Here is a 230,686-nt window from a genome sequence, read left to right as displayed (position 1 = left end):
AGATTCTGGACTTTCAACAAACGGAATTCTACAAGATGCAAACGGAAATATCGGTCAATGGGTGCTTTGTCTTCAAATCGATTTAAAAGGAAATACTGTAGAATACGAATATGACAAGCGTGACGGAGAATTGTATCTTAAAAAAGTCTATTATACAGGTTCTGGTTCTCAAAAAGGAAATTACAATATCACTTTTATAAAAAATAGCGATTTAGGAGAAGCCAATCGTCTAGATGTACAAGTTTCAGCACGTTTAGGATTCAAGCAATTAAACAATCAATTGTTGCGTAAAATCGAAGTGCGTTACAAAAACGATATGATTCGTAGTTATGAATTGCAGTACAAACAAGGTGCATTTAAAAAGACTTTATTAGAATCGATTTCAGAATACGATTCGGAGTCAAAACTCTTTTATACCAATAAATTAGACTATTTTGATGACATTCGTGATGCATCAGGAAAATACAGTCCGTTTGGACCAGAGCAGGTTTGGAGCGTGCCAAATGATAATTTGAAAAACAGTTCTATTCCGGCTTTCAGTGATCTATTATTTTCTGGAAAGCACTCTTTGGTAAGCAGTTCTGAAGGATCAACAAATGGTGTTAGCTATCGTCTTGGAATTGGTTTAGCAACAAATGCAGGAAGTCTGAAAGGATTTACGGTTGGAGGTCACGGAGGAAATAGCTGGGGAACTTCTGATACTGCTGCATCTCTGGAAGATTTAGATGGCGACGGATTGCCAGATAAAGTTTTCAAAAACAAAAATGGCGTTTATTACCGAAAAAATTTAGCAGGTTCTGGGCAATTAGGCTTTGGCGAACTGCAAGAAATTAATATTAGCGACGTTGGATTTTCAAAATCAACTTCTTTCAATTGGGGTGTCGATTTAAATCTGAAATATGGAAATATTGGTTATGATGAACAAAGATCAACCAATAAGACCAAAGCGTATTTTATGGATTTTAACGGAGACGGTTTAGTAGATTTTGTTCGAAACGGACAAGTATATTACAACCGATTGGAAAATGGAATTCCGACCTTTAAAAACAATAGTACAGGAACGCCTTCACCAGTTTTTGGAGGAGGAGATATTACAATTCCAGGTTTTACTACGATTTCTGCAGAAGAAATTGAAAAGCAGAATCCGCTTCACGATGTGGTGCGTATGTGGGAAGCGCCTGTAAAAGGTATTGTATCTGTTTCGCACGAGTATCAGCTTATTGAAGAGACAACTCCAGAATGCATAAAAGCGCGTGCAGAATATGTAAATAATGCAGGAAATGATAAAGCAGACGGTGTTCATTTATACTTTCAAAAAGGAAATCAATTACTTTGGAATGAGGCAATCGGTGCAAAAGATTATGCTGTAAAAACCAAACAAAATACTGGTATTGAAGTAGAAAAGGGACAACGACTATACTTTAGAGTAAGTTCTGTAAAAGATGGAAATTTTGATGCCGTAAACTGGAATCCCGTTGTAACTTATTCGCAAATTAAACATTTTGATCGAGGCCTTAACGGTAGTGTAACAGAAAGTGATGTTGCAGTTCCTGCAACTTTAAAAGATGTGAATGGGTATTCTTTGGCTTCTTACAATGCCAATACCGATTTTTTCAGCAGTTCGCAGGCAGGAAAAACAATTGTTGCTGCTGGAAACGTTGTATTAAAAGGAATTTTAAACAAACCTGTAACTTCAGATCATGTTAAACTCGTTATTACAAAAACCTATTTGGATCAGACCAATCCAGCTGTAGTTGTTTTTGAAAGGACTTTTTTAGCTAATGAAGTAGCATCATTTAATTTGGCGTCAGTAAACCTTCCTTCATTTGAAGCCGAAACGCAGATTAGTTTGGCGCTTCAAACCGAAACGAACATCAATTGGCAAACTATTTCTTTTGCTCCAACTGTTACGGTGCCAGCTTATCCAGGCGGTGTTGCAGAAGAAGTTCCGATGGAAGTTTCACATACTTTATACAATAAACGACAAGGAAATTACAATATTCCAGGAGTAACAGCAACAGTAAGTGGAAAAGTAAAACTGAGTATATTGCCACAGGATTTAGTATTGGCGACACCTTTCCAATATCCCGGAAATATTAATGATTACAATGGAGATGTGATTATTTCGGCAAAACAAAACAATGTATTATTGGCACGTAATCGTTACAGAATTACAGCAGGAACCATGGTCGCGGTTATAGATGCTTTTGATAATGCTGTAACATATCCTGATGCGGTTATGGGAATGCCAATTCAATTGGAAATGACCGTTTCTAATGCGCAGTCTATTACCATTATTAATAATTATCCAAAAGCAAATGCCTTAAATGTGCAAGTTCAGGTTACCGATTTAAAAGACGTAGCCGATTTGACAGATGATGTTGTTTGGAATGCGACAACTGATGATTTTGCTATCTATAGACTTCTGAGTGCTGAAGAAAGAATTTACGGTCTGTACCATCGTCAATGGGGCGGATTTGTGATCAACGGAAATTTAGCTTCTAATACGATAGATCAGACGCTTTTAAAACAGTCAGATGCTTATAATTCTGAACCCGATTTAAACAATACGGATCCCGAAAATTATGACGGAAAAGGCTATGAAGTTGCCAATAATTATTTTGTATCGTTGAATCCGTCTTATACCAAATACAAATGGGAAGGTCTTGAAGAAGGCATTTACATTAAAGGGCAAACCATCGGAACATCTAGATTAGGAGAAGACGATATTGCCGATTATACTGATTTTTCACTTCCTAATTTGCAAGGAGGAAGCACTTCTGCCTTGGATATGATTAGCGAAAGCAAAAGTAAAAGTATTTCTGCGGGAGTTTCTGCAGGAGGTTCAGCAAATTTGGGATATAGCAAGTCTATAGATGGAGATTCGTATATGACCCAGACCATGAGTGATTTTAATGGAGACCGTTTCCCAGATTATATTCGTGGAGGAAATGTGCAGTTGACAGCTCCTGTGGGGAAAGTTTCAGATCAAATCGTAAACATTGGAGATAATTTCAGCCATTCTAAAACAAGTTCTGAGGGACCTAATTTTGGTGGAAGCTACAGTCATGGTTCGCCATCCAATTCTTTTAGCGTTACCATAGGTAAAGCAAGTGTGAAGAAAGATTCGGCTAAAGAAACCACTTCAAAAGAAGCTGAAAAAGGAGGAAACAGCATTTCTGTAAATGCTTCACAAGGTAAAGGAGAAGACCGTTCTGTGTTGATTCATAGTGATATTAACGGAGATGGACTTCCAGATAAAATAACAGAATCTGGAGATGTATTTTTAAATACAGGTTACGGCTTTTTGCCAGCAGAAAAATGGAATTTAGCGAGTATAAACAAAGGTAATTCTACAGATTGGAGTGCTGGTTTGGGATACAGCATTAAGCAGGGATCTATTTCTGGAGGTGCCAATTATGCGAGATCTCAGTCTGATAGTGATGAGTCTTTTATGGATATTAATGGCGACGGACTGGCAGATAAGATTAGATATGAAGGCGGAACAATGTTGGTTTCTTTGAACTTAGGAAACGCGTTTGATACACCAGTGGTATATCCGAGATTTCCAGAAATGAACCAGAACAAAGGGGTGAGTTACGGACTAAATGCCAATGTTTCAATTGATATTACAATTTGGTTATTGCGTATTACACCAACTATAGGAGGAAGCAAAGGGTGGAGTACAAACCGTTCTGAAGGTACTTTTATGGATATTGATGGCGATGGAAATTTAGATTATGTAGTTTCTAAAGACGACGGTCAATTAACAGCGCAATTGTCAAACATCAAAAGAACTAATAAACTGAAAAGCGTTACAAATGGCGCTGGAAACAGTTATACTGTAGATTATGAATTGCTAAAACCAAGCTACGAAAATCCTTCTGCAAAATGGGTTTTACAATCGGTTGATGTTTTTGACGGACATACTGGCGACGGTATCGATCATTCGATTGCTAAATTCAGATACGAAGACGGTTACCACGATCGTCGCGAGAGAGAATTTTACGGTTTCGGAAAAGTAATTCAGGAACAGATTGATGCGGCAGACAATTCCGTTTTTATGACTACGGTTCAGGAATTCTATAATCAGGATTATTTCCGTAAAAATCTTTTGAAACACAGTTATACTTTAGATAAAAACGGAAAAATGCGTCAGGAATCTGAAAACGAATATAGTTTTATCGATGTGGCAACACAGGCGAGTGTTCCGGTTTCAGAATTGAATTTACCTTCTTGCGATGCCAAACGTATTTTCGTTGGATTAATTCATGCCAACCAGAAAGTATATGAAGGCGGAAGTGATTATCTAGAAACCAATACTTTTAATACCTACGATGCGAACGGAAATATCATTCAATACGAAGATTTAGGAAACGGTTCTGCAGCAGATAAAGTAACTGCTAAAATTAGTTATTACGAAAGTACAACTCCGTATTATGGCGGAATTCCAAAACAATTGGAAGTATTTACAACAGATGGTCTCCGTCGAAAAAGAGCGACAACAATCAATACAACAACTGCCGAAGTTACGCAGATAAGAAATTATGCGTCAGCAGATAAAATTGCGATTACCGATATTGCATACGATACCTACGGAAACTTGCAGAAAATTACAGGTCCTGCCAACCACAAAGACCAGCGAATGACTTTAGAATATGTATATGATGCCGAAAATCATCAGTACATGACAGAGATTAAAGATGCTTTTGGTTATCAAAACAAAATGGAATACAATTACCGTTTTGGAGTGCCAATTAAAACAACAGATCGTAACGATCAAAGTACAGATTACACTTTAGATGCAAAAGGCCGTATTGCGACAATTCTTGCGCCTTATGAAATTGCTTCGGGTAAACCGTATACTATTGCGTACGAGTATTTCCCAGAAGCCAAAGTGCCGTATGCTAAAACGAGAAATTACGATCCCGAATTAGACAAAGATATTGAAACATATACATATACAGACGGATTAGGAAGAGCTTTGCAGGTTAAGAAAACGGCGAGTTTGTTTACACAAGCAGGAAGCGCCGATCAAGAAGCGCACATCATCTCTGGGAAAGTAATTTATGATGGTTTAGGTAGAGCCATAACCAGTTATTACCCAACCACAACTACGACTTTAGACAATAATTTCAGTACGGCAGTTTCGACTGTAACGCCAACTAAAACAGACTATGATGAGGTAAATCGCCCAATAAAAGTAACCTTGCCAGACGGAAGTACCAATACTACTGTTTTCACTTTAGAAAGTTATGATGGTCTTCCAGTATTAAAAACCACACAAACCGATGCATTAAACAAAACCAATACGACGTATACGGATGCTACAGGGCAAAATGTAGCCAGTATGCAAAACGATTTGACAACGAAGTTTGATACCAATGCATTAGGCGAAATGATCAAAGTTACCGATGCCATGGATCACGTTACCCAAAGCAGTTACGACTGGCTCGGAAGACGCATTGAGTTTACGCATCCAGATGCTGGAACAACGAAAATGGAATATGATTTGGCAGGTAATTTGACCACTCGTATTACACAAGATATTAAAAATACAGTTCCTAATGGCGGCGCTATACAATACGTATACAATTACAACCGTTTGGAGAGTATCAAATATCCTAAAAACCCGCAGAATAACGTACAGTATAATTACGGAAAAGCAGATGGAACACCCTCTCGACGTGGCAGATTATGGTTTGTACAGGATGCTAGCGGTGGTCAGGAGTTTTTCTATGGAAAATTAGGAGAGGTGGAAAAAGAAATTAGAACGCTTCGTATTACGCCAACAGACATTCAAACCTATATTTCACAATACGAATACGATACTTGGAACCGTATCCAAAAAATGACTTATCCTGATGGAGAAGTGGTAGAATACACCTATAACCGTGCAGGAAACTTGCAGAGTATGCAGGGTAAAAAAGAAAGCCATACCTACGATTACATTAAACAATTGAGTTATGACGAATTTGAACAGCGCAAGTATTTAAAATATGGTAATAATACAGAAACGAACTATACCTACGATCCTGTCATGAGGAGATTGCAGCAGTTGCAAGTGCAAAGCGGTTCTAGACAAGTCATGAACAATGCGTACGGATACGATTTGGTAGGGAATGTTTTGAGCATAAAAAACACCGCTCCAATTGTAAACAACACATTAGGAGGAACCTCTTCACATGAATACCAATACGATGATTTCTACCGTTTAAAATCGGCAAAAGCATCTTATCAGGGGGAGTTTACCAAAGCCAATTACGAGTTGAATATGAGCTATAATAAAATGCACAATATTACCAAAAAGGACTTGGTGCATATGGTAAACAACGAACAGAAAGGTTATGTTTTAGACTATAATTACGACAACGAACTGCACCCGAATGCGCCAAATAAAATTGTGGAGGCAGGCAAAGCAGAACCAAGACAATACAGTTACGATGGCAACGGAAACCCAACCAGTTATACGGAAGAGAAAAACTTCAGAAAAATGACTTGGGACGAAGAAAACCGTTTAATGGGAATAAATGATGGTGGAAGAATTCACCAATATACTTACGATGCAGGAGGAGAACGAGTGATTAAAAGTTCTGGAGATTCACAAAATGTAGCCATAAATGGTGAAACAGCGGCAACCATTGTTCATACGGATGATTATACAGGTTATGTTTCTCCTTATTTTGTAATAAGCAAAGGGAAATTTACCAAACATTATTTTGAAGGAGCAGGACGTATTGTGAGTAAATTGGGTAACGGAGCCTTTGCACAGCCTTTAAAATTAACAGCGGGAGGCGTTAATTACGGAAAACTTACAGCAGAGCAACAAAAAGCATTAGATACCTATGTGAAAAGTTTAGGAGTGCCTCCTGGAACGCCAACACAGCAAGGTATTTACGCAACGCCTGAATTTACAGGTGATCCTTATCCAAGTGAAGTATTAAAGCCTGTAGAAGAAAATCAAGAACCGCCTGCAGGCTGGCCAAGAAATCCAATTTTCAATGCGCCTGGCGATGTTCCCGGACCGCCAGTACAATTTGGACCACCAGTTGAACCAGAAACGGTAAAATCTGGAGAAGGTTTTACAGGAACAGGAATGCCAGAAAATGATATTTTTTATTTTCACCCCGATCATTTGGGAAGTACTTCGTATATTACAGCCAAAAATGGGGCTATTTCACAGCATGTGGAATATATCGCTTTTGGGGAGGTTTTGTTTGAGGAGCATAGTTCTACCTTTTCTAGCCCTTACTTGTTTAATGGTAAGGAATTGGATCGAGAGACGAATTTGAGTTATTACGGGGCTAGGTATTTGGATATGAAAACGAGTTTATGGCTAAATGTTGATCCTTTGGCACAAAATTATCCGAATGTAGGAAGTTATACTTATTGCTTGAATAATCCAATTAATAGTGTAGATCCTGATGGTAGATTAGTGATTTTTGTAAATGGAATGTGGGGAAGAGGAACAGGTGCTTCTGATGGAGGGAAAGCAAAACATTGGGGAGAAAGTTGGATTTTTAAAGCCCAAGAAGCTATTGGGGATTTTAACGCCAGATTTTATGATGGATCCTCAGATAGGACAGGGAAAACAGGGGGAATGTCGCGACTTAGTTTTAATATGGATCCACTTAATAGATATAGCTCAGGATATAAGCAAGGACGAACAGATGCAGCAAGTATAGTGAATTCCTTAGAACGTGATTCAAATGGAAATATAACTGAATCAATAAAGATGGTAACATCAAGTATGGGAGCTGCTTACTCTAGAGGAATGACAAAAGCTATAGTTGATTATGTAAAAGATGAAAATGCTGCTATTGATTTGTATAATAATGGCTTAGCTAAGGATAAAAATGGTAACTATCTCGATTCATCTAAAGTTAAACAAAGATTAAATGTTGTAATCGAATTCACTCTTGATTTGGATGCATTTCAAGCAAAAAACGTTAAAGCTGATCCTAATAGCGATGCGAATTATTTCATGAAAGCTGATGGCTGGGAAAGTAATTTTATTGGTGGAAACAATGTACCTGGCTCAACAGAAATTGGCTCATCAAATATGAAACATCATCATCCATCTTGGGCTCCTACCTCGGACATACCAAAAGGGAAAATGAATCCAGTTAACTCGTCAAAGAGGCCAATAGAAAACCCAACAAATTAAATAAATATGAAAAAAATAATAATTTTGACATGCCTTTTATTGTTAATTGCATTTACAATGCAAATTATATTAATAGGAACTTCTCCTAAGATTGATTGTAATGAGATAAAAACACAATTTTATATTTTTATGGAAACATTGATAATTCAATATATAATATTAATATCTATTCAAATTTTACTTTTAAAATTTTGGATTAAATCTGAATCAAGAAAAAGCATTAAATCTGTTTTGATTTTTTCAATTTTATTCATAGTTATGTTCACTTATTTATTTTGGGGATATTATAATGATATATGTAGTTAATATGAATTATATTTTAAAGTTCCTATCATATTTGGTACTGTATCAAATTAGGTGTTTAATAAATACCTTTAATTTGCTGAAGGAAAATATAATAATATAAGTTTTGAATACTAAAATAGACAACTGTTAGGTTGTTTATTAGAATGTTGTCTTGTTGTACTTACCTGAAATCTTCAGCGGTTGCATTTATTCAACTTTACGGGCACAGATTGCAAATCTGCGCTAACGGGTTTTTTTATCAAGAAAATAAATTAATAGGTATAGCAAAATTTGATTTTAAATGCGATAAATATTGTTATACAAATTTTGATTCTGCTAGAGTAATTTATTTAAAAAAAGATTGTTTAATATATAGAAATCTATTTAAAAATTAGAACTTTTCCCCCGCTAGCGCGAGCGTCTCGCTTGTGCCTTTAAAGGAGTCGGAAACGAATGAAAGATGTTGTCTTGTTGTACTTACCTTAAAATCTTCAACGGGTGCATTTATTCAACTTTACGGACACAGATTGCAAATCTGCGCTAACGGATAACTTTCTATTGTTTAAAAATCGGAGATAAAAAAGATGATTAAGAGGATATTTACAACCTTGATTATAGTGTTGGTTTTATATTGTTTTTATAAACCATTTGTAATTCAATTAAAAAGTTATGAAACCTTTGGTTCTTTTAACTTAAAAAAGGGCTCGGTTTTTAAATTAAAAGATTACATAAAAACGGATAAAACGGGACAATATAATATTTATTTAGTTTTAGAAAATGAAGAATTGAATAACTTAAATATTGACATTCCAAAATGGAAAGTACTAAAATGTGAAGACAAACAAGTAATATTTGATTTGTTTAATTCTGAATTGAAATGTACAGGTTCAGACGTGTCAACAATAGAAAGTAAAATATATGTTTACTCAGAAAATAAATTAATATTCGAAAGTGAAATAGTGCTGGATACAAATTCAATAGGTTTGCAAAATAGAGAATCAGGTTGGACAAAGCCTGTAAATGACAAAGAATTTATAAATATTTTTAGCCAGTTTAAACGTTATAATCTCCCTGTTTTAATTATTTATTAAATGAAAAAAACGTTTAAAATAACTTTGGTACTGTATAACATTTTTATTTTGGTGATAATTTTTAAATCCTTAGATGGCAGTATAACATTTGGACACGGATTAGGTGATTTATATTATCTAATTTTTGGATTATCAAGTTTTGTGCTTGCTTTCATAATCTTTCTCATTAGAAGATCGAATAATAAAAAAAGCAATTTAACCGCTTTTTTTGGAGTTTCACTTCTAATCATTACTGCAATAGTATTGATCTTAAAAATAACAATTTTACGAGGACCTGAATACCACTCATTTAATAAAGAAAGGATTCATTATGATAGTGGCAAAAGGTTGTATTCAGATTATAGATGATTATGGAAAACATTTTTTTATACAAAAGATAGTTCGCTATATTAAAAAAGGAGACCAGCCTTTCAGCCAATCTCCTTTTCAAAAAATAAAAATGAAAACTACTAATTCCAGCCGCCTCCTAAAGCTCTGTAAACATTTACAAAGGCGTTCATCTGCTGTTTTTTGGTTTCAATAAGTTCGAATTTAGATTCTAAAGCATCTTTCTGAGTCAGTAAAACTTCCATATAATCTGCTCTGGCAGAACTAAACAAGTTGTTTGAGATCTGAATAGATTCGTTTAAGGCATCAACTTGTTTTGACTTTAAATCATAACTTTTTGCTGTATTCTGAATTTTAGACAATTGGTTAGCAACTTCAACATAAGCATTTACTAGAGTTCTCTCATAATTGTAAACAGCTTGAACTTGTTTAGCTCCAGCAGTCAAATATTCTGCTTTTATGGCATTTCTGTTAATCAAAGGAGCAACTAAATCACCTGCTAAAGAATACAATAAAGACTCTGGAGAAGTCAATAGATACTTCATATTAAAAGCCTCATATCCGATTCCGGCTGAAATTCCCAGCGAAGGATAAAATTTAGCTTTAGCGGCTTTAATATCTAGTTTTGCAGCTAACAATTCCATTTCTGCTTTTTTGATATCTGGACGATTTTCTAAAAGCTGAGACGGCACTCCTGCATGAATATCTGCAGGAACTAAACTGCCGAAAGTACTGCTGTTTCTAGCAATCTTTTGAGGAAAACGTCCTAAAATAAAATTGATTTTATTCTCTGTTTCCGTAATCTGCTGCTGAATATCAAACTGAAGACTTTGCGTACTTAATATCTGAGCTTCAAATCGGCGTACAGCCAGTTCGTTTACTCTTGCTGCTTCTTTCTGTATTTTAACTACTTTTAAAGCATTCGTCTGAATATCAATATTTTGTTGGATAATTTCTAACTGATTATCCAATGCTAAAAGTTCGTAATACGAATCAGCAATTTCTGCAATCAAATTAGTAACTACAAAATTCCTTCCTTCAATAGAACCTAGATAACGGTTTAAAGTAGCTTTTTTAGCATTATGCAATTTGTTCCAAATGTCTATTTCCCAGCTTGAAGTCAGCGCAAAACGAAAATTTGGAAGCGGATCAGGAGTTTCTTTGCCCGGCATAATCTCTGTTGTAGCTTCTCCTGAACCTGTACTTGTGTATCTTCCTGATTTAGTAACATCAGCACCAGCAGCAAAACCTACAAAAGGCAAGTATTCTCCTTTTCGTGCTTTTACTTCACTTCTGGCAATTTCAATTTCTTGAAGTGTGATGTTTAGTTCCTGATTGTTTTTTAATGCGATATCAATCAGGTTTTCTAAATTTTCATCGGTGAAATAAGTTCTCCATTTTACTTTTCCAGTATTTAGAGTATCTAAACCACTATCTGCATAGTTTTCTGGTACGGTTTTGTTTTCTGTTTTTTCTACAATAGTTGTCGTTTTACAACCCGCTATGGTGAGTAATACGCAGGCAAGACCTGCGTATTTTATATTTCTGTTATTCTTCATTTTCCTCCGTTTGATTGTTTGTTGAAAAATCATGTACATGATGCATAAAATCATCAGATAATGAACTTTCTTCTTCTCCTTTAATTAGTTTTCGGCCTTGAGCCAATGAACCAAAAATGTAGTATAGTCCAGGAACTATAATTACTCCGAAAATGGTTCCGAAAAGCATTCCGCCAAGCGCAGATCCTCCAATAGTTCTGTTTCCAATTGCACCCGCTCCAGAAGCGAAAATTAACGGAATCAAACCAGCAATAAAGGCAAACGATGTCATCAAGATCGGTCTAAAACGAACTTTAGCACCTTCAATGGCCGCTTCGAGAATGGTCGCGCCCTGCTGGTGTTTGAGGACGGCAAATTCAACTATCAGTACGGCATTCTTACCGAGAAGTCCAACAAGCATAATCAACCCGATTTGGGCGTAAATATCGTTTTGCAAGCCCATCATTTGAAGAATGACAAACGAACCTAAAATTCCAACCGGAATAGACAAAATCACAGAAAACGGAATAATAAAACTCTCATATTGTGCAGCCAATACAAAGTAAACGAAAGCCAATACCACTAAGAAAATATAAAGCGATTCGTTACCTCGTCCAGCTTCATCGTAAGAAAGACCTTCCCAAGCAATATCATATCCTTTAGGCAATGTTTTAAGCGCTGTTTCTTGCACTGCTTTAATGGCATCTGCAGTCGTGTATCCTTTTGCAGGCTGACCCTGAATTGCAGCAGAATTGTACATATTGTAACGCGTGATTTCATTAGGGCCTTGTGTCTTTTTAAGCGTCATAAATGCAGAGTAAGGCACCATTTCTCCGTGATCATTTTTTACAAAGAGATTCAATACATCTGATGGAAGTCTTCTAAATTTTGGATCAGATTGTACATACACTTTAAAGAAACGTCCAAATTTGATGAATCCTTGTTCGTACGTACTTCCAATTAGAATGTTGAGGTTTTCCATTGCTTTACCAATAGAAACGCCTTTCTGCATCGCTAAATCATTGTTTATCTCCAATTCATACTGCGGATAATTGGCAGCGAAGAAAGTAAACAAACCAGAAAGCTCTTTACGTTTGCCCAATTCAGCCATAAACTGCTTGTTGATTTTATCAAATTCTTGATAATTCGTGCTAGTTGTTTTATCTAATAAACGCATAGAAAAACCTCCAGATGAACCAAATCCTGGAATTGCAGGCGGTTCAAAGAACTCTACAACAGCACCCAGATCTTTAGATTTCTTTTCTAATTCTTCCATGATTTCCGTAACAGAATGTTTCCTGTCCGACCATGATTTTAGGTTAATCAAACACGTTCCTGCATTAGAACCACGACCTTCCGTCATGATTTCGTAACCTGCCAAAGAAGAAACCGATTCAACACCTTCAACCTTTTCACAGATTTTTTGAAGTTTTTGTGCTACTTGATTGGTTCTTTCTAAAGTCGCACCAGGTGGCGTCTGAATAATTCCGTAAATAGTTCCTTGATCTTCACTCGGAATAAACCCTGATGGTAGTACTTGATTTTCGATAAAAATAAAAGCGCAGAAAGCAATCAGAATTCCGAAAGTTAAAACTCTTCGACTTACAATTGTTTTTAGAACCACAACATAACGACCTGTAAGTCTTTCAAACCATCTATTGAAAGCGTCAAGAGATTTAGTAAGGATATTTCCTTTTTTCTGTTTTCCGTGATTGTTTTTCAAAAGAATCGCACAAAGAACAGGAGTAAGGGTTAAAGCCACGATTGCCGAAATGATAATCGAACTTGACATGGTAACCGAGAACTGTCTGTAGAATGTTCCAACCGGACCCGACATAAACGAAACAGGAATAAATACAGACACCATAACGGCTGTAATGGCGATAATAGCGCCTCCAATTTCGCCCAATACCAATTTCACAGCCTGATAAGGCGTAATATGCGGAAATTCTTCAAACTTGGCATGGACGGCCTCGACGACGACAATCGCGTTATCGACCACAATTCCGATGGCTAATACTAATGAAAACAGCGTTACCAAGTTGATTGACATTCCAAACATCTGGATCACAAAGAAAGCTCCAACCAAAGAAACGGGAACGGCAATAATTGGAATTAAAGTCGAACGCCAGTCTCCTAAAAATATAAATACCACTAAGGCAACTAAAATAAAGGCATCTCTTAAAGTATGAACCACCTGATCGATAGAAGCATCTAAGAATTGCGAAACGTCATAACTAATTTTATAATCCATTTCCGGAGGAAAACTTGCTTTCATTTCTTCTAGTTTCGCTTTCACGTCATTGATTACGTCGCTGGCGTTACTTCCGTAGTTTTGTTTTAATACAATTGCGGCAGATGGATGACCATCTAGATTCGAATAAATATCAAAGAATTCACTTCCTAGTTCTACTTTTGCAATGTCTTTTAAGCGAATGCTTTCCCCTTCAGAATTGGCACGTACAATTACATTCTCATATTCTTTAGGTTCGTTGTATCGTCCTTTGTATGTTAGTACATATTCTAACGATTGTGCAGCGATACCAGAACTTTGTCCTAATCGTCCCGGACGACCAATAATACTTTGTTCTTGCAAAGCTTCCATCACTTCTTCAACAGAAATTTTGTAAGCTCTCATTCGGTCAGGATTCAGCCATACACGCATCGCATATTTACGGCTTCCTAAAATCTGAGTTCTCGCAACACCTTTAACACGGCTGATTTCTGGAATCATTTTTACATCGGCATAGTTGTAGAGAAATTTCTCATCCATGCTTTTGCTTTTCGAATAAAGATTCACATACATCAACATACTTGGCTGAATAGGAGTAATAACAACCCCTTCACGCTGAACCAGTTCAGGTAATAATGGCATTACCTGATCGACTCTAGTTTTCACTCTAATTACAGCTTCATTAGGATCGGTTCCCGGTTCAAATATGATTCTAAGTGTTGCTTCTCCAGCACTCGTGGCATCTGTTGCCATATAACGAACACCTTGTGTACCGTTAAGCGAGTTTTCTAATGTAATTAAGGTTGATTTTACCAATACATCGGCACTTGCTCCTGGATAAGCAATAAAGATATTTACAGTTGTGGGCGCAATTTGTGGAAACTGCGATATAGGAAGCTGTTTGATCGACAGCGTACCTATAAATACAATTATAATCGAGATTATAATTGCAAAAACGGGTCTATGTATAAATTTATTAAACATTACTTCTTTTTTTAGATTCGGTTATTCTGCATACAGTTCTAAATTGGACAGAACCGATTGGGGTTTTACTACTTCGTAGCTTATTTTGTCATTTTCTTTTACAAGACGAAGCCCCTCTAAAAGGATTTTGTCATTAATAGACAATCCTTCTTTTATTACAAATAAATGCGGCATTTCTGCAGCAATTACAACCTCTCTAGATTTTACAGCATTGTTTTGATCAATTACATATACATATTTTTTATCTAAAACTTCAAACGTAGCTTTCTGCGGAATCAGCATGGCATTTTTAAGTTCTATCGGCATCTGAATGCTTCCTGTTTCTCCGTGTCTCAATAATCTTTTCGGATTAGGGAAAGTAGCTCTAAACGGAATATTTCCAGTTTCGTTATCAAAATCAGCTTCAATGGTTTCTACAACTCCCGGATATTGGAATTTTTTATTGTTAGCCATCAAAAGATTAACTTTCATTTTACCGCTTTTTCCAGTCTTTTCTTGATAATCTAAATATTCAGACTCTGGAACATTATAATATACCCACATTGAGCTATTGTCTGCTAATTCTGTAAGCAATTCTCCTTCGTCAACTAAACTTCCTTGACGAACATGAAATTTATCTATAATACCATCAAAAGGGGCTCTGATTTCAGTAAATTGAAGATGCACTTTGCTAAGAGCCATTTCTGCATTTGCTTTTTCTAATTTAGCTTTAGCCATTGCCAGTTCGTTTGGAGAAACCACTTTTTCATCGGCTAGTTTTTTGGCGTTTTGATATTCTATTGAGCTGAAACTAACTTCTGCTTTAGATTTTTTTAATTCTGCCTCATAAAGAGCAGGCATGATTTTAAATAACAATTGGCCTTTTTTAACCATTTGTCCTTCATCTACATAAATTTTTTCAAGGTAACCGCGCTCTTGCGCTCTTATTTCGATATGTTGTATAGAATGTATCTGCGATACGTAGTCTTTTGTAATAGTAGTATCTTTTTCAATTGGAGTTGTAACCACAAATTTGGTTTTTTCCTCTTTTTCTTCTTCTTTTTTAGAGTTGCAGCCCGCAAAAACTAAGGCGCACAAAGTCATGATCATGAAAATTCTCTTCATAATTATTTCAGCATTAAAACGTAATTTATTTTTGATTTTTAATAAAAGGCCTTTGGGAAAAGCCCATAGAAATTTATATCCGTCTATTTTCTAAAGAATGCAGAGGATAAAAACAGTAAAAAAATAGCCATTAAAGAATAGCTGAATTATAAAAATCAAATTCTGAAAACCTGAAATAACAGATATACTTTATTATCAAGTAAACTGAAAATTTTGCAGTCATTTACCTTTTTGGTAAAAGCAGTAGTAGAAACTGCAGTTTGATTATTGCAGTGAAAAATTAAAAAATAATTGCTTTTGACAATTTGTTTTTGAACAGAAGAAAAGTTCTCTTCGTTTTCTTCATTATCAAAAAGACATATTTTTCTTTTAAAAGATTCAAACGTCCGACCTCTATTTATTTGATGTTCAGTGTTGAAATTGGTTTTGAAAATTAAAGAAGAAGAAAAATCAGTAACCTTTGAAGTTGTAGCATGTGCATAAACATTGCCATATCCATTTAACAGGATGACAATTGAAAGGAAAAGTTTTGTGCACCAATTTTTCATAAGAGTCACAAATTTAAACAATCGATGTCATAAAAACAAAGCTGTTATTTTATTAATTAAAGAAAATACGGTTTTGCTAATAAAGCATCTCAGTAATTTAGAATCTTATTGTTTTTTTGGAATAAAAAAAGTAATACATAATAAAATGTATCGTGATTATATCTGTATAAATGAAAATGCGAATCAAAAAAGGAGAGATTATTTTTACATTCATATTTGAAATTCTTTTATATAACAACTAAATTGATTTTTGTGACTTATAAGAGATCTATTTCAGAACAATTAAATGATTTGCATAAATTGTCTTATTTTTAAATGATTTTGTAGCATAAGTTTTATGATTTTTATTCAAAGGTAATTGTACATTTTAGTCGGAGTTAAGTTTAGATTTCAAAAAGTTTTGGCTGTTTAAGCGGAAAATGAGACATGAGGTTTAAAAAATGAGACGATTTGTAAATTTAAATTGGATAATAATAATGTTCTTTGAGAAATGAACTTTCTTACAATCTTAAAGAAAAGTTCTTGATGAAATTCTTTTCATGATCATTTTCCCGTGTGTTTCTTAATCTATATTATTTCGGCCAAAGCTGAAGTGTCGATTATTTGTTACCCACCTTGTTTTACGAACTATCTAAAAAACTATATATATGTCAGACCATCATTATTCGAGAAGAAAATTTTTAACGAATACTTTATTAGCAACCGCAGCCGCAACTGCTGTACCTGGTTTCTTATTTTCAAATGAACTAAAAATCCCTGGAGGTACTGCAGACAAAGTAAATCTTGCCTGTGTAGGAATTGGTAATCGCGGAGCAGATATAATTCGTGATCTTTACAATACAGGATTGGCCAATATCGTAGCACTTTGTGATGTGGATATGGAAGCGCCTCAGACTTTAGAAATATTGAAGCAGTTTCCAAATGTGCCTCGATTTAAAGATTTCAGACAAATGTTTGATAAAATGGGAAATCAGATCGAAGCAGTTTGTATAGGTACTCCAGACTTTTCGCATTTCCCTATTACAATGATGGCGATAAATCTTGGCAAACATGTCTATGTAGAAAAGCCAATGGCACGTACTTTTAATGAAGTAGAGCTGATGATGAAAGCGGCAAAAAAGCATCCAAAAGTAGTGACTCAAATGGGAAATCAGGGACATTCAGAAGCCAATTATTTTCAGTTTAAAGCTTGGACAGAGGCGGGAATTATAAAAGATGTAACTGCCATTACTGCACACATGAATTCACCTCGACGCTGGCACGGATGGGATCCTAAAATTACTTCATTCCCTCCAGCCGAACCAATACCAAGTACACTCGATTGGCATATTTGGCAAATGCAAACCTACGGACATCAGTTTAATAAGGAATTTGTAAACGGACAATGGCGTTGCTGGTTCGATTTTGGAATGGGAGCGTTAGGCGATTGGGGAGCGCATATTCTAGATACAGCGCATCAGTTTTTAGATCTTGGTCTGCCTTATGAAGTAGAGCCTATTAAATTAGATGGACATAATGACTTTTTCTTTCCGATGTCAACTACGCTTTCATTTAAGTTTCCAAAAAGAGACAACAAACCGCCGGTTGAAATAAAATGGTACGATGGTGTTGATAATCTTCCGCCAATACCCGCAGGTTATGGAGAACAGGGATTAGATCCTAATATTCCGCCACCTAGTAATGGTGCAATTATACCGGCTAAATTAAATCCAGGTAAAATTATTTATAGTAAAGATTTAACTTTTAAAGGAGGATCGCATGGCAGTACCTTGTCGATTATTCCTGAAGAAAAAGCAAAAGAAATGGCTTCTCGTTTGCCTTTTGTGCCGGAAAGTACATCCAATCATTTTGCTAATTTTTTAAAAGCTTGTAAAGGAGAAGAAAAAACACGTTCTCCTTTTGAGATTGGAGGACCTTTAAGTCAGGTTTTCTGTCTGGGAGTTTTAGCACAATGGACAGGAGAAAAAATTGTTTTTGATAGAAAAAATAAAATTATTACCAGCAGTAAAAATGCAAATGAATTGCTTGTTGGACCACCACCACGTAAGGAATGGGAAGAATTTTATAAAGTGTAAATTTTTAGGAATTCGAGAATAGAGAATTAGTGATCAATATGCTATTAAATAAGTCATGGATATTAATTGTTTTTCTAATCAGCCTGACTTCATATCGTCCTGCTGAGTGGAACCGATTTACCATTACCGGTAAGGCGCAAGGAACAACTTACAATATTGTGTATTATGGAAAAGATAGTGTTGTCACTAAGGGAATGATTGATCAAAAATTAATGCAGCTCGACAGTTCACTGTCCTTATATAAAAGCTATTCAAAAATAAATCAGTTTAACAATTCGGAAAAGGGGACTATTCTGGATGATCATTTATTAACGGTTGTCAAAAAGTCATTGATCATCAATAAAGATACAAACGGCCTTTTTGATATAACCGTTTATCCTTTGGTAGAAGCATGGGGATTTGGAAAGACAAAGAATAAAAATGTTCCAAATGATTCTATAATACATTCAGCACAGAAATGTGTGGGGAATGATTTGATAGAATTGAAAGGGAATTATCTTTCGAAGAAAAATCCCTGTGTAAAAATTGATCTCGACGGAATAGCGCAAGGTTACAGTGTCGATATTTTGGCAGATTTATTAGATAAAAACGACATCAACGATTATGTTGTAGAACTAGGAGGAGAGATAAGAGTAAAAGGAGATAAAAAACCTTCTGGGGAAAAAATGAAAATAGGTATTGAATCGCCTTCAGAAGATGAATTTGAAACTCAACCTTTTAATGAAATTATAAAACTTAACAAAGGCGCTATCACAACATCTGGAAGTTACAGGAAGTTTTATGAGAGTAATGGTCATAAAATTACTCATATCATTAATCCTAAAACCGGTTATCCTCAGGATAACGAACTTATAAGTGTCACGGTGTATGCAGAAGACGCTATAACTGCCGACGCTTATGATAATGCACTTATGCTTATGGGACTTGAAAAGGCACTGGATTTTGTAGAAAAAAGAAAAAACTTAGCCGCTTATTTTATTTACAAAAGTAATTCAGGAACTATTTCCAAAAAGGCAAGCAGTGAATTTTTAAAATTAAAAAACAACTAACTATTATTATTTATTAAACCACATGAAACGCAGAGATTTTATATGCCAGACGGGCTTATTTACAACTGGCTTATTGCTGCATCAGCAGATTTTGGAAGCCGCTGTTCTAAATGGAAATAAAAGAAATATTTCTGTCGCAGTAATCGGATGCGGCGACAGAGGAAACGGATTAAGTTTTGTTTTAAAAGAAATGCCGGAAGAGTTTACTCTTAAAGCCGTTTGCGATGTTTTACCGTTTAGGCTAGATCAGGCAAAAACATTGAACAAAACCAGTAAACTTACTTACGAAACAGATTACCGTAAAATCTTAGACGATAAAAAAATTGATGCTGTAATTATTGCTGTTCCATTGTATCTGCATTACGAAATAGCAGCAGCAGCAATCAAGGCAGGAAAACATGTTTATTTGGAAAAAACAATGACCTATAATGCGGATCAGGCACTTGATTTGGTGAATTTAATGAAACAGCATCCGAAACAAGTGCTGCAGGTTGGCCATCAATATCGTTATACGCCGCTTTATTTTAAAGTAAAAGAGATGATTGATAAAAATTATCTCGGAAAGGTTACACAAATTGATTGCCGTTGGGACCGTAATGCAAGTTGGCGAAGACCCGTTCCTCAAGGTTGTACAGACAGACAGATAAACTGGCGTATGTACAAAGAATATTCTGGTGGATTACCAGCAGAATTGCTTTCTCATCAGGTTGATTTTATTAATTGGGCTTTCAACACACATCCAGACGAAATAATCGGTACAGGTGGAGTAGATTATTACAAAGACGGAAGAGAGACTTTTGATAATGTTCAGACTATTCTCCGATACAGCAAAGAAGGTATGATTGGAAATTTTGGAGCTACCTGCAGCAATGCAAAAGACGATTATCTGTTTAAAATTAAGGGAACGAAAGGAACGATTCAGTTATTGGTTGATGAAGGTGTTTTCTTTCCTGAAAAACAGACTAGAAAAGAATTGGAAGTTGTGGACGGCGTTACCGGAGCAACAAAAATCGAATGGAACAACGACGGCGGAATTCCAATTTTGAAAGAAAAATCAAAAGATGGAAGTTGGTATGCACTGCAGGAATTTTATAAAACTATTAATGAAGGATCTCTTCCTGCCTCAAATGTTATTACTGGTGCTACAACGGCTTTTTGCGTTCACCTTATGAATAAATCAATATACGAAGATTCCATTCAGAAATGGAAACCAGAATTTAATCTTACTAATATCTAAACCACATACAGAATGAAACAAATTATAACACTCTTTTTTTTATTTACAGCACTTTTTTGCAACGCACAGTCGGGTAATTGGGAATCATTATTTGACGGAAAAACACTAAAGGGATGGAAACAGCTGACAGGTTCGGCTAATTATAGTGTAGAAAACGGAATGATAGTTGGCACAACCGTAGAAAAGTCGCCAAATTCTTTTCTAGCAGCTGACAAACGAATAACAGGAGATTTTGTCTTGGAATTGGAAACGATGATGTCTGACAGTATCTCGAACTCTGGGGTACAATTCAAAAGTAATTTTGATCCAAAAGCAAATGATGGAAAAGGAAAAGTTTATGGCTATCAATATGATGTAGATCCGACTTCAAGAAAATGGAGTGGTGGAATTTATGATGAAGGAAGAAGAGAATGGCTTTATCCGGTATCAAATAATCCAAAAGGACAGATACTTTTTACACCGAATGTTTTTCATAAAGTCCGTATTGAATGTATCGGACAAACGGTAAAAACATGGCTTGATGACCAACCTGTTTCTTTTTTGGTAGATTCGTTATCAGCAAATCAAGGAATTCTTGCCTTACAAGTTCATGCAATTGGTAAAGCTCAGGATGCTGGTATTAAAATTTACTGGAAAAACATCAGGATTCAGACCAAAAATATAAAAGAAATTCCTTTTCCAAACGGAATTTACGTTGCCGGTCTTGTTCCGAACAAGTTGACTTCTTATGAAGAAAAGAATGGCTGGAAATTACTTTTTGATGGAAAAACTACCAATGGATGGGTTGGAGCTCACAAGAAAACTTTTCCTGATAAAGGTTGGAAAGTAAAAGATGGTATTTTGCAGGTCATGGCATCCAATGGAAATGAATCTACCAATGGGGGAGATATTGTCTCACAAAAAGAATATGAAGCATTTGATTTGTCATTTGATTTTAAATTAACCGAGGGAGCAAACAGCGGTATAAAATATTTTGTGACCTTGAATGAAAAAAGTGATGGCTCTGCAATCGGATTGGAATATCAATTACTTGATGATGAACGTCATCCTGATGCAAAATTAGGAAGAGATGGTAACCGTACACTAGGTTCTCTATACGATTTGATCAAAGCCAAAAAAACACAGCGCTTTTTCCGTAAGCCGGGAAATTGGAATACAGGCCGAGTAGTGGTTTATCCTAATAATCATGTTGAACACTACTTAAACAGTGTAAAAGTATTAGAATACGAAAGAGGCTCAAAAGAATTCCGTGATTTAGTGGCGCAAAGTAAATACAAAGTATGGCCAGATTTTGGAGAAGCGCAAAAAGGACATATTTTAGTACAAGATCATGGAAACGAAGTAAGTTTTAGAAGTATTAAAATCAAAGAATTAAAGTAGATTTAGTTTTTTTAGTATCATTAATTTTCTCGTAATAAATAGGGGGCAAAAGATAACTTTTATCTTTTGTCCCTTTTTGTTGACCCTCAATCACTGCTATTTTTTACTTTTGTAAGGCATGAAATACTTTTAATAAAACACTATGAATACTGCATTTTCTTCTAACAGTCAGGTTGGTTTGGTTACTTCTTTTTCTGAGCTAGTAAATACCCGTTTTAAAGGAGAAATGAATGCGTTGTGTTGGCATAGAAATTTGGATGGCGATTTTAAAGAGATTGTAGCAAAACTGTCTCTAGAAGAAAATATAACAGAAGTATTTCCAGAGGATTTAAAAGAACTTCAACTATCAGAAAAAGGAAATGTAGCAAGAGAAATAATCCTAAATGATTTACAATTATTAACCGATTTTGGAGCTTCACCTTCCTTAAATCTATTGAAGTGTTATGAACGCGATGATGAATTTGATTTCATATCTACCGATGTGTATTCGTTTCATGTTGATCGTTCGCCCATTGCAACAGATACGTTTTTATGCACGTATCATGGAGCAGCGAGTGATATTGTATCGAATTCAGAAGCCGAACAAAAAATCCTTATTCCTGAAATTCGAAAAAAGCTAGAAGAATTGCACGATGGACCATCAGAAGAATTCGAAAGCTTTTTGAAAGAGAATTATTTTGATTTGCATTATCAAATACATGAAAATGCAAAACCTGTAAATTTAGGTTTAATGCATCTTTGGCGCCTTGCCGTAGATCATCCAAAACAAGAAGTGTTACCATGTATTCATCGAGCGCCTGTAGAAAACGAAGGTGAATATCGATTGTTGCTGATTTGCTAAAGAAGTTTTCAGCTAAAGTGTTTTACAACGGGAAAACTGCCAACAGTAAAAGGCTTAAATAATATTTTTACACTTTTAAAAAACTATCGCTCATCGGATATTAATTTTCTGTAAATTTGTTGATGGTCTGAAAAACTTAACCTAGTTTTCTGACTTTGAATTTCTAAATATTCAATACTTCTTTAAAAGCCATAAAAGACTATTTTTTTCTAAAATCTTAATTTTTAATAATTCTATTAATAAGTACAGAAAAGGTGCATACTTATGGAAATTGTATAACAATCCGTCAAAATTTCATGAAAGTATCCTATTTTAACTCTCTAATTTAGCATTATGAAATACAGGAATATTTTATTAGTTGATGACGATACCGATGAGACCGAACTTTTTGGTATGGCAATCCATGCACTCAATCTTAAGATTAATTATTCGGTTGAAAACAATGCACTAAATGCTTTAAAAACGCTGCAGAAATTGAAGAAAAATCCAGATATGATTTTTTTGGATTATCATATGCCATATCTGGACGGACGCGAATTTCTGAAACTGCTCCGCGAAGTAAAAGGACTTGAAAAAACTCCCGTTGTGTTGTATTCCGGACATTCTGGGGATTTAATTAAAGAGGTTGCGGCAAAATTCAAAAAGGTGAAGTTTATGAAAAAGCAAAACAGCTTAAAAGATCTCACTTTTTCTTTGAAAAGTATCCTATTACCGATCGAGATACGTAAATAATCTTCAACGTAAAAATTAGAAATTTTACTTTAAAATCCTGTAAATCACTTTACGGCACGGCATTTGTTGTGTTGAATTAAGTTTAATTGTAAAAAGATATATGAAAATGAAAACAGACAAAATGAACAAAAAATTAAACCCTGCTTTTGGTATTGAATCGAGAAAGAAAAAAGACCTTATAATTAATGTAATGGTAGCATCAATTGTCGCTTTTATTGCTGTAGTGCTAATCTCTGAAATGGCTATAAAGTAAATAGCCAGCAGTTTAAAAATAAAAAAACCGTTTGAAAACTTCAAACGGTTTTTTTTTACCTATTTCGATTCGGATCGGTTCCTGCGGGATCTTCATCAAAACCTTTTCTGTTGAATTTCTCCTCGTCTTCGTCAAATTCTTTCGCATCGTCTTCTACAAAATCGTTTGCATAGTCTGGTTCTGCATTGTCACTTATAGGATGATCTGCAAGTCGGACAATGTCATTTGTATCGTCTTCATATCGTGTTTCATCATCTTGAAAATACCGATCGTCTTGATGGTAATTTTCTCTTTTATCTAAATTCATAATATTTCTCTTTTAATTAAATTCAATTGTTAATAAATATTGACTTAAATGATTGATTTTTAATTAGTTTTAATCGATTGGCAAATTACGATTAGTCTAATCAGATTCTTTTACAAGATTAAATATTTGATTTATAGATTTTGCACTAAGAGAAATAGTAGCAATAAATAACCTGAATACGCTATTGAAATCATTCTGGAAAATATTGTAATTTGTTAAATAAATTGTACCTTTTATGGTCTTGTTTAAATAGATACACTAAATAAAATATTCAATATGATAAAGTCTATAAATCCTTATAACCAAGAGATTGTATATGAGGTTGCCGAATTTGATAGTAAAGAGGTTGAAAATGCAATCAATAAGGCAGAAGAGCAATATAAAATTTGGAAAAATATTCCCTTTTCAGAACGTTCCCTATTAATGAAAGCTGCCGGCGATGAGATGAGAAAAAATTCTCGCGAATATGCTGAAATTATAACGCAAGAAATGGGAAAACCTATCACGCAATCATTGGCGGAAATAGAAAAGTGCGCTAATTTATGTACTTATTATGCTGAAAATGCCTCTAAGCATCTTGCTGATAAAAGCATTGAAACAGAAGCATACAAGAGTTATGTAAGTTACGAGCCAATAGGAGTTGTTTTGGCTATTATGCCGTGGAATTATCCGTTTTGGCAGGTGATGCGTTTTGCTGTTCCTGCGCTTATGGCTGGAAATGTTGGCGTTTTAAAACATGCCAGTAATGTAATGAAAAGTGCCATGAGTATTGAAAAAATATTCGAAAAAGCCGGTTTTCCAAAAGGATGTTTTACTAATCTGCCTATTGGCAGTAAGAGGGTAGAAGAAATTATTAAAAATCCAAAAATAAAAGCGGTTACACTGACGGGGAGTGAAGCAGCAGGAAGATCTGTAGCAGCCCTTGCAGGAAATGAAATCAAGAAAACCGTTCTTGAATTGGGAGGAAGCAATGCACTTGTTGTTTTTGCAGATTGTAATCTTCAGGAAACTGTAAAAACTTGTGTTCAGGCACGTTTTCAGAATGCAGGACAGAGCTGTATTGCTGGAAAACGTCTCTTGGTTGAATCTTCTATTTTGGAAGAATTTACAAAAGCTTTTTTGGATGAAGTTAAAGAACTTCTACCTGGAGATCCGCTGAATGAAAAAACAACAATCGGCACTATGGCACGAGTTGATCTTGCCGAAGAACTAGAAAAACAGCTTAAAGATGCTTTGGATAAAGGAGCCAAAATTTTGTTGGGAGGCGATAGAGACAAAGCGTATTTTGAACCTACTGTTGTAGGTGACGTTACAACCCATATGGCAATTTTTAAAGAAGAAGTTTTCGGACCTCTAATCGGAATTACGGCTTTTAAAAACGAAGAAGAAGCCGTTGCTCTTTCAAACAGTACGCCTTTCGGACTTGGTGTTACCATTTTTACAGAAGACTTTGAAAAAGCATCCCGATTGATACCGAAATTGGATGAAGGAGCCGTGTTTGTAAATGAATTAGTAAAGAGTGACCAGCGATTGCCTTTTGGCGGAACTAAAAATTCAGGATACGGACGCGAACTTTCGCAGGACGGAATTCAGGAGTTTGTAAACAAAAAGACGGTATACATTAATAAATATTAAGTCGTAAATTTTTTAAATAGGCTGTCTCAAAAATTGAGACAGCACTTATTTATTAAGCAACTCTTTGTGGTAAAAAAGTTTATCACAAAATTAAGCCACATTTGCATCTTCGCTTTCGGAATTAAAACGATCCAGAAAATCAAGATACAAAGGTATGCTTCGTTCTATCCATTCCTTTGATGGTTCAAACGTCATTCCGTAGTAAGCGAAAAGAGGTTGATAATCGGCTTTTATGTAATCAAATAGTGCTTCAAACGGACGCGTTAATTCTTCGAGCGTGTATTTAAAAATGGTACCATGCTGTAAATGTTCTTCTTTTAAACCTAGCGTAATGGCCAGCGCAACTTTTTTTCCTTTAAACTTAAAACCGCTTTCACTGCCGTATGCCCAGCCTCGTGTAAGCACTTCGTCCAGCCATTTTTTTAATAATGCAGGAGAATGATACCAATAGTAAGGAAACTGAAAAATGATATGATCATGTTCTTCTACGAGTTTTTGTTCTGCAACGATATCAAATTTTTGGTCAGGATAGGTTTTGTGTAATTGATGAACATGAAATTTTTCTGGAAACTTCTCTAATTCATTAACCCATTTTTTGTTGATCACTGAATTGTCAATGTCAGGATGTGTGATGATAACCAATGTTTTTTTCATTTTAAATTCTAATTAATTAGTAATAAGTCAGGATTTCATCAAGGAAGATTGTTGAATTTACAATCCAATACCATGTTTGTATCTCCGTGTAGGATTCCTTGTTTTGATTAAAACAAAATTACTTTGGTAGCTGAGGTCTTTATTTCATTAGAAGTTCAAAAAATATCGGATGAGGTTCTTATTATAGGTTTTTAAAATTAATATATCTTTTACGGGAATTGTTTAAAAATCCGTACAATCGGGGTTTAATAATTTAGTTTTATATTTGAAATCTAATTAAACTCAAAAATGGAAATTGTATTTATTATTCTGGTAATTTTTCTATTATTCTATGTCCCTAAATATTTTAGGAAACGTAAATAAAAAGGTTTTTTTACAACCCGATAGTGCAGATATATTTCCCGCAACGATAGCCCTCGCTAGCGCGAGCGTCCCGCTCGTGAACGTAAAGTTGTCTCGTTCTAAAAAAAATGGAGTTTTCTGAAAATGTTTTTAAAATTAATATGAATTGATCTTCTGTGTGTGCACGAGCGGGACGCTCGCGCCAGCAAGGGGAATTATACCGCAAGTTTTGACAGATAAAGCATATTGCAGCAATTAATTGTGTACATTTGATTTATGAACACACAAACATCTTTTAACGTATGCGGAGAATCATTGTTGACTCCAATGCACATTTGCGGATTTTTCGATTCCAAAGAACAACAATATGAGGTAATCGTTCCTTATATTTTGGAAGGATTGCAAGCAAATGATAAAGTCATTAACATCCTTGAAGGGAACCGTCATGGAGAACATTGCCGATGTCTGGCCGAGAATGGAATATCTATTGCTGAAAAACTAGCGACTGGTCAATTAGAAGTATTGGCTTCTGAAAACACTTATATAAAAGATGGCAAATTTGCTGCTGCAAGAATGTATCAAATGCTCGAACAGAATTTATTAGCAGCATCTAGAGCTGGTTATGAAAGCGTAAGAGCTTGCGGCGATATGGTTTGGGCTCTGAAAAATTTGCCAGGAACAGATGAACTTTTAGAATACGAAGCCAGTCTAAATCTACTAACTCCAAAACACGCTGTATCACTCATTTGTATGTATGATATAAATAGTTTCAGTTCTAATACACTTTCAGATATATTACTTACTCATCCTTATGTCATCAAAGATGGAAAAATCAGCAAGAATACAAAATATGTAGAACCTTCATCATTGATTTCAAATTTTTCGGATTTTTCATCCAGTCCTCTTAAATTCTAATTCCTAACCCGATAGGCAGATATATTTCCCGTAGCGATAGCGCAGATTTGTAATCTGTGCCCGCAAAGTGATTTCGTCAACAGTCGGTGTAAAAAATGGTAATTTTCTTACTTTAAATTTTTTATTTTTACAGGAAAAAGACCATGTCTACAAAATACAAAGCAACAACAACTGATGAAGCATATTTTATAACCATAACTGTTGTAGGTTGGATAGATATATTTACTAGATTAAATCAAAAAAATGTTTTAATAAATGCTTTAAAATATTGTCAAGAAAACAAAGGCTTAGAAATTTACGCTTATTGTATTATGAGCAGCGATATTCATTTGCTCTGTAAAGGAACGAACGGTTTTATATTATCTGATATTATTAGAGATTTTAAAAAATTTACTTCAAAAAAAATAATACAGACTATAATTGATGAGCCTGAAAGCAGAAGAGAATGGATGCTGGAATATTTCCAAAAGGTATGTGAGCATTTAAAAAAGAATCAGACTTATAAAGTTTGGCAAAATGGTTATCATGCAGAACATATTTACAGCAATAAGTTTATTAAGCAGAAAATAGATTACATTCATAATAATCCAGTAAAAGATAAAATTATTAGTTTACCAGAAGATTACTATTTTAGTTCGGCAAGGAATTATTCAGGTTTTGAAAATGATTTAGATATTGTTGTATTATCCTTATTTTGAAATGTTCAACTGTTGCGCTAACTCAACTTTGCGGGCACAGATTACAAATCTGCGCTAACGGACGAGCGGGGTGCTGAGATATGTACAACGATAGCGCGGAAATTTTTTCCGTGCCCATTTCTGTTATCTATAAAGCTGGATTTTTTTAATTTGTTAAGATATACTTTACGGGCATTGATTGCAAATCCGTGCTAACCGGGTTTTAATGCGTATCGGAATTGATGCAATGAACAAAGATTATGAAACGTATGTTGTTGTAGATTGGCCTCCAGACGGCAATCGACAACCATTAGTCCAAGCATATTATAAGCTTTTTCATCAAGGGAAATCATCTGCAGGAATTTCTTCAAAATCTGGGAAATTATCGGATTGTAATTTTTTTCATTCACTTCTTTTGCAAAATGCAATCACAGTCCACTTTTACAATTTAGTGACTTAATAATTGGTTCTGTTAAAGATTATTTAGAAGCTAAACTTTCAAAACGTCAAAATTTATTTGCTACAGAAATTTTTGAGTTATATAAATGTAAAATTAGATTTGGAAATGGAACTATGTTAGGTTATGGAATTATTCCTCCTAGTAGTAATCAATCTTTTAGAGCAAAGATTAAAAGAATTCTAGAAGAGTAGGATCAAACAAAAAAAGAGACTTTAAAAAGTCTCTTTTTTATACATTTTTATAATTATTTATTAATCAGCTTCTCAAGCCTAAACATCATTTCCTCTTTCTCTTTCAACATCCTTTTCATACAAAGCAATCTTTTGTTAGAGAAAGGATGCGTTACGATGTTTCAGAAACGCACATTGACGCCCCAAAAGGGAAAATGTAATGAAAATTTGCATATTGTTGTCGTGTATATTATATTTGCAACAACAATTTTAATATTTATATCATGAGACAATTAACATTTGCATCATTACAAGTAAAAGACCTTGAAGTTTCCAAAGTATTTTATACCGAAAAGTTAGGTTTTGAAATACAGAACGAAAATCCTCAGGCATGTGTTTTTAAGTACAGTCAAGGTGAAGCAAGTTTTGCTATCCGTACACCGCTAGAATCTCTTGAAAACAGAGAACTAGGAGTAGGTGCTGCTCTCTGGTTTGCTGTAGATGAAAATGTAGACCAGTTGAAGGAAAAATTCATCGAGAACGGAGTAACAACTACAGGACCGCTAATTGATACTCCTTTCGGAAGGGCTTTTCATGTTCTGGATCCCGATGGATTTAAACTTACTTTTTTAGACCCAAAATAAGAGTTACCGTTATAAATTCTCTTTTTAGGAAAACTTAATCATTTGGAATAGATTTGTAGAAGTTATAAATGTAGAAAACACAGTTAGGGAGGGTATTGCTCAAACTAGAAATGGAATGGTAGTACCATTATTCATACTAAATGCTTAACAGCTATGTCTAAAGAAATTGAATTTAAATTTAAAAGTCCCGAAAGCAGTCCGGGATATTTACTTGGTCAGGTGACAATGCTCTGGCAGAGAAGGATAAAAAAATGCTTAGATCCTTTGGACTTAACTCAGACTCAGTTTGTATTACTTGCTGCTGTGGGTTGGCTTTCTAAGAAACTGGAGGCTGTAACGCAGATTGACATTGCCAACCAGAGTAATGCCGACAGAATGATGGTTTCAAAAGTACTTAGAACTTTAGAGGAAAAAGGTTTTATAACCAGACAAGAGCATAAAACTGATACCAGGGCAAAGATTATAGGGCTGACTGAAAGTGGCGCCGCTGTTCTGCAGAAGGCTCTGATTGAAGTTGAAAATACCGATATGGAGTTTTTTTCTGTGCTCGGGAGTAATCTTTCAGCATTTAATCAATCTATGGCTGAACTGGTGCAAGAGTATAACAAGTAGAGAATGATTTTTTAAAATAGAAAAAGGCGCAAATTGTTTTCAATTTGCGCCTTTTAGTTGTATTAACCTCAACAGAATAAATTTCAGCTGCTTAGATAAGATATATTTAAAAGTAAGTTGCTTCCTCATAAGGATCATAGATGTCTATATCCCATTCATTATCACGATAATCATCCGTAAGATCTTCATCGAATTCGGAATCAGTAGTGTTGTTGTTTTCCTCATGACTAATACCGTGTAGAAATTCACAGTCAAAGTCGGGTTCATCATCATATTTATAATATAAATCAAGCATTTCTATTTCATTAGATTTTTCTAAATGAAATTCTGAATTAATAAGCTTGACATTGCTTTGCGTATTGAATAGTTTGGCTGGGTATGATGATATCGTTGAATTCATAGTTTTATTTATATGTTAGATGTAATTCAAAAGTAGGTAGTACCGAAGCGTTCTTATTTACAGAATTTTACGCAGAGTTTATATAATTTAAAAATTATCACCCGATGATATAATTACCTTGCTTTTGAATTTTTGTCTTTTAGAATTTTTCCAAAATTATTATGATTATCAAGATCACTGCATCCTGGTTTTTCATCCCAATCACCCCAATCTCCTGTATAAACTTTCAAACAGATTAGTTCATCGTTATCACCTGCATACATTCTGGTATTAGAAATGTGGCAATGTTTTTTATCAATTGTTTTTGAATTTTTCATGGTTAAATCTTTTAGATAATTAGTCAATTTCTGTTGTTTTCAGACTGTCTACTTGAATTAATGATGCTTCTTTTTGAGATCTGGTATCATTTTCGTCTTCACAAAGGTGTTCACATCCAAAATTCAGAATTGATGTAAGTACGATGATCAGCAGTAATAAGGATGTATTGAAATTTTTCATGTCTGTAAGTTTTGTGAGAAATTGGAGTCACAAAGATATATTTAGCGCCTTTTGCTATTTATAGAATTAAATTTCCATTTTATATAATTCCCATGTTTCAAGGATTTAACTCATTTTTAAAAAGCTCTAAGTGAGCCTGCTAAATAGATAAAGTCCTGTTTTTATTTTAAAAGATGGGAATTATATAACATTGAGACGTGAATTGTATAAATTGGCGATTTAATTCTAATGATCTTTGCGAGATTCTGTAAGTATAATCACAAAATTGACTGTTATGAATAAAAGAGGCCCAATCATAATTATAGAAGAAAATATAGAAGATCGCCGTTTATTCGCTCATATTTTTTTGGAGTTGTCAGTAAACAATGAGATACTTTATTTTGATACCCTTCAATACGCAGAAGAGGAATTGTTGCTAAATGATAGAAAACCATTTATATTTTTTGCTAATATTCTTCAATTTCAAGATGATAGCAAACATCAAAATCTGGAAAAGCATCAAGATATTAGTCAGAAATTAGACTGCCCTTGTATGTTTTATTCTGTTTTATTTCCAAATTGTTTTGTTATAGATACTCATTCTGTTCCAACAAAAAGTTACTTTATAAATCCGTATAGTGAAGAAAAATTCAAGCAAACTTTAGGTTCCATTATTAATTTTTGGAATTCCCAGCAAGGCGGAAAATCCATAGAGGGTAAAGAAAGAAAACAGAAACAGAACTTGTAAAACCCTCTTCATCATCTTTGCCGTCAAATTCATTGCTTTATAAGTCAACAGAAAATCGCCATGTATGGAGATAACTTTTTGAATTTTAATGCAAAAATGTACTAATTACCCATCCATTATATCTTTTGAAGAAATAGAATTTTGATAGAAAATAATAAGCAATAATTCGGGGTGGGATGGAAGGAAAATGATCTCAAAAGAATTTAAAAACGGCTGTCTTTTAGAGGCAAGAAATTCTCCTGAGAAGTTCTTTTTCTCATTTTTTGCTCTTAAAATATAATTTCTCAATTGAAAAACTAGTTCATCATGAGCCATGCTGAGAATATTAAAACTTGGTTTACCAGACGCCAATCGCAAAAACGGACTCGTATCGCCATGAAAATGTACAATTTCAAAGTCTTGATTGATTAGTACTGCGGCGGCAGAAAAATGATCTAGTAAAATATCTGATGTAATGGAACTATAATCCTGTTTAGTTTCGGCAAGCTCGTTTATTTTTAGTGTGTTGTAATAATCATCATTATGGCTTATTTTTTTGGGTTGAAGAGACGCAATCGTATTTCGGATATATATTTTGTCCAATTTATCGACAGCAGAAAACAAGTGCGGTACATGATGCGCCCATTCAGATTTTCCTAAGAATAAATAACCATTTGTACGTAAGGAGTAATGAAATGATGCTAACACCTGTTTTTGTAGGTCGGTATCAAAATAAATCAACACATTACGGCAGGAAACTAAATCAATTTTAGCAAAAGGTGCATCTTTGGTCAAATCGTGAACGGCAAAAACGCACATGTCGCGTATTATTTTATTGATATGAAAACTATTGTCTCTTTTGGTAAAATATTTGGCAAGCCTTTTTTCATTTATATTTTTGATGTCTTGTACGGTGTATATTGCTGAGCGTGCTTTAGTAATGCATTTTTCAGACAAATCTGAAGCAATAATTTGTACTCTAATATCGCTTCTATTGATTTCTTCCAAATATTCATGAATACAGATAGCGAGAGAATACGCTTCTTCTCCAGTAGCACAGCCGGCTGACCAGATTCTTATGGTGTTATTAAATATATTTTCAACAAGGAAAGGAATTGTGGTCTTGCATAAATTATCATAAGTTTCCTGGTCTCGAAAGAAATAAGTAACAGAGATCAGAAAATCATCAAATAATAAATCTTGTTCTTTGGGGCTACTTCGAAGTAAATCGATATATTTTTCTACGGTTTCTTGTTTGTTGTCAACCATTCTTTTGGCAATCCTTCTTCGTAGTGTACTATGTTTGTAATGCTTGAAATCTGTTCCAGTTTTTAGCAGTAATATTTCAATTATTTGATCCAGAAGTTCTTGCTCGCTTGGTGTAGCTTCTTCTTTTTCTTCATAAGAATGTGTGATCAGATTACTTTCATGAATTTGCAAAAGCTTGTGTGCAGTTTCATGAGGTGCCGTAAAATAATCAATATATTCAGAGGTTTCTTTATTTTGAATAATTCCTCTTTTAGAATGGACCGCAATAGTAGATCCGCCTGCTTCTTTTAATTTTTTGAGTCCTACAGAACCATCAAGAGGAAACCAAGTCAGAATTACACCTATAGCATACGCTTTGTAGGTTTGTCCAACGGCCTCAAAAAACACATCAAAGCTATTATCCGTTTTACTGATCCTATTTTTGGATTGTAATTTTAATATGCCTTCTTCATGAATCAGAAAGTTATTTTCAGGAACAATGTATATGTGATTGGGCTGAATATCAATATGATGAACAATTTCAATAACTGGTATTGGAGTATGAAGTGTTAATTCATCTGCAAGATTTTTGGTTTGAGGAGAAGATAAATTTTCAAAAATGAGATAAGCTCTACCCGAATCCAAGGCAAGATCAGAAACGATGTTTTTTAAAATATCAATTTCAGCTCCAGAAGTTCCTATTGCTGTAACTTGAAAATGAGTCTTTTTACCTTTTTCTATTGTTTCATTAGTTTTCATTTTGAGGGTTTTGTGGCAATCTTATAGGTATGTTTTTTGGTCAAATAAAAGATTTCCAAAACTTCAAAAATTAAAGTATACTTGAGTGAAAAATAGATAATTAATTAGTATCAATACTCAAAAAAATACAGTACAAGGGGAAATAGATATCTTTACAAGAAAGATAAAACTATTGAACGGTTTTATCTTTTACAATTGCTTGCAATATTTTCATAATTTCCATCATTGTTTTCTGTAAATGTATATTACATAGGAAGATATATACTCACCGTTGTTCCAAAATTAGGTTTACTCGAAGCTTTAATAAAACCATTATGGTTGTAGACGATCTTTTTAACTAGAGTTAAACCAAGTCCGCTTCCGGCATATTCATCTTTGCTGTGTAATCTGAAGAAAGGGTCAAAAATACGGTTTTCAAAATCTTTGCTAAAACCGATCCCATTATCAATAACATTAATTTTGATGTATTCCGTTTCTGTTTTGCCACCCAGATTTGTTATTTCTTCAATTGGGGCTTTGGTTGTTTCTATCCTAATTTCTGGTGTACTATTTTCTTTAGAATATTTAATAGAATTTAGAATCAAATTGGTAAGTAATTGTTGTATTTGAAAAGCGATTACATTGACAGAGTTCTCTGAAATATCAATGGTCACAACTGCTTTCTTTTCCTCAATAGAATCTTTTATGTCGTTCAGCGCTTTTTTGAGTAACAGATTAAAATCAGTTTTTTTGAATTTCTTCTCGCTAAAATTCAATCTCGAATAATTAATCAAATCTGCAATTAACTGACTCATATTTTTAGCCGAGTGCATGGCGCGCTGTAAACTATGTTTTCCATCTTCTGATAAAGTTTTTTCCTTATCAAAAATTCGATGACACAGCATATGAATTTTATTTAAAGGTTCCTGAAGATCATGACTAGCTGCTGATGTGAAATTTTCTAACTGTTCGTTATAAATTTGCAATTCAGAATTTCTTTTATTTAATAATTCATTCGAAACCAAGATATCTGTTATATCTTCAAAGGCCAGTAAAATCATGCCTTCTGGTTTTGTATTTTGAATTAAACGAGCATTTGCAATCAGTGTTTTTTTATCTCCACTACAGTCAATCTGTATTTTATAATCTTCTATATTTTGTTTTTGAAAGACCATTTTAAAAAGTAAATCTTTAAAATCTGGAATATCCCACTGACAGTTTCCGATTTCAAAAAACGAAAATCCTGCGATGTCTTTTTCTGTGGTATTGAAATATTTATAAAAGGATGGATTGGCACTTTTTACGTTGTAATCCTTATCAATAATAATTAGCGGTTCTCTAATGGTTTGTACAATAGATTCGGCGTAATTACGCATAGAAAGCAACTGTTCCTGACGATCTAAAAGTTCGTCATTGGTGCACATTAATTCCTGATTATTCGACTGCAATTCTTCTGTCGAAGTCTGCAATTCCTCATTCATGGCTTGAAGTTCTTCTGTACTGCTTAATAATTCTTCATTTGTAGTTTGAAGTTCCTCAAAAGCAATTTGTTGTTCTTCGGTAACCCGTTTTATATCTTCACGTAATTGTGATAATTCTTTTTCGAGTTCTGTAATTCGAAGTTGATCAGCGCTTTTTTTATTGTTTTTTGATTCTAAATCTGTCTCCGGAAGCGGATTTTTGCGGAAAAGAATCATAAGATGATCTTCATCATTTGCAAGTGTCAAAATTTCAAAACATGCCTGATAATTTTGACCTTTTACGGAAAGATTCTCTCGTATTATATTTTCTTTGCTTTTAATGATTTCCGAAATAGCATTTCGAAGTTCAAAACTGATGCCTTCACGGGCCATTTTCAAAATATTGAAATTCGGCCTTCCAGGTGCTGGCAATAAAAATGGAGAAGTATCTCCATGAAAATGAACAATTTCCAAATGTTCATTAATAATAACGCTAGCTGGTGTATATCTTGAAAATAAAATATCGTCTGCTACTTTTCTAAAATCACTTTCCTGATTGGCGTTATCGTAGGTTTTTGTCTTTGCAGTTAAGTTGTTGTAAGCAGGTTTAAAAGCCTGTGGTACATAACGAGCAGGCGTAAATTTTTTGGTATAAATTTTATCTGGTTTAACAACAACGTCAAATAAATGCTGTACACTATTTGCCGATTCTGATTTTCCAAGAAATAAAAAACCTTTTTGTTTTAGCGAATAATGAAATGAACTAAGTACCTTTTCTTGAAGAAAAGAATTGAGATAAATCAGTACGTTTCTGCACGAAACCAAATCGATTTTGGCAAATGGTGGATCTTTAATAAAATTGTGAGTCGCAAAAATACACATGTCGCGAATTATTTTATTAAGATGATAATGACCGTCACGTTTGGTAAAATATTTTTCTAATCTGGTTTCAGAAATATGCTGTACATCTTGAGCAGAATAAATTGCCGATCGGGCTTTTGCAATGGATTTCTCCGAAATATCCGATGCAAAAATCTGCACTTTCAAATCTTTAATATTATTTTGAGTCAAATATTCGCAAACTACAATGGCAAGCGAATAGGCTTCTTCACCTGTAGAACAAGCCGCCGACCATAAACGTAAAGTATTATTGGTGCAGTTTTGAATCAATTGCGGTAACACCGTTTCAGACAAAGCATCGAAAGAATCTTCGTCTCTAAAAAAGTACGTTACCGGAATTAATAAATCATTAAAAAGTAGTTCTTGTTCGTTTTTATTGCTACGAAGAATAGTATAATAGTCGCTTAAGGTTTCTTTTTTTAGAATAACCATTCTGCGTGTGATGCGTCTTCTTATAGCCGGTCTTTTGTAATGAAAGAAATCATTTTCGGTTTTTTGTAAAATGAGATTCAAAATCTGGTTGAGAACATCTTCTTCTTTCTTCGAAATATGTTCTTCATCACTGTAAGCGTCATTGTTGAGATAACTTTTACGAATAGCGGATAACTGATGGGCTATATTTTCAGGCGCTAAAACAAAGTCAACAGCATCTGCTTCCATTGCATTTTGAGCCATTGTTTTAAAATGAGCAGTTTCAGGATCTTGAACAATGGTTACACCGCCAAACTCCTTAATTTTTTTTAATCCGAATGTGCCATCAAATGCGGTTCCCGAAAGTACAACACCAATAGCAAAACTCTTGTAAATCTGAGCAATGGCTTCAAAACTAATGTCGATATTTTGAGTGATCTTGTCAATGCGTTTGATAACCTGCATTTTTAAAACACCATTTTCGGCCACTAAATAGTTGTTCTCAGGAACAACATAAATGTGGTCAGGCTGAAAATCGATCTCATTTACAATTTCAACAACAGGTATTTTTACCAATTTTGATAATTCTGCAGTAAGATTTTGAGGATTATGAGTAGATAAATGTTGTAAAATAATATAAGCAATCCCAGAATCTGTTCGAATTTGCGAAATTATGTTATGCAAAGTTTCCAACGCACTTGTAGTACTGGCAATGGCTGCTATTGGGAAATTTCGAGAAATATTTTCAGTTTGATTTGTACTTTGTAAAGTCATTTTTATCGAGGGACGTAGAATTCTTACACTAAAGATAGTATAATTTTTAACTTTTAGCTTTTAAATTTACTCAAATACATTTCAGAATTTCCATTTTTAGCTCTTTGCTTAATAGTGTGGTTATATAAAAAAGGCGCAAATTGTTTTCAATTTGCGCCTTTTGAACTTGGTTAAAAGAAGTTATCCAGTCACTTTTAAATGCTGAATTTGCCCATCAGCAATATCGAAATGAAATTGTAGTGTAATAGGGCTTCCAGGAAATGTTCCCGAACACTCTGCAGTTAAGACACTTGCCGTTCCGTTTTCAGCATATTGAAGAGGTTTCATCACTGATTTGTATTTTTTGTTTGATTCGTCTATCCATTGTTGGATATCCACTCTTCCGTTGTGTGTTTTGCCTTCGTCAAATACTACGGCATTTTCGGAAAAACAATCGGCATAGGCAGTACTGTCGAAACTGTTCTGCGCATTTACTAAATCTGTTATTACTTTAGGTAAGTTCATGTTTTTTAATTTTTTAAAGATTATTAGATTGTTGGTACTGTACCGCCATCTATTACGAATTCAGTTCCTGTTAAATAGTTAGCTCTTGAAGAAACAAGAAAACCAACCAGTTCAGCTACTTCTTCCGGCTCGGCAGGTCTGCCGTATGGTATTCCGCCCAATGCATCCATAACGCCTTGCTGCGCTTCTTCTACTGTAGTGTTTGCATTTCTTGCAATCTCGCCTAGAAATGCTTTCGATGCCCCTGTATTGATCCATCCTGGAGAAACAGTCAGCACGCGCACGCCTTTTGCAGCTATTTCTTTAGATAAGCCTTTGCTGTAATTAATAAGCCCAGCTTTTGCAGCAGCATAAGGAAGAGTAGAATCATATAAAGGCAGTTTACCTTGAATGGAAGCGATGTGAATGATAACACCGTTTTTCTTTTCTATCATTTGAGGAATAAAACCTCTGTCCAGTCGAACAGGAGCAAGTAGATTAGCTTGTAGCGTTGAAACCCAGTCTTCATGATTCAGTGCGTTGAAGCCACCAGCGGGTGTAGTTGAAGAACCTAAATTATTCACCAGAATATCCAGTCTTCCGTAGGTCGATAGCACTTCGTTGACCACTTTTTGTGTTCCTTCTGCCTTGCTTAAGTCAGAAGCAATGAAATGCAGTTTGGTGTTTTCTTCTTCTGGTGCGTTTCGTGCAGTAATAATTACTGTTGCGCCAGCTTGTAATAGTCTTTCTGCTATTGCTTTTCCAGTCCCTTTTGTACCTCCTGTTACTAAGGCAATTTTACCTGATAATTCATTTTGATAATCCATCTTATATCTGATTTAAATTTCTTTGTACAAATTTCAGAAGTATGCAACTTTCTCACAAGTACGGAGTTACGATTCATATAGGGATAAATTTTTCCCCTATTGCATAAATCGGAACATAGGTTTACTTTTGTTATATGTATGAAAGAAAAATAATCCCGAACCTGAATTGCGGACTTGACCTGATAGGGGAAGTTTTGTACGGCAAATGGAAAATACGTTTGCTTTGGTTTATTGATCAAGGTCATAAAAGACCAAGTGAATTGCAGCGTAAAATCCCTGATGCTTCTCGCAGGGTTTTAAATATACAGCTAAAAGAATTAGAAGAACATGAATTGGTTTCCAAGGTTATTTATCCTGTTGTACCTCCTAAAGTCGAATATAGTCTGACGGATTTTGGAAAAACATTAATTCCGGTAATTGCCGCTATTGGCAAATGGGGAGATGAACATGAGGCACGTTTACGCCCTTTGATTTTGAAACGCTTAGAATCAAATGATTGATTTATTTGACGAAAAAAGAATGAGTAATGAAATCAGAAGTCGAAGTCGAATCCATACAGAAATTAAAAGAGATATTTAATGGACTTCGAACACCAATAAAAAAATGCTAAACTGTTTGTTTGGTTTAGCATTTATATTTGCAAAAAGAATTACTGAAGCAAAATAAGATTTAATGAATATAATTGACAAATTCTTTAATGTATTTAGCTACCAGTTCTGGGTGCTCGTGCTGTGGACCATGACCAGCCTGCGGAAATGTAATTATCTGCGTATTGGATAATTTTCTATTTAATGCATACCAGTTTTCTACAGGAAAGCAAACATCATGATCACCCATTATCACTAACACAGGATTTTCTAATTTTAAAAGTCTTTCGCGATAATTTGCGCGATCATTAGCATAATCAACTGAACCTTTTGTGTAGTGATCCCATAAATTTTGTGCAACCTTTTCGTCACGGCCATTTTTTCTTGCAAACATTCTATCGTGACTTTTTTGGGCAGCTATTTTACTTTTTTCGTATGCTGGTTCAAAGAATAAATAGGTTTCGTCTTCAACCGTGTAATTGAAGCGAGTAGAGACATCGAAGAAAAGTTCTTCAATTGGTAGTTTGTTTTCGCCTGGAGGATTTGCCCCAATTACGATAGTGTGCGAAATGAGATCTGAAAATTCGATTGCAGCAACAACGGCAGCGAAACCGCCAAATGACCATCCGCCGACAATAATCTTTTCATAACCTAATGCTTGTGCAAGATCCTTGATATCAGTCGCAAAATCAAGTATGACTTCTCCGGGATTTCCCGTAGAGGAAGCCAACCCAGTGTAATCAAACGTAATTACTGTAAAATTCTCTGCGAGCTCGTCCAAAAATAAAGGATCCCAGTCATCTAGATTTCCCCTGAATCTGTTTGCCAAAATTAAAGGTTGCCCTTCACCAATTAATCGATAAGCGATTGTCCTGTCGTGGCTTTGCACTAATTTAGTCTGCGTATTTTCAGCTGTTGTCTTCATAATATTTGCTTTTGGTTTGATTATTTATTGGCATTCATAGTCTGAAGTGCGGCTTCTGGAGATGAAAGATATAGTTTATAAAAATCAGCAGTTGCGCCGACGTGTATTTCGAATATGTCGCTTTCAATAGCATTTTTTAATGTCAAAGCTACTTCCTCTGGGCTAATCCCATTTTGTCCTCCAATTTCTTTAGAAAAAGAGGTGTTGACCAATGGAGGCATCAATTCAAATACTTTTATGAGTGGTTTCTTTTCAAGCTTTTCAAGCGAAATTCGAAGCACTTGCGAGTAGGAGTGTAGGGCTGCCTTACTGACGGCATAGCCCGGCAGGACAATTCCTGGTGAAAAAGCGGCAATTGAGGAAACGTTTACAAAGGCGGCTTCTTGTTGTGTTTGCAATTGAGGTAGGAGTTTTTCGGTCAAACGTACTATAGACAAGTAGTTGGTTAAAATTTCTTCACTTGCTTTCTCAAAAGCATTTGCATTTTCATCCGTCAATTTGTAATAATTTGCGAGCCCAGCATTATTGATGACCATATTTAGTTTGGGATGATTTTTTCTCAATTCAGCAACTAAATTTTCTACATCAGCAGCATTATTTATGTCAGCTACAATCGCTGTAATATTTTGCAGTTCAGATACTGCTTTTTGTAATTTCTCTGAGGTTCTACCTGTGATAATTATATTGTTATCCGTAGAGAATAATCGGGCTATCTCTAGACCAATTCCCGATCCACCTCCCGTTATGAGAATTGTATTTTTAGATGTTTTCATAATATATAGTTTTAAGAATTTAATTTGATCATTCAAAAACAGAATACCGTAATTGCAAAATACATACCTCAAAAAAAATAGCCGTAAAAACAGGGGGGTGAGAATTTTCCTTTCTTATTTATTTACCACATATCACTAGTTCGATGCTATTTTACGATATTTAGATAATATCAGGAACCCATTTTTTATCAAATGCACGCTGTCAAACAGGCTGAATAGTCAATTAACTATTCTTAGATCTCGGTCGAGCAATAGATTTTCTTAAAAGAGATTGGCGTACCTCAATAACAACAGACTTTACGGGTTCTATAATTTGGTTTAGACAAGCTTTTAAGTCTTTATAAAATACTCCTAAAGGAGTATTTTTTTTGTTTAACTGTTAATTTAGTTTTGCTACGTAATCTCGACTTTGTTCTTTTTCGCAAAGTAAATGTTTGTCTTTATAAGTTTTATGAAACAACATATTTCTCTAAAATTCTATGCTTATGAAAAAAAAATACTTTTTACTACTTCTTTTTCTATTTGTTATTCTTTCAGTTGAAAGCCAGACTAAACTTCAGTTTTCAATTAATCAGGCACCTGTATTAAAAGTTGATGCCGGTTCTAGCAAAACAATTCTTCCCGGAACAAGTACAGTTTTAGGTGGTTCGCCATCTGCTTCGGGAGGCAATGGGAATTACTCATACTTATGGGCGCCGTCAGAAGGCTTAAGTCAAACGAATGTTGCTAATCCGGTGGCAAATCCTTTAAAAACAACGCAGTACACATTGACTGTTAATGACGGCAAAAAATGTAGCACGAATGTTTCGGTAACCATTACAGTAAGTTCTAATCTTGGTACAGAAGAGATGCAGGATGAAAGTGGACTTGTACTTTATCCCAATCCAAGTACGGGTTCTTTTTCAATAAAATCTGAAAAAAGCCTGAGTAGCGGCCCGATACTGATAGAAATTTATAACGTGCTAGGATCGTTAGTTTTTTCTGAAACAATCTTAGACGGTAATAAATTAAACAAAACCATTACACTTCCTAATAAAAGTTCTGGAGTTTATTATGTCAAACTCACAGGGAATGGTCTAAATATCAGTAAGCCAGTTATTATTTTATAATCCGCTTTATCTTTTAAATCAATTATGAAAAAATTATATTTTAAAGAAAAATACTATATTTTGATATTAGTATTTTTTCAGATTATTTTTATGTCTCAGAGTTTGAATGGACAGACCATTTACAAAGGTGATTCCGTAGAGCTCTCTCTCGCTACTGGTTACAGAGGAAGTATTCAATGGCAGGAGTCTGCTGATGGTACTTTCTGGTCTGACATAACTGGAGGTACAGTCAACAATATGATTGTAAAGCCTTTGTCAAACACACAGTATCGTGCGGTTGTTTCCGAGATGACCTGTGATCCCATTTACACAGATGTACGATCTGTAATTGTAAGCAAGGAATCCGGCATTGTAGTAGGTACTCCTGTGGCTAATTCCTTTAACGCTGTTAGTGCTTCCGTGCAAGGAGAAGTAAAGCAGGTTGGAGGCATTGCCAAAGTAGTCCAGAAGGGAACTTGCTGGAGTACCTCAAATAATCCGACAGTGAACGATAGTAAGACATCAGACGGTGCAGGCATAGGTTTGTTCACAAGCACGATTTCGGGACTGACAGCAAATACCACCTATTTTTTGCGTACCTATGCTTTGACAGATGACGGAGTAACACTATACAGTCCGTCAATATCCATAAGAACCTTGGAGCTCGTTACGATTGATTTTGTTCCAGTTCGTGACATTTCAACAGTTTCAGCAGTTTCGGGAGGAGTAGTTAAGCTTAATGGTACAGAAACTGTAACCGCAAGAGGGGTATGCTGGAATACCAGCCAAAATCCAATAATTGCCAATAGTAAAACAGCAGACGGAACTGGAGAAGGAACATATGCTAGCTCTTTAAACAATTTACTACCCGAAAAGGTATATTATCTAAGAGCCTATGTTACTACAAGTAATGGGATTACCTATTATTCATCTCAGACTTCTTTTGAAACCTTACCAGCTTATAACTTCGCTATCCAAACCGGCACTGTTTCAGGAGTTTCTTTTACAAATGGAGGTACATTGGTTAACATACAGATAACAGGGCCTGGAACAGTTTCTACTCGAGGTGTTTGCTGGAACACGACTCCCTTACCGACGATTTCAAACAGTAAGACAGTTAATGGATCTGGTCCCGGAAATTTTACGGCTTCCATTACGGGTTTAACCTCTGGTACGCTTTATTACATGAGGGCATATGCCACTTCTGCAACGGGTAAAACCTTTTACGGTAATGAAGTGAGTTTTACAACATTGGAAAGCATATCGATAAATACAGAAGCAATTACAGCAATAACAACTTCTTCCGCAGTGTCGGGAGGAACAGTTACGGATTTAGCTTCCGGTTTAGTGACAGTCGTCCGAAGAGGAGTTTGCTGGAGTACCGGTCCTAGTCCGTTGGCAGGTACAAATAATACTTCAGATGGAAGCGGAACAGGAAAATTTTCAAGCACGATTACAGGGCTTAATCCCATGACAAAATATTATGTCAGAGCATATGCTGAGCTTGCATCAGGAAAAATTATCTATGGAAATGAGAACAGTTTTACAACCGCCCAGCCATTAGCAATAAACATAAGTACTCATAATGCTACAAACATTACAGCTACTGGTGCTGTTTCTGGAGGTGATATCACTACTACCGGTTTTGGATCAGTTACTGAACGTGGTGTCTGCTGGAGTTTGGCCCAGAATCCAACCGTAGCTGATTATAAAAATACAGGTGGTGTCGGAAGTGGCTCATATACCAGCACACTAACAGGATTAAATCCTGGAAGCATTTATTATCTACGTGCATATGCTATAACAGATTCAGACGATATTGTATATGGAAACCAGATTTCAATTACCTTACCAAGTCCAGTAACGATAACAACTTCAGCTGTAACAGAACTTACTTCAGTTTCAGCAACTTCAGGAGGTGCCATAACTGTGCTAATTACAGGAACTACAATTAGCGCACGAGGAGTGTGCTGGAGCGAGTTTCCAAATCCAACTATCAACAATAGCTTTACGGCAAGTGGCTCAGGAGTAGGGGCTTTCAGTACTGCTGTAAAAGGATTAAACGGTAGTAAAAATTATTATGCACGTGCTTATTGTACAACAAACATAGGGGTTGTCTATGGCAACGAAATTACATTTACGACACCTCAGCCTCCTCCAGCTGATCTGCAGCTGGTGACAGACAATGTATCTCTTATTACGGACAAGTTAGGCTATTGTACAGCTCAGATTACGGGAACAAGCGCCGTAACTCAGAGAGGTTTCTGTTGGGGCAAAAAATCGAATCCAACTACTGCGGACAGCAAAACAATCTTTGCTTTTCCAGGACAGTCCAAGATATCAGGTGATTTAACAGGCTTGGAGCCTTTAACAACTTATTATGTCAGATCGTATGCAGTTGCTGCAACAGGAGCGACTTACTATGGTAATCAGGTTTCTTTCACAACAGTAAAAGAAACAGTTATAGAAGTTCCTGTAGTAACAACAATTTCTATAGAGAATTTGAATAGCACCTTAGCTTTTGTAAGGGTTAAAGCTGATGGTGTATCCTTTGCCAAACTAGGCGTGGCAATAAGTACATCGCCGAATGCTGTCGTTGAGGGAATAACAGGAATTACCAATGTATTTGGCGATTTTGATTATGTATCCTTTTTTAGCGGATTAAACCCCGGGACAAAATATTATGTTAGAGGATATGTTCTTCCTGGAAGTGAAAATGATTACAAGGCTCCTGTTTACGGCAATGAACTTTCTTTTACCACTTTACCGCAGGAGAGTACTAAATATGCGGTAAAAACTGTAGATCCAGTAATTTCAGTTCCTTATGAAACTTCGTTGCCAATGGTTATTTCTGGAGGAGTTTTAGATGGACCTGTCGGGGCTCTTTCTAATGGTTTAACCAATTATGGTTATTGCTGGAGCAAAGTCCCTAACCCGACTGTTGAAACTGGAAGTAAAGAAACCATTGCAATGAACACCTATGCTATGGGAGAGTATTTCAGAACGTATCCTATAAGAATTCCGATCGGGCCGGTTTTGTATCCTGAACCTGTCGAGTACTCTTCATCTTATTACTTAAGAACATTCATCACTCTAAGATCAGGAGAGGTAATCTATGGTAATCAGGTAATGTTTACCACTCCGGCTGCTCCAAATTTTGAGATCAGCACGGCAAATGCTTCCGGCGGAAATGCAAATGAATTTAATGTAAAAAGCAATGTCACTGTCAAAGGTTCGGAAACCATCGTCGCGCGTGGGGTATGCTGGAAACCATCGCATGATCCGACAGTGTCAGATCCTCATACTTCAAATGGAACTTCAAGCGGGGAGATTACTGTAAAAACTAGACCTATAGAGTATGGGATTAGGTATTACTTCAGATCTTACGTAATTGGAAGTAGTGGAAGAATCTATTACGGTAATGAAATTTCCTATGGAACCGATGCTCCTGAACAGCCTGATACAGAAGCACCAGGAACTATTGACGATCCCAACCCAAATCCGAATCCTGCATTAACTGTAATTACTAACAATGTGAGTTCAGTTACAGGCTCGGGTGCTACATTCTCAGGGAGTATTTCTGGTGGCTCCAAAGTTACTGAAAGGGGATTTTGTTTTGCTACGACACAGAATCCTACTACTAGGAATGCTAGAATCACATACGGTTCAGGTTTAGGGAATTTTAGCGGAAGCATCTCGGGTCTGATTTCAGGAACACGTTATTATGTTAGGGCATATGCGGTATCCGCTTCTGGCACCACCTACGGAAATCAGGTATCGTTTGTCACACAGAGCACAAACACGGCAGGAGGAGATATGTTACTTACCTATATTGTCCACGGGAAAGACGCAAAAGACTGTGCCCAAATGTCAAAAGGTTATTATGCAAAAGTCATATATGCTAAAAATGAGAAATCGGAGAGAGAACAAGCTACGAATACTTTGAAAGATAGGTATGGCGCCTCAGTTGATTTTACCTCCCATACTACCAAACAGAAATTTGCAGCAGTAATTCAATATGTTTATAAAATGTCTGGATGGAATTGTCTTATAACCGTAGTTACTATTGGTTATGGCTCAAGTGCTAATGAGGCATTGAATAATGCGGTTAAAAACAAAAATAGTGTTGCTGGAACAGGTACAGATTATACGATACTTAGGCAGATTCAATGGTAGAGCTTAAACAAACTAAAACAGTCCGCATAATTTTATCCATGACGGTTTTGACCACTTTGAAAGGTAATTTTTTAGATAGGTCTTAGCTTAACTGTAGTATTTAAAATTTGCAGAAAATCAATCGGAAAAACAGTATAATTATAAAGAAAAATAAAAAACAGCATTCGTGCTGTTTTTTTATTTTATAATACTTTGAAAATAATTGAGCATATTGAGAGAATTTAATGACATCATCATTTTTTTTAATGAAATTTTCATCAATTAAGTTGATTTTGAAAAAAGTGAAGATAATACCATGATTATTATAAGATCTAATCTCATACATTTCTTCACAAATTTTCTATCATGTAAATCTATTCTTACTCAATGTATTAAAGTTACAAAAGCATTTGAATTTGATAATTTTTTTGTCTTATTTTGCTTTAACAAATCTTTAACAGACCTACGTTTTATGCTTTCTGAAATTCAAAGTCTTCATGATGTTTGGTTTACTAATCGAACAGTTAGTAAAACAAAAGCACAGATATCCTTTGATGATCTGACCAATTCCATTATTAGCACCGGACCTTTTTCGTTCTATATAATTGATTTTTTTGATATGTCACTTTCGCATATCAGTCCCTCTATCTATGAGCTTCACGGATTTGATCCTGAAACAATCAGTTTCAATGATGTTTTAGGAGCAATTCATCCCGAAGATTTGGATTTCGTAATAAAAGCGGAAGATTTTTTAACGAAATTCTTTTTTCAGAATGTGGGACGTGAAAAATTACTAAGCTACAAAATAAGTTACTGCTACAGAGGGAGATTAAAAAATGGTGATTATGCCTTATTTAATCACCAAGCGTTAATGCTAACAATGGATGATAACGGAGGATACGGAAAATCTTTAAATATTCATACCAGAATTGATCATTTAAGTAATGTCAATACTTATAAAATATCACTTATAGGTCTAAATGGAGAACCTTCATTTATGAATTTAAGTCTTGATAAAGAGAATAAACAAAATAAAGAATTCTCGAAAAGAGAAATCGATATTATTAAATTGATGGGTAGTGGTTTGAGTAATACTGAAATTGCCGAAAAACTTTTCATTAGTCCGTTAACAGTAAAAAAACATCGAAATAATATATTGACCAAATCAGATTCTAAAAATACTGCTGAGCTTATCAAAAACTGTATTCTTCAGGGAATCATGTAATATTTTAGGTGAAAAATTCCGTTTGAAGTATTTCTTTTGCTACGAATGTGATTTTAAATTGAATGGATCATTAATTTTTGCATTTTAGTTTTATGGGTAAAAGAAAAGATTCCGAGATCAAATTAGCGCATGAGTAAAACAGTAAAAATGAAGACAAAAAGTATATTTTGTAAATTATTATTAATTATCATTATATTGATTATATCTTTTATCGGATATAAGCAATATCAAGTAGAAAACTATATTAATAAGCAAAAGAAGATCTATAAGATTTTGCAAGGCAAGAAAAGAATAAATTACACCCCATTCGTAATTCGCTTTTTAAATGGAGAACTGAATAAAACAAAGAATTATCAATCTGAATCAAAAGCTTTTTATATGCCATACGCTATGGTTGACCTAAAATCTGTTTACTTAGACAAAGATTTTGATAGTTATATCGTTTATTGTTATTTCACTGAAGAAGAAATTGTTAAGTATTACGAGAATATTAAAAATGATTCCCGCTCCCCAAAGAGTCCAACTACTATTTATTGAACAAATAGTTATATAAAAAGTGCTCCTCTAAAACTATATTTTTTTTAATAGGAGTTAAAATAAAAAGAAAAGAATCATTTTGGATTTTATAAAGAAGCATTTGCGCATCTAGATTTTTTAATCCATAATATTCAATCTTTCCATATATGATTTTATTTACGTCATCATTTATTTGGATTGCGAATTTATTGAAATTAACACTAAAGCTTTTGATGCTGTCGTTATTGATTTGATAATTCAGTTTTTTATCAGAGAAAAAATCTATCTTATCAATTCTACTTTTTGAATCAAAAATCGGCGGACTTACATTTATCTCATATAAACCTTCATTAATTGTAGAAAAATAACCAGGAGTAGGATAGTCACTCTTTTCGTAGTTATTAAAAACAAAATTAGGAGAGATATTTGCCAGTTTGATTACAATAGGAGAATACTTGGATTGGATTTCGAATTGCGAAACTACAGAATCTTTATCTGTGACATAACTACCAATAGAAACAGTATTCTCCTTAGGCAATTTTAAATTTTTGATTTTGAAAAATCTTTCAGAGACAAAAGTCAGATTGTCGCTTATTATAATTTTTTGACAGCCCAAAAAAAGCGCTACGATAAATATTAGACAAATAATTTTCATAAAACATTGATTATATCTTTGACAATATTAATGAAAAGGGTGATAGTTTTATCAAATAAAGGTAAAATAGATGAAGTTTTAAAGCTTTAAATCACCTATTTCGCAGCTACTTTGTGCGTATTTAAGCTTTCTGCCATGGTTCAATTTTCTAAAATTGGTTTCTTTTAGAATGCGCAACATTTTAGGTTCTTTTTTTAATTCAGGACTGGTTCGGTCGATTTGTATTTTGGTCCAAAGGCTCCTGCCGGAAAAGAGAAAAACTGGTTACAGACGATTAAAGGAAAACACTGGTTTACGTATATGCGTTTTTATGGAACGACAGAAGCATATTTCAACAAAAGCTGGAAAATGGATGACATAAAAGAGATGAAATAAAGGTGATGGCTTTTCGTTTTATTTGCTTGGAATGCTTGAAAACTTAAAATAATTTACTAAATATTTTACGCAAAAAGTATACAAAGTGGCCAATTTAGCAAGAGTAGTAAAAAAAATGGCGCCAATTGTCTTCAATTGGCGCCATTTGGCGTTGTGACGGGGACAGGACAAATTACAACATCATTTTTGGATGATTTGAAGAGATTGGCTTACTATATGTAACGTCTGTCTTCCATTGGCTTTATTAATTTGGTTTAGATGTCCTGTTGGGGATTGATGCAAAAATTATAAAAACTCAATTGATTCATATCATGAAACTAATATATAAATTTACAAAATTTATGGAGGATTTTAAGAGAATGTTTTTAGTTAAGGAAGGATTGTCTTTCTTTGGCTCTATGGATTACTTTATGCTATTTAGGTTTTATGGCACAAATGTAATCCCTCTCAGAGCGCCATCATGGTAATGTACTGAGGATGGGTCAGGGCCACTGCCTTCAAAATGGGACGGTACTGCTGCATAATTTCGCTGTGTAGCACATAAATAGAAAAACATAACTGCTTGTCCAGTTCCAAGTAATCTTCCATTTTTATAAGCACCAATTTCCGGAAGACTGAAAACAAATTTTGAAAACAGGTACTTATACTTGCACGAAAATTTTATTAAAAAATTATATTGCCGTTAAAAGAAAAGTGATTACGGAAATCCGTAAAAGAAAAAGGAGCAAAATTTATATGTTTGATGTAAATTGTTTTTTTATGAAACAACCTTTAATTGATTTGATTAAAAATACGGTCATTTTTGAATGCAGTCTCCCTTGTGGTTTAAGGAAACTGGAAAAGTCTCCGCTGTCTACCAAAGAAGATAATTGTTTTAAAGTAATTGATGCTAGTAATCTTTCAAAGGTGATTTATAATAATATTATAAACTATGCTTTTGATGTTTTTGAAATGCTTCAGGAAGATGAAGTCTTGTTAACAAAGGCTCTGTATTCGAGAATACGATATAATCATACTGCGAAAGAAGCTGCGAAGATTGGTTATGGATTCTATGGGGAAGTTCTATTACATGCACTTTTGCACGTAATATATAAGGTACCGCCTCTTATTTCAAAAGGGCATTTTTTTATTTCAGGAAATGGAGAATCGAAAGGATATGACTCTTATCACTTAGTGGAGGCATCGGGACAGATTCATTTGTGGTTTGGCGAGGCCAAGTTTAGAGAAACATCAGCGTCCTGTATTAAAACAGCCTTAGAGGAACTGCCAAATAAAGTTTTGACGGATAAGTATTTCCTTGAGAATAACTTTATCCCAATATTTGATGAAATGTCAAAAAGCAGTAACTACGATGCATTGCTGGCATCGAGCAGGTTGCTGGAAATCAAAATGCAATGGGTTGAAAAGGCAAAAATAGATATCGAAGATTTTAAGGCGAACGATATTGGGGTTGTTTACCCTATTATGATTGCTTTTAAGCAAAGTTCTGGCGGATACGACAAAAGCATTTCTAATTGTCTTGATTATATAAAGAAGAATTATGCGGAGTTAAAATTCGATAATTTATCAATTGAAAGGACAATTTTCTTCATTTTTATACCTATCGAAGATGTGCAATTGGTGAAAAAAACAGTAATTAAATGGATAGAGTCGAAAGAACAGTTGATATAGCTAGAGCTATTAATGCATACAATGCAGGGCTTATGACAGACTTTGACCTTGTGACTAAGGTATGTTCCTATTTTGATTATCTAAAAGATAAAGAGTTATCACAAGCTGATAGATCATTTTTGCTTTTTCTTGCTAATAAAACAGGTGTTCCTCATTACTTTGATATGCTTGTCAATACACAATTACGTGAAAGTTTATATTTTGATGAAGATGATCTTAATCTGACAGATTTTACCGCTTTTTTGCATGAATCTTCACTTTATACAGATGAAAAATCCAAGTTACACCGTTATCAAAAACAGATTTTGGATCAGTTTGTGGAAGGTAAATCAAATCGTTTTTTTTTATCGGCATCAACATCTTTTGGAAAAACCCATCTTGCATATGAGGTCATAAAAAAGATGAAGTATAATAATGTAATTCTTATTTTCCCAACTGTTGCCCTTCTTACTGAAAATCTGTTTAGGCTGAAAGAGAAAGAAACTTATAGTTATTTTGCTGAAAGCGAATATACAATTCATACCCTCAGTGACGGAAAGGAAGAATATGGTTTTAAAAATATATTCATTTTTACACCTGAACGCTATCTATCCTTTTTAGATAAAAAAGGTTCTCAGATAAATGTTGATTTTGTTTTTGTGGACGAGGTATATAAAATCGATAACGAATATATGGATAACGATCAGCAAGAACTAAAAGAGCATGATCGTGATCTGGCTTACCGTATGGCTATATATTATGCTTTGCTCAGTCAAAACGTGGATCTGCTGTTAGCAGGGCCCTATATTACGTTTTACAATGCAATGAATCCCTCTTACAATAAATCATTTGATCTTTTTCTTGCAAATTATAATATTAAGCTTATAGATAAAAATGATTATGAAATTGTAGGTAAATCTTATACGGTGGTTAAAAGCAAACAAAAACAAGTTATTGACGGCATTCCAATCGATTTTGCTGAAGAGGGTAAAAACATTAATTCAAAACATGGCAGACTTAAAATATTGCTGAAAAATTTTTTTGAACATAAACCCGAACAAGAGCATAAAACTATTGCATATTGTAGCACTAAGGTGACAGTTGAGAATTATGCTAACTTTATTTTGTCATGGGGATTGGTAAAGAAGCCTCAAAATCAAGAGTTTGATCTTTTTATTAACCATCTGGAAAGAGTTTACAATAAGGACTGGTGCGTTATAAAAGCTTTAAAGGGGGGAGTTGGGATCCATCACGGTGTGGTGCCAAAGTATATTCAGAAGGAGATAGTAAAACTATTTAATTCTAAAGAAAACGGCTTAACAATTTTGGTATGCACTACAACTATTACCGAAGGAGTGAATACGTCGGCTAAAAATTTGATTGCATTATTTGACATGAAGGGAGTAAAACCGCTTAAGGCCTTCGATGCTAAAAATATTGCAGGAAGGGCAGGAAGGTTCATGGAACATTTTGAAGGTTCAGTTATTACATTGAAAAATGATTTTGATAAAGTTATAGAATCTGATGACGGAGGGATCAAGCATAAAAATTTTGACGTTACTGCATTAAAGGATGGAGCGGACCTAGATATGACAGGAGACGATTTTTTAGCGGATGGTGAAAGAGAAAAAAAGCGACATATTCAACAGCTTCAGGATGAAAGAGGGATCGATGAGGAGATAATGAATTTATTTAAAACGGTTTCCAGGGAAGATAAAATTTCTGTATTTGATAGTATCAACTTATTGGGAGATGAGGAGTTATCTAAAATCGACGCCTTGGTTCAGAAAGTTATGATGAATCAGATTGATTTCGAAGGCTTTCAAGTCTTTATTGATGTTATAAGACCCGTCGTCAGGGATAAAAATTTTATTTATCTTCTGGATAAAGCATCCTATACAAAGGAAAATGAATCTGTAGAAAGAGAGTATTCGCGAATTACATACTCACTTTACTGGTATTTAAAAGACGGATTTAATGGACTTTTTAATTTTAGAATTAATATTCTACATGAAGATGTTGACAAGGCGATGCGAAAAGCATCTGAATTGGTTTATAATACTTTTAAATATCAGCTCGTAAAGTATCTGGGCGTATTTAATGTCATGTATAAATACAGTCTTTCACAAAGGGATTCGAAGCTTTTCGATGAAGTTCCGGGATTAGATCGTCTGCTTGCTAAACTTGAGTATAACGCATTTTCTGATCAAGCAAAAATTGCAAGTGACTATGGTGTTCCCCAGCGCATAATTGATTATTATGACACGACTTCAGAAAATGGTAAAAGAAGAATTCGCGAATCTTTTGATGCTTTTGAAAATCATATTTTTAATAATACTCGACGCCTGTTTGAACTATAAGCATCCAATTTTGATTTTTTTTAGCCACAAATTAGATTGTGATTAAGAAGTCCCTAAAGTTTAAGAAAAATGCATGAAGAAGAAAGCAATATTTACCAAAGTTTGTGTCTACCTAGATCAATTTGCTGTAAGTGATATGGTTGATAATCAGCAAACCGAGTTATGGAGTGAGATAAAAAATCAACTGATTAAATTACATCAGGATGGTATCATATTTTGCCCAAAATCTAGTGAGCACTATTTTGAAACATCACAAAAGAGTCATGAAAATTCAGTTTTACATGATTCTTTTTTAGAGAGACTCTCGGATGGTTGGTGTTTTAAACCAGAACTATTTGTGAGTTCTCAGTTAATTTCATCACATATAAGGAAAAATACAATCGGTATTAAGACTTATATGTATGATAATGTACAGAATATATTGGAATCTGATATAAAATACAGTCAGTTTAATGAACTTAGCACTAATTTTCGGGGTTTGGTACTGGAGGCGACTGAGGGGATTAATGACTTAAGAAAATATACCCGCGATATTAGAATGGATTCTAAGACAAAGAAATCTTTTCTTAAAGTGTTGGAAATGTATGAACCAAGGAATTTTATAAGTAGACTGCAGGATTTATATAACGAAGGGGGTATAAGAATTAGAGGTGTATCAATAGGCGGACAAGAAATACCGCATTGGATTGATTTAATTATTGACCAATTGTTACGAACCCACAAATTTACGAGATTAGAGGTGAAAAAATTAATCACTGAATTCGAACAAAATGGATTCAAAAACATCCCATCTTTAAATATCCGATTTTCCCTTCATAATCTGGCTGCCGTATATCAAAAAAAAGAAACACCCGGAGATCATATGGATTTTGCCAGATTATCTACAGGAATGCCTCTATCTACATTGTTGTTTACTGATAAAAAAAGAAAAAATGAGTTGCTAGAGTTAGGATTTGATACACTTTATGGCACCAAAATTTTTTCTGGAGCTCAACCAGATTTAGTTGACTTTCTGTCTGAATTGAAAACACTCTAGCAAATTTGTCAATGGATTCAATTTGGTAATATAAATATAGTTATGTAAAGATTACAGATATTGATATTTACTTTCACTAATTGATTGTTGTTTCACTGGAGCCAAAAATTGTTTTATATTCGAATTATTAAAATGTATAACTGCTAAAAATAGGCAAAAAACAGACGCTATGCCACTTATTAGAGTTTATGATAAAAATTTAATCCTAAGTGATGATTCTTATTCTGAAAAATATTGGGGAGAACTCTCTAGGATAATTGAAGCTGAGTTCGGGATATCCGAAATCAAAAATCCTAATCAGGTTGAGCAGGTTTTGAAGGTTGGATTTCAGTACTTCTGCCAGAAATTTGAAGCATTAATCCAGAAGATGCAGAAAGCATCATTTTATATATTTGTTAACTGCATTCACGAAGATTCACTTGACCTTTATCAGCTTCAGCTAAAGAAAGTAGAACTAGGGATAGATGAAAATGCGTTTGCGATAAGCCGTAGAATCCTGAAAATCATAATTGAGCAAGGATGCAAGATGGATTTGGCAGGAACCCCTAATTTTTTTAAAGAAATAACTATTAATCAAAAGGAATATTTACGTCTGACCGAAGAGCTTCTCTATGTTGGGGAAAAGGCCTATGAAATAGTGGAGATGATTGCCAAAAACAAACTTTTTCCAGGTTCTACCGGTACGGCAGTAGAAGATGGGGAGTTTACAATGTATACTTATCAGCCTTATCCGGAGCTGTATCGTTTTATATACCAGGATATTCCAAAGCATGACGATAAGGTTGCATTGTCGGAAAGTATTTATGACTTTAAAGATATTCTTAAGTCTGAATATGGCGTAGAATATGATGCGCTTTTCGGTTTTACCAGTGAGCAGCTAAAAAAGCCTGAATATAGATTTGGATTAATCTTCCTGGATAACTTAATTGATACCCTCCATAAAGAGCTGGGTTATGATAAATCCTTTCTTCATATTTTTTATGATGGACTGACACTATCAGCCCAGAATGCGCTTTCAGTAGAAGACTGTATACTTAAAAATCAGGATCCAAACCGTTTTATTTACAGGCCAATTGTAAAATTTTTTATTGACAATAAGTTCTACTATATGATTCCCTACAACAAATGGGGTGAATCAATGGTAACCCTTACCACAAATGCATTTCCATTTGGTGTATACCCGCAGGAATGGAAGCAGTTAGAAGTTATTAAAAATTTAGTTCAACATCTAGACAACACTCATGACAAAGTTCTGGAGAGTCCCATTAAAGCTTTACTGGATGAGCATAAGCTGTTTTATGATACCAGTGTTGAGTCTTTCAAGAATAAAAGAAAACAGAATACTAATATTGCGGGGACTGTAGGAGACATAGATATTTTATACCTTGATACTGATAATAAGCTGATATATGTCTGTGAGTTGAAACATAATAGGTCAAGATTTGACTACAACAACTGGCGAAGGGACTATTCCAATTTTAAGCCCAAATACGAAAAACAGCTGGATCGAAAAGTAGAATGGTCCGAGCATAATAAAAATGTAATACAAGAGCATTTTGAAGTGCTCTATGGGGCGGTTTTCGCAGTTGATTTAAAGGAATATTCGGTTAGGGGTATTTTTATAATTAATGCTCCGACCATTTATATGTATGATGGTAAATACAGGGCTTTTACAGTAAGGGATATGTCACTTTTGCTAAAAGGTGAATACGTTGATGTCACATTTGATTTTACGCTGACTTCTACTGGTAAAAAATATCTTATTGGGCATCCTTATTTTGAAAATATAAGAAAAAAAATCTTATAGTCTTAGTCATGGTTTCACCCTTTATCGAGATATTTAGCGATTTATGAGCTGCATGGACTGGCTTGTCCAGCAGCTTTTAAAATAAGAGTCCTAATCCAATTAAAACTACTAGAAGTCATAAACAGCTTCTTTTATTTTGATTGATTTTATGTGCAATAACTAAGTTTAAGGATAGTTGAGGAAATAAGAGTCCCAATAAGATTTTACCTGATCGATCTCCGTTTCAAAATTTTTTACTCTTCCATCTTCAAACTCAATCTCAAGACGTGTTTTGTCAAAAGCGTTACTGAACTCGGCAGAAAAGGCGCCTGGTTTTGTTTGGGTATTTTGTATGTCTGCTTTTGGACGGTCGAGTATTTTATGTTTTGCTGCATTAGCTAAGTCATGCATTACAAGAAGTGATGGACAACCTTGAAAAAAAGGAGTACGAAAACTACCAAGTTCCAAACTTGTAGTAGACTCTTTATAAAGCCAATCCAGAATTTCCCATGCGCTTGCGTATGCGTGTTTTGCCCTTCTTGTATTTGTAGGCTCCTGTTTACAATCTTGGTAATCTTCTAAAAATTCTTGATATTTTTCACGAGCACTGTTTGTTTCAAAAGTATGTGAATTCATTTAAAGTTATTTAAGTTAATATTTGTTTTAATATGTTTTACGGGTTATCTGTGATGATATTCTGTTCTTTCAAATAATCAATAATATCGTCTTCTTCTGTGAAATTAAGTAGTTCATCGTTTGTTTTTACGTGGTATTCGTCAATATAAAATGCAATACTAATTCTTTTACCATTGATGTGATTTATATATTTAAGTGATTCAACAGAATTGGAAGTTATATAACCAGCAGTATTGTTCATTTTTAATAATTTAAGATAGAGAGCGAAAGAGTAGTACTCCCTGTGAGTCCCATTGGTCTGAAGCTTTTCAAGCAGGAGTATTTCATCCGACTCATCAAAACGAACAAATTTGTTGTTCCCGCAGCTTGCTATCATTTCGGGATACTCAATAAAGTGCCTGCGCCAGTCAGTAACAGAAGCGGATGCTATGATGTTTTCCAATTCTGATTCAAGGTTATCATAATCTGAAATGCTGTCAAGTAGAATTTTCAAATGCGATCTTTCTTTGTTGTCATCACGAAGTAGTTTTTTCCAGCTGATATCCCTTTCGAGCCCATTAATCAAAAAGCTGTAATTTTTTTTCTTGCGCAGCATGTAATCCCCAACACTCAGTAGGGCTCTTTCGAAAAGAAAATCTGGAAATGGCTTAATACCGTCTTTACCAAACAGGATAGCGGCCTTATTGGAATATGAAATAAAATTATTGTAATATGAATTATCTAGGTCCCAGTTTTTAAGATCTTGTAAATTGATGTTCTGAGAGATTCCGCTGAATTTTAAAAGAAAGCCGATCTGTCCGTTAAAGTATGGATGATCCTCAATTTCGGCAAAGGCTTTTTGCCATTTGTGATCTTTGAGCATCAGGGTTGCTTTTATTTTTTCCTCTTCTACCTGCGGTCCCCAGAAACTTTTGGGCCTTGATTTCTCTGCAGCTAGATACGTTAGAATTGCATTACTGTGAGGCAGCAGATTTTCGATAGATTTTAGCGAAGCTTCATATTCGGAAACTTCATTATAAATAGTATTTTCAGTAAGGTTTCTAATGACTCTCATCCAATGGTCGATGCCTAGGCTGGTCTTGTTATAGATTATATACTGATAAAGGGCGTGAAACTGTAATGCCTCGGTGATATTAACGTTTGTATTTGGGTCGATAACTTTTTCAAATAACATCTGTTCACTGAAGAGAGGAAGCGAGCTAATATGTTTAGCCAGTTTATGTTCATTATCTGCCAGTAATTCCATTTGTGCCAGTATATTTGTAACTGACTCTAGGTCAAAGCATTTTAGAATTTCATACTTATAAAAGTTCAGTTCAATTTTTTTCTCAAAGAGAATCTGAAGATTCCTATTGCTGACTTTTTCTTTCAGAGCATACTGATTCAAAAAAAGAAGCCTAAAGAGATTCATTATTTTCTTATCAAAAGTATTGTTTTTTTGATCTCTGTACTGCCAGAAAAGATCAGTCCAAACTGTATCAATTTTTATTGAGAATGTATCTTTTAGTTTTGTGTTCGATGATTTGTCATGCTGTTCTAGAATTTGCTCAAATTTTGCTTTGAAATTTTCAAAATCTGTCAATACTTTTCCTCTCGAATTCATCTTGATGTAAAGTGTATCAGATAAACCGAAGTTTTTTAATTCAATAAACTGAAAAGTTATGATTGGTTTTTTGGTTCGTGTTAATTTTTGATAATATCCTTGGGTATCAAAAAAAAGTTTATGCACAGCATCGAGCATTTTCAGCATCGAACTGATAGTAGGATCGTTATCCCACGATAGGAAGTACCATGGATAATTACGTATTTTTCCGCTTAATTTATGTTCTGCACTTTCAGGCAGGCTTATTGGATTTGATAATAAAGCATTACAGAATTCCCTGGAAGAAATGCGGGTTTCATAGGTAAATTTTGAATGCGTTGCAGCACTTGCTACTGCTCTAAAAGAGTCGATCTGATCATCTTTTAATGCTAGATACCAGTGAAGTAGGAATAGAGTGGTCAAGCGTTGCTGACCGTCTAAAGGGACAAATTTTGAAACTGTGGCAGTCTTTGCTTCTATACTGCCGTATATAAAATCAAGATCGAGAGGTTTATCTTCTAAGAGATGAGCTTTCAAAGTCTTTAAAAAATGCTGACGGATATCTTCAGTATTTTCTCTACCTTGCGCATAATCACGCTGTATGATAGGAATTTCAATCCAATATTCCTTTTCTGAAACGAGTTCAAAAAAAGATATTTTTCTGCCGAATGGTAAATCATTATTCATTGGTTAAGACTTTTTATATATTAAGAAAAGTGGTCAATGTATCCACTACATTTTTTTTATAAGCATCACGGTCATCTTTACCCCAGAAGGACATTTGTCCTATTTCGGGGCTGTAGTATTTAAGAAAAACATTTTTCGTGCAAATTGGGACGAATGTTCCATTAATATCTTTGTTTATTATTGATTTTCTCTTTATTGGAAATATGGCATTTTTAAAACCGCGGTTTGTTCCTGCATCAAGGAGGGTTAAATTTGAGAGGTCGTTTATATCTTCTGGTTTTCCCGATTCACTGTACGCTGATACTATTTCCCTGTAAAGATCTTCAAATTTAGTTTCCCGATTTTTTGAAGGTGTATTAAGATACTTTCGTGCTTTAGTTACCTGAGCCTCATTGCTAGAAAAACGAACGAATTCCTCCAACCATTCAGTCTGGTGGTTCGAGGCTTCAGGCATTTCTGACTGAGCAGCATGAATATGTTCAATATCCCAATTGTCATTTTTATATCTTCCAAATTGGAATCGACTATTGGTTTTTTTATTATTAAGAATTGTCAAGATATTAAAGAGAAGCAGAACTTTACGCAGTAAAGGTTTATCATCATGATAGGTAAGATCCTCTATCGTGCAGTTTATCTGCTTTCGTATTTTGTCTTTTAGCCAAGCTACAAGTTCAATTTTTGATAAACTTTCTGTTTCTGTTTTTATTTCCTGAATACTTACTCCAACGGTTATAAGATAGCCTACAAGATGATAGTAGCGATGGTTTTCAAACCACTGTCTAAAAGTTTGATAGTACTGCTTTATATCTTTCCAAATAGATTCAATATCACTTTCAATAGTAAATAGATTGTTGAAATAACGGAAAGTAAAGTGTTTGTCATCAATATTTTTTATTTCACCCTGACTTGTTATGTTATCCGACATCAAATCAAAAATCAGTTCGATACGGTTATCGTATTTATTTTTGCCGTCATTTAGGAAATACCAGAATTCATCATCTCTTAAAGCGTATTCCATACGGTCCCATTCCCCTGCAATTTCTAATTGTCTAAGTCTTTTTGTTTCTTCTTCGCCTTCAAAATTGCCCCGTCTAAGGAAAAGTGCCTTAATCAGTTCTGCATTGCTTAGAGGGATTTTCCCCATATTAAGACGAGTGAATATTTCGATGGCTTCATTTTGATTAGTATTTGGAACTTCATACCAGATTACCTGAACATTGTTTCCGCTTTCGTTTATTAAAGTGTTGAGTATGTTCAGCCTCACAGATCCATCCTTAGAGGCAAACCATTTTTCAACTGTCTGAAGCGCCTGGCAGATGTGGAAGTAATCAATATTGTTATTTCCTTTTTCCTTATCAATTTTCTGAAGAAAAAGCTCACTGTCTTTTCGGGTTTCAAATTCCAGAGTAAATTTCTTTTTCTCCAGGATTGACAGCAAATCTCCTAAGAAAGTTAATATGATAAAGATCGTGGTCAGGCGCTGCTGTCCATCAATGACCGAGTAACCTAATTTCGAAGGAGTTACGACCACTGGTTGCAGGCAGTAGAACTCTTCTTTGAATTTATCTTTGTAGTAAAACTCCAGCAAGTCATCCAGTAGGTCTTTTACCTCTTCTGATGTCCATCTGTAACCCCTTTGGAATGAAGGAATAAAAAAAGTTTCATTTAGCAGCTCACTAATGCTTTTTAATGCTATTTTACTTTCCATCTTTTATCAGTATATTTTAGTATTAAATTGGTTATCAGTTGGTAAATTTCGTTGAATGTTTTTATTATTATTTACGGAAATCCATAAGCAAGAAAAAACATAACAATGAGAAACACAATAAGTATTTATACTGTTTTTTTTGCATCAGGCTCCTTCAGTACATTTAAAAAAACAGATGCTGAAATTCTCATTGAAATTAAGTTGGGAGGTGAATTTTCCAGAATTATGATAAATAAGATTATAATTTATTAAGAGAAAAAAACAGTATAGATTAATTTCTATATATCTTTTATTGAAGATTTGAAGAGATTGGCATACTGGAATTAGGGGTTGCCTTTCCATGAATTCAGTATTTTGTTATGGATGTCCTTAACTTTTTCAATAAATAATACAAAATGGAGTTGCTAGTTATGAGCGTAAGATTAGTTCCTTATGTACAACGTTTTTAGTATTTATAATGGAGAAAAAGATACTGCAAAAGCTACTAAGATTAGTGACGGAAGACAATTCTAATAAGCCTTGAAAAATGAGCCATGATGAATGAGTATAAATACCTGCTTTAAATTTAATACATAAGTTTACTTTTGGAGCAGTAAGCAAACTAAATAAAATATAAAGGCCGATTTCTATTATGTTGAGTTTGCTATTTGTTGGATTATCAAAATTCTATTTAATCAAAAAAATATGTTTGAAATATTCTCAACCAGAGAAATGGCTTTAATGATATGGAGTTCTATATTTATTATTGTTGCTCTTTTAATCGTAAAATTTAAAGATGTTTTTGATCTTTTAAGGAAGTTTTTTGATCATAAAATACAAATTCCTTTGTGGGGAATGTTTTTCTATATAGCAGCAATAACTTTTGGTTTTTATAAAGTTGATGTCTGGAATATGATTCTTCTTAAAGACACAATATTATGGTCATTAACTTCAGCCACAATTTTGTTTTTTAATATGAATAAAGCAAAAGAAAGTTCGTATTTCATGCCAATAATAATTGATAACTTAAAAGCAGTTATACCTCTGGAGTTTATCACTAATTTTTATAACTTCAGTTTTGGGATCGAAATGACTATAATTCCAGTTATGACCTTTATAGGTGTAATGCAGATTGCTGCAGAAAATTCTGCAAGAACCAATGCAGACCATTTGAAAACAGCTAGCTGTTTAAAAGGTCTGTTTGCGGCACTTGGAATTCTTATTTTTATTTATGTATGCTATAAAACAGCAATTGATTACAAAAGCCTGATGACCGTTGAAAATCTAAAGAGTTTATTTCTTCCAGTTGTTTATACATTTCTTTTACTGCCCTTTCTATATCTGTTGGCCCTTTACATGAATTATGAAGTTCTATTTATCCGACTACCTTATCTGATTGAAAATAAAAAAGAACGGCTTAAGATGAAATTAAATATCCTATTGTTGGCAAATGTGAATTTAAAAAAGCTTCACAAGATAAGCACGAATTTAAATTTTGCGACATATACTGGCCAGGAAATTAAGAAAAGCCTAAAGAAAATATTAAAAGAGCCTAATTGAAATGCCACTAAAGTAACTCTTCCAATTATATTTAATCATTGTTGTTCGGATTTCTTCTGGGTTCATAATTGTCGTCGGTATATTCCTGCCATAAAATATTAGATGCAAATGCAAACTCCTTTTCTTTTAAAAAATTATCTACATTAATATGTTCGGAAAAGCCCGCTAAAGAGCCACTTCCATCACCAACACAAAGATTTTTCTCAATGTAGTCATATACATCTATTCCTGGTGCGGAGGGTCCTGGCAAGACAATAGCAAATTGTCTGGATTTGCTTTTTGTAACTAAAGAAAATATTATTAAAAAGCATCTTAATTCTTTGGGAAGTGAAATGATGTTTATCCCTTCTTGTTCTTTAGGAAATTTGTATTTTAGCCAAAAGACTTGAGGAAGAATCTTTTCGTCAGGTTTTAAAATTTGCTCTCTCACTTTATACAGCCCTGGATTGATCAAAAAGCTATTTCCCAAACTTGAGAATCCTATCAAATAAGCTATACGGAGTAAAGCAACTTCGGCTCTCCTCTCTGTATATTTGTTTTCGAATTTTAAATTGAATGTAGGGCTTTTAAAACCTGTATCGAAAACTTTTTCAGGGTGAAAAATAGGATTGTAAATTGTTTTTGGTGGAATGAATTCTGAAATAAAATTTTTAGAATCAACAGGATTTGATCTTTCAGTATGCAGATGTAAATTCACTACGCCATCTTCTTTAACCTCAATTAATCCATTAACTTTATTGCCAGATAATTCAAATACAGCTTTTGATTTTGAATTTGGCAGGAAAGAATGAGCATCAATGTCTAAAAGATTATTTAAAAGATGAATGTCTAATTCATGTCCGCTTTTTGAATTGCAATCTTTGCAAGTAAGCGCTTTTGGCGAACCGCCTAATGACTTTGGGGGAATATCTTCTAATGTCAGGAAATTTTCTAAATTACTATCCAAATCTTTCGCAAAAAAAACATTGAAACATAGAGGACATATATAGCCGTTCGAAAAATCGGGTTCAAATCGAATTATTGGATTTTCTTTTATCCATTCTAAATTTTGAGAAAAAATTTTAAATATTACTTCTTTTTTGTCTCGATTTGATTTACTCATATCTTTTATTTTGCATTTTTTTAAATTTGATGAGTGTTTTTTTTAATTATAGTACTTTTTTGAATTAACGATTTGGTCTATAGAAAATAAGTTAAAAAAAGTTCCTTGAATATTTCCAAATAATTTTGGTTCGAAACTTTGAAACCCTGCAATTGGGTATCTTGCTAAATGTATCAATTTTAAATAATCCTCCTGGTCCTTAATAATTTCAGGTGTGAAGCCATAAAGAATCGGATATATTATAATTTGTTTTTTTACATAGTTATCTAAATTAGCAGATTTGTCCTCGAATTTTTGCAAAAGTCGCCTATCTAAAAACTTTTTAAATTTTTCTTTTTCGTACTTTTCTATATTAAAATCAATATTCACCACATCAATGTAAAAGTCGTGATTTTGATTATGCTTAAAATGAAAATCTACGCTTTTTCCGTTTTCTAAAACTTTCTCATATTGTACAAAATTTGCTTTTGAGCTTAAATCAATACATGCCGCAATTTCTCCAAGAATATGCTTGAAACTACTACTCTTAAAATTATAAATTGCTGCGAGTATTAAACTTTTGAATTTTTTGCCATTTTCAAATTTTTGAAATTCGCCAAGCAAAAAATTAAAATAACCAAATTCATTTCTTATATAATTGGAATTATTGGTATAATGTTCATCGACAAGCATAAAAAATGTAGCCAGAAAATTATTATTCGGTGTTCCGCCACCATTTTTTGTAGAATGTTGATAAGCTTTCTGTAAAAAAAGCTCAAATTCTTTTTCGGATATGTAAAGAAACAAGTTGGGGAAATAAACTTTCATCAATCCAACTCCATTTGCGATAATAGTCTTATTGATCATTTGTGGTAAATTAAATCAATTATGTTTAATATGTGCTAAGTTATTTGTTTTACATTAAAAATGTGGTATTGTAACAATTAAAATATATGAATGCAATATCATTAAAAAAAAGTTGTTATTGATTTCTAAAGGGGTATGTCTTTTTGCAGATAATGTTGTAGTTAATGTTGTATAGAATTCTTTTCCAATTAATCCTTTCATACATTTAAAATATTTATTAGTAAATAAAATAAATACATAAATCATATGAAGTCAGCCTATTTATACGTTCGTGTAAGTACGGACGAACAAAAAAGAAAAGGTTACTCCCTGCCGGAGCAGGAGGACAGGTTATTGAAATATTGCAAATATTATGATATCGAAGTCAAAGGAATTTATCGTGAAGATTATTCTGCTAAGAATTTCAATAGACCAGAATGGAACCGATTGTTTTCAGAAATCAAAAAGAAATCCTCAGGAGAAGACAAAAATATATTATTTATCAAATGGGATCGATTCAGCCGTAATGTTGAGTATGCCTACGAAATGATTGGAAAGCTCCGGAAATATAAAACAACAGCAAAGGCTATTGATCAGCCAATTGATTTTTCTGTGCCGGAAAGCACAGTTATGCTGGCTGTATATTTGGCTGTTCCGGAAGCAGAAAACGCCCGAAGAGCTCAAAACACTGCAAATGGCATTCGTCGAGCGAAGCTGATGGGCAGACATCCTAGTAAGGCACCATTAGGATTTATCAATTTGACAATGATGGATGGTAAGAAAGGTATTGCACCTAAAGAGCCTGAAGCCGAAATTATAAAATGGGCTTTTTATCAAGTTGCAAAGAACGATCATAAAATATCCAAAATCATTAATATAGTCAATGATAAAGGATTAGTATGTTCAAGATCACACTTTTTCAGGATTTTACATAATCCTGTTTATTGCGGGCTTATACCGGTAACACTGGACTCTGGTAATGAGGGAGTGGTAAAAGCATTACACGAGCCATTGATATCTGAGTCATTGTTTAATCAGGTTCAGTCTGTTATTAATACAAGAAGAAGAATTACTGCCAAGAAAGATGATTTACAATCATTATTTTTTCTTAGAAGTTTTTTAATATGCCCTGTTTGTAATCGAAAACTTAGCGGAAGTGTTTCAAAAGGCAGATCAAAAAACTATCCATATTATCATTGTCATAATGGATGTAGAACAAGAATAAATGCATTATTCCTTAATGACTGTTATTATAAGAAGCTTCGACAATTAATGCTCTCAAAGAATGCAGTTGAATTATTTAAAAAAGTTTTGGAAGACCAGAATATAAAAACACAGAAAGCAAGTTATTTATGCACTCAAAAGGTATTGGAGAGGAAAATAAATGAGGAGGAGCTGGCCCTTTCTCGAGGCAGAAAATTATTTATAGCTGGAATATTAAAAATTGATGACTACAACCAATTAAGAAAAGAGAGTCAAGTCAGCACTAAAAATCTTAAAAAGGAAGTGCATGATATTGCCGTTAAATTAAAAGATATTGATAGAAAAAATCAAATAGAAGAAAAAGCATTAGTTGAAATCTTTCAAAGATTTTCTGAATTTGAGGCGTCAGATAAAAGACATCTTTTAAATCTTATTCCACCGACAGAAATTAATTTTAAAACAGGAGATCTATCTTTAGGCTTAAATCAAGCATTTTTAAAAATATTATCAAAAAAAAGAAACCGAAAAAACAATAGAAATAATGAATTTCATTGAGAAGAATGTTTCAATAGAGAAAGCCGTTATCATTCTTTCCAAAAACGGCATTCAGGTAGATGAGAAGGAAGCTAAAATTATTTTGGAATTACTGTATTTAGTATCAAAAAATTACGATAAACCAAAAGAAAAAAAAATCCTATATCCTTAACGGGATTTCGAACCATCGTTCAGCTTCGATTAATTCTCTGATAGCGCCACTTTAAGACTGTTTATTTCAAACAGACTAAGAATTTCTTGTGAAAAAATCGAACCACAAATATTAGGCTGTAAAGGCTTGAAAAATCTATATGTTTGTGTATAAAAAAAGAGACAACTATGTGATAGTTGTCTCCTTAAGTGAGGGGACAGGACAAATTACAACATCATTTTTGGACGATTTGAAGAAATTGGCTTTCTATATGTAGTGTCTGTCTTCCATTGACTTTGTATTTTTGGTTTGGATGTCCTGTTGGGGATTGATGCAAAAATTATACAAACTCAATTGGTTTATGCCATCACAATAATATACAATTCTTCAAATATTATAGAGGATTTGAAAAGGTTGTTTTTGTTATGGTAGAATTGGCTTTCTTTGGCTTATTAGGACTACTGTCTTGGAATTTATATTAATGATTTTTAGGAGCTTTCCCAAGATTAAAAAAACAGATAGTTTTTTGGACGCACTGGATTTTCCCTATTAAATAGTAAATTACTACTTTCTTTTTCAATTTGTGTAATCACTTAAATCTATCATTAGATGATAGACGCTTTTTTGTTTGCCATGAGAACTTTTGGCTAAGTAAAAGGCAGTAACATTACTAAATTTTGCGGAAATGTCTTCCAAACCTCTTGTCTGGTCAATTTGCCAGCGTGCATCATAGGGGCAGTTAATAATGTCATTCTGATATGAGGTCCAGGTAGAATCAAAATTAGGCGAAGGCCCTTTGTAATACACAATCATATAGTAACTTTCAAGATACGTATTATATGTAAAACATTTGTTTATGTGTTTTTCAGTTAAGGCTTTGTCACGACCTGTAAGAACGAATGCCTCACATAATGCTATATTAGACCCATTGGATTGAAACATCACATCTGTTTCTCCGGAACCTTTTCCTGATGCAGATTTGCCTGAGCGTCCCTGATCGTGGCAGCTCCATCCCCAAATCTGGAACCGCAGTCGCAAAGTTGCAATAAGTAAGTCATTATATTTATCTTCATGAGGAATATTGCGGATAGCATCAATTTTTTCAAGCATAATTTTACCTGCTTCAATAATCTCATGTAGCACGAACTCGCTTAAATTTCTTTTATTATTTACATTATCAGGTGTAACTTTTGCTAAGTCTTGAGGGATAAGGGATTTAAGGTTGTTAAGACTTAGCTTGATAGAGGTAAGGGTTTTGTCATGTGTTGCCTCATTCATGATCTTTTCGACCTCAGGTTTTATTACTTCACCATTTTCAATAAGATAATTTTTGGCAGCAACACTGTAGCCGAATGCCATTTCATGAAGTTCTCTTTCGAGGTAGTAGTTATAGATAACAGGAATGAGTTCCTGATTAAATTTATAAGGGTTTGAGAGTGTATTTAAGGTCTGGTCAAATCTTGAAGCATCTTTGTTGGCTACAAAATGATATATATTGGTACTTGATATTTGTTCATCTATTTTTTGAAGAGCACTTTTTTCCTCATCGGAAAGACTTTTTAAGAAATCCTCCCATTCTTTGTTGGCTTTATTTAATGATTGTATATTCATTTACTTTATGGATTTTAATGTTTCGGCATGATAGAGGTAATAGGCATAAGTAACGTTTTTGGGATCTTCTGAGAGAAGTCCCCTAAACAAAGCTGCGGCATTATCATAATCTTTGTCATTATAAAGCTTGAACAGGGCTTGGTAAAATTTCTTCTCCAGTTGTAAGTTCTTATCTACAGGGTGGATCGCATATTTGTTTTTAGGAATCTCCAGTTTGCATAATTCCGCAAAATCTTTTTCTTTGAAGGCGAGTAGCAGATTAATTCTAAAGATGAATTTTTCTGTTTCCGCAGGGAGATGCCTTTTCTTTTCAAAATGAACCTTTATCTTTTCTATGAGGGGCTTTGCTAATTCCCAATGGGTATCGGAATTTATTGCTTCAATTAATGCATTTTCATATTCTGTAACCGTTCTACGGCTATCAATAAAATTATCTATATTGATATTGTCTATCAATTCCGAGATAATAGTACGAGTATGATTTGACTCTATGCTATTTATTGCGGAAAGCATTTTTCCTAACTCAACGCTATTACGATAAAGTTGCTTGATGAAATCTTCTCTTTCGCTAGCTTCAAAATGATTTAACGATTGATGAAGCAGGTCGTGAAGATCATGTTGGTACTGATTATATTTGAAGAAAATAAATGTGTCATCTAATACATCAATCCTGCCATTTGCAATATCGTTGGTGCTAAAGCGTAGAAAATATACATTTATGTATTCTTTTAATTTCCTAAGGACTTCACTAACAGGAAGACCTTCGAGTTCAAATTGATTTTTTTTGTTATTAATGGCCATGTAGGCGATGGTCACTGAAGTTAAGAAAATCCTTATTTTAATTTTTTCTTCGCGATTTTCATCCTCATAATATTCCTTTTGAGGATTTAACGTTAATGCATTTTCAAAATTTTCTTTAAACAAATCAAGCAGGTCTTGCTTCTCAAATTGCAGAAAAAGATAGCCCCAATCAATTATTTCAAAAGCAAACGGATTGTCCTGACGATGGGCTGTGATTTTAACAGTTTCCGGCTGATCGAAATCTTGTCTTTCGATTTCCTTAGCTGTATAGAACCATGTCAAATGAGCATATAAAGCTTTAATTAAATCTTTGGATGACTCCTCCAAGATAGCTGTTTGTTCTGCCTTGATTTCAATTTCGGAAACGCGGCTGTTCATTAATCTTACAAGCTCAATGCATAAATCAAATACGCCAGATTTGAAACATACATATGGAGACTGTGTCTGTATAGTTTCTCCCAGTTCAATAATGAAAAATTGCCTCATCTGCGGAATTATATAAAACATCATCCTGGGTAAAACTAACGGTTGTGGATAACTGCGGAATGATGTTATTCTTTTTGAAGAGAGTTTTCCCAATGCTTTCTCATATCTTACACGATACATAGAATGTACTATTGCTTCATTTGTACCTGTAGTATTATTAGCGAAAAGTTTGTTGGAGCAATCTTTCATAATTATTGAAAGTACTTCTGCCTGTTTTTGGTCTATTGAATGTAAAGCTGAGTAGTGTTCAAGCATCATATCAAACATTTCGAGCCATAAATGATTTTTGGCATCCCATACAGCTTTAGTCCTGTCATCATGTTTGTAGGAGTTCTCCAATAGTTCCGGGTCCAATTCAATCTTGTCTATAAGTGAGAAAGCTAAAGCCGCTAAATCCTGGTGTGTCAAAAGGTAAGGAATTAACATTGGAAAAGCACGCGGGATTTCGCTATAAAATGTCCAAATAAGAGCAGGTTTTTCCATATCTGTCAATAATCTAAGGGCATTTTCGTATGGTTTAGGATGCTTGTCAAAATCCATAATGATTTGCAAAAGAAGACTGGAGTAGCTTCTGGTCTTCTGATGATCGTTAATTTCTTGGAAGAATCGCCCCAACAAAGAAGTACTTTCTACAAAATTGTGCACACTATCATAATTGAAGTGAACTGCTGGTATCTTTTGTCCTATTTTCTTTCCTCTATAACTCTCGCTATCAAACCATATTTTTGTGAATTCAGTTTCTGATTTTTCGAAATCACGTTCAGTTTGTAAAATATTCAGAGCCAAGTCGCGGAGCTCTTTACCGTCTTGCGGTGTAAGAAACCGATTTAGATTGTCTGCCCAAACGCCGGTCATTATGAGCAACTTGAAATATTTTTCCCTATAGTCAGGATCATTTTCCTTAAGCAGAATCCAAAGTGTTGACGCAATTTCATTTCTGAGATGGCGGAGTAGTTCGCTGCTTTTCCATGAAAATGTTGCTGCATCTTTTTGGAACAAAAGGCCTCTTTGAATAAAGTATTTGATGGTTAGCTTTTTATTTGAGTTTCCCTCAACAATACCTTTAAATTTTTTTGCATCAATACTAAGTGAGACATTTTTAAAACATTTGTCATAATAGATTCTTAGGCAGGCAATCAGATCATAAAATTGTTTAGGGGTTTTAATTCCTTTTCCATTGCTTTTTTCATCATCTATATTCCAAAAAAAATAACGTACAACAGATGGCAAAACTATATCCCCCATGCTGGTTCTTATCAAATGGGACTTCTCAAAATCTTCATAGGTTAAGGCAGTTTTATTGGTTTGATTATATTTTTCGATTATAGCAATAAAAGTACTTTTAGTCCTGTCGGTATATTGAAGGTTCAAAATGATCTTACTAATTATAAGCGAGAGGTTATATTTGAGATTGTCCCCTGTAATCTTTTGATCGACATAAGATTTATAAGCATTATTTCCGTGGGCTAAACTCGCAATACGAATGCTTAAGGAATTTAATTTGGTTTCTGCCGAAAATGAGTTTAAAAATTTCATAACCTATTATTAGTAATGCAAAGCAATTTTTTCCTAGCAAGATACTTTATTTTTATTTTTTTTTCTTGTCTTACTATTACTTATTTTTCAGATAATTCTGCTTATACAGTCTTTTTTGTTTGACTTTGGTAACAGCTAGAATATATTCAGTTTAATGAATTTTTCAGGCTAGTTGAAATTTTAAAGAAGATAGTGCTATAAGTAACAGTAAAGTATAATTTTTTATTACATTTGTTTCATGGCAACAGCTGAACAAATAAAATCACTTTTACAATCTCACTATAAAAATGACAATGAGAGATTTACTTCCATTGCTCTGCAGTTAGCTGCCCATGAGGCAAGGCAGGGACATCTTACCATTGCAAAAGATATTAAGGCCCTTGTTGACAGATCAAAGACTGACGGATTTAAAGTAATTAGGATCAACCCCGATTTGAGTGACTTAGTTCTGGTATACTATCCAGAAAATAAGCTGAGCGAACTAATACTTTCCAATGATGTCAATGGTAAATTGCAAAGAATAATCAAAGAGTACAAACAACGTGATAAAATCCAAAAATTTGGTCTTCAGAATAGAAGAAAAATACTTTTGTCCGGGCTTCCAGGTACTGGAAAGACGGCCACTGCGTCTGCAATTTCAGGGGAATTAAAAATTCCACTGTATGTAATTATGATGGATAAGCTTATGACTAAGTATATGGGCGAAACTGCATCAAAATTACGCCAGATTTTTGATATGATGATTTCCAATCGAGGCGTTTATCTTTTTGACGAATTTGATGCCATCGGCGCTGAGAGAGGAAGAGACAATGAGGTTGGAGAAATGCGAAGAGTGCTAAATTCTTTCCTTCAATTCATCGAGCAGGATTCCTCTGAGAGCATTATATTTGGAGCTACCAACAATATTCGCATCTTAGATTCTGCACTTTTTAGAAGATTTGATGATATAATCAACTATAACTTACCGGATAAGAATGATATAGAAGAACTCATTAAATTAAAATTAAGCAAATACCTTGGCAATTTCTCATTAGAGAATGTTATTGCAGCTGCCTCGGGACTCAGCCATGCAGAAATAACCAATGCCTGTCATGATGCCCTGAAAGAAATCATCCTTACCGACAAAAATACAGTAACACAAAAACTCCTCATTGAGATGATAAAAGACAGAAAGATAAATTTCAATCTTTAATTCCTGCCCATGAGTGATGACCATAAACCACACCTGTTTGTAAAAGATGTCTTTACATCTCAAAAATTTACCACTACCCAAAAAGGCAATTCAAGTAAAGCTCTTCCAGAGCGTGATCGTGCAAATCACGGAAACAATCTTCTCTCAGCCATAAATGAGATCTGGGATCAGCATATCTTTGAAAGCGCAGATAGAAAAGAAAAAGAACTGCCAAGTGCAGAAGGGGAGTATCTTACTTTCAAGAGCTCGGCAAATGATAATCTTAAATTGGAATCTCTTGACTCCAAAGGAGCAAAGCTTTTGAATGTGAAGCGTGACAGTGAAACTCATGAGCAAATTGCCACAATTTTCATTCCCGAGGATAAGATTGGAGGTCTTGTTAAAAAGGTTGAGGAATATCTTACAGAAAATTTTAGATATAAGGGAGAGGATACGGGAAAACCCAAAAATCAGGCACTTATAGATACTATTGATAGCGTACGAAGAGCTACAATAGAAAATCTTTGGAGCAGTTCTGTTGAATTTCTGCCAAGGGATCAACAAGTATGGTGTGAGCTTTGGCTTGACACGGAGGAAGTGTCTCCAGAAAAAATGCTTACCACATTAGGTAGGGTAAATAAGATATTTGGAATCGAATCAACTGGCCAGTTTTTTACTTTTCCGCAGAGAACGATTGTTATTGTAAGGGCAAATTATATACAGTTAGTCGAACTTATAAAATCATTTCCACTGATTGCTGAAATAAGAAAAGCAGAGGAGCCTAACAGCTTTTGGCTTAATGAGATCACAGTTGCAAGAGAAGACTGGATAACAGATGCACTTCAAAATACTGATTTTACAAATGATAATAATTTTGTAACAATTCTCGATAGCGGTATCAATAACGGCCACAAGCTATTGCAACCCATTTTAGCCGATAAAGACAGGCATGCTGCTGATGCCTCCTGGGGAATTACCGATAATAATGGACATGGTACAATGATGGCGGGAGTAGTAGGATATGGCAATCTAAATTCCTTTTTAGAAAACCCTTATGCGAATTATGTCAACCATCAGATTGAATCCGTAAAGATACTTCCGGTTAACGGGAATCATTTTTACCAGTATCCATTCGTAATGTCGGATGCCATCAGCACTGTACAGATTGTAAATCCTCATTACAGAAGGATTTATTGCATGGCTGTTACAAGTGAGTACCAAAATGATTTTGGTAAGCCTTCCACATGGTCAGCGGTTCTTGATAATATTATTTTTGGAGATGACCCTGAGGATAAAAAAATATTTGTCGTAAGTGTAGGCAATGTAAGGGAAGAGGAGGATTGGAAAAATTATCCCCAAAGTAATCTGAATCTGGCAGTGGAAAGCCCTGCGCAATCTTGGAACTCTATAGGAATAGGAGCCTTTACAGAAAAGATTTTTCCTGACAGGCCAACTCTGGCGGGCCACTCAGAACTTTCTCCTTTCAGCAGAACCTCAATTTCATGGGAAAATTCATGGCCCATCAAGCCCGATGTCGTATTTGAGGGGGGGAATATTGAAGGATTGGCCAATGCCAACGTTGCCCAGCATGATGACCTTGAAATGCTAACCACCTCACGTAATGCGGTAACCAATAATTTCACTACTATTAATGCCACCAGTTCCGCTACAGCGCTAGCGTCTAATTTTTTGGCAAAACTAAGGGATTCCTATCCTGATGCGTGGCCTGAAACCTGCAGGGCATTGCTGATCCATTCGGCACGATGGACCCAGGCCATGTATGACCAGTTTGGATTTGAAGCCGGAAAAAAAAGCTCTGAAGCTCTGAAAATGTTGAGGATTTATGGCTATGGTGTACCTAATTTGCAAAGAGCATTAAGTTGCCAATCCAATTATCTTACTTTTATTTCTGAAGAAGTACTGCAGCCTTATGAAAAAACAGGCAGTAATATAAAAACAAAAGACATTCATTATTATGAATTTCCATGGCCAAAAGAAATTCTAGAAAATTTAGGGGACGCCGCCACAACACTTAGAATAACTCTTTCTTATTTTATTGAACCCAATCCGGGGGATAAAGGTTATTCGACAAAATACTCCTATCAGTCAACTGCGCTTCGTTTTGTACTCATTAATCCAGGGGAGGACTTTGACAATTTTAAGCTGCGTACCAACAAAATCAATCAAGATACTCTTAAAACTGAGCTAGGTATGGATCCTAAGGAATCACTTGACTCTGCAACTATGGAAAAAGAAAAAGGCAGTGAAAGATGGGCGCTAGGGGCAGATAATGTTTTCAAGGGATCAATACACAGTAATTATTGGACCGGAACTGCTGCGGAAATAGCTTCTTGCAACAAGCTGGCTATCTATCCTCAAGCTTCAGGCTGGTGGAAACAACTCAAACGACAGGCAAAGTATAACAGCACTATTAGATATTCCCTAATAGTCTCGATTGAGACCCCTGAAAATACACAGGATATTTATACCCCTATTGCAACAAGAATAACCCTGGAGAATCTTGTCAAGATATAAATGATTTAAAAAGAATTTAGGCTCTGTTGCATCTGGAGCTATATTTTCCTTTTGTCGTCTTTTAATTCTAAAACTAATTAATAAATAACAAAGGTTATTTTCCACTTTATTTCAATATGATTGAAAAAAAGATAAATACATCAAAAACTAGTAAAACTCATTTATTATAGGGGTATATTAAAAAATGGCGCCAATTGTCTTCAATTGGCGCCATCTGGCTGAGTGACGGGGACAGGACAAATTACAACATCATTTTTGGATGATTTGAAGAAATTGGCTTACTACATTTAGTGTCTGTCTTCCATTGGCTTTATAATTTTGGTTTAGATGTACTGAGTAGGATTGATGTAAAGATTATAAAAACTCAATTAGTTTATTTCCGAATTGATGATTGAGTAAATAAGAAGTTTTATAACAAGAATTGAAAAGTTAAATTAATGAAAGCTTTTTTTTAGCTTTGTTTGTTCGCAATAATTCACGAATACATATAATTTAAATAAAATGAATTTACAGTTTAATATTGCAGAGATGAGGCATCTTGTCGATATAGTTAAGCTTCTTGCAGAAGATAAATTGGGAGCGACTAGAGAAAATTTCAAAGAACCCCTTCCAGAAGCTTATGTTAGTGCATTTATGAAAATAACTAGTGATTCCTCACAAGAGTTAATTGTTGTTGAGAATGAGAATAAGGAAGTAATTGGCACATTACAGTTAAGTTTTATTCAGTACTTAACCTACCAAGGAGGAATTAGGGCTCAGATAGAAGCTGTCCGTATAAGGGAAATTGATCGTGGAAAAGGATATGGAGCCTTATTCTTTCAATGGGCAATTAACAGGGCAAAAGAACGGGGAGCTCATCTTTTGCAGCTTAGCAGTGATAAAAGAAGACCGGAAGCAATAAAATTTTATGAAAAACTAGGATTTGTTTAATCACATGAAGGAATGAAAATGTTTTTTTAGTTATTTCTTTTTATCGTAATTGTTTAAAGATTGTACAGACGAGAACAAACAGAAACTGAAAAAACAATAGGAAAAATGAATTTCATTGAGAAGAATGTTTCAGTAGAGGAAGCCGTTATTATTCTTTCCCAAAATGGCATTCAGGTAGATGAGAAGGAAGCTAAAATTATTTTGGAATTACTGTATTTAGTATCAAAAAATTACGATAAACCAAAAGAGAAAAAAATCCTACATCCTTAGCGGGATTTCGAACCATCGTTCAGCTTCGATTAAATCTCTAATAACACCACTTTAAGACTGTTTATTTCAAACAGCCTAAGAATTTCTTGTGAAAAAAATCGAACCACAAATATTAGGCTGTGAAGGCTTGAAAAATCTACACATTAGGGTATAAAAAAAGAGACAACTATTGACTAGTTGTCTCCTTAAGTGACCTTACTGAACAATTTACAAACCATTTTATGAATGATTTAAAGAAATTGGCCTATTTTCAAGTGAATTTGTAAGATAATTATTCTTGGTTTTTATTGAGAAGCGGTTTGTATGTATCATAGAGGTTAAATGTTAAAAGGTGAAAATTTATAATGTATGAAAAGAACCAATTCTAGCTAATTTTTGAAAAAATTGAATTTCAAATTTTATACAAGAAATTAGGTTTTGTTTAAAGTAAATTTAAAATATAATTCTATAATTATTCAGGTCAAAATTTGACGATAATCGTTAAAATATCAAATCCAATTCGTGATGATCTATTATTTCACCATACATAATTTTTTTTTATATTTTCTATTTACTCATTGCCGCTAAATTATGTGGCTGATTGATGGCAAGAATAATTTTATATTTGGTTTTAGCAGGCAATAAATGTCATTTGGAACCTATTACTACGGATAACTTCAATAGAAATATTTCTATATATATATGAGCATATTTTTCTTTTAACTGATTGGTATATAATGTTTTAAGATTTATTTGTTGATGTATTTTCTATACGTTTTTAAAACTCTGTACTCCCTCATTTATTTTTTGATTCTTTTGTATATACAATTAAGAGAACTGTATTTCTGTTACTTTCTTTATTGTTGAATAACAGTATGTTACTTGATAATAGGAGAGGTAGATGTGCACTAAATTGTCTCACTTTACTAACCACAAAAAACAGCAGGAATATTTTCTCATAAATTTTAGGGAATATATTCTGAAATGTTCTTGTTTAAAACTGCTTACTAACCTCTAAACCAACCAAAATGAAGAAAACACTTGTTTTAATTTTATTGCTAATTTTATCCTTGCTACTGTCTGTAGAAAAAGGATTTTCGCAAATCAATCCATATAAGGCTCCCTTGTATTGGAATCCGTATGAATATAATCTTACTAAAAACGATTATATCCCTGAAGATGAATGGAAAAAAAATATTGATTGGATGAATGAAAATCTTAAGTCATATGGATACAATATGATTTGTATAGATGGATGGGGAGATGACTCAAACTATAACCAAGATGGTTACAGAACAACACATTCCTCGAATTGGATACATGACTATAAATATTGGGCAGATTATTTAAAAGCCCGTGGAATGACATTAGGCATGTATAATAACCCTTTGTGGATAAATAAAAAGGCAGCTGATGCGGGAGTTAAAATTAAAGGTACAAATATTCCCTTATCAACGCTTCTGAACCCAATTGAAGGTCAGGAAAAAATATTTAACTGGGTTCAGGTTAATAATCCTGGGGCTGAACAGTACATTAAAGGTTATGTACAATATTATGCCGATATGGGTGTCAGTTATTTAAGGATTGATTTTTTAGCCTGGTTCCAAACGGGAGCCGATAAAGGAGACTCCACGTACGGTCCGGCAAGATCAACCCAAGATTATGAAAAAGCATTAAGATGGATTCGCGAAGCATGCGATGAAAATAAAATTTTTCTGAGTCTGGTGATGCCAGAATTACAGGATAATGCTGTTTCTGAGAATAAATACGGACACATGATTCGAATTAACGAAGATCTTGGAGATGGAGGGTGGAACAGATTTAATAATTTAGATCGGGGCATCCGTCATAGCTGGTGGTCTCAATATTATAATACTTTTGATGGATACACCTATTGGTCATTTATCTCGGGACGAAAGAAATTAATTCTGGATGGAGATTTCATTAGATTAAATTCAATGGCCAATGACAATGAAAAAAAAACGGTAATCTCGTTACATTTAATGGCTGGAGGCCCTTTATCTATATCGGATCAGTATAATTCGATAGGACAAGATATTTCTTATTATCAAAATGAAGAAATGTTAGCTTTAAATAAAGATGGCTTTGTTGGGAAACCATTATTTACGAACGACCCAACAAATGAATCGAGTCAGGTTTGGGCTGGACAAATGTCTAACGGAGATTGGATTATTGGTTTTTTTAATAGAGAGAACGTAGCTAAGAACCGCAGTTTGGATTTCAATTCTTCTCTGGGGTTTTCAGGCAATGCATCGGTAAGGGATCTTTGGACTCATACGAATTTAGGAAGCATGTCTTCCTATAGTGTAAACGTGCCTGCACACGGCTGCGTGATTTTGAAAGTTGTACCAATAAATCCTCAGCCAGATATTTTATCAGGAAACAATTATTTTATTAAATCAAAAGCGAATGGTAAAACAATAGCTTACAATACCTTAAGAGATTCACTAACGACAAATACTCTTGATTGGGATAAATCTGATCAAAAATGGCTTTTTACCTTTGAAAAAAATAAGGAGTACAGCATTACATCATTGTCCGATAAAAAATCTTTTGATGTTGTTGAACAGTCTGTTAATAACGGTGCAAAAATTCACACATGGCAGTATTTAGGATTAAACAGCCAGAAATGGGATATGGTTCCTGATGGAAACGGTTATTATAAAATCATAAACTCCAATAGTACCAAAGCTCTTGAAATGGATGCAGCAAGGGGAATTGTAGTACAATCAAGCAGCACCGGCGATAGTTCGCAGTTATGGACTTTAGAACCTATTTTCGATCACCTCACTTTAGTCGGTCCAGCATCACCAACAGGCAGTTGGACGAAACCCGAAGGTACTGGTGCAACCGATTTTAAAGAAAGTGCCTTTGGCTCTGACGTTTGGACATTTACAGGATATTTAAACTTGGGGGAGATTAAAATCCATGCGAAAGCAGGCGGTTTTGCTTCAGGCAGCTGGACTAGCGGTTCATGGCTACAAGCAAAAAACAGTAATGCAAATTTTCTGACCGCCAATGAATATGTGGTAGGAGGCGCCGACAATAAATGGAATGTTGCGGCTGCGGGGCTTTATAATATAAAAGTAAATTTGCGTGAGAAGAGCTTAGATGTAAAAAAAATAGACTATGATTACATGACCCTTGTAGGCCCGGGATCCTCTATTGGAAATTGGGCCACGCCCGAAGGAGATTCAAGCACAGATTTTGCAGAAACTGCCCCAAATTCAAACATCTGGCTTTTTAAGGGGAATTTAAATGCTGGAGAGATTAAGATCCATGTAAAATTAGGATCTGATTTTATTGCAGGCAACTGGCTTGACGGATCCTGGCTTCAGGCAAAATCGGCAAATGCCGATTTTCTAACTCAGACAGAATACCTTATTGATGACAGCAATGATTTTAAATGGAATATTGAAGAATCTGGGTACTATATAGTAACTGTTGATCTTAATGCAAACAAGATAGCCGTACAGAGAAGATATTTTGATTATATGACTTTATCAGGACCCGGATCTCCAATTGGAAGCTGGAACAAACCAGAAGGAGATATAAACACCGACTTTATACAAACGTGTCCTAATTCGAACATCTGGACTTTTACAGGGATGTTGAAGGTAGGCCAGGTTAAAATTCATGCAAAAATCGGATCGGATTTTATAGCCGACAACTGGCTTGACGGTTCTTGGCTTCAGGCGAAAAGCAATAATGCTGATTTCAGAACTGCTGCAGAGTACATAATTGACAGCAGCAACGATTATAAATGGAATGTTGCGCAAGCCGGACTGTATAAAATTACAGTCGATCTGACAAAGGGACGCTTATCAGTGAAGAGGTTGGATTATGATCATCTTACTTTAGTTGGTCCCGGTTCCCCATCAGGGACTTGGATCAGACCTGAAGGTGATATTACTACTGACTTGGCCAGAACGGCACCAGACTCGAATATATGGACTTTTACAGGTGCATTAAACGCAGGTGAGATCAAAATTCATGCAAAATTGGGAACAGATTTTATTTCCAATAATTGGGAGGATGGGAACTGGCTGTATTCTGACGCTGTTAATGCTGACTTTCTTACTGCTGCGCGATACCGTGTTGACGGGACTGATACAAAGTGGAATATTGCGGAAGCAGGTGTTTATAACATTACAGTTAACCTTGCAACGGAACTCTTAACAGTACAAAAGGTGGATCAAAATAGTATAATATTACAAAAAAACTCCCTAAGTAATAAACCAGTATCTTTAGTTGGCAATGAAGTTTCAATTGTTCAAAATGAAATGGTTGTTTATCCCAATCCAACTTCAGGCTTGTTTTCAATTCAAATTAAACGTCCAAAATCAGCAAAAGCGACTGTTTATATTTTTAATCTGAATGGTGCGGTTTTACAAAAGCGAAATATAGTTTTCTCGGAAGAAGTCCAAAATTTCGAATTCAATATTACGGGTGCAACGTCTGGAATATACTTGATAAAGGTTGACTGTTTGGATGGTGTCACTCAAAATCTGATTTTGCAGAATTAGTATGATTTTAATAACAGCCTTAAACCGCCTGCTGTCTTGGGGCGGTTTTCGCTTTATTTTACTTTTTTTCTGTATTTTATAAATAACAAGTTGCAAATAAACAAAATAGATTATAGTTAAAAGAGTAATGCCGAGCAATCTATTTAATAGTACAATTAGATGGAGTTGCATGTGAAAGAAACGCAAAGACGAATATGGTTGTAAAGCACATTGATCTCGAATTAGCAGGCTTTTGTTTCAGTAATTGGAAAAACATAAATAATGGCTGAAAATTTTATAATTGGCTATATCTTGTTTGCGCAGAATAAAATTTTAATTTTACTTTTTTGAAAGATTTGGTTTCTCTCCCGCCTGTTACAATATAAGAATAGTTTTAACTGATTAATAAAAATATTGAAATGAAAAAAATTATAGTTTCATTAGTTATTTTGTTTGGACTGCAAACGATACAGGCACAGAAAAGTTTCAAGCCCCTTTTTGACGGCAAATCGACAAAGGGCTGGCATTCCTATGGAAAAAAATCGGCTGGAAAAGCATGGAAGGCGGCAGATGGCATATTGCATTTTGATTCAAAAGAAGCAAACAATGGTCAGGGCGGGGACTTAGTAACGGATGCTGAATTCAGGGATTTTCATCTAAAATTGGATTGGAAAATAGCCCAGAACGGGAACAGCGGCATAATTTTTTATGTAAATGAGAATCCTGTAGAATACCAAAATACTTATAGTACCGGACTCGAAATGCAGATTTTAGATAATGAGGGCCATCCGGACGCAAAAATCCTTAAGCATCGAGCAGGAGATTTGTATGATTTGGTTCAAAGCAGATCAGAGCCTGTCAAACAGGCTGGAGAATGGAATACTGCCGAAATTCTCAGCAGGAAAGGAAAATTAACACTTATTCTTAATGGAGTTACAGTGGTAGAGACTGTTCTTTGGGATGATAATTTCAAAAAAAACGTATCGGGAAGCAAATTTGCAGATTGGCCGGATTTTGGCACATTCAATAAAGGAAAAATTGCTTTGCAGGATCATGGAAACAATGTATGGTTTCGTAATATTATGATTAAAGAATTAGATTAGTAATATATGTATGAATGTTAGATGTGCCAGTAAACTTTTTGTTGCCTGAATAAAAAATGTTTATAATTTAAAATCACTAATGTAAAGTATGATTCAGCAATTTTTTACAGAAAAATCTTTTCTACGCTTTAAACTGAGGTTTTGCTTGAGTTTGGTTTTAGTCTCGATTCTATTATTATATCCAAGCAGTTTTTATGGACAAAGCGAGCAGTTGTTAAAAAGGCTAGATCAGGTAATAGACTCCTCGAGCATCTATGATAAAAGCAAGAGAAAGACCATTCAGGACTTAAAAGATAAGCTTGAACTGATTAAAGATGATCGCCACAAGTTATTAGATTTGAACCAGCAGCTTTTTGACCAGTATGTACTTTTTAAAAGAGATTCTGCTTTTGATTATGCTTTAAAAATTAAAGGGCTATCAGAAAAAATTAACGATAAATCTTATTTGATGAAGGCCAATATTAATTTGGCCAATATCAGTGTTTCTGCGGGTATGTATAAAGAAGGGTTGGATTATCTGCTTTTGATTAAACCCGAAGAGATAAACAATGAAAACGGATCTTTATATTATGGTCTGTTAGGTAGATGCTATAGCGATATGGCAGAATACAGCAGTATTCCAATCTTTAGTAAAAAGTATAACCAGCTTGCTAAGAAGTGCAGGATTAAGGCTTTAAATTTAACAGATGAAGGCACTTTTTTCAATTCATTTTTAAAATTTTTTAATGAATATAAGGATGGTGATTTAGCTTCTGCTGAAAAAGGCTTTCTCTCCCTTCTTAATTCTGACGTTAGCGATAGGGATGAAGCCTTATTAAATTATATGCTGGGGGAGATCTGCAATGAGTCGGGCAGGGTAGATCGTGCAATTGATTATTACAGCAAAGCCGTTATTTCAGATATTCGTATATCAACAAAAGAATCACTGGCTATAATAAAGCTATCAGAGCTCTTGTTTAGAAAAAAGAATCTGCAGAGTGCATCTTCGCTAGTGAAAAAAGCATATGATGATGCTGTTTTTTACGGGGCACAGCAGAGAAAACTACAAGTAGGAGCGATCCTGCCACACATTGAAGAAGAAATAGTCCAGAATATTGAAAGAGAAAAAAAGAGGCTCTACTATCAATATATAGGTGCAATTGTTTTTTCAGTAATTGTAATCTGCTTTTTAATCCTTACTTTTATGCAATTCAGGAAAATTCAAAAAGCAAAAAAGATAATTGCAGTTGCGCATACAGATCTGCAGAATGTAAATAAACAGCTTGTTGTTGTAAACGAAGAAATAAAGGCGCGTAACAGCCAAATTGAATTGATTAACAATCGTCTTTCAGAAGCTAATAAGATTAATGAAGAATATATTGGTTTTTTCTTTACGGAATATGATGATATTTTTGAAAAGTTTAATGAATTTACATCTTACATAGAAAGGGATATTGATTCAGGAGATTATGCTAAAGCAAAATACAGAATATCAAGATATGATTTGAAGAAGGAAAAGGATAAACTGCTCAATAATTTTGATACAGCTTTTATCAATCTGTTTCCAGATTTTATTACTGAATTCAATTCGCTCATGAAACCCGGGGAGCAGATAAAGCTAAAAGAAGGGCAGATTCTTAATAAAGAGCTGAGAATTTTTGCCTTGATCCGTTTAGGGATCAAACACAATGAGAAAATTGCGCAAATTTTAGGTTATTCAGTCAATTCAATTTATGCCTATAAAACTAAAGTTCGTAATAAGTCCATAATCGAAAATGAAGGCTTTGATAAAAAATTGATGAAAATTACTTCTGTAAAAATTACCTAATTAATCAAATATTTAACAAAAAATCCCGCTGTTCAACAGCGGGATTTTTTTTCTGCGCCCCATTTATTTTGTTTGTCTCAATGAGAATAATATATTTTTTATAGTAAAATATTGCAAAATATGTTTTTTTATGCTTGAATTCTTATTGTTTTAAATATTAAAATCTATATAATTATTACTGTTTGTTTTTGTTTAAAAGTCTATTTATTAGGTATATATGGTTTTTTTAATCCACTTTATTGCTTGTTTTTTCTATACGTTTTGCATACATGCATTTTTCGCATGTGTTTTTTTGTTCCTTTGCTTTGATCCGAATGTATTATTGGATTTCGTAGTTTTTTAAAGGCCTTTTAAAACACGTGAATTATTAATTAAAAATATGTAACAAATCGGGATTATAGAAAAACCAATCTTACTTCAAAAAACTAACACTAACGATTTACTAACCAAACAAAAAAATAAATGAGATCATGTCATGAAATTGATGTTCGTAGGACATCCATCAAAGATTTTATCCTTGTACTTTTTATGCTGGCAGCACTTTGTGGCAGCAATAGCGCTTTTGCCGTTGCAAAACAGCAGGAAGGTCCTGCAATTAAAAGTGCGCAAAAGACAATTACAGGAACCGTATATAATGAAAAGCATGAGCCTTTACCTGGTGCGACGGTAACAATAAAAGGAACCGCATCAAGTACTACTACAGATTTCGACGGAAAATTTTCTATTAAGGTAAATACTTCCGATGCTGTTTTAGTAATATCATATATTGGATACTCCAACAAAGAAATTTCTGCAGCAGGTACAAATTTGGAGATTCAGTTGGTACCGGAAGCAGTATCGCTGACAGATATTGTAGTAATCGGATACGGAAAAGCCAAAGCTAGAGATTTAACTGGGGCTGTTGCTTCAATCGATGTAGCCAAAACGAAAAATCAGCCTGTTGCCAATATTGGCGAGGCCATGCAGGGAAGGGCTGCCGGTGTGCAGGTCATTTCGAGCGGAGAACCGGGATCTAACGTCACTTTTAGAGTGAGGGGAACAGGAACCATTGCTAATAATAACCCTCTAATCGTAGTTGACGGAATGCCTTTGAATGGAGGACTTAACCAAGTTAATATGAATGATGTAGAATCGATCAGCGTGCTTAAAGATGCTTCTTCTACAGCAATTTATGGTTCCAGGGGAGCAAATGGAGTTGTGATTGTAACTACTAAAAGAGGCGGGACAAAAGAAGGTTCAACTTTGACTTTCGATACTTTTACGGGAGTGCAAAATGCTTCAAATGTGGTAAAGATGCTGAATGCTTCACAATACGCATCGTTAAATAATGATATGATGACTAATGGAGGACTTAATCCTAATCCATTATGGACAAATCCCGCTTCTTTGGGAACAGGAACCGACTGGGTTGGAACATTATTCAATCCAGAGATGATGTCCAGCTATACTTTATCTTATGGGAATAAAACAAAAAAATCCAATATCTATGTTTCTGCTAATTATTTTAACCAAAAAGGTATCGTTTTAAATACTGATTATGAAAGATTCATTGTGCAGTTTAATTCTGATACTAAAGTGACCAGCAAAGTAAAATTTGGAAACAGTGTTAAAATTGCACACGATATAAAAGAAAGCGGTGCATATGATATCCGTAACACGTTATTAGCAAATCCTACCCAGCCAATATATGATGAAAATGGAAATTTTACCGGACCTACAGGAAACCCTCTTTATTATGGAGATATTACAAATCCAATCGGAAAAGCCACAACTGTCGAAAGATCAACAAAAGGATATAATCTTCAAGGGAACCTTTTCGCAGAAATCAATTTGCTGAAAAACTTAGTGTTTAAGTCTTTAGGTGGGGTTGAAGCCAACTTCTGGTTTGACAGAACCTGGTCGCCAAAATATTCATGGGGCTCTAATGTTCAGACCAATTCATATCTATCACAAGGAACAAATAGAAGTATTACAGTTTTATGGGATAACACGCTGACGTATGATGCTCATTTTGGCGCACATAATGTAAATGCAGTTGTGGGAAGCAGTTCGCAGTCTAATAAGTATGATTTCTTAAACGGCTCTATTCAGAAATTTGCGAGTGATGAAACACAGCAGATAGACAATGGTACATTACAGCCGACAGTAGGAGGTAATGCTTCTGAATGGGCAATTATGTCATATTTGGCAAGGGTGAATTATGACTATGATGGCAAGTATTATGTAACCGGTACAATTAGAAGGGATGGATCTTCTCGTTTTGGTGAAGGAAATAAATGGGGATGGTTTCCATCAGGTGCTTTATCCTGGAGGATCTCATCAGAGAAATTTATGGAGAAAGTAACAGCTATCAACGATTTGAAATTAAGAGTTGGTTATGGTATTACCGGAAATCAGGATATTGGAAATTATGCATTTTCTTCATCGTACAATACGGTTATGTATAATTTTAATAACAATTATGTAAGCGCAGTTGTTCCTACTGTACTTCCGAATACAAATGTAAAATGGGAAGGTCAGGAACAGTTTAATGTTGGTCTGGATGCGTCATTCTTCGATAGCAGAATCAATTTAACTTTTGATGCCTATGTGAAAAACACCAATGATATGTTAGTCCCGATGTCTGTACCTGTAACTTCAGGATATTCAGATATTTATGTACCATCAATAAACGCTGGGAAAATTCAAAACAAAGGTATTGAATTGTCATTATCAACAAAAAATCTGGTTCATGAATTCAAGTGGTCTTCAGATGCTGTTTTTTCTTACAACAAAAACAAAGTTGACAGTATAAACGGTGATACGCCAATTATAACTGGAAGCACAGGATTGAACAGTACCATTTCCCTAATTCAGGCAGGATACCCTGTAAACGTTTTTTATGGGTATGTAACTGACGGTATTTTTCAAACACAGACTGATGTAAATAATCATGCAGTGCAGATGCCTGGTTCTAATACGGCAACAAGTACTGCGCCTGGAGATGTAAGATTCAAGGATCTTAATAATGATGGAATCATTAACGATAAAGACAGAACGTTTTTAGGCAATCCTAATCCAAAATTCACCTATTCGCTTAATAATACATTTTCTTACAAGAATTTTGACTTAACAGTTTATTTTCAAGGAGTATACGGAAATGACATCTACAATGCCAATCGTATGTATACAGAATCTATGTCTGTTGCAAATAATCAGACAGCGGCAACTTTAGGAAGATGGACAGGCATTGGAACGAGTAATAGTATGCCAAGAGCAGTGTATGGTGACCCTAACAGCAATGCCAGAGTTTCTGACAGGTTTGTAGAAGATGGTTCATATCTGCGATTAAAAAATGTGAGTTTGAGCTATAATTTTCCAGAGAGCGTATTTAACAATGTATTTTCATCAATTCGATTATACTTCTCAGCGCAGAATGTTTTGACTTTTACAAACTACAAAGGATTTGACCCTGAAGTTTCGGTAAACGGTATTGATAATAGCGTATACCCGGTTACAACAAATTACTCTATTGGACTTAATCTTGGATTTTAAAATTATGAAAATGAAACACATAAAAATAGGCTTAATGGTAATGCTATCATTTGTAATGGTGCAGTGCAGTGATGATTTTTTAGACAAAACGCAGCCAGATACTATCAATACCGGAAATTATCCTACCAATGCTGAGGAATTAATCACAATGGTTAACGGTGCTTATCAGCCATTGCAATGGCCAAAACTATATAATTTCAGAATGTGGACCAGTGATATATTTGCAGGCAACAGCATTGTTGGTGCCGGCGGAGGTGAAGATGGAATTGAAACCACGAACTTATCTAATTTTGTTACAACTCCAAGTAACGAAGGGGTCTTGGACTTATGGCGTGGACCATGGCCAGGAATATTGAGATCAAATATTGTTTTATCAGTCGGACCAAAGCTAAATATTGACGAATCAGTTAAAAATAGATGTTTAGGCGAGGCGTACTTTTTAAGAGCACAGTATTATTTTATTTTAGTTCGTTTTTTTGGCGATGTTCCATTAATTACTGAGCCTCAAAATTCAAACAGCGATCTTTATCCATCACGTACATCAAAAGATAAAGTATATGCTTTGATATTAAGTGATTTGGAAAAAGCTGTTGCCATGCTTCCTACCAAGCAGGAAATGTCAGAGGGAGATAAAGGGCGTGCAAGTAAAGGATCTGCAATTGGTTTATTGGCTAAAGTAAATCTTACATTAAGCAATTGGCAGCAGGTTGTCGATCTAACGACAAAACTGGAAACAATGGGATATGGATTGAATGCAGATTACAGCGACAATTTCAGGACTGAAACTGAAAATTCTAAGGAATCTCTTTTTGAAGTTCAATATGCTGCCAATGCAGGATATGATTTTTGGAGTAATGAAAATCAGGCTTCATGGGCAAGTACTTTTACAGGGCCAAGAAGTTCTAATATGGTAGCAGGAGCTTACGGATGGAGCCAGCCAACTCAGGAGTTTTTTAACAGTTATGAGAATGGCGATCTTCGTAAGGATAAAACGGTATTGTATCAGGGATGCCCTGATTTTGCGGGAATCCCTTACAGTGCTTCCTATTCCTTGACAGGATATAATTTAAGAAAGTTTTTAGTACCGCTAAGCATTTCACCTTCTTATGATAACAGCCCGCTGAATTTCCCTGTGCTTCGCTATTCTGATGTTTTATTAATGAAAGCAGAGGCTCTTAATGAATTAGGGAATACTTCACAGGCAGAAACACCGCTTAATCTGGTGCGCAGACGTGCAGGTTTGGCTAACATTAATACTGGACTTGGTAAAGCTGCATTTAGAGATGCGGTTCTGCATGAGAGGAGAATAGAATTAGCATTTGAAGGGCAAAGATGGTTTGACCTTATAAGAGTGGAAAATGGACAGTACGGATTGGATTTTCTTCATTCTATTGGTAAAACAAATGCGGATCAGCATCATTTGCTTCTTCCAATACCGCAAATTGAGCGTGACAGAAATCCTAATTTAAGCCAAAATCCAGGCTACTAAAATTGAAGTGCTATGAAAAAAAATAAAAATTATATAGTTTGGACAAGATGCGCGATTGTTTTCTTGTTGTTTTTATCTGCAGCTTTGTCAAGCTGCAGCAATGATGATCTTCAGGCTAAAAATTTTAGTGCTGATGTGTTAAAGCTGACGTTGAGCAGTACCGACATGGTTTTGGACCAAAGCATGTTTCAGCAAAAATTCAGTTTTAAGTGGAGTACAGGCGATAACAAGGGAACAGGCGCTTCGATTTCATATAAACTGGAAATTGATAAGAAAGAGAATAATTTCGCTAATGCGGTCGAATATGATTTTGGAAAAAACAGATACGACTTTGATATCAATGTGGCAACATTAAATTCGATACTGCTTACTACTTTCAACGGAGAGGCAGGCAAAGCGATTGCTTTGCAGGCTAGGATTACAGCAACTTTTGGCGATAAGGGTGTAGCGCCGCAAACTTCAGTAGTCGATTTTAATTTAACACCTTACAAACCATTATCAACTGAATTATTTATGGTTGGTGATGCCTCGCCAAATGGATGGGATATTACAAAAGCTTCGGCTTTGACCGCGCAGACAGCTAATCCTGTGGTTTTTGTATATTCTGGACAATTAAGCAAAGGAAAATTTAAGTTTGCAGTAAATACCGATTCTTGCTTTTGTCAGGATTTTTACACAAAAGACGGTGCAGATGCTGGCAAGTTAGTTTATAATTCGGGTGGAAGCGGTTCTGATCTTCAATGGGAAATTACCAAAGCGGGATTGTACAAAATTACAGTTAACATCTTAAAATTAACGATTGTAATTGAAGAACAAAGTAGTCCTGCTTTTACACAATTATGGATTGTTGGCGATGCAAGTCCAAGTGGATGGAATATCGATACTCCTGAAGCTTTTACCGTAACAGATAATCCTTTTATTTTCACATATGAAGCTACTTTAATTCCAGGAAATTTTAAGATACTTGCTGGTGCAAAAGGCAATTGGTGCGGAGAATGGTTCAGACCTCTGGTAAATAATCAAGTATTAACAGAAACTGGAGTAGCACAAAATTCAGGCTGTGATGTTGATAATTCATGGCAGGTTACGACGCAAACTGCAGGAAGATACAAAATTACACTTGATATAAGCACAAACGTTATCAAGATTACCCCTGTTGAAGTTTATCTGATCGGCAGTGCCACACCAAATGGATGGAATATGGGATCACTGCTTCCGATGACTAAAAACGGCAGTGTCTATACGTACAGCGGACCTTTGACTGCAGGGGAATTTAAATTTACAAAATACAATACCAATTGGTGTGAGGGTACTGAAATTACAGCGGTATCAGCAAACCAGGCGATTACTAATACAAATTTTACTATACGTGATAAATGTGATGGTGACGATAATAAATGGGTGGTAAGCGCAGCGCAGGCAGGCAACCATACTATTACATTAGATCTTTCAACAAATGTCCTTACAATCAACTAAAGATGAGTATTACAAATAAAATAATAAAGCTGTTTTTTCTTTGCCTCTTTTTAAGTTTTGCATCATGCCAAAGTGACGATGACAATGGAAAGATTGAATATGCGGAAGATGCAGTTATTGCAAAGATTACCCTTAAAACAGATAAAGCCAGTTATAAACCAGGTGAAACGGTAAACTTTACAGCGGATAAAGTTTTTAATAGTTCTCTTATTCGCTATACCCATCTTGGAAAAGTTATTAAGGAGGAAACTTTTAGCGGAACTTCATGGAGCTGGCTTCCGCCTTCTGATGATTTTCAAGGGTACATGGTTGCCATTTACCAGACAAATACTGACGGTACCCAAACTATTTTGGGTACTGTAGGTATTGACGTGTCATCAGATTGGGCTAAATTTCCCCGTTATGGATTTCTATCGGAGTTTGGTAATATTTCGGAATCGGACAGGACCGCAGTTATAGATAATCTAAAGGATTATCATATTAATGGAATCCAATTCTATGATTGGCAGTACAGACAGCATCAGCCATTGGCGGGTACAGTCTCAAATCCGATGCCGGTATGGAAGGATATAATTAACAGAGAGGTATATGGAAGCACAGTTTCAGGCTATATAGCCCAGGCCCATAGCAAAAATATGAAAGCAATGTTTTATAACCTTGCTTATGGGGTTTTGAATGATTACGACCCAAATCTTATCAAACCGCAGCAGTTTGTCTATAAAGATGCCAACCATAATGATAAAGACAAGCATGAGTTAGGATGGCCGTTTATCAGTAACATTTACATTACTGATCCTGCTAACACAGCATGGCAGAGCTATCTAGGGCAGAAAAATGATGATGTTTATAAAGTTTATGATTTTGATGGTTTTCATATTGACCAGCTTGGCGACAGAGGTAATGTTTTCAGATATGATGGTACAAATGCTGATTTGAAAAATGCATTCCCTCCTTTTATTTCAGCTATGAAGTCTGCTAATACCAATAAAAAACTGGTTATGAACGCAGTAAATCAATATGGACAAAAAGAAATGGCTGGTAAAGAACTTGATTTTTTATACACTGAAGTATGGTCTCCTAATGAAGGGTTTAAAGATTTGACACAAGTTCTTGCAGATAATGCAGCTTACAGCAATAACAGTAAAAATACTGTATTAGCGGCCTATATGAACTACAATAAAGCGAATAACCAAGGCATGTTTAATACTCCAGGTGTACTTTTGACGGATGCTGTCATATTTGCTTTTGGAGGATCTCATTTGGAATTAGGTGAGCATATGCTGGGTAAGGAGTACTTTCCAAATAAAAACCTAAGCATGAGTGCGGAGCTGAAATCTTCACTTTTGGAATATTACGATTTTATGACGGCTTACCAAAACCTTCTTCGTGATGGCGGAACTTTTACAAATCCGACCATTGCCACTGGTGACGGAAAGCTGAATCTAGGCAGCTGGCCTCCAACTATGGGCAAAGTTGCTGCAGTGGGAAAACAAGTTGGTAGCAAAGAAGTAATACATCTTTTGAATTTTACTAATGCTAATTCTTTGAATTGGAGAGATACTGACGGAACACAAAAAGTTCCAGATGTAATTAAGCAGGCGATGCTTAATTTAAACCATAGCAGCAAAGTTACCAGAATCTGGTACGCTTCACCAGACTATAATGGAGGTGCAGCTGTTGAACTTTCATTTTCTCAAAATGGGGACAAGGTGAATTTTAAAGTGCCGTCACTTCAATATTGGGGAATGATTGTAGTTGAATAGCCCCAAAACTACTGAGAATTGCCCCATTGTTATGGGGCAATTTTTATAAACTCGTGTTAAGCTTTTCGAGCGGAACACATTTCTGCAAGCGCTGGATGTATTTTCAATGCTTAAACTAATCGATATGTTATATTATGAAAAAATCTATTTTTTACTGCTGCGTAATTTTCTGTATTCTGGTCTCTCAAGCATACTCGCAAAAGAAAGAGCAGTATTTAGGGAATTGTACCTCTTATTCAGTAAATGGAAATAAAGTTGTCTTCAGCTGTGCAAATAATTCAAAAGTCATGCTTCAGTTATGCAGCGGTGAAGTCGTTAAAATATGGGTGTCTGCCGATGGAAATTTTGTCAGGAATAATGAATCTTTTGCAGTTATAGAAGAAGATCTAGGCTGGAAAGGTACCGTTAATGTAAAGGAGGAACCATCGACCTATGAAATTTTTACCGAGCAGCTGAGAATACGGGTAAATAAGGCTCCGTTTCAGTTACAGATATTTGATAAGTATCAAAAACTTCTTTTCAGTGATTATGCTGAAAAAGGATTTGTTTATGATAGTGGCAAAATAAGAACCAATAAAGTTTTACGAAATGACGAACAATTTTTTGGATTGGGTGAAAAATCAGGGAACCTGAATCGTCGTGGAAGTGCTTATAAAATGTGGAACAGCGATCAGCCATGTTATGGCGTTAATGAAGATCCGCTTTACAAAAGCATTCCCTTTTTTATGAGCAGTTACCGTTACGGCATTTTCTTTGACAATACCTATAAGACAGAATTTAAGTTCGGAAGTGAGAGTAATGATTATTATTCATTTGAAGCCCCGGCTGGGCAGATGGTCTACTACTTTATGTTTGGTAATGATTACAAGCAGATAATACAAAACTATATAGCCTTAACTGGGAAACCGATTATGCCGCCTAAATGGGCTTTGGGCTTTTCGCAATGTCGAGGAGATTATACACGTGAGGATCAGGCAAGGGAAATTGCTGCAGAGTTCCGAAAAAGAAAAATCCCATGTGATATTATCTATCAGGATATAGGCTGGACAGAGGGGCTTCAGGATTTTGACTGGAGAAAAAACAATTATACCAATCCAAAAGGAATGGTAAAAGATTTAAGCGATATGGGCTTTAAAATGATTGTATCACAGGATCCCGTTATTTCACAGGCAAACCAGAAACAATGGAAAGAGGCTGATGCGCTTGGTCATCTTGTAAAAGATATCCGAACAGGCAAATCTTATGATATGCCATGGCCTTGGGGAGGCAATTGCGGGGTTGTAGATTTTACAAAACCTGAAGTTGCAGATTGGTGGGGCAGCTATCAGCAGAAGCCTTTAAATGATGGGGTACGTGGATTTTGGACAGATATGGGAGAACCGGCATGGAGCAATGAAGACGCTGTTGACAGACTCAATATGAAACACCATCTTGGAATGCATAACGAGATTCATAATGTATATGGATTTACTTGGGATAAGGTAGTAACCGAGCAGTTTTATAAGCATAATCCAAATAAGAGAATATTTCAAATGACCAGATCGGCTTATGCGGGACTGCAGCGTTATACTTTCGGATGGAGCGGCGATTCAGGAAATGGCAGCAATGTGCTGGACGGATGGAAACAAATGGTCAATCAGATTCCTGTGGGTCTTTCTGCTGGTATGGGATTAATTCCGTTTTGGACCTGTGATATTTCAGGGTACTGCGGGGATATAAAGGATTATGATGCTATGGCAGAATTATATGTAAGATGGCTGCAGTTTGGTGTTTTTACGCCACTTAGCCGTGCGCATCATGAAGGTGGTAACGCGGTGGAACCATGGAAATTCGGAACGGAGGCAGAAAATATAAGCCGAAAAAGTATAGAGATGAAATACAGGCTTTTCCCTTATCTGTATACTTATGCCCGCGAAGCCCATGATACGGGACTTCCGATAATGAGAGCCTTGCTGTTGGAATATCCGAATGATAAAGAAACATTTAAATTAAATGGGCAGTTTCTTGTTGGAAAAGAACTGCTGGTAGCACCGGTCGTAGAACAAGGTGCTGTTACTAAAGAGGTGTACCTTCCTGAAGGAGAGTGGATTGATTTTAATAACGGCAAAACCAAGTATAAAGGGGAGCAGTGGATTACAGTTGATGCCCCGCTAAATACAATTCCAGTTTTTGTAAAGAAAGGCAGCATAATACCACAGATGCCTGTAATGCAGTACATTGATGAAAAGAAAGTATACCCGGTTACATTTGAAATATTTCCAGCTAATATAAATAAAGAGACTTCATTTGTATTCTATGAAGACGACGGGGAAAGCCGTGACTACGAAAGAGATGTCTTTTGTAAAACCAAGATAAGTTCAAAGGCAACAAATGAAGATATCAAGATTACTATAGGCGAGCGTGAATCTAAAGGATATAGTCCTGCCGGTCCAAGGAATTTCATTTTAAAAATTCATACATCAAGCAAACCTAAGGATATTTTTGCAGGTGGAGAAAAAATTAAAAATGTTAAAGCAGATGCGATGGAGAAAAATATTGAAGCCGATTTTGCAAAAATAAACTGGAGCTGGAATGAAGCTGAAAATGTTATCACAGTAAAGATTCCTGATTCTGGAAAAAATGCAGTAATCACAATTAAAAATTAAAAATTATTATACTCACAATGAAACACTTTTTTCTCACCGCTATTTTGTGGTTTGGCATTTTTTCTGCCAATGCACAGGATTTAAAATCGCCAGATGGCAACTTTTTAATGCACTTTTCCCTGGAGGCAGACGGAACTCCGGTTTATAAACTAATCTATAAAGGCAAAGATGTCATAAAAACAAGCAAGTTAGGTTTTACCCTTAAAAATGATAATAAGTCATTAGTAAATGATTTTAGAATAGAAGACACTAAAGCCAGTTCTTTCGATGAAAATTGGAAACCTGTCTGGGGAGAAGTAGCGTCAATTCGTAATCATTATAATGAATTGGCGGTAACTTTAAACCAAAAACAAACGGATCGAAAAATGATCATTAGATTTCGTCTTTTTGATGATGGACTGGGGTTCCGTTATGAATTTCCCCAGCAAAATAACCTGATTTATTTCACCATTAAAGAAGAACGAACCCAGTTTGCTATGGCGGGAGATCATACCGCTTATTGGATTCCCGGAGACTATGATACGCAGGAATACAATTATACCACTTCAAAACTTTCTGAAATAAGAGGCTTGATGGAAAAAGCATATACAAAAGGGAATGCTTCGCAGACTTCGTTCTCTCCAACCGGTGTGCAGACTTCACTGATGATGAAAAGCCAGGATGGATTGTATATTAACCTTCATGAAGCAGCTCTAATTAATTATTCTTGTATGCATCTTAATCTGGATGATAAAAATTTTGTATTTGAATCATGGCTGACCCCTGATTCGCATGGGGATAAAGGCAAGATGCAGGCACCTTGCAAAACGCCATGGAGAACTGTTATTGTAAGTGATGATGCTCGTAACATTTTGGCTTCGAAATTGACTTATAATTTAAATGAACCAAGTAAAATTCAAGAAACTTCATGGATTAAACCAACAAAATACGTGGGTGTATGGTGGGAAATGATTTCAGGAAAAAGCACTTGGTCTTACACTGATGAATTTCCTTCAGTTCAGCTTGGCGTTACTGATTTCTCTAAAGCCAAACCAAATGGAAAACATGGTGCCACTAATACCAATGTAAAAAAGTATATAGACTTTGCAGCTAAAAATGGATTTGATGCCGTGTTGGTGGAAGGATGGAATGAAGGCTGGGAAGACTGGATTGGCCACGAGAAAGATTATGTTTTTGATTTTGTTACGCCATATCCTGATTTTGACCTGAAAGGATTAAATGATTATGCACATGCAAAGCATGTAAAACTTATTATGCATCATGAAACTTCGGGAGCTGTACGTAATTATGAACGCCATATGGATGCTGCATACAAATTGATGAAGCAATACGGATATGATGCTGTAAAAAGCGGATATGTAGGTAATATACTTCCACTTGGCGAAACGCATTACAGCCAATGGACAAATAATCATTATCAATATGCTGTCGAAAAAGCAGCAGATTACCAGATTATGGTAAATGCGCACGAGGCGGTGCGTCCAACCGGTATTGCACGTACTTATCCTAATCTTATCGGCAATGAATCTGCGCGAGGAACTGAGTATCAGGCTTTCGGTAATGACAGAAATAATGCTAACCATGTTACAATATTGCCTTTTACAAGGTTAATAGGGGGACCGATGGATTATACTCCGGGAATTTTTGAAATGGATGTTACAAATGGTTCACATGTAAATGCTACTATTGCAAATCAATTGGCACTTTATGTAACCATGTACAGTCCATTGCAAATGGCGGCAGATTTTCCTGAAAACTATGAACGTTTTGCAGATGCTTTCCAATTTATTAAAGATGTTGCGGTGGATTGGGATGACAGTAGATATCTTGAAGCTGAACCGGGACAGTATATTACAGTAGCCAGAAAGGCCAAAGGAACTGACAACTGGTTTTTAGGAAATGTAAATGGAGAAACTCGACGTGTATCTAATATTGATCTTGGATTTCTTGAAAAAGGCAAAAAGTATACTGCTACAATTTATGCTGATGCTAAAGACGCAAATTATAAAACTAATACTCAGGCCTACACCATCCGTAAAGTTGTTGTGACAAGCAATTCAAAGCTTTCGCAGTATTCGGCCCCGGGTGGAGGATATGCAATTAGTTTTTATCCAGTAGCTGAGACAGCTAAAAAAAAGAGATAAAGACCTAAATGGACTAAAAATTTAATTAATTAGTTTTTTTTAAGGATCGTTGCTGTTAAACAGACTGCAGCGATCTTTATGCATTATAACTAACCTCTTGTATATTTAAACTTATCTAAGATGAAAAAATACATATTTAATCTTGTTTTCTTTTTTTTGATGCTATATGGCAGCAATTATCTGTATAGCCAGGATCCATGGAAGCTTTCGGCTGATAAACCGGATTCCAATAATTATTATGGAGAAACGGTGGCCAATGGCATGATCGGAATCATCTCATCGCCAGAGCCTTTAAAGGTGAAAGAAGTCGTATTGGCAGGAACTTACGATATCTACAAGCGCGGCAGGGTTAGCAGTTTCATTCCAAATTACAATCTGCTGAATATAAGACTGGCTTTTAATGGTGAATCTGTGCAGACCTATAATATTAATAATTATAAACAGGAATTGGATATGCGCAATGGAGCTTTCACCGGTTCTTTTCAATTTAAGGATTTTGCTTCTGTAACTTATTCATACTATGCTTTGCGACATCTTCCGCATTGCGTGATGATGGTAGTCAGTGTAAATACACAAAAAGATGTGGATATCAACGTGGAGAATCTTTTGGAGACTCCTTCGTCACTTAATAATCAGCAGAATTATTTTCAGAATATTACAAATGCCCATATCAATATACCATTATTGACTTCTGTCGCCTATACGCCGAGAGGAAGATCTAAAATAGCTGTTTCAAATACATTTCTGTTTGATGAAGGAAAAAAGCAGCAGCCTGAGATTCTGCATAGAATGAATGACGCTGATATGCATGCCATGTCATTTGACAAAAAACTAAAAGCGGGCCAGACCTATTCTTTTGCTTTGATAGGCAGCCTTATATCATCAGATCATATAAATGATCCTTATAATGAAGCAGAAAGGTTGACTATTTATGCAGCCTTAGAAGGAAAGTCAAGGCTTTTAAACAGGCATATGCAGGAATGGAATACCTTATGGCAGAGCGATATACAAATAGAGGGTGATCCCCAGGCCCAGCAGGACGTAAGAAGCATGCTTTATCACCTCTATTCCTTCACACGAAAAAACACATCCCTTTCTCCATCTCCAATGGGACTTAGCGGGCTGGGATATAACGGACATGTGTTTTGGGATACCGAAATCTGGATGTTTCCTCCGATGCTATTGCTTCATCCTGACATAGCTAAAAGCATGATTGAGTATCGTTTTCAGAGATTGGATGCCGCACGTAAAAAAGCTGCGTTATATGGTTATGACGGCGCAATGTATCCTTGGGAAAGTGCAGATTCAGGATCTGAAGAAACTCCAGTCAATGCTTTAACGGGAGCATTTGAACATCATATCACGGGAGATGTTGCTATTGCGGCCTGGCAGTATTACCTGGTTACGGGGGACAAGGAATGGCTGAAAGAAAAAGGATGGCCGATATTAAAAGCAACTGCAGAATTTTGGGCGAGCCGAGTAGAGAAGAATGATAAAGGTGAGTATGAAATAAAGAATGTTGTTGCAGCAGATGAATGGGCTGAGAATATTGACAATAATGCTTATACGAACGGAACAGCTATCAGAAATCTGCAGTATGCATCTAAATGCGCAGCTGTTTTGGGCGGTACAGCTCCAAAGGAATGGAATCTGATCGCTACAAAAATTCCTATTTCAAAAATGAGCAACGGTGTGACGCGGGAACACGACAGCTATTCAGATCAGAATATTAAGCAGGCCGACGTCAATCTGCTGGCATATCCATTGCAGATTATAACTGACAGAAATCAAATAGAAAAGGATTTAAAATTCTATGAAACTAAAATACCCCATTCCGATACACCAGCTATGACACAAGCCATATTTTCATTGCTGTACAGCCGTTTAGGAGACAGCGATCAGGCTTATCATTGGTTTAAAGATGCCTATCAGCCAAATCTAAATCCTCCCTTTAGGGTCATTGCAGAATGCAAGGGCGGAACAAACCCTTATTTTGCAACAGGTGCCGGGGGTGTTCTGCAGGCAGTTATGATGGGATTCGGAGGTTTGGATATAGATGCAGGCGGAGGTATTAAACAAGTCAAATCAGTATTGCCTAAAAATTGGAAAAAAGTAACAATTACAGGAGTTGGAGCAGAAAAGAAGACTTTCATTAGAGCTCAGTAAATTTCGTATCTTAATTAATAGAAGATAAATAGGCGGTTTAGGTAATTCATATACCGTCTTTTTTTGGTAAAATAGGTAAAGTTTTTGTTGTTAACTGGTATTATAGAATATTTTCTAAATTTTATTAAAATACGGATAATTTGCCTATTTAGTTTGCTGTATTTTCAAAAAGGAAATTCAGGGTAGGTGAGAAGCAAGCTAAAATTATTTTAAAATTACTATATTTAGTATCAAAAAAATACGATAAAGCAGTAGAGAAAAATATCTATATCCTTAACGGGATTTCGAACCATGCTCGAGATTCGATTAAATCTCTAATAGCAACACTTTAAGACTGTTTATTTCAAACAGGCTAAGAATTTCTTGTGAAAAAATCGAACCACAGATATTAGGCTGTGAAGGCTTGATAAATCTATAAGTTTGTGTATAAAAAAAGAGACAACTATTTGCTAGCTGTCTCCTTATGTGACCTTACTGAACAATTTACAAACCATTTCATGAATGATTTAAAGAAATTAGCTTATTTTCAGGTGAATTTGTAAGATAATTATTTTGAATTTTTATTCAAGAGCGGTTTGTATGTCCTGTAGGGGTTATATGTTGATTACCTGCCTCTCAGTTTATTGTCCCATTCTTCTTTGGCTCGTTTCCTTTCATCTTCATTTTCTTCGTCATCATAATGAATCATTTCTTCAGCCATAGCAGTTTGCTGCTGGGCTTCATGAGCGTAAACATACATTTTTTGCTCATAATCTCTAACAGCTGATAATGTGTCTGGAAAATTGCATTCAGTAAGATTCGTGCTTAAATGAAGAGCGTCTAATAAGCCTATATTTACGCCAATACCTGCAAACGGAGGCATCAGGTGCGCTGCATCACCAATTAATGTAATATCGCTTTGGCTTTTCCATGGCTGGTCCAGGTACATTCTTCGCATAGGAAGACCTGTGAAGTTATCTGTGGCGTCAAATAATTCCTTAAAGGTTGGATGCCAGTTTTTGGTAATTTTGTTTAAATATTCTTTTACAGACTCTGGCTGGGAAAAAATTATATTGTTTTGTTCGGCCCAATTTTCATCTGCACGAAAAGAGATAAAATAATTTAGAGCACCTTTTGATTTTGTTTGAGTATAAAAAAACTTGCCTTCAGCACCCGTCCCAGTATTTTCATTACCGCAGAGTTTTTTAAAACTTGGACAGCTTTTAAGGGGGTCTAAAACCTCTCCCTGTATAATAAATGTACCTGTGTATCTAGGTTCGATGTCGGTAACAAATTTTCTGGCATTACTGCTGCCTCCATTGGCTACAATTACAAAATCGGCAGTTGCTTTTGTTCCGTTTTTAAAATTTAAATTATATTGATCTTTTTTCTTAGTAATGTCTATCAATTGTGAGTCCCAAACCACAGTATCTGGATGCAGATTTTCAAGAAAAATTCGTCTAAAATCGTTTCTGTCTATTTCAGGTTTTTCATGCTGATTTTCTTCTGTTGGCAGGTTTTCTTCCAGTACATTTCCCTGCGTATCTAATTGACGTTCCCCTATAGGTCTTGAATTCTGATAGAAAATTTCAAGTATGCCCGCTTTTTCTAAAGCGATCTGTCCTGTAGTTATGTGAATATCAAGTGTTCCCCAAGATACTCTTGATTGGGCATTCAAATCTCTTTCATATATTGTTACATCAATTCCTTTCTGATGAAGAATTTTTGCAGTTGTTAATCCTACCGGCCCGCCGCCTATAATGGCTACTTTTTTATCTTTCAATAACATAATGCTGTATTTTTAATATTTACAGCACAAAATTATTTATCAGGGATGGCAGAAACTTGAATAAATCGGTCATTCTGATTTCTATACAATTCTCTGGGATTGACTCCGGATATTTTTTTTACTTCTCTGCTGAAATGTGCCTGATCAGAAAAATCCAGTTTAGGGAAAAGCTCTCCATTTTTTATCTGCTCGAATGATTCCTTGAATCTAAGATATCGACAATAAACTTTTAATGAGATTCCAAAATATTTGGTAAAATAGCGATTGATTTGTCTGCTGGTCAAGAAAGATTTTTCAGCTAATTCGGCAACTGAGATCTCACCATTTGATGCATAAATTAATTCAAAAAGTTTTTTCTTTCTGTTATCGATGTCTTTTGGAATTAATTGTTTTATAATATTAGTCGCTTTAAGACAGAAAGTATCAAAATCTGTTAAGTCATTTTTTCCAAAACTCCAGAAATTATTGGGCATTAATTCAAATTCATTTATAAGATCTGCGATGGATCTATTAAATAAGTATTCAGCCGAAATAAGTTTGAAACTGATAAAGTACATTTTGGTATTTCCATCCACTTTTCTTTTATCATAAGATGTCCCAAGTCCAAGTAAGCAAATTTGAAACGGTTCATCCTGATCTTGTGAGAGAATCAGGTCAAAACTGGCATCAGGCATAACAATAACTTCTTTTTCAATTCCGCTGGAATTTTCAGCCATCCAAAAGCATTCAACAAAATCTGCAATCGATTGGTCTGCTTCAATTTTTCTGTATGTTATGAAATCGCCAGCCATTTTTTTTGTTATTTGAGAAATAAAAATAATGAAATCGGTTTTAAAATTCTAATAAATAAAATTTGAAAGAATAGAAAAGTATTAAATCTAGACCCCATGGTTTTAAATAAGTTTTTAGAATAAAATGGGATTGTATAAGAACAAAATGATAGTTAAGAAATGAATCAATTTTTATCCTCAGTTGGACAACAAAAGGCTTAAAAAATCTACACATTAGTGCATAAAAAAAGAGACAACTATTATATAGTTGTCTCTTTAAGTGACCGACGGGATAAATTCAACATTTTTTTGGATGATTTGAAGAAATTGGCTTATTATATGTAGATATTTGTCTTTCAGTGGTTTTGGTGATTTGGTTTAGATGTGGCTTAAGCATTTGTTTAAAAATAGAATCAAGTCCATCCTGAGTATGCTATACAAAAGAATCAAATTATATACACTTTTCTCAAAAAAAATGCGGTCTTCAAAGACTTCAATTTTGAATAATATTTTTTACAAATCTTAAAGGTACTCAGCTTTAATAGCTCTATCCAGCGAGGCTCTCCAAAAAATTACAATTACAGCCAGTGCACCGAAAGCCAGACCAATCCATGGCGTAATTGATATTCCGTAATGATTAATAAACCACCCGTCTATAGAAGTACCTAGGGAAACACCAAGATTTCCAAACGAAGTCTGAAGACTGTTCGCAAATTCTTTTGCATCAGATGCAGCCGATACCATATGGCCGACGCCAATTAGGAAGCATGGTCCATACATAATACCCCAAAATCCCACCACAATTGAAATGCTGAGCAGTGAACTGCCGGTATATTGAAATGCAAATGGAAGCAGAAATGTGCCCAATGTTTCGTTATCATAATCATAAGGCTGGCAGCCGTACCCAGACAGCTCAAAGCCGCAGTGCCGCCATCGAAGATTCCGTCTTTAAGGTCAGGTAAATTTGTGGGGATGGTCGCAGATAATCCCGACTGTAAGATCGAGCTCAAAACCTTTCGTTCTTCTATTGTCAATGACCATGAGGCTCAATCTGGTGGTAAAAAAAAGAAGGGTTGACCGCGTAGCGTTTCATTCCAATTAAAGGAAAATGAGCTGGGCAGCTGCATCATTCTGAAGTTAATTGCATAAAATACTATTATGGATTTTAAGCAGTCCTTTTATTGTAATCACGCTTCTGTCTGTAGCGGAATCTAAAAAGATTAAACCTCGATCGTGGAGCAGGATGAGAGTTTCCAGTATTAATGCCTGTTTTTCCTTTTCAGCCGGATTGCCGCTCGAGGTTTGCTTGGAGGTGTCAACGGCCGGGCCAATTAATTGTGACAGTTCTTCCAGAGAACAGCTCATCCCATATCTGACAGAAAGAATTTGAAGGATTTCTTGTATAATAGATGAGGTTCCCATGATGCGGAGTCTTTATTTTAAATATACGTAAAATTATGCCTTCTGGTTCAATTTAGGTTTCATTTTCTGTTTTTTGATGCTGCTTCTGCCAAGATAGATTTTTTTAGTGATGATTTTGCACTCTGTAAATCGGAATGTTTTGTTTTTTGTATTTGGGATCCGGCAGACTTTGCCGCTTTGAATAAAAATAAATGTTTTTTTTTCTTTTTTTTAGTACAAAAATACGTATAAATACTCGTTGAATCATTATCTTAAAAGTATATATTTGAACTGTAAACCAGTGCTATAGCTCCTTATGGACTAATGCATAATACTACGAGCAAGTAACCCTTAAATAACCAAAATAACATGAGAAAAAATTACATTTCTGCTGTACTTCTCATCTGCTTTGCTTTAAAGCTGCAGGCCCAGACACCTTCCATTAATGAAGCACAGCGCGTGTCTTATTTCAGCGATTCCTACACCAAAAAAATTGATGATAAGGTAGAAACATTGAAGGCAAAAAATGATGCGCTGGACGCGGAAGCTAAGAATGAGAAAGACATAAATAAAATAGCCGCCATCACAGCCGAAAAACAGGTAAACACCGATCTGATTAATGCCCTTCAGATTTACGGAAATGTAGATGCGAAAAAAGATTATAGCGAACTTTTCAATAAATTGATCAATCAGAAAAGGGATACCATCAATAATGTATACGCCCAAGGCCTGAAAAGCGACAAGCTTACGCTTGGACAGATAGATTCCATTTACAATCTGATAGCAAAAAAGAGAAAGGAAATAGCGGCCCTTGAGATTGAAAGGGATGAAACAGTGGCTGCTTTCGGTAAATTTCCATGGTTTTTTCCTTCATGGAAAAAAATTAACCGTAAAAAGTTTTTTCACGATATGTACAGCAATAAGACTGATAAAACCATACTGCTGAACTCTTTTGCCTTAAACGCCAACAGTGATGCTTCCGCAGTACAGACAGAAGTGGTAACAGATAATATGTGGGCGCTGCGCGTATCCTTTGGCAGTGTGCTTTCGATTTCCAACAGCAAGAGCGCCGATACGCAAGAAGCGCCAGATGAACAGACAAAGAAGAAAACCGAACAGGAAGCTTTCAGCCGCCTGATAAACGGAGGGGGCAACTTTTATCTCGACGTAATCCTGCCAGTTTTTACAACAAACCAGAATAACGGTGACCAGATCACATTTTATGGATATGCCAATTTAAGAGGAGCGATGGATCTGGAAGGATTTAGCAGCAATGTCAATACGTCTACAGGAAATGGCACAGCTGGGCTGAATGCCTATCTTGGTATTTCTTCCGATAATAAGAAGTTCAATTTTTTTCTGCAGGGAAATGCAAATTATACCGTAGGAACAAATGAATTTTATAATAATCTGGGACTCCATAACGAAAAGCCATTTCTCAACGGGAAGATAATAGCAGGAGTGACGATGCTCAACCAGTTCCGAATATCGGCAATAGTGAATGCTTTCGGAAGCGATGAGAAAATCAGAAGCAGCAAAGTGGTGGTCGGTGTTCAGGTGCTGCCTGGATTTTAGAAAAATGGGACCGATAAATGTATATGCATTTTTAGATTTTTGTAGACATGCCAGACAGATACCTTGATATTATTGCGTCAGAAAAGGCTGCACTCAAAGCAAGACTGGCTCAGATTAGGCGACGGCATAAAAGAGAGCTTTTTGTGCTGTTTGCCATTTACGGCCTGATTATGTTATGCGTTATACTGTTTTTGCCGCCGCTTTAATTACTGCGATTTTGCTGCACAAGGAAAGAACATTGTTTTTTTTGAACGTGTTCTTTTCTTTCTTTCTTTCTTTCTTTCTTTCTTTCTTTCTTTCTTTCTTTTGCAGCTTTCGGCTTGAGGGGCACATGTGATAAACGCATTCGCTATAGGGATGTTGCACTGCTGATAAAATTCAATGCCCGCTCAGATTCCTTACAGATATTTGATATGCCGGATTTCCTTTAATTTTTTTTGTCTTGACAGGCAGATCCAGTTCGTGCATGTATTTGTAGACTGTCGTGGATGATATTTTATATCCCATAAATTGGAGTTCTGCAGCAATACGTTTGGAACCGTAACGCTTTTTGTACTTATGATAGATAGTGGTTCTGTCGCATCTGGGAATAACTTTTATCTTTAGAATTTTAAACCGATCAAAAGATGAATACTAAAGGTCATTGTTATCCAAAATACATAATTCTTCAGGCAGTATATTTCAAGCTAAGATTTACACTTAGTTACCGTGATGTTGAAGAACTAATGAAGATTAGAGGAGTCATTGTGGATCATGCGACGATTCAGCGTTGGGTTTACAAGTTTGCACCTTTGCTTGAGGCAGAAATGAAGAAGAGAAAAGGCAGAGTGGGGGAGAGTTGGAGATTGGATGAGACCTACATCAAAGTAAAAGGTATTTGGTGTTATTTATATAGGGCAGTAGATAAATTAGGCAATACGGTTGATTTTCTTTTGACCAGAAAAAGACAAAGAATGAGTGCGCAGTCATTTCTAATTAAAGCAATTAGTAATAACTACAGACCAAGAGTAGTAAACATTGATAAAAGCGGTTCTAATACTGCCGCTATCAAAGTCTATAACAAACGTTCATTCACAAAGATTAAAATCCGGCAGTGTAAATATCTCAACAATATTGTCGAACAGGACCATCGATTTATAAAATGGAGGATACAAAATGGGTTAGGCTTTAAAAGTTTTGAATCGGCAAGACGAACATTGAGCGGAATTGAAGTTGTGCATATGCTGAGAAAGAATCAAATGGTTAGACCAGGGATGACTATGTTTAAATCATTCTGTAAATTGGCGGGCTAACTTTTAAATTACTTCAATTTTTATATTTGATTCTGACAGATGCGACAGAACCCTGCTTTTAAAGTATAATAAAATGGGTCGTGCGGAATTTTTTCGTCGATAAATCTTAATGCCGTCTTATAATAATTAACAGCTTCAGTTGGATCAATTTTGCTGTATATGGTGCCAAGCTGGCCATTTAAGGCAATCCTGTCCTCAATTTTCATCGGTGTGTTAAGAACCTCTAACATAAAGGCAATTAAAGAATTAAAATTTTGGACGTCCCGCAGGTACCGGATATAGAATCCTGCAGTTCTTACTGTTGGATGCACCGCATATGCTTTTTTGTAAAAATCTGAGGCCTCGGCGTTATGCTGCAGTTTAAATATGTCAGCTTTTAGAAGGTATTTCTGTGCCAAGTTTATGGCATCTTTCTCCAGTTTTTGGTCTGATAAATATTCTAGTGCGCTTTCCAGATCGTTGTCTGTGAACACCAGTTTGTAAAGCACTTCAAAATTATCAGCAAGATCAAGATTCTGGAGGATGGAATTGTAATCTTCCCAGAGTTTTTCTTTCTGCCTTTTGATATGCTGTATTTCCAGACGAAGACCACTAATTTCAGATTCATAGAGTGTGCTGCTTTGCTTGTGCAGTTTTTCCTTATCGGCAATTTTTTCGTTAAGAGCTTGCAATGCCACGTTTAGCTGGTCAATTTTTGCAAATGAACTTTTATCATAACGCCCATCCAAGATTCTATTATAATGATCGCTTCTTATTTTTTCCAGAACTTCCGTGGTATAGAACTTTTCGTCCTGGTCAATTTTTGTATGACAGCTGCAGCAGAGCCAAATTCCATTGCTGAGATTTTTCCTTTCCTCATTAGTCAGATTTTCATTAAATCTCACATCTGATGATTTTCTTGCTCCAGAGATGTGTGCGGCTTCACCGATGCGCACATAGCCTGATTCTGTAGAATTCGGCATACTAGTAATTTCCTCGCATAAGCAGCATCGTTCGCTTGCCATTTTTGACAGTATCTTTTTGGTGTTTTCTGTAAAGTCGGGTGAATTGCTGCTCATTTGAAAAAAATCATTAATTCTTAAACATGCGAAAAAGTATCTTTAGTTACTATGCAAATTATAAAAAAAAAAGTATAAAAAACAGGTGGTTATACTTAAATGACTTCTTATTTAATAACTCTATATTGCTTTTGGTTAGATTTTTAGTCAGTAGGAGTGAAACTAATTCCGTTAAATGATAAGTATAGTAAAATAGTATTCATGATATTTGATACAGCTAAGCCTAGACAGAATATCTTTATATTAAAGCTGTAGGGAATTTATATGTAGTTTTAAGTAAATACTGTGGGAAAACGTAAAACAGAATACTAGCAATTTTGTATGTTTGATTAAGCGAATAAAACTTACAGTTAGTTTTTCAGCGCTTACGAATTAATCAATCTGAATTCCATGATTAAAATAAATGAACCTATATTTAAGCTGGTTGCCAGTATATTTTTAGCTTTAAAGGATAAATACGAGTGCGCCGAAATAGCAGATTATGATCTGCTATTAGAGCAGAAAATCTTACGAACTGCCAATGGCAGTTCTGGGTTTCTTGAAATAAATTTTGATTCTATTTTATTTAATGAGCAACTTCTGGCGGTGTCTGAAAAGAAACTGGATTGCAAACCGAGTACTGTGATTAGAGATGCTCTGCATTTTGCTGATGATTTGAAGGAATATCTTCTTAATATAAATAGTCCTGATTATAAACAAAACAATCTGGATAAGCTGATTAACGCCTTTAAGGTGTTTTTACTTCAGAAGCTAAACGATCCGGAAGTGGTTTATGAGCATTTTATAAAGATTTTAAAAGATAAAAAAAAAGGACAGAAAGCAGCGTTTGGATTTTATATCGCTCTATTTTAAGTTTTTAATTGTTTCCAACTCCAGTGAAGAAACGGTTTTGAGATCCTGTTTGGATTATAATGCGCAAGAGAAATACAGTCATAATTTCACATATAATTTTCTGAAGGGATTGTCGGAAGATTACTTCGATACCGCACAAAGCCTTGCTGAATATGCCTGCAGGGATATTAACGAAAAATATGAGTTTTTTATTCCGCCTTTGCTCATTGGACTGTTTCCAAAAAGTCAGAATAGTATTTTCGGTACGGTTTTATCACTGTATGAAAAAAATAAAGTTATAGCCTTGAAAGCATTGAGCGGTTTTACTTTTTCCGACAAGCCAATGATTAAAAAACTCTTTCAGCTTCTTAGTGATTTGGAACCTGTAAGTGAGGAGTTGGCAGACCTAAAAAGTCTTCTATTATGCCGTATAATTGAAAATAATACCGCTTCTAACCAGTTGAAGGCCGACTGCATCAAAGAAATCCGCACGATGCTGCAGGCAGAGGACCATAAAACTGCTCAGACCGTGCTTAGTAATATCCAATACAATATGGAGGATTATGAATTTGAAAAGTACTATTTACTAAACGTATATCTGGAGAGCACAAAAAATTTAAAAGTCTTAAAGCACTTTTTCCATAATTATAAAGACCCGCAGTACCTTTTTGAAATTTTAGTCAAAAGACATGATGCGCTTGGTTATAGGGGATCTATTGAATTGTTTAATAATGTCATTAATCGGTTTTTCGACGTAAACAGGGAAGAAACCGAGGCGCAGATCCTACACTTGTTTAGTTTTAGAAATTACAGTTTTCTGGCTCTAAAAATTATCCTCCGCATCCGAGGAGGAATATACCAGATCGACTTATTAAAGGGGAGTAAGGAAGCGCAAATGCAAGCAGTGGAAAGCATGTGTAGTTTTCCTTATTCAATTGATGATCTGCTTATACTGCTGCTGAAATTCAGGGAATCTTCTTTTGAAGAAGTAAGGCAGTATCTGCAGGATAAGCTTTCCGAATTAGTGCTGGAAGTTTACCATGAACTGCTGCTTGATGCCGTAAAAACAAATCTCGGTAGTTCCAAGACAGATCAGGATTTTTTAGAGCCTCTGGAGAAAGCAATGGAAAAATATCTGGAGATTAAAAAATTCAAGGAAGAATACAACGACTTAAACCCTATGAAAAATGAGCGTGACCTGATGGATCTCTATTACAGGCTCGAACATGAAGTACATGCTAGAATACCTAAAGACATCAATGAGGATAAAAACTCATTTTTATATGATGTAAAAAATACGGTTATTGTGCGGGCCAAATCGTGGAAAAATGAGCATTCCGGGGAAATCCAGCCTCTTGGGTATTTTGAATCAAAAATGATGATCGACAGCAGGGCTTATAAAAACCCGTTGGTTTATTGTAATGGATAACGAGATTATCTGCCAGGGTGGTTTTCCCGATTCCCGGTTCGCCAGTCAAAATGACTACATTGTTCTCTTCCAGAATTCTCAAGCCCTTATTGTGATTTGCTGTAACTACGTATTTATGGGCTTTCTCCTTGATTTCCTCTATTGTAGACTGGCTTCTCCCTTTTATCGCGTTATTATACAGGAAGTCCAGTATGCTGGCACTGGTGACCCATAGTTTATAATTCCTTTCGACAATTTCCTGATTTTCTTTTTTAGACAAAAACGTTAGAAAAAGCTAAAGTAGCTCATCAATAGTGGTTTGTAAAAGACTTTATCGGAGTAGGTAACGATTTAGTAATGGTGCTTACAACATTTCTTTTCTTCTAATTTCCTTGTAAATCAGATGCTAAATTACAAAAAAAATAGGATTGGAGTTTAATCCAATCCTATTTTTCGTCCTGCTCATCCATTTTTCGTATGATAGCATCTTTAAGCGAATCAAGAAACTTTGTTCTGTTTATTTTTCTGTTTCTTATTTCAAGGTACGTATGGTAAAAATCACCCAAATCAATTTCAAAAACATTTTCAAAATATTTAGCGATAGCTTGAATGTCAGCCTTTCCCATATCAAAAACAGCATAAGATTGTAACGCATAGATCAATTCTATTAAGGCTGTTTTACTTTCCGTCCATTGTAATCTCATCTTTCCAATATCGCTGTTCGCAATTCCTATATGTTTGTTTAAATTCGATAACTGATTCTCTAGATAAACTTGAATTAAATCATTTGCAAGAATTTTTGCCACTTTAAAATCGTGTGAAGTAGAAAAGCCAGTTGTACTTCTGCGATCATTCCCGGACGAATGTTGTGTTTTGGGTTGGGAACCTCAATTTTCACCGTGAAAGCCCGTGTCGTAACATCGGCAGAACGGCCAACCTCCGTAACCTTTCCGGTAAAGGTTTCACCCAGTGCACCCACCAGAACCTGAGCTTCCTGCCCGATACGGATCTGGCTGAGCTGGTTTTCGGGTATATAGGCATTTACCTTTACCCTGTTGATATCGGTTACAACCAATACAGGCGTTGCGGTTGAAACAATTTCCCCAGGCTCTGCCAGTTTGCGTAATAGTATTCCGCTGATTGGAGAATAGACGGGTATCGGAAAGATTTTTTCCCTGTAATTTTTGTTGTGCTTTGGCACCTTGCAGGGTAAAGTCGATTTTTTTAAAATCGCTTTCGCTAAGGCTGTTTCGGTCGTGCATGAGTTTAAGCCTGCTGTACTCATCGCTTGCCTGGTTCACCTGTACATCGGTAATCTCTTTGGCAATGCTGTAGTTGGAAGGATCGAGTGTTGCGATGAGTTGTCCCTGTCCGACGTTCTGTCCTTCGTTCACGTTGATCCTGTCAATCTTCCCGGCAACCATAAAGCCCAGTCGTACCGTCTTGTTTCCTTCGATGTTACCGCTTACAGAGATATTGGAGGCATATGAATTTTCCTCTATTTTCTGGGCAACTACCGAAAAGGGGCTCGTTTCCTCTTTTGTGTCTCCTTCTTTGTTCTTACATGAACCTAATGTCAGTATAGAACCTACGATCAAGGAGATATAACCTAATCTTGCTTTATCTTGCTTTCATTTTTATTTTTTTTAATGATTTTGATATAATTGATGGGTAATGATATGAATGTTGCGGTCGTCAATGCCGAGAAAGTGGAGTTCGGAACATATACTCTATCTTTCTTCCTCTGCCAGATCAAGATGGAATTCCATTTGTTTTTTGGTGTTGGTATTGATAATAGCTTCCAGTGTTTCCTGTCGGTGGGAACTTTCGTAGCAGGTCAAAAAACGAGTTGGAAAACGTTTGGTCAGGATATCCAGTTCTTCTTTGAAGACAAACCCATAATTGTCGGAAACATAGAGCAGCGTTAAATGCTCCCCATACAAACGGTCATCTTTGAGCCGCTCCACCAGCATCAGGAAAACGGTATTGATCCCATCGCTGTCGGCAACGAGGACAAGGTGTTTATCCGTGGTTTCTTTTACCTTTTGCATCTCTTTAAATTTGATAATGCAAAGGACGTAAGCTTTTTTGGGTTGATTTTTTAAATATCTAAAAAATGAGGAAGAGAAGATATTTTTTTGAACAATTAAGGGAGGATTTTGCTGAGTTTTTGCAAAATCCTCCCTTAAATATAATGGTATTATCTTAGGCTATTTGGCAGCTAAAATGTCCAATTTTTCAATAGACGGAGGTGTTGCCAATAGGTCTGGTGCATTTTCCATTAATGCTTTTGCGATCTTACCGCCAAGGTGTGCCTCTCTGCCTTCTTCGTTTGAAAAAGTATCGTAAATACCGAAGGTAGAAGCATCAATACGGAATGCATACCACGTAACGGTACCGGCTTCTTCAAGAGCAAGCGGTAATGCTCCTGTAATAAAATCTTCAACGTTTTTTTCTTGGCCGGCCTTTGCTTCCAACCGAACTAACAATCCTAATTTTTTCATTGTTTTTATTTTTTAGTTAAACAATTCTTTAATCAGACAAAATTAGAAAAAACCAGCGCTGCTTCGTTTATTAGTTTGGTTCAATAAGTTATGAAAAGAGGTCAATTAGAGTGGATGTGGTTGGGGCTATACCCAAATTCATTTTTAAAGGCTGCACTAAAATTTGACAAGCTGCCATAGCCAAAGTCCATAAAAATTTCGGAAGGTGTGACTTGGTTATTATGTAACAATTCTTTGGCCTTGTTAAGCCGTTTTTTCTGAAACCATTTCCCTGGAGATTTCTGGTATATACTTATAAATTTTCTCTTAAAAGTAGAGGCACTCATATTGCACAGAAAGGCTATTTCGTCAATATTCAAGTTCGTATAAAGGTTCTTTTCAATTACCATTTTAAATGATAATTCTCTTTCATTGATTAGTAAATAATGTAAGTAATCTAAAAATACCGTCCCATATTTATCAGCCAGATAAAGCATTATTTCTTCAAATTTCAGTTCCAAAATCTTTTGAGAGATAGATTGTTGCAAACCAAAAATCTGTTGGAGCGAATGAATATAATGGATGATAAAATTGTCTTTCTCTAAGAGGAAATAAGGTATATCCGTTATCTTTTTATCTGAGGCATTCTGACTGAAAGAATGGGAATGTTTCAATAAAAAATCGGTGATGTTTTTGTGAGAAAAGAAGAAGAGTAAACAACGGTATGAGCTTACACCTACCAGTTCGGTAACCAAAACATTATTAGATGTGATAAGTAGCGATTGTGTTTCATTGATTGAAATGATATCATTAGAAAAGTGAATGTTTTTTTGACCATCCAATAAGAAACTGAATACATTTTTATTCAGGCCAATCCTGTTTCTAGAACCGTTCTTATACACTTCGTAATTGAAAATTTGCAAATCCGAAGTATGAGTTTCGTTATGTTCCCATAGATCTTCGGGAAGGTTTGTAATGTCCATCGTCAAAATTAAATTGATTTTTTACGGAGTGTTCTTTGGTTGTGTCATTAAAAAATTCGTTCCAAAAGCGATTTTAGCCATTTGAGTTTTTTCTTGCTGTAAGGAGGGTACTTGATAACGCCTTACCACCTGACGAATAGATAAGCTCAAAAAGCTGTTGCTTTCTTTCATCCATCTTTTTCGGGAATATTTCCAAAAGTTTTTCCGAAACCTTTTCTGCAAAGCTATCTAAGCTTGTAAGGTCTTCTTTAGAAATATCCCAAAAACCTGCGGGAAGCCGAATCTCATCTTTTCCAAAATCTGTCCCGTTGTATCCGAGCCGGTATTCGGCACCGAGCAAGGTAAGACATACCATAAAAAGCTTTGTTTGCTTTTTGAAAATATACCGCCTTGCTTTTTTATCCAGATTAAATAATTCGGCTACCAATGGTTCCTGATCTGTACAGCTAAACATAATGTCCACTCTTCCATCGGGAAAAATAATGACTTCTTTATCTTCATCGGTATGATTGGCGCATAGCAGGAAACTCTCCACAAAACCGGAGAGCCGTTTGTCAGGAACAATTTTTATGTACTCAAAATCTTGCATCGTTTTTATGTGCATCTGACCTGGGAAGAAATATTGGATATTCTTAATCAATCTGTCAGATGAATTATATATGCAAAACTAACAAAAAAAAAAACAATCTAAAATACACCACCACACCCGGCAAATTCTGAGTGTGGTGGTGTAAGATTTTACCATTAATGAGGTCGTATGGGCTGTTACAACTCATAGATTTCTTTTAATGCTTCTTTCAATGCCAAAGGTTTTCTTCCCAAAAGGTTTTCCAGATCGTTTGTTACCTCTTCAAACTGGTGGTTTTTCTGATCTTCGGCAAAACCGGCGGTTAGTAAAATGGCAAATTCGGGAACGCCAAACTGCTTTAGTTTTTCGGTAAACTCTGTTGGGGCGGCATTGGTGTAAGAAACCGATTTGCCTGAACGATTTAGTAACCTAACCTTGTCATTTTAAGCCCAAAACTTGTCGGACACCTACTTCCAAATTTTGCCTCACGTTTTATAAACCACTGTATATGAACGGTCTTAACCGTTTTGCTTATTTTTGCTTTCTCCTAATATTTTTAGCTAAAAAATCGACTTTCACCGCTACATATTCGGCATAGCCACGGGCATTTGGTGAAAGTGCAAAAACCGCTTCGCCTACTTCAAAACCATCGGCACCTTCCGTTTTTTCTACAATTTCGCCAGATATATCCCAACCTATGGAAAAGATGAAAGCTGAGAATGCCAGTTTTGAAACTGGAAAGGCTGCTCTGCAAAACTGGTACAACAATGATCGCGGGGAATCGCTTTTTGCGGAACTGTCATTTAATTTTAAAAAAAAGTATGAGGAATAAAATAAAAAAAAGATGGAGTACAGTTTTATTGTTTTCATCTGCCCAAGCTCTTTTTCAGACGGGCTCTATATTGGTTATGGCTTTATCTGGTCTTGTCGGTTTAGAGATTGCGCCAGAGAAAAGTCTGGCTACGCTGCCCATTGCTATGATTTCAGTTGGAACCGTTCTTATGATGATTCTCGCTTCTCTTATTATTAAAAAGATGGGCCAGAGAAAAGCATTTCTTATTGGGACAATCATCGGCGTGCTTGCGGGAATGCTTTCATTTTACGCTATTTTAAAAAACTCATTTGTTCTATTTGTTTTAGGAAACACCCTTTTAGGAGTCTGCCAGGCTTTTACACAATATTATCGTTTTGCCGCCGCCGATTAGGTTCCTCAGAAGATCAAAGGAAAAGCAATATCATTTGTGATCGGAGGCGGAGTTGTGGCCGCAATTGCGGGACCGGCCTTAGCCAGATCTACCCAGAATATTGGCGCGGTTTCATTTGCCTATTCCTTTTTATCCATCTCTTTTTTAGTATCATTTCTTTTCTGGTTATTTTTGGTCTAAAAGAGAAAAAACGTATAACGGCGCAGCAGAAGGATTTTCAGTTTAAGCAATCAACACCGCTGGGGGAAATTATGGGACAGAATAAAACCATTTTGGCTTTATTATCCTCGGCAGTAGGATATTCCGTGATGATAATGATTATGACCGCAACACCTTTGGCAATGCACCACTGCGGCTATTCCGGCGATGATTCGTCTGTTGTGATACAGTGGCATGTGCTTGGAATGTTTGTGCCTTTTTTTTTACCGGCACTTTGATTGAGAAATTTGGCACGGGCAGAATAATTCTGTCTGGTGTAGGCATACTGTTTTTGCATTTATATCTGGTTCTGACAGGCACTGATTTTCTTCATTTTGTGTCCGGTCTTATCTTTCTTGGAATAGGCTGGAACTTTATGTTTGTAGGCGGCTCAACTTTATTGTCAAAGGTATATCGAGAAGATGAAAAAGAAAAAGTCCAGGCTTTTCATGATTTTTTTGTTTACATTATCATGAGCATTTCGAGCCTTTCAGCAGGAGACCTTCTGAGCAGGTGGGGATGGAAAGGAGTAAACATAGCTGCAATTCCAATGCTTCTAATTGTTCTCGGGGCTTTTGCAATTATGAAAGCGAAACATAAAAGAGAAAAAAGAGTGGCTGGTTTTTAACGCCAAGAAAGCGAATCATTTCAAACAAATAAAAAATGGCGCCAAATTGTCTTCAATTGGCGCCATTTGGCTTTGTGACCCCTACGGGACAAATTTCAACATTTTTTTTGGATGATTTGAAGAAATTGGCTTATTATATGTAGTTGTCTGTCTTCCAGTGGCTTTATGAATTTGGTTTAGATGTCCTGTTGGGGATTGATGTAAAAGATGTAAAAAAAGATAAAAAATATTTTCGTCGCGATTTTACAATTCGTGGCTTATAGACTTTTTTAAAATTTTATATAATTTTGCCCAGCAATATAATTTAGAAAATTGATATAAAAAAAGAGGCTCCCCAAAGCCTCTTTTAGATTAATGTTTCCCATTTCCTTTGCCTTTCCCATTTTCATTATGGTTTCCATTATCATGGTGGCTTTTATCTTTATTATTTCCTTTTCCGGGTTTTTGTCCTATTGTTTTTTGAGGTTTTCCTTTATACCCTTTTCCGTATTTTACTTTGTGAGATTTAAAGTTGTCATAAGGTCTGTCTCCTCTGTAATCAGTCAGTACTACTTTGTACTCATTATAAAGATCATAGTTTCTATAGGCTGAAGGCAGCGATCTGGTTCTAACCCATTGTCCGTTATTTAAATAAACATAATTTGATGTGCTTACGTCATAATAAGTTTCAAGATCCGGCAGATAATAATAACGAACATCTGAATAACCGGCAGGTCCCCATGCAGGAGGTGTTCCTATATTCACATTTACTGATACCTGAGCCTGAGTGTAACTAAATGAGAGGAATAAAATTCCGATCAAAAAATATTTTAAAGTTTTCATGATTTTATTTTTTAAGTCATTAAATATATTTCGGTAAAAACAATAAACGTGCCGAAAAACGTATATGTTGTTAAGTGTTTGATTAAGTGTTTGATTAAGTGTTTGATTATGTGTTATTTATATTTTATGTTAATGCTGATAATATCAGAAGTCATATTAGTGGTTCTGGTATAATGCCCATAACGAATCTCCAAAGTATTCCAGTGTTTAAGTCCAAAGATTCCGTTAAGTGGCGTGAATTTCATTCCCATTCCAAAGAAACTACTGTCAAACTTAGATAGATCATAGTTACTGGTGTAATATTCGTCTGCTCCGCTATGTTCTCCATAAGGTTTAAAATATTTCGTTCCAGTTTGAGTATAATATCTATAAAACGGACTTATCGAAAATGCCTGAGCTAATTTGACTGGAATTTCAAGATCGGCCGTATGTGCTTTCAGGCTCCAGTCATCTGTATAGTACCTGTAATAAGCCCTGATAATCACATTGTCACCTAGGAAATAACTGGCCCTTATTCCAAGGGGAATTTTAAGTCTGGTATCAGGCATTTTCTCCTGATGAACAGACCCATCAGTAAAATATACCCTGTGGAAAGGAAGGCTTAAGTATCCATTCTGACTGATAAAATCTCCAACAAGAAGCACCTGCAGGTTTTTATTGATGACCTGGGAATAACTCAGCGTTCCGGCAAATGTATTCCTATTGGCACTTCCGTAGCCTTCGCTTCCGGGCGCGCGAAGTTCCACGGGCTCAATGAGTTTTAACTGATCAATAAAAGTCTGAAATTTGGCTGTAAATTCCCCGTTTTTGTTTTTTGTTTTTTGCGAGAAGGCAATATTTGCTCCAAAAGACTGATAATCAAACTCGGTTGATGACGAGACCCCGAAGGCATAGGTCCTTCCTTTTTCCTCATTTTCCCTTAAATAAGTCAATGAAGGGTAGAAGCGGTTATCTGAAGAAGAAGCAGATGAATTGGCGCTTAAATCAATCATATCGGAAGAGGCAGAGGTATAGTGGTCAATTCCTGCTTCAATATCAAAAGTATGTTTGATTCCTGTTTCTCCGTATTTTACCAGTTTTACATCAATGGTATTGGCAATATCGGTAAGATGCTGCGAACCAATCCCTCCTGTAACAGCTGAATTGTCTCCATTCTGCTTATAATAGCTTGAGACTAAATTTACTTCTTCCAGCTTTAATTTTTTGCTCTTGTAACTGGTAGAATCAGCAGGTACATTTTGTGCTCTTGTCTGAAACAATGCCAGTAAAGCAAATCCTGTTATGAAAATTCTTTTCATTTTTTAGCGTATGAAAATTAATTACAGCCGCACCCGCCGCCGCTTTTTCCTGAATTTGCCCCGGAAGCTCCCTCGCGGTAGGATTGGAAACTAAGTTCCGTTTTTTCGATTTTCCTGTTGGAAAGCACCATTTCAGAGTCATTGAGTTTTCCTTTTTGATATTCCTTCACAGAAGTGCAGGAGGTGAGCAGCAGGCCGGCAAGAGCAGTACTGCATAAGAGTACGAGAATTTTTTGCTTTGGCTTTTTCATTTTAGACGGATGTTTTTGGAGGTGTAAATTTTGTTGTTGTCATCAATTATTATGCAGTATAAATCAGGTATCTGATCTATTAAAAAGAGGCCTGCTTTAATTCCCATCACAGCAATTGGGGTGGCCATCGCATCTGCAAATTCTGCATTTGAAGCTATAATGGTAACACTTTTTATTCCTGTTATAGGCAGACCTGTTTTTGGGTCAATGGTATGCGAATATTTTTTACCGTTAATGGTGACGAACTTTTCATAATTTCCAGAAGTTGCCACTGCTTTATTAGAGATTTCCATATACGAAAAAGCAGCATTGGGAGAGTCTGGATCAGCAACTCCAATAGTCCATTTTCTGCCGTCAGGCTGAAGTCCCCACGCAGATAAATCCCCGCTGGCATTGATAATACCGCTGTGGACATTGTTTCTCATCAGAACCTGCTTTGCCATTTCGGCGGCATATCCTTTTCCAATGCCTCCAAAACCAATCCGCATTCCTTTTTCTTTTAAAAATACAGTGGTGTTTTCTTTGTCCAGGATTATATTTCTATAATCGATAAGATGCACCATTTTTAGTGCCGTTTCCGCATCAGGTAAACGGGTCATGGTTTTGTCAAAATTCCATAGGCTTTTATCGATACTTCCATAAGAGATATCAAATGCACCTTGTGTAATTCTGGAAATTCCCATAGACCTTTCAATGAGATTAAAGACTTCCAGATCAACTTTGACGGCTGCTATTCCTGCATTATCGTTGATCAAATTCGTCTGGCTGTCCTCTTTATAAGTAGTTAAAAGTTTTTCAATCCTTCTGATTTCTTCAACTGCTAGGGCAATATGCTCATTTCCTGTTTTTTCATTTTGGGCCACAACAGTAATAGTAAAGTTGTTCCCCATGAGTTTCAGGGATTGCGAGAATTTATAGTTTTTGCGGATGTTATTTTCGGCTCTCACAGATTGCTTTTATTTCGGCTGTCCACTGCTCGGGTGATATTTCTGGTTTTCCATGCCAGGTTTTAAGTACTTTGCCATCGGCATCGAGAAGTAGGGTTAAGGGGAAACTTCCTTCTTTATTGTATATTTCAGCTAAATCTTCGTTGCGTTTGACCTGCTCAGGGGGGCCAATATTTTTTTTCTTTCTTGGAAAATCAGCATTAACCAGCACCAGGTTTTCATTTGCCATATCAGTGAAGCTCGGACTTTCAAGATAATCTCTGCGAAGGACGATACAAGGCCCGCACCAGTCTGAACCCGAGAAGTTCAGCAGAATTAATTCGTGCTTTTCCTTTGCCGTTTTTTTTGCATTATTAAAGTCAGGTTCCCAATTAATCGGAAGCACTGTCAGTAAAAAGAACATTGTGATTAGTTTCATTTTACAGTTTGTTTTTAGATATATACGAAATAACGAATTGTTGTGGTTCTTATTTTTCGGACGCGCTTAAGATTAGATTAATTTTTAAGCGGTCTGAACTCCAAAAAGATATCCAACCAGAGCAGAGGCTGCCATTGCGAATGTACCCCAAATGCAGATGCGCAAAACAGCTTTGAATGTATTTGACCCACCTGCTTTAGCTGCTAGAATTCCTGAAAAAGCTAAAAAAAGTATCGAAAATCCATATTGGAAAAATACCATGTCTTTTATGGGAGCAAAAATAGCTGTCAAAAGCGGAAGTGTACCGCCCACAATGAACGATACTGCTGATGCAAAGGCAGCAGTCAGGGGATTGGCCTGGGTGATTTCATTGATTCCCAGTTCATCTCTTGCATGGGCAGCCAGAGCGTCGTGAGCCATCAATTTGCGTGCGACCAGTCCGGCTAACTCTTTATCAAGTCCTCTTTGAATGTAAATCTCTGTTAATTCCTCAAGTTCTTCATCAGGCATGGTTTCAAGTGCAGCTTTCTCTCTTGTTAAATCAGCAGATTCGACATCTGATTGGGAACTTACCGATACGTATTCCCCAGCTGCCATAGAAAGAGCCCCGGCCACCAGTCCTGCAACAGCAGCAAGCAGAATAGGTTCTCTGGTTGCACTTGCCGCTGCAACCCCGATAACTAAACTTGTAGTGGAAAGTATTCCGTCGTTTGCTCCGAGCACCGCAGCCCTGAGCCATCCGCTTCTGTTGATATAATGGTTTTCGTTGTGCATAGTGCTGTTTTTTTGGTTGTTTAAATTTTACTTGGAATCATGATCTTGTTTTTTTACACCTCCAAAATTGGTTTTGAGAAATTCCCTGATCTGAAATTGTGTTTTATTTCGGGTGCTGTTCCTCCAGTCGTTGAAATCGAAAATATGGATCTTCTCAGCGTTAGGGTTGGTCAGAAAATGAATTCTGGATATGGAGTATTTGTATTTTTTTATTTGATTGGATATATGGCGGTCCGGCACCACAAATAAGATATTTTCCCATTTAAGACAGTCCTCTGCGTCATCCTTGCTGAGGCCAAGTGCCAAATAATCAATAAAAAACAGTATCTTTTGATCATTTAAAAGATCTATTTTTTTATCAATTTCCTGAAGATATTCGTGCAGCGATTTTTCGTCCTTTTCTAACCTCATTGTATTGAATTCGATTTGTTTACACAATAAAATTACTTTAAAATCTAACAGTTTATGAAGTAAAAAAAATAGAATGATTCTAAATTTTATCGTTGGTATTTTCTCAGTCTAATTCTCACTAAGTTAGCAGGGTAAAAGAGGGACTTTTAAAACTGTTCAGAAGCCAATAAAGAGCATTCTTGGTTATCATTGCTCCATTATCAGTATTTAAAAGCATTTTTCGCATCATCAAATTCATAAATTTTTAATTCAAAACTGGTCTGCATTGTATGTATTCACTTAATACGCAGTTAGCTTATTTTAATAATGATGCAGTTTTAAAAAAGCTGGTTGTAAATATCACATGGCTTAAACTTATGAGCCTTAACAGCAGGACTATAAAGCTGCAGGCATTCAGCAAAATGGAACTCGACCAGCTTTTGGTATTTATAGATCAAAACAGATTAAATTTTCCAGGAAATTATTTTATTGAAGAAAAAAAAGAAGAAATCACAGAGGCAGTGCTGCGTAAAGAAACAGCAAAACACATCCTGCCGCATTATTTTATACTATCCACAAATCAGAATATACAGTCAGCGGGTCCGTTTTACAAGAAAATGAAGATTAATTTAACGAATGATACCTATACAGAAGCAATAGATTATCTTTTAAGTTTTGCTGTTGCAGGCAAAATTGAAATCTATAGAGAAGCGAAATAATAGTTGCTGTAATACGATCTAATAAATCTTTAGGAAATTTTATCCTCATGTCTAAGAGGAAGTATGACAGTGAATTCAGCTCCATTGTCTTTTTCGCCTGCTGCCGTGATGCTTCCATTGTGTCTTTTAACAATTTTTCTGCACAGTGCAAGGCCAAGACCATTCCCTTCGTACTGGTCTTTGGAATGCAGTCTTTCAAAAGCGTTGAATATCCTTTCGTTAAATGCCGGATCCAGTCCAATGCCGTTATCTTTAATTATTATTTTCACGCAGTCAACACCGTTATCATTTATAAGACCAGAGGTTATAATTACCCTTGGCGGCACGTCTGCTTTTGAGAATTTAAGCGCGTTTTGAATCAGGTTGTAGAAAAGCTGGTTGATTAAAATTGACGCGCCTTCTATTTCAGGAAGCTCGGATGTAATTAAAACAGCATCTTTTTCCTGTATAACAAGTTCGAGATCTGTCTTTATGTTTTCAAGGATTTCATTAAGGTCTATTTTCTCGAAGGACTGCGCAGTTTTGTCCAGGGTAGAATAGGTGAGGATGCCCTCAATTATGTTTTCCATCCTTTGAGCAGAGTGGTTAATTTTAGAAAGGTATTTTTTTGAAGTTCTATAGAAACCTGGTTTTTTCTCATTGCTTAAAAGGGTGTTGAATATTTTAATTTTTCGAACAGGTTCCCTGAGGTCATGGCTCACTATTCCTGCAAAATGCAGCAGGTCATTGTTGGAACGCTGCAGTTCTTCTGTCTGGTCGACAACCTGTTTTTTCAGCTCTTCTTCAAAGGCACGCTGCTCCTGAATATCCTGTATAATGCCGATAATTGTTTTTGGGTTCCCTTGCTGGTCATTGATTATCTTACCATTAATTTTTGTCCACTTTACAGAATGGTCCTCTTGAAGTATCCTTGTCTCATAGCTGATTTTTCCAGTGATCAGGGCCTGCTCGTGCGCTTTTTCGCGTACGGGTAAATCATCCGGATGCAGCCTGGCGATCAGCTCTTCATTACTTACCTCTTTTTCAATAGACCAGATGGCGTTAAAATTTCCTGAAGTTTTAACTGTTTTTGTAGCCAGATCTATTTCGTAGGTTCCAAGACCCGCGGCATCAATTGCCATGGTAAGTTTTTCGTTTGCACTTTTTGCCTCTTCTTTAGCCTGGTGAAGATCAGTGACATCGGCTCCCGTATTAAGCACTCCGTATACTTCGCCTTTCTCATTAAAAAGAGGAATAAAACTGTAGTTAAAATAGTGTTCGGTCATTACCCCTTGAATAACAAGGTCTACTTTTTTATTTTTCGCATGAAATGGGATTCCGGTTTTAAGGACAGTAAGAGCCTGATCAATAATCTGCTGGTCTTGAATTTCGGGAACAATATCGGGATAATTTTTTCCAATTACCTGATCTCCTTTTCCCCAGGTCCTGATCATGGCAGGATTGGCAATTTCAACCTTTAAGCTGTCTCCTGTGTATACTGCGACAGGCAAAGGAAGTGCCCCCACTATATCATTCAAAAGTCCTGGATTTTGGTACATAGCGTTTTAGTTGTTTTAATCATCGAAGGTAAATTTCTTCTGCTGATTTTCTTTATATTATTTTGCTTAGGTATTTCACAATTTCAACTAAAATAGGGAATCATTTTCAATTTTGAGACATTATTGTTCCATAGGCCGTAACTGAAGAAACTTTAGTAAGTCAGTTTTTCTAAAAATAATTATATTATCGCCATGTTAGGGTTGGTAAAACGGTATTTAAAATATTATTTTTTTTCTTAAAGCGATTTTTTTTATAGCTTTTCAACAGGTAAATTTGCTGACTATCTTTTAATTAATAAAACTAAAATAAACTTCTTTTGAGTTATATGCATTAGTAGATATATAGCTTTTTTTCAGTATTTAATATGGTATTCGTATTATGGTCAGTACAATATAGCAAGAACAATTCAAATCAATATAAAAGAATTTTTAAAAGAACCTGAAATACCTAAATCGCGGCAGCCGGAATTTTTTTTTATCATAAACATTAAACACCACTCACAAATGAAAACATTAACTAAAGAAATGCAGGCAGCAATAACTCCTTCCAAGGCTTTAGAGCTTCTAAAGGAAGGAAACCAGAGATTTGTAAGCAACCTGAAAGTAAACCGTAATCTTCTGCAGCAGGCCAATGAAACTTCAGACGGCCAGCATCCTTTTGCTGTAATTCTGAGCTGTATCGATAGTAGAACTTCAGCAGAATTAATTTTCGATCAGGGACTTGGGGATGTCTTCAGCGTACGTATTGCCGGAAACATTATCAACGAGGATATCTTAGGCAGCATGGAATTTGGCTGCAAGGTGGCAGGGTCAAAAATTATTGTAGTACTCGGCCATACCAAATGCGGTGCTGTAAAAGGTGCCTGCGACCACGTCGAAATGGGTAATCTCACAGCGTTACTGACCAAAATAAGACCTGCAGTTGATGATGAAACCCAGACAAAAGAAAACCGCAATTCAGGCAATGCTGCTTTTGTGGAAAATGTTTCGGTTATTAATGTTAAACGTACTGTTGCATCAATTATGCAGCGCAGTCCGATACTCAAAGAAATGATTGAAAAGGGAGAAATTGGAATTGTTGGAGGATCACACGACATTACTACAGGGGAAGTGGTATTTTTTCCTGAAACTATTAATTTTGGATCATAAATAAAACAGCTGCAACGATTTATAGATCAAAATGACATTTTTTCATAATTAATTATGAAAAAATGTCAGAATTAACCACTGGCATATTTTTTGTTTTTTTGCTGGCGCACATCTTTGTGCAAGTTCAAAAATTTATTGTATAACAATTTTAAAAATTACAGTTATGAATCTTATTAGAAGAAACGGAGCCAGCGTGCCTGGGTTCCAACGCTTGTTTTTTGATGATGTTTTTGGCCGCGATCTTTTCAATTGGGAAAACAACAATTTTTCAACCACAAGCACCACACTGCCCTCAGTAAACATTAAGGAAACTGATGAGAATTATGAAGTAGAAGTTGCCGCGCCTGGTATGAACAAGGAAGACTTTCAAGTTACCCTTGATAATGGACAGCTGCTGATTTCTTCATCCAAGCAGCATCAGGTAAATACAGAGCAGGAAAATTACACCCGCAGAGAGTTCAGTTATCAATCGTTCCAGAGAAGTTTTGTACTTCCTAAAAATGTGGTAGACGAGGATAAAATCCGTGCCCGTTATGAAAACGGAATTTTACTGCTCTCTATTCCAAAACTGGAACAGGCCAGAGAAAAGACACCAAGGATGATTGAGATTTCTTAAAAATTCATCCCTGCTCATAATGGAAAGCTGCCCTTAAAAGGCAGCTTTTTCTTTTGTAATACTATCAATGGCGTCTTTACAGCTCATTGATATGTTTTAAATAATAATCCGCCTGCTGTAATAATGCCGTTTTATCTTCAGGCTTCATGTTATGCCATAGTTTATACATCATTCCAATTCTCGGATTCTGGGCAAGCTTACTTTCATGCCTGTCATAAAAATTCCAATACAGGCTGTTAAAAGGACAGGCTTTATCGCCTGTTTTTTTTGCTTTATTATAAAAACAGGTCCCGCAGTAATGGCTCATTTTATCAATATAAGAAGCTGAACTTACATAAGGCTTCGTACCTATAATTCCCCCGTCTGCAAACTGGCTCATACCTCGAGTATTGGTAATTTCGACCCAGTGGAGCGCATCTATATAAATACCGAGATACCAGGCATCAACCTCGCTGGGATCTGTTCCGGCCAGAAGAGCAAAATTTCCTGTAATCATTAAACGCTGGATATGATGTGCGTAGGCAAATGTCAGAGACTGTTTTATGGCATCTTTAAGGCAGTTCATTTTTGTTTTTCCTGTCCAGTACCAATTGGGAAGTTTCTCTGTATTATTGAAAAAATTCAATGTAGCAAATTCCGGCATTTTATGCCAGTAAATACCTCTCATATATTCGCGGTTTAAATTGGCTAAATTTTACCAAGAAAGCAATAATGTATGGTTTCGGAATTTTAAGTATTAATAGCGATACTTTAAAGGCTTCGTTTATGAATTGGTATAATGATACTATAAGCAAAATAGAATCAAAAGAAAAACCAAAAACGGATTATTGGGAACAGGATATTAATAATGAATTGCTAATAACAGAGTTTGAAAAAGCAATTGTCAAATTAGTTGAAAATATTGAAAACGAAAAGGATTTAGGTTGTTTGCCAATGAGATTTCGAATGCTACCAAATGTTATTTTAAAAGAAGATAGATATAATATTTCAGATAAAAAATATCTATTAAAAAGAATGTATTTCGTATTAGAGAGAAATAAATCAAATGATTTTATTAAAGAACTGATAGCGGAATTTAAACTAATTGTAGAACCTTACTTTGAAATTTATGATTTTATAATTAAAGAACCTCAACAAAATACAGCCGATAAACCTAATAAAGGTAAACAAAAAAAAATTGCAGAAAAATGGTATGCTTTGCTGTATTGGATTGAGTTAAGTGCAAATGGACAACAACCTCCAAAAAGTATTGAAGGAACTTTTGTAAAAAGAGAAATAGAAAAAATAGGAAGAGAAAAAACGGGAACTACTGGACAAAGTTTTTACAGAGAATTTATAAAAATTGACTTAAACAACGAAAGATTAATTTCAAAAGCCTTTAGTAAAGAATGGAAAAATGAAATTATTAGATTATCAAATAACAGTCTATTAATTAGTAATTACATAGAAGATAAATATAATTCAAAATAACTGGGTACTTCGGGGTACGTACCTAAAAATACCCCTTAAAATACCTCACGTGGTTTGTGTAAACTTTTAAAGATAAAAAGATGCACAATTTAATTTTAACACCAATTTCAGTAGATGATTTAACTGAAAAAATTGCTTTAAAAACACTTGAATTTTTAGAGCAAAAAAAAGCAACCACAAATACTCACAATCCTGATGAGTTATTAACCCGAGAACAAACGTGCGATTATTTGCACATTGATAGTAGCACGTTATGGTATTGGACAAACAAAGGTAAAGTTGTTGCTTATGGAATTGGAAACCGCAGATACTACAAAAAAGCGGAATTATTGGAATGTTTAATTCCTTTAAAAAAATAGGACTATGCAAAGTAGATATTTACAAAGTCCTTATTTTGAGGTATTAAAGCAAAACAAATTTAAGGTTTTTAGTGCTTTTAAGCAAATCATTTATAGTATAGTTTCAAGTGTATTTATAAAAATATAAGCTATGGAAACGGCAAACAATAAAGCCGTACCAAAAACTTATATTGCTGAATGGATTAAGTTAGATTTTTATAATAATTCTAATTTAAAAACTGATATTCAAAACCGTATTTCAAAGAATATCGAAACTGATTTTATAAACGCTTTAAACAATATGAAAGGCGACAATAAAAACGGATTTGGCGTATCGTTTTCAGAAATTACACTTTTGGCTATGGCTTATTTTTATAGTGAAATTTTCACGCATAAAATAAAAGACAAGTACTATACAATTGAAAAGGTTAAAGGGTTTATTGATGCTAATAATTTAACAACCTATACGGCAATTTATGAATTAGATATAAAGTTCTATTCATTAGTTGATGCGCCATTATTTAAACATTGTTGGCTAATAATACAAAGTGCTTGGTTTTTTAATTCTCAATATTTTGGATATCACCAGCATATAGATTACGTTAATCACTACATAAATACTGGAGAAAAGCTACCAATTGAAAAGTATAATTTTGATCGAAATTATTTAGATAAAAAGTATATTGATGTTGATAGTAGAAAGTCAAAATCAATGCCGATTAATGGGTTTACATTGGTTAGTCAATGGTATTACGGTATTTTGTTTTTAATATGCAAAGAATTGAAATTATCAACTTCGCATTTTAATATTTCAATTAAAGACCATAGAGAATATAATCCATTGCCTAAAACATCAAGGCAATTAAGACCATTAGCACCGTTTAAGTTAATCGAATGTGACATAAAAAGTGCATTCCCTACATTTTTAGACATTGAAACAGGAGCGAATTTAAAAGATGACATTTATAATAATTTGATGCTTACAAAAGGCATAACAAGGAGTGAAGCAAAGATTTTGTTTAATACTATTTGCAATAGTGGCAAATATAAAAGTAAAGAGTTTACAGAGGCTTTTTTCTTAGATTGTGGTTATACAGATGAACAAAGTACAGATTTGTTATACTATACGCATAACGAAAAATATAAATTTATTTCGTTTATGACTGACCAAGAAGAAACCGCAATAAATAATTTTGTAAGCATTAATAATTTACAGCGTGGCGCACGGCTTCACGATGCAGTACTTTTTATAGATGATAAAACAAAACCGCAAATTTTAAGAGTACACCCAAATTGTGATTTTGGTTTGAAAGAACTTAACAGACCAGTAATAAGAGAAAACTTCTATTTATCAGACAAGCGATTGCCGTATGCTTACATTAATAGTTTGCCAAATGGTTTAAATATGGTAACTAAACACGATTTCAAAAAACCTCAAATCAAAGGCAAAACGGATACTTTTATAATATACATAGATAATTTTGAGTACATAAGTGCTGGCTTTAATCTAAATAACTACAATGATTTTGTTGAAGAAATAAAAGAAGAAGTAATCAATTTAAGCGAAACATTAATCTACTCACGTAAACAATTTGTTGAGAATCCAAATCAAATTTTTATTTCACTTTGTGAAAATATGTTAGATGTTTTGTTTCATTTGAATAAACGTAAAATAAAGCCTTTGGAACTTGAATTAATATTGAAGCACATAAGAAGACAAAGTAATTATGTTTTTAATGTTAGAGCGACTTATTTACGACTGATTAAATACAATAGCAATGGTTTTGATTTAAAGAACTTTAGAAAACGTGATTTTGATATTGTTGGAAAACCTCAATTCAAAAAAAATATTGATTTTTTAAACGAAAAAAATAAAGCAATAAAAGAGATTAATATTTTGCTGAATTATAAAAATTTAATTGATTTAGTGCGTGAACGAATTCAAAATAATGATTACGGTTTTTTGAGTGAGAATACAATTATAGGACATAAACGAAACAATTTATTGACGTATGCTATAATTAAGAAATTCAATTTGTTATGTACAGGAAGCTTTTATAAACCAAGAAAACAGAAAGATTGTAACCTCTTTAATAATGATACTATAAAGAGCTTACAAACATTTGAAACAAGCCAAGAAAACAAACAATCAGTACATCAATTATTTTTGATTTTATGCACGATTGCTGGAGCAATTACAGAATTGGAAATTCAAACCGATACAGATATTCAAAACCAGTTAAAACTTGAATTGATAGAAGAAATTTTAAAAATTAAAATAAACAATATTGATGCTGGAGTAAATTGTTTTGAGCATTTATATAAAGCAATGCCAACAAAAGAAGTTAAGTTTAATACAGATATAGAAAACAGTTTTGATACTGATCTAAGTAAAAGTGTTTTTAATTGCATTTCTCCTGAAGAAGCATTTTATAAAGGCGACACATTTTTTAAAGAATATTTGCAGTATCATAAAGTTAGCGATAGTGCCAAAGTTATAAAACCAATTAATAAACCAAGTCAAAACTTAATATTTTCGAAATTCGATTTTGACTAAAATTATTCCTTGTCGAAAATAAATATAATAACAATATTATATTTATACATTTACGAAAAGTAAATAATTATCTTTTTATGAATAAAATTAATACTAGAAAGGCACTAAATCCTGCATATAGAAAACACAAACCTTTAAGGAATGATGTTACTACTTTTATAGAAAAATTAAAAGTCTGTATAGAAGCAGTAAAATTAAGTGATGAAAAAGGTGAAAGTGAAGAGCATATAAAATCTCACTTTAAAGATTTCTTTTCCAATACATTTTTTAAAGACAATTATATAAACACTAAAGAAAGAATAGATTTAGCAATCTATTTAGACAGTACTGCAAAATCGGATATTGGTGTTATTATAGAAGCAAAAAAACCAAGTAATAAAGTTGAGTTTATTTCAGAAAGAAATCTAAATAAAAAAGCATTACAAGAATTACTTTTGTATTACTTAAGGGAACGTTTAGATGGTAAAAATAACAATATAAAACATTTGATAGCTACGAATGGCTACGAATGGTTTTTGTTTAAAGCAGAAGATTTTTACAATTATTTTTATAAAAATAAAGCACTAATAAAAGAATACGAAGCTTTTAGAGATGGTTTAAAAGATACTACTAAAAATGAGTTGTTTTATAATGAAATTGCTAAAAAATATATTGAAGAAGTTAAAGAGGAATTACCATTTGTGTATTTAGATTTTAGCAAAGTAAACCTAAACTCTTTAGATGATAATAAACTAAACACTTACTTTAAAATATTTTCTAATGTTCATTTATTAGGACATAGTTTTGGAAACGATAGTAACCAATTAAACAAAAACTTCTATAACGAATTACTACACATTATTGGTTTAGAAGAGGTACCAGATGGTAGTAAAAAAGTAATACAAAGAAAAGATAGTAAATCAAAAGATTACGCATCATTATTAGAAAATACCATTTTTACACTAGAAGATAAGGATTATTTAAGAAAAGTAAATCTAACAGAAGGTCAAGGAAATAAAGCTTTTAATGTTGGTTTAGAATTATGTTTGACTTGGATAAATAGAATTCTTTTTCTTAAGCTTTTAGAATCACAATTAGCAATCTATCACAAAGGAGCAAAAGAATACAAGTTTTTAAATAGTAGTTTTATCAATGGTTTTGATGCATTGAATGATTTGTTTTTTTCAGCTTTAGCAAAACCTTACAATGAAAGACATGAAAAATTCGCGGAAACGTATAAATACATTCCATATTTAAATAGTTCTTTGTTTTCTGTAGAGGATGGTAGTATGGAAGATTTGACTTTCACAATTTCAGCATTAAAAGATGATGAAATGACAGTTCATCCAAGTACTGTTTTGAAAGATGTTAATGGTAAAAAATTTAAAGGCAACCTAAAAACATTAGACTATCTTTTTAAATTTCTTGATGCTTATGACTTTGCTACTGATGGAACAGAAGGAATAGTTGAAGGAAAGGAAACAAAAACATTAATCAATGCATCTGTATTAGGTTTAATATTCGAAAAAATAAACGGGTACAAAGATGGTTCATTTTATACACCTGCATACATAACTATGTATATGTGTAAAGAAACCATACGCAGAACAGTAGTGCAAAAATTCAAAGAAAATGAAAATGATACAATAGAGACATTTGAAGATGTAAAAGCATATACATCACGTTTTTTTAAACCCGACAATTCTAAACGATTCAATACACTCATAAATAGTTTACGCATTTGCGACCCCGCAGTAGGTTCAGGTCACTTTTTAGTATCTGCACTTAATGAATTAATTGTCATTAAAAATGAATTAGGCATATTAGTAGACGAAAAAGGGATACCATTACGAATTGATATACAAATAGAAAGCGACGAACTATACATATCAGATGCGAACGGGTATTTATTTGAATACAACCCTAATGATACAGAAAGCGCTCGTATACAAAAAACACTCTTTGAAGAAAAACAAATCCTTATAGAAAATTGTTTATTTGGTGTAGATATTAACCCAAATTCAGTAAAAATATGTCGTTTACGTTTGTGGATAGAGTTATTAAAAAACGCTTATTATACAGAGAAGAAACAGCTACATACCTTACCAAATATAGATATTAACATTAAATGTGGTAACTCCTTGATAAGCCGTTTTAATTTGCAAGACGATTTAAAAGATGCCTTTAAAGGAAAAGAAGTAAAATACAATTTTACCAATTATAAAAAAGCGGTAAACGATTATAAAAACTCCAACAGTAAAGAGGAAAAATACCAAGTATTAGAAATAATAAACGAAGTAAAAAACAACTTTAAAAGTACACTAGACAATAAATTTATCGACAAAGTATCTAAAGCAGTAGGTACCTATGAAAACGAAAAACAACGACTAGATAATTTAGCACTTTTTGGCGAAAAAATTAAAAAAGCCGAAAAAGACAAACTAAAAAAGCTAAAAGCCGATGCCGATAAGTTTGTACAAGAAAAAGAAGATACTATAAATAATGCTATTTATAATAATGCATTTGAATGGCGTTTTGAATTTCCTGAAGTGTTGGATGATAATGGAAACTATTTAGGTTTTGATGTTGTAATTGGAAATCCTCCTTATGTATACAGAAATGCTGATTTTGATAGCTACAAAAATTATTTTAAAGCTATTTTTTTTGCAACAAGTGGTAACTTTGATTTATATAAATTTTTCATTGAACTTTCTTTGAAAATACAAAAGGTAAATTCATTTCATTCTTTTATAACTAATTCTTCCTTCATTTTACAAAATTCATTTTCTAAAACAAGAGAATTTATTTTAAAAAGCTCACAAATAGTGCAGTTAATACCTTTAGGTCCAAACGTTTTTGAAGAAGCTACAGTCGATTCAGTAGTTTATATTTTAAAGAAAGCTAAAGAGAGTAATAATTTGATAGATGTAAAAACACCTTCCGAACCTAAAGAAATCTATAATACGAAGTCAAAAACAATCGAACAATCAAGGTTCACTAATAATGATGGGTTTATTTTTGATTATTTATTAGACGGAAAAGAATATGCATTGATTGACAAACTTTTTAAAACCTTTCCATTTATCGACACAAAGTATGACATTGGTGTAGGAATCAATACAGGCTATATTAAAGATGAACTGACTTCTGAATCTAAAATTAATGAAAAATATCACCCAATGGTGCCTGGCACAGGAATCCCTGTTAAATATGGTAAAGTTAAAACTAAAGGTTTTATAATGTATGATAAAGAATTTGTTAGAAGTAAAGGTAAATTAGGTCGTTCACTACCTGACGAGAAATTTTTTAATAGACCAAAAATATTGGTTGTAAGAACAAGGAATATTTCAATGAAAGTGCGTATAGTTTCTACTATTGATAATGATAACTGTTATAATTTAAATAGGCTCTCTAATATTATTTCTAAAGATGAAAATAGTTTAGAAGGCTTATTAGGAGTTTTAAATTCAAAATTATTTAACTGGATATATTCTGTAAGGTTTCTTGATTATGAAATTAAGCCTATTTATTTAAGAAATTCTCCTCTTTGCAATTCAAATGATGTAAAGTTAATTAATAAAGTCAACCAAATATTAGCCTTAAAACAAGAAAACCCAGAAGCAGATATAACAACTCTAGAAAAAGAAATAGATGCTATGGTGTATGCGTTATATGGATTAAAACCTGACGAAATACAAATCGTCGAAAATAGTTAATTGAAGTACTTATTTATGTAGTGTTTTGAATTAGATTAATCGTATTATAAATAACTTGTTTTTAGTTAATTAGATTAATTTTTCGTAAATTAGTTATAGAAAACAAATCATTTATTCCTTAATAATTTAGGTTATTCTCTATGGGACGTTACGCTAATTATCCAGCAACAGTTGAAGACTGTTTGTATTTATCAATAAAGAAACTCAAAGAATGGGACTACTTAACTTATAACGGTACAAAATCCGGTACAGTTAGTTGGAGTAGGAACGGAACACCACATTCAAATATTGGGATTAAAGTTACAAAGAATGATTTTGAAACATTTATTGTTTTAGATTACAAATGTAATGGAGAGCCTAAAAATTACAAGGTCAAGATAATCAGTAAACCGTCTAATTTAGGCAAAGGAGAGGTTTTATATTTTGTTTGTCCGAATACTGGAAAGCATTGCAGAAAATTATATTTGCATAGTGGTTATTTTTTACATCGAGAGGCGTTTAACGGATTAATGTATTCAAAACAATTAGAAAGTAAAAAGAATAGGGATTTGGGTAAAATATTTGATGCGTGTTACCTTTCAGACGACGTATATGAAGAACGCTTCAAAAAGTATTTTAAAACGCATTACAACGGCAAAGAAACGAAACGTTTCAAAAGGCTAAATAATAAAATACTTAAAGCTGATAGTTTTCCAGTAGGAACAATTGAAAAATTATTGATGATGTAAAAATATAACCGTTCAGAGATGAGCGGTTTTTTTTTATGGTTTAATGCTAACCGTAATCTTACCGTTGTGAATAATCATTAATGGTTTTTAATAATTTGTTTTGCATTATCTGTTACGCGTAATGAGATAGGGAAAACCAATATGCAACTATCTGTTACGCGCGTATAGGTCAAATTAATATCAGAAGTAAAACGATACGTGCGCGTAATGGTTCGGAAATAAAAGTCATTCCTATCTATTCGCGTGCGTAACGATTTGATTAATCAACTTTTTTCAAATTTAATCCATTAGGGTAACATTAGGGTAAATACTCACCGTAACCTCACCGTTAAAAAATATCATTAATGATTTTAAATGAATATATCTCTATCTCATCACGTGTACAGAGTGCGTAACTAATAATTAAGTTCTAATATCAAACACAATGCAATTAAATCTGTATTGGTATTTTGATTTGGCGCAAAAAGTGTAAAGTGAAGCTAAAAAACGACAGATTTATTTTGCCGTAAATCTTACTTTTTATGGGGACTTTAAAGCCATAATACAAAAATCGTACAAATACAGAAATAAAAAATCCTTAAACTCCTGTTAATCAGTATGTTTAAGGATTTTAATTGTGACCCTTACTGAACAATTTACAAACCATTTTATGAACGATTTAAAGAAATTGGCTTATTTTCAAGTGAATTTGTAAGATAATTTTTTGATTTTTTGTTTTGAAGCGGTTTGCATGTATCGTTAGGGTATGTATTGAAAAACGTTAAATAACTTTATGCTTTTATCTTTTAGCTGTAATAATTATTTGTTGGGTAGATACTTGCATATCCAGATAAAATATAGTGATTAAAAATAAAATATTTATTTAAGAAAATGAATATCAAAATTTGTTGATGATATAATTCAACCTTTCAGATAAAACAAACTTTAGATTTTTTAATTGTGTAAGATTTAATACAGGATATTATTTTATTTAATTTTTATAATGCTTTAAATTGATCGCGTTAAAAGAATATGAAATCATTAAGTAGCTCCAAATAGCAAGTTTATTTTCATCTTGTATTTTTGGCAGATATTGCATTGCGTTTGTTGATTTATAAAAAGAAAAGGCATAATTAATTTCCAGTTCTTTGACAGGTAAGTACTTCAAAGAAAAATCATTTTCATATCCAAGAAACTTTGTCATTTTTTGACCCAAATTATTTAAAAGCGGGTATCGAGTATAAAAAAGGTGAAAATCAGAACGAAGAGATAGTTTACTATTTAAGGGAATTACGGTAAATAGATAAGGATTTACTAAACCTTTTCCGTTAACGTCGGAGGGAAAACGGGTAAAGACATTCATATTTCCATTGAACTTCCATGTCACGCCATATAAGACATCAAAATCTCCCGAACTATTATCTGATAGATTAGGACTGCTGCCACTAATTATTTCTGCACCTAAACGCCAAGTAGATTTCAATAGAGATAATTTAACTTCAGGTTGAAAATAGTAAGCAAATAATTTTTGACCTTTTGAATTACGTCCAAACTGCCAATATGAATTTAAAGTATAATACCATTGTTTCGTTTTAAATTCTATTCTTCCGCCTGCTGTTGCACGAGTATACAATTTCCCTGAACTTGAGTTTTCTAAAAAATCAACAGCATTCAATGAATTAAATGAAAATCCATGATTGTTATTGTAATTGAGACTATTTACCAACAGGTATTTATACCTATTTGATGCAACAGGAGAGTAGGCTGACTCAAATTCAGTGCTGTAGTTTCTGGTAAACAAAAAGAAAAAATCATTAGAGAAATATTTTGAGTATTTCATTATCCGTATTCCTTCATGGGCTCTCCCTTGCTGTGCCCAAGGAGCATCAGAAAATAATCTGCCATTATCTAATAAAACACTTTGCCTTCCCAATCGTACATTTAGAGATTTAATATTAGTCTCAAAATACAATTGATAAAAATTAATGCTTCCAACTTTGGAAGCTTTGCTGTTTTCATCCCAAAGATGAATTTCCTGTAAATCGGATTTAATAAGCCATTTTTCTCTAGCATACTGCATAGAAATTCTGTTTCTCTGGGTAATAATAAAATAAGGATCAATTGAATCGTTGGGAGGAAGAAAATAATTTGAAGTATATTCGACTCTTGGTCTGATTTCAATATTCATTAGAAACTGTTGGGATAAGCTATTTTTTTGCTGTGCGTATAATTGAAATACACATAAATTAATAAAAAGTAATAAGATTTTTTTACTCGCAAGTATTTTGACTATCATACTTCTAATATCCTATAGAATTAGTGTATAAAAGTAATAATAGTATTCATATTTACAATATTATAATTACGTTTGATAATCCGCATTTATAATTTGTTCTGTTAAATCAGTAATGCGATTAGAGCCGGCACTTCTACCAAAGAATCTATGACAAATGCAAAAGCCTGAACGATGATTATTACCAATACTCCATGCATGCAGCAATGTTAAGCTGGAAAATACTGCCCGTCGCTGTTAAAGAAGATCAAAATCTGTCTCACAATTTGTGTGAAACAGATTTTTTTTGGTTTCTCTATTGGTGCAGCGATAAAAAAAATAATTTTGAAGAACATTCTATACTTTTAAATTACCAAATATCATAACTGTAATATTTTTAATGCTCCTCTAGCGACTATGAAAAACACACAAACACCAATAATAAGATCGGGTACCATTGAATTAGTAAAGTATACTAATATACCAGCAATTATGACTCCCATATTAATTACAATATCATTCGAAGTAAAAATCATACTAGCTTCCATATGTGCCTCTTTACTTTTAGATTTTTGAAGCAGGTAAAGGCATAACGAATTACCTACAAGTGCAAATAATGAAACTATTATCATAGTTCCGTATGCAGGAATATGGTCTGAGTCTACAAATCTTCTTAAAACTTCAATAAGTCCCAAAACTGCAAGACCAATCTGAAAATAACCACTTATTTTTGCTACACTTCCTTTTCTTGAAGCTGTGCTCCCGACAGCAAACAGAGCTAAACCATATACAATGCTATCGGCGAACATATCCAAACTGTCGGCAACCAATCCCATCGAATTGGATATAAAACCTGTAATTATCTCTATTAGAAAGAATGAAAAGTTTACAATGAGAACCTGCCATAATAACTTACTTTGCTGTGAGTCACTGTTTGTCTCTACATGTTCTGATGTATGTTCTGATGCCAGCAGAGTGCTGTCCAGATTAAGAGTATCAATTGCATTTGTTATAAGAGTGTCGTCGTCCGTATGATAGATCTTTAATCTTCTGTTTGCAATGTCAAAATCAAGCTGTTTGATTTGTTCTAAACCAGCGAGCTTCATTCGTATTAATTGTTCCTCACTGGGACAATCCATTTTTCTTATATTATATATACTTTTTTTCATAAGACTATATTTTAATCTTAATACCTGCATTTACAACAAATCCGTCTAACGGTGCATAAATATCTTTGAAAACAGGATTTGAAATTGGTCCTGTGTAGATACTTCCAAATTTTGTCTGTCTGGTATCAGTAAAATTTTCAAAATTGGCAAAAATTGAAAAATTTTCCCAAAGCTTTTCTACCATGAAGCCGAAAATCCAATATTCCCTTCCAGTTGTACCATCACTTAACTTTTGAGGACTGTAATAATAAGCTTCTAAACCAGCTTTCCATTTATCTTCGACTTCATACATCAAAACATTATTTAATCTGTGTTTAGCAGTTAAAGGATTTTGAGATTTTATGCCATTGTTGTCTATCGAAGCATCAGCAAAAGTGTACCCAACAAATAGTTTAAAATCTTTATAGCCTAATTTCACATTTGTTTCTGTTCCTTTTGTATCTAAATATCCATTAATATTTACAAATTGGTAAAGGTCATTAGGAAGCGAAGTTAAAATCAGTGGATTATCAACATTTGTATAAAAGAATAATTGATTCAATGATAATGAAATATCTTCGGTAATTTTAGTTTTATAATTCACATCAAAGTTAAGTCCGTAACTTTTTTCAAGTTTATTGAAATCACTATTAATAGGGAGTACATTTTGATATTGAATACGCTCGCTTTCTTCGGTAAAAATAGTTGGTGTTTTGTAGCCTAAACCGCCACCAAGTCGTGAAGTAAGTTTGGAATTAATTTTAAATAAAGCTGAGATTCTAGGTAATAATGAGAATCCGTAATCAACAACATAATCACCTCGAAGACCAGTCTCGATATCCAGCCATTCTTTAGCTTTGACGGTATTCTGAACAAAAGCACCATAAGTGATCTGATTATAGTTTCTTAATGGAAAAGCTGTCTGGCTGTTTTCAGTAAACTTGTCAGTATATAAATTTCCACCAGCAACCCATTCTGCAATTTCTCCATTTTTAGAATAGCTGATTTCTGAGAAAGTACTGTTCTGCAGGCCATCAAAAATATAGTCAGGAATAGTTATAATGCGGCTGAAATTATTAAAACTGTTTTTAATGGTAATAGATTCCTGATCATTAAATTTATGAGTAAGGGTGAACTGAGTGCTTATTCTCTGCGTTTTATTTTTTTCGAAATAACTGTCAGGGTATTTATTTTCGTCTTTTATATAGTCAATATTCCCGCCGATACGATTTTCAAAAACTGTATTAATGCCAAAATTTAGTTTAGTGTTTTCATTAAAATTGACAAAAAGTTTTGGATTAAAATTAAAGCGTTCGAATTTTGGAATCGCAGTAAGCTGTATATCAGCAGGGTCATAAGGAGCGTTTCGGTCATGAGATGCAAAAACAGTCAATCCAATTTTATCAAACTGCTGGGAATAAAAACCATTAATATTCAAACCAAGAGCGGAAGTCCCATTAATTAGAAATCGCAATTCTCTTTCTTCGGTAGGGGTTTTAGATACAAGATTAACCAAACCTGCAATTGCACCACCTCCGTAAAGGGTAGAGGCAGAACCTTTAATTATCTCAACCTGTTTTAAATCTAACGGAGGAGTCTGCAGCAATCCCAGTCCGCTTGATGCACCTGAGTATACAGGAAAACCATCTTTTAAGATTTGTGTATATCGTCCGTCTAGTCCCTGAATTCTGATTGAAGAATTTCCAGAAGTAGCTGAAGTCTGCTGGGTCTGGATTCCGGTACTTTCATTAAGCATCATACGGATATCCCCCGGTTTCATATTTGCTTTTTCTTCAAGTTCTTCTCCTGCTATAAACTCAACTCTGGTTGGAATATTGCTGATTGTTCTTGTACCTCTTGTAGAAATTACCACTATTTCTTTCATTTCTTCGGCTTCTTCTTCCATTTCACTTTGCAATGCAATTTCTATAAAATTGACAGCTGCAGGCACTTTAAAAAGTGTTTTATTGGGAGCATAACCCTCTATTGAGATCGATAATGTGTAGTCTCCATTTTTAAGGTTTTCGATAATGATGTTACCATTATTATCTGATGACAAAACTTCATTGGTTTCTTCAATTTTAGCTGAAGCACCTTTTACAGGTTCATTGGTTGATGTATTTTTTATATGGAATGTGATTTTATTCTGTGCCTGTACAGTGCCAATAGATGCTATTGCCACAATCAATAAAATATATTTAAACATTTGTGATTTCTTAATGTTAATAAAGGTGATAAGCCCGCTTAATTGAAGTTAAGCAGGTAAAAGCGGTATTTTATTAAGAAATTTTAGGAGGCTGCCAGATTTTGCAGATGAAAGAAGAATCGACAAATTTATAGTATGATAGTGTCTGTGAAGCTTCTTCAATTGTGAATTCTAATTTTTCGGTAATAATTGAAGAATTAAAGTTTATTGTAAAACCAATACAGGTTCCACAGGAATAAAATGGCGAACATTTTCCATTGCATTCATCACCGCAGTCATGAGACTCACCCTTGCAGTTTTTTTCCACTCTACACTCAGAGTGTTTAGCAAACGCAGAGCAAGGTACTGTCGAAAGAAACAGTACAATGAACGATAATATTGTTACCCATATTTTCACGCGTCAAAATTATAAATATTTTACTTAGTAATTTCATGTAATTGTTTTTCTTTCGGCTAAGTTTTCTGTTTTTTTGTTAATATAAATATAAAATTATTGTGCTAGTCTTATATAACAAGGATTAAAGTGGTTTGTATTCTGTCAAGTCACCTTTTAAAATATTCAAACCATATATATTTATAGGTAAAAGTCTGGTTAAATACAATTTAAAAGCATAAAAAAAACGCTAATTCCTCGGAATTAACGTTTTTTTAAGAAGTGACGTTTAGTTCACAATTTACAAATCATTTTATGAACGATTTAAAGAAATTAGCTTATTTTTCAAGTGAATTTGTAAGATAATTATTTTAAAAGTTTGTTGATAAGCGGTTTGTATGTATCGTAAGGGTTAAATGTTAAAAATCGTTAATTCAGTAATAGATGTGATTTCTGTCATAATAACTTATAGATTTAAGTTGAAGAGAGCGAAAAAAAATGTCATCAGTAAATTTAAATTATTATTCTTAAAATTTTATAATCAAAATTTGTATATGATAATCTATTGTCCATTAGAAATTATTCAATTTAGCAACATTTTTTATCTTGCTGAATTGGTGGACATGGCACAGTTCCATAACTGCAATATACACAGCAATCACCTTGATTTGGTTTAAGAGTTTGTTTGCAGTTCTCACATTCGTAAAAAAATTGGCATGCATCAGTTGGCATAGTTTCTTCTTTACTGTGGGAGCAAAGGGGGCAGGTTATTATTGATTGTAGAACGATTTTCATTTTAATTTTTTGTTAGTTACTGTATAGCCTGTTGAATTTATTGCTTTTTCAATTTCATTAATAGTAGTTTTGGAATTATCAAATTCTACAATTGCGTTACCATTAGTATAATTTACATTTGAATTTATTATTCCAATCAATTTATTCACTTCGTGATTCACGTGTTTTTCACAGCTGGCACAAGTCATTCCGCTTATTCTAAACTCAGCTTTTTGAGTGCTGGTCTTTTTCACGACCAAGACTTTCTTTTCTGTATTTGGATAAAAAATGCTTGAGTAGTAAGGAAACGAAAGCATGAGGGCTGCAATTACTGTAATTATTCCTAAAAACATTTTTGAATTAACGAATTTCGGATTTTCTTCTCTATCGCAGTTACAGTCTATCAGCTTTTTAGTTTTCAGCTTTTGATACCAAGATAAACCAATAATTATAACAGTCAGGCCGATGAAATAAGGCCTCATTGGTTCAAGCCATGAAAAAGCAGAAGCAATCCCGCTTGTTCCGGCAACTAATGCTAATATGGGAGTAATGCAGCACAATGAAGCAGCTAATGCTGTGAAAAATCCGGCTCCGATCATTTTATTCTCTGTTTTCATATTTTTTCTAAAATTTCATTTTGTGCTAAAATTTCGAAGAAAGGTTTCAGCATTTTTTCATATTCCTTTGTCAATGAATAGAAAATGGTCTGCGCTTCCCGTTTAGTTTCAATAAGTTTTCTGTCTTTTAGTTTCCGTAAGTGCTGTGAAATTGCAGAAATACTCATTTCAAGAATATCACTTATGTCACAGACACAGAGCTGTTTTTCTTCATAAAGTAAAAAGAGAATTCTTAATCTCACATTATTGCCAGCCAATTCAAGCCCACTTGATAAATAGTCAAATGAGGTATTGAGTTCTGATACTCTGTCTTTACAGCGGATTATTTGTTTAATATCTGCTTGCTGTCGTATACAAATTATATCTTCCATAATGCAAATTTATACTTTTTGCTTATTTAAGCAAATGCTAAAATACAAAATAATTGAATTAAAATTTTGAATGATTCCTGCCCATAAAAAAAGACAACTTTTTGAGTTGTCTTTTAAACAGTAAAGCGAAATATTACTTTTTGCAATCTTTCGGAGCACAAGTTCCCGAATCGTCACTACAGCAATGCGTAGAACATTTTTCAGTGCAGTTTTTCTTTGCATCAGTTTTTGATAAGTTCGCATAAGCGAAGATACTTCCAGCAGACAATACCAATGCTGCAAGAGTAATGTACATTTTGTTTTTCATAATTTTAATTTTAATGATTAATACTACTTAAGACGCACTAATCTAAAAATGATGCAGGCTTTGCTGATTTTTTTTTTTTAACAGCCTGAATTTTCTATATATGAAGTTTTCAAAAATGATTCGGTGTTATCAGCATTTTCCTCCGCTGCATGATTTTTTAGAGGTAACGTTCATAATATTTCCACGGCGGTCTAATTCAATACTGCAGCAATCCAGAAGCATTTCCTTTAATTTGGATCTGCCTCTTTGCACTCTAGAACGGATGGAAGGGTAGGCAAGGCTGTATTTTTCTGTTAAGTCTTTCTGTTTAATTCCATGTATTTCGCTATCCATGATAATGTCCCGATAGTCTTCCGGCAGCCGCTCAATGAATTTTATTAAACAGCAGTCCAGACTTTCCGAAGTATCAAAATCTGTTTCATGCATAATCTTTTGCATCATACATTCGGTCAGCTCTGATTTCTTATGATTGGAATCTTTTCGGTAATAATCAATAATGGAATTTCTTGTGATTGTGAAAATCCAGCTTTTTAGTTTGCCTTCGTCGGTAAGTGATCCTAAATTCTCGTTTATCTTTATAAAAACTTCCTGCAAAACATCGGATGCATCGTCGGTATCATTTATACGAGCCTTTATATATCTGCCCAAGATGATATAAAACTGATTGTGAATAGTATTTATTTCCAAATTCATAAAATTTATCTTCTGCTTATGCAATAAGATGGATTAACAACAATTGATTTTACTTCTGAAATTATTCCATAAGTTGGCCGTTTTTGGAATGCATAAGAAAAGATGAAGAATTGCCATTAGGATAGCTCCCGGCAAAAGATTTACAATTAACAGATTAAAGAATCCTGGAGATTGATTTATATTGTAAATCATAATTTCCCCATTTTGAAAAGTAAACCTGATGGAGAGATAAACTGCAATTGACGCAAAATGAAAACCATTTACAAATAAATGGACAATGTATTCCCAGCGGGGAAGCCCTCCCATAAACTGCCTGCTGTCTTTTTCTATAAAAGCATCGTAACCGAGAACCAGTATATCCAGAATGACAATGGTCAAGCCTATTACAAAACTAGTATGATTATCCTGTTTCAAGAACAGAAAATAAAGGATTGCCGGAAAGAAGACAGCTCTCAAAGTATGGGTAATGTGCTCGGTTTTACTTTCTTCTCGATCGTGAAGCTGGTATTTGAAAATATGCAGATAAAAGCCGTCATATAAGGCCAAGACCGCAAATAGGACAAGAAAGAAGGATGAAATGATAATTGCTGTTTCCATTTTATTTTTGATTGATTATAAAAGCAAAACTATTGGAAAGTATAATTAGCAAAAAGGACAAATGTCCTCGAATTTACAGACTAATTTCTTTTCTGATCCTGCTCAGCGTCCTGCGTGTTATTCCAAGATAGCTTGCAATATCATTTACTGAAGCCTTGTTTACAACAGCAGGCTGTTCCTTAAGCATGCGCATGTATTTTTCCTTTGCAGTTTCATTGCACAAAACACTGGCATACTGTTCCATTACCATATACTGCCGTTCGGCAATTGTCCTTCCGATATTCTGCCAGAGAGGGCTCTTTTGATAGAGATTCTGCAGGTCATTGTAACTGATTGTTATAAGTTCCGTATCTTCCACTGCCTGAATGGAAAGTTCCGAATGCTGCTGCGAAATAAAGCTTTTATATGAAGCTGTCAGATTATTTTCTGCACAGAAGCAGGAAGTCACTTCTTCGGATTTTTCATTTATGTAATATGTCCTTAGCAAACCTTTTTTAATAAAAGCCGCTTCATGAGAGGTTTTGCCGATCTCTGCAAAATAACTGTTTCGGGCTAATGTCCTTGTTTTGAAATACTGACTGTACTTTTCAAATTCCTGATCGCTTAGAGGGACAATGCTCTTTAAAAATAATTTAAAACTTTCCATAGCAGGTTTTATTTCAATACATTAATATGCTTTTCTAAGCATAAAGGCGTAAATGTCCGGAAGAGGACTCTCTTCAATAGCGCGGGCTGCTTTTTCAATATCATACGGAACTCTTATGAATTCTACTTTAATGCCGTCTTTTTTGGAAATATTGCTGCTTTTTTCAATTGTTATCACAGCATAACAGCAGTGTGGATTTCTATCTTTAGGTTTTCCAACCGACCCTGCATTAATGGCGTGAAAATAAGTGCCTTTTTTATTTGGATTTTCCAATATGCGATGATACGGCAGATGAGAATGTCCGCAGATAAGAATGTCCGTATTGGAATCAAGAAAGATGTCGGTAAAATCTTTCTCATTTTTATCCTCAAGCAAATATTCCCTGTTGCTGTAAGGACTCCCATGGACCATCAAAATTTTTATAAGTCTGCTGGCCGTCTGGTATTCAAGTTTAATATGGGCAGGAAGAGCAGAAAGATATTTGATCTGCTCTTTGCCCACAATCTGATATGCGTAGCTTTGAATGTCATTTGAACCGTCATTATGTATCTCGACAGCTTTGACATCGTGATTTCCTGCAAGGGTAGGGATATGCTTTTTACGAATCTCATTGATCACGGCATTGGGGCATAAATTGTAGCCTACTAAATCTCCTAAGCAGTAAACGGCATCAATATTCTGCTCTTCAATACTTTTTAGGGTCTGCTCCAATGCGGGGAAGTTCGCATGTATATCCGATATTATTGCAATTCTCATATTTCTTTTAAGCAGTTTCTGCAGGCAGTTGTTTTGTAAAATACTTTTTTCTAAACCAAAATGCAAGGTTTACCAGTGCTATAAGAGCAGGTACTTCTACCAAAGGACCAATAACACCTGCAAATGCCTGTCCGCTGTTTATTCCGAATACTCCAATTGCCACGGCAATAGCCAATTCAAAATTATTGCCGGTGGCTGTAAACGCAATAGATGTAGCCTTTGAATAGTCAGCCCCAAAATATTTTCCTGTAAAAAAGCTGATGACAAACATTAAAGTAAAGTATATGACAAGCGGTATTGCAATACGCACGACATCCATCGGGATTTGAACAATAAGTTCCCCTTTCAGGCTGAACATTACAATGATCGTAAAGAGCAGTGAAATAAGAGTAATCGGTGAGATAAACGGCACGTACTTATCCTCAAACCATTCAGAGCCTTTTAAAGCTATCAAAGCATAGCGGCTTATGATTCCCAGAGCAAATGGAATACCTAGATAGATACCCACACTCTCGGCAATCTGTGCAATGATGATATTGACTTCAAAACCATCATATCCAAAATAGGGAGGTAGAATGGTTATAAAAATGTAAGCGTATACACTATAAAGCAGTACCTGAAAAATACTGTTTAGGGCAATTAGTCCTGCAGCATATTCGCGGTTTCCGTCTGCCAGATCGTTCCATACCACAACCATTGCGATACAACGTGCCAGGCCAATCAGGATCACCCCGATCATGTATTCAGGATATCCGCTTAAAAACAGGAGCGCCAACAAAAACATCAAGACAGGGCCTACAATCCAGTTCAGGAATAAAGAGGCGCCCAAGACTTTAGTGTTCTTGAAAACCTGTCCCATCTGTTCGTATTTTACTTTTGCCAGTGGCGGGTACATCATCAGGATAAGTCCTATTGCCAATGGAATGTTTGTTGTTCCGCTGGAGAAAGAATTGATGAAATCTCCGCTGGAAGGAATAAAGTATCCTATAGCCACGCCTATAGCCATAGCAAGGAAAATCCAAAGGGTCAAGAAGCGGTCAAGGAAGCTTAACTTTTTGCGTCCGACAGCTGGTGCACAGTTATTTGCTGACATTTTATTTTTTTATTTGTGAGAATATGTAAAACATTTCAGTTCCAATCTGCAGACTGCGCTCCAGATAAGTTTCTTTCTGCTGAGGCGTTCCGTCGGAAATTTTTGGATCTTCAAAAGTGATCGGGATTCTTTTCTCAGCGCCTGCTATAAACGGGCATCCACCGTCAGCCTGCGAACAGGTCATTATTGCGGCAAATCCGCTTTCAGGATTGAAATCATCATCATAGGTTTTGGAAAAACCGATAACAGGAAGTTCGTCAGCTGAATATTTTATTGAATAAACGGGGTTTGAACCCTCTGAAAGGGTTTTGATGTTGAATCCTGAATCCTTCAAAGTCTCCGCTGCCATCGGGAAAAGGGCAGTAGCCTCGGTTCCTCCTGAATAGCATGAAACGTTTTTGATGCCGTAATAGGCGGCGGCAGTCTGCGCCCAAACCTGCGATAAGTGGCTTCTTCTGGAATTATGCGTGCAGATCAGGTTTAGTCTGGTTTCCAGCTTACTGTCCACTTTGGTCTGAATGAAGTCGATTAATGGCTGCAGGACTGCTTTGCGATCTTCAGAGATCTGCTTAAAATCAAATGATTTAACGGTATTCTCAATTTGTGGATATAACATAGTTTTTTGGCTGTAAAGGTTTATTGATTATCTGTTTAATGATTAGCAGCATCCTCCGCCCGGAGTGCATGAAGAAACATTATCAGTATTTAGCTGAGATAATTTTACTTTAGGCTTATCAGATGGAATACCGCACTGCTCCTGAGCTAAGCAGGCTGTCTGTTTATTAAGCAGAGTGAAGTTTTTGCCGTTAAAATCCAAATCGTATTTCCCGATTGTAGTGTTCTGGTACTCCACTTCAATTTCATTGTCTTCAATTCCCAAGACTTTTTCTGAAAGCTCAATGATGTGGATCAGTTTCTGAGGTTTAAGCCTGTGCTCGTAGTCGTTGGCATCCCAAAGCTGGAAGTTTACAACTGTTTCTTTTCTTACTGTTCCTCCGCAGTCGATGAAGTTTTTGGTAACCAAGCCTACTTCAGTTACGTGAAAATATTCTGGTACAAATGTGCCGTCCGGCAATTCAAAATTTACAGCTTCCACTGTTTTAAGCACTTCTTTAATTTCTGAAAGTTTCATAATTTTTTATATTTAGTTAAACTATATTTTTTATTAATTAATAACGGAGCTTCTTCTTTCAAGAAGCGCAGTATTTCTCCAGATACCATTCTGTTTTCCGATTTTTTCTCTTGTTCCAAGTATTCGGAAGCCTGCTTTTTCATGGATGCGGAGACTTGCTGTATTCTCAGGAAAGATTCCTGCCTGAAGCGTCCAGATTCCTTCTGTTTCGCTCTGTCGGACAAGTTCATTTAAAAGGGTAAGCCCGACTCCTTTTCCTGAATGTGCTGGATCCACATATACGCTCACCTCTGCAACCCCCGCATAAACGCAGCGTGAAGAAACAGGTGTAAGGGCAGCCCAGCCAATTACCTTGCCATCTTCCTGCATCACAACCCGGCATGACTTAAGATGTGACTGGTCCCAGTCTTCCCATGAAGGGGCGCTGGTCTGGAAAGTGGCATTGCCGGTATCTATCCCTTTTTGGTAAATTATTTTTACCTGATCCCAGTGTTTATCCGAAAGTTTTCTGATTTCCATATTTTTATAGATTAGCAGCATTCACTTCGCTTTTTTGCCAAATGATCTGATATATGCTCAAAGAAACCTTTTATCTTTTCAAGTCCAGGTTCGTTGATGCAGTAGCAGATAGAATTTCCTTCGATGCTTCCTTTAATCAGTCCCGCATTTTTCAATTCTTTCAAATGCTGTGAAACGGTCGGCTGTGAAAGGGGAAGTTCGTTTACAATATCTCCGCAGATGCAAGCATCCACTTTTAATAAATATTCCATAATAGCAATACGCGCAGGATGGCCTAATGCTTTTGCTAAAACAGCCAGCTCGTTCTGGCTTTCTGTAAAGTGATCTGTTTTTGTTGCTCCCATCGTTTTATATTTATATTGCAATATTACGATAATAATTTAAATAAAAAAAAATATAAAGATTTATTTTTATGAAGATGAAGGCATCGGCTAAGAAAAAGATTCGATGCATATGGTTTTATAATATTGTTTGTTACCCGAATGCTAGTTTTATCAAACCAATGTATAAAGCAATAATTACATGGTTTATCGTTAGCTGATATTATATAAATACAATACAAACTGAACAACCCATAATTAGAAAGATGTTCAGCATTTGCAGTTATTTGTTATTAATAATACCAATTTTAAATTTAAAATTGGTATTATTAGATTTTCATACTGGTTCAATTTCGATCATTAATTTGAATGGACTTCCACACCGTTCAAATGAAAGACAATTTAAAAAAATTGATATCCTTCAATATTAACCGATTAATCTTAATTCTAGAATTTGGTCTTACAATAATTTACTATTGTACTTATAAGCTAGTAATTTAAAATAAATCCTGCACCAAAGCCCATATCACTGTCATAGTGTGAAGACAAAGAACCCCATCTGGTAATTATATAGCGTAGTCCTGCCATATATTCCTTGTCTGTATTCCACATCAAATTCATTCTAAGCCGTTTAGAAACGGGAATGTCTTTACGTTCAAATTGTAATCTGACTTTACCATCGGTAAAAACTTCAGCTTGTGCTACTATTAACATAGGTAGGATGTAGTTAACCCCTAGACTTACCACTGCACGTTTATCCTTAGTATTGGTTTGTCCAAAAAGATTATTTTCTTGTATATCTTCTCCCATTCTTCTATATCTCCAGTCAAATCCTATAAAAGGCATTAACCATTGCATTTTTCCAATATATCGACCAATATGTGTTTCTGTTTCATAACCATGCATGTCATTGTATCCTAACCTCCATTCGGTTCCAATGCTCCAGCGTGTACTTTGATACATTGCTTCACCGTCATTTCCATTGGTGGCAAAATCATTTTCTGCCATAAAGTGGAATTTTCTGTCGTCGGCAAAAAGTTTTCGCTGTGCTAGTTTTGGGTTTGGTATTTCAGGATTGGCCGGCTGATTTTCATAAGTAAAAACCCTGCCCATTCCGCTCATCATATGATATAAAATATGGCAGTGAAAAAACCAGTCTCCATCAACATTGGCATTAAATTCCAAAGTATCGGTTTCCATAGGCATTATATCAATCACATTTTTTAATGGTGCATATTCTCCTTGTCCATTAAGAACCCTGAAATCATGTCCATGCAAGTGCATTGGATGGCGCATCATAGAATTATTATGCAAAATTATACGTACATTTTCACCTTTTTTAATTAATATTTTATCAGCTTCTGAAACCACCTTATTGTCCAGACTCCATACATATCGATTCATATTCCCCGTAAGTTCAAATTTTAGTTCTTTAACAGGGGCATTTTCGGGAAGCGTAGTTTTTGTAGGTGATTTAAGCATTGCATAATTTAGTGTTGTAATATCCGAAAGTGCATTGGCATTATATTGCTCAGCATCCATTTTCATTCCTTCCATCTTTGTACTGGTTTTAGGCTTTGTTTCACCTGTAATCTCAGGATACATTACTACATTCATATCCATCTTATTAAGGCTCATGCTCATTCCCATGTCATCCAGATCGCCATTCATTTTCATCATGCCGTTCATCATTTTCATTCCTTCGAAATATTTAAGTTTTGGCAAAGGAGCTACTAATTGCTTAATTCCGCTTCCGATGTAAAGGGACGTAGATTTTGTTCGGTCTTCGGGTGTTGCTAAAAATTCATAAGCTGTTTTATCAGCTGGAATAGTAACAACTATGTCATAGGTTTCAGAAACTGCAATAATTAGTCGATCAACCTCAACGGGTTCTACGTCATTCCCATCATTTGCCACAACCGTAATTTTCCCACCGGCATAGGTTAACCAAAAGTAGGTTGATGCACCTCCATTGGAAACCCGTAATCGGACCTTATCACCTGCTTTAAATTGGGAAAGCTGATTTTCATTTTTCCCATTGATTAAAAATTTGTCGTAATAAACATCACTGACATCCATGGCATTCATTCGCTTCCATTCATTTTTTATTTTGTCGCTGAAATACCCCTGTTTTATAGCTTCTGCATAACTTTGTGTAGTGCCCTTTTTAATAGCAAACCAGTCTGATGCATTGTGCAGTAATCGATGTACATTTTCAGGTTTCATATCTGTCCATTCACTTAGTATTATGGGAACGGAAGGCAAATCATCGATTCCCTTGCGAAAGGTCGGATCATCTGTCCTTTTATTCATAATGAACGAACCGTACATGCCTATCTGTTCCTGAAGTTCAGTATGGCTATGATACCAGTGTGTGCCATGCTGAATAATGGGAAAAGTATACAGATGCGTCGTATGGGGTTTAATTGGCATTTGAGTTAGATTTGGCACACCATCATATTGATTGGGTAAGAATAAGCCATGCCAATGCAAGGAAGTATCTTCATCCAGCTCATTGTGAACATAGATTTCCGCAGTATCTCCTTCTGTAAAGGTCAAAGTAGGCATAGGTATTTGTCCGTTAACGGCAATGGCCCTTTTTGCTTTTCCTGTAAAATTTACAATTGTGTCTCTTATATACAGGTCATATCGGACTACACGCGGTGGCGAAGTATTTTCTTCAGCTCTTTTCTGAGAAATAGAACTACTATTGCCGTCCTGAAGTGTCTTATTACCTTGGTCAGTTTGCTTGGTGGCTTTATTTTCTGCTGTTTTTGTTTGCTTGTCTGACTTTTCCGGAACTAGTTTCATACCGCACTTGGGGCAGTTTCCTGGTTTGGCTTCATGAATTTCGGGATGCATTGGACAAGTATACGTAGTGGGATTTGACTCTTCTTTCGAAGGCTTTTTATCCATTTCCATTGTTTTCATATCCTGAGCATAAATTAGGACAGGAAGCATGATAAAAACTAGTATTGTAAGTATATTTTTCATATTGCTATTTTTATAGAATATTGTTCTGTTATTTTTTTTTCATTTCACCCAACTTGGCTTTCATCTGCGCAATTTCAGCTTCTTGTGCTTTTATAATGTCTTGTGCAAGCTGACTTATTTCTGGATCTTGAAGGGAAGCCTCTTTGGCCATGAGGATTGCCGCTGCATGGTGTGGAATCATTGATTTTAAGAACTCTTTATCGTCAACAGCCGCTTGCAGTCTGATGCAGGAAAAAAAAATAATTGCAGCAAGGCCGCCTATGGCAAGTAATGCCATGTTCCACTTTTTATTCATATACATACTGCCCATTACAATAATCTCAATTATGAGCATCGGCATAGTCATTAGTCCTGCCATGTAAAATTGATTTACATTGGGAATGACATTAGCAAAAACATCTACCATCGAGTACATTAGGATGTACATAGCAATAAATGACAATACGATCATAAATGCTAATTTTTTGTACATTTTTGGGTTTTTCTCTTTTGAATGCTGCTGTGTTGTGTGTTCCATTTTCATGATTTTTTTCCTTTAAAAGTTATTTAGATTAATAAATTTTCCTCCAAAACAAATCTAATGGCACTATAATATAATACAGCATTAGCTTAAGTGGCGGGGATTTTTTCTGCGCTTGTATTTTTCAATGTGATATTGTAATAGCTTAATATTTATTTGCTTTTAAGTAATAATTGTAACTCTTCAAGCTGGTTTTTTAACTTTTCCGTGCCTTTCATTTTTTTCTGTTCTGCAATTGCAAGGGCTTTTTTTGCAGCCTCGATGGCATTGGGATAATCCTTGAGTTCTACTGAGATTTTCTGTCTTAAAGTCGGATAATAAAAATTTTCAGGATCTAATTTTTCAGCTTCAGCTAACCACGATACTGCTTGGTTGTTTGCTCTGCACGTGGCTGAATAATAATTTGCTGCCTGAAACAATAAAGTAGCATTTTGACTTTTTTCTTTAATAATATATTTGTCAATTAGGGCTAAAATTTCTTTGTCAGCTTTGCTTTTCATAGGTATTTTAACCATTGTGTTTTCCCATTCTATTTTAAGGAAGCCTTCTCCTTTACTGTTGATGTCATTTAATTCAATGGTAAAAGTTTCATAAAAACCAATCGTTTTTTCTGTGGGAACGGTAAAACGCATAACATCTTTTTTCTCATCATAACCAGTTTCGCCATGTAAAGTAATATCACTATTGATAATTATAGTCCACTCATTTTCTGAAGGAATTGAGAATACAGAATAAGTTCCTTCTCTTAAAATATTGTTTCCAAAAGCAATATCTTCATTAGTACTTATGGTCGTACAATCGCTGGCGCCTGTTCGCCAGAGTTTACCAAAAGGCACTAATTCGCCAAATATTTTTCGCCCTCTTACTAAGGGTCTGCTATAGGATATTTTGACTGTAGAACTTCCGATTTCTTGTTGAAATGATGCAGAGGGACTTGCAGGGGTAAGTTTAATTTGAATTTTTTCTTGTGCAGAAATTGATAACGATTGCATAATAATGAAGCTTAGCAGAATTATTTTTTTCATAGTTTTTAATTTTAAATTGATTTTGATATTTTTTCCATTATCGAATGGTCGCTGCCAAATTTGCATATAGCATCACAATTGGCTCTTAGTTCAGAAAACAGGATATACTTAATATTCATTTTAGAGTTTTTTATAACAGGTCTATTGAGTTGAAGGACTAAATCCTTTTCCCGATTATTTGGAATTATAATATAAAAAACTTCCTGTCCGTTTGAAATAGTAAAGTATAGGTCAGACAACCGTAGTATGCCCGAATAGATACTAGTGCTCTTTTCTACTTCAAAGGCTCCTATAATTTTGTTTGTGCCTTTTTCGAACCACAACACATCAATTAACTTGATGGTATTTTGAGTGTCCTTGTCAGTAGGCAGCTCAGGGAATTTTCCAAGTGAAATAAAGGAGAAATTCTGCCCATCAAACGATTTGCTTTTATCATTGCTTGCCGGAGTAACATCGAAACCCAATGAAACTCCAATTTTTAATAAATGGTACTGCATTTCACTATGCAGATTTTCTTCTAGTTTTTCGTCAAGTATTTCTTTTTGGCGCTTGTGTACGTTTTTTTCGAATCTTGCACGTTCTACTTCGCTTAAATATTCATCATTGCCTATTAGCATTTTCTGAGTTCCAATTTCAAAACACAATCCAGCGATGGCACCCAAATCATTTGAGAGCTGAGATTTATGCAAACTGTTAGTTTCCATTAAAACTTCTCGTATTTTAAGATATTCTGTCCAGCTTCCCAATTTTTTTTTGTCTTTAAAAAGAAAATTAAAACCATTTAGAATAGCAGTGTTGAATGGTGGGAACCAGGTTGGGTGTATGAAATATAGAATACTGGCAACCGCTGGCCCTAAGCCTTTAATTTTTAATTCATCGAGTCTTATGATTTCTTTTACAACCTGTTCTTCAGACTTGGCATTGATACAATTTTCAAGAAACTGACCAAAAGCCAATTTATTGTTTTGATTTTCATAGATATCTGGAATGCGTAATTTGGGTTTCCAATAAAACGGATGGGAAACCCCTGCAAAGACTTGTTTTTGTTCGGCTATGCAGCTCAAAACAAATTCTAAGCTGCTTTCTTTAAAATCATTAGGAAAGTTCTTGTTTTTAATATCCTCAATGACTTGCAGAACACCGCGTCTAATAGTCCGAAATGCTTTTAACCGTTGGTTGTTATCTATAAACCAGGTATTATAGACACTTTCGTTATCGTTTTTATACTGCAGAATAATTTGTCCTAGATTGGTCATTTGTTTGTATAGTAAAATTATTTATTCTTTAGAGTTTTAAACTTCTCAATCGCAATGCATTCACAATAACAGATACAGAACTAAAACTCATTGCCAAGGCAGCAATCATAGGAGAAAGTAATATTCCGAAAAATGGATATAAAACACCCGCAGCAACTGGTACGCCTAAGACATTATATACAAAAGCAAAGAATAGGTTTTGCTTGATGTTGCTCATTACAGCGTGGCTCAGATTTTTTGCTTTTACAATTCCTTGCAGATCTCCTTTTACCAAAGTAATCTTGGCGCTTTCGATCGCAACATCTGTTCCTGTTCCCATCGCAATTCCAATGTCCGATTGAGCCAAAGCTGGCGCATCATTTATTCCATCTCCCGCCATAGCTACAATTTTTCCTTCGGCTTGAAGTTTCTCGATTACTTTTAATTTATCCTCGGGTAAACAACCTGCCTGAAAAGAGGTTAAATGCAATTCGTCTGCAACCGCTTTGGCTGTATTTACATTATCTCCCGTAAGCATGATTACTTCAACCCCTTGGCGCATTAATTCTTTTATAGCTGCAGCACTTGTTTCTTTTATAGCATCGGTTATCGTTACAAATCCCACTACATTTTTATCTACAGCGATATAAGAAACTGTTTTTCCTAATTTTTGTTCTGCAATAATTTTTTCTTCAATTGTGGCAGAAATAGCTGCCCCTGCTTGCTCCATTAATTTTTTATTCCCTAATGCCATCTTTTTATCAATAGCAGTTCCGATAACTCCTTTTCCGGCGATGTTTTCAAAATCATCTACTTTGGTCAAAGAAACATTTTTAGCTTTTGCAAATTTCACTACAGCCTCCGCAAGAGGATGCTCACTGTACTGATTTAAAGACGCTATGTATTGCAGCAGTTCATCTTCTGAATATTGCAGCGCTACGATTTTTTCTACCGAAGGTTTGCCCTCCGTAATTGTTCCTGTTTTATCCGTAATGAGAACATTTACTTTGTCCATTTTTTCCAAAGCTTCGGCATTTTTTATCAGAATTCCCGATTGAGCGCCTTTTCCAACTCCTACCATTACAGACATCGGTGTTGCTAAACCCAGTGCACATGGACAAGCAATTATCAATACGGCAATGGCGTTGATAAATCCGTAAACCATTGCCGGTTCCGGGCCAAATTTTGCCCAAATGAAAAAAGTAAGAACAGAGATAACAACAACAATCGGCACAAAATATTTGGCGATACTATCTGCTAGTTTCTGTATTGGTGCTCTGGAACGGCTTGCATTATTGACCATTTGTATAATTTGCGAAAGCAAGGTTTCCGAACCAACTTTTTCGGCAACCATAATAAAGGATTTGTTTCCGTTTATAGTCCCTGAAGACACCATATCACCTATTTTTTTATCTACAGGAATTGGTTCGCCGGTAATCATCGATTCGTCTACTGTGCTTTCACCATCAGTAATCTTCCCGTCTACAGGAATTTTGTCTCCGGGTTTTACCCGTAATAAATTACCTTTTTTGATATCATGGATTGAGATTATTTTATCACCGCCATCAATTACCAAAGTAGCTTGGGTAGGAGCCAGTTTTAATAATTCTTTTATAGCACCACTGGTTTGACTATGTGCTCTTGCCTCGAGTAATTGTCCTAACAAAACCAAAGTTAGAATAACCGTTGTGGCCTCAAAGTATAGCAGCACTGTTCCGTGTTCGGTCTTAAATTCACTAGGAAAAACGTCTGGGAAAAACATTCCTGCCAAACTAAATAAAAATGCCACTCCTGTACCAATTCCGATAAGGGTAAACATATTTAAGTTCCATGTAATTATTGACTTCCAAGCCCGTACAAAAAATATCCAACACGCATAAAAGACAACAGGAAGTGATAAGATAAGTTGTACCCAGTTCCATTTAGAGGCATCCATTAATTGTAGTAGAGGATTCTTGTGAGCCATTTCTATCATAGCTATAGCGAAAATGGGAACAGTAAATACTACCGCTATTTTCATTTTCTTAACCAAATCCTTGTAAATTCTTTGGTCTTCGTTTTCACTTGGCTCCAGTGGCACCAGATCCATTCCGCAAATAGGACATGAACCTGGTGAATCGGTTATAACTTCCGGATGCATTGAACAGGTATACTGCTGAACCCGGGCAGCAGCAGGTTCTTGTACCAAATGCATTCCGCATACAGGACAATCTCCTGCTTTATCATACATTTTATCACCTTCACAATGCATCGGGCAATAATATTTCCCACCCGCATCATTGTGAGGTACGGCTGTCGTTTTATGATCATGTTTGTGTCCATGATTCTCAGCAGTGCTACAGCATGATTTCTCCGTTTTTTTTTCGTGCGAATGCGTGGTTTGAGTCATTTCAATGGTGTACTTTCCAACCGCAGTCAATGCTTCTTGGAGCTCTTCGGTCGCAATATGATTTTCCATTGTAATAGTTGCCAATGGAGGATCTAAGGAGACCTTTGCTTTTATTCCCTCTACAGCATTTAACGTTTTTTCTACTTTTGTACGACATCCATCGCAAGTCATTCCCGATATTGTATAGGTGTGTGTCATAAGGTTATTTTTTACAGTTCCGATGCGTTATTTCTTTAATATATAGAAAGTTAGTGATTTTTTTTAAGCCAATCTGCATATTCTAATTATTTAATTATTTCTTTCACCTCGCCGCACTTGAGCATTTTTTCTCCAAAGTACGGATTGCGCACTTCTTTGGTAGAACTAATCCATACGGCCCCTTTATTGTCGAAAGCCATTGGACAATATTCTAAGTAGAGCTCAGCCTCAGCCATTCCTGCTTTTTTTACCAGGCTGACCATTTCATTACTTAGATTAGAATAAGCAGCTCGCTGCTTATCGATATCGGGAGCTGAAACGATTGCCGTAGCACTTGCTGCAAGATTGCTGTTGCTGCTGATTTCCCGTGCTCCCGCTTCAATTGCATTCGCCGCCAGTTTTGCTTCAGCGACATTATCTTGGGCAAGGGCTACTGTTAAATGGGCATAGTGGCTGTATATCGCGTTTAAAATATCATCATTTATCCTGATTGCGGGATCCTTTAAAATTGGGACAGAGGCTTTATTATTCTGCTGAACCTCTTTCTTATTGTTTTCACCGTTACCGCACGCAATAAGCAGGAAGAGTGAGGCTATTGGAATTCCGATTTTGATTAATTTTTTCATTGTCTGTGTGATTGATTATTACATTTTCATTCCTGACATAGGGTTTTTGCCTTTCTTTAATATAAATTCACTGTACAAAAGATAGGCACCGGATGCAACGACGATATCTCCTTTTTTTAAACCGCTAGTAATTTCCACTTCATCGAAGGTTTCAGAACCAATAGCCACCATTTTAGGCTGATACTTGCCTTTTTCAATTTCAATCCACACATGTGTACCGCTGCCGTCTCTTATTACGGCATCTACAGGTATGGTTAATTTCATTTTTTGTTCTGATGAAGGCAGTAAAACAATTGCCTGTTGACCTGCCTGCCATTGCTTGTTTGGATTGGCAATAGCACCTCGCAGCTGTATGAGCTGTTTGCTTGTCTGCAGGGCAGGATTTATAAAATCTACCGTCATTGTTTGGGGCTGATCTTCATAACCCGAGACAATAACTTTTACTTTTTGGCCTATTTTAACTTTACCGGCATCTGCAGGATAGACATCAGCTTCGACCCATAAACGGGTATAATCTTCCAGTTTCATAATAGAGCCTCCTTCTGCTACATATTGGCCTTCTGTTATGGAAAGTTCTGCAACTATTCCTGAATACGGGGCATAATAAACAACATAAGGAGAAGCTTTTTGTTTTTTTAATAATTCATTAAGCTGTGCTTCAGATTGTCCATATAATAATAGTTTTTGTTTTGCAGCATTTTTTATTTGGGCAAATCGTTTATCCTCAGTAAAGCTTGCAGCCTGTGCCGTAGCTAGAAGGTACTCCTGCTGCAGGGCTGAAAGCTGCTCTGAATATATTTTGTACAAAGGCTGGCCTTTTCGAACGGGAACACCAGTTTCTTTTACATACAACTCTTCAATCCTTCCTGCCACGCGACTTGAAATGTAAATAGTTTGCTCAGGGTCAGTAACCAAACGTCCGTTAAGATGAGAAGAATTTGAAAATTCATTTTCCCCAGCAGTTATTGTAGTCAGATTAGCTAGTGCCTGCTGGCTCGGTCCCAAGGTTAGAAAGTCCTGTGCGTTGTTTTTTTCGAAAGGCACTAAATCCATTCCACAGATCGGGCATGAGCCGGGGCCATCTTTTACAATTTGCGGATGCATGGGGCAGGTATAGGTTTGAGCTTTTTCCTGACTGGTTTTTTTTTCTTCTTTTTGGGCACATGCTGTAAATAGAAGTGGAAAAACCATTGCAATGAGCAAAATAGTACGAATTATTAATTTATTGTTCATGGCTTAATTTTTTAATTTATTTTCTGAAGCTGTCTTGATAAAACTCTCACTGTCTATCATATAAGCCGCATTACTGGCGATATTCCAATTACTGATGTCTTGGTCTATTAGCACCATTCCATCACCATTATTTTTCGTTTTAACTTCTCTGGGAACAAACACGTCCTGCTCTTTTTTGAAAACGATGGATTTATTTCCTAAATTAAGAACGGCGCTTTGCGGAAGCCACCAGCCTTTACTGACAATAGGAATGGCTGCAGTTACTAATTTTCCGGTCTGAAATTTATTATCCTGCAAATAAATCCGTGCTATGGTAAAGTTGCTTCCCTCTTTAAAGACGGGTTGAATGAGTCCGATAGTACCAGTATACACGGTTTGCTTATCTGAGGGTTCATAAAACACCAACTTTTGTCCTTTTTTAATCTGGGATGATACCGATGGATCAAAAGCAAACTCAGCGATAAGGTTTTTGTTGGTATAAATTGTAAAAAGAGATTGTCCTGCACCAACATATTGTCCTTCTCTTAGCATAATAGCAGAGGAAGTAGGGGTAGATGCGCTGCTATTTGATGCTGCACTGCTACTTGAACCCATTGCGCCCATGCCATCATCTGACGGTGCGCTTTGAGGCGAAGCCGCAGGAGCTGCTGTAGAAGCATTTGCCGCTGCCGTGTTGTCTAAGATGTACCCGGTGGCATTACTGTAAACAGGAATGCGATAGGAGATTTTACCTGTTTTTAATACCTGTTGAATTTGCCCCTGCTGCATACCCAGGAGAGACAGTCTGTCTTTTGCTTTTTGAAGCATCGGATTGTTTGGGTCAGATTGATAAATAAACAACAACTCTCTTTGCGCGGCAGCCAGATCAGGGGAATAGATTTCCATGATCAACTGTCCTTTTTTTACGGGCTGGTAATTATAATTAATCAGCAGACGCTCAATCCTTCCGCTTACCCTGCTGGAAATGCTGGTCTGCTCGCGGGTATCGTAGGTAATAATTCCCTGTACATGCATGGAGAATATTTTAGTACTCTGGTCAGCTTTTATGACAGATATATTTGAAACGACTTGTTCGTTAACTGGTTTTAGCAGGTGTTTTAAGCTGCTGTCTATGGCTGTTTCCGTTCCAGCGGTATGCCTTGGGACCAATTCCATCCCGCATATTGGGCAGCTGCCGGGCTTATCCTGAATAACTTCGGGATGCATTGGACAAGTATATTCCTGATTTGTACTATGCTGGTGTGCTGGCTTATTGTTAGGCTCGGTTTTCTTGTTACAGGCTGTCAATAATAATATCGAAACGAATAACAATCCGACTAACTTAGCGATAGAGTTCTTTTTCATAATCGACAATCATTTGATATAGTTTTAATTTTTCATCTAATAAGTTATTCTGCAGCATATTTAAAGCTTCCCAGGAGTCAATTACTACAGGAATCTGCAGTTTGTTTTCCTGATAGTTCAGAAAGTTTACATCCAGCGATTTTTGCATTGAAGGGATTATTTTTGTTTCGAGTCCCTGGATTCTTTTTTGCATGGTCAGTATTTCATATTGCATACCATATAACATACCCTGGGTTTCCTGCAGCATGGCGGATTTCTCTTTCTCCATTGCCTGTACATTATATTGCATTGCTTTAACATCTGATTTATACATTTTTGATGACCATGGAGCAATAGGAATAGACATCATTGCCATTACCGAATAGGCTTTGGGCATCATTTTATCGAAAGAATTCATGTGGTCAAACTGGATTTTAAAAGAGGGATTTTTCTCCGCTTTCATCGCCTGAATACTGAGCTGCATCGATTCAATTCCCGCATCCATCTTTTTAATATCTCCCCGCACAGCAGCAAGACTTGTGGTGTCGTGCAAAGCAGGGTTGAAGACAGGAGTAATACTTGTGTCGATTGAAAAATCAGCATTGCCAGGCTGGTTCATCAAGCTGTTGAGCCATGCTCTTGCTTTTGCGATTTCACCTTCCTGCATGCGGATCATATTTTTGTTCTCTTCAATCCTTGCGTCAATCTTGTATACATTACCCAATTGCGACTGATTGTAAGGATAGCGTACTTCCTCAATCTTTTTCATGGTCAACATTATCTTTTCGTTCTGATCCAAAACTTTCATTCGCTCTTCGGCTACCATCCAGCTGTAGTAGAGCTGTTTGGCCTGCGCTTTATAGTCGTTAAGGGTAACGGTCCGCGTAGCGTTCTCAATATTTCCTTGGGACTGGATAAATTTTTTCTTCTTGTTTAGCTTTCCTATATTGGGGATATCTTGTTCAACTCTGAACATTAAAGATCCTTTGTCGCGGTCATCCATAACTTCCTGAAAAGGATAGGGTGTCATAAATGTCCCAACACCCACCATTGGTGCCATCCATGCCGTTGCGGCATCAGCACTATATTTGTACCCTTCAGCCTTTAGGCTATAGCTTTGCAGGAGCACGTTTTTTTTATCAATCCTGTGAAGGATTGTATCAAGAGACAAGACCTGTTGGGTCTGGCTCAATAGCTGTAATGGCAGTAAAAGCAATAGTACTGCCAGTATTTTAATGTTTGACATCATGTACTTCAAGTTTGCCATATTTTCGTAATTCATATTCTTTAGACATTAGGAAAATAAGCGGGGTTACTAATAAGATATGTACGGCAGAGGTAAATACGCCGCCAATCATAGGCAATACGATTGGTTTCATTACATCCATTCCGACACCATTGGACCAAAGGACAGGCACTAATCCAAATAATGAGACACAGACGGTCATTAGTTTTGGGCGTAATCTCTTTGCGGCGCCGTGTACCACATATTCTCTGAGATCGTCTTTAGTAATGGTTTCTCTTGAATTACCTTTGGCCTTGATAAGCTGCTCCATTGCATCATTGAGATAGATAACCATCACAATTCCGGTTTCCACGGCAATACCAAACAAGGCTATAAAACCTACAGCTACTGCCACTGATAGATTGACATCCCAGAAAAAAATTATATAGGCACCTCCAATCAAAGCAAAAGGCACTGTTATAAGACTTAAGAAGGCTTCTCTAAGGGAATTAAAGGCAAAATAGAGGGAGAAGAAAATAATAAGCAATACTATCGGTGCAATGATTTTAAGGGTCTTTTCTCCGCTGATCAGGTTCTCATATTGTCCGCTCCATTCTATAAAGTACCCTTCGGGAAGTATATTTTTGGCACTTTCTAATTTTTTCATAGCTTCCTGTACGGTTCCCCCCATATCACGATCACGTATGTTGAACATGACTGCCCCGCGAAGGAGTGCATTTTCTGAACTAATCATTGGAGGGCCATCTACGAATTTAATATCGGCAACAGAAGATAGGGGCACCTCTCCAAAGGTTGGAGACTGCAGGGGAATGCGTTTAATGCGTTCTACGCTATTTCTATAGTCCTGTGCCATACGAACGCTTATTGAAAATCGTCTTCGTCCTTCAACGGTATTGCCGATGGACGCTCCTCCTAAGGCAAATTCCACGGTTTGGTTTACGTCATCTACAGTGAGTCCATAACGGGCCAGTTCGGAACGATTGACATCAACATCCAGGTATTTGCCACCAGTAATAGGATCCACAAATAAGTCAGACACTCCAGGGGTTCCCTCTAAAGCCATTTTTACTCTTTCTGATACTCGCGCAATGGTATCGAGATTTTGACCGTAGACTTTAATACCCACGTCGGTACGAATTCCTGTAGCGAGCATATTGATACGGTTGATGATAGGCTGTGTCCAACCGTTTACCACACCCGGGATCTGCAGTTTGGTATCGAGTTCCTTAATAATGTCTTTTTTGTCTATTCCTTTACGCCATTCTGATTTTGGTTTTAGCATGATAATGGTCTCAATCATGCTCATTGGGGAATTATCGGTAGCTGTATTAGCCCGTCCGGCTTTGCCTAAAACACTTTCTACTTCGGGAACTGATTTTATTATTTTATCCTGTACCTGCAAGATGCGTTTGATTTCTCCATTGGATACATCAGGCAGGGTAACAGGCATAAATAAAATGCTCTGCTCATCCAGTGGGGGCATGAACTCTGTTCCCAGCCGCATCAATAATGGAATGGAAATCAATAACGCCAAAATATTAACCGTAAGGGTTGTTTTTCTCCATTTTAGGACCCAGCGTATGATAGGCTCATAACCTTTTTCCAAAAAACGATTTACGGGATGTGCATCAGTTGGACGGAATTTCCCTTTCATAAAAAAAGAGATCAGTACCGGAGCTAATGTAAGTACCAACAAGGCATCCACAATCAGTATGAAAGTTTTTGTATAAGCCAAGGGATGGAATAGCTTTCCTTCCTGTCCGGTAAGCATAAATACAGGCAGGAAAGAAGTAATTATAATTATGGTGGCAAAGAATACCCCGCGAGAAACCTGCTTGCTGCTTTTCTCAATTACTTTAAGCCTTTCCTCTTCGGATATCCACTGTGTTTTTTTGCGAAATATATTTTTAATTCTTTTCATCAGAGTTTGTTTCAGTTTTTTGTTCGGATTCCCATTGTGCATACCGTTGTGAGAGATGCTGGTAGGCATTTTCACTCATAATAATACCGTTGTCAACTATTACCCCAATGGCAAGTGCGATACCGGTAAGGGACATGATATTGGAGGATATTCCAAAGGCATTTAGAAGTATGAAACTCGCGGCAATTGTAATTGGGATCTGGATTATGATACTTAATGCGCTGCGCCAATGGAAAAGAAAAATAATAACGATAAGCGAAACCACAATCATCTCTTCAATTAAGGTGCGCTTAACCGAATCAATAGACTCTTTGATCAGATGCCCTCGGTCATATACAATATTGAATTTTACCCCTTTAGGAAGCCCTTTTGCGACTTCTTTCATCTTTTCTTTCACATTATCAATAACGGCATCGGCGTTTTCACCGTAACGCATCACGACGATGCCTCCAACAGCTTCGCCTGTACCATTATGATCAAAGATTCCCAATCGGGTTTCTCCGCTCATCTGGACTGTTCCTATATCGCTGACTTTTATAGGGATACCATTCTGGTTTTTCAGTGGAATATCCTCAATTTCTTTTATGGATTTCAGATAACCGGATGTCTTAATGATATAGCCAATATCACTCATGTCGAATTTTCTTCCGCCGCTTTCGTTATTATTGGCTCGTACGGCGCTTATAACCTCAGGGACAGACAGCTTATAATATAGCAGTTTGTTTGGATCAATGGTAACCTGGTATTCTTTTTGAAATCCTCCAAAAGAAGCAATTTCACTTACTCCGGGGACATTTTGCAAAGCAAATTTGACATACCAGTCCTGCAGTGCCCTTTGTTCGCCAAGGTCAATGCCGGGAGCGTCCAAAGTATACCAGAGTATATGGCCAACTCCGGTTCCATCGGGTCCCAATTGCGGTGCAACTCCTTTGGGCAGGGTGCTGCTAATTGTACTGAGCCTTTCCAGTACTCTTGATCTTGCCCAGTATATATCAACATCATCCTCAAAAATGACATAGATAAAACTCATTCCAAACATGGAAGCAGCCCTTACATATTTAATTTTAGGCAATCCCTGAAGGTTGGTAACCAAGGGATAGGTGATCTGGTCTTCAACGAGCTGTGGAGCACGTCCCATCCATTCTGTAAAAACGATTACCTGATTTTCAGATAGATCTGGAATAGCATCAATAGGATTTTTTTGAATAGAGATAATACCCCAAACAAATATTCCTGCTGATAATAGTAATATGATGAAACGGTTGCGCAGGGACCATTCTATTAATTTGTGTACCATAGATTTAATTTATTTTTGAAAGACTATCACTTACTTTTTCAATCCAATTGAGTAGCTGTTCTTTCTGAACAGTATTCAGTACTGCATCTTTATGGATCAGCGTATAGGAAGCCAAAGGCATTTGATTGGCTTTTATCTGCTTGGCAATTCGGTCTAATTTATTTTCCTGTTTTCGTTTCGAATAACTTCCCCATTGGCTGAAATTCAAATTTTCTTTTCCTTCCTTGATATGTCCTTCCATAAAGGTACGTGCCGGCTGGATGTAGGAGTACCATGGATATTGCGTGTTGCTGCTGTGACAATCGTAACAAGAAGTCTTAAGAATCGTTTGTATATTTTTGGGAATGGGATAGACTTTTGAAATGTGAATTGGTAAAACCTGCCCGTAATCGGAATTGCGGGCAGGCTGATACAATTGCATCAGTAGAAAAATAATTAACCCAATAAAAAGAATCTTTCTGATGAACCGTTTCATTTTACAATTGTTTTTTCATTGAACCGCAGGTAAGCATTTTAGAACCATAGTAAGGGTTTTTTATCTCTTTTGTTTCACTGATCCAGATAGCTCCTTTTCCACCATCATACATAGGGCAAGAATCCTGATATAGTGTTTTTGCAGCTCCAAAAGTTTTGATCAAATCATTTATGTCTTTACTCAATAGAGCGAAATGCTCTCTTTGATGCTCAATATTACCGCCATTGGCCCCAATATGTTCTGCATGCTCTTTGGCATCGTCAGCTATATCAAGATATTCAGCTTTGGATTTTGGATTTATCGATTTTACATTTGTGGTTTTGAAAGCCGAATACAGTGCCTTGCCAGCTTTAGCGGCCCCGTTGCTGTCATCTTTTGCGAGTGCATTTTTTAACGCTAAATAATCTGCAACAATTTGCTGAGTTGAAAATTTTGCTTCTGTTTTTTTGCTTTGCGCATTGCCAGAAACCATTACGCATACCATTAATATGGCTGAAAGAATTGTATTTTTCATTTTAATTATATTTTAAATTGTTTAAAAAATAGGTTGCTATTGATTTTTTTTCTAAATATCTATTGGACTGTCTACACAATAAACACATGGGAAATAAGTGAATATTCAGCAAAGAGTATCGCACGGCGTAGTCTAAAAAAATTAGATACATTTCAATAAATTATGAACATCATTAGTCACGAGAAAATTGAGTGGTCATTATGTAAACAGCCCGATAAATTTATTAGTACTTAGCTGTACTATAGTTCTTTTTTCATAGAACCACAGGTTAACATTTTTTTTCCTTGATATGGGTTTTTGATCTCCTTGGTTTCGCTTATCCAAATAGCTCCTTTTCCGCCATCATACATAGGACAAAAGTCCTGATACAATTTTTGTTCTGATTTGAAAGATTTTATCAAATCATTCATGTCTTTACTTAACACGGCAAAATGCTCTCTCTGGTGTTCAATATTTCCGCCGTTAGCTCCAATATGTTCTGCGTGTTCTTTGGCATCATCAGCAATATCAAGATATTCTGCTTTTAATTTCGCATCTATCGAATTGGGATTTACACTGTTAAAAACTGCATATAATGCCTTGCCTGCATCTGCAGCTCCTTTTGTATCATCTTTGGTTAATGCATTTTTTAGGGACAGATAATTACTCACGATTTCGTTTATAGAAAATGTTCCTTGAGCAGTCTGGGCTGTTTCTACTTCTGCACTTTTTCCGGCCGTTTCCTTTACTGGCTCGGTTAATTCCATTCCGCATTTGGAACATTTGTCTCCTTTTTTTCCTGTAATTTCAGGATGCATGGAACAGGCATACAATTGCGAGTCATTCTGAGCTGTCCCGGAAGCCGCTTCAGGAGCTGCAGTTTCTTTGTTTTTTGAATTACAAGCTGTAAGTACAATTGCCATTACAAGGGTTGAGAAAATTAGTTTTTTCATTTTTTTTAGTTTTTATCTCTAATGAATGTTTTTTTGTCTAACATTCCTTTGTTTGAGTGTTATAAGAATTATTCTTTTTTTGATTGCAAATCCAATCTCTATTTTGCCTTTTAAATGCCTTTATATCAGATTTATATTTTCAGCACCAATCCGTTGGGTTTTCTACCGACATTAATCGTTTTAGAGACCGTATGGTTTGATACATTAACAACAGAGACCGTATTGGCGGTCTGATTGGTCACATAGGCAGTATTTCCATCTGCTGTAAATGTTATAGCATGTGCACCGGCACCAGTAGTGAATACACCTCCATGAACCCACATCATCTTAGTCTGGTCCCAGGTCCAATAATGGACTTTTGCATTGACAGGATCACTTACCCAAAGTTCTTTCTTATTTCCATTGTGAGACGCTATTCCAGGCATAAATCCTAGATCAATGGTTTGGCCTACGGCATCGGTTGCCACATTGATTACCGAGATAGATTGCCCGTCTTCATTATCAACATACATTCTGGCGTCAGTTCCTGTCCAGGCACCCACAGGGTTTTTTCCCACAGCAACTGTGGCTGTAACCTGCTTGGTTGCGGTATTTATAACTGACACAGTATTGTCATCTCCATTAGCAATATAAGCCTTAGTCCCATCAGAAGAAAAGGTAAGCTCAGCGGGCATCATGCCAACTGCAATGGTGCTTTTCAATGCGTATGTTAAGGCGTCATAAACCAGAACTTTTCCATTGATGTCCATTTGCGGCACCCAGATTTCTGAACCATTTGGGCTGTATATTGTGTTGTGGTTCATCATTGGCAGGCTGATATTTTTTACTGTTGCCCCACTGGCTGGGTCAATTACAAGGAGTTTACCTGTCATTCCTCCCATACCTGCGGTATGGCCTGCAGAGAAGTCCATTCCGGGTACACCGATAGCCAGATGATTGGAATGTAAAGAAATGTGGTGCGGCCACATGATCATATCGTTGCCGCTGCCCATTAGGCTTAAGGTTTCTGTAACTTCATTAGTTTCCAATTTGATTACTGAAATTGTGCCGTCCTGACCATTGACCACATAAGCGGCAGGATAGTTTATATTCAGTTTTGGATCGGACATATTCATATCATCCATTTTACTGCAAGAAAACAGCGAAACGGTCCCTAAAATTAAAACTCCAAGCATTGAACTAACGGTTATTATATTTTTCATTTTTTGATTTGGGATTATTTGATTGTTTCTATAGTTGATCCACAGCTTAACATCTGTGAACCGTAATACGGATTCTTGATGCCGCTTTCTTTGCTGAGCCAATTCGCATCAACCATTGGACAATGATTATAATAAACCGGCTGCGGCTGATCAGCAGTTTTTATAAGATCGTACGTGTTTTTGGAAAGGCTTTTAAAGGATTCCCTTTGCTTTTTTACATCTTGGTTTTCAGAAATATTTGTGGCATCTGAAGCTAAACTTTTCATTGCATTCATCCATGCAGTATGTTCTTTTGGCTTTAGGTTCTCCATTTTAATAGCATTGATTGCAGTAAGGAGCTCTTTAGATTTCAATGCGGCAGTTTTAGCATCTGTTTTCACCAAAGCATCTTTTACATCAAAGTAGCTGTCGAAAATTGCTTTAAAAGGACTGTTTTCTTGTGCATCTGCAGGAACTGCGGCTGTATGCTGTGAATGATCCATTTTACCCATATCCATTTCGGATTTTTTTATTGGAGCCGCCATATTTGTTCTTTCATATTGGCAGCATTGTGGAAGTTTTGCATAGGCGTCACCAGGAGCTAAGAACTGGTCGCTGTCATATCCTGCTAAGGCAATTCTTTTCAGGACTTCATCCTGATTTGTTTTCTTCTCATCATAGGTAATAGCCGCTATTTTGGTGTTTTCATTCCAGTTTACCGAAGCGATATTTTTGATGTTTCCTGCTTTTTCAATAGCAGTTTTGCACATTAAACAATTACCATAAATTTTTGCATTTATGTTTTTTGCATTTTTTATAGGTGCGCCAAACACTATGACTGACAGCAATAGAGTGATTGCCATCAATCCTTTTTGAATTGATTTCATTTTAAAATGTATTTGAAGTGAATATTGCTTTTGAGAAATAATTGCATACAAGAACTGTATAGAGAATTATTCTACAAAAAGCGAAAAATAAAAAAATGAAGCAGTTAGGCTTCCTTTTTTGACACACGTATGGCTGTCAAAAAAGTATTTAGCTTATTTTAGGGATAAGCCAGATAGTATAGAAACCAGAGAGAATGGAGGTTTCTGAACTGTGGAATTTTTGTTTTTTAGAAAAAACACTTATAGTGATGTTTTTAAAGTCAAGTTGGTTAAAGAAAGTAATTCCTCCGTTACAGATTGAGACACAACCGCATGACTTGTGCCCACATTTATGACCGCAGCAGCCATCATTATTTTTTTTGGAATGACTGCCATCTTTCGAGCAGCAATCATTGTCATGATTTTTGGAAGCTTCTTTAGTATAAGAAATCTTTCCAGAAAGTTTTCCACAAGCAAAAGTAGCCATTGGCATCAAGAAGAAACCTAAGGTAATAATTACTATGATGTGGAATCTTTTCATAAGACATGTAAAATCGTAAACAAAGATAATTATAAAAATATCTCTGTTTATAAATGAAATGTTAAAATTGTTATTTTTTCATAGTTTATTTAGAAATGGATTTTTCTTCCCCTGTTTAATAGTCTGCATTGAAGGCAGTACGCTATTGAACAGTAATTATTTTTTTTTGATTTGAACAATCTAAGAGGAAGATTGCTATAAATCAGCAAGGAAAATTTCAGTGTCTGAAATGTTATAAAGCGGAAAAACCGAAAGTTCTTCGGTTTTTCCGCTTTTAGCATTGTTCTGCTTTCTTCTTTTTCATTCGGGAGCGAATCTGATAAAGGTTTTTTTTCATCAAACTGAAAATAGCTTTATGATGTTTTGAATTGTGATTCCTCAAACCACGGCACTGTGCTATTTCCATTTTAGAAAGAGAAACCTCTATAGTTTCGATTGGTTTGTTGTCAATGCGTGCAGAGAAGAGCAGGGAATCTATCTTTTTGAAATACTCATTGGTAAAAACACAGTGTCTCAGGCTGTCGCCTTCGGTCATATGTAAAACTCAGTGATATTGACCACTGTTTTCCAATTTAAAGTGACCACTTCGTTTCGGTTTAAAGTGACCATCTAATTTCGGTGCAAAGTGAGCACCTAAAAAACTACTTTTTTTCGTGTGTTAATTATTGTTTCAAATATAGATAAATAATTATTCCTTGATTATGCTTTTTTTCTTTCTCATTGATTCCCCATGCAGCTCAACCCTGTGGGCCTGATGTATTAATCTATCAAGGATTGCATCTGCTATGGTTTTCTCGCCGATTATGTCATACCATCCCTGAACGGGGATCTGCGAGGTTACTATAATAGAACCATTGTTGTGCCTGTCCTCGATGATCTCTAAAAGTGTGATTCTGTTCTGGCTGTCCAATGCCTGGAGTCCAAAGTCATCTAGTATGATAACATCCTGCCTTTGTATTTTCATCAGTTCTCTCAGGTATGTACCGTCTGCTTTGGCCATTTTCAGCTTTGCAAACAATTTTGCAGTATTAAAATAACTTACTCTATAGCCTTCAATACAGGCCTGATAACCAAGTGCTGTTCCTAAAAAACTTTTGCCGACACCTGTGCTTCCTGTGATTAGTATATTTTCATTCTTTTCTACAAAACTGCATTCTGCAAGCCGGAGTATAAGATTTCTGTCAATGTTCCGGGACTGGTCAAAATTGATGCTTTCAATATTTGATTTGTAATGGAAGAGTGCATTGGTAATACTGCGTTCAATACGCCTGTTGTGGCGTTCATCCCATTCGGCATCTATTATCATTGACATAAACTGGTCAATGGTATAATGATCGGTTTTACCGCTCTCGATAGCTGTCATGAAGGCGTTATGCATTCCATGAAGCTTCATCTGTTTCATTTTTGCTACAGTAGATTCATTCATTGTAAATTGATTTTAGTTATAATAATTTTTTCCTCTGATATTGCCGTGGTCGGGAAGATCCTGATCTTCTTCCTTTTCGTGTTCCATAGGTATCTTATCCAGACTGTTTTCTAAGATGTTCTGTATGGTTTTAAAATTATAAATCTTAAAGTCCAGAGCACGTTTGCAGGCATTTGCTAATCTTTCTGCACCTACTTTCTTTTCAAAAGACAATATGCCTAGACAGCTTTTATAGGCCTGCTCGGGGTGGTTCCTGCTTTCTATTATCTGCATAATATATTCTCCTACTGCCGGATCAATGCTGTTGGCCCATTCAATAAACCTTAAGGCATTCCACTGTGCTACAAACTGATGTGTGCTTGCCATATGTTCTGGATTTGTGGTATAGATGTAGGGCTTTGGATTTCTGATGTGTGTGGCTATACGGTTGTATTTGAAGTATATTTCAACAGTAGAGCTTGTGTAGAGCAGCTTTACTTTTTTCTTTAAATATTGATAGGGCACGCTATAGTAGTTTTTATCCTGGCTTAACTGGACGTGCCCGTTCTGCATTACTGTTGCCAGAGACTGGTATTTAATCTCAAAGCGTTCCAGAGGAAGAGGCTGCAGTTCATGTCTTTCATCTTCCATGAAGAGTTCAAAACGAGAGTATGGTCTTCCGGTAAGTTTCTTGTTATTATGCGCATCGAGCAGATTCCATATTTCCTGGTTCAGTTCTTCTATGCTGAAGTATTTAGAGTCTTTCAGATTTGCATAAATTCTTCTGTAAAGTATCTTGACTGCTCCTTCAACTAAAGATTTGTCTCTGGGCCTGTAGGCTCTTGCGGGCAGAATAGTGGTTTCATAATGTTCAGCTAAATCTGCAAGAGTTTCATTAATGGTGGGTTCGAAGCGGCTGGTTCTGACTACGGCAGATTTTAAGTTGTCAGGCACAATTGCGGCAGGCGTTCCTTGAAAAAAACGCATTGCATTTTCTACCGAAGCTACAAAATCTTCCTTCTGCTGGCTCATTGACGCTTCTGCGTAAGTATACTGGCTGGCACCGAGTATGGCAACAAAAAACTGTACTTCCTGAACCTCGGACGTGTTTTTGTCTATAATTGAGAGTGTCTTTCCAGCATAATCCACATACATTTTATCGCCAGCCTTGTGATTCATATGCATCACAGGGTTTACCTTGTTGCTCCAGTCTCTGAAGCGATTCCTGAACTGCGTTACTCTAAGACCATCGGGATGGGTTTCAATATACCTTTCCCACATAGTTTGTATGGTGATGCCCACCTTTTTTAATTCCCGTTCCATCTGAGGAAAATAAGCATACAGATCTTCGATTCTTGAGGAAACAACTTCTGTCGGACCCTGAGAAAACAGCTCGTCCAATTCAGTGTCAGTTTTCTTGTTGACAGTTTCCAGGCTTAATCCCAGCACTTCAAATAAAGAGATATATTTTTTCACAGTATTTCTGGAAAGAGATAAATATCGGCTTATAAACAGCTTGCTTTTGCCGTTGCAGTGCAACTTAATGACTTTTCTGATTTTGTTCATGTCTAGTTTGTTATTTGCCATAGTCTGTAGTTTTTATACAGATCCATGGTTTAACAGCATGAAAAGAAGTAGTGTTAGGTGGTCAATTTGAACCGAAACAAGGTGGTCAGTTTAAATTGAAAAGGAGTGGTCAGTTTGACCCGAAATCGATGGTCACTTTATGCTGAAAAAGTGTGGTCAATTTGACCGCTTTTTCCATTATTGCCCATTACAATAAAAAATCAGCATTTAACAGCAGGAATGGTACTTTTGGAACCGGACCTGACCTTCACGGAATCAGCGGATGCGGCTTGTGGTATACGGATCCTATGCATTTGATTTCGGGAACTGTAAAGCCAAAATTAACCGCAATAATGACCGATTGGCCAGTAAAAGACAGATCTGTGATTATTGGGACGCGCATTGATGTGATAACCGGAATCATAAAGAAATATCTTGAGGTTGATTTTCCCGAGTCTCAGATTGTAAGGGTTCATTAGATTGCTTTGCTGAAATATTGATCCATAAAAAAAACTTAAGAAGGGTTGAGTACCCAATAAATGAAAGTATAGAGATTTCAGGTAATTGTACCTGCCTTGAATGCTGTTTTATTTTGTTAAATTTGGCTGATTGGGTGCTTTTAATTTAAGGCGCAGCCAGTTAATATTCTGATGAAATTTAATTCTTGTTTATGAAGGACTACTACCAAAAAGATGTGCCCATATTGCTGAAGCTTGCAGAGCATAAGGAGGTGCTGGACGGCTTTCCCACTGAAAGCGCTAATTCACAATATGATGCCAGACTGATTTACAATCAAAGAAAGCCTGAAGAGGTGCAGCTTAAAATTTACTATAAGCCATCTGATCATCTTTACGAGAAGTTCAGGAGTCTTGCGAAAGCAGGTGTAAGTATCCTCGATATGATACAACCTGCTGTATCTCCGCATAAATGGGTAAATCCGGAATTTTTTGAGTTTTCTGAAAACTCTCTAATTGGGATTCAGGAAACCCATTATTACGATCATGACAAGAAATTCCTGATACTGGTTCTTCAAAATTTTTGTCTTTTCGAGAATGGAAGGTATGCCGGGGACGCAAGATTCAGGCTCGGGGACAATGCCATTTCCCACCTCGCGGGATATATCCAGTACGGCCAGCTTGGGACTTATGATTCAGATGATAAATTCATTGAGCGTAATGAAAACAGGTGGACAAGTTTCGGCCCTGTCGAATTTATGCTTTCTTTAAACCATTCGTACAAACAGGGCGAACCAAAAAAAGATTTTGTAATAACCAGAGATGCCGAGCTGATTATTAGGGATGACAGCCAAAAGATAAAAGATCTGGATCTTCTTTCGCTCGGAGAAGATTTATGCCTTATGATGTCCCTGTATTGGGAAAAAAGCATTGATTTTTTCAATGCATTGCTAAGAGTGAATGATAGGGAAAATTATGGCACCAGGGAAGTTTTTAAGCTTAGCGGAGAGCGCAATGATTTATCTCAGGAATTTCATTTGAAAGATAAATATTCGAATATTTACGATTTTGCGGAGTCGATTGATTTTGACAAATTCCAATATTTAAGAGAACTAATCCGGGAGGCTGTTCCAAGACTGATAAGCATAAAGCATCTTGATGATATTTCAGCTTTCATGGTCCTATACAACATCGTTGAAAAGTTCAGGAACTTTTTTTTAAAGAATCCCTTGGACGGCCAGACTTTTACTGTCAAGGAAGAATATGCTTTTATAGGATCAGAGGGCTCTATTAATAAATTCATAAAAACGAAAATAAAGGAAATTGGCGAAATAGTGGAGGAGGATGATAAACTGGAATTTGATTCCAAAGCTTTCGAGAAAGTATCGTTTATTAAAAAGACAGGCCTTATTGATCAGTTTGAGGGTTTCATAAAGTATCTCAAATTGGACCCGGGCAAATATAATATTGAATTTGACCAGCTTATTAAAGTACGCAACCTGATTTATCATGGAAATCCGCCGGGCAGGGATCTGTCGCCTTACAATAAGGAGCTTAAAGCATTGGTATATGATATTTTACTTGCCATAATTGCGCGCTAAGCATTTAGCTTTTCACGTCTGGCGTCCAGATAATAAATGATATTGCCAATATTTAAAACTGGCAAAAAATATTACTGAAAAATAAAACCGTGCCTGTTCACATTTTATCAGACAGAAAGAGACAATCAAATTTTTGATTGTCTCTTTCTTAAGGGTGCAGATTTTTCTGGGCAGGGACATCAATTAAAAACTGATTTTTAATTCCTTGCAACTGAAAAAACAGGCAGGCTATCGATCTGTATGGTCTGCGTTGGGTAGGCAAGTTCAATTCCTTTATCTGTAAAGGCCCTGAAAATCTCAAGATAGACGGCCTGCTGGCAATCCATATAGAAATTGTAATCCGGGTCATCCACGTAATAGACGAATTCAAAGTTTAGGCTGAAATCCCCAAAAGCGGAAAAATGCCCCCTGTCATAAATAAGCTTATCTTTTGAAGCTATTATGGATTCGACAATTGCGGGAATGTCCCTAAGCTGCTTATCAGAAGTCTGGTAAGTAACCCGGATAGTGAAAACAATCCTTCTCCTTTCCATGCGTTTGAAGTTGCGAAGCCTTGAGTTGGTCAGGTCTGTATTGGAGCATACCAGCTGTTCGCCGTTGAGGGTCCTGATGCGGGTGGTCTTTATCCCGATATATTCGATAACGCCGCTGTCGGTGCCCACTGTTACAAAATCTCCGATTTCAAATGGACGGTCAAAGAAGATGACAAAATAGCTGAACAGATCTCCAAGTACGGTCTGCGCCGCAAGGGCAATGGCGATACCTCCCACACCCAGACCCGCTACGATGGTAGTGACATTGTAGCCCATATTGTCAATAAGGAACACTGCGCCTAAAATCCAGATGATGATATTCACTATGGCTATAAGCCCGCCTGCCTGCTTTTCCTTGCTTTCGCTGTCCTGATCGCGCTTGATAAAGGACAATACGAATTTTTTGAAGGCAGCAATTATTATTTTAATGATAAAAAAAGTGATCGCCATCATATAAGCCGTATGGAGAATATTTTTAGCCTTCAGGCCTAAAGACAGGGCCTGCAGCGAAAAATAAACGGTGCTGATATAGAGCAGGGGCAGAACATTGATCTCAATAACCTCCATTGCGAATTCGTCCCACGATGTGGCAGTGGACGCTGCCCATATTTTGAGCCGTTTGAAAATGTATATTTTAAATATTTTTATGAGTGCAAATAGGAGAATTATAATTATTAGCGCTGTGAGCCATTTATAAATAGTGTTTCCCCAAATCAGGGTGCTTAGAATCTCTTCCATGAACTTTTATTTTTATAAGTTAGAAAAATGAATGCAGGCATGCATTGCATCTGTTAATTATCTGAGCAGTTCGAAAACGCTCCAAAACGAAATCCGGCAAATATGCCTGCCCTTAGATTCGGTATCCGATGCAGAATACGGTTTCATCAGAATTTACGGGATTTGCTTCGGTTTTGTAAAGGACTGTGCCCGACTGGGGCGCAGTGAGGGTTTTTATCCTGTTTCCGAAAATATCGGCCAGATAGCCGATCTGCTGGTTTTCTTTTATTTTATCGCCTGCCTTAACGGAACTGTAGAATATGCCCTGAAATGGAACCTTTACGAAGGCCTTTCTGTTAAACCTGTGTTTTGGTGCCCTTGCAGGCTTTATTTTGCGATTGGTGTAAAGCTGCAATTCCGCCATAATCCTGTACAGTGCATCCCTTGCTGGTGAGAGGCCTGAGCGCCCCTCTTTTTGCTGTCCTCCCACTGTCATGCTCAATGATGGTATTCCCAGCCTTGCCGCCTGTTTTACGGCACATTTCGAGGGCTCTCCAGATGAAAGGACGTACGGATGGCTTAAGATTGTATCGAGTCCGCTTGCCTCGCTGAGACGAAATTCCAGCATTGTCTGCTGCATGAATTCCGAATTGTCATAGTAGCAGATAAAATCTATTGGATCGCTTGCCGCATCGCAGCTGTTCAGCTCCAGAAATACGTCAGTGGCGTCGAAGACAGCCGTCGCAACAAAATCGGCGATCAATTCTGCCGCGGTTCCTCTGTGACTGCCCGGAAAAGCATCGTTAAGATGGGATATCCCAATAGGATTTGAACCGGAGCTGCGGCCATCGTAGCGCTGCACATCAGCATCGGGGATGATAATCAGGTTTCCTTTGAGCTTCTGGGGGTTTATCTCGCGGCGAAGCTCAAGAAGAGAGGCGGCTGCGGGAAAGCCGCCTTGGCGGATTCCGGCGGCTATGGTAAGGGTAGGGCCTTTTTCACGTCCTTTGATAAGGGTCATGGGAAGATCCGCCCAGATGGAGTCCGAAGATTTCAGACACATAACCGTATCATTTATGGACGCTTCCTGCTTTTCAAAATACTCCTTAAGGGATATTTTTTGGGACTGGACGCTGTGGATGGCAAAAAGGTATATAAAAAAAAGAATTAAATTTTTCATTGCATTATGTGATGGATAATGGTTCTGTATGATTACAGAACAATCATCCTGATTTGCAGACTGTGCTAAAGCCTGGTTTTAATAGGATTAAAGGAATTTTCAGCTGTCTTGAAAATCAATTGAAAGAGTATGTATGCCCAAAAAATTATAGGGAATACCATAATCATCCTGCCGCTGAATGTGGAAATATAAAGGAGGTTTGCGAAAAACCGCCAGCTTATTTTCGGGCATTGAGAATTGCAGAGGGAACAGCTTCTGTTGGGCATACCTGAAGCACAGCAGGCTCAAAAGAATAGAAAGACAGCCATCGGTGCAAAGCCGTGAAGCTGAATTGCGATAGTTTTGCCGCTATGCGATAAAAGGCAGCAGGGAAATTTAATAAGGGCTAGAAGAGATTCAGCCGGTAAAGCGACCCGGTTGAAGAGGCAGTAAATGCGGCTTTGAGCTTAAAATAGGCGAAACTCTTGCTGTGCGTAAGCGATAGCGCCTCATAAGCAAATTTTTCAAATAGAGATTTTAATGCAGCAGGGGCTTTATGCTTCTCTTTTTTGTCCTGAGAAGAAGCGCTTATGCGGATTTTCTTTTTGCTGTGGGGTGCATCAACAGCAGACTGCTTGGCATTCCTGCTGGAAAAATTGAGCATCTCAGCACAATCGGCAAGAGCGGAGGACACGCTGTGGACTTCAACCCCGAAAAGCATGCGTATGGCAAGAAGCGCCATTATCAATATGCTTTTAAAATGCTTCATGCTAAAGATAGAATTCTGGCTTATTTTTTATAGTCCTGCCAAATATAAGGCATTTTAAACAAAATCAGCCGGCGCATCCCAAATATAGCAAAGATTTAACTTCATGCATTTATGCATTAATGCTTATCCTATATTTTTAAATGCCGGGATTAGGCTATTGGCCAATGGAGAAAAATGCTTTTTGCAGCCTTTCTTTATTCTATGGCTAAAATGGCGCGCTCTTCGGGTTTGTTTGACCACTGCACCTGCCAAACCCGTCCGTCAACCTGGTCGAGCAGAATGAAATTGTATATATTGGTGGTAGGGCTAAGTGCAAATCTGTTGTTTTTTTCCTGATCAGGGGCAACAAGTGCTTTTAGAGAAAGGGGAGACTCGAACCTGTTTTTTCCAGTGTCCCACTGGACCTGCCACATCTGTCCGTTTCGGGTGTTGAGTTTGATATAGGTCCACATGTTGTTTGTGCTGTATAGCCTGTATGAAGCGTCGACGCATGGAAATGTGAAGGAATTGGAAGCGGATTGGCTTTGGGCCGATACGGTAGTGAACATTGCGAAGACTAGCAGAAAAAATAAAGTTTTTTTCATAATTTTCAGATTAGTTAATTAGCAGTAAATTAATATTTTATTTTAAAAAAAACACCAAATAATGTGCCGAAATTCAGATGATTTCCAAACGTAAAAGATTCATGCACACTTTATTGTTTGACTCGATGATTTGAGGCAGTTTATGGCCTGGGATGAAAAAAATCTAAGAAAAATATGCTAAATTCGCTTGATTGGAGAAGATGACAGAATGCGTAATGTGCGAAGATATAAACATACTTTTTTTAACCATTAACCAAAAAATTGACTAAATTGACAACAAAAGAATTCTTAGAATTTCTAAAGGAAAAAAATCATTTGATAATCAACCATAAGGACCACTACAGCGAAGCTCAGACAGGAAAAGTATTTGCAATTGATGGTAATGCCGTGAAATTTTATTGGACTTCTGACGATGATAAAACAGAAGCAAGGGGGTTAGTCACTTATGATATGCAGCAGTTTGCACAGTTGGTAAATCCGTTTTTGATTGTAGACAGAAGCTGTTCTTTTAGCGATAAATATTATAGCACCCTGCAGAGCAAGATAAAAAAAAACTGGCATGAGGTAATCAATACGCTCCATTCTTCCCCACATAAAAGACTAAAGGTTGATGATTGCGTTGATCTATTAGTAACATCAATAGGTGTGACCAAATTAGAGGCCTCTGGAATCCTTAAATCTCACTTAGCCGTGGGCACATTTAAGTATGATGAATTTAAATCAAGTGAGTTTATTATTTTAGGCAGGAATACAATCGAGCTTGAAAATAAAAAAAGATACCTGTCTTCAATTTCAAGTGAAATCAGAAGCCAGAGCGAGCGCATTAATTATATCATCAGCCATGGCCAGACAGTTGGAAATTATAGAGAGCAGCTTTTTATTTCTGTGCTCCGAAAATATGTGCCTAAAAAATTTCATGTCGCAACAGGATTTATAGAGGGCAGCAATAAACAGATTGATATCATAATTTACGACCAGCACAATTATATTCCCGTTTTTAGAGAAGATGACCTAGTAGTGGTAAAAAAGGAATCCGTAGCGGCCGTAATTGAGGTTAAAACGACTTTAACTTCCGCAACAATTGCAGATTCGCTGAAGGGTATTGAAAAAATATGTGAAGGACCAATGAATTCCATTCCTTTTTTTAAGGGAATATTTGCGTTTAATACCAAAATGAACAATAAATCAGCCGCGAATACAATTGCATCTTTCTATAAAAAGAATGGTATACACGCCATTTATGATCATTTAGATGTAGTTTGTGTACCCAATAAAATATGCGGTTTCATAGATTATAACAATCTCGAAAACGATGAATATTCATGTCCGTCATTATATATTATTGAAGATGCAAAAGGCATCTCTATAGGAGAATCGTTTTTCTTTCAACGGTTATTTGCGTTTTTGGAAGTTGAAAATTCAGCAAAGAAAATAAATGGGTTTTACTTTAGTGTGTTGAGGGAAACAGCCAGTCTGTCTCTGCACCAGATATTGACTCACAATGATTGGACACCTTTCCATTCATTTATTTCAGAAATCAGGGGTACGGCAGATTTTGAGCCCGATATGGAAATCATAAAAAATGACGTTAAAAAGCGCATAAAGGATGTAAGGAATTGGATGATGGGTGAAATGAAAAGAGAGCTGCTCATTGAAAAGTACAACAATGACTAAAGTGAAATGTTTTCTATTTCCCTTATTCAATTATTAACGAGTTTTTTTAGGCTAAAAGAACAAACTGCATTGGAATAGCTATGGTATAAACTTGGAATTTAACTAAGCCGGCACCTGAATCAAAGCGTAGGCTTTTTTGTTAGGCAGCCGTGCCGTACTGGATGTGGGTGCATCCGTATTTTCCAAGAAACTATGAAAAAAAACATGTTTTTTGCTTAATTGGGCAAAAATTCAGAATGTTTACAAAATTGAATGTTTACTTTGCATTACAGGAAATAATCACGCCGCGTCTTCATTTAGGAAGCCGGAATTGTCTGTTTAAGGTATGCGGCAATATCGATACGTATTTTTCCTGTAATCAGCGCTTTATTGCGCATGTAGTCACTTTGCAATCGGATTGCATAAACTATTTTATACATTTGTCCCATGAGATGGAAAACAACAATATTACTACTTTACATTCTAGGGCTGCTAGCAGTTCCATGCAGTGATGTATACAATAGCTGTATTTCATCCAATTCGGACCAGAAGGAGCTTACCCATAATCACAGCCGTGATAATGACGACCACTGCACTCCTTTCTGCCAGTGCTCCTGCTGCAGTGTTTCGGTTTTAAAATTCAGCTTCAAGATGCCGGATTTTAATCTTCCCCAGCAGCACATCAGTGCCAGGAATACTGTTTTGAGAGACTGCCAGTTCATTTCCAGCTACACTGGAACCATCTGGCAGCCGCCTAAGATTTTCGTTTAGATTTTTCGGATTGCGCATCCCACCAGTAGTGGGCTATGGCAGGCATTGAATGTCCTGCAGGGCAGGCGTATGCTTTACCGTAACCAATCGGGATGCCTGTACGCACTTCTAACTTTCCCCATCTTAAAGACGGGCTGAAAGACTATTTTCTAAACGTTAAAATTACTTGCATAGTGTTAGACAGTATAATTAAATTCAGTATTAAGAACAAAATCATTATTGGCTTAATGACTTTGGTCCTTATCATATGGGGCGCATGGAGCGCTACAAAACTGCCCATAGATGCCGTACCTGACATCACTAACAATCAGGTTCAGATTTTTACCAGCTGCCCTACGCTTGCCGGGCAGGAAGTGGAACAGCTGGTGACATTTCCGATAGAGCAGAGCATTGCAACTGTTCCAAAAATTCAGGAAATCAGAAGCATATCAAGATTCGGGCTTTCTGTTATCACAGTTGTGTTCGATGAAGAAACGAATATCTATTTTGCCAGACAGCTTATCAATGAAAGGCTGAAGGAGGCTACCGACAGAATCCCGCAAGGGGTGGGAACTCCGGAAATGGCTCCTGTAAGTACGGGTCTTGGCGAGGTGTACCAGTACATTATCCACCCAAAGAAGGGCAGCAAGAATAAATACAATGCCAAAGACCTGCGCACCATGCAGGACTGGATTGTGGCCAGACAGCTGTACGGGACCCCTGGAATCGCGGAAGTTAACAGTTTTGGAGGTGAATTAAAGCAGTATGAAGTTGCCGTGAACCCTGAAAGGCTTCGTGCAATGGGGGTTAGCATCCCCGATATCTTTACTGCGCTTCAAAAAAACAACCAAAATACGGGAGGCGCCTATATAGATAAAAAGCCTAATGCTTACTTCATCAGAGGAATAGGGCTGGTGACATCATTGGATGATGTTAAAAAGATTGTAGTGAAAAATACCGGAGCGGCGCCGATTTATGTAAGCGATGTTGCCGAGGTTAGATTTGGAAAAGCGGTCAGATATGGGGCCTTGACCTATAATGGCGAAGTTGATGCGGTGGGCGGTGTCGTAATGATGCTGAAAGGCGAGAACAGTAATGAGGTTGTAAAGCGCATCAAAGAAAAACTGCCGACCATCCAGAAATCCCTTCCTGACGATATTGTGATTGAACCGTACCTTGACCGTACAGACCTTGTCGGCCGTGCAATCAGCACAGTTGAAAAGAACCTGGTGGAAGGCGCACTTATCGTAATATTTGTGCTGGTATTATTTTTAGGAAATTTCCGCGCGGGGCTTATTGTTGCCTCAGCCATTCCTCTTGCAATGCTGTTTGCGCTTGGACTGATGAATGTATTTGGCGTAAGCGCCAATCTGATGTCTCTTGGGGCAATTGACTTTGGCCTTATAGTGGATGGTGCGGTAATTGTGGTTGAGGCCACGCTCCATCATCTGGCCATGCGCAAGTCTCTCAATAATCTTACCCAGGATGAGATGGATGAAGAGGTTTTCGATTCTGCCTCTAAAATCCGTACCAGTGCGGCCTTCGGTGAGATCATCATTTTAATTGTATATATCCCGATTCTGACCCTTGTGGGCGTTGAAGGGAAAATGTTCCGCCCTATGGCGCAGACGGTAGGATTTGCAATATTTGGAGCCTTAATTTTATCATTGACTTATATTCCGATGATGTGCGCGCTTTTCCTATCTAAGAAACCGCAGCATAAAGAGACGTTCAGCGATAGGATGATGAACAGAATCCAGAGCATTTATCAGCCTCTGCTTCAGAAGGTGATTGATATCAAATATACTGTGGTTGGCGTTACGGGAGCCATATTCCTGGTTGCCGTCTTCTGCTTTACAAGAATGGGAGGAGAGTTTATCCCGCAGCTTCAGGAAGGCGATTACGCATTCCACTGCATACTGCCGCAGGGAAGCTCGCTGAACCAAAGCATCGAGACCTCGATGCAGGCCTCAAGAATTATCAAGCAGTTTGACGAGGTGAAGATGGTTGTCGGCAAGACGGGAGCTGCCGAGGTGCCTACCGATCCAATGCCTCCGGAGGCCACCGATTTAATGGTTGTCCTTAAACCGCAGAAGGAATGGAAATCAGGCAGGAGCTATGCAGAGCTTGCAGATGCCATAATGGAAAAGCTTGAAGTCATTCCGGGGGTTTTCTTTGAAAAGAACCAGCCGATCCAGATGCGTTTCAATGAGCTTATGACCGGTATCAGACAGGACGTTGCCGTGAAGATATTCGGTGAGAATTTAGATACGCTTTCCCAGTATGCCAACGAAGTTGGGCAGGTTATACAAAGCGTTCCGGGAGCAACCTCGCCGCAGATTGAAAGGGTTAGCGGCCTTCCGCAGATCAATATTGAATATGACAGGACCAGAATTGCCAATTACGGGCTTACCATCGAGGATGTGAATGATGTTGTCAGCACTGCCTTTGCAGGAAAAAGCACGGGACAGGTATATGAAAACGAACGACGATTCGACCTTGTGGTGCGTCTTGACAGCATTCACCGAAGCAGCATAGACGATGTGAGCAATCTGATGATCCCAACCAATACCGGTGTTCAGGTGCCTTTATCCCAGGTAGCTAAAATCGACTATAAGCTGGGCCCTGCACAGATCAGCAGGGAAGCGGGAAAAAGAAGGATTGTAATCGGATTCAATGTTAAGGGCCGAGATGTGCAGAGTGTGGTGCAGGACATCCAGAAAAAGCTGTCTGAGAAGGTAAAACTGCCGCCAGGATACTATTTCACTTATGGAGGACAATTTGAGAACCTGCAGGCTGCAAGCGCAAGGCTTATGATTGCAGTGCCGGTTTCGCTGCTGCTGATTTTCGGACTGCTGTATTTCACATTCCGTTCCTTCAAGCAGGCTACGCTGATCTTTACTGCAATACCTATGAGTGCCATAGGGGGCATATTTGCCCTAATGCTAAGGGGGATGCCTTTCAGCATCAGTGCCGGAATCGGATTTATAGCTCTATTTGGAGTTGCAGTGCTAAACGGTATCGTACTGATTGGAACATTTAACCAGCTTGAAAAAGAGGGGATGAGCAACATTTTTGAAAGGGTTAAAGAAGGAACCATTACAAGGCTGCGTCCCGTGCTTATGACTGCTATGGTGGCATCGCTGGGATTCCTGCCGATGGCTATCAGCAGCAGCGCCGGAGCGGAGGTGCAGAAGCCCCTTGCTACGGTTGTAATCGGAGGTCTTGTGACAGCTACGTTCCTGACTCTTTTCGTGCTGCCTTTACTCTATATTATTTTTAACACGAAGTTTGACTTTAAAGGAAAATTTAAATTGAGAAATACAACTGCCATAGCTATATTGCTTATTGCGGGTCTAGGGTCTGCAAACGCGCAGCAGAGGATCCCAATTGAGAAGGCTGTCGAAACCGCCCTGCAGAGCAATCAGCAGCTGGACATCAATAAGTCTGAAATCCAGGCTGCCGGGCTCAACGCAAAAACGGCCATTGACATTCCTAAAACCGGTGTTTTTGCGGAGAATGAGGATTTGAGGCCGTCCGACAAAACAGGGATCTTGAAAATCGGTATCTCGCAGAGTTTTGCGTGGCCGGGACTTTATGCCGCCAGAAAAAGCTATTTCAAAAACCAGCTGCAGTACAGCCAGCTAAATACGCTGCTTTTGAACGCTACAATCAAAAGGGATGTGCGCACGGCCTATTACAAGCTTTGGTACCTGCAGGACAAGCAGCAGCTGTACAAGCGTCTGGACAGCATCTATACGCAGCTTTCAAAAACTGCGGAAGTTCGCTTAAAGGCAGGTGATGTGGCACAGCTGGATAAGATTGCGGCAGAGGCCAAGCTTCAGGAGCTGAAAGCTTTTTCGGACCAGAACAAGAAGGACATGACCGTGCAGCAGCAGCAGCTGATGATGCTTATGAACCTGAATGAATGGCTGCTTCCCGTAGAAGCGCCGCTTGGCAAAGCCGAGGTTACATTATCGGAAAGCGGCGGACTGCATCCGCTTCTGACCCTTCAGGAGCAGAATGTGAAGATTGCATCATCAAACATTTCAGTAATCAGAAACAGCAATATGCCTGAACTGTCGGGAAGGGTATTCAGCCAGAGGCTTTACGGGCTGGATGATCCGTACACGGGGTTTTCTGCCACTGCATCGTTCCCGCTTTTCGGAGCCGTATCGGCCCATAATAAGGTAAAAGCGGCAAAGGCTGAGAAAGAAGTGCAGGAAAAGAACCTTGCCTATCAGACCCAGCTTCTGGCGACCCAGAAGAATTCTTCTGTGGCGGAGATTGAAAAAAACCTTGCGCTGCTGAATTTCTATGAGACTTCAGGGCTTAAGCAGGCAGAAGACATTATCAAAGCCTCAACATTGAGCTACCGCTCGGGGGAGATTAGCTTTGCTGAGCTTGGACAGTTTCTGACCCAGGCCGTAGGCATCCGCCAGAATTATCTTGACGTATTGAACCAGTATAACCTTTCTGCGGTGCAGTTTGACTATTTCAACAATAAATAAATAATATAACAGCCTGTGGGACAGGCAGAGCCTTCCCACAGGATAATTTTAAATATAGAGCATAGATGAAACTCAAAATTCAATTATTAATCGCGTCGGCTGCAATCTTCTCATTTGTAAGCTGCGGACAAAAAAGCAATGAAAGCGAAAACGCTGCCAAAACTGAAAATGCTGCGGGAGCGAAAGAAGAGGCGCATGGCGAGGAGGAAGCTGCTACAATTGCAGTGCTGACCCAGGACCAGATGAAATCGGTAGGGGTCCAGCTGGGCACTATCGAGAACAAGAACCTGACTGCAGCGATAAAAGTCAACGGCGCCTTAAGGGTTCCCAACAACAATAAAGCCAATGCCACATCACTTTATGGAGGGGTTATCAAAACCCTTAAAGTGCAGCTTGGCGACCAGGTCCGCAAGGGACAGGTGATTGCGACGATCGAGAATCCGCAGTTTGTGCAGCAGCAGGAGGAGTACATCACCATCAACAGCCGCATCACCAATGCCGAGCAGGAGCTGCAGCGCCAGAAAGATCTTCAGGCCGGAAATGCCGGAGCATTGAAGAACCTTCAGAGTGCCACAGCGGAAGTGAATGCGCTTCGCGCCCGCAAGGCATCGCTTGCCAAACAGATACAGCTAATGGGGATTAATCCGGCAGGAATTACTGCCTCAAATCTGCGAGCTGCGCTAACGGTTACAAGCCCTGTAACCGGAACGGTGAGCGCCGAGTTTGCCAAGATCGGAAGCTATGTTGACGTATCCTCGCCTGTGGTGGAGATAGTGGACAATCAGCTGATCCATTTGGACCTTCAGGTTTTTGAAAAAGATCTTCCCAGCATAAAAGTGGGGCAGAGCGTCACTTTCACCCTTACCAACAATCCTGCGGCGACTTATACAGCAAAGGTGTTCAATATAGGCTCCTCATTTGAGAACCAGAGCAAGAGCGTTGCGGTCCACTGTACAGTAACGGGCAATAAAACCGGACTAATCGACGGAATGAACATCACGGCGATGGTAGGCGTGGGAACGGCCCTTACGGCTGCGGTGCCTAATGATGCGATTGCTGAAGCGGACGGAAAATTCTACATTTTTGTAAAAACCGATAAGAAGCCTGAGGAGCATGAAGAGGCGGAAGGCGAGGAAGGCGCTGAAGCCGGTGAAAAGCACAGCCCTGAGGAGGAAAAGAGGATTGCAGCGACAAGCATGAATTTTGAAAAAGTGGAGGTGACCAAAGGAGTTTCAGAAGTGGGCTATACAGCGGTTACACCCGTTAAGGATGTGCCTGCCGGAGCGCAGATTGTCACGAAAGGAACCTTTTTCGTAAATGCCAAACTGAGCAATTCGGGAGGCCACGAACATTAATATTTTGAAGGATTTAATGCAGGTGACTGTTCGACAGTGTGTGTTTGCCTGTGATACCCCGGAGAATTTAGATCCGCCCCCTGGGTCTCTAATCGATGGTCTCGAATCGGTAAACCTGCATTAATTTAAAAGACTGCCGGCAATTAAGGCTGATTATGAAGTATCTGCCTGCTAAAAAGTAGTTTCCGAATGCTGAAATTTAAAATAAGCTTCGTAAATTTACTATAACTGCCTAACGGATAGGCCTTATTGCCGGTTTTATTTTTAATGGAAAAGTCATATGAAGAAAACGACTGAAGAAGCCTTTAACAGCAAGAATATACGCCTGACCACGATGCGTATCCTGATTTACGAATATATGGAGACGCTCACAGCGGCATTATCGCTTGCTGAAATCGAAAAGCATTTCCATAAGGCGGATAAGGTGACGATCTACCGCACTCTGCAGACCTTTCTGGAAAAGGGGCTTGCGCATAAGATTCCCGACGAGAATGAGGCCAAATACAGGCTGAGCGCCGAATCCTGCGCTGAGGAGGACCATAATGACACCCACCTTCATTTTTACTGCAAAAAGTGCAGGCAGACCACCTGCCGTGAGGAGATCGCGCTTCCCAAAAGCCTTACCGAGAGCCTGCAGATTGATGAGATCCAGATTTTAGCTAAGGGAATCTGCGAAAAATGCCTAAAGAGCCAATAACTGCAGAAATATAATGGAGAACCAAAGAATATTGTAAAATTTTAAAGTTTAAATATGCTTCTAAACCGTAAAATATCAGTGCTTTACTTTGTGCGTGAAATCAGGGCTCAGATTATTCTGATTGTCCTATTCGCGGCTGCAATCGGGCTGCTGGATATGCTTCCCATATTTAAAAAAGTGGCGCTTCCGCTAAGCATTCCAGCCCTTGTGGGGACCGCGGTTTCACTGCTTCTCGCATTCAGGACGGCACAGTCCTATGAGAGATGGTGGGAAGCCAGAACCGTATGGGGTGCGATTGTCAATGATTCGCGCACCCTTATCAGGCAGGTAATGCAGTTCGCGTCCAAGGAAAACAGCGACATATCGTCGCAGTTCGCAGAAAGGCAGATCATTTGGGTTTATGCCCTTGGCGAATCGCTGCGCCGCCAGCCGTTCAGCCCGAAAGTGCAGGCCTACCTGAAATTCCATAATATTACTGCGGCCAATATACCAAATGCGCTGCTTGACCTGCATTCGCAGAATATTGCCGAGATGGAGAGCAGAGGGATTATATCGGATTTCAAGACGGTGCAGCTCAATGAGACCATTTCGCGCCTGTGCGACCATATGGGGAAATGCGAGCGCATTAAAAATACGGTCTTCCCCAAGTCCTACAGCCTGCTGGTGCACACTCTGATCTATGTTTTTGCGGCCATACTGCCTTTCGGGCTGGAGGATTCGCAGCTGATTGTGGAAGTGCTGATGACCATCCTGATTCCGCTGCTTTTCATTGCGATAGAAACCACTGCCATCATCATGCAGGATCCTTTTGAGAACACGCCCGTGGATACTCCGATGACCTCCCTGGCGCAGACCATTGAGATCAATCTTCTTGAAATGACAGGCGCGGCGGATATTCCGGTCAAGCCCAAGAATAACGAATATTTCGAAATGTAAGATAGTGCCAATCTAAAAATCAGCCTGCTATGGATATCGAATTTGAGCTGCTGCTTTCCGCTAAACTGCTTCTTGCCGTTTTTCTTGGAGGGCTATTAGGCCTGGAAAGGGAACGCGAACAGCAGAATTCCGGTGTGAGGACCTTTGCCTGCATCTGTGTGGCCTCGTGCCTGTTTGTTTCGATTTCGGCCCATCTGACCGCCGACAAATCCGCCATAGCCAGAATGCTGGCGGCCATTGCGACAGGACTCGGATTCATAGGCGCAGGACTGATTTTCAGAGACGAGAAAAATCTCCCCAAGGGACTGACCACTGCTTCAGGACTGTGGACGACTTCGGCAGTCGGCATGGCCATAGCCCTCAATATGTTTGTCCTGGCAGTGGCGGCGACACTTATAATACTGCTTATTTTCACCATAAACCAGTTTGGCTGGTACAGAAGATTTGTGGACAGATTGATTAAGAGTAAAAAAAGGAACGGCTGAAAAATTGCCGGCCCTTTTATCGGAGCCTTTTCTTCAAGGGGATCGGCGCCGTATTTTTTAACCTTATAACATTAAAAGATTATGGAACACAAGCATAAATACGATAAAGACGGAAAACAGATCTGCTGCACCCAGACCGAGAAGGTTTACACCCAGGCAGGAGCTGAGAAGCTTCTGAAAGGGCACAGCGCCGATGATGGGCACAAGCATGCGCACAGTAAGGGCGACGGGCATAACCACAGCCACAGCGATGACGACGGACATGACCACAGCGGTGCGGAAGGAGGGCCTTTAAAGATGTTCCTCCCTTCGATAATATCGCTGGTTCTGCTTCTTGCGGCCATCTCGTTTGACAACTGGATAAAGCCGGATTGGTTTTTAGGCGCCCTGCGTTTCGCATGGTATCTCGCAGCCTATCTCATTGTCGGCTTTCCGGTTATCAGGGATGCCTTCAAAAGCATGGGCAAGGGTGAGATTTTCTCCGAATTCCTTCTTATGAGCATTGCCACGATCGGGGCGTTCATTATCAAGGAATACCCTGAAGGAGTTGCCGTGATGCTTTTTTACGCTGTGGGGGAGGTATTCCAGACCCTGGCGGTGTCAAGAGCGCAGCGCAACATCAAAAGCCTTCTGGACCAGAGGCCTGATGAAGTGACCATCGTTGCTGATGGCAAAACCAAAAACATTAAGGCTGAAGAGGCGCAGATCGGCGACATCATCCAGCTGAAGCCTGGGGAAAAGCTGGGCCTTGACGGAGAGCTGCTGACCGAAAGCGCATCTTTCAATACGGCAGCCCTTACCGGGGAAAGCAAACCGGACACCAAGTCTAAAGGAGAGGCTGTTCTTGCGGGAATGATCAATCTGAATGTGGCTGCCCAAGTGAAGGTCACCGCGGCATTTACCGACAGCAAGCTCAGCAGGATACTGGAGCTTGTGCAGAATGCCACCTCGCAGAAGGCCCCTACGGAGCTTTTCATACGCAGGTTTGCCAAAATCTACACGCCAATCGTGGTTTTCCTGGCTATCGGAATCTGCCTGCTGCCTTATTTCTTTGTGGACAATTATGATTTCAGCAGCTGGCTTTACAGAGCCCTTGTCTTTCTTGTGATCTCTTGCCCGTGCGCGCTAGTGATTTCGATTCCCCTTGGCTATTTTGGCGGAATCGGTGCAGCGAGCCGAAACGGTATACTTTTCAAGGGAAGCAATTTCCTTGACGTAATGGCCTCGATACAGAACGTGGTTATGGATAAGACCGGGACGATGACAGAAGGGGTGTTCAAGGTGCAGGAAACGGTCTTCAAGCCAGAATTTGACAAGGACGAGATCCTAAAAATGGTCAATGCGATTGAGAGCATGAGCTCGCATCCCGTTGCCACGGCGATCCATGAATATGTCGGGGAGGTCGACAGTTCGATAAAACTGGAAAGCACTGAAGAAATTGCAGGGCATGGACTCAAGGCGGCCATCAACGGAAAAGAGCTGCTTGCGGGCAACTTCAAGCTTCTTGACAAGTTCGGCATTGCCTATGACGTCGATCCGACTTCGATAGTGTACACCACCATTGCGGTAAGCTACGACAGGAAATATGCGGGCTACATCACAATTGCCGACAGCATCAAGGAAGACTCCCAGCTGACCATAGAGCTGCTGCATAAGCTTAATATCAAGGCAACGATGCTAAGCGGGGACAAGGGGAGCGTTGTGAAATATGTGGCCGACAAGCTTGGCATAGACAATGCGTACGGCGACCTCCTTCCTGAGGACAAGGTAAACAAGGTTAAGGAGATCAAGTCGCAGTTTGGGACGGTTGCTTTTGTGGGAGACGGCGTGAATGACGCACCTGTTGTAGCCTTAAGCGATGCGGGGATTGCGATGGGAGGACTGGGAAGCGACGCCACCATTGAGACGGCGGACGTTGTCATACAGGACGACAAGCCTTCAAAGATACCGATGGCCATCAATATCGGCAGGCAGACCAAGAAGATCGTCTGGCAGAATATCACCCTTGCATTTGTAGTGAAAGGGATAGTGCTCATCCTCGGAGCGGGCGGGCTTGCCACTATGTGGGAAGCGGTGTTTGCTGATGTCGGGGTGTCTCTGATTGCGATCCTTAATGCCGTGCGCATTCAGAAAATGAAATTCTAAAGCAGGGAAAAGGGAGCACCCGCACTTAAATCTACATATTTGGCGCTTATTTTTTGCCGCAGGCCGCAGATGGGATCCATTGCATGGAGAACCGTCAGGCCATAGCGGCAAGGCTCCCTTTTGCCTGAATTCAGCTGCACTGAAGCCCTGGAGAACCGGGCTGGACCGTGCATGCCTATAACTGAACAGGCAGTTCTGCCGGCAGCTTATGGCAAATTGAGCTGTATCTGCGGGTCGGGCTTCCGTTCGAATTCTACCCGAAATGAAAAAACGACATAAAAAATACTATCCCAATATCCATAAAACCCCGAGGGGCCAGAAGGGAAGGCCTGTCAGAAGGAAAAACAAATATTCGGCGGTAAATATAGGAAAGACGATCATACTTACGATTCTCGGCCTTGTGATAGTGCTGGGAATCATTGTTCGGGTCAGGCATTTCGTCCTGTACCACATACTGGACAAGCCCCATGAAAAGGCAACTGAAAAAGCTTTGGATAAGGGCATTGGCCGCAATAGCCTCACTCCAAACGGAGAATCCTGAAAAAGGCGGAGGAAAATTGTTAATTCAGAACCGCAGGCCTTCCAAAAGCCTGCGGTTTATTCCATATTTCCGGCCCTAATGCCGGAGAGCAACCCCAAAAGATATAAACTATGAGAAAGCATTTGAATATTTCCGCTGTAATCCTTACCATCCTCAGGGATAACCCGGAGAGGGATTTCGCCCTGGATGAGCTTACGGCGCTGATTTTTCCCGATAGTCCTCCCCAGGATGAAAAGCGGAACCAGTCCGAGGTTCTCGATATGCTGATATTTCTGGATGACCAGAAGCTGGTGCTTCTCGATTTTGACACTGACCGCAGTTCGATAGCAAAATAGCGGCTATGCCGCTGTGCCTGCAGAACAGCTCTGCAGGACGGAAAACCCAAAAAGGCGATGCCCATTCTAGACCAGCACGGTCAGTACTGCGGGAGCTACCGAGATCCTGCAGCTGTTGGTTCTGAGCTTGTAGTGTTCGCCGTCGATCTGGGCGTCGGTAAAAATCCTGTTGGGCATTTCCACGCACAGGTTCTGCACCAGATGGTGCTGGGCCTTTTTGAATCTGGAGACCGAGCGGTTCAGTATATGGTAGCCCAAGGCTATCTTTTCGATGAAGGAAAGCTCAGGTATCAGCACCAGATTCAGCCTTCCGTCTGTGAGCATGGCATCCGGGGTAAGGCTCATGCTGTATCCCATTTCATTTGAATTGGAGACAAAAACCATAAATGGCCTGATGGGGATCACCCTGTCGTCAAAATAGACAACGGTGGGCTGCGCCTTATATTCGAAGCTGGAGGCGACAGCGGCCCTGATATAGGAAAAGAGCATCCTTCCTGCGGAATGCTCGTATTTTTTGATGACCATGGCGTCAATGCCCACACCCGCATTGCTGAAAAAATAATGCTGGTTTATCCTTCCCGCATCAATGCGTATTTTTCTCCTATCCCTGATCACTTCAAGGGATTTTTCTATATCGTGGGGAATGTTCAGATGCGAGGCTAGGCCGTTTCCCGAACCCAGCGGGATGATGCCCAATTCGACCCCCGTGCCTATCAGGCATGAGGCGACCTCATTGATGGTGCCGTCCCCGCCGCAGGCCACTATGATATCGGGATTCTGCTCCAGTGCGCTTGCGGTAAGGGAAAGCGCGTGCTTTTTTCGCAGGGTGTAATCGGCCCTGATCTTGAAGCGGTCGGCGGGAAAGAACTGCCTGATGTAAAGATCGGACAGGCTGTGGCGTCCGTCTCCGGAGACGGGATTTATAATGAAATGTATATAGGTCATCGCTTATTTTAGAAGTTTGTTTGTAAAAAGGTAATCGGCCGTCTGGTACCATGCTATGGTCTCCTCCAGAAAGCTTCTGTCCATCGCAAGGGGAGTGAGGCTGTTGTCGGATTTTTTCCAGCTGTAGAAGGCCTGCTTCTGCTGGTCGGAGAGAATCATCACCCTGCTGCCCTTCATCAGTGCCAGCTTGCGGTAGGTTCCCAGAAACGCGCGCTGCTCAAAATTCTGCGCAAGGACATCCCTTCCGAAGAAATCCGATTCATAATGCCATCTGAAGAGCGAAAAGACCGTCGGCCAGAGATCGATCTGCGAGCACTGCGCGCCTATCTTCCGATTTTCTGCTTCGGGCAGGTTTGCTATGAAAGCGGGTATATGGTAGTTGGCAATGTCAATCTCATCCTTCCCGGCGCTGCTGGCGCAGTGGTCCGCTATTATGATGAAGACCGTATTTTTGTACCACGGCTTTTTGGATGCCTCGGCAAAGAGCCTTTTAAGTGCATAGTCCGCATATTTCACAGCGCCCTCGCGTCCTGTTCCCGACGGGATGTCAATTCTGCCTGACGGATAGGTGTACGGCCTGTGGTTGGAGGTCGTCATTACAAAATTCAGGAACGGTTTTCCTTCCTTGTACTGCCGGTCGGCGGTGCTGAGCATTTTATTGAAGATATCCTCATCGCAGATACCCCAGGCATTCTCAAAGGTGACTTCGCTGTCTGCAATATTATGGCGCACGGTCTTGATCCGGTCGCTGAGCACGCTTCCGCGTCCGCGGTCGTATATGGTGAATCCGTTGCCTCCGAAATAGGAGTTCATGTTGTCGAAATAGCCGTCCCCGCCGTAAAAGAAGCTGCACTGGTAGTTTTTGGACCTAAAGACGTTGCTGATGGTAAAAAGGTTCTGGTTATCGGGCCTTTTTACGATGGACTGCCCTGGGGTCGGGGGGATGCAAAGCGTAACGGCCTCCATTCCCCTTACGGTCCGGGTTCCGGTGGCGTACATATTATTGAAAAAGACGCTCTTCTGGGCAAGGCTGTCCAGGAAAGGGGTCAGGTTCTGCCTGTTTCCGAATTCATTCATAAAACCGGCGCTGAAGGACTCCATGAGCACAAATACGACGTTTTTCCTCTCAAGAGGGGTCTGGGCATCCTTTATGCTGCGGTGGATCGAATAGCCTGTTGAGGCATAGGACACGGTGCTGTCGCGTAGTTTTGATTTTACGATGCCGAATGCCCTGTCATTGCTGATGGTGGTGTAGAAGCGCTCGTATTTCATCTGATTGTTGCGGAAGGCGGCAAAAAAGGAATAGATCCCTGATTTGGAGATTTCGGAATTATAGCGGTTTGGGGACCATTCGGCCTGGCTGCTGGAGATAAAGGTGATATAAAAAGAAGCTGCCGCCGTAAAGACAAGCAGTATGGAAACCCTCTTCACTATGTCCGCATTATGGGCGAATGCGGCAGCAAAGGCTTTTGATCTGTGGAAGGCAAAAAGGACAAGTGCCGTCACTGCCAGCACTGATGCAATCAGAAGCGGCAGGGGATAGGACTCCTGTATATTGGCAATAACCTCATAGGTGTAGATCAGGTAGTCCACGGCAATAAAATTGAAGCGTGTCCTGAACTCATCCCAGAAGGTGATTTCAGCCAGAAAGGTGAAGACCAGAATAAATACGTTCACCGAGATAAAGAACCAGGTGATGGCCCTATCGGCGATGGAGCCGGTCCATCTGCCGGCAAATACGGTATAGTATAGGACGGCGGGAAAAGAAATCAGGACAATGGTGCCCAGATCAAAGAAAAATCCGGTTAGCAGCGTGCGGGCGGCATCCAGGACATTTAGGGAAACCTGATCGTGCTGCCAGATTAGAAATATAACTCTTAATAGCTGTGAAAATAATAAAAACCACGCAATAAAGTGAACCAGCAGCGCGTATCTGCCGGTTCTCAAAGACAATTTGCTCATAACTCAATAATAACTCAGCAAAGTTTACATTGCAATGTTGTAATCATTCTGAATTTTTGGTTTTTATTAAGAAATAAAGGCCGAGTTTATGAAAAATTATCTGCGAAGCCCTTTCAGCCATTCCTCCAGGGTGCCTGGCCGTTTGAAGAGCCCAGCGCGCGGCGCTGGAAACGAACGCTGAAGCTGTGCAGTCCCTTATAGAATGAATAGCTGACCCTCCAGCCGCTTATTTCGGCTATCTTCCTGATGATTGCCAGACCCAGTCCGGTGCCGTTTGCCGAGGTGCCGCCGTTAAAAAACCGGTTGAAGAGCTTTTCTATGGGCAGCGGCGAAGGCACTCCCGTGTTTAGGATCAGCAGCTCGTCGGGCATGGTCCTGATGATGATATTCCCTCCGCTGCGGTTGTGCCGTATGGCATTGAGCACAAGGTTGTTGATCAGGATTTCCCCAAGGACAGGATTGCCATATATCTGCAGGCTTTCGGAGATCTGCATACTGATGGACACCTGCTTCTGGTCGGCCTGTTCGGTGAAGAAGTCCAGGTGCTTTTCAATATGGGCGTTGACCGAGATGGTGCTTTTATCCAGATAGGCCTCATGCTCCATTTTGGAGAGCAGCAGCAGGTTTTTGTTGAGCCTGTTGAGTTTTGCCACATCCCTGCTCAGCGTGCCAAGCACGTGGGTCTGATCTTTGTTGAGATCCATCTGGAACAGGGTGTCGATCTTATTCTGGAACAGCGCTAGGGGGGTCTGAAGCTCGTGCGCCGCATTTTCCACAAATTCCCTCTGGCTTTTGTAGATGGCGGTATTTTTTTCAATGAGCGCCTCTAGGCTTCTGTTGAGGCGTTCAAATTCATCGATGTCTGATTTGATGAAATGGGGCGGCTTGCTTTTGTCTATCTCAAATTCATGTATCTGGTCCAGGGTGTTGTAGAAGGGCATCCAGCGTTTGGAGGCCGTCTTTTTGGAAAGCCACACAATGCCGATGAAAAGCACCAGCAGTATGAAGGTGAACATTCCGGCTATGCTGAATACCATGCGCTCCATTTCCAGAAGATGGATCTTCTCGGTGTAGGTGTATGTTTTGCCTGCAATCTGCACCGGCGCGTAGATGATGCGGAAAGGCTCCTTCTCTTCGGCAGTGGAATCCTCGACCATGGTGCCCACTATGGAATCTTTGGTGACCCCCATATCGGGCAGGATGGTGAAATGCAGGTTGAACCTGTTCCAGGTCTTGATGTCCTCGGGTGTAAAATTCCTGCTGCTCTGATTCACGAAGGCGTTCTTGTGCTGCACGAGGACCTCTTCGGTTTCATAGATGTAGAGCCACTGGCTCACATAGTAGAATATCGGCGCGCAGATCAGCAGAATGGCTGCCGCCAGGATCAGAAAATCGCGGGTTGTTTTGCTGAGCAGTTTTTTTGTGTTCATTTTTCCCATTTGTATCCTTCGCCGTAGACAGTTTTGATGTAGTCGCCGGAGCCTGCTTTGGCGAGTTTCTTTTTGAGGTTTTTAATATGGGCGTATATGAAGTCGTGGCTGTCGAGCATGTCGGCCATATCGCCTGAAAGATGCTCGGCAATGGCGGATTTTGAAAGCACTTTATCATTATTTCCGATCAGGAACAGCAGCAGGTTGAGCTCCTTTCTGGTTAGCTCCAGCTTTTGGCCGCTGACCAGGACCGTTTTGGTGAAAACCTCAATCTGGATTTCCTTGAAGACCACCCTGTTGCTTCCCCTGAAATTCCTGCGCCTCACAAGGGCCTGCATCCTAACCAGCAGTTCGGCGAGGTGGAAGGGTTTGGTGAGGTAATCGTCGGCGCCAAGGCTGAAGCCCTCAATCCTTGCCTCAAGGGTCTCTTTGGCCGATATGATAATCACCCCGTCGGTCTTGTCCTTGCTCCTGAGCTCGCGCAATATGTCAAATCCGTCCCCGTCGGGAAGGCCAAGGTCAAGCAGTATGCAGTCATAATCGTAATTGTCAATCTTGTGGATTGCCTGCACATAGCTGTGCGCTGTCTCGCATTTGACGCCTTCTCCCTTAAAATAGCCCTGTATGCTCTGAGCGATATCCTGCTCGTCTTCGATAATTAAAACCTTCATTGTAATCGGATTATATGCTGGTAACTGATCTGCGGGATAATAAATTTACTAAATTAGAACCGAATCCCATGCTGTCCCTGCCTAATTTTATCCCCGCTTATTCAGTTATTCCAAAAACCGCTAAGTTTACAATCCAATTTTGAATTTATTCTGAATTTTTAGGCATATTCCGTTTTTTAACATTTTAATCTCTGATTTGTGCGCATTAGCCGCCAGATGCGGCATTATCCGCATTGCCTTATTTCTGGACCATGCTTGAGATTATATTGATGCTCAATGCCAGGATGGTGGTATTGAACATAAAGGAGAGCACTCCGTGCACCAGTGCGGTGCGCCTTATCCTGCGGTCCAGTATGGCTACATCCGATACCTGGAAAGTGGTGCCGATCACAAAGGAGAAATAGACAAAGTCCAGATAGTCAGGTTCTCCCTTACCCGGAAAATCAAGGCCGTTCAGCGAATAGTGCAGATTGGCGTATTTAAAGGCAAAGGTAGTGTGGACAATTGCCCAAGCGGTTCCCACCGATGAAAGTGTCATCACCACATGCAGCGCCAGTTCGGGGCCTGTCTTCTGCTCGGCTGAAACATACAGAAGCACAATTCCCAAAAGGCTGACCGCTGTTGTAAGGAGCATGAAAAGGGAGAGCACTGCGCGTCCCGAATCCTGGTCTTTGGCATTTTTTTTGAGCTCATCCAGACGGCAGGTGAGAATGGTAAACCAGGAGAAGAACAGCTGGGTAAGGGAAAAAGCCAGCCAGACCGCCATGATGTGCACAGAGGGCCTGCTGGTTCCGATCTCAAGGACAATGGCCGTGAGCAGACCCGCCGATGCAGAAATTGCCAGCCTCGACCTGTTGCTGAGCCTGTTTATAAATACAGTTTTATTCATATGAAATTAATTTTTTTGGCTGATGCCGATTGTTTGACTGCTATTGGTAAATGTTCATTTTTTCATCATATATGGGGCTTTCTATATCCAGAAATTTCAGCACACTGTGAAAAACATGGTACTGGGACACCGTCTTATTGGCCTTGAGTTTTTTCGAGCCGGGCGATACCCAGACAATAAAGGGTATCTCAAACTGCTCCCGCGGGGCAATGCCCATCGGCAGGCCGTGCATGTAGAGATTATTTTCACCTAGGGACTCGCCGTGATCCGAAACAAAAATCATCGTGCTGTCAAATTCCCTGAGCTCTTTCAAGTCTGCGATTACGCGGCTTAAAAGGTAGTCGGTATAGACAATGGTATTGTCGTAAGAATTCATGAGTTCCTGCGTTGAGCAGTCTGCAAGCTCAACGCTTCTGCAGACCGGGCTGAACTTCTCGAAGCCTGCAGGATACTTAGTGCTGTAGCTGGGCCCGTGGCTGGTGCTGGTGTGCAGCACCAGAAGTATTTTATCTTTTGTGCTTGCCAGTATTTGCTCTTTGAAAAGGGCCAGCAGAATCTCGTCGTAGCCGCAATTTCCGCCTTTGCAGGCCTTTGAGAGGTATTTCCTGTCCTGGTAATTTTTGATATGAAGCGGGGGCTCCCCCCAATTGGAGGTCCTCCAGATGACCTCCACATTATTGCGGAAAAGGTAGTTGGGCAGTATTTCATAAAGCTCATCGGTCTTTTTATAATCCAGGATTGCCTTGACACCTGCCGTGGTATAGGTCGCGGCAGACACTGCGCTTAAGGGGTGCACATTTTCTGTGGCTCCAAGCAGCGGATTTGTATTTTTACCATAGCCGTAGAGCGAGAAATTGGCCTTTCTTGCGGATTCCCCAATGACCAGCACCACAATTGATTTTTTTTTGTCCCTGATGTGGGCATCGGGAAGCAGGATTTCCTTCTGGTTTTTCTTATACTGGTGCGCGTAAAACAGCGAGGTGTTGACCGCATAGGACCATGGCATTGCCAGCCCTCCCAATTTTTTGGAATTCTTGTCGATCCAGAGCCAGCTGGAGGAATTGACAAAAACCAGCGCCAGGGCAATAAGCAGACTGCCGCCGCAGAGCAGCGCAAACCTTTTAAGGGGCTCTTTTACGGCCTTAATCCTGAAGAGCGCCACGGCGGGAACTATGCCGAGCACAAGCACATAAAGAACCATTCTGAGCGAGAAATAGGCGCTTGATTCCGCATAATTGGTGTTTAGGATATTCCCAATCATGCTTTCGTCTATGATCACGCTATAGGCATTGATGAAATAGAGCGCCGCGGCACTGACCGCAAAAAAAAGCGAAATGAGGATTCTGCCGAAAATTCCGGTAAGGTAGAGCAGCAGATAAAAGACCAGAAAATCCAGCACAAGCATCAGCACTATGAGGCTGGCGATGGTCAATATGCCGCTCAATGCCGCGTAATTGAGATTCCCGACCACAAAACAGAAGAAGGGAAAATGGAAAAATACGCAGTTGGCAAGGCTCAATAGGGCCGCCAGACGGGCTGCAGGGAGTCTACCTTTTAACATATGCGGCGGTAATTTTATAAAGTGATATGGTCAGCACGAATAAAGATAAGTAAAATATGAACAGGTTCTCGCGCATGATTTTGACCAATAGCGCTATCCAGCATCCTGTGAAGGCGATGATGAAGAAGGGATAATATTTTCTGATTCCTATCCATTTCCAGATTCGGTACCTCGTTGAGATAAAAATACCGGCAAGGGCGCAGATGTAGCCTACGATGCCCCCGACAATAACATCAATAGGGTAATGCGCTCCCAGGGCAACCCTTGTGAGGATCAGCCCCAGACCGGCAGCCACAATAAGCACGCACCATACGATCCTGTTTCTCAATCTGGCAGGCATAAAGGCAAACATAAGGATGGAAAGGGCGGTAAAAATGGTGATCGAATGCCCTGACGGCAGGCTATTGTATCCTGACAGAGTCCTTCCGATTATGGTAAAGCTGCCGTTATCAAAGAAAGCTGCCGGCCTTGGCACATGAAAGAGCTTTTTCAGCCCGCTGGAAAACAGGCAGGAAACCAGAAGGGCAGAAGCAAGGCACTCCCATATTTTTGGGGCGTGAAGCACAAAAATGCTCAGAAGGGACGCCACTACCAGCGTATTTCCGGTTTCGGTGAGATTGTACTGCAATTCGGGATACTGGGACAGGACAGAGTTCAGCATAAAGAAATGCTCCCGCTGGACCAGGATATAGGATTCCGCGTGCAGCGCATCGAGCATGAACAGGAACGCGGCAATGAGCAGCAGCAGCACTGCAGGAAGCAAAAAAAGCGTAGGCCGCAGCCTTGAGAAGTTGAATGAAACATAAAGATCCAAAAAGGGATTGACCTTTTCGGACTTGATTTTTTTGATGCTCCCATCGGCATCTTCAAGGAATAACTGGCGCATTTTATAAAACTTTGGCAGACATTGCTTTACACTGGCTTAACACAGGAAAAACATTACGCTGATTTTTTCCGAAAGTTTACAATCCAATCTTGTAATCATCCTGAATTTTTAAAACAGGACTGCGCTTTTATGCCTTGAATTGGTTTTAAATAGCTGTAGATTAGGTGTTTGCGTTTTTTTATTTTTATAAAAAAAACGGAATCAGAGTTGGCCTGCCTGCAATCCGCTCTTGGGATGCGCCTCTTCAAATTGCCTTGCGATGCTTTGAATTTTTAACAGTGAATTCTTGGAGGCAAGAAATCTAAATAGGTATATTTGGATTAAGAAACCACCCAAACAAACAGATCTTTCAAAATGGAAAAAGCGATACAACTAAAAGTGAGAAAAGATTTGGATGCACAACAGCAGCACATCATACTCAAGCTAAAAGGCAGCCTTATATCAAAAGGATTTACGGAAATCATCCATATACTGGATCAGGATGAGGAGTTTCATATCAATACCTTTGAAACGCCATTAGAAAAACAAAGCGAAGTTAAGCAGTATATCGCCGCTTTCATAAATCAGGAAAACATCATGGATACTGTAACCATTAAATAGGTTCAATTTTCAAATAAAAGTGGCTGCGGTACTGTAAGCATAAGCACTTTTTAGGTTTAAGGTTGCAAATGCTGCAAATAATTGTAATTTTATAAAAAATCTTACTAAAAACTTGTGCAGACTTTGATGAACATTGATTTTCTGGATGCGGGCTGTGCGGATGCCATCCATATTAATTTTAAAGGCAATGATGATAAAACGCACAACATCATAATTGACGGAGGCAGCGAGAAGGGCCGTCTTTATGAGGCCGGGCTCAGAAAGAGGATAGATGAAATAGTCAACATCAGAAAAGAAATAATTGATATTTGGATCATTACCCATATTGATGATGACCATATAGGCGGAATTCTCCGTCTGCTTAAGGATACTGACCTTCTGAAAGCCGTTGATCTCAGCAGAACCACTTTCTGGTTCAATTACTCAATCTGGGACTATGACACCGGCATCCGGACCAATAACCTAAAAAATGTTAAGCAGGGCATTACCCTTAGGGAGTACCTTGCAGCCCATTCTCATGTAAAACAGAGCATTACTGACAGCCACCCCCCGATTGATTTATGGGGAGCCAAATTGAGTATTCTATCACCCGATAACGCAAAGTACAATTCGCTTCTCAAGCTGTGGAAAAATGAGGAGGTGAAAATGAGGGAAAAGGAGCCTTCATCTTTAAAAAGCATTAGAAGCAATGACTACGGCAGGAGGATTGAAGATTTCGATACTTCTAGAGAAGTAAAGGATGTTTCGGTGGAAAACGGTTCAAGCATCAGCTTTATACTGCAGTTTAGCGGGGAATCATTCCTGTTTACTGCCGACAGCCACCCTGATGTTCTTGCCGCAGCTATTAAGAGAAAATTCGGGGAGCAAAAGATTAAGCTTAAGTATATGCAGATTCCCCATCACGGAAGCAGGTATAATATAAGCAACGCTCTTCTTGAGCTGGTTGATTGTGAAAATTACATTATTTCAGCAGATGGATACAACCGCTCAAATCTACCCAACAAGGAAACTTTAGTGAAAGTGCTTCGCGCCAATCCCGATAAACATATCAATTTTTATATAACCCAGGAAAATGAACTGACCCGGAACATTTTTAAAGCAGATCCAGAATTTAATATAAATCTAATATTTCCCACCCAGGGAAACAACCACCTACACTTTGAAATAGGATGACAGCAGAGAAAGATTTTATAGTCCGCATAGAAAATCCCTATGGATTCAGCAGCGGATTGGTTTATTCGCCAAACAGCCAATCAGAACTGGTCTATGTGTTTACTGCCAGACATGCCCTGGTTGGAGACGAGGGGATTCCATGCGAATCTACTGAGGTAACCGTCGGATTTCTTATTGATAATGAATGGTCTACCTATAGACTGCAGAAAGGAGATATAATATTAATTGGAGAAAATAATGCAACTGAAGATATAGCCATACTGGTAATCAAAAAGCCATCTCTTCCCGTAATGCTTAACTATGATAGATGCCCTGAAATCTGCCAAGTGCCGGCTAAAGGACATGAACTTGAGATAACCGGTTTTCCCAAAGTGGTTCTTAATGAACTAAAAAGAACACTGCACCATTTGAAGCCGCTTAAAGATCGAGATTACGAAAGGCAGATACAGATTGAAGTATCAGATCCACTGACCGGGGAGTACAATGACGACAACCTTGTGGAAGGCTATTCCGGAAGTCCGGTATTTGTTAAGCTCAAAGATAAGTATTTCTGCTGCGGTTTATTTCTTGGCTATGAGACAAAAAACAAAAGAATATTAGGGATCGATCTTTCTCTGGTAAATAATCTTCTGGCATCAAGATCGCTGCCCCTGCTATCATTACTGCAGATAGAGACAGACTATACTATTCTGGAAGCAGCTGAAAAGCTTAATGAGAATTCTTTCAGGGTGCTTTCAAGAATAAGAGACAGCGTTGGAAAAGTCAACCTGCCGAGGACCGAAATTTCAGCCGCTGCTTTGGAAGTCATAAGAAACGGCAAGCTGGCAATATTTACAGGAAAGCCGGGAACCGGAAAATCAGCGCTGGTTAAGAAGATTTTGGACGGATTAAAAAATGATTTTGAAATATTTGCCTTTCAGGGCGAGCAGCTGGACAAAAAAAGTATCGAAGAGATATTTGCTGATAAGCCCTTCTGCTTTGGGATTTCCCTTTCAGAGGTTCTTGATTCCCCGCTATTCGTTAAAAAGAAAATTTTCCTTATAGACAGTATCGAAAAAATACTCGAAACGGATAATGCTGAGACAATATTGGATTTTTTTGAACTGCTTTTTAAAAGAGAGGATATTACATTAGTGTTTACCTGCAGGAGCTATGCGGCCGAGCATTTAAAAATCCGTTTTTTAAGGCAGTTTCCTGCTTTTCCCGATTTTGATGTGCCAGCGCTTGATTCGGCGGAGCTGGAATGTATTGCAGGTAGCTATCCGGTGCTGAGCACCTTAACAAAAAATAAATCCATTTTGCAAGTTCTCCAGATTCCTTTTAATCTGGATAAGGCAGTGTCTTTACCGCAGAATTCGGTAAATGATGATATTGATACTGAAACAGCGTTCAAACAGATCATGTGGGAATATGTGATTGAAGGGCGCGAAAAGGAATCAGATCCGCGAAAAAGACATTTGCGCGGCGAGACATTTATGGAAATTGCCCTGAAGAGGGCATCGGCCATGAGCGCATATGCAACTGTTGAGCACGCACGTGCTGACATACTTCACGAGCTGACCGCTGACCATATTATTGATCCCGAACCGGTGTACAGAAGAAGCTTCGCGGCAGCTCATGACATCTATGAGGACTGGGCACTGACAAGGCATATTGACAGCAATTATCTGCAATACATTGCCCAAGAGGACAATTACGGCGTTTTTTATGATGCAATAGGAACCGCTCCAGCAGTCCGACGAGCCTTCAGAATATGGATATCAGAAAAAATACAGGCAGCGGACGGATCTGCCGGCCGGCTTGTAAAATCAACCCTTAACGATGCGGCAATCCAAAACTACTGGAAGGATGAAATTTTAGTCGCCGTTATGCAGTCGCACGACAGCGGTGATTTTTTGCGTGAGAACAAGGATTTTCTATTTTTGGATGGGTTTAAATATTTCAGAAGGATAATTTTTTTAGTTCGGGTTGCCTGCCAGAAGCCGGATTTTTCCCTCCTAAATGCGTTTGATGTGGACAAAAGGACTCAGGTATATCACAATATAAATCTGGTTCCCTATGGTGAAGTATGGGGCAATCTCATTGAATTTATTTTCTTAAACCTGAATCTGCTGCAGTCCCAGATGAAGTTGATACTTTCAATGCTGCTGCAGTGGGAGAAAGGCTTGAAAAAAAACGGACCGTTTCCTGCCGAGTCAGAGCATGCGGCTAAAATTTTAATATGGTTTTACAGTAATTTTACATCAGGCGGCTCACCTGAGCAGGGAAGTGCTAAAACCGAGAATCTTGAAAATGGAATATTAATGCTTTTCCGTCTGTCCGATTTTGTCAAAGATGATTTGAAATCATTAATAGAGGATGCATTTAGTAATAAAAACAGGGACGATGATTTTGAAATCGGCAATCTCTATGATAAAATTTTAGAATATGTCCTTGACGGGTACGAAGGTCAGAAAATATGCAAAAATTACCCTGAACTTGTCATTCAAATTGCAGAAAGCAAATGGTTTTATTATCCGCCGACTCCTGAGCAGATTGCGGAAATGAAGAGGCAGTCCATTCTGGGGCCCTATCACCGATCGATGATGCACAGTGAACAGGATTTCGGGTTCAGAAGGAGCACAGAAAGACATTATTCCCCTGGGAGCCCTTATGAAACGCCTATATTGAACCTTCTGCTGTATTCGCCGTTTGCAACTGCAGATTTTTTAGTAAAGCTATTAAATCATGCTGCCGATTCCTATATCAGGTCCGATTTCGGCCGAGACAATGAATTTCTGCATCCTGCTGACCACCGTTCGCAGATAACCTTTATAATGCCAGACGGAAGAGAGATTAAACAGCATGCCAGCCCTTCATTATGGATGATGTTCAGGGGAACCTATTTTAATTCGCCTGATGTCCTGAAATCATGCCTAATGGCAGCCGAGTGCTATCTGCTGCAGATCGGCCGAGATATAAAAGAGAACAAGCATGACCAGTATACTAAATTTTTGAAGGCTTCCTGGGACTACATTTTTGAGGCTTTTTTAAGCAGATGCAACAGCGTCATGGGGTCGGCGGTGCTTATAAGTGTCGCTAATGAGCATATGGATCTTGCCGGAAGAAGAATTTTTCCTCTATTGAAAATAAGGGAGATTTACCATTTGGATTTCCACAGATGCCTTAAAGAATCAGAAGCCTACAGTCCTCTGAGCTATAAAAAGCACCGCCAGCTGCGTCATCTGCAGCTGCAGAATTTCCAACAACTCAATCATAGAAGCAAGAGCATTGAAGATTTGGTTATGAACTTGAGTTTTGGAGAGTTTCAAACTGAAATCTTTGAAATCATAGATGATTTTTATCTGGAAAACCCGACAGACCAAAACTGGCGTTTTGCACTTGCGCGCATCGACCGCAGAAAATTTAGAATAGTAAAAGAAGTTGAAAACGGATATCTATTAGAAACAGAATTGGAAGATGACTTACAAAAGGTTGTCGAGGATAATAAAATAATGCAGGAAGAGAACCATACCGTTTCTTATGCGGCATACTGGTGCATGCAGAAATTAAAGCATGAAGCCGTTGAAGAGGATAGTTATGAAAAATGGGCGGAACTCTGTAAAATATCTCTGGATGCCCAAGATAATAAAAACATCTCCAAAATGCATAAGCAGCCTGTGCTGTTGGCAGCAATGGGAATCAGGGATTTCTATTCATCATTAAGCGCAGCAGAAAAAGAATGGTGTGAAACTAAAGTAAACGAGCTGTTTAAATACGAACTCTTCGAAAATAGGCTGGAGCTGGATTTTATGAATTCAAGACACACGGTGTATGAGACAGAAGCTGCCTTTTCTGTAATTCCAATTTTGATGCTCAAGTCGGAGGAGACGGAAAAAAAGACGTACAAGCAGAATATTCTTTATTACTTAACGCATTTTCATAAAAGATCCGAGCACGATTCCCTGCGGGCTTCAATTAACAGCTGCCTATGGAAGCATGATCCCGGTTTTGTATTAAACTGTGTATGCTGTATTGTAGAATATTCAAAATTCTCCCATCTTAAACACAGGCTGGAACATTTAAGCGCATATAGATCCTATAAAAAAAATATCTTTTATTTTATAAAAAAGTCATTTTACAGAATAAACTTAAAAATAAATCCTCATTATAAACCCAAAGGCCGCATTGCGGGACATATTAAATTTAATGAAGCCTTAAAACAATACAGAGCATCTTTTGATGCCATTATGGATAAAGTCACTCAAGAAGCGGCTCCCGCATATATTGCAATTCCCGATTATCAGACAAATGCAGGGGACTGGCTGTTTGAAGCCTTGAAACTGGTGCCGGCTGAAACAGAACTCAAGATCCTGCAGGACTATTTCAAAAATGTCTTAAATTACATTTTTGAAACCTTTGCAAAAGATTACGATCCATATGACGACACGATTCATCATTCCCTGCAGCAGTTTTTTCAAGAAAAATTTGCCCTGTTTTTGCTCAGCCAGCGTGAAGATGCTGCAATTGAGTGCTTTAAAGCATTAATTGACTGGGCTTTCGCAGATGGCGCAAAAACCTTATATAGAAATAAAAGATATGAATTTACCGTTAAGTGCCTAGAAGAAGTGGTAAACCAGTTTTTAAATGATGGATCCAAAGCGTCAAATTTCTGGATTTTATGGAGTTATTTAAGCCATAAGATTTTGACGGCTCAGGCATTTATTTTTGACAAACCTTTTCTATTCAACCATCGCATATTGTTCTTAACGCATTTAGATTGGAATCCCCTAGAAAATAAAAAGCATTTTTTTGAAACCATTATACTGAAGGGGGGAGACCTTGAGTCCGCCGGGAGATTAACTGCCGGCATTGGATTTGAGGAATTAATGCCTGACGCTGTCAGCTGGCTGGCCGAACGCATTAAAAAAGAGTGGCCCGGAAATAAAGACTGGGATTTTTATCTTGAAAAAATTATTATCCAGACCTATTATGACGGCCGCAGGAGAAAGGAAATCACGGCATCTGCCAGATTAAGGAATGATTTTATTGCACTGCTGGACAAGCTGATCGATCAGAGCGCTTCTTCTACAGCTTATATAATCCGTGAAGATTTCATATCTTCAAAAGGCCTGGCGTAATAATGGTGTCATGTTTCAGTAACCCAGTAAAAAAAAACAGAAAGATTCACGGCATTTATGAACCGCACCATTTTGTTTTTAATGACTGTATTTTTGCCTTTAGTGCAGACAGGTCGTTAATCTCATGGAGATAAAACAGTCCAACCACCATATAATGGGAATTTAGTTTGAGGTCCTGGTTGAAGGTATCCGTAAAATAAAACTGCGGGTATGCTGAATTATAAATTAAGGCATAGGCGTTATCAGGATTCGGAGCCGAAATGCATCCATTAAACAGATTTACAATCTCCTGATCAGTAAGCGTAGATAAAAAGTGGCAGATTAGTTCATTCATGGTATTACTTGTAAAATTTATATTCAATTCCAAATTTAAACACCGATGCCGGCGTAGATCTGGTGGGGAAAAAACGGACAATTAAAGTATCGCCGCTTTTTTTAGCTGTAATCTTATAGCCTCTGCCTTCCATGTAGGTGGAAGTTTTGTCCTGAGCATCTATAATTTCAATTTTGGCAGGATTTTTTGAAACCTTAAATATGGTATTATGTTTGTTTTCAAATATAAAAATATTTCCCTGTTTTTCAACTTCAATGTAATCTGCAGAAGCGGTATCCGAGCTCATGATCCGGTTAACTGCCCCTTCATTTAAATTATAAGTGGTTTCAACCAATTTGCCATAGCCCGGTTTCGAACTGCAAGACATTAATACGGCCAATATGGGCAACAGCGCTTCTTTTTTCATTTAAACTTTTTTACGTTAATAAAATATATCCTTCTGAACTAAAGTTTTATATGCGATTTGAAATAAGATCAAGAATTAAGTTTTCTTGGCATTATTGTCTGCTGTCAGAAGCACAGCAGCAAATTTATTCTGTAAATATATCCGTATAATAATCTCGAGGTTACGGTTTTCCGTATTACAGCCAATACTAAAATGATGGCTGAATATACGAATATTCGTCCGTATCTTCGGAATTTTTGGTGGAATCAGCCAAAAAAAGAAAGTAAGCGGATTTTGAGCCGCCAGTATCTGCATAGCTTTTTTTGATTTCCCGCAGAAAAAGGCATGGACTAAACAGCGTATATAAAACAGCCGAATTTAAATTACCGGACAGATCGTTTTTTTAGGGGCAGGAATTAAAAAAAATGGCTAATTTTATAGGCAGCAATAAATAAAGTAAAGCATGGCAATTGATTATCAGGACCCTAATGTTTTTGAGGCGGACTATATTTACCGCATCCAGACCTTTGAAAAGTACCTGGCGAGTCCGGCATCTTCGCCGCAGCATTATGCGAAATATAAAGCCGGTCTGATGCCCTATATTTTTTACGGGCATAACGTGGAGGGAGTCCTGGGCCTTTTCGAAAGGGAATTTCAGGAGGTCAGGTCCGGAATTGAAAACTATGAAAACGATAACCATAATGATTTTCCGATGCTCAAATCGTTTGTGAACACGGAACGGGAACTGCGCAGGATATTGGACGAGAGCCAGCTTAAGGACTATAAGGCATTATTGCAGCGCTCGTTCGAGAATCAGAAGCAGGATGTGAAAGCCGCGGCAGTGAGCCGTTTTTTTCTGTCCAGCCCGATATTGGAGAGCTATATTTTTCAGGTGGAGAAGATTTTCGGAAAAGGCATACTGGACTGATTTCGGATTTCGGATTTTCTGCCAGGATTTCCAGAACAGTTGGCGGCCTTTTGATCTCATAATTTTCGATTTATGGAACTGCATTTTGAAGATTTTGCGCTTACGGTCAGAGCCGGAGATCTGGACGTGCCTTACGGCCTGAGTGACGAGGCCCTTTTTTTATCCGTGCGCAGCCATTTGGCGGGACTGCTGGGTTTCAGAGGCACAGAAATTTTCTGTTTTGGACCGGCGCCGGATAATACAGCCGACGGACAGGATGCGCTTCTGGAAAACGGCGTTTTTTACCGCATCATCGCCTATGGGAAGAACCTGGGGATCGACGGGCAAAGCACTGCCCAGGAAATCCTTGAAGGGTACAGGTTCCTTGTTGAAAATTTCGAGCCGAGATGGGCTTCAGTCTTCATTGAAGAGGGGTTGGAGAAAAGGGAAGTGACCATCGAGCTGATGTACCAGGAAGCATTTTGAAAAAGCAATCAGTTATGGATTTGGATGAAGGCATTGAAAGATTTCTGCGGGCACAGGAAAATGTGCATAAGCAGGCACTGGATGAAATAAAAAAAGGAAAAAAGCAGAGCCATTGGATGTGGTTTGTATTTCCCCAGATCAGAGGCCTGGGATTTACGGACTATAACATATATTTTGGATTGAAGGACCTTACTGAAGCCGTGCAGTATCTGAATGATCCCGTACTGGGAAAACGGCTGGTCGAAATTTCAGAAGCGGTTCTGGCGCTGGATGGTAAAAGCGCATTGGAAGTTTTCGGCAGGCCTGACCAGCGCAAGCTCAAGTCCTGCATGACCCTGTTCAGCCTGATTCCCGGCGCAGATCCTGTTTTCCAGAAAGTATTGGAAAAATATTATAGCGGCCAGTTGGATGATAAAACCATGGCAGTATTGGAGGCGCAAAGCCAGTAGGGGTAATTTCAATTCCGCAGCCATAGAAATGGGATCTCACAGCTCAACGTAGATTATTTTTACATTTACCCGATGCTCGTCGATCAGCTTGTCTATTTCGCTTCTCAACTGCCCGTATCTGAGTTCGGACTGCTGCTGGTCCTCGATGCTTTCCAGCCGCAGCCTTTCCCTTCTTTCATCAGGGGTTTCGTGTGCCGGAGAAGCCTTTTGGCAGCCGGTTTCCTTAACGCCGCTTTCCGCGTTTTCCAGCGCCCGTTTTTCCATTTCCCTTTCGGCCTCTCTTGAATCCCTGCGGCACTGGATCATATAGTCCTTAAGCAGCGCGATGCACCTTTGGACATGCTCGCCAAAGCCGCTGTCTTCATCCAGGAGTTCATGGGGATAGGTGTAACTCAAGATCTCCATTCTGGAGTGCAGGTCAATCTTAAAGTAGTCTATAAATTCCCCGTTTGTGACCCCGTTAAACTTATCGATTTCCATAGCATTGTCTGTATTAGATTTGAAAGCCGATCAGGTTTCCCTGATAGGGAAAAGCGAAATCCTCGATTTTCACCGACTGGTCCAGCCATGCGGATTCATCCTGGCGTTTGAGCATAATAGGCATCCTGAGCTTATGGTTATGGATGTACTGCATCAGATCGTTGGCTTTTGTGGTCACCATGGTGTAGGTATTTTTAATCTCATCCGTCACAGGATCTGTCCATGAGGAATACAGGCCTGCAAAAGTAAAGATTTCATCATCCTGGGAATTGATCTGGTATCTGTCCTTGCTTTTTCCCTTCTGGTCATTCCAATGCCACTCGTAATAGGCAGAGGCGATTATCAGGCAGCGGTTATGGGTGATATTTTTGAAGGAGGCCTTTTCGTCTATGCTTTCAATCCTTGCATTGAGCGTGTTTTTCCTGAACTCGATATCCTTTGCCCATGACGGCAGCAGGCCCCATGTATAATCCGTTGTGATCAGATGCGGAGAGGAATTGAGTATGACAGGAATATTGGGATGGGAAAACCCATTTATGAAGTCAGACTGCAGGTAGGTCTCCTCATTATCGAGCTCGGCGTTAAATCGTCTTTTGAGATCTTCTATAGAGGCATTCTGCTGGGTATAATAGCACATAAATTTCGTTTTTAGGGCTGTTTAAAATGTCTTATACTGACACAAATATGCCCTTAAAAGGGCTTCTGTGTTTTCCATTGCGCTTAAGTTTGACAAAACGATCTTATGGAATCATACCCAATAGACATTAAGCGCATTGAAAGGCTTTTAAGAGAAAACCAGCAGCGAAAAAGGATGCTTCGGGAAAGAAACAGCACCAGACTGATGTGCTTCATGCTGTTTTTTCTGTTTGTTTTCTTTATTCTTCTCTATCAAATTTAATTCATAATTAGGACTTTACATAAATAAATGCCTAAAATTTCATTCTGTGGCGCGGCAGATTGATTTCATGCTCCTGCGGATAAGGCTGGCGGTGGGTGCTGCTGACATCCTGTTTGATATTATGCTGGGTGGTAAACCTCTTGTCCGAATCCGAATATCTGGGATCGGGGATGAAAGGCATTTTTGTTAATTTGGAAACGGTGATTGTAGGAAAATGATAGTCAATTTCCACGATTCCGCGCATCAGGTAGCATCCGCCTCCCTGAAAAGGATAATTGGCAAGACTGTCCGGGAAGTGGGCTGTATCAAAATAAGCGCCCTCATGATCGATCCATGTCCCGAAATACATATTGCCCCTTTTTGTCGGGACCTGCTTGGTCGAGATCAGATAAGCCAGCATGCGGACCTCTTTTTTATGGTGTTTCAAAAGATCACGTACCATCACATCTCCGCGGTGTCTGGTCTTAAGCAGATCAAAAACGGTGCAGGATATGGGAAAATTCAAAAGCTCGATCTCATCAAAAGCATCCTCAAAAACCGAACGCTCCAGAACAGGCAGCTTAAACTCTTTTGCCGGTTCGCGGATCAGCATCAGCCCGCGGTTTTCCGGCTTGAAATTGTTCATCAGAAGGCTGACCTGCACCAGCAGCTGGTTTTTGGTCTTGCCTGTAAAGCGGAATGCGCCTATAAAAATCAGCACCTTTACATTCTCAATTCCCATCGGCACCCTGTTTATGAAATCTTCCAGCGATTTATAAAGGCCGTTTCTTTCGCGTTCATAGGCGATGAACTGCGAGAGTTTGGAATCCAGGCCCTGCAGGTACATAAAGCCCAGATAGATATCGATGCCGTAAAGCGAAGTCTGATAATCGCTTCTGTTAACGCAGGGCGTATGGATAACCGCGCCGGCCATTCTGGCTTCGTGCACGTAGATTTCAGTGCGGTAAAACCCTCCCTGATTGTTGATCACGGCCACCATGAATTCAATAGGGTAATGCACCTTGAGGTAAAGGCTCTGATAGCTTTCCACGGCGTAGGATGCGGAGTGCGCCTTGCAGAAGGAATAGCCCGCAAAGGATTCGATCTGGCGGTAGATCTCGCGGCTCAGCGTTTCGGGATGCCCTTTTGCGGCTGCAGCGATAAAGAAATCATCCTTTACTTTCTGAAGCGCCGCTTTTGAGCGTCCCTTGCCCGACATGGCGCGCCTCAGGATATCTCCGTCAGCGGCCGAGAGCCCGCCGTAATGAAGTGCAATCTTGATCACGTCTTCCTGATAGACCATAATGCCGTAGGTTTCCATATATCAGGGTAAGCACCGACGAGCAGGCTGAGAAAGGCTTCTCCCAACGCAATCAGGAAGAGATGCTTAGAAAATATTGCGCCATCAACCATATACAGATTCGTAATGTGATTTATGAAGACCATTCCGCAAAAACTTTCAACAGGCCGCAATGGAAAAAATTTCTTGCCAATATAAAAAAAAATAAGAATAAGATTAGTCATGTGCTTTTTATGAAATGGGATAGGTTCAGCCGTAATGCTGGTGACGCTTACCAAATGATTAATCAGTTGAGGAAATTAGGAGTTGAGCCGCAGGCTATTGAGCAGCCGCTAGACCTGAGTGTACCGGAGAATAAAATGATGCTCGCGTTTTATCTTGCTGCCCCCGAGGTCGAAAATGACCGCAGGGCCCTAAATACCTTTCAAGGGCTCAGAAGAGGTAAAAAAGAGGGCAGGCATATGGGTATGGCCCCTTATGGCTATGCTAATAAAATAACTGAAGACGGAAGGAAATATATTGCCATTGTACCTGAAAAAGCTGCGAATGTTATATGGGTGTATGAACAGATTGCAAAGAATATTTTCAGTACAGAATCGATTTATCAGACAGCCAAAGCAAAGGGAATGGGAATTTCCAAAAACAACTTGTGGCTTATCATAAGAAACCCGCTTTACTGCGGAAGAATCTTAGTTCCGAAGTATCGTGATGAGCAAGAGAGATTAGTTAAGGGGCAGCATGACGCGATAATAAGTGAAGATCTGTTCTACAGGGTACAGGATATTCTTAACAGTAAAGGACGTACGTACAGGCCTAAAATTAAAACAATTGAGAATTTTCCCCTTAGAGGCTTTTTCATGTGCCCTCAGTGCGGTCAAAAGCTAGCAGGGAGCAAATGCAGAGGAAGGAGCAAGGATTACTACTATTACCACTGTGATAGAGTATGTAAGTGGAGGGTAAATTCCGATATGGCCAATAATATATTTAAAGGACATTTAAATAAATTCAAGCCCTTGGCTGAAGTAAGAAAATTATACAGTGCAGTTCTGCTTGAAGCATACAGAGAACATACTGGATTGGTTATTAATGAGAAGAAGAAATCCTTGGAGCAGATTGGGGTTTACGAAAAAAAACTGGCGGTTGCCAGAAACCTGCTGGTGACGGAGAAGATAGATGCCGATGACTATCATCTAATGAAAACGGAATGCAATGCTGAGATCAGCAGACTAGAAAATGAAATTGGCAATGTGGATGAAGACAGGGCCAATATTGAATCTTTAATGAACACAGGACTGCAAAACCTTATAAAGCTCGGTGAGGCCTTTGGTGACGGGTCTTTAGTCGATTCCAGAGAGATTATCGGTTTAATTTTTCCTGAAAATTTCACATTTCAAAATAACAAAATACAAACCGCTAGGATCAATGAAATGTTCAAGTGTATCTATCTGGTAAACAATAGATTACGGGCAAAAAAAAACGGGACAAAAGATGATATTTTTCTTTTGTCCCGAGTAGTGACCTCGACTGGATTCAAACCAGTAACCTTCTGAGCCGTAATCAGATGCGCTATTCAGTTGCGCCACGAGGCCTTTTTTGCTACAATCGGCTAATTTTCGTAGCTTTGTTGATTGCTTATTGCGGGTGCAAAGATAGACATAAATGTGAGATAAACAAGGGAAAAATAACATAAAATTAAAAAAAAATGCAGTTTGAAAATTATATACGTGATATTCAGGGATTTCCAAAAGAAGGAATTTTGTTCAAAGACATCACTCCTTTACTAATTAACCCAGAAGCACGAACAAATTGTCTTAGAATTTTGCTGAATTCTTTAAATAATCAGAAAATTGATAAGGTTGTCGGAGCAGAAAGTCGTGGCTTTTTCTTCGGAATGTTGCTGGCTCAGAAATTAAATGCCGGATTTGTTCCGGTAAGAAAACCTAAAAAGCTTCCTTATGACACTATTTCGGCTTCATATGAACTAGAATATGGTTCTGATAGTTTAGAAATGCATACCGATGCTATAAAAAAAGGAGATCGTGTTTTAATTCACGATGATGTTCTGGCAACAGGCGGAACCGCAAAGGCAGTTTGCGAATTAGTAGAAAAACTAGAAGGTGAGATTGTACAATGTAATTTCTTAATGGAACTGACTTTTCTTAACGGAAGAGAAAAAATAAAAGATTATCCTGTTTTTGCTGCATTGACGTATTAATTCAAACAAAAACAATTTTATGCTTTATAGCGTAAAGAACTAATCCGATTCGGGTTTTTATTTCGAGTTTGTCAAAAAGAGATTCACGGTAGCCGTCGATTGTTTTAGGACTTAAACACATTTCTGATGCAATTTCTTTATAAGTCATTTCTGTACAGGCATGTTTAATAAAGACAATTTCTTTTTCCTTCAAATTGATCTTTTTATTGTCGCTGTTGACTTTATTGATCAACATTCCAGAGACTAGTTCGGTGAAATAAAAACCCTTTTCGATTACGCACTCAATTGCTTCCTTAAAAATTTCAGGAGAAGTATCTTTCAATAAATAACCTTTTGCGCCATTGGTAATCATTTTTATAATGATTTCTTCGTCATCATTTACAGACAAAGCAATTACTTTTAAGTCCGGTCGGAAATCTTTTAGCCATTTCATGGTGCTTAAGCCATCAAGGACCGGCATATTTACATCAAGCAAAACTAAATTAATTTCGGCATCGTTGTTTTCTTCGATATAATCAATAAAAACTTTTCCGTTTTCAAATCGTTCAATTACTTCATAATCTCCAAAACTTTTAATTAATAATTCAAGAGATTGAGAAAAAAGTAAATGATCGTCTACAATTATTATTTTATTTTTTGAATTAGTTTTCATAGCCTTGAGTTAATGGGTATTCGATAGTTACGCTGGTTCCGGTGTTATCGGAGTTTAAGATCAATTTTGCGCCAATTAGTTTGGCTCTCAATTTCATATTGTTTAAGCCAATTCCGGAGTTTAATTTTTTTACATCATATCCGATTCCAAAATCTTTTAATTTCAATTTAAAAGCAACATCAGTGGTTTCTATATAAACATCAAATAAATCGCTTCTGGAATGTTTTAAACTATTATGAAGCGCTTCCTGAAAAATCCGATAAATGATTAATTCATGTTCTTCATTTATGCTTGGACTTGTTCCGATTTGATTGAAATTGTATTTGATTTTCTTCAGTTTCTTAATTCTTTCCAAATCTTGCTGAATGGCTTCAAGAAAATTATTCTGAAGTAGATTATCTTTATTTATAATTCGAGAGAGAATTCTCAATTCGTCTAAGGATTTTGCCAAAACAGCTTTAAGTTCTTTTAATTCACTGATTTGTACATTTTTATTGCTAATTGAAATATTAAGCTGCATAATAGCAACTGAGATAATCTGACCTATGTTATCGTGTAATTCTTTACTGATTTCAGATAAAGTCTGGTCTTTAATCTCGATTCTGGTTTTTACAAGTTCGGATTGGAAATACAAGTCAGCTTCCATTTTTTCTACCAAAAAACTATTTCTCTTTTTTAAAAAATAAAAAAAAATGATCACTAAAGTGATGATTAGGGTAAAGAAAACAATACCTAAGGAAATAACTAATAATTGTATTTCTTTTCGCTCCATATAAATCCTATTATAAAACAGCAATGTGCCAAAAAATTTAAAATAAACAATACTAAACTAAAAACAGATTCGTCTTGTTTGATTAGAAACCAATTGATAGCCAGCATAAAAGGTGTAAAGGGGACATGAAAAACAAGTATTCCTAAAACATACCAGAAAAAGACTGACTTTTTAAAATTCAATATTTTGTTTGAATTGAAAATTTCCACTAAATATAAGCAGGATAATATTAAAACCAATAATACACCAATAGCAAAACTATAGGTAAAGGATCGATTTGTGTCTTCCTTGAAATATAAACTGTTTAAGAAAAAGGAGACCACAAATAATATCAGAAAAAGAATTGCTAAAATTCGATTATTAATTTTGGTCAATAAGGCTCGTAAAAGTAAAATATAGGCAGAAAAACTGGCGAACATGTAGAAATTGTAGACATAAAAATTCAATAAACCTGTCCAATAGGTAAAATAATAACCCACAATTTCAATTAGAATTGAAAACCAGATTAAAAGTACTAAAAATTTAGCTTTGTTACCAGGAAGTTTTGGAAGGGAAAACAAACCAACAATTCCTGATAAGAAAGCCAGATAAATGATATAAGATCTTAAGAATTCAAACATAGTTTTTAATATATTAAGCTAGGTGGCCTTCCGATGTTTCCGTAATTCATAGGTTCAAGACTTTGAATATCAGAAGAAAGGGCTTGTTGTGTACTAGCGAAACTTTGAATTTTTGCAGTATTGTTTTCTATTTTTTTTCCAGTTGGCACTAAGAATAAAGTAGTTAGTCCGGCTTTTTCTCCATGTTTTTCGTCATCGGGATAAACACCAAAATAAAAACGTATTCCATCTACATTATAGCCGTCTTTTGCTCCGTTAGTTTTAATGTAATGTATATAGTTTTCCAACTCTTCTAAAGAATACCAAATAGCATTCGCATCTTCTTTCTGAGCTTTTTTTGCAGTTAGCGAAGCTCTTTTATTGTTGTAGTTCACATTTAATTGCTTTGCAAATTCTTTAGTGATTAACTGACTCGGTTTTGCGGGTGGGTTTTTCATGTTTCAATTATTTATTATTTGGTTAAGGGTTTAGCTAGCAGTGTTTTGAATACCGTCGAGGACAAAATTATCGGAAACGTAAAATTAGGACAAGGGGAAATATCCCCTTTTTTAATTAGGCAAAATGATTTGAAAAAATGGGTTAAAGCGCTGTTACGTAATGAATTATAAAAATAGAATTTTACATCGTCAGTTTTAATGCAAAAAAAACGGCTATCAAAAATTTAAACCTCATTAAGTAATTAACTAAAATTTTATTATTATGTCACAACCAACAGCCCTAGGTTATCCTCATGCAGGAGCCGGAACAGTAGAAATTCTTTTAGAGAAAGAAGATGGAGCAGATTATGCAGTGCTTTTCTCGCCAGATCCTAACAATATATTATTGAGAGATGCCGGTCTGCCAATGCAGTTTTATTATTATCCAAAAGCACCTCGTTTAGCCAAACATCCCGACGGAAGATTCAAATTTGCGATGCAGGTTTTTAAATCTGAAGGAGATGCTACAACTGTGATTGGTGCAGAAGGATTAGAAGAAGAAGCTGGAGCTTACACTACCTTAACCAGTACAATAGATTTACCAGAAGCTTTGTTGAAAAAAGCTATTGATAAATTGAAACAAAAGCTTCATACGAATTATCAAAATCAGAGACAATCAAAACTTTTCGGATTATTTTCTTATCTAAAAGGAGTTGATAGAGATTTTAACGAGACCAATGTTCGACCAATTCAATTGACAGAAAACACGATTTCTATGCACGTTGTAGGTGAAAAGTCGCCGAATAATCCGTTTGGAGGTGCAAATCCTTGGACATTTAATATTCAAGGTGAAGGCGCCGGAACGACTTTCGGATTGGGCGACAATGCGCTTTCTGTTTTAATGGGAAGAAACAGTGCTTCCTTGGTGAAAAATGCACTCGAAGCTGGATCAAATAACTTGGTTATCGAAAACAAAATCAAGTACAAAGGCTATATGCCAACAACAACAATTAAAACAACGGTAGATGTTAAAAAAGTACATACCTATTTTTCTGCTAAAGCCAATGTAAGCTGGTCTTTTGTCGATGTGAACTGGGAAAGTGAGTACGAGAAAATCTTAACTCAAGGCGGAATTGTCAGTGAGATTATTACTGATAATCAGTTTTCTAATGAGGAAAGGAAAAAAGTGGAAGAAGCGCTTTTTCAGAAACAAAGAGATTTTGCTTTTCAATTGGTTCAAAAACAGATTTTTGATGCGCCAGAAAAACAATTTACGCCTGCTTCAACTCCAGAGAAACCTGGAGGATTTTTTAGAATACTTTTTGGTACCGGAAGTGTAGGAGTGAGCTTGAAACATGGAAGTCAAGTAAGAGAAGTAAAATTTACAGATGAGATAAAATTCTCGGCAATTGAAGTTTTAGATTCTAAAATCAGCGGAAACCTAACGCCTTTGACGATGAAATCTGGCGCAGAAGCGGCAACAGAATTAAAGAAATATATCACAGTCATTCAATTAGATGAAGATTTTTCTAAAGTTCAGGTTATTGCTGCCTTAAATGGAGGTTTGGTTAAATTGGACAAAGACAGCGATATTGTGAATGACAGTCCAGTAAGTCAGGTTTCTATTGAAGTTGGATATCCAGATTCTAAAGGAAAAATGATTTGGAAAAGTTCTGGTAGAATGATTGCGCCTGAAGGAACTCCATACGTAAAAAACACGAGTAAATCGGGTAAAGAAATCGATGCTATTTTCCCTGCAACATGGAACGATAAATCAAAAGAAAAAAATGCTTTTGTTTTTGATTTTGTAAAAAATAATGGTTCTTCTAAAGTTAAAGTTCGTCAGGAAGTAATGTACGAAAAAGACAAGAGAATCAAGCTAAAAGATACAACAAGAGAGTTTGAATTTGAAGGGACAAAAATCTTCGTTCCGCTGCCGATTCAAAACATGATCAATTACACTTTGTCAACCGAAGAATTGTATGAATGTGATACTTTGGAAGTAACGCTGAAAGTGGATAAAATGTCTTCTAAAAAGTTCAAGTTTACGGCTGATAATTTTGAAGATGCGATTCCGTACAGAGCTTGGTATGAATTGGATTATACTATTAAACCAACAGAATACAAAGTAAAATATACCTGTAACGGAAAAATTGGTAAAAAATCTAAAAAAGTTTCTATATCAACAGATTACATAAAAATAGATTACCAAGAAGGAGATGTTTTGTTTGAAATTCCAACAGGAACTGATGCTCAAAATGCGGATATTGAGAAAATCAGAGCTCCATTTATGGAATAGTTTTTTGGAGTTAGTAAGCAAAAGGGACGCATTGTCCCTTTTGTTTCTTTTAATCTTAATTATAAAACCAAAACGTTATGCCAGATTTAAATACATTTAAACTCGAAGGAACCAAATTAGTTCCCATAAACAGATTCAATCTCGAACCTGCAAAACCGAGTACAGCATTTACCGCTGTTACAATGAACAAAGCAAATGATTTTAAGGTTATTGAACATCCGATAATACATTCAATCGATATCAAACCCATTTTGGTCTTTCCTATTGTAGAAAATTATTTCCCTCTAATTGAGGATGATAAAGCCATTACGGAAAATGATTTCTTTAAGGATTATTTTAAAAATGAAATTACGTTATTATTTCCGCAAGTTAATATTGAACCCAATAACGGAATACTTTTTTATTATGAAAATGTTCCAGACAAATTAGGAAATAAAGGCGGACTTCGTGGAAAAGTGACTTTAAAATACAGTATTAAAGAAAAACCTCTGCAGGTCAATCAAAAAAGTATTGTTTTGAATTTAAAAGAAGCTGTTTTAAATCTAAAAGTAAATCTTGAATACATAAAAATTAATGGAGTTGTAAATACACAAACCAAAGAAATTCAGTTTGATTTGATTGATGAGGCGGTTAAAATTGCGTTTTTAAACCTGGTTTCGAACCTAAATGATCTCAAGTGTAATATGGATCTTTTTTTCGATTTTAAAGGCTATTCTAAAATAAAGAGGAACTTTTTATTTGCGAGAGATATGTTGGTTTTAAAAAGCCAGTTGACTAAAGACGATCTGGTTCTTCCTAAGAAAACATTTCCAACTAAAGCGACCCTTATCAATAATCCGTTAATGGTGAAGTCTAATTTTGGAGTCAAAGAAGCACCTAAAGCGGTTATATCCGAAATTCAGTTAGAGAATAGTATCAAAAGTAATGTTCAGGAAGAATATGTAAAAAGTACTTTTCTGCTTAAAATCAACAAAACATTAAGTTATCCGATAGGGCAAGATGCTGCGACAAGTTTATATAAAACCATCAGCGGTGGGTTTGTCAATATTCCGTTTAATCTAAATGAAGATTTTTCGCAGTTCAAACAAATTTTTGTTGCGGGTTACAATTTCAGTAAACTTTCTATTTATAAATCAATGGTTCAGCCAAATACTTTTTTGCTGATTGCTAAAACGTATAGTTTGTCTAAAGATTTAAATACGATGAAACCTTGTATTTCAACTATTTTTCATGCGTACGAAGAAGGCGCAGGAACAGAAGAAGAAATTTCTAAAATAAGTTTCCAGTTTGCTATTGGTCCAAATCTTTCTGATTTTGATTTGGCGAAATTAAAAATTGCTCTACTTCAGAATAATTTTTTGGACGGAGATACAACCGATTATTTCGATAAGATTCAATTTTTATTTCCAAATGATATTGCAGCAGAATACGATATTAGTGGGAATTATTTCCTGCAGCAATCTGATATTTCAACAGACGGAAAACATTTTCTCTTCAATCTTTCTACCGAGAATTTATCAGAAGCCAGTATTATGATTAATGCTTTAAACAATACCATTACACAATATGCAAATATCAATTTCAGACACAAAGAAATTAAAGACAGTAGTATTATTGAGTTAAATATCGAACAAACTATTGGTGAAATTCTGGAAGCTTTGATCGATAACACGGCAAAGAAAATTCAAATTAGTAATCAATCAATTTCAAATTGCAAACTCAATTCGGTTTTGCTGGTTTACAATCAAAATGCGACTTATTTAAACAGCGTATTTTTTAAAACGTATCCTGAATTGATTAGTAATGATACCAAACTTCTGGACTTTTCTGTTTTGAACCCAAGTGTTTCTAACGAATTAAAAAATGTGTTTTTTGATTTTGAAAACATAGAAAATATAAGTTCTGAATTTAATCAGATCGTTTCGCAGTCAACAGCTTATAACAGATATGTTCAAGTTCAGATTAAAGCTCAGAATGCTACAATTAGTAAAATCACAATTGAGTTAACGGTTCTGGAAACGGGAAGTAAATTTATGATTGAACGTTTAAAATCGGAGTTTTCTACACCAATTCTTTTCAATTTTATTGTAAAAAATACTTCGGTTGGTAATACAATGATTTCTTATAAGGTCAATTATTTTGATAAAAACGATAACCTGACTGGTTCTGTAAATGAAGTGTTCGACTTCTCAAAATCCGCAAAAATAACTATAAATAAAAAACCATGAAAACAATAAAAGCAGGCGTAAGATCTCCTGAGGTTTATTACTTAAATGAGCTTCTGGCAAAATTAAAATACAATGTCATAGTTTCAGATTATTTTGGATCAGAGACGGATAAGGCAATTAGAGATTTTCAAATAAAGAACAATCTTGTAGTGGATGGTGTTGTTGGGCTGAAAACCTGGTCAACGCTTTTAGAGAAGAGCAAGAATGGTTTTTCTTCTAATAGTAAATTACTTTCTGAGCAAGATTTAATGGATTTTTCAAAGCAATTTAATTTGGAATTGGCGGTTGTAAAAGCTGTAAATGAAGTGGAAAGCAATGGGAAAGGTTTTTTAATTGACGGTCGTCCGAAGATTTTGTTCGAAGGTCATATTTTTTGGCGTGAACTGGAAAAGAGAAATATCAATCCGAAGGCGTATATCAATTCAATTACAGAAGATATTTTGTTTGAGAAATACACCAAAAAATATTACGTCGGCGGAACGGCAGAATATGTTCGTTTAGAAAAAGCCAGAAACTTGGCTCAGGATAAAAGATTTATTGATGCTGCTAATAGTTCGGCTTCGTGGGGACTTTTTCAAATTATGGGCTTCAATGCTGTTTCAATCGGTTATAAAAGCATTGATGAATTTGTAGAAAAGATGAACAAAAACGAAGGCGAACATCTAAAAGCTTTCGGATTATTCCTCGAAAAAAACAATTTGATTGGACTTTTAAGAAACAAAAACTGGGCATCGTTTGCTTTAAAATACAATGGTCCAGCGTATAAAACCAATAAATACGATGAAAAATTAATGCGAGCCTATCAGAAATACTCCAGATAATTTACAATTCAACACTAACAATTAACAATTAAAAAAATGAGTTATTTAGTAAATCAAATGATCAATTCTTTATCGAATAAAGTTTTGAAACTGGAAAAAGCAAATAGCGACCGTGATTATTCGGGTGGAGGCTGGTATGAAGAAGAAAAATATCAAATTTATTTGTATCCAGATTTTAGTGCTATTTATATCAGAGAATCTTTCAGAAGTGTTTCTGGAGGCGGACTTTATCTACCCAATCAATCTTCGCAAAAAGAATACGGAAAATGGAATATCTGCGAAGAAAACGGAAAATTATTTCTAGAAATGATTTTCGACGATAATTCTAAAGCAAAACTAGAAACCGAAAATCTAGGAACCGGAATCCAAAAACTAGGCGATCATATCTGGAATAGATATTTGATTAGTTGAGTTTGTTTTTTGTTTCAGGTTTCAGGTTTCAAGTTTCAGGTTTCAGGTTTCAGGTTGTTTAACCGCAAAGTTCGCAAGGTTTTTTTTATTGAATCTTATAAAAACGCAAAGTCCGCAAAGCTTTATGAGAAAAAAACTTTGCGAACTTTGCGTAAACCTTAGCGCTCTTAGCGGTTAAACTTTAAACTTTAAACCTGAAACCTGAAACTTGAAACAAAAAAACTATCTCAAAGTCGCTCCAAGTTCTGTTTCGAATGTCTGTTGTAATTTAGACATGATTTTATCAATCTGAGCATCTGTTAATGTTTTACTATTGTCTTGAATAGTAAAGCTTAATGCGTATGATTTCTTTCCTGCAGGTAATTTATCACCTTGGTAAACATCGAATAAATTAATGTCTTTTAAAAGAGATTTTTCTGTCTGTTTAGCCAAGTTGAAAATACTTTCGTAAGTTGTTTTTTCATCAATTAATAAAGCTAAATCACGACGAACTTCTGGATATTTAGGAATTTCAGTATACTTAATTTTTCCAGTAATGATTTTTAAAACCAAATCCCAGTTGAAATCAGCGTAATAAACGTCTTGTTTAATACCGAAATGCTTCAAAATAGGTTTTTTAACAACACCCATTTCAACCAAAATATCATTGTTGTACGTAATTGCAGTTCCTTCAGAATATACATCTGACTGAACTGGCGCGTTACCAATTTTTTCAATTCCTAAACGAGATAAAATAGCTTTTACATATCCTTTCAACAAGAAGAAATCTGTTGTTTTCTGTGGATTGGTCCAGCTTTCTTTGTTTCTGTTACCAGAAATCAATAATGAAAGATGTTTGTGTTCTTCGTATCCGTTTAAGTATTTATGGTATGTTTTTCCGAATTCAAATAATTTTAAATCTGAATTTCTTCTGTTAATGTTATAAGAAACAGCTTCTAGACCAGAAAATAATAAAGACTGACGAAGTGTTGCTAAATCACTACTCAACGGATTTAACATTGAAACGTTATGTTCTTCTTTTAATGAAGTCGATAATTTAGCATAAGCCGCAGTTGTCAATGAATTGGCCATCATTTCGTGGAAACCTTGCGAATTCAATTGAGAAGCAATTACATTCTGTACTTTGTAATCTTCTGTTCTTGGAGAATTTGCTACAGTCGCATTGAATTTCTTAGAGAAATTAATGTTGTTGTAACCATAAACTCTTAAGATTTCTTCGATTACGTCAATTTCGCGTTGAACGTCTACACGATAAGCAGGAATAGTTAAACCCAAACCAGAATCAGAAACGCTATTTACTTTAATGTCTAAAGAAACTAGGATTTTTTTAATCGTATCTTTTGAAATTTCCTGTCCTATAATTTTAGAAACATGGCTGAAATTCAATAAAACAGAAAAATCTTCTACTTTTTTAGGATAAACTTCCACAACATCAGACGTGATTTTTCCACCCGCAACTTCTTGAATTAAAAGTGCTGCACGTTTTAAAGCATATTCTGTAATAGTTGGATCAATTCCTCTTTCAAACCTAAAAGAAGCATCTGTACTTAACTGATGTCTTTTAGCTGTTTTACGAATACTAACTGGATCAAAATAAGCACTTTCTAAGAAAATAGTCGTTGTTCCTTCAGAAACACCAGATTTTTTTCCGCCAAAAACACCAGCAATACAAAGCGGTCCTTTTTCATCACAAATCATTAAATCTTCTTTGTGAAGTGTTCTTTCTACATCGTCAAGAGTAACGAATTTAGTTCCTTCTTCAGCTGTTTTTACAATGATTTTTCCGTTGATTTTAGCTGCATCAAAAGCATGCAAAGGTTGTCCTAATTCATGCAAAACATAATTAGTAACGTCAACAATATTATTTTTCGGAGTTAATCCGATAGCTTTTAAGCGATCTTTTAACCAATTTGGAGATTCTTGAACAGAAATTCCCGAGATAGTAACACCACAATATCTTGGCGCTAAATGAGAATCTTCAACATTTACGTCAATCTTAAGTGTACGCATGTCGACTCTGAAATTGCTTACAGAAGGCGTAATCAATTCAACGTTAACGCCACGTTGCAACATTCCCGCTCTTAAATCACGTGCTGTACCGTAATGACTCATAGCATCAGCACGGTTTGGTGTTAATCCGATTTCAAAAACTTCATCGTTTGCAATATCAAAAACTTCAGAGGCAGGAGTTCCAGGAACTAGATCTTCGGCCAAAACCATAATTCCGTCGTGGCTTGTTCCTAAACCTAATTCGTCTTCAGCGCAGATCATTCCGTGACTTTCCTGTCCGCGGATTTTTCCTTTTTTAATAGTGAATTCGACACCCTCTTTATCATATAAAACGGTTCCGATAGTAGCAACTGGTACTTTTTGTCCTGCAGCCACATTCGCAGCACCACATACAATTTGTACAGGAGCTTCTAAACCAATATTAACTGTAGTAACTTTCAATCTATCAGCATCAGGATGTTTTTCGCAAGTAAGAACATGCCCAACAACAACTCCTTCTAAACCACCTTTTACTGATTGGTATTTTTCTACAACTTCAACTTCCAGACCTAAATCTGTAAGTAATTCTGAAGTTTGTTCAGATGTCCAATCTGTTTTAATAAATTGTTTTAACCAATTGTAAGATATTTTCATTGTAACGATTTAATTCTTGAATAAGGTTACAAATATAAGGATTGCGCTTTGGAGTAAGAAAAAATTATATGGTTTTTTCTGGACTGATTTTTCTAGGTTGGAAAACAAGGTTTACTAAGTTTTTGATAATTTATCTATTAAAATTTTATTAATTAAATATTATAATTAACTAAAAAAATCGAATGTGTAATTTTTGTGCTACAAGATGAATGAAAAGTGCTATTCTGTTTCTTTTTATGAAACTAAATTTGGTTTAAATCAAAAAAGGAATATTATGAATACCACAGCAAAAAGACCTGAATTTAAGGCACAATACGATAATTATATTGGTGGAAAATTTGTAGCACCAATTACAGGAGAATACTTTGATGTTGTTTCTCCAATTGATGGAAAAGTGTTTACAAAAGCAGCACATTCTGGAAAAGCAGATTTAGAATTGGCTGTAGATACGGCTTATGAAGCTTTCAAAACTTGGGGAAAAACTTCGGTAACCGAAAGAAGTATTTTATTAAATAAGATTGCACAAAAAATTGAAGATAATTTAGAATATATCGCAACGGTCGAAACGATTGATAACGGAAAACCAATTCGCGAAACACTTGCTGCCGATATTCCTTTGGCAATTGATCACTTTAGATATTTTGCAGGCGTAATTCGTGCCGAAGAAAGTTCCATTGCCGAATTGGATTCTCAAACTGTTTCTATCGCTTTAAGTGAACCTCTTGGTGTCGTGGCACAGATTATTCCTTGGAATTTCCCTATTTTAATGGCCGTTTGGAAAATCGCTCCAGCACTTGCGGCAGGAAACACTATTGTTTTAAAACCAGCCGAAAGTACGCCGATTTCTATTATGGTTTTAATGGAATTAATTGGAGATATTCTTCCTCCTGGAGTTTTAAATATTGTGAATGGTTTTGGTGCTGAATTAGGCCGTCCGTTAGTAACCAATAAAAAAGTTTCTAAAGCAGCATTTACTGGTTCTACAACTACAGGACGTTTGGTCATGCAATATGCAACAGAAAATATTATTCCGGTTACTTTAGAATTAGGAGGTAAATCACCAAATATTTTCTTCCCATCTGTAGCAGATCACGATGACGATTTCTTCGATAAAGCAGTAGAAGGTGCGGTATTGTTCGCTTTAAATCAAGGAGAAATCTGTACTTGTCCGTCTAGATTATTAATTCACGAAGATATTTACGATAAGTTTATCAAGAAAGTAATTGAAAGAACTGAAGCAATTGTGGCAGGAAATCCGTTGGATAAATCAACAATGATTGGTGCTCAGACTTCGATTGTTCAGAAAGAGAAAATTATGTCTTACATCAAATTAGGAAAAGAAGAAGGGGCGGAGCTTTTAACTGGTGGTGATGAAAATAAATTAGGTGGCGAATTAGAAGGTGGTTATTACATTAAACCGACTTTATTTAAAGGTCATAACAAAATGAGAATTTTCCAAGAAGAGATTTTCGGACCAGTTCTAGCCGTCACGACTTTTAAAACTACAGAAGAAGCCATCGAAATCGCAAACGATACCATGTATGGTTTAGGTGCGGGAGTTTGGACAAGAGATGCGCACGAAATTTATCAAGTTCCAAGAGCAATTCAATCAGGACGTGTCTGGATTAATCAATATCATTCGTATCCGGCTGGCGCTCCGTTTGGAGGTTACAAACAATCTGGAATTGGTCGTGAAAATCATAAAATGATGTTGAGTCAATACCGTCAAACTAAAAACATGCTGATTTCTTATGACAAAAAGAAATTAGGGTTTTTCTAAAACGACTAACTATCAAAATCCTGGAGATTTCTTAGGAAAAAGTGAGTGGAGTGTATGGGGCGTTAAATGAAAATTTAATGGCATGACGCAAGCTTCCTCCAGGCAATTTTGATTTAAAATAGGTAATTCAAACAATTGCTGTTTGATTGAAAATTAAACATAAATAGTTGGTTATGTCAAAGCAGTAAATTTCTTCATAGAGTTTGCTGCTTTTTAAATTTTAAATTGAGAAAAATGATCAAAAGAATTGATGCCACAGAAAAAGCAGTAGAACTGATAAATATCCTTAAAGAGAAACATGGCGATTTGATGTTTTATCAAGCTGGAGGTTGTTGCGAAGGTACTCAACCACAATGTTTTGAAAAAGGAGGATATTATCAAAGAACTGGAGATGTTTGTATTGGAGTTGTTGAAGACACCGAATTTTGGGTAGATAAAGATTTATTTGAATATTGGAAACACGCTCACTTTACTTTAACCGTAATTGATGCATTTGGAGTTGGAGGTTTTTCTTTGGAAACACCTTTAAAGAAAACATTTCAAATAGAATACCGCATTTTTACTCCAGAAGAAGAGAAGGATTTGGAACCGGTTAGTAGGATTGAGTAGTTTTTTTGTTTCAAGTTTCAAGTTTCAAGTTTCTGATTGAAAAAACTTAGAACCTCAGTAACTTAGTAGCTTAGCATCTTTCTCAAGAAACATACAACAACTGATACTGTTTCGGTGTAATTCCTTCGTGTTTTTTGAACAAGCGTATAAAATAATTGGCATCTTCAAAACCTGATAAATAACAAACTTCATTGATTTGGAGCGTTGGGTTTTTCAGTAGATTTTTGGCACATTTTATTTTTTCATTCAAAATATATTCAATCGGACTCATGCCAAGTTCTCTTTTGAAGAAGCGATAAAAAGAAGTTGTACTCATACAGGCTTTTTCGCTAAGCGATTTCAAACTCATATTCTCTTTTAAATTCTGTTTGATGTATTCTGTAACTTCTTTTATCGGATTGTTGGCGTCAAGAAATTTTCCTTCATCAATAGATTTTACTGTTTGCGTCTGAATAATTCGGATTAACAATTCCTTTAAAGTCAAATCTGCAAAAATGTCTTTAGCAACAGAAGTACTCATGCATTCTTTGATGAGTTTATTGATTGTTGCCGCCATTTCGACATTATTGTAAAAGAAATAATTTTGATAGTTTAACTGCCAGTAAAGGTTGTTTCCTTCCTTCGGATATTGTTCATTCAGGAAATTAAGGATTTCAGTAATTTTAGATTGATCAATTGCCAAAGCGAGACATTGCGTGGGATTATTTTTGGAAGCTTCCGGAAAATCAATTTTCATTTCGACATTAGAAGGCACAATCACGGTTTCTCCCGGTAAATAATCAAATTCTGGATCATCAAAAAGATGCATGATTTTTTTGCCGCGAAGCATACTTGTAACCACCAAATCATTAAATTTTAACGGAACCATTTTAGTCGATTCGTAGGTTTCGAATAAATTTAATTCGCAATTACTAAGATTGTAAATAGTTCTATTTTCAACAAGAGTCTTTAATGATTTTTCTTGCGATAATTGAAGTGGATTGACTAAAAATCGTTGGTTATTCATTAAAGTAAAGTTTTTGGTGAAGACTTTAAATTTAATGAAAATAAGTTTAGAAAACTTGGATTTAACGTTTTATTAAATCAGTTCTTCTATGTGTCTTTTGATGTTTTCGGAAATCTTTTTGGTCGGAAGATCATTTTCATCATCGCCAAACGGATCTTCGATTTCTTCTGCAATAAGTTCCAAACTCGCCAAAACATAAAAGATGAAAACTACAACAGGAGCCACAAAATAACCTAAGCTTACAGAATAGCCAAAAGGCAATGTCATTGTATAAAAGAAAATAAACTTTTTGATAAATGCACTGTATGAGTAGGGAATAGGTGTGTTTTTAATTCGTTCACAAGCACCACAAATATCGGTAAAAGCAACTAACTCATCATTTAAAGTAATGAGTTGATCTCCAGTAATTTTTTCCGCTTCATACAAATCATTAATCTTATGATACATGATTCTTTTCAGCTGATTGGGTTTGTGTTTATGATTATCAAGTTCTAAATCCACATCTTCAAACAACATTTTGCTTGTTTCTTCATCTTTTAAATGTTTGTGCAAAATGTCAGCATACATTGGAATGTACTTTCTGAAAAACTTTTTGTCGTTTTCTTCTTTTAAAATTGCAGAAAGTTTGATGGCAAAATTACGACTGTTGTTTACTAGTCCACCCCAAAGTTTACGGCCTTCCCACCAACGGTCATAAGCAGTATTAGTTCTAAAAACAAGAAGAAGAGAAATTACAAAACCAAGCATTCCGTGCATAATCGGAATGCTGTGTATGTAATCGTTTTTTGTGACTTTAAAATATTCGACTTCGAGATAACCAACAATGGCAGAATAAATCCCTATTGCAATCATGATCGGAAACAGTTTTCTAACGGTATCCGATTTATGAAAATGAAAAATAAATGTAAACCAATCTTTGGTGTTATACGAAATCATTTAAATTTGTTTTAAAACAAATTTAAATTAAAAATTAATATTTCCAGCTAATTCTTTTAAGGCAATTTCAGATAATTTAGCTTCATATTGTGCATTGCTGTAACGTACTTTTGCATTCACATAATTAAGCTGAGCGGTTCTAAAATCGATTGTGGTAATAGTTCCGATTTTGAATTTATCTAACGTGATTTCTAAATTTTGTCTCGCAATTGCTTCATTGTCTTCTTCTAAATCAATTAATTCTAAATTGGTTAAATAAGTTTGAAAAGCGGTATTCAATTGTGTGTTTAAGGTTTGATTTTGCTGCTCGATGGCCAATTGAGAATTTTCAATCTGCATCTTGGCCACTTTTTCATTACGATGCTGATTAAAACCATCAAAAATATTCATTGAAGCATTAAAACCGTAATTCAAACCTCTGTTGGAAGTTTCACTGGTAAAACCTAAACTGGACTGGCTTTCAGAAAAATTATATCCTGTTGTCAATCTCAAAGTTGGGTAGCGATCACCTTTTACTTGCTTCAATTGAAGTTCGGCAATACGTTTGTTGATTACCTGTGCTTCTAAAGCAGGATTTTGCTTTTGTGCTAATTCTAATAAATCAACCAAAACTAATTTGTTGTCTACTGTAACTTCATTTACCACTCTGAAATCAATTTTTGGATCGCGTGCCAAATGTTGGTTCAATAAAATTTTGGCATTTGCGTAAGACTCTTTTTGTCTAAGCATGGCAACCTGATCAGAATTTAAATCTACCTGGGCATTTAAAACCTCTAATTTTGAAGCTTTCCCGATACTGAAACGGTTTTTTGCTAAAGTTAATCTTTGATTGGAAATAACGATTGTCGTATCCAATGCAGCTAATTGTTGTTGCTGTTGTACTAAATCAAAATAAGCAGAATTTACCTGACCGATTTTAACTAAAATGGTTCTTTTAAGTTCTGCATCACCCAGTTTTTGAAGCTCTTTTAGTTGGTCGTATTTGGCGAACATTTTCATACCGTCAAAAACCGTCCATCCGAGACTTACTCCGTAGTTTAAACTGTTGTTTTTGGCATTATTCAACGATGTCTTTGTACCGTCCTGGCGTACCTGAGTAGAGTTCGTTATATTATTGTTGTCTGTTATGTTTGCAGTTGCAATAGGCAACATTCCAGCGTTTCCAACTGTTACGTTTGTTTCGCTTATTCTTGAGTTGTTTTTGGCAATTTTAATCTCAAAATTATTCTCCAGAGCAATGCTCATGGCTTGTTCGATAGTCAGAACTTCCTGCGCATTTGCCTGAATAATGCAAAAGAATAGCATTAATAAAGTGCCGTATATATTTTTGGTATTCATATGTAATTTCTTTTACCAGAAAATCACGAATCTTGTTGCGTAAGACTCGTGATTTTTTGGTTTTCTATTTTATACTTTCTTTTTCGTATTCGTCAATATGATCAAATTCTGGATAATGTTTTCTCGCTCTAGACCACATTAGATAGATTGCTGGAATCACAAAAAGTGTCAGTGCCAATGAGAAAATGGTTCCACCAACAATTACAACTCCCATTCCGATTCTACTTGTAGAAGCCGCTCCAAGCGACATAGCAATTGGAAGTGCTCCTAAAGCGATAGCTAAACTCGTCATCAAAATTGGACGTAAACGCGCTTCTGAAGCTTCAAGAATTGCTTCTAATTTTGGTTTTCCCTGCTCACGCAGCTGATTGGCAAATTCGACAATCAAAATACCATTTTTGGTTACCAGACCAATCAACATTACAGTACCAATCTGACTAAAAATATTCCAAGTTTGGTTGAATAACCATAAAGAGAATAAAGCTCCTGCAACCGCCATCGGAACCGTTAAAATGATGATAAACGGATCAATGAAACTTTCGAACTGTGCTGCCAAAATTAAGAAAATCAACAATAAAGCCAGTCCAAAAGCGAAAGAAGTATTGGAGCTACTTTCCACAAAATCTCTTGATTCTCCAGCTAAATCTGTCGTAAAACTTTCATCTAAAACTTTTGCTTTAATTCTGTCCATTTCCTTAATTCCGTCGCCCATACTTTTTCCTGGAGCCAAACCAGCAGCAACAGTAGCCGACATATAACGATTGTTGTGGTACAATTGAGGCGGATTACTTTGCTCATAAACTTTTACAACGTTATCCATCTGAATCAATTGTCCGTTTTTGTTTTTCACAAACATCGAAGTCAAATCTAAAGGTTTAGATCTGTCTTTTTGATCAAATTGACCAATAACCTGATATTGTTTTCCATTTTTAATAAAATATCCAAAACGCTGCCCGCTTAAAGAAAGCTGTAAAGTTTGCGCGATATCCAAAATAGAAATTCCCAAACTTTCTGCTTTTGCACGATCGATGGTTACGTTCAATTCTGGCTTGTTGAATTTTAAGTTTACATCTGTAATAGAGAATACATCACTTTTGCCTACTTCCTCCATGAACAACGGAATTTTTTCTCTAAGTTTATCAAAAGTTGGTGCTTGAATAATATACTGAATTGGTAAACCACCACGTCTGTTTACAGCAATTGTTGGCTGTTGAATGACAGAAGTTTTTGCATCTGGATATTTTTTGGTCCATTTAGACAATTGATCTGCAATTTCTTTCTGCGATTTTTCTCTTTCATCTGGTTGTTTTAAAGAAAGTCTGATAAAACCTGAATTTGCTGCAGATCCACCAGAACCAGGTGCTGTAATAACTAAGCTTACTTTCTTTTCAGGAATAGAATCATCAACCAGTCTTGAGATTTCCTGCATAAAATTGTTGGTATATTCGTAAGAAGATCCTTCTGGAGTTGTCATACGCATCGTTACAGAACTACGATCGTCGTAAGGTGCCGTTTCTTTAGGAAGAATGGTAAAAAATAAATAAATTAATCCGAAACAGGCAATAAGAATTGGAAAACTGATCCATTTTCTATCCATGAATTTTGATAATGACTCTGCATAACTGCTGTTCATTTTTTCAAAAAATGGTTCTGTCTTGATATAAAATTTTGATTTCTTTTGTTCTCCGCCCTTCATTAAATACGCATTCAGCATAGGAGTTAGAGTTAGAGATACGAAGGCAGAAATTAAAACCGCGGCTCCAATTACAACTCCAAATTCTCTAAATAAACGGCCTACAAATCCTTCAAGGAAAATTACTGGTAAAAAAACAGAAGCTAAAGTAACCGAGATAGAAATTACAGCGTAAAAAATTTCATTTGAGCCTTTGATAGCAGCTTCAATTGGCGACATTCCTTCTTCTACTTTTTTGAATATATTTTCCGTAACCACAATTCCGTCGTCAACTACTAATCCAGTTGCAAGAACGATTGCTAATAAAGTCAAAACATTAATAGAAAATCCAAAAAGCCACATGATAAAGAAGGTAGCAATTAAGGATACCGGAATATCAATCAATGGTCTAAAGGCAATTGCCCAATCTCTAAAAAAGAGATAGATAATAATGATAACCAGAATAATAGAGATTCCTAGTGTTTCTGCAACTTCTAAAACTGATTTTTTTACAAATAGAGTATTATCTAGAGCAATATTAAGTTTGATATCTTTAGGTAAATCCTTTTTTAAGGCTTCATATTTTTTATAAAATTCAGATGAAATATCTAGATAGTTCGCTCCTGGCATGGGTACAATTGCAAGTCCGATCATCGGAAGTCCAGATGATGTTAATCCGGTTTCAATATTTTCAGGACCTAATTCAGCTCTTCCAACATCGCTTAGACGTACAATCTTATCACCATCAGTTCTAATAATGATATCATTGAATGCCTCAGGTTTTGAAAGGTTTCCAATAGTTTTCACCGTCAATTCGGTATTGTTACCCGTTAATTTCCCTGAAGGTAATTCAACGTTTTGAGCATTTAATGCCGTACGAACTTCTGCAACCGTACAGCCGTAAGCTGCTAATTTTGCAGGATCGATCCATAAACGCATAGCGTAACGTTTTTGTCCCCAAATTTGTACAGCACTTACACCAGGAATGGTTTCTAATCGCTGTGAAATAACATTTTCTGCATAATCACTCAATTCTAAAGAACTTCGCGTATTACTTTGCACAGTCATCGAAATAATAGATTCGCTGTCCGCATCTGCTTTGGAAACTACAGGCGGAGCATCAATATCTTGGGGTAAATTTCTAATAGCTTGCGAAACTTTATCACGTACGTCGTTTGCTGCTTCTTCAAGATCTTTGTCAAGGTTAAACTCTATGGTAATATTACTGCTTCCTTGATTACTTGAAGAGGTAATATTTCGAATCCCGTCAATTGCATTTACTGCTTTTTCCAGAGGTTCAGTAATTTGCGATTCAATAATGTCAGAATTTGCACCTGTATAATTGGTACGAATGGAAACCTGCGCCGGGTCGATCGAAGGAAATTCTCGAACACCCAAAAAAGTATAACCAATAAAACCGAAAAGTATAATTAATAAATTCAGTACAATGGTTAAAACAGGCCTTTTTATACTTGTAGTTGATAAACTCATTTGTAATTTTAGATTTGAGATTTAAAGATTTGAGATTTATTTCTAAATTTCTGCTATACTTTAATCTATTTTCAATCTTACAGCTTTTGACTTTAAGACTTTTGGCTTTATGACTATTTTACTTTTACTTTAATTGGCGCTTCATTTTTCAAA

At 36.8% G+C, this 230,686-nt stretch carries 188 protein-coding genes, 1 tRNA gene and 2 pseudogenes (2 of these 191 running past the window's edge); 83 read left to right on the top strand and 108 right to left on the bottom strand.

Annotation, left to right across the window (positions count from 1 at the left end; all coding sequences use genetic code 11):
* Together K6T82_RS11560 and K6T82_RS11555 are read left to right on the top strand one after the other, a co-directional pair.
* Nucleotides 1-8,167, top strand: the 3' portion of a protein-coding gene (locus K6T82_RS11560; protein WP_223706024.1) for a SpvB/TcaC N-terminal domain-containing protein. It extends 1,718 nt beyond the left edge of the window; 8,167 of the gene's 9,885 nt are visible here — the last part of the coding sequence; the start codon falls outside the window, past its left edge; it ends in the stop codon at nucleotides 8,165-8,167.
* An 869-nt stretch (nucleotides 8,168-9,036) separates the two neighbouring features.
* Nucleotides 9,037-9,543, top strand: a complete 507-nt coding sequence (locus tag K6T82_RS11555; protein ID WP_223706023.1) for a hypothetical protein — start codon at nucleotides 9,037-9,039, stop codon at nucleotides 9,541-9,543.
* 449 nt (nucleotides 9,544-9,992) lie between these two features.
* Here the strand turns inward: K6T82_RS11555 and K6T82_RS11550 are convergent, their stop codons facing one another.
* The 4 genes from K6T82_RS11550 to K6T82_RS11535 all read right to left on the bottom strand — a co-directional run bounded on the left by K6T82_RS11550 (nucleotide 9,993) and on the right by K6T82_RS11535 (nucleotide 16,277).
* Nucleotides 9,993-11,429 carry a TolC family protein gene (locus tag K6T82_RS11550; protein ID WP_223706022.1) on the bottom strand — a complete coding sequence of 479 codons (1,437 nt, stop codon included), beginning with the start codon at nucleotides 11,427-11,429 and terminating at the stop codon, nucleotides 9,993-9,995.
* A complete protein-coding gene (locus K6T82_RS11545; RefSeq protein ID WP_223706021.1) occupies nucleotides 11,419-14,625 on the bottom strand; it encodes an efflux RND transporter permease subunit in 3,207 nt (1,068 codons plus the stop codon). The genes K6T82_RS11550 and K6T82_RS11545 overlap by 11 nt, the downstream gene beginning before the upstream one ends.
* A gap of 21 nt (nucleotides 14,626-14,646) precedes the next feature.
* Entirely contained in the window at nucleotides 14,647-15,729 is a 1,083-nt protein-coding gene (locus tag K6T82_RS11540; protein WP_223706020.1) for an efflux RND transporter periplasmic adaptor subunit, read from the bottom strand.
* Between the two features lie 155 nt (nucleotides 15,730-15,884).
* Nucleotides 15,885-16,277: a hypothetical protein gene (locus K6T82_RS11535; RefSeq protein ID WP_223706019.1), complete on the bottom strand. Its 393-nt coding sequence runs from the start codon at nucleotides 16,275-16,277 to the stop codon at nucleotides 15,885-15,887.
* Nucleotides 16,278-16,924: 647 nt separating this feature from the next.
* Here K6T82_RS11535 and K6T82_RS11530 point away from each other — a divergent pair.
* The 7 genes from K6T82_RS11530 to K6T82_RS11500 all read left to right on the top strand — a co-directional run bounded on the left by K6T82_RS11530 (nucleotide 16,925) and on the right by K6T82_RS11500 (nucleotide 23,844).
* Complete coding sequence (locus tag K6T82_RS11530) at nucleotides 16,925-18,352, top strand: Gfo/Idh/MocA family protein (RefSeq protein ID WP_223706018.1); 1,428 nt, start codon at nucleotides 16,925-16,927, stop codon at nucleotides 18,350-18,352.
* Nucleotides 18,353-18,390: 38 nt separating this feature from the next.
* The gene (locus tag K6T82_RS11525) at nucleotides 18,391-19,401 is read left to right on the top strand and encodes an FAD:protein FMN transferase (RefSeq protein ID WP_223706017.1); all 1,011 of its coding nucleotides are present in this window, start codon (nucleotides 18,391-18,393) and stop codon (nucleotides 19,399-19,401) included.
* A gap of 22 nt (nucleotides 19,402-19,423) precedes the next feature.
* Nucleotides 19,424-20,638: a Gfo/Idh/MocA family protein gene (locus tag K6T82_RS11520; RefSeq protein WP_223706016.1), complete on the top strand. Its 1,215-nt coding sequence runs from the start codon at nucleotides 19,424-19,426 to the stop codon at nucleotides 20,636-20,638.
* A gap of 12 nt (nucleotides 20,639-20,650) precedes the next feature.
* Complete coding sequence (locus K6T82_RS11515; RefSeq protein ID WP_223706015.1) at nucleotides 20,651-22,018, top strand: 3-keto-disaccharide hydrolase; 1,368 nt, start codon at nucleotides 20,651-20,653, stop codon at nucleotides 22,016-22,018.
* 142 nt (nucleotides 22,019-22,160) lie between these two features.
* Nucleotides 22,161-22,859: a DUF1826 domain-containing protein gene (locus K6T82_RS11510; RefSeq protein WP_223706014.1), complete on the top strand. Its 699-nt coding sequence runs from the start codon at nucleotides 22,161-22,163 to the stop codon at nucleotides 22,857-22,859.
* A gap of 333 nt (nucleotides 22,860-23,192) precedes the next feature.
* Nucleotides 23,193-23,591, top strand: coding sequence for a response regulator (locus tag K6T82_RS11505; RefSeq protein ID WP_223706013.1), 399 nt, complete (start codon nucleotides 23,193-23,195; stop codon nucleotides 23,589-23,591).
* 106 nt (nucleotides 23,592-23,697) lie between these two features.
* Nucleotides 23,698-23,844, top strand: coding sequence for a hypothetical protein (locus K6T82_RS11500; protein ID WP_223706012.1), 147 nt, complete (start codon nucleotides 23,698-23,700; stop codon nucleotides 23,842-23,844).
* 55 nt (nucleotides 23,845-23,899) lie between these two features.
* Here K6T82_RS11500 and K6T82_RS11495 read toward each other — a convergent pair whose 3' ends face one another.
* Entirely contained in the window at nucleotides 23,900-24,151 is a 252-nt protein-coding gene (locus K6T82_RS11495) for a hypothetical protein (RefSeq protein WP_223706011.1), read from the bottom strand.
* Between the two features lie 276 nt (nucleotides 24,152-24,427).
* Here K6T82_RS11495 and K6T82_RS11490 point away from each other — a divergent pair, with 276 nt between their 5' ends.
* Complete coding sequence (locus K6T82_RS11490; protein ID WP_223706010.1) at nucleotides 24,428-25,786, top strand: NAD-dependent succinate-semialdehyde dehydrogenase; 1,359 nt, start codon at nucleotides 24,428-24,430, stop codon at nucleotides 25,784-25,786.
* A gap of 90 nt (nucleotides 25,787-25,876) precedes the next feature.
* Here the strand turns inward: K6T82_RS11490 and K6T82_RS11485 are convergent, their stop codons facing one another.
* Nucleotides 25,877-26,440 carry an NAD(P)H-dependent oxidoreductase gene (locus tag K6T82_RS11485; RefSeq protein ID WP_223706009.1) on the bottom strand — a complete coding sequence of 188 codons (564 nt, stop codon included), beginning with the start codon at nucleotides 26,438-26,440 and terminating at the stop codon, nucleotides 25,877-25,879.
* Between the two features lie 618 nt (nucleotides 26,441-27,058).
* On the opposite strand from K6T82_RS11485, the gene K6T82_RS11480 reads away from it, so the two are divergent.
* From K6T82_RS11480 to K6T82_RS11460, 5 genes are all read left to right on the top strand, one after another.
* On the top strand, nucleotides 27,059-27,697 hold the full coding sequence (locus tag K6T82_RS11480; protein WP_223706008.1) for an MEDS domain-containing protein: 639 nt from the start codon (nucleotides 27,059-27,061) through the stop codon (nucleotides 27,695-27,697).
* Between the two features lie 143 nt (nucleotides 27,698-27,840).
* Nucleotides 27,841-28,395, top strand: a complete 555-nt coding sequence (locus tag K6T82_RS11475) for an REP-associated tyrosine transposase (RefSeq protein WP_223706007.1) — start codon at nucleotides 27,841-27,843, stop codon at nucleotides 28,393-28,395.
* A 205-nt stretch (nucleotides 28,396-28,600) separates the two neighbouring features.
* Nucleotides 28,601-28,834: a hypothetical protein gene (locus tag K6T82_RS11470; protein WP_223706006.1), complete on the top strand. Its 234-nt coding sequence runs from the start codon at nucleotides 28,601-28,603 to the stop codon at nucleotides 28,832-28,834.
* 454 nt (nucleotides 28,835-29,288) lie between these two features.
* Entirely contained in the window at nucleotides 29,289-29,648 is a 360-nt protein-coding gene (locus tag K6T82_RS11465; protein WP_223706005.1) for a VOC family protein, read from the top strand.
* A 153-nt stretch (nucleotides 29,649-29,801) separates the two neighbouring features.
* On the top strand, nucleotides 29,802-30,260 hold the full coding sequence (locus K6T82_RS11460; RefSeq protein ID WP_223706004.1) for a MarR family winged helix-turn-helix transcriptional regulator: 459 nt from the start codon (nucleotides 29,802-29,804) through the stop codon (nucleotides 30,258-30,260).
* A 106-nt stretch (nucleotides 30,261-30,366) separates the two neighbouring features.
* Here the strand turns inward: K6T82_RS11460 and K6T82_RS11455 are convergent, their stop codons facing one another.
* The 3 genes from K6T82_RS11455 to K6T82_RS11445 form a co-directional block, all read right to left on the bottom strand.
* A complete protein-coding gene (locus tag K6T82_RS11455; protein ID WP_223706003.1) occupies nucleotides 30,367-30,660 on the bottom strand; it encodes a hypothetical protein in 294 nt (97 codons plus the stop codon).
* A gap of 113 nt (nucleotides 30,661-30,773) precedes the next feature.
* Nucleotides 30,774-30,977 carry a hypothetical protein gene (locus K6T82_RS11450; protein WP_223706002.1) on the bottom strand — a complete coding sequence of 68 codons (204 nt, stop codon included), beginning with the start codon at nucleotides 30,975-30,977 and terminating at the stop codon, nucleotides 30,774-30,776.
* Between the two features lie 19 nt (nucleotides 30,978-30,996).
* Entirely contained in the window at nucleotides 30,997-31,158 is a 162-nt protein-coding gene (locus tag K6T82_RS11445) for a hypothetical protein (protein WP_223706001.1), read from the bottom strand.
* A 274-nt stretch (nucleotides 31,159-31,432) separates the two neighbouring features.
* Here K6T82_RS11445 and K6T82_RS11440 point away from each other — a divergent pair, with 274 nt between their 5' ends.
* Entirely contained in the window at nucleotides 31,433-31,885 is a 453-nt protein-coding gene (locus tag K6T82_RS11440) for a hypothetical protein (protein WP_223706000.1), read from the top strand.
* Nucleotides 31,886-31,990: 105 nt separating this feature from the next.
* Here the strand turns inward: K6T82_RS11440 and K6T82_RS11435 are convergent, their stop codons facing one another.
* From K6T82_RS11435 to K6T82_RS11420, 4 genes are all read right to left on the bottom strand, one after another.
* The gene (locus K6T82_RS11435; RefSeq protein ID WP_223705999.1) at nucleotides 31,991-33,871 is read right to left on the bottom strand and encodes a CheR family methyltransferase; all 1,881 of its coding nucleotides are present in this window, start codon (nucleotides 33,869-33,871) and stop codon (nucleotides 31,991-31,993) included.
* 245 nt (nucleotides 33,872-34,116) lie between these two features.
* On the bottom strand, nucleotides 34,117-37,395 hold the full coding sequence (locus K6T82_RS11430; RefSeq protein ID WP_223705998.1) for a CheR family methyltransferase: 3,279 nt from the start codon (nucleotides 37,393-37,395) through the stop codon (nucleotides 34,117-34,119).
* Between the two features lie 180 nt (nucleotides 37,396-37,575).
* Complete coding sequence (locus K6T82_RS11425; RefSeq protein ID WP_223705997.1) at nucleotides 37,576-37,899, bottom strand: nuclear transport factor 2 family protein; 324 nt, start codon at nucleotides 37,897-37,899, stop codon at nucleotides 37,576-37,578.
* Between the two features lie 23 nt (nucleotides 37,900-37,922).
* Nucleotides 37,923-38,705 (bottom strand): SDR family oxidoreductase, encoded by a 783-nt coding sequence (locus K6T82_RS11420; RefSeq protein WP_223705996.1) that lies wholly within the window; start codon nucleotides 38,703-38,705, stop codon nucleotides 37,923-37,925.
* A gap of 134 nt (nucleotides 38,706-38,839) precedes the next feature.
* Here K6T82_RS11420 and K6T82_RS11415 point away from each other — a divergent pair, with 134 nt between their 5' ends.
* Complete coding sequence (locus K6T82_RS11415) at nucleotides 38,840-39,205, top strand: winged helix-turn-helix transcriptional regulator (protein ID WP_223705995.1); 366 nt, start codon at nucleotides 38,840-38,842, stop codon at nucleotides 39,203-39,205.
* A gap of 169 nt (nucleotides 39,206-39,374) precedes the next feature.
* On the opposite strand, the gene K6T82_RS11410 is transcribed toward K6T82_RS11415, so the two are convergent.
* Nucleotides 39,375-40,217, bottom strand: coding sequence for an alpha/beta fold hydrolase (locus tag K6T82_RS11410; protein ID WP_223705994.1), 843 nt, complete (start codon nucleotides 40,215-40,217; stop codon nucleotides 39,375-39,377).
* A 20-nt stretch (nucleotides 40,218-40,237) separates the two neighbouring features.
* Nucleotides 40,238-40,990, bottom strand: a complete 753-nt coding sequence (locus K6T82_RS11405) for an SDR family oxidoreductase (protein WP_223705993.1) — start codon at nucleotides 40,988-40,990, stop codon at nucleotides 40,238-40,240.
* 485 nt (nucleotides 40,991-41,475) lie between these two features.
* Here K6T82_RS11405 and K6T82_RS11400 point away from each other — a divergent pair, with 485 nt between their 5' ends.
* From K6T82_RS11400 to K6T82_RS11385, 4 genes are all read left to right on the top strand, one after another.
* The gene (locus tag K6T82_RS11400) at nucleotides 41,476-42,099 is read left to right on the top strand and encodes a T9SS type A sorting domain-containing protein (RefSeq protein WP_223705992.1); all 624 of its coding nucleotides are present in this window, start codon (nucleotides 41,476-41,478) and stop codon (nucleotides 42,097-42,099) included.
* 24 nt (nucleotides 42,100-42,123) lie between these two features.
* Nucleotides 42,124-46,254, top strand: coding sequence for a hypothetical protein (locus K6T82_RS11395; RefSeq protein ID WP_223705991.1), 4,131 nt, complete (start codon nucleotides 42,124-42,126; stop codon nucleotides 46,252-46,254).
* Nucleotides 46,255-46,705: 451 nt separating this feature from the next.
* Nucleotides 46,706-47,458 carry a LuxR C-terminal-related transcriptional regulator gene (locus tag K6T82_RS11390; protein WP_223705990.1) on the top strand — a complete coding sequence of 251 codons (753 nt, stop codon included), beginning with the start codon at nucleotides 46,706-46,708 and terminating at the stop codon, nucleotides 47,456-47,458.
* Nucleotides 47,459-47,587: 129 nt separating this feature from the next.
* A complete protein-coding gene (locus K6T82_RS11385) occupies nucleotides 47,588-47,995 on the top strand; it encodes a hypothetical protein (protein WP_223705989.1) in 408 nt (135 codons plus the stop codon).
* On the opposite strand, the gene K6T82_RS11380 is transcribed toward K6T82_RS11385, so the two are convergent.
* A complete protein-coding gene (locus K6T82_RS11380) occupies nucleotides 47,985-48,629 on the bottom strand; it encodes a hypothetical protein (protein WP_223705988.1) in 645 nt (214 codons plus the stop codon). The genes K6T82_RS11385 and K6T82_RS11380 overlap by 11 nt on opposite strands.
* 219 nt (nucleotides 48,630-48,848) lie before the next feature.
* Between K6T82_RS11380 and K6T82_RS11375 the strand changes: the two genes are divergently transcribed.
* The 5 genes from K6T82_RS11375 to K6T82_RS11355 all read left to right on the top strand — a co-directional run bounded on the left by K6T82_RS11375 (nucleotide 48,849) and on the right by K6T82_RS11355 (nucleotide 55,857).
* Nucleotides 48,849-49,004 (top strand): DUF1214 domain-containing protein, encoded by a 156-nt coding sequence (locus K6T82_RS11375; RefSeq protein ID WP_223705987.1) that lies wholly within the window; start codon nucleotides 48,849-48,851, stop codon nucleotides 49,002-49,004.
* Nucleotides 49,005-49,631: 627 nt separating this feature from the next.
* Nucleotides 49,632-50,675, top strand: coding sequence for a Hachiman antiphage defense system protein HamA (locus K6T82_RS11370; RefSeq protein ID WP_223705986.1), 1,044 nt, complete (start codon nucleotides 49,632-49,634; stop codon nucleotides 50,673-50,675).
* The gene (locus K6T82_RS11365; protein ID WP_223705985.1) at nucleotides 50,645-53,014 is read left to right on the top strand and encodes a DEAD/DEAH box helicase; all 2,370 of its coding nucleotides are present in this window, start codon (nucleotides 50,645-50,647) and stop codon (nucleotides 53,012-53,014) included. The genes K6T82_RS11370 and K6T82_RS11365 overlap by 31 nt, the downstream gene beginning before the upstream one ends.
* Before the next feature lie 73 nt (nucleotides 53,015-53,087).
* The gene (locus K6T82_RS11360) at nucleotides 53,088-54,050 is read left to right on the top strand and encodes a hypothetical protein (protein ID WP_223705984.1); all 963 of its coding nucleotides are present in this window, start codon (nucleotides 53,088-53,090) and stop codon (nucleotides 54,048-54,050) included.
* 169 nt (nucleotides 54,051-54,219) lie between these two features.
* Entirely contained in the window at nucleotides 54,220-55,857 is a 1,638-nt protein-coding gene (locus tag K6T82_RS11355; protein ID WP_223705983.1) for a hypothetical protein, read from the top strand.
* A 165-nt stretch (nucleotides 55,858-56,022) separates the two neighbouring features.
* Here the strand turns inward: K6T82_RS11355 and K6T82_RS11350 are convergent, their stop codons facing one another.
* The 3 genes from K6T82_RS11350 to K6T82_RS11340 are packed head-to-tail and all read right to left on the bottom strand — an operon-like array spanning nucleotide 56,023 to nucleotide 60,449.
* Nucleotides 56,023-56,472, bottom strand: a complete 450-nt coding sequence (locus K6T82_RS11350; protein WP_223705982.1) for a hypothetical protein — start codon at nucleotides 56,470-56,472, stop codon at nucleotides 56,023-56,025.
* A 37-nt stretch (nucleotides 56,473-56,509) separates the two neighbouring features.
* Nucleotides 56,510-58,741, bottom strand: coding sequence for a DUF262 domain-containing protein (locus tag K6T82_RS11345; protein ID WP_223705981.1), 2,232 nt, complete (start codon nucleotides 58,739-58,741; stop codon nucleotides 56,510-56,512).
* 13 nt (nucleotides 58,742-58,754) lie between these two features.
* Nucleotides 58,755-60,449: a DUF262 domain-containing protein gene (locus K6T82_RS11340; protein ID WP_223705980.1), complete on the bottom strand. Its 1,695-nt coding sequence runs from the start codon at nucleotides 60,447-60,449 to the stop codon at nucleotides 58,755-58,757.
* A 684-nt stretch (nucleotides 60,450-61,133) separates the two neighbouring features.
* Between K6T82_RS11340 and K6T82_RS11335 the strand changes: the two genes are divergently transcribed.
* A complete protein-coding gene (locus K6T82_RS11335) occupies nucleotides 61,134-61,988 on the top strand; it encodes a hypothetical protein (protein WP_223705979.1) in 855 nt (284 codons plus the stop codon).
* Nucleotides 61,989-62,019: 31 nt separating this feature from the next.
* On the opposite strand, the gene K6T82_RS11330 is transcribed toward K6T82_RS11335, so the two are convergent.
* Both K6T82_RS11330 and K6T82_RS11325 read right to left on the bottom strand, forming a co-directional pair.
* Nucleotides 62,020-63,090: an HNH endonuclease gene (locus tag K6T82_RS11330; RefSeq protein WP_223705978.1), complete on the bottom strand. Its 1,071-nt coding sequence runs from the start codon at nucleotides 63,088-63,090 to the stop codon at nucleotides 62,020-62,022.
* 42 nt (nucleotides 63,091-63,132) lie between these two features.
* Nucleotides 63,133-63,897, bottom strand: coding sequence for a hypothetical protein (locus tag K6T82_RS11325; protein WP_223705977.1), 765 nt, complete (start codon nucleotides 63,895-63,897; stop codon nucleotides 63,133-63,135).
* Between the two features lie 285 nt (nucleotides 63,898-64,182).
* Here K6T82_RS11325 and K6T82_RS11320 point away from each other — a divergent pair, with 285 nt between their 5' ends.
* A complete protein-coding gene (locus K6T82_RS11320) occupies nucleotides 64,183-65,673 on the top strand; it encodes a recombinase family protein (RefSeq protein WP_223705976.1) in 1,491 nt (496 codons plus the stop codon).
* The gene (locus tag K6T82_RS11315) at nucleotides 65,660-65,824 is read left to right on the top strand and encodes a PTS sugar transporter subunit IIBC (protein WP_109193282.1); all 165 of its coding nucleotides are present in this window, start codon (nucleotides 65,660-65,662) and stop codon (nucleotides 65,822-65,824) included. The genes K6T82_RS11320 and K6T82_RS11315 overlap by 14 nt, the downstream gene beginning before the upstream one ends.
* 555 nt (nucleotides 65,825-66,379) lie before the next feature.
* Here the strand turns inward: K6T82_RS11315 and K6T82_RS11310 are convergent.
* Both K6T82_RS11310 and K6T82_RS11305 read right to left on the bottom strand, forming a co-directional pair.
* Nucleotides 66,380-67,414 carry a hypothetical protein gene (locus tag K6T82_RS11310; RefSeq protein WP_066034711.1) on the bottom strand — a complete coding sequence of 345 codons (1,035 nt, stop codon included), beginning with the start codon at nucleotides 67,412-67,414 and terminating at the stop codon, nucleotides 66,380-66,382.
* Nucleotides 67,415-70,237, bottom strand: a complete 2,823-nt coding sequence (locus tag K6T82_RS11305; RefSeq protein WP_223705975.1) for a hypothetical protein — start codon at nucleotides 70,235-70,237, stop codon at nucleotides 67,415-67,417.
* Between the two features lie 238 nt (nucleotides 70,238-70,475).
* On the opposite strand from K6T82_RS11305, the gene K6T82_RS11300 reads away from it, so the two are divergent.
* The 14 genes from K6T82_RS11300 (at nucleotide 70,476) to K6T82_RS11235 (ending at nucleotide 97,775) form a co-directional block, all read left to right on the top strand.
* Nucleotides 70,476-71,429 (top strand): AAA family ATPase, encoded by a 954-nt coding sequence (locus K6T82_RS11300; RefSeq protein WP_066034709.1) that lies wholly within the window; start codon nucleotides 70,476-70,478, stop codon nucleotides 71,427-71,429.
* 9 nt (nucleotides 71,430-71,438) lie between these two features.
* Nucleotides 71,439-73,943 carry a S8 family peptidase gene (locus tag K6T82_RS11295; protein ID WP_223705974.1) on the top strand — a complete coding sequence of 835 codons (2,505 nt, stop codon included), beginning with the start codon at nucleotides 71,439-71,441 and terminating at the stop codon, nucleotides 73,941-73,943.
* A 501-nt stretch (nucleotides 73,944-74,444) separates the two neighbouring features.
* On the top strand, nucleotides 74,445-74,873 hold the full coding sequence (locus K6T82_RS11290; protein ID WP_223705973.1) for a GNAT family N-acetyltransferase: 429 nt from the start codon (nucleotides 74,445-74,447) through the stop codon (nucleotides 74,871-74,873).
* A 105-nt stretch (nucleotides 74,874-74,978) separates the two neighbouring features.
* On the top strand, nucleotides 74,979-75,143 hold the full coding sequence (locus K6T82_RS11285) for a PTS sugar transporter subunit IIBC (RefSeq protein WP_223705972.1): 165 nt from the start codon (nucleotides 74,979-74,981) through the stop codon (nucleotides 75,141-75,143).
* A 1,007-nt stretch (nucleotides 75,144-76,150) separates the two neighbouring features.
* Nucleotides 76,151-79,669 (top strand): RICIN domain-containing protein, encoded by a 3,519-nt coding sequence (locus K6T82_RS11280; protein ID WP_223705971.1) that lies wholly within the window; start codon nucleotides 76,151-76,153, stop codon nucleotides 79,667-79,669.
* A gap of 398 nt (nucleotides 79,670-80,067) precedes the next feature.
* Nucleotides 80,068-80,751: a 3-keto-disaccharide hydrolase gene (locus K6T82_RS11275; protein WP_129022535.1), complete on the top strand. Its 684-nt coding sequence runs from the start codon at nucleotides 80,068-80,070 to the stop codon at nucleotides 80,749-80,751.
* A gap of 88 nt (nucleotides 80,752-80,839) precedes the next feature.
* Nucleotides 80,840-82,558, top strand: a complete 1,719-nt coding sequence (locus K6T82_RS11270; RefSeq protein ID WP_179003760.1) for a DUF6377 domain-containing protein — start codon at nucleotides 80,840-80,842, stop codon at nucleotides 82,556-82,558.
* Between the two features lie 462 nt (nucleotides 82,559-83,020).
* Nucleotides 83,021-86,092, top strand: a complete 3,072-nt coding sequence (locus tag K6T82_RS11265; protein ID WP_179003761.1) for a SusC/RagA family TonB-linked outer membrane protein — start codon at nucleotides 83,021-83,023, stop codon at nucleotides 86,090-86,092.
* 10 nt (nucleotides 86,093-86,102) lie between these two features.
* Nucleotides 86,103-87,581: a RagB/SusD family nutrient uptake outer membrane protein gene (locus K6T82_RS11260; RefSeq protein WP_164974985.1), complete on the top strand. Its 1,479-nt coding sequence runs from the start codon at nucleotides 86,103-86,105 to the stop codon at nucleotides 87,579-87,581.
* Nucleotides 87,582-87,593: 12 nt separating this feature from the next.
* A complete protein-coding gene (locus tag K6T82_RS11255) occupies nucleotides 87,594-89,057 on the top strand; it encodes a SusE domain-containing protein (RefSeq protein WP_073411945.1) in 1,464 nt (487 codons plus the stop codon).
* 2 nt (nucleotides 89,058-89,059) lie between these two features.
* The gene (locus K6T82_RS11250; protein ID WP_073411944.1) at nucleotides 89,060-90,820 is read left to right on the top strand and encodes an endo-dextranase; all 1,761 of its coding nucleotides are present in this window, start codon (nucleotides 89,060-89,062) and stop codon (nucleotides 90,818-90,820) included.
* A 134-nt stretch (nucleotides 90,821-90,954) separates the two neighbouring features.
* Nucleotides 90,955-93,465 (top strand): glycoside hydrolase family 31 protein, encoded by a 2,511-nt coding sequence (locus tag K6T82_RS11245; protein ID WP_223705970.1) that lies wholly within the window; start codon nucleotides 90,955-90,957, stop codon nucleotides 93,463-93,465.
* Nucleotides 93,466-93,482: 17 nt separating this feature from the next.
* Nucleotides 93,483-95,609 (top strand): glycoside hydrolase family 97 protein, encoded by a 2,127-nt coding sequence (locus K6T82_RS11240; RefSeq protein ID WP_129022531.1) that lies wholly within the window; start codon nucleotides 93,483-93,485, stop codon nucleotides 95,607-95,609.
* A 120-nt stretch (nucleotides 95,610-95,729) separates the two neighbouring features.
* Nucleotides 95,730-97,775 (top strand): kojibiose hydrolase, encoded by a 2,046-nt coding sequence (locus K6T82_RS11235; RefSeq protein ID WP_223705969.1) that lies wholly within the window; start codon nucleotides 95,730-95,732, stop codon nucleotides 97,773-97,775.
* Between the two features lie 604 nt (nucleotides 97,776-98,379).
* On the opposite strand, the gene K6T82_RS11230 is transcribed toward K6T82_RS11235, so the two are convergent.
* From K6T82_RS11230 to K6T82_RS11210, 4 genes are all read right to left on the bottom strand, one after another.
* Nucleotides 98,380-99,543: an FAD-dependent oxidoreductase gene (locus K6T82_RS11230; RefSeq protein WP_129022530.1), complete on the bottom strand. Its 1,164-nt coding sequence runs from the start codon at nucleotides 99,541-99,543 to the stop codon at nucleotides 98,380-98,382.
* 32 nt (nucleotides 99,544-99,575) lie between these two features.
* Nucleotides 99,576-100,334, bottom strand: coding sequence for a helix-turn-helix domain-containing protein (locus tag K6T82_RS11225; protein WP_129022529.1), 759 nt, complete (start codon nucleotides 100,332-100,334; stop codon nucleotides 99,576-99,578).
* Nucleotides 100,335-100,835: 501 nt separating this feature from the next.
* Nucleotides 100,836-101,057, bottom strand: coding sequence for a hypothetical protein (locus K6T82_RS11220; RefSeq protein WP_223705968.1), 222 nt, complete (start codon nucleotides 101,055-101,057; stop codon nucleotides 100,836-100,838).
* 393 nt (nucleotides 101,058-101,450) lie between these two features.
* Complete coding sequence (locus K6T82_RS11210) at nucleotides 101,451-101,735, bottom strand: hypothetical protein (protein ID WP_129022528.1); 285 nt, start codon at nucleotides 101,733-101,735, stop codon at nucleotides 101,451-101,453.
* Nucleotides 101,736-102,083: 348 nt separating this feature from the next.
* On the opposite strand from K6T82_RS11210, the gene K6T82_RS11205 reads away from it, so the two are divergent.
* Nucleotides 102,084-103,289, top strand: coding sequence for a hypothetical protein (locus K6T82_RS11205; RefSeq protein WP_129022527.1), 1,206 nt, complete (start codon nucleotides 102,084-102,086; stop codon nucleotides 103,287-103,289).
* A gap of 378 nt (nucleotides 103,290-103,667) precedes the next feature.
* Here K6T82_RS11205 and K6T82_RS24685 read toward each other — a convergent pair whose 3' ends face one another.
* Nucleotides 103,668-103,856 (bottom strand): IS3 family transposase, encoded by a 189-nt coding sequence (locus K6T82_RS24685; protein ID WP_223706186.1) that lies wholly within the window; start codon nucleotides 103,854-103,856, stop codon nucleotides 103,668-103,670.
* A gap of 59 nt (nucleotides 103,857-103,915) precedes the next feature.
* Between K6T82_RS24685 and K6T82_RS11195 the strand changes: the two genes are divergently transcribed.
* Nucleotides 103,916-104,581 carry an IS6 family transposase gene (locus K6T82_RS11195; RefSeq protein WP_129022526.1) on the top strand — a complete coding sequence of 222 codons (666 nt, stop codon included), beginning with the start codon at nucleotides 103,916-103,918 and terminating at the stop codon, nucleotides 104,579-104,581.
* Between the two features lie 20 nt (nucleotides 104,582-104,601).
* Here K6T82_RS11195 and K6T82_RS11190 read toward each other — a convergent pair whose 3' ends face one another.
* On the bottom strand, nucleotides 104,602-105,639 hold the full coding sequence (locus K6T82_RS11190; protein WP_223705967.1) for a hypothetical protein: 1,038 nt from the start codon (nucleotides 105,637-105,639) through the stop codon (nucleotides 104,602-104,604).
* 390 nt (nucleotides 105,640-106,029) lie between these two features.
* Here K6T82_RS11190 and K6T82_RS11185 point away from each other — a divergent pair, with 390 nt between their 5' ends.
* Together K6T82_RS11185 and K6T82_RS11180 are read left to right on the top strand one after the other, a co-directional pair.
* Nucleotides 106,030-106,491, top strand: a complete 462-nt coding sequence (locus tag K6T82_RS11185) for a hypothetical protein (RefSeq protein WP_223705966.1) — start codon at nucleotides 106,030-106,032, stop codon at nucleotides 106,489-106,491.
* A complete protein-coding gene (locus K6T82_RS11180) occupies nucleotides 106,466-107,899 on the top strand; it encodes a hypothetical protein (RefSeq protein WP_223705965.1) in 1,434 nt (477 codons plus the stop codon). The genes K6T82_RS11185 and K6T82_RS11180 overlap by 26 nt, the downstream gene beginning before the upstream one ends.
* A gap of 425 nt (nucleotides 107,900-108,324) precedes the next feature.
* On the opposite strand, the gene K6T82_RS11175 is transcribed toward K6T82_RS11180, so the two are convergent.
* The 7 genes from K6T82_RS11175 to K6T82_RS11140 form a co-directional block, all read right to left on the bottom strand.
* Complete coding sequence (locus tag K6T82_RS11175) at nucleotides 108,325-108,684, bottom strand: RteC domain-containing protein (RefSeq protein WP_476702583.1); 360 nt, start codon at nucleotides 108,682-108,684, stop codon at nucleotides 108,325-108,327.
* On the bottom strand, nucleotides 108,657-109,163 hold the full coding sequence (locus K6T82_RS11170) for an efflux RND transporter periplasmic adaptor subunit (protein ID WP_223705964.1): 507 nt from the start codon (nucleotides 109,161-109,163) through the stop codon (nucleotides 108,657-108,659). Before K6T82_RS11170 ends, K6T82_RS11175 begins: the two co-directional genes overlap by 28 nt.
* 445 nt (nucleotides 109,164-109,608) lie before the next feature.
* Nucleotides 109,609-109,929 (bottom strand): hypothetical protein, encoded by a 321-nt coding sequence (locus K6T82_RS11160; protein WP_223705963.1) that lies wholly within the window; start codon nucleotides 109,927-109,929, stop codon nucleotides 109,609-109,611.
* Between the two features lie 159 nt (nucleotides 109,930-110,088).
* Entirely contained in the window at nucleotides 110,089-110,382 is a 294-nt protein-coding gene (locus K6T82_RS11155; protein ID WP_047096321.1) for a putative quinol monooxygenase, read from the bottom strand.
* Nucleotides 110,383-110,483: 101 nt separating this feature from the next.
* A complete protein-coding gene (locus tag K6T82_RS11150; protein ID WP_223705962.1) occupies nucleotides 110,484-111,344 on the bottom strand; it encodes a helix-turn-helix domain-containing protein in 861 nt (286 codons plus the stop codon).
* A gap of 73 nt (nucleotides 111,345-111,417) precedes the next feature.
* Nucleotides 111,418-111,933 carry a hypothetical protein gene (locus K6T82_RS11145; RefSeq protein ID WP_139261751.1) on the bottom strand — a complete coding sequence of 172 codons (516 nt, stop codon included), beginning with the start codon at nucleotides 111,931-111,933 and terminating at the stop codon, nucleotides 111,418-111,420.
* 510 nt (nucleotides 111,934-112,443) lie between these two features.
* On the bottom strand, nucleotides 112,444-112,782 hold the full coding sequence (locus tag K6T82_RS11140) for a hypothetical protein (RefSeq protein WP_129022524.1): 339 nt from the start codon (nucleotides 112,780-112,782) through the stop codon (nucleotides 112,444-112,446).
* Nucleotides 112,783-112,820: 38 nt separating this feature from the next.
* Here K6T82_RS11140 and K6T82_RS11135 point away from each other — a divergent pair, with 38 nt between their 5' ends.
* The gene (locus tag K6T82_RS11135; RefSeq protein WP_223705961.1) at nucleotides 112,821-113,117 is read left to right on the top strand and encodes a hypothetical protein; all 297 of its coding nucleotides are present in this window, start codon (nucleotides 112,821-112,823) and stop codon (nucleotides 113,115-113,117) included.
* A 433-nt stretch (nucleotides 113,118-113,550) separates the two neighbouring features.
* Nucleotides 113,551-113,943: an MFS transporter gene (locus K6T82_RS11130; protein ID WP_255596546.1), complete on the top strand. Its 393-nt coding sequence runs from the start codon at nucleotides 113,551-113,553 to the stop codon at nucleotides 113,941-113,943.
* A 351-nt stretch (nucleotides 113,944-114,294) separates the two neighbouring features.
* Here the strand turns inward: K6T82_RS11130 and K6T82_RS11125 are convergent, their stop codons facing one another.
* The 7 genes from K6T82_RS11125 to K6T82_RS11095 form a co-directional block, all read right to left on the bottom strand.
* Nucleotides 114,295-114,765: a hypothetical protein gene (locus K6T82_RS11125; RefSeq protein WP_223705959.1), complete on the bottom strand. Its 471-nt coding sequence runs from the start codon at nucleotides 114,763-114,765 to the stop codon at nucleotides 114,295-114,297.
* Nucleotides 114,766-114,878: 113 nt separating this feature from the next.
* The gene (locus K6T82_RS11120; RefSeq protein ID WP_223705958.1) at nucleotides 114,879-116,063 is read right to left on the bottom strand and encodes a DUF3570 domain-containing protein; all 1,185 of its coding nucleotides are present in this window, start codon (nucleotides 116,061-116,063) and stop codon (nucleotides 114,879-114,881) included.
* Nucleotides 116,064-116,080: 17 nt separating this feature from the next.
* On the bottom strand, nucleotides 116,081-116,314 hold the full coding sequence (locus tag K6T82_RS11115) for a DUF4266 domain-containing protein (RefSeq protein ID WP_223705957.1): 234 nt from the start codon (nucleotides 116,312-116,314) through the stop codon (nucleotides 116,081-116,083).
* Complete coding sequence (locus K6T82_RS11110) at nucleotides 116,311-117,204, bottom strand: FAD:protein FMN transferase (protein WP_223705956.1); 894 nt, start codon at nucleotides 117,202-117,204, stop codon at nucleotides 116,311-116,313. Before K6T82_RS11110 ends, K6T82_RS11115 begins: the two co-directional genes overlap by 4 nt.
* A 40-nt stretch (nucleotides 117,205-117,244) precedes the next feature.
* Nucleotides 117,245-117,679, bottom strand: a complete 435-nt coding sequence (locus tag K6T82_RS11105; protein ID WP_223705955.1) for a thioredoxin family protein — start codon at nucleotides 117,677-117,679, stop codon at nucleotides 117,245-117,247.
* Nucleotides 117,680-117,763: 84 nt separating this feature from the next.
* Nucleotides 117,764-118,453 (bottom strand): VIT1/CCC1 transporter family protein, encoded by a 690-nt coding sequence (locus tag K6T82_RS11100; RefSeq protein WP_223705954.1) that lies wholly within the window; start codon nucleotides 118,451-118,453, stop codon nucleotides 117,764-117,766.
* 27 nt (nucleotides 118,454-118,480) lie between these two features.
* Nucleotides 118,481-118,864, bottom strand: coding sequence for a hypothetical protein (locus K6T82_RS11095; protein WP_223705953.1), 384 nt, complete (start codon nucleotides 118,862-118,864; stop codon nucleotides 118,481-118,483).
* A 269-nt stretch (nucleotides 118,865-119,133) separates the two neighbouring features.
* Between K6T82_RS11095 and K6T82_RS11090 the strand changes: the two genes are divergently transcribed.
* Nucleotides 119,134-119,562, top strand: a complete 429-nt coding sequence (locus tag K6T82_RS11090; RefSeq protein ID WP_223705952.1) for a hypothetical protein — start codon at nucleotides 119,134-119,136, stop codon at nucleotides 119,560-119,562.
* A gap of 29 nt (nucleotides 119,563-119,591) precedes the next feature.
* Here the strand turns inward: K6T82_RS11090 and K6T82_RS11085 are convergent, their stop codons facing one another.
* Nucleotides 119,592-121,100 carry a PAS domain-containing sensor histidine kinase gene (locus tag K6T82_RS11085; RefSeq protein ID WP_223705951.1) on the bottom strand — a complete coding sequence of 503 codons (1,509 nt, stop codon included), beginning with the start codon at nucleotides 121,098-121,100 and terminating at the stop codon, nucleotides 119,592-119,594.
* A gap of 486 nt (nucleotides 121,101-121,586) precedes the next feature.
* Between K6T82_RS11085 and K6T82_RS11080 the strand changes: the two genes are divergently transcribed.
* Together K6T82_RS11080 and K6T82_RS11075 are read left to right on the top strand one after the other, a co-directional pair.
* The gene (locus K6T82_RS11080) at nucleotides 121,587-122,249 is read left to right on the top strand and encodes a carbonic anhydrase family protein (protein WP_338083348.1); all 663 of its coding nucleotides are present in this window, start codon (nucleotides 121,587-121,589) and stop codon (nucleotides 122,247-122,249) included.
* Between the two features lie 163 nt (nucleotides 122,250-122,412).
* A complete protein-coding gene (locus K6T82_RS11075; RefSeq protein WP_223705950.1) occupies nucleotides 122,413-122,865 on the top strand; it encodes an Hsp20/alpha crystallin family protein in 453 nt (150 codons plus the stop codon).
* A gap of 76 nt (nucleotides 122,866-122,941) precedes the next feature.
* On the opposite strand, the pseudogene K6T82_RS11070 reads toward K6T82_RS11075, so the two are convergent.
* A pseudogene (locus K6T82_RS11070) lies at nucleotides 122,942-123,541 on the bottom strand (cryptochrome/photolyase family protein); the annotation flags it as partial.
* An 89-nt stretch (nucleotides 123,542-123,630) separates the two neighbouring features.
* Here K6T82_RS11070 and K6T82_RS11065 point away from each other — a divergent pair.
* The 5 genes from K6T82_RS11065 to K6T82_RS11045 all read left to right on the top strand — a co-directional run bounded on the left by K6T82_RS11065 (nucleotide 123,631) and on the right by K6T82_RS11045 (nucleotide 131,653).
* The gene (locus tag K6T82_RS11065; RefSeq protein ID WP_223705949.1) at nucleotides 123,631-124,335 is read left to right on the top strand and encodes a hypothetical protein; all 705 of its coding nucleotides are present in this window, start codon (nucleotides 123,631-123,633) and stop codon (nucleotides 124,333-124,335) included.
* An 80-nt stretch (nucleotides 124,336-124,415) separates the two neighbouring features.
* Entirely contained in the window at nucleotides 124,416-124,694 is a 279-nt protein-coding gene (locus tag K6T82_RS11060) for a helix-turn-helix domain-containing protein (RefSeq protein WP_223705948.1), read from the top strand.
* A gap of 130 nt (nucleotides 124,695-124,824) precedes the next feature.
* Nucleotides 124,825-127,230: a hypothetical protein gene (locus K6T82_RS11055; protein ID WP_223705947.1), complete on the top strand. Its 2,406-nt coding sequence runs from the start codon at nucleotides 124,825-124,827 to the stop codon at nucleotides 127,228-127,230.
* Nucleotides 127,231-127,307: 77 nt separating this feature from the next.
* A complete protein-coding gene (locus K6T82_RS11050; protein ID WP_223705946.1) occupies nucleotides 127,308-130,925 on the top strand; it encodes a type IIG restriction enzyme/methyltransferase in 3,618 nt (1,205 codons plus the stop codon).
* 140 nt (nucleotides 130,926-131,065) lie between these two features.
* A complete protein-coding gene (locus tag K6T82_RS11045) occupies nucleotides 131,066-131,653 on the top strand; it encodes a hypothetical protein (RefSeq protein ID WP_223705945.1) in 588 nt (195 codons plus the stop codon).
* 970 nt (nucleotides 131,654-132,623) lie between these two features.
* Here the strand turns inward: K6T82_RS11045 and K6T82_RS11040 are convergent.
* The 37 genes from K6T82_RS11040 to istA form a co-directional block, all read right to left on the bottom strand.
* Complete coding sequence (locus tag K6T82_RS11040; protein WP_223705944.1) at nucleotides 132,624-133,820, bottom strand: alginate export family protein; 1,197 nt, start codon at nucleotides 133,818-133,820, stop codon at nucleotides 132,624-132,626.
* Between the two features lie 464 nt (nucleotides 133,821-134,284).
* On the bottom strand, nucleotides 134,285-135,073 hold the full coding sequence (locus K6T82_RS11035) for a cation efflux transmembrane domain-containing protein (protein ID WP_035691042.1): 789 nt from the start codon (nucleotides 135,071-135,073) through the stop codon (nucleotides 134,285-134,287).
* Between the two features lie 4 nt (nucleotides 135,074-135,077).
* Nucleotides 135,078-137,258 carry a TonB-dependent receptor gene (locus K6T82_RS11030; RefSeq protein WP_223705943.1) on the bottom strand — a complete coding sequence of 727 codons (2,181 nt, stop codon included), beginning with the start codon at nucleotides 137,256-137,258 and terminating at the stop codon, nucleotides 135,078-135,080.
* 73 nt (nucleotides 137,259-137,331) lie between these two features.
* On the bottom strand, nucleotides 137,332-137,655 hold the full coding sequence (locus K6T82_RS24675; RefSeq protein WP_012025079.1) for a DUF6660 family protein: 324 nt from the start codon (nucleotides 137,653-137,655) through the stop codon (nucleotides 137,332-137,334).
* A 564-nt stretch (nucleotides 137,656-138,219) separates the two neighbouring features.
* Nucleotides 138,220-138,426: a GDCCVxC domain-containing (seleno)protein gene (locus K6T82_RS11025; RefSeq protein WP_012025078.1), complete on the bottom strand. Its 207-nt coding sequence runs from the start codon at nucleotides 138,424-138,426 to the stop codon at nucleotides 138,220-138,222.
* Complete coding sequence (gene merTP, locus K6T82_RS11020; RefSeq protein WP_072953533.1) at nucleotides 138,423-139,022, bottom strand: mercuric transport protein MerTP; 600 nt, start codon at nucleotides 139,020-139,022, stop codon at nucleotides 138,423-138,425. Before merTP ends, K6T82_RS11025 begins: the two co-directional genes overlap by 4 nt.
* Nucleotides 139,019-139,393 carry an ArsR/SmtB family transcription factor gene (locus K6T82_RS11015; RefSeq protein ID WP_008463711.1) on the bottom strand — a complete coding sequence of 125 codons (375 nt, stop codon included), beginning with the start codon at nucleotides 139,391-139,393 and terminating at the stop codon, nucleotides 139,019-139,021. Before K6T82_RS11015 ends, merTP begins: the two co-directional genes overlap by 4 nt.
* 133 nt (nucleotides 139,394-139,526) lie before the next feature.
* On the bottom strand, nucleotides 139,527-139,700 hold the full coding sequence (locus K6T82_RS11010) for a hypothetical protein (RefSeq protein ID WP_157498527.1): 174 nt from the start codon (nucleotides 139,698-139,700) through the stop codon (nucleotides 139,527-139,529).
* A gap of 129 nt (nucleotides 139,701-139,829) precedes the next feature.
* Entirely contained in the window at nucleotides 139,830-140,393 is a 564-nt protein-coding gene (gene sigZ / locus K6T82_RS11005; protein ID WP_072953532.1) for an RNA polymerase sigma factor SigZ, read from the bottom strand.
* Between the two features lie 33 nt (nucleotides 140,394-140,426).
* Nucleotides 140,427-140,990 carry a hypothetical protein gene (locus K6T82_RS11000; RefSeq protein ID WP_072953530.1) on the bottom strand — a complete coding sequence of 188 codons (564 nt, stop codon included), beginning with the start codon at nucleotides 140,988-140,990 and terminating at the stop codon, nucleotides 140,427-140,429.
* 73 nt (nucleotides 140,991-141,063) lie between these two features.
* A complete protein-coding gene (locus K6T82_RS10995; RefSeq protein WP_072953528.1) occupies nucleotides 141,064-141,636 on the bottom strand; it encodes a Crp/Fnr family transcriptional regulator in 573 nt (190 codons plus the stop codon).
* Between the two features lie 21 nt (nucleotides 141,637-141,657).
* Nucleotides 141,658-142,392 (bottom strand): metallophosphoesterase family protein, encoded by a 735-nt coding sequence (locus K6T82_RS10990; protein WP_129053267.1) that lies wholly within the window; start codon nucleotides 142,390-142,392, stop codon nucleotides 141,658-141,660.
* A 7-nt stretch (nucleotides 142,393-142,399) separates the two neighbouring features.
* Nucleotides 142,400-143,485, bottom strand: coding sequence for an ACR3 family arsenite efflux transporter (arsB, locus tag K6T82_RS10985; protein ID WP_129053268.1), 1,086 nt, complete (start codon nucleotides 143,483-143,485; stop codon nucleotides 142,400-142,402).
* Between the two features lies 1 nt (nucleotide 143,486).
* Nucleotides 143,487-144,101 (bottom strand): arsenate-mycothiol transferase ArsC, encoded by a 615-nt coding sequence (locus tag K6T82_RS10980; protein WP_223705942.1) that lies wholly within the window; start codon nucleotides 144,099-144,101, stop codon nucleotides 143,487-143,489.
* A gap of 42 nt (nucleotides 144,102-144,143) precedes the next feature.
* Nucleotides 144,144-144,617, bottom strand: a complete 474-nt coding sequence (locus K6T82_RS10975; protein WP_041515704.1) for a DUF6428 family protein — start codon at nucleotides 144,615-144,617, stop codon at nucleotides 144,144-144,146.
* A gap of 33 nt (nucleotides 144,618-144,650) precedes the next feature.
* Nucleotides 144,651-145,157, bottom strand: a complete 507-nt coding sequence (locus tag K6T82_RS10970; protein WP_041515705.1) for a GNAT family N-acetyltransferase — start codon at nucleotides 145,155-145,157, stop codon at nucleotides 144,651-144,653.
* Nucleotides 145,148-145,480 (bottom strand): ArsR/SmtB family transcription factor, encoded by a 333-nt coding sequence (locus K6T82_RS10965; RefSeq protein WP_041515706.1) that lies wholly within the window; start codon nucleotides 145,478-145,480, stop codon nucleotides 145,148-145,150. The genes K6T82_RS10970 and K6T82_RS10965 overlap by 10 nt, the downstream gene beginning before the upstream one ends.
* A gap of 465 nt (nucleotides 145,481-145,945) precedes the next feature.
* Nucleotides 145,946-148,450 carry a multicopper oxidase domain-containing protein gene (locus K6T82_RS10960; RefSeq protein ID WP_041515707.1) on the bottom strand — a complete coding sequence of 835 codons (2,505 nt, stop codon included), beginning with the start codon at nucleotides 148,448-148,450 and terminating at the stop codon, nucleotides 145,946-145,948.
* A 28-nt stretch (nucleotides 148,451-148,478) separates the two neighbouring features.
* Nucleotides 148,479-148,973: a DUF305 domain-containing protein gene (locus K6T82_RS10955; protein WP_072953514.1), complete on the bottom strand. Its 495-nt coding sequence runs from the start codon at nucleotides 148,971-148,973 to the stop codon at nucleotides 148,479-148,481.
* A 149-nt stretch (nucleotides 148,974-149,122) separates the two neighbouring features.
* Entirely contained in the window at nucleotides 149,123-149,995 is an 873-nt protein-coding gene (locus K6T82_RS10950) for a DUF2911 domain-containing protein (protein ID WP_041515901.1), read from the bottom strand.
* Nucleotides 149,996-150,006: 11 nt separating this feature from the next.
* A complete protein-coding gene (locus tag K6T82_RS10945; protein WP_223705940.1) occupies nucleotides 150,007-151,251 on the bottom strand; it encodes a hypothetical protein in 1,245 nt (414 codons plus the stop codon).
* 28 nt (nucleotides 151,252-151,279) lie between these two features.
* A complete protein-coding gene (locus K6T82_RS10940; protein ID WP_223705939.1) occupies nucleotides 151,280-153,817 on the bottom strand; it encodes a heavy metal translocating P-type ATPase in 2,538 nt (845 codons plus the stop codon).
* An 86-nt stretch (nucleotides 153,818-153,903) separates the two neighbouring features.
* Nucleotides 153,904-154,443 (bottom strand): DUF3347 domain-containing protein, encoded by a 540-nt coding sequence (locus tag K6T82_RS10935; protein WP_008463745.1) that lies wholly within the window; start codon nucleotides 154,441-154,443, stop codon nucleotides 153,904-153,906.
* A gap of 18 nt (nucleotides 154,444-154,461) precedes the next feature.
* A complete protein-coding gene (locus K6T82_RS10930) occupies nucleotides 154,462-155,676 on the bottom strand; it encodes an efflux RND transporter periplasmic adaptor subunit (protein ID WP_008463746.1) in 1,215 nt (404 codons plus the stop codon).
* A gap of 3 nt (nucleotides 155,677-155,679) precedes the next feature.
* Nucleotides 155,680-157,020 carry a heavy metal-binding domain-containing protein gene (locus K6T82_RS10925; protein ID WP_223705938.1) on the bottom strand — a complete coding sequence of 447 codons (1,341 nt, stop codon included), beginning with the start codon at nucleotides 157,018-157,020 and terminating at the stop codon, nucleotides 155,680-155,682.
* Complete coding sequence (locus K6T82_RS10920) at nucleotides 156,998-158,281, bottom strand: TolC family protein (protein ID WP_008463753.1); 1,284 nt, start codon at nucleotides 158,279-158,281, stop codon at nucleotides 156,998-157,000. The genes K6T82_RS10925 and K6T82_RS10920 overlap by 23 nt, the downstream gene beginning before the upstream one ends.
* Nucleotides 158,232-160,166 carry an efflux RND transporter permease subunit gene (locus K6T82_RS24525; RefSeq protein ID WP_008463755.1) on the bottom strand — a complete coding sequence of 645 codons (1,935 nt, stop codon included), beginning with the start codon at nucleotides 160,164-160,166 and terminating at the stop codon, nucleotides 158,232-158,234. The genes K6T82_RS10920 and K6T82_RS24525 overlap by 50 nt, the downstream gene beginning before the upstream one ends.
* The gene (locus K6T82_RS24520; protein ID WP_255596545.1) at nucleotides 160,153-161,463 is read right to left on the bottom strand and encodes an efflux RND transporter permease subunit; all 1,311 of its coding nucleotides are present in this window, start codon (nucleotides 161,461-161,463) and stop codon (nucleotides 160,153-160,155) included. Before K6T82_RS24520 ends, K6T82_RS24525 begins: the two co-directional genes overlap by 14 nt.
* Nucleotides 161,464-161,467: 4 nt before the next feature.
* On the bottom strand, nucleotides 161,468-161,938 hold the full coding sequence (locus tag K6T82_RS10910) for a heme-binding domain-containing protein (RefSeq protein WP_008463760.1): 471 nt from the start codon (nucleotides 161,936-161,938) through the stop codon (nucleotides 161,468-161,470).
* Between the two features lies 1 nt (nucleotide 161,939).
* Nucleotides 161,940-162,452: a DUF3347 domain-containing protein gene (locus K6T82_RS10905; protein WP_008463761.1), complete on the bottom strand. Its 513-nt coding sequence runs from the start codon at nucleotides 162,450-162,452 to the stop codon at nucleotides 161,940-161,942.
* Nucleotides 162,453-162,691: 239 nt separating this feature from the next.
* Complete coding sequence (locus K6T82_RS10900) at nucleotides 162,692-163,384, bottom strand: DUF3347 domain-containing protein (RefSeq protein ID WP_008463762.1); 693 nt, start codon at nucleotides 163,382-163,384, stop codon at nucleotides 162,692-162,694.
* A gap of 131 nt (nucleotides 163,385-163,515) precedes the next feature.
* Entirely contained in the window at nucleotides 163,516-164,586 is a 1,071-nt protein-coding gene (locus tag K6T82_RS10895; RefSeq protein WP_008463763.1) for a YncE family protein, read from the bottom strand.
* Nucleotides 164,587-164,600: 14 nt separating this feature from the next.
* The gene (locus tag K6T82_RS10890; RefSeq protein WP_008463764.1) at nucleotides 164,601-165,452 is read right to left on the bottom strand and encodes a DUF3347 domain-containing protein; all 852 of its coding nucleotides are present in this window, start codon (nucleotides 165,450-165,452) and stop codon (nucleotides 164,601-164,603) included.
* Nucleotides 165,453-165,600: 148 nt separating this feature from the next.
* A complete protein-coding gene (locus K6T82_RS10885; RefSeq protein ID WP_035690951.1) occupies nucleotides 165,601-165,972 on the bottom strand; it encodes a hypothetical protein in 372 nt (123 codons plus the stop codon).
* Nucleotides 165,973-166,246: 274 nt separating this feature from the next.
* Nucleotides 166,247-166,507, bottom strand: coding sequence for a PcfJ domain-containing protein (locus K6T82_RS10880; protein WP_223705937.1), 261 nt, complete (start codon nucleotides 166,505-166,507; stop codon nucleotides 166,247-166,249).
* Nucleotides 166,508-166,660: 153 nt separating this feature from the next.
* Nucleotides 166,661-167,398 (bottom strand): IS21-like element helper ATPase IstB, encoded by a 738-nt coding sequence (gene istB, locus K6T82_RS10875; RefSeq protein WP_073411995.1) that lies wholly within the window; start codon nucleotides 167,396-167,398, stop codon nucleotides 166,661-166,663.
* A 12-nt stretch (nucleotides 167,399-167,410) separates the two neighbouring features.
* On the bottom strand, nucleotides 167,411-168,964 hold the full coding sequence (gene istA / locus K6T82_RS10870) for an IS21 family transposase (protein WP_073414698.1): 1,554 nt from the start codon (nucleotides 168,962-168,964) through the stop codon (nucleotides 167,411-167,413).
* A gap of 161 nt (nucleotides 168,965-169,125) precedes the next feature.
* On the opposite strand from istA, the gene K6T82_RS10865 reads away from it, so the two are divergent.
* Both K6T82_RS10865 and K6T82_RS10860 read left to right on the top strand, forming a co-directional pair.
* Nucleotides 169,126-169,422, top strand: coding sequence for a hypothetical protein (locus K6T82_RS10865; RefSeq protein WP_223705936.1), 297 nt, complete (start codon nucleotides 169,126-169,128; stop codon nucleotides 169,420-169,422).
* Between the two features lie 191 nt (nucleotides 169,423-169,613).
* Nucleotides 169,614-170,999 carry a hypothetical protein gene (locus tag K6T82_RS10860; RefSeq protein WP_223705935.1) on the top strand — a complete coding sequence of 462 codons (1,386 nt, stop codon included), beginning with the start codon at nucleotides 169,614-169,616 and terminating at the stop codon, nucleotides 170,997-170,999.
* Between the two features lie 197 nt (nucleotides 171,000-171,196).
* On the opposite strand, the gene K6T82_RS10855 is transcribed toward K6T82_RS10860, so the two are convergent.
* The 4 genes from K6T82_RS10855 to K6T82_RS10840 form a co-directional block, all read right to left on the bottom strand.
* On the bottom strand, nucleotides 171,197-172,270 hold the full coding sequence (locus tag K6T82_RS10855; RefSeq protein WP_219071607.1) for a mechanosensitive ion channel family protein: 1,074 nt from the start codon (nucleotides 172,268-172,270) through the stop codon (nucleotides 171,197-171,199).
* Nucleotides 172,271-172,382: 112 nt separating this feature from the next.
* Nucleotides 172,383-173,429, bottom strand: coding sequence for a succinylglutamate desuccinylase/aspartoacylase family protein (locus K6T82_RS10850; RefSeq protein WP_223705934.1), 1,047 nt, complete (start codon nucleotides 173,427-173,429; stop codon nucleotides 172,383-172,385).
* A 385-nt stretch (nucleotides 173,430-173,814) separates the two neighbouring features.
* Nucleotides 173,815-174,150: a hypothetical protein gene (locus K6T82_RS10845; protein WP_219071605.1), complete on the bottom strand. Its 336-nt coding sequence runs from the start codon at nucleotides 174,148-174,150 to the stop codon at nucleotides 173,815-173,817.
* Between the two features lie 221 nt (nucleotides 174,151-174,371).
* Entirely contained in the window at nucleotides 174,372-174,761 is a 390-nt protein-coding gene (locus tag K6T82_RS10840) for a hypothetical protein (RefSeq protein WP_219071604.1), read from the bottom strand.
* A gap of 270 nt (nucleotides 174,762-175,031) precedes the next feature.
* On the opposite strand from K6T82_RS10840, the gene K6T82_RS10835 reads away from it, so the two are divergent.
* The 10 genes from K6T82_RS10835 (at nucleotide 175,032) to K6T82_RS10795 (ending at nucleotide 188,169) form a co-directional block, all read left to right on the top strand.
* Nucleotides 175,032-176,435: a DUF6602 domain-containing protein gene (locus K6T82_RS10835; protein ID WP_219071603.1), complete on the top strand. Its 1,404-nt coding sequence runs from the start codon at nucleotides 175,032-175,034 to the stop codon at nucleotides 176,433-176,435.
* A gap of 426 nt (nucleotides 176,436-176,861) precedes the next feature.
* Entirely contained in the window at nucleotides 176,862-177,185 is a 324-nt protein-coding gene (locus K6T82_RS24670; protein ID WP_370433041.1) for a DUF6660 family protein, read from the top strand.
* 173 nt (nucleotides 177,186-177,358) lie between these two features.
* The gene (locus K6T82_RS10830; protein WP_219071612.1) at nucleotides 177,359-181,675 is read left to right on the top strand and encodes a CusA/CzcA family heavy metal efflux RND transporter; all 4,317 of its coding nucleotides are present in this window, start codon (nucleotides 177,359-177,361) and stop codon (nucleotides 181,673-181,675) included.
* 65 nt (nucleotides 181,676-181,740) lie between these two features.
* A complete protein-coding gene (locus tag K6T82_RS10825; protein ID WP_219071602.1) occupies nucleotides 181,741-183,030 on the top strand; it encodes an efflux RND transporter periplasmic adaptor subunit in 1,290 nt (429 codons plus the stop codon).
* Between the two features lie 280 nt (nucleotides 183,031-183,310).
* Nucleotides 183,311-183,727 (top strand): Fur family transcriptional regulator, encoded by a 417-nt coding sequence (locus K6T82_RS10820; protein ID WP_219071601.1) that lies wholly within the window; start codon nucleotides 183,311-183,313, stop codon nucleotides 183,725-183,727.
* A 54-nt stretch (nucleotides 183,728-183,781) separates the two neighbouring features.
* Nucleotides 183,782-184,663 carry a bestrophin family protein gene (locus tag K6T82_RS10815; RefSeq protein WP_219071600.1) on the top strand — a complete coding sequence of 294 codons (882 nt, stop codon included), beginning with the start codon at nucleotides 183,782-183,784 and terminating at the stop codon, nucleotides 184,661-184,663.
* 29 nt (nucleotides 184,664-184,692) lie between these two features.
* Nucleotides 184,693-185,148: an MgtC/SapB family protein gene (locus tag K6T82_RS10810; protein WP_219071599.1), complete on the top strand. Its 456-nt coding sequence runs from the start codon at nucleotides 184,693-184,695 to the stop codon at nucleotides 185,146-185,148.
* An 81-nt stretch (nucleotides 185,149-185,229) separates the two neighbouring features.
* Complete coding sequence (locus tag K6T82_RS10805; protein WP_219071598.1) at nucleotides 185,230-187,293, top strand: heavy metal translocating P-type ATPase; 2,064 nt, start codon at nucleotides 185,230-185,232, stop codon at nucleotides 187,291-187,293.
* Nucleotides 187,294-187,555: 262 nt separating this feature from the next.
* Nucleotides 187,556-187,834 (top strand): hypothetical protein, encoded by a 279-nt coding sequence (locus K6T82_RS10800; protein ID WP_219071597.1) that lies wholly within the window; start codon nucleotides 187,556-187,558, stop codon nucleotides 187,832-187,834.
* Nucleotides 187,835-187,944: 110 nt separating this feature from the next.
* The gene (locus K6T82_RS10795; RefSeq protein WP_219071596.1) at nucleotides 187,945-188,169 is read left to right on the top strand and encodes a hypothetical protein; all 225 of its coding nucleotides are present in this window, start codon (nucleotides 187,945-187,947) and stop codon (nucleotides 188,167-188,169) included.
* Nucleotides 188,170-188,235: 66 nt separating this feature from the next.
* Here the strand turns inward: K6T82_RS10795 and K6T82_RS10790 are convergent, their stop codons facing one another.
* The 7 genes from K6T82_RS10790 to K6T82_RS10760 all read right to left on the bottom strand — a co-directional run bounded on the left by K6T82_RS10790 (nucleotide 188,236) and on the right by K6T82_RS10760 (nucleotide 196,513).
* Nucleotides 188,236-189,114 (bottom strand): diacylglycerol/lipid kinase family protein, encoded by an 879-nt coding sequence (locus tag K6T82_RS10790; RefSeq protein WP_219071595.1) that lies wholly within the window; start codon nucleotides 189,112-189,114, stop codon nucleotides 188,236-188,238.
* Between the two features lie 3 nt (nucleotides 189,115-189,117).
* Nucleotides 189,118-191,076, bottom strand: coding sequence for an LTA synthase family protein (locus K6T82_RS10785; protein WP_219071594.1), 1,959 nt, complete (start codon nucleotides 191,074-191,076; stop codon nucleotides 189,118-189,120).
* 113 nt (nucleotides 191,077-191,189) lie between these two features.
* Nucleotides 191,190-192,506 carry a sensor histidine kinase gene (locus K6T82_RS10780; RefSeq protein WP_223705933.1) on the bottom strand — a complete coding sequence of 439 codons (1,317 nt, stop codon included), beginning with the start codon at nucleotides 192,504-192,506 and terminating at the stop codon, nucleotides 191,190-191,192.
* The gene (locus K6T82_RS10775) at nucleotides 192,503-193,177 is read right to left on the bottom strand and encodes a response regulator transcription factor (RefSeq protein WP_219071592.1); all 675 of its coding nucleotides are present in this window, start codon (nucleotides 193,175-193,177) and stop codon (nucleotides 192,503-192,505) included. The genes K6T82_RS10780 and K6T82_RS10775 overlap by 4 nt, the downstream gene beginning before the upstream one ends.
* Before the next feature lie 238 nt (nucleotides 193,178-193,415).
* A complete protein-coding gene (locus tag K6T82_RS10770; protein ID WP_219071591.1) occupies nucleotides 193,416-194,066 on the bottom strand; it encodes a DUF1345 domain-containing protein in 651 nt (216 codons plus the stop codon).
* Nucleotides 194,067-194,106: 40 nt separating this feature from the next.
* Nucleotides 194,107-195,627 carry a phosphoethanolamine--lipid A transferase EptA gene (gene eptA / locus K6T82_RS10765; protein ID WP_219071590.1) on the bottom strand — a complete coding sequence of 507 codons (1,521 nt, stop codon included), beginning with the start codon at nucleotides 195,625-195,627 and terminating at the stop codon, nucleotides 194,107-194,109.
* Nucleotides 195,614-196,513, bottom strand: coding sequence for a phosphatase PAP2 family protein (locus K6T82_RS10760; RefSeq protein WP_219071589.1), 900 nt, complete (start codon nucleotides 196,511-196,513; stop codon nucleotides 195,614-195,616). The genes eptA and K6T82_RS10760 overlap by 14 nt, the downstream gene beginning before the upstream one ends.
* Nucleotides 196,514-196,867: 354 nt before the next feature.
* Here K6T82_RS10760 and K6T82_RS10755 point away from each other — a divergent pair, with 354 nt between their 5' ends.
* The 3 genes from K6T82_RS10755 (at nucleotide 196,868) to K6T82_RS10745 (ending at nucleotide 203,406) form a co-directional block, all read left to right on the top strand.
* The gene (locus K6T82_RS10755) at nucleotides 196,868-197,113 is read left to right on the top strand and encodes a hypothetical protein (RefSeq protein ID WP_223705932.1); all 246 of its coding nucleotides are present in this window, start codon (nucleotides 196,868-196,870) and stop codon (nucleotides 197,111-197,113) included.
* Nucleotides 197,114-197,239: 126 nt separating this feature from the next.
* A complete protein-coding gene (locus tag K6T82_RS10750; protein ID WP_223706184.1) occupies nucleotides 197,240-198,286 on the top strand; it encodes an MBL fold metallo-hydrolase in 1,047 nt (348 codons plus the stop codon).
* Nucleotides 198,283-203,406, top strand: coding sequence for an ATP-binding protein (locus K6T82_RS10745; RefSeq protein ID WP_223705931.1), 5,124 nt, complete (start codon nucleotides 198,283-198,285; stop codon nucleotides 203,404-203,406). Before K6T82_RS10750 ends, K6T82_RS10745 begins: the two co-directional genes overlap by 4 nt.
* 338 nt (nucleotides 203,407-203,744) lie before the next feature.
* Here K6T82_RS10745 and K6T82_RS10740 read toward each other — a convergent pair whose 3' ends face one another.
* Complete coding sequence (locus tag K6T82_RS10740; RefSeq protein WP_223705930.1) at nucleotides 203,745-204,146, bottom strand: hypothetical protein; 402 nt, start codon at nucleotides 204,144-204,146, stop codon at nucleotides 203,745-203,747.
* A 442-nt stretch (nucleotides 204,147-204,588) separates the two neighbouring features.
* Here K6T82_RS10740 and K6T82_RS10735 point away from each other — a divergent pair, with 442 nt between their 5' ends.
* The 3 genes from K6T82_RS10735 (at nucleotide 204,589) to K6T82_RS10725 (ending at nucleotide 205,967) form a co-directional block, all read left to right on the top strand.
* Nucleotides 204,589-205,053: a hypothetical protein gene (locus K6T82_RS10735; protein WP_223705929.1), complete on the top strand. Its 465-nt coding sequence runs from the start codon at nucleotides 204,589-204,591 to the stop codon at nucleotides 205,051-205,053.
* Between the two features lie 72 nt (nucleotides 205,054-205,125).
* On the top strand, nucleotides 205,126-205,518 hold the full coding sequence (locus K6T82_RS10730; protein WP_223705928.1) for a hypothetical protein: 393 nt from the start codon (nucleotides 205,126-205,128) through the stop codon (nucleotides 205,516-205,518).
* A gap of 14 nt (nucleotides 205,519-205,532) precedes the next feature.
* Nucleotides 205,533-205,967 (top strand): DUF1810 domain-containing protein, encoded by a 435-nt coding sequence (locus K6T82_RS10725; protein WP_223705927.1) that lies wholly within the window; start codon nucleotides 205,533-205,535, stop codon nucleotides 205,965-205,967.
* 36 nt (nucleotides 205,968-206,003) lie between these two features.
* Here K6T82_RS10725 and K6T82_RS10720 read toward each other — a convergent pair whose 3' ends face one another.
* From K6T82_RS10720 to K6T82_RS10710, 3 genes and pseudogenes are all read right to left on the bottom strand, one after another.
* Nucleotides 206,004-206,447, bottom strand: coding sequence for a hypothetical protein (locus K6T82_RS10720; RefSeq protein WP_223705926.1), 444 nt, complete (start codon nucleotides 206,445-206,447; stop codon nucleotides 206,004-206,006).
* Nucleotides 206,448-206,460: 13 nt separating this feature from the next.
* The gene (locus tag K6T82_RS10715; RefSeq protein ID WP_223705925.1) at nucleotides 206,461-207,084 is read right to left on the bottom strand and encodes an SOS response-associated peptidase; all 624 of its coding nucleotides are present in this window, start codon (nucleotides 207,082-207,084) and stop codon (nucleotides 206,461-206,463) included.
* 292 nt (nucleotides 207,085-207,376) lie between these two features.
* Nucleotides 207,377-208,642: pseudogene (locus K6T82_RS10710) on the bottom strand (helix-hairpin-helix domain-containing protein); the annotation flags it as partial.
* A 5-nt stretch (nucleotides 208,643-208,647) separates the two neighbouring features.
* Between K6T82_RS10710 and K6T82_RS10705 the strand changes: the two are divergent.
* Nucleotides 208,648-210,174 carry a recombinase family protein gene (locus tag K6T82_RS10705; protein ID WP_223706183.1) on the top strand — a complete coding sequence of 509 codons (1,527 nt, stop codon included), beginning with the start codon at nucleotides 208,648-208,650 and terminating at the stop codon, nucleotides 210,172-210,174.
* On the opposite strand, the gene K6T82_RS10700 is transcribed toward K6T82_RS10705, so the two are convergent.
* A tRNA-Arg gene (locus K6T82_RS10700) sits at nucleotides 210,140-210,213 on the bottom strand. The genes K6T82_RS10705 and K6T82_RS10700 overlap by 35 nt on opposite strands.
* A 113-nt stretch (nucleotides 210,214-210,326) precedes the next feature.
* On the opposite strand from K6T82_RS10700, the gene K6T82_RS10695 reads away from it, so the two are divergent.
* Nucleotides 210,327-210,839: an adenine phosphoribosyltransferase gene (locus tag K6T82_RS10695; protein ID WP_223705924.1), complete on the top strand. Its 513-nt coding sequence runs from the start codon at nucleotides 210,327-210,329 to the stop codon at nucleotides 210,837-210,839.
* A 1-nt stretch (nucleotide 210,840) separates the two neighbouring features.
* Here the strand turns inward: K6T82_RS10695 and K6T82_RS10690 are convergent, their stop codons facing one another.
* From K6T82_RS10690 to K6T82_RS10675, 4 genes are all read right to left on the bottom strand, one after another.
* Nucleotides 210,841-211,491, bottom strand: a complete 651-nt coding sequence (locus tag K6T82_RS10690) for a response regulator transcription factor (RefSeq protein ID WP_223705923.1) — start codon at nucleotides 211,489-211,491, stop codon at nucleotides 210,841-210,843.
* Nucleotides 211,481-212,137, bottom strand: coding sequence for a sensor histidine kinase (locus K6T82_RS10685; RefSeq protein ID WP_223705922.1), 657 nt, complete (start codon nucleotides 212,135-212,137; stop codon nucleotides 211,481-211,483). The genes K6T82_RS10690 and K6T82_RS10685 overlap by 11 nt, the downstream gene beginning before the upstream one ends.
* Before the next feature lie 98 nt (nucleotides 212,138-212,235).
* Entirely contained in the window at nucleotides 212,236-212,883 is a 648-nt protein-coding gene (locus K6T82_RS10680; RefSeq protein ID WP_223705921.1) for a hypothetical protein, read from the bottom strand.
* 5 nt (nucleotides 212,884-212,888) lie between these two features.
* Nucleotides 212,889-213,320 carry a hypothetical protein gene (locus K6T82_RS10675; RefSeq protein WP_223705920.1) on the bottom strand — a complete coding sequence of 144 codons (432 nt, stop codon included), beginning with the start codon at nucleotides 213,318-213,320 and terminating at the stop codon, nucleotides 212,889-212,891.
* 262 nt (nucleotides 213,321-213,582) lie between these two features.
* Here K6T82_RS10675 and K6T82_RS10670 point away from each other — a divergent pair, with 262 nt between their 5' ends.
* From K6T82_RS10670 to K6T82_RS10655, 4 genes are all read left to right on the top strand, one after another.
* A complete protein-coding gene (locus tag K6T82_RS10670; protein ID WP_223705919.1) occupies nucleotides 213,583-215,598 on the top strand; it encodes a hypothetical protein in 2,016 nt (671 codons plus the stop codon).
* Between the two features lie 77 nt (nucleotides 215,599-215,675).
* Nucleotides 215,676-217,826, top strand: coding sequence for a hypothetical protein (locus tag K6T82_RS10665; protein WP_223705918.1), 2,151 nt, complete (start codon nucleotides 215,676-215,678; stop codon nucleotides 217,824-217,826).
* Nucleotides 217,823-218,647: an N-acetylmuramidase domain-containing protein gene (locus tag K6T82_RS10660; protein ID WP_223705917.1), complete on the top strand. Its 825-nt coding sequence runs from the start codon at nucleotides 217,823-217,825 to the stop codon at nucleotides 218,645-218,647. Before K6T82_RS10665 ends, K6T82_RS10660 begins: the two co-directional genes overlap by 4 nt.
* Nucleotides 218,648-218,683: 36 nt before the next feature.
* Nucleotides 218,684-219,058 carry a hypothetical protein gene (locus K6T82_RS10655; RefSeq protein ID WP_223705916.1) on the top strand — a complete coding sequence of 125 codons (375 nt, stop codon included), beginning with the start codon at nucleotides 218,684-218,686 and terminating at the stop codon, nucleotides 219,056-219,058.
* Between the two features lie 222 nt (nucleotides 219,059-219,280).
* Here K6T82_RS10655 and pheT read toward each other — a convergent pair whose 3' ends face one another.
* On the bottom strand, nucleotides 219,281-221,701 hold the full coding sequence (gene pheT / locus K6T82_RS10650) for a phenylalanine--tRNA ligase subunit beta (RefSeq protein WP_223705915.1): 2,421 nt from the start codon (nucleotides 221,699-221,701) through the stop codon (nucleotides 219,281-219,283).
* 274 nt (nucleotides 221,702-221,975) lie between these two features.
* Between pheT and K6T82_RS10645 the strand changes: the two genes are divergently transcribed.
* Both K6T82_RS10645 and K6T82_RS10640 read left to right on the top strand, forming a co-directional pair.
* Nucleotides 221,976-223,481 (top strand): aldehyde dehydrogenase family protein, encoded by a 1,506-nt coding sequence (locus K6T82_RS10645; RefSeq protein WP_223705914.1) that lies wholly within the window; start codon nucleotides 221,976-221,978, stop codon nucleotides 223,479-223,481.
* Nucleotides 223,482-223,715: 234 nt separating this feature from the next.
* Nucleotides 223,716-224,090 (top strand): DUF779 domain-containing protein, encoded by a 375-nt coding sequence (locus K6T82_RS10640; protein ID WP_223705913.1) that lies wholly within the window; start codon nucleotides 223,716-223,718, stop codon nucleotides 224,088-224,090.
* Between the two features lie 82 nt (nucleotides 224,091-224,172).
* Here K6T82_RS10640 and K6T82_RS10635 read toward each other — a convergent pair whose 3' ends face one another.
* From K6T82_RS10635 to K6T82_RS10615, 5 genes are all read right to left on the bottom strand, one after another.
* Entirely contained in the window at nucleotides 224,173-225,096 is a 924-nt protein-coding gene (locus tag K6T82_RS10635; protein ID WP_223705912.1) for an AraC family transcriptional regulator, read from the bottom strand.
* Nucleotides 225,097-225,168: 72 nt separating this feature from the next.
* Nucleotides 225,169-226,032 carry a bestrophin family protein gene (locus tag K6T82_RS10630; RefSeq protein WP_223705911.1) on the bottom strand — a complete coding sequence of 288 codons (864 nt, stop codon included), beginning with the start codon at nucleotides 226,030-226,032 and terminating at the stop codon, nucleotides 225,169-225,171.
* 27 nt (nucleotides 226,033-226,059) lie between these two features.
* Entirely contained in the window at nucleotides 226,060-227,370 is a 1,311-nt protein-coding gene (locus K6T82_RS10625) for a TolC family protein (RefSeq protein WP_223705910.1), read from the bottom strand.
* 64 nt (nucleotides 227,371-227,434) lie between these two features.
* Nucleotides 227,435-230,533, bottom strand: coding sequence for an efflux RND transporter permease subunit (locus K6T82_RS10620; RefSeq protein ID WP_223705909.1), 3,099 nt, complete (start codon nucleotides 230,531-230,533; stop codon nucleotides 227,435-227,437).
* Nucleotides 230,534-230,646: 113 nt separating this feature from the next.
* Nucleotides 230,647-230,686 carry the final stretch of an efflux RND transporter periplasmic adaptor subunit gene (locus K6T82_RS10615; protein ID WP_223705908.1) on the bottom strand. Its footprint extends 1,019 nt past the window's final position, so the window shows 40 of its 1,059 coding nt (coding positions 1,020-1,059); the start codon falls outside the window, past its right edge; its stop codon occupies nucleotides 230,647-230,649.

The sequence above is a fragment of the Flavobacterium potami genome (assembly GCF_020026915.1).
Taxonomy (GTDB): domain Bacteria; phylum Bacteroidota; class Bacteroidia; order Flavobacteriales; family Flavobacteriaceae; genus Flavobacterium; species Flavobacterium potami.
Note: the sequence above shows the minus strand (reverse complement) of the source record. Positions and strands in the feature narration are given on the sequence as shown.

What these genes read in the sequence shown, in the direction of transcription:
- K6T82_RS10995 (WP_072953528.1), bottom strand. Translation starts at nt 141,636, where the DNA reads ATGGAAAGTTTTAAATTATTTTTAAAGAGCATTGTCCCTCTAAGCGAT.
- K6T82_RS11305 (WP_223705975.1), bottom strand. Translation starts at nt 70,237, where the DNA reads ATGAAATTTTTAAACTCATTTTCGGCAGAAACCAAATTAAATTCCTTA.
- K6T82_RS11015 (WP_008463711.1), bottom strand. Translation starts at nt 139,393, where the DNA reads ATGGAAGATATAATTTGTATACGACAGCAAGCAGATATTAAACAAATA.
- K6T82_RS11210 (WP_129022528.1), bottom strand. Translation starts at nt 101,735, where the DNA reads ATGGGAACCTCATCTATTATACAAGAAATCCTTCAAATTCTTTCTGTC.
- K6T82_RS11095 (WP_223705953.1), bottom strand. Translation starts at nt 118,864, where the DNA reads ATGAGGTTAGAAAAGGACGAAAAATCGCTGCACGAATATCTTCAGGAA.
- K6T82_RS11255 (WP_073411945.1), top strand. Translation starts at nt 87,594, where the DNA reads ATGAAAAAAAATAAAAATTATATAGTTTGGACAAGATGCGCGATTGTT.
- K6T82_RS11315 (WP_109193282.1), top strand. Translation starts at nt 65,660, where the DNA reads ATGAATTTCATTGAGAAGAATGTTTCAATAGAGAAAGCCGTTATCATT.
- K6T82_RS11535 (WP_223706019.1), bottom strand. Translation starts at nt 16,277, where the DNA reads ATGAAAAATTGGTGCACAAAACTTTTCCTTTCAATTGTCATCCTGTTA.
- K6T82_RS11030 (WP_223705943.1), bottom strand. Translation starts at nt 137,258, where the DNA reads ATGTTTAAATATATTTTATTGATTGTGGCAATAGCATCTATTGGCACT.
- K6T82_RS10730 (WP_223705928.1), top strand. Translation starts at nt 205,126, where the DNA reads ATGGAACTGCATTTTGAAGATTTTGCGCTTACGGTCAGAGCCGGAGAT.
- K6T82_RS10740 (WP_223705930.1), bottom strand. Translation starts at nt 204,146, where the DNA reads ATGAAAAAAGAAGCGCTGTTGCCCATATTGGCCGTATTAATGTCTTGC.
- K6T82_RS10655 (WP_223705916.1), top strand. Translation starts at nt 218,684, where the DNA reads ATGAGTTATTTAGTAAATCAAATGATCAATTCTTTATCGAATAAAGTT.
- K6T82_RS11500 (WP_223706012.1), top strand. Translation starts at nt 23,698, where the DNA reads ATGAAAACAGACAAAATGAACAAAAAATTAAACCCTGCTTTTGGTATT.
- K6T82_RS10850 (WP_223705934.1), bottom strand. Translation starts at nt 173,429, where the DNA reads ATGAAAAATTTAATTCTTTTTTTTATATACCTTTTTGCCATCCACAGC.
- K6T82_RS11385 (WP_223705989.1), top strand. Translation starts at nt 47,588, where the DNA reads ATGAGTAAAACAGTAAAAATGAAGACAAAAAGTATATTTTGTAAATTA.
- K6T82_RS11530 (WP_223706018.1), top strand. Translation starts at nt 16,925, where the DNA reads ATGTCAGACCATCATTATTCGAGAAGAAAATTTTTAACGAATACTTTA.
- K6T82_RS11025 (WP_012025078.1), bottom strand. Translation starts at nt 138,426, where the DNA reads ATGAAAATCGTTCTACAATCAATAATAACCTGCCCCCTTTGCTCCCAC.
- K6T82_RS11350 (WP_223705982.1), bottom strand. Translation starts at nt 56,472, where the DNA reads ATGAATTCACATACTTTTGAAACAAACAGTGCTCGTGAAAAATATCAA.
- K6T82_RS11100 (WP_223705954.1), bottom strand. Translation starts at nt 118,453, where the DNA reads ATGCACAACGAAAACCATTATATCAACAGAAGCGGATGGCTCAGGGCT.
- K6T82_RS10685 (WP_223705922.1), bottom strand. Translation starts at nt 212,137, where the DNA reads ATGGAAGCTGACTTGTATTTCCAATCCGAACTTGTAAAAACCAGAATC.
- K6T82_RS11125 (WP_223705959.1), bottom strand. Translation starts at nt 114,765, where the DNA reads ATGAAAACTTTAAAATATTTTTTGATCGGAATTTTATTCCTCTCATTT.
- K6T82_RS11465 (WP_223706005.1), top strand. Translation starts at nt 29,289, where the DNA reads ATGAGACAATTAACATTTGCATCATTACAAGTAAAAGACCTTGAAGTT.
- K6T82_RS10640 (WP_223705913.1), top strand. Translation starts at nt 223,716, where the DNA reads ATGATCAAAAGAATTGATGCCACAGAAAAAGCAGTAGAACTGATAAAT.
- K6T82_RS11320 (WP_223705976.1), top strand. Translation starts at nt 64,183, where the DNA reads ATGAAGTCAGCCTATTTATACGTTCGTGTAAGTACGGACGAACAAAAA.
- K6T82_RS11155 (WP_047096321.1), bottom strand. Translation starts at nt 110,382, where the DNA reads ATGAAAAAATTAGGATTGTTAGTTCGGTTGGAAGCAAAGGCCGGCCAA.
- K6T82_RS11505 (WP_223706013.1), top strand. Translation starts at nt 23,193, where the DNA reads ATGAAATACAGGAATATTTTATTAGTTGATGACGATACCGATGAGACC.
- K6T82_RS10880 (WP_223705937.1), bottom strand. Translation starts at nt 166,507, where the DNA reads ATGACCGAAGGCGACAGCCTGAGACACTGTGTTTTTACCAATGAGTAT.
- K6T82_RS11235 (WP_223705969.1), top strand. Translation starts at nt 95,730, where the DNA reads ATGAAAAAATACATATTTAATCTTGTTTTCTTTTTTTTGATGCTATAT.
- K6T82_RS10715 (WP_223705925.1), bottom strand. Translation starts at nt 207,084, where the DNA reads ATGTGCTATTATACCCAGCAGAATGCCTCTATAGAAGATCTCAAAAGA.
- K6T82_RS11275 (WP_129022535.1), top strand. Translation starts at nt 80,068, where the DNA reads ATGAAAAAAATTATAGTTTCATTAGTTATTTTGTTTGGACTGCAAACG.
- K6T82_RS11225 (WP_129022529.1), bottom strand. Translation starts at nt 100,334, where the DNA reads ATGGCTGGCGATTTCATAACATACAGAAAAATTGAAGCAGACCAATCG.
- K6T82_RS11230 (WP_129022530.1), bottom strand. Translation starts at nt 99,543, where the DNA reads ATGTTATTGAAAGATAAAAAAGTAGCCATTATAGGCGGCGGGCCGGTA.
- K6T82_RS11010 (WP_157498527.1), bottom strand. Translation starts at nt 139,700, where the DNA reads ATGAAAAACAAAATGTACATTACTCTTGCAGCATTGGTATTGTCTGCT.
- K6T82_RS11480 (WP_223706008.1), top strand. Translation starts at nt 27,059, where the DNA reads ATGAACACACAAACATCTTTTAACGTATGCGGAGAATCATTGTTGACT.
- K6T82_RS11410 (WP_223705994.1), bottom strand. Translation starts at nt 40,217, where the DNA reads ATGAAGACAACAGCTGAAAATACGCAGACTAAATTAGTGCAAAGCCAC.
- K6T82_RS11265 (WP_179003761.1), top strand. Translation starts at nt 83,021, where the DNA reads ATGAGATCATGTCATGAAATTGATGTTCGTAGGACATCCATCAAAGAT.
- K6T82_RS10840 (WP_219071604.1), bottom strand. Translation starts at nt 174,761, where the DNA reads ATGAAAAAAACTTTATTTTTTCTGCTAGTCTTCGCAATGTTCACTACC.
- K6T82_RS10770 (WP_219071591.1), bottom strand. Translation starts at nt 194,066, where the DNA reads ATGAATAAAACTGTATTTATAAACAGGCTCAGCAACAGGTCGAGGCTG.
- K6T82_RS11330 (WP_223705978.1), bottom strand. Translation starts at nt 63,090, where the DNA reads ATGAGTAAATCAAATCGAGACAAAAAAGAAGTAATATTTAAAATTTTT.
- K6T82_RS10960 (WP_041515707.1), bottom strand. Translation starts at nt 148,450, where the DNA reads ATGAAAAATATACTTACAATACTAGTTTTTATCATGCTTCCTGTCCTA.
- K6T82_RS11105 (WP_223705955.1), bottom strand. Translation starts at nt 117,679, where the DNA reads ATGAAACTAATCACAATGTTCTTTTTACTGACAGTGCTTCCGATTAAT.
- K6T82_RS11515 (WP_223706015.1), top strand. Translation starts at nt 20,651, where the DNA reads ATGAAACAAATTATAACACTCTTTTTTTTATTTACAGCACTTTTTTGC.
- K6T82_RS11325 (WP_223705977.1), bottom strand. Translation starts at nt 63,897, where the DNA reads ATGAAAGTTTATTTCCCCAACTTGTTTCTTTACATATCCGAAAAAGAA.
- K6T82_RS10820 (WP_219071601.1), top strand. Translation starts at nt 183,311, where the DNA reads ATGAAGAAAACGACTGAAGAAGCCTTTAACAGCAAGAATATACGCCTG.
- K6T82_RS11085 (WP_223705951.1), bottom strand. Translation starts at nt 121,100, where the DNA reads ATGTACCAAAATCCAGGACTTTTGAATGATATAGTGGGGGCACTTCCT.
- K6T82_RS10845 (WP_219071605.1), bottom strand. Translation starts at nt 174,150, where the DNA reads ATGGCGCTTCTTGCCATACGCATGCTTTTCGGGGTTGAAGTCCACAGC.
- K6T82_RS10805 (WP_219071598.1), top strand. Translation starts at nt 185,230, where the DNA reads ATGGAACACAAGCATAAATACGATAAAGACGGAAAACAGATCTGCTGC.
- K6T82_RS10890 (WP_008463764.1), bottom strand. Translation starts at nt 165,452, where the DNA reads ATGAAATCAATTCAAAAAGGATTGATGGCAATCACTCTATTGCTGTCA.
- K6T82_RS11150 (WP_223705962.1), bottom strand. Translation starts at nt 111,344, where the DNA reads ATGGACATTACAAACCTTCCCGAAGATCTATGGGAACATAACGAAACT.
- K6T82_RS10695 (WP_223705924.1), top strand. Translation starts at nt 210,327, where the DNA reads ATGCAGTTTGAAAATTATATACGTGATATTCAGGGATTTCCAAAAGAA.
- pheT (WP_223705915.1), bottom strand. Translation starts at nt 221,701, where the DNA reads ATGAAAATATCTTACAATTGGTTAAAACAATTTATTAAAACAGATTGG.
- K6T82_RS11550 (WP_223706022.1), bottom strand. Translation starts at nt 11,429, where the DNA reads ATGAAGAATAACAGAAATATAAAATACGCAGGTCTTGCCTGCGTATTA.
- K6T82_RS10725 (WP_223705927.1), top strand. Translation starts at nt 205,533, where the DNA reads ATGGATTTGGATGAAGGCATTGAAAGATTTCTGCGGGCACAGGAAAAT.
- K6T82_RS10790 (WP_219071595.1), bottom strand. Translation starts at nt 189,114, where the DNA reads ATGACCTATATACATTTCATTATAAATCCCGTCTCCGGAGACGGACGC.
- K6T82_RS24525 (WP_008463755.1), bottom strand. Translation starts at nt 160,166, where the DNA reads ATGAAAAGAATTAAAAATATATTTCGCAAAAAAACACAGTGGATATCC.
- eptA (WP_219071590.1), bottom strand. Translation starts at nt 195,627, where the DNA reads ATGTTAAAAGGTAGACTCCCTGCAGCCCGTCTGGCGGCCCTATTGAGC.
- K6T82_RS10955 (WP_072953514.1), bottom strand. Translation starts at nt 148,973, where the DNA reads ATGAAAATGGAACACACAACACAGCAGCATTCAAAAGAGAAAAACCCA.
- K6T82_RS11145 (WP_139261751.1), bottom strand. Translation starts at nt 111,933, where the DNA reads ATGCAAGATTTTGAGTACATAAAAATTGTTCCTGACAAACGGCTCTCC.
- K6T82_RS11160 (WP_223705963.1), bottom strand. Translation starts at nt 109,929, where the DNA reads ATGCAAAAGGTAAAAGAAACCACGGATAAACACCTTGTCCTCGTTGCC.
- K6T82_RS10965 (WP_041515706.1), bottom strand. Translation starts at nt 145,480, where the DNA reads ATGGGAGCAACAAAAACAGATCACTTTACAGAAAGCCAGAACGAGCTG.
- K6T82_RS10690 (WP_223705923.1), bottom strand. Translation starts at nt 211,491, where the DNA reads ATGAAAACTAATTCAAAAAATAAAATAATAATTGTAGACGATCATTTA.
- K6T82_RS11260 (WP_164974985.1), top strand. Translation starts at nt 86,103, where the DNA reads ATGAAACACATAAAAATAGGCTTAATGGTAATGCTATCATTTGTAATG.
- K6T82_RS10750 (WP_223706184.1), top strand. Translation starts at nt 197,240, where the DNA reads ATGAACATTGATTTTCTGGATGCGGGCTGTGCGGATGCCATCCATATT.
- K6T82_RS11295 (WP_223705974.1), top strand. Translation starts at nt 71,439, where the DNA reads ATGAGTGATGACCATAAACCACACCTGTTTGTAAAAGATGTCTTTACA.
- K6T82_RS11445 (WP_223706001.1), bottom strand. Translation starts at nt 31,158, where the DNA reads ATGAAAAATTTCAATACATCCTTATTACTGCTGATCATCGTACTTACA.
- K6T82_RS11240 (WP_129022531.1), top strand. Translation starts at nt 93,483, where the DNA reads ATGAAACACTTTTTTCTCACCGCTATTTTGTGGTTTGGCATTTTTTCT.
- K6T82_RS11405 (WP_223705993.1), bottom strand. Translation starts at nt 40,990, where the DNA reads ATGAAAACATCTAAAAATACAATTCTCATAACGGGAGGTGGATCGGGA.
- K6T82_RS10970 (WP_041515705.1), bottom strand. Translation starts at nt 145,157, where the DNA reads ATGCTGCTAATCTATAAAAATATGGAAATCAGAAAACTTTCGGATAAA.
- K6T82_RS11390 (WP_223705990.1), top strand. Translation starts at nt 46,706, where the DNA reads ATGCTTTCTGAAATTCAAAGTCTTCATGATGTTTGGTTTACTAATCGA.
- K6T82_RS24670 (WP_370433041.1), top strand. Translation starts at nt 176,862, where the DNA reads ATGAGATGGAAAACAACAATATTACTACTTTACATTCTAGGGCTGCTA.
- K6T82_RS11075 (WP_223705950.1), top strand. Translation starts at nt 122,413, where the DNA reads ATGAATCTTATTAGAAGAAACGGAGCCAGCGTGCCTGGGTTCCAACGC.
- K6T82_RS10935 (WP_008463745.1), bottom strand. Translation starts at nt 154,443, where the DNA reads ATGAAAAAATTAATCAAAATCGGAATTCCAATAGCCTCACTCTTCCTG.
- K6T82_RS10675 (WP_223705920.1), bottom strand. Translation starts at nt 213,320, where the DNA reads ATGAAAAACCCACCCGCAAAACCGAGTCAGTTAATCACTAAAGAATTT.
- K6T82_RS11270 (WP_179003760.1), top strand. Translation starts at nt 80,840, where the DNA reads ATGATTCAGCAATTTTTTACAGAAAAATCTTTTCTACGCTTTAAACTG.
- K6T82_RS11455 (WP_223706003.1), bottom strand. Translation starts at nt 30,660, where the DNA reads ATGAATTCAACGATATCATCATACCCAGCCAAACTATTCAATACGCAA.
- K6T82_RS10810 (WP_219071599.1), top strand. Translation starts at nt 184,693, where the DNA reads ATGGATATCGAATTTGAGCTGCTGCTTTCCGCTAAACTGCTTCTTGCC.
- K6T82_RS11355 (WP_223705983.1), top strand. Translation starts at nt 54,220, where the DNA reads ATGCCACTTATTAGAGTTTATGATAAAAATTTAATCCTAAGTGATGAT.
- K6T82_RS11495 (WP_223706011.1), bottom strand. Translation starts at nt 24,151, where the DNA reads ATGAATTTAGATAAAAGAGAAAATTACCATCAAGACGATCGGTATTTT.
- sigZ (WP_072953532.1), bottom strand. Translation starts at nt 140,393, where the DNA reads ATGAATTTGGAAATAAATACTATTCACAATCAGTTTTATATCATCTTG.
- K6T82_RS11055 (WP_223705947.1), top strand. Translation starts at nt 124,825, where the DNA reads ATGGAAACGGCAAACAATAAAGCCGTACCAAAAACTTATATTGCTGAA.
- K6T82_RS10775 (WP_219071592.1), bottom strand. Translation starts at nt 193,177, where the DNA reads ATGAAGGTTTTAATTATCGAAGACGAGCAGGATATCGCTCAGAGCATA.
- K6T82_RS10825 (WP_219071602.1), top strand. Translation starts at nt 181,741, where the DNA reads ATGAAACTCAAAATTCAATTATTAATCGCGTCGGCTGCAATCTTCTCA.
- K6T82_RS11050 (WP_223705946.1), top strand. Translation starts at nt 127,308, where the DNA reads ATGAATAAAATTAATACTAGAAAGGCACTAAATCCTGCATATAGAAAA.
- K6T82_RS11170 (WP_223705964.1), bottom strand. Translation starts at nt 109,163, where the DNA reads ATGAGTACAGCAGGCTTAAACTCATGCACGACCGAAACAGCCTTAGCG.
- K6T82_RS11220 (WP_223705968.1), bottom strand. Translation starts at nt 101,057, where the DNA reads ATGGTATCGGCTGCATCTGATGCAAAAGAATTTGCGAACAGTCTTCAG.
- K6T82_RS10785 (WP_219071594.1), bottom strand. Translation starts at nt 191,076, where the DNA reads ATGAGCAAATTGTCTTTGAGAACCGGCAGATACGCGCTGCTGGTTCAC.
- K6T82_RS10630 (WP_223705911.1), bottom strand. Translation starts at nt 226,032, where the DNA reads ATGATTTCGTATAACACCAAAGATTGGTTTACATTTATTTTTCATTTT.
- K6T82_RS11380 (WP_223705988.1), bottom strand. Translation starts at nt 48,629, where the DNA reads ATGAAAATTATTTGTCTAATATTTATCGTAGCGCTTTTTTTGGGCTGT.
- K6T82_RS10755 (WP_223705932.1), top strand. Translation starts at nt 196,868, where the DNA reads ATGGAAAAAGCGATACAACTAAAAGTGAGAAAAGATTTGGATGCACAA.
- K6T82_RS11450 (WP_223706002.1), bottom strand. Translation starts at nt 30,977, where the DNA reads ATGAAAAATTCAAAAACAATTGATAAAAAACATTGCCACATTTCTAAT.
- K6T82_RS10745 (WP_223705931.1), top strand. Translation starts at nt 198,283, where the DNA reads ATGACAGCAGAGAAAGATTTTATAGTCCGCATAGAAAATCCCTATGGA.
- K6T82_RS10720 (WP_223705926.1), bottom strand. Translation starts at nt 206,447, where the DNA reads ATGGAAATCGATAAGTTTAACGGGGTCACAAACGGGGAATTTATAGAC.
- K6T82_RS11110 (WP_223705956.1), bottom strand. Translation starts at nt 117,204, where the DNA reads ATGGGGAACAACTTTACTATTACTGTTGTGGCCCAAAATGAAAAAACA.
- K6T82_RS10975 (WP_041515704.1), bottom strand. Translation starts at nt 144,617, where the DNA reads ATGAAACTTTCAGAAATTAAAGAAGTGCTTAAAACAGTGGAAGCTGTA.
- K6T82_RS10860 (WP_223705935.1), top strand. Translation starts at nt 169,614, where the DNA reads ATGAAGGACTACTACCAAAAAGATGTGCCCATATTGCTGAAGCTTGCA.
- K6T82_RS11340 (WP_223705980.1), bottom strand. Translation starts at nt 60,449, where the DNA reads ATGGAAAGTAAAATAGCATTAAAAAGCATTAGTGAGCTGCTAAATGAA.
- K6T82_RS10660 (WP_223705917.1), top strand. Translation starts at nt 217,823, where the DNA reads ATGAAAACAATAAAAGCAGGCGTAAGATCTCCTGAGGTTTATTACTTA.
- K6T82_RS11335 (WP_223705979.1), top strand. Translation starts at nt 61,134, where the DNA reads ATGTTTGAAATATTCTCAACCAGAGAAATGGCTTTAATGATATGGAGT.
- K6T82_RS10945 (WP_223705940.1), bottom strand. Translation starts at nt 151,251, where the DNA reads ATGACCAATCTAGGACAAATTATTCTGCAGTATAAAAACGATAACGAA.
- K6T82_RS10930 (WP_008463746.1), bottom strand. Translation starts at nt 155,676, where the DNA reads ATGAACAATAAATTAATAATTCGTACTATTTTGCTCATTGCAATGGTT.
- K6T82_RS11400 (WP_223705992.1), top strand. Translation starts at nt 41,476, where the DNA reads ATGAAAAAAAAATACTTTTTACTACTTCTTTTTCTATTTGTTATTCTT.
- K6T82_RS10990 (WP_129053267.1), bottom strand. Translation starts at nt 142,392, where the DNA reads ATGAGAATTGCAATAATATCGGATATACATGCGAACTTCCCCGCATTG.
- K6T82_RS10980 (WP_223705942.1), bottom strand. Translation starts at nt 144,101, where the DNA reads ATGTTATATCCACAAATTGAGAATACCGTTAAATCATTTGATTTTAAG.
- K6T82_RS11420 (WP_223705996.1), bottom strand. Translation starts at nt 38,705, where the DNA reads ATGGATTATCAAAATGAATTATCAGGTAAAATTGCCTTAGTAACAGGA.
- K6T82_RS10780 (WP_223705933.1), bottom strand. Translation starts at nt 192,506, where the DNA reads ATGAACACAAAAAAACTGCTCAGCAAAACAACCCGCGATTTTCTGATC.
- K6T82_RS10625 (WP_223705910.1), bottom strand. Translation starts at nt 227,370, where the DNA reads ATGAATACCAAAAATATATACGGCACTTTATTAATGCTATTCTTTTGC.
- K6T82_RS11135 (WP_223705961.1), top strand. Translation starts at nt 112,821, where the DNA reads ATGGCTTTATCTGGTCTTGTCGGTTTAGAGATTGCGCCAGAGAAAAGT.
- K6T82_RS11440 (WP_223706000.1), top strand. Translation starts at nt 31,433, where the DNA reads ATGAATAAAAGAGGCCCAATCATAATTATAGAAGAAAATATAGAAGAT.
- K6T82_RS10885 (WP_035690951.1), bottom strand. Translation starts at nt 165,972, where the DNA reads ATGAAAAGATTCCACATCATAGTAATTATTACCTTAGGTTTCTTCTTG.
- K6T82_RS10905 (WP_008463761.1), bottom strand. Translation starts at nt 162,452, where the DNA reads ATGAAAAATACAATTCTTTCAGCCATATTAATGGTATGCGTAATGGTT.
- istB (WP_073411995.1), bottom strand. Translation starts at nt 167,398, where the DNA reads ATGAATGAATCTACTGTAGCAAAAATGAAACAGATGAAGCTTCATGGA.
- K6T82_RS11290 (WP_223705973.1), top strand. Translation starts at nt 74,445, where the DNA reads ATGAATTTACAGTTTAATATTGCAGAGATGAGGCATCTTGTCGATATA.
- K6T82_RS11555 (WP_223706023.1), top strand. Translation starts at nt 9,037, where the DNA reads ATGATTAAGAGGATATTTACAACCTTGATTATAGTGTTGGTTTTATAT.
- K6T82_RS10620 (WP_223705909.1), bottom strand. Translation starts at nt 230,533, where the DNA reads ATGAGTTTATCAACTACAAGTATAAAAAGGCCTGTTTTAACCATTGTA.
- K6T82_RS11545 (WP_223706021.1), bottom strand. Translation starts at nt 14,625, where the DNA reads ATGTTTAATAAATTTATACATAGACCCGTTTTTGCAATTATAATCTCG.
- arsB (WP_129053268.1), bottom strand. Translation starts at nt 143,485, where the DNA reads ATGTCAGCAAATAACTGTGCACCAGCTGTCGGACGCAAAAAGTTAAGC.
- K6T82_RS10665 (WP_223705918.1), top strand. Translation starts at nt 215,676, where the DNA reads ATGCCAGATTTAAATACATTTAAACTCGAAGGAACCAAATTAGTTCCC.
- K6T82_RS10670 (WP_223705919.1), top strand. Translation starts at nt 213,583, where the DNA reads ATGTCACAACCAACAGCCCTAGGTTATCCTCATGCAGGAGCCGGAACA.
- K6T82_RS11185 (WP_223705966.1), top strand. Translation starts at nt 106,030, where the DNA reads ATGATTAAAATAAATGAACCTATATTTAAGCTGGTTGCCAGTATATTT.
- K6T82_RS11300 (WP_066034709.1), top strand. Translation starts at nt 70,476, where the DNA reads ATGGCAACAGCTGAACAAATAAAATCACTTTTACAATCTCACTATAAA.
- K6T82_RS11065 (WP_223705949.1), top strand. Translation starts at nt 123,631, where the DNA reads ATGAATTGGTATAATGATACTATAAGCAAAATAGAATCAAAAGAAAAA.
- K6T82_RS11520 (WP_223706016.1), top strand. Translation starts at nt 19,424, where the DNA reads ATGAAACGCAGAGATTTTATATGCCAGACGGGCTTATTTACAACTGGC.
- K6T82_RS11415 (WP_223705995.1), top strand. Translation starts at nt 38,840, where the DNA reads ATGTATGAAAGAAAAATAATCCCGAACCTGAATTGCGGACTTGACCTG.
- K6T82_RS11245 (WP_223705970.1), top strand. Translation starts at nt 90,955, where the DNA reads ATGAAAAAATCTATTTTTTACTGCTGCGTAATTTTCTGTATTCTGGTC.
- K6T82_RS11345 (WP_223705981.1), bottom strand. Translation starts at nt 58,741, where the DNA reads ATGAATAATGATTTACCATTCGGCAGAAAAATATCTTTTTTTGAACTC.
- K6T82_RS10920 (WP_008463753.1), bottom strand. Translation starts at nt 158,281, where the DNA reads ATGAATTACGAAAATATGGCAAACTTGAAGTACATGATGTCAAACATT.
- K6T82_RS11115 (WP_223705957.1), bottom strand. Translation starts at nt 116,314, where the DNA reads ATGAAAAAGCCAAAGCAAAAAATTCTCGTACTCTTATGCAGTACTGCT.
- K6T82_RS11120 (WP_223705958.1), bottom strand. Translation starts at nt 116,063, where the DNA reads ATGAAAAGAATTTTCATAACAGGATTTGCTTTACTGGCATTGTTTCAG.
- K6T82_RS10895 (WP_008463763.1), bottom strand. Translation starts at nt 164,586, where the DNA reads ATGAAAAATATAATAACCGTTAGTTCAATGCTTGGAGTTTTAATTTTA.
- K6T82_RS10815 (WP_219071600.1), top strand. Translation starts at nt 183,782, where the DNA reads ATGCTTCTAAACCGTAAAATATCAGTGCTTTACTTTGTGCGTGAAATC.
- K6T82_RS11000 (WP_072953530.1), bottom strand. Translation starts at nt 140,990, where the DNA reads ATGGAAACAGCAATTATCATTTCATCCTTCTTTCTTGTCCTATTTGCG.
- istA (WP_073414698.1), bottom strand. Translation starts at nt 168,964, where the DNA reads ATGGCAAATAACAAACTAGACATGAACAAAATCAGAAAAGTCATTAAG.
- K6T82_RS10940 (WP_223705939.1), bottom strand. Translation starts at nt 153,817, where the DNA reads ATGACACACACCTATACAATATCGGGAATGACTTGCGATGGATGTCGT.
- K6T82_RS11365 (WP_223705985.1), top strand. Translation starts at nt 50,645, where the DNA reads ATGGATAGAGTCGAAAGAACAGTTGATATAGCTAGAGCTATTAATGCA.
- K6T82_RS10680 (WP_223705921.1), bottom strand. Translation starts at nt 212,883, where the DNA reads ATGTTTGAATTCTTAAGATCTTATATCATTTATCTGGCTTTCTTATCA.
- K6T82_RS11040 (WP_223705944.1), bottom strand. Translation starts at nt 133,820, where the DNA reads ATGAATATTGAAATCAGACCAAGAGTCGAATATACTTCAAATTATTTT.
- K6T82_RS10795 (WP_219071596.1), top strand. Translation starts at nt 187,945, where the DNA reads ATGAGAAAGCATTTGAATATTTCCGCTGTAATCCTTACCATCCTCAGG.
- K6T82_RS10910 (WP_008463760.1), bottom strand. Translation starts at nt 161,938, where the DNA reads ATGAAACGGTTCATCAGAAAGATTCTTTTTATTGGGTTAATTATTTTT.
- K6T82_RS11525 (WP_223706017.1), top strand. Translation starts at nt 18,391, where the DNA reads ATGCTATTAAATAAGTCATGGATATTAATTGTTTTTCTAATCAGCCTG.
- K6T82_RS11395 (WP_223705991.1), top strand. Translation starts at nt 42,124, where the DNA reads ATGAAAAAATTATATTTTAAAGAAAAATACTATATTTTGATATTAGTA.
- K6T82_RS10855 (WP_219071607.1), bottom strand. Translation starts at nt 172,270, where the DNA reads ATGGAAGAGATTCTAAGCACCCTGATTTGGGGAAACACTATTTATAAA.
- K6T82_RS11090 (WP_223705952.1), top strand. Translation starts at nt 119,134, where the DNA reads ATGTATTCACTTAATACGCAGTTAGCTTATTTTAATAATGATGCAGTT.
- K6T82_RS11250 (WP_073411944.1), top strand. Translation starts at nt 89,060, where the DNA reads ATGAGTATTACAAATAAAATAATAAAGCTGTTTTTTCTTTGCCTCTTT.
- K6T82_RS11060 (WP_223705948.1), top strand. Translation starts at nt 124,416, where the DNA reads ATGCACAATTTAATTTTAACACCAATTTCAGTAGATGATTTAACTGAA.
- K6T82_RS11475 (WP_223706007.1), top strand. Translation starts at nt 27,841, where the DNA reads ATGTCTACAAAATACAAAGCAACAACAACTGATGAAGCATATTTTATA.
- K6T82_RS11045 (WP_223705945.1), top strand. Translation starts at nt 131,066, where the DNA reads ATGGGACGTTACGCTAATTATCCAGCAACAGTTGAAGACTGTTTGTAT.
- K6T82_RS11490 (WP_223706010.1), top strand. Translation starts at nt 24,428, where the DNA reads ATGATAAAGTCTATAAATCCTTATAACCAAGAGATTGTATATGAGGTT.
- K6T82_RS24520 (WP_255596545.1), bottom strand. Translation starts at nt 161,463, where the DNA reads ATGGTACACAAATTAATAGAATGGTCCCTGCGCAACCGTTTCATCATA.
- K6T82_RS10800 (WP_219071597.1), top strand. Translation starts at nt 187,556, where the DNA reads ATGAAAAAACGACATAAAAAATACTATCCCAATATCCATAAAACCCCG.
- K6T82_RS10925 (WP_223705938.1), bottom strand. Translation starts at nt 157,020, where the DNA reads ATGAAAAAGAACTCTATCGCTAAGTTAGTCGGATTGTTATTCGTTTCG.
- K6T82_RS10760 (WP_219071589.1), bottom strand. Translation starts at nt 196,513, where the DNA reads ATGCGCCAGTTATTCCTTGAAGATGCCGATGGGAGCATCAAAAAAATC.
- merTP (WP_072953533.1), bottom strand. Translation starts at nt 139,022, where the DNA reads ATGAAAACAGAGAATAAAATGATCGGAGCCGGATTTTTCACAGCATTA.
- K6T82_RS11140 (WP_129022524.1), bottom strand. Translation starts at nt 112,782, where the DNA reads ATGAAAACAATAAAACTGTACTCCATCTTTTTTTTATTTTATTCCTCA.
- K6T82_RS11470 (WP_223706006.1), top strand. Translation starts at nt 28,601, where the DNA reads ATGCGTATCGGAATTGATGCAATGAACAAAGATTATGAAACGTATGTT.
- K6T82_RS11205 (WP_129022527.1), top strand. Translation starts at nt 102,084, where the DNA reads ATGAGAAAAAATTACATTTCTGCTGTACTTCTCATCTGCTTTGCTTTA.
- K6T82_RS10900 (WP_008463762.1), bottom strand. Translation starts at nt 163,384, where the DNA reads ATGAAAAAACTAATTTTCTCAACCCTTGTAATGGCAATTGTACTTACA.
- K6T82_RS11425 (WP_223705997.1), bottom strand. Translation starts at nt 37,899, where the DNA reads ATGAACTTACCTAAAGTAATAACAGATTTAGTAAATGCGCAGAACAGT.
- K6T82_RS10645 (WP_223705914.1), top strand. Translation starts at nt 221,976, where the DNA reads ATGAATACCACAGCAAAAAGACCTGAATTTAAGGCACAATACGATAAT.
- K6T82_RS10950 (WP_041515901.1), bottom strand. Translation starts at nt 149,995, where the DNA reads ATGAAAAAAATAATTCTGCTAAGCTTCATTATTATGCAATCGTTATCA.
- K6T82_RS11460 (WP_223706004.1), top strand. Translation starts at nt 29,802, where the DNA reads ATGTCTAAAGAAATTGAATTTAAATTTAAAAGTCCCGAAAGCAGTCCG.
- K6T82_RS10635 (WP_223705912.1), bottom strand. Translation starts at nt 225,096, where the DNA reads ATGAATAACCAACGATTTTTAGTCAATCCACTTCAATTATCGCAAGAA.
- K6T82_RS11280 (WP_223705971.1), top strand. Translation starts at nt 76,151, where the DNA reads ATGAAGAAAACACTTGTTTTAATTTTATTGCTAATTTTATCCTTGCTA.
- K6T82_RS11430 (WP_223705998.1), bottom strand. Translation starts at nt 37,395, where the DNA reads ATGACTTTACAAAGTACAAATCAAACTGAAAATATTTCTCGAAATTTC.
- K6T82_RS11485 (WP_223706009.1), bottom strand. Translation starts at nt 26,440, where the DNA reads ATGAAAAAAACATTGGTTATCATCACACATCCTGACATTGACAATTCA.
- K6T82_RS11360 (WP_223705984.1), top strand. Translation starts at nt 53,088, where the DNA reads ATGAAGAAGAAAGCAATATTTACCAAAGTTTGTGTCTACCTAGATCAA.
- K6T82_RS11310 (WP_066034711.1), bottom strand. Translation starts at nt 67,414, where the DNA reads ATGAATATACAATCATTAAATAAAGCCAACAAAGAATGGGAGGATTTC.
- K6T82_RS11540 (WP_223706020.1), bottom strand. Translation starts at nt 15,729, where the DNA reads ATGAAGAGAATTTTCATGATCATGACTTTGTGCGCCTTAGTTTTTGCG.
- K6T82_RS11190 (WP_223705967.1), bottom strand. Translation starts at nt 105,639, where the DNA reads ATGAGCAGCAATTCACCCGACTTTACAGAAAACACCAAAAAGATACTG.
- K6T82_RS11195 (WP_129022526.1), top strand. Translation starts at nt 103,916, where the DNA reads ATGAATACTAAAGGTCATTGTTATCCAAAATACATAATTCTTCAGGCA.
- K6T82_RS11435 (WP_223705999.1), bottom strand. Translation starts at nt 33,871, where the DNA reads ATGAAAACTAATGAAACAATAGAAAAAGGTAAAAAGACTCATTTTCAA.
- K6T82_RS11285 (WP_223705972.1), top strand. Translation starts at nt 74,979, where the DNA reads ATGAATTTCATTGAGAAGAATGTTTCAGTAGAGGAAGCCGTTATTATT.
- K6T82_RS10735 (WP_223705929.1), top strand. Translation starts at nt 204,589, where the DNA reads ATGGCAATTGATTATCAGGACCCTAATGTTTTTGAGGCGGACTATATT.
- K6T82_RS11035 (WP_035691042.1), bottom strand. Translation starts at nt 135,073, where the DNA reads ATGAAAAAAAGTATATATAATATAAGAAAAATGGATTGTCCCAGTGAG.
- K6T82_RS11510 (WP_223706014.1), top strand. Translation starts at nt 22,161, where the DNA reads ATGAATACTGCATTTTCTTCTAACAGTCAGGTTGGTTTGGTTACTTCT.